Origin of the sequence: Vibrio inusitatus, assembly GCA_024346935.1 — a bacterium.
GTDB lineage: Bacteria > Pseudomonadota > Gammaproteobacteria > Enterobacterales > Vibrionaceae > Vibrio > Vibrio inusitatus.
In genome coordinates, this window is the sequence record AP024879.1 from 288,357 (window position 1) to 519,042 (window position 230,686).

A 230,686-nucleotide genomic window follows, 5' to 3' on the forward strand; every position below is an offset into this window, starting at 1 on the left:
TTGATACTGCATTAAAACGAAATACTAGTAAGCGCAAGTTTATGCTTTTCGATGATGATGCTGAGTTGGAGCAAATGTTAAATGCTCCTTTGGATAAATGGCGTGTCTTTCTACATCCTAGCCAAAGACAACTAGTCGAAAAGCATTGGAGTGGTCCAGTTAGAGTTACTGGGGGGGCAGGTACAGGTAAAACGGTGGTAGCTATTCATCGTGCTAAATGGTTAGCTGAGCAGCTTCCATCAAATTCAAATAAAAAAATCCTATTTACAACATTCACTAAAAATCTCGCAGCTGATATTGAAGTGAATTTGAAGAAAGTATGTAGCATTGATTCTTTGAAGAAGATCGAAGTAGTAAACATAGATAAATGGATACACCAATTTTTGAAACGTCATAAATACAGCTACCAAATTGTTTATGAGGGAGACAGGAAGCGACAGCATTGTTGGAAAAATGCTCTTAATCAGAAAGATGAAGCTTTGGGTTTTTCAGAGCAGTTTTATGAGGAAGAGTGGCGCTCTATTGTGCAAGAGCAACGGATAAACAGTGTGAAAGAATACGCAAGAGCTAGACGAATAGGCCGTGGGACCGCGCTTACAAGACCAGAAAGAATGAAAGTTTGGGGAGTCTTTGAGGAGTTTAGAAATCAGCTTAATCACTTTAATTTGAAGGAGATATCCGACGCAATGTTGGATGTGGCTAACATTATAGAGAATAAAGAAATCTCAATGCCTTATGCGTCCGTCATTGTCGATGAGTCTCAAGACATGGGAAACCAAGTTTTTTCTTTGCTTAGAAAAGTAGTAGCTGCAGGAATGGACGATATGTTTATCGTTGGTGATGGGAATCAACGCATTTACAATCGAAAAGTAGTTTTACGTCATTGTGGAATCAAAGTGGTTGGTCGGAGCCGCAAGCTCAAAATAAACTACCGAACTACTGAGGAAACTCGTCGATTTGCCAGTGCAGTTATGCAGGGAACTGATGCCGACGATTTAGATGATGGTTTAGACAGCAAAGGGGACTACATTTCACTGCTGCATGGTGAGAAGCCGGTTATTCAACATTTTGAAAATTTAGATGAAGAACATGGAGCGTTAATAAAAAACATCGAAGCCTTAGTTGATGAGGGGATTTCTCCCAGAGATATTTGTGTTGTAGCGAGGACTGAAAGCATAAAGTCAAGTTACGTAAACGAGATGGAAGGTAAGGGACTACAAGTTTATCCAGTTAGTCGTAATGGAGCTGAAGATATCTCTAAACCAGGCATCCGTGTAGCGACAATGCACCGTATCAAAGGCTTAGAATTTCAATATGTGATGATTGTTGGTGTTAATGAGGGTCAGGTGCCTTTGGCGTATGCTTCATCGAATGATCCAATGGAGCAAAGAGCGTTAGATTTCAGTGAAAGAGCTCTGTTTCACGTTGCTTCAACTCGTGCGATTAAGCAGCTTTTTGTCTCATCCCATGGGGTTAAAAGCTCCTATCTGCTTTAACTTTGACTATTACAATCGGATTACCTACGTGTTTTTGATTGGGAAGATATTTTCGATCGGTATGCGCTCTTTTATAAGCTTGTAAAAGAGTGCTATCTAATAGGACAGATTGTTGATGATTGCTCGAAAGTAATAGTAAGACATATCGAGTTAACAATTTTTTAGAAACGTCACACAGAGTCAGTAATGCCAATTAGAAAATTCACTAAAGCTATTAAAAAAGCAGGAAAGAAAGCAGAAGAGTCTCTAAGTCCAATGGTAAAAAGTACCACAGAGGCGGTAGAGTCGGCTGCTAAGAAAGTAGAAGATGCCATAGATGACCCAAAAGCGGCTCTTGAATCAATCGAAGAGAATGCCGGAAAGCTGGTGGATGAAGGAAAACAAGCAGCGAGCTCTATAAGCCAAGAAGCAGCGCGTATGGTCATTGAACCTGAGAAAGCTTATAAAACAGCTAAAGAGAGCGCTACAAAGGCAGCCAAAGACTTTGGTAAAGGTGTTGATTCGGCAGCGTCAGATATTGCCGACGGTGCTCGAGGCGCACTGCTAAAAGATGCTGATTATACCTTCTATCAAAGAGCCAATTACTACCAAGCTAGCTACATTGAAAATCTTATTCGAACTCGACCTGTTTTAGATACCATCGTCATTATGGGTGAGTCCTTGACTCAGTTTTTATCCGTCGGTATCCATGATCCGCAAATCATTGAGGCTTATGAGCTTGCTTATCCCAATCTAGCTACAGAAATCTCTTTGCAAGATAGAGTTGCTGACTTATCAGATGAGCAATTAGTAGGCCTGATTAATGGAATCAAAGGCAAGCTATTCGAGACTCAATATGTAGACTTGCTCAACTCTTCTTTGCTTCCAGAGGGTGCAACAGCAAGCCTAGCGGAAAAAGCCAACGAACCAGGTTGGGATATTCAAATTCTTGATGCAAACGGGATGGAGCTCGAGCTCCTTCAAGCAAAAGCGACATCATCAGTCTATTACGTGCAAAGCGCATTAGAGAGATACCCCAACATAGATGTCGTGACCACCGAAGAGACCTTTCAACAGTTGGTTGAGATGGGACAGGCAGAAGGTGTAATTAGTTCTGGCATCTCTAATGCGGATTTACAGGGCACTGTGGAAGAGTCGTTAAGCGGTATCGATGGGTTGGGTATAATCGGTTTACCTGCGATTACCCTAGCTATTGTAGCGTTCACATCCTATAACAACATGGGGCAGTTTGATGTTAAAGATTTCACTCATCGAAGCTGTCAGGCATACATCGCTTACTTGATAAGTATTGGCGCTATGTCAGCGACTGGGATGTGGTTGATAGGGCCTGTTGCTTCAATAGTTTCGATGGGAGTTATGCACAAGTATACGCAGAAATACCGAGACTTCGATAGCTTGAAAGAGCGCTTCGAAAGGAACGAAGGCTACATTCATAGTATTGAAGCTAAGCAGAGTTAGATTTGAAACTAGTACACAGCTAACTGATGTGGGTTCTTCACAATGATCTGAGCTCGTCCATTATATGAGCTTACTTCACCAGTAACACAGACGTTCTGGTTGGAGTAAGTCGTATATAGGGACTCATCTTGAGCAACATGATTGGCATCCGATTTCCAAATAACCACTGAAAATTCTGTCTGTGGGAACATACGATCAAAATTTAAATAGTTGCCTTTAGCAAAGTCTGTAATTTGAACGACTTTGCCACAGACAGTAGCATGAGTATCGACAAAACGAAGTGCGCTATCAGGAGTAATAGCGCCTGCTGGTGGCTCACTCAGCATGGTAGTGTTAGAAGACGGCACCGGTTCATTCATAAATTGATACGCTACAATACCGCCAACCGCAACTACCCCAATAGCCAACGCTATACTGACCCCTTTCCAAAATGATCCTTTTCCATCTTGCGATGAAGCACCATTGCTTGTAGTAGCTTGGGTGAGGCGTACTTCATGAAGTAAATCTTTCAGCTCACTTTGTTGCTTCAAAGTCGATACCTGCATTTCTAGGTGCTGGTTTTGTTGCTCCAGTTCTTCAATTCTCGCTTTAGTCTCAACAACTGCTGCTTCAGCTCGTTGTTCAATCAAGCGAACCTGCGAAGCGGATTTATTTTGTGACAGTGCCAGTACAAGATCGGCGTGAGTAGTCAGTTCATTGTTTTTGTAGCGCGGATGAAAAGCCAGCAAATCTCCGGTAGTTAACACACCAGACTCTCGCAAGGACTGCATCACTTTTGAAAGGTAGTATTCGGTATCGATGTCATTTCTCCAAGCCGTCACCAGCACATTCCGGTGGTTGTTTTCTGCAACGACAAAGGTTCCTGGGAAGTAATTATCTGATTCTGGGTGAATCAATGTTCCTTCATACACCTTACGGCCTTTGTATTTGCTGTCTGTTTTAGCTTTAGACTCAAGTAAAAGGACACACTCCGTATCTTCTTTGAGGCTAAACCCAAAGCGCAACGGAAATGAATCAATATTGCAGTGCTCCTGATGTTTAACCAGAACACTGAGTTGAGCCGGAGACATAAATTAAACCTTACAAGAAATGAACTCGTAAATTTTATTGATTTCTTGGCTTATGTCTACTGTTTCAAATCGTTGCAGTTGCGTAGTACACAAATAAGAACATTCTGGGCAACGAATTTGCATGATTCTTAGACTAACTAATGTTTATCTGTGTTGAGGTTTGTAAGCTTAAGAAACGCCATCTAATACACTGCGCTTTAAACTTGGTGCTCAAATAACGCATTAAGAGGATTAAGATTTGGCTTCACGAGGCATAAATAAAGTCATTTTGTTGGGGAACCTTGGGCAAGACCCAGAGGTAAAAATATTTTCTAATGGCGAGTCGCTCACTTCATTTTCGATAGCAACTACGGAATCATGGAAAGACCGAAATACGGGTGAAATGCGTGAGAAGAGCGAGTGGCACAGAATAGTAGTGTTTGGGAAAAGCGCTGAGTTTGCTGCCAAATATCTGCGCAAGGGCAGCCAAGTATATTTAGAAGGGCAACTGCAAACTCGAAAGTGGCAAGATAATTCGGGACAAGATCGTTATACCACTGAAGTGGTTGTTCGTTGGCCTGTTGGTTCTTTGCAATCAACAGGGAATAACGAGCGCTCTGAACGTACTACTCAAACTCCACCTAACGTAGAGAAAGAGTATTTGCCTCCTTCCTCTAATACAACAACCGCACCAGTAGAACCTACAAACTGGGATGATTTTGAAGACGATATTCCATTTTAAAAAAATAGGGGACACTTATGGTCTCTTAAATCAGTATTCTCATTACATATAGTCATTTAAATTTTGGAGTTGCATATGAAAAATTCAAGTATTTATGCGGTGGTGCTAACGGACAAAGCAGGAATTAACTTTGTTCGCTTTGGTACGACCTTAAATTTTGAAATAAGAAAATCCCAACATTTATCTGGCTTGAAGACAGGTTACTTTGTTCATAAGGGCGAGCGAAAAGACTATCGCTTTTTTCATGATACAAAAATGCTTGCTCGTACTAGTAAGCTAACTAAAAAATCTCTTATGGCTAAAACAGCGATTCGAAATCAACTAATCCATAAAGCACGTAAAGGGAAGTTGAAAATAGATGTCCGTGAATTGTTTGTTGGCTCCGAGGAAGTCGTCGCTTTGGTTGAGAAAGTATTGATTCATGCATTTTTATATACATCTAGGATTCTGAATCACTACAACGATCGAGGTGGTGAGGTTGCAGGAGTTAAATACTCTTATGCTTCATCGAGCAAAGTAGCGCATGAGGTCAAAACTATGGTTAAACAAATATTGCCAGTGTTTGATGCGTCTGAAGGCGTTCAAAGTAGAGCCTATGAGCTAATTAATGCGTGGGGAAAGTCAGAGCTTACAGTTGATATTGTCGAAAAACAGAAAAGATTAGCAGAATCCAATGCCCGCAAAGCTCGTACCGCAAATCTTTTTGGTGCGTTACGTACAGCAGTGGCAAGTGGGAAAGGCGATGGTTCGTTGGCAAAGTTGCAGGCAGAAAACTTTGAACGCTCTCGTAGGACGCCGAGTCAGTTGGTGTCTCATACTGTAACGTCAGGCAATGATGGTATCGCATATCCTAAAGTAATCGAGATTTCAGAGAATATTCAAGCTATTGAACTTCGAATTAAATATCAGCAAGAACTAGCAACAATGAATCATGAAGATTACCTTGATTTAGGAGGTGATCCCAAAGTTATAAGCCTGCAAATGACAAGTGAAGACGACGATTTATTGAAAGATATGCTTAGTAGAAAAAAAGAAAGAGACATTTGTCTGGGAAAGATTAACCAACTAGAGACAGATTTAACCAAGTTAAAAAAAGATAGCACGCAGGCGTAATATAATGATTTTTTAATGCGGACTTTGTTAGGCTATTCATAGCCCGTGATATTGGATGATAAAACTTTGGTCACCTTGGTGTTTAATGTGTTTAGTAAGCTTACAAAAAAAGCTAGCATGAAATTTCAAGTAGTCTTCTTTTATCAACTTATGGAGATTGGAATTTAATGATTTCAAAAAATACGAAAAACATGATGCCAAAGAAGCACTGGGTATAGAAACTACAATCTGACATTCTTAATGCGATTCGAGATCAAGGTGCCGAGCTCAATACATCGGAAGCCTATACATTAGACTTAGTATTTTCCAATGAGGAAATGTTTACGTTATGAAAAACATACTCTTAGCTGTTACAGGGGCAAGTCCTCAGGTGTTAACCGAAACCGTTTATGCACTGCATGCACAGGGTAAACCAATGCCTGAAGAGGTGTTTGTTATCACCACTAAGACCTCTAAGCAAATGCTGGTGGAAGGACTATTCGAACAAGGGCATTGGGAGAAATTACTTCAGGAATATGGGTTAGGTGACATACATTTCCCTCAGGACAACATTTGTTGTATTGCCGATGAGAATGGCGTTTTGGTCGATGATGCTAAGTCAGAAGAAGATCAGACGATTATGGCTGATTTCATTACTCGTAAAGTTGCTCAGCTGACGTCTCAGGATGACGTTGCGATACATGCATCTATAGCGGGGGGGAGAAAAACCATGGCATTTTACATGGGGTATGCCATGTCATTGTATGGGCGAGAGCAAGATGTGCTCAGTCATGTGTTTGTTAATGACGAGTTTGAGTTCGTTAAGGATTTTTATTTTCCAACCCCTGACGAGCAATGGATAACGGGTAAAAATGGACAAGGATCGTTAAATGCTCAGCTTGCCAAGGTAACCCTTGCTGAAATACCTTTTGTTAGGATGCGAAAGCAGTTTGAAAATAAACTGCTAGAGCAGATAGAAGAACAGACGTTTTCTAAAACGGTTGCCATGATGAATAATGCGGCGACACAAAAAGTGGATATTAATATCAACACAAAGAACCGATCCATTTCGGTGTTGGGTATAGATATGAAAATATCCGCCAAGTTACTAGCGTTATATTTGTTTATTCTTAATCAACCGAATCGTTCTATAAAAACGGGCACTAAGTTTGTAAAAGAAGTAGAGCACAGCAAACAATATTTAACCTATTTTCACGAAATGAACGGTGACGCTCGAGTGTATTGTACTTTTGGCTTAGAGGATGTGATTGACTGGAAACAGTCGAACCTTTCAGATTTAAAGCCAATGCAGTCAAAATATGTGCAAGAAGTGCTTAGCCAGTTTCACTCTAAACTAGCAAAAAGCCTACCTGTTGAAGTAGTAGATAAAATAAAAGTTCATTCCGATGGCGTAAAAGGTGGGGCTACTTATAATATTGATGAATCGATCAATGTCATTTATAGCGGGCAACCATTTAATTAAACAATAGTCCTGTCGATCATAAAATAAATAGTGGCTTTAGATTGTTGAAGCTGATACTTTTTGACGAAAATATAAAAATAAAGCATGGGTTTTTCTTGCTTTAAATATCACATCAGCCTGACATTAATCTTACTTAAATTATCAATAAAACAACTAATCTATCAGTGACGGAATAGATTGTTTGTAATAAGGATATTAAATGAAAACTCAGATGAAGTTATTCATTAACTTTTTCAGTATGTTATACATACTTAGCTTTACCACTAATGCATTTTCTGCGTCAGTAACCCATGTATCTGAAGGTAAAATCGATAACAAAACCAGTATTGTTATTAGCTTAGAAGGAGCAGTTCGCCATCCTCTTGATATACCAGTGGTTAAGGACGATAAGCGTCTCGTTGCAAACTGGAATTTATCTGCGGATAGAACCTTTCAATACTTGCCGATTAAACAATACGGAGTTGGTGAATATTCGGTTTCTTTGACTGGCGTGCAACGCGGTGATCTAGATAAGGTCGAACTTATCTCGATTTACGAGTCTTCGCCATCAGTCAGAGTGCTAGGCCAGGGGCCTTTTATTAATGCCAGTGGGGACAGGGCCGTCCCTATCGAGAGCGTTAATGCAACAGGTGCTTTGGTTTCTATCTACAAGGTGGAAGATACGCCGAAACTATTTTCTGAATTCTACTATTCAAAGAGATTAAGTACTTGGTCAGCTCAGCGCTTGAGAAAGAACTTTTCCCACCAAACCGATCTAAGTTTTAAACTTCCCCCAGCTGATGCTAATGAGTCGACGGTATCAAACTTAAAGTTGCCAGATGAACTCTCTAACGGCTGGTATATCGTGGCAATAAAGCCAACTAATTCTTTTGACGACCCAAGTATTTTTCATGTATTGCTCTCGGATATTGGGTTGCAGGCGAAGGTGTTTGATAAGCGAGTGTCTTTGCAAGCTATAGACTTGAAAGCGAATCGTCCTTTGCGAAGTGCTAAAGTTACATTGCTTGGCAAGGATGGAGTTCGCGATAGTGCAACCTTGAGTAACGGGTTTGCTCAATTTGATTATGCCAAACGGTCTAGTGACGATGTGTTTGTGGTGGAAACGGGTGATTCCATTGCTGTGTTACCACTAAAAGAGGTTCCGTTAGATCTGTCTGACTTTGATGTCGGCGGAGAGAAAGACAAGGTCCTTAATGCGTTTGTATTCTCAAACCGAGATCTATTTAAGCCAGCTGAGAATGTACCGGTGAATATTGTAGTGCGAACGGATTCTGGCGAGCTTAGTGAGACTAAGAGTGTCTTTGTAGAAGTGGTTGCTCCTGATGGGAAAGTGGCCATATCACGCACTTTGAATGAATCTTTGACGGGGTTTTTCTCACTAGATTTTGCCATTCCAAGTTCAGCGAAATTGGGTAAGTGGAGTCTTAATGTACGCTCAAACCGCTCGTCTAAGAACAACTTAGGTTCGTTCAATTTTAATGTGTCCGAGTTTGTACCAGAGCGAATGGATTTATCGGTCACGCTTCCAAAATCCGTTACTGCTGGTGAGGCGATTGTAGGTACTGCTGAGGGACGCTACCTATTTGGGCAAGTAGCGGATGGCAACAAGCTGAAAATCAGCTCAACGCTGCGTTCAATTGAGCATTTTTCGGGTAAATATAGCAACTATTTTGTCGGCAAGAAAAAATACATCTCTTATCGTCAAACTCCTGATGCAGTTGAGATTAATCTTGATGCAAAGGGGATCGGAAACTTCACTTTAGATTCAATCTCCTCAAGTGCGCTGGACGGCCCTGCTTTATTGACGACGAACAATCAATTGTTTGAAACGGGCGGTGCGACCACGACTCGAGTCAGTAAGGTACTTGTCTCCAATGGTAAATCGATCGTAGGTGTACAACCAGCTTCAGAACAATTTGGCTACTTTGAAGATGCTCGCTTTAGTTTAATGTTACTTGATGAACTCGGTGAAAAGGCACTTTCAGGCTCTATTAATATCAAGGTAGAACGTAACCGAGGTGGTTACTACTGGATATACAATCAAAGCTCTGGTTGGGATTTACGACGTGATGACAAATGGAGAGTGGTCGAGTCTAAATCAATTGATATCAACAGCAACCAGAACGAATTAACGATCCCGGTTGAATGGGGTCAGTACCGTATTATTGCCACTGCACCAAGCGGTCAAGAAACCGTGTATCGATTTTACGTTGGATGGCGTGATGGTGATGAGCAAATCCCGGTAAAGCCTGACCAACTTGCAATGAAACTAGATAAGGAAAGCTATCTTGCTGGTGACTATATCAATGTGGATATTACATCTCCTATTGATGGCGTTGTATCTCTTGAGTTGATAGGTGATAAAACCTATGTGCAGGAAACGGTTACGATTAATGGCAAGCAAAAAGCACGAATAAAGCTACCAAGTAACCTCGAAAGGCATGACCTTTATATTGTGGCAACGTTAGTCAATGCGAAGCAGTCATACGTCCGTCGTTCGCTTGCAGTCGCACCAGTAAAACTGTATCGCGAGCATCGAAAGCTTAACGTTGATATTGATGCGCCTTCAAAGCTTGAGCCATTCACAACGCAAAACATCAAAGTGAAGGTATCGGGTCAAACCGACCTTGATGAGGCTTACGTTGTGCTTTCGGTAGCGGATAAAGGCATTATTAATATGTCTCGTTACCATGTTCCTAGTATTTTTGATTGGTTTTACGGACACAAACGTTTGGGTGCCGATATCATAGATCTTTACTCAAGGCAGTTTGAAACGCGTCCTTCTTCGTTTATTCGCCACAGATATGGCGGCGATGAAGATGCGAATAGCAATAAACCAATAGATGACTTAGTGGAGAGTAAGACATTCAATACCGTGCTTGCGCCCGTTAAGGTCAACGGTAAAGGTGAAGCGAATATTGCTTTAGAGGTACCGGATTACAATGGTGAAGTGCAAGTGGTTGCGACAGTATTTGATGGCAATAAGTTTGGTCAGAGAGTCGAAGACATCGCAGTGAGTGCACCCATTGTAGCTGAGTTATCGGTACCTAGGTTCTTTGCCACGGACAATCATAGTCAGGTGATGGTTGAAGCATCAAACCAAACCGATAAAACTCAAACAGTTGAGTTAACGTTGACTGCTGCTAATGGAGTGTCACTGCAGGGCCAAACCAGTAAAATTGTAGAGATCGCCCCTCAGCAAAAGGCTCACTTCCCTGTGAAGGTGGATGTTGGCACTGTTGTTGCCATGTCTTCTTTAACTTTGCATGTACAAAGTGATGTCTACAATATTGAGCGAAGCTGGAATGTTCCTGTTCGCTCACCTTCTCCTTACATAACTAAAAAAACTACCAGAACCCTAGCGCCTGGTGACTTTATCAACGTAACACAAGCACAGTGGAACGGTGTATTGCCGGTGGATCATGGCATCAGCTCAATATCCTTTAGCCGAGTTCCTGAGATTGAACCTAATGCGTTTGTGCAAGGCTTGTTCCGCTACCCGTATGGCTGTGTCGAACAAACCACAAGTACCGCGTATCCATGGTTATTGGAAGATGAGTCCCTTGCTCCAATTAAAGAGCGAGTGTTAGGGGATCGCACTGACAAGGACATGTTACAGCGCGCGGTACTGCGCCTAGCCGATTATCAAAATGCAAGCGGTGGTTTTGGTTTGTGGGGCCGATCCTCTCGTGAGGAAGCATGGCTTACAAGCTATGTCGCTAGCTTTTTGTTTGAAGTCAATGAGGCGCATTCAGGCTTAGTGAGCAAGTCGGTAATGGATAAAGCATTTAACCGTCTGCGTGACTATCTCTATGAAAACTATACTAATGATGACAAAGCTTACGCGGGATATGTATTGTCACGTGCCGGATTACTCTCTTACTCTGATGCTAAGTCGTACCTATCTAAACTAAGCTCGGACAACAGACTAACCAATGCTTACTTAGGCGCTGTGTTCTATAGCTTGGGGGATATGCGTACCAGCAGGAAATATGTTGCACAGGTGAAGCGCAGCAGAGAGTTGTACGGTCGTGATTATTATTACGATAGTCGATTGTCATCACACGCTAAGATAGTCTCGATTGTCAGTGACCTGCAGTCACAAGGTCCAATTAATGACCAGTTGGCAGAGCTTCGTATTGAGTCAGCCAAAGCAATATTTAGTGATCTCAATGCCAGACAATACTTCAGCACGCAAGAAAAGTATGCGTTGGCCAAAGCAGGCTTTGAGTTAAAAGCATTAAATGAGCAGCAAGTTCTTGTTTCTTACAATGGCCAAGAAATAAGCATGCCTGAGCCTGTTGCTATGGCTAAGGGTGATAAATTCTACAATTCATCGAGTGATGTTGTTTATGTGACTGAATCCATTGAGGGTTATGCAGATCCTCGTGTACTCGAAAGCTCCGTACCGTTTGAGAAAGTAACCAGAGACTACTTCGATACCAGTGGTAAACCCTTATCGCGTTCTTCTATTAATGTAGGTGATACAGTGATTGCTAAAGTCACCGTTAAATTGAAAGAGAACATTGATAGAGCCATGTTAGTTGATTATTTGCCAGCGGGTATGGTGTTGGAAAATCCCAACTTTACGGCTTCCAAAGAGCTATTGGAGTCACTTGGCTTTGAATCTACTAGTTCTGAAATGGAAGAATTTAGAAATGACCGGTATGTGACTGCTTTGGGTCTTAGAGGAAATCGCACCTATCACTTTTACTATGTGATGCGTGCTGAAACACAGGGGATTTCTGATGTCCCTAACGTGTTTATTGAGGACATGTATGCGCCAGAACGCTATATCTACCAGCCTGGCTTTGTGCGTAGTTTGAGTATCAAGTAATGAAGTTGAGAGTCATTAAAGCACTTACCATCGCCACAGCTTGTACTGTAGCGATGGTGATAGCCTGCTGGTTTGCTCTCAACGGGCTGTTTCCTTTGCCTGAGAAAAGCACCAACAACATAGCTATGAATGTATTATCAGCGGAGGGTGAAACGCTACGGCAATTTGCCGATTCCAATGGGACGTTCCGCATTCCTGTCAAAGTAAATGACGTTTCTCCCATCTATATCAACTCATTATTGGCTTATGAAGACAGCCGCTTTTACTCTCATAATGGGGTGGATATTAAGGCTTTGCTGCGAGCAGCTTACCAACGAGTTCGTTATGGAAAAATCGTCTCAGGTGGTTCTACGGTTACGATGCAGGTGGCTAGAGTGTTGTACCCAATAGAACGCTCTTATGCTGGTAAACTGCTGCAAATCTTTCGAGCTTTGCAGCTAGAGCAGCAGTACAGCAAACAACAAATCTTGAATTTGTATCTAACGCATGTACCTATGGGGGGCAATATTGAAGGCGTTGAGGCAGCAAGTCAGCGATACTTCGGTAAGTCATCTCACAGTCTAAATATATCTGAAGCTGCACTATTAACTGTGATACCTCAAAGGCCAAGTGTCTATCGCCCAGACCGTTATCCTGATAACGCCAAGCTAGCTAGAAATAAGGTACTAAGGCGTCTTATTCAAGAGGGAATGTTGTCAGAGCAAGAATATGAATTGCTGAAAGAGGAACCTGTAGTCGCTGGTCGATTGCCCATTAAACGTAAAGTCCCTTTACTTGCTAGGGAGCTAAAAAGTCACGCAGTGAACCAATCCATCGTGGGTACCTTCATCGTTAAAGAACTACAACAAGATGTCGATTCAATAGTGGCGCAGCGATTTAGATCGCTGTCTGACGATCTGTCAGTTGCTGTGATGCTTGTCGAGAATACCTCGGGAAAAGTACTGGCCTATAAAGGGTCATTGGATATGGATAATACACGCAGCTTTGGTCACGTGGATATGACTAAGGCTGTGCGTTCTCCTGGCTCTACCTTGAAGCCTTTTGTGTATGCAAAAGCGCTAGATGAGGGTTTGATACATTCAGAGAGCCTGCTCTTAGATATCCCGATGGAGTTTGGTGATTATAAACCTCAGAATTTTGACCAGCGCTTTCAAGGCGAGGTATCTGTTAGCGAGGCACTGCAGCGCTCAAAAAATGTCTCAGCGGTTTATCTACTCAGCCAGTTAGGCGTTCCCAGTTTTGTGAATAGTATGCAGGTGATGGGCTCTTCGTTGCGATTAGCGGATATGAATTTAACCGTAGTGTTAGGTGGCGGCGGCTCTACCTTGCGCGAGTTGGTGATGTACTACACAGCGTTAAGTCGAGAGGGTATATCCATTAAACCTCGTCTTAGCATAGATGCTTCGATTGAAGAGTCGAGATTGATAAGTGCTGAAAGTGCATGGATAACAAAAGCCATTTTACAAGACTTGCGCGCTCCTGATCGTCCAAGAGCTAAATATGGGCGAAAGATAGCTTGGAAAACAGGCACAAGCTTTGGTTATAGAGATGCATGGGCGATAGGAACTAGCGAGGATTACACTGTGGGTGTTTGGATGGGAAGGCCCGATGGTTCACCCTATGTAGGTCAAACGGGGGCAACAATGGCTGCGCCTATCTTATTTGACGTATTTGATTTGTTGCCAAAAGACAAACAGAAAAACACGAAACCAGAATCAGTAGAGCGTGCCCAGATATGCTGGCCTAGTGGGCAGGCTGCCGCAATGGTTTCTCCGGACAACTGCCTAGAAAAGCGAACAGCTTGGACTATTGACGGTGTCACGCCAAGAACCTTGCGAAGAGATATGCGTTTGTCCTCATCCAATAAATGGCCACAAGAGCTTCTGTCTTGGAAGCAGAAACATTCTCATTCGGAACGCTTCATCGATATCATCCAACCGCAAGATGGCAGTCACATTTACCCTTATCAGGGGCAAATGCTAACACTTAAAGCATCAAGCCAGGATGTACGTTGGTATCTAGATGGCGTGGTCAGTACGAGTAGCATCGAAGCTCAATCTTTATCAGGGCAACATGAGATAAAAGCTTGTAATCAAAATACCTGTAACGCAATCCAAATTACAGTTCACTAAACGTATGGTTAGTTCGAAATTATGATTAAAAAATTCTTTCTTGTATCAGCAATTATGCTGGTTGGTATCCCTATTTATCTGGCTTGGCTGCCTTTTAAGATGGTGATGAACTCGATTGTTCCTAGTGAGGCTATCACAACCAGTATTAACGATGACATTCGCCAAGGTCTTTTAGAACAGCCAGCTTTTATCCAAAAAGTGGAGTCGCATAAAGGCTCAGCCAAAAGATACTTGTATCGCACACCACTCACCATGTTTACCACTGTCGATACTGGCCTCTACGATGTGTACGCCACCTACATCAATGACAAGGGTGAATGGGTGACAAGAATGGGTGTTTACCCTGATAAGAATGCGGAAGTGTTCTTCCCGAACCAGATCGGCGGTATTGAAGGAAATGTTGTTGGATTTATGATCTCGACGATCAATCAAATGCTGCAGTGGGGCATATCGAAGCCAATGATTTATCATACGACCAACAACCCTGACACCAGTTTTGTAAGCAGTGGGTATGAAGCGGTGCCCAGGTTAGTTGATTGATGGTTATGGTGTAAAGGTCCAGTCGAACCAGGCCGGCCTATTCCACTGCTTTCAAATTCTTGTTACTCGTTAAATTGAGCTGTGATTGAGTTGCGCTAAATATCGCTCTGTTTCCAGCGCTAGCACTTCTTTGAGAGATAGTATTGTTTCTGAACTGTATTCGTTAGAGAACCAGGTTGTAGGCTTATACCATTTGAATTTTTTTAACTCTAATTCAGCAATATCATGAAGAATTCGCAATGCCATCATCTCATATCTCGCCGAAATTTCTTCTATAAATAAAGCTTGCTGTTGGACTTGATTAAGCTCTACTTTGGCTTGTGGCAATATGACTTTAAGCTTTGATATCTCTGCGTTAAGTTCTTCAGTTGCCTCTACTATTTTTTGAGCTTTTTTGTATGCGCCTTTTGAAGCAAAATACAATACGGGTACAGCAACTATTCCTCCCAGCGCAGCCATTCCACCGGTCATACCTGCTCCCCCTGCAGCCAACGAACCGCCTCCAAACCATGCTAGTGTGGCATTAGAGGCAGCAACGCCAGACAGACCAGCAATACTCGCACCAGTAGAAGCGGAGCCGACGGTTGAAACTAGAGCCCAAGCTCCAACTGCAGTTGTGCCCCCCACAACACTACCAAATCCAGCATTTGCTGCCGCATTGAAAGAGGTATTGAAGGTATTAATGCTATTGATCACTTGAGTTGAATTGGTAACTTCTTCTATTTCACATTTTTGATTCAGTACTGCTTGAACTTGTTGTAAAACTGAGTCTATTGACTTCAGGCGGATTCCAACTTGTTTAAACAACACATCTATTTGTTTTTTTAGATTATCAACTTGATCAAATAGTGGCTGATACTCTTCCCATACTTCGTTATATGCTAATTTTGCTTCTTCAACCTTAGTTGAACCACCAAAAGTAACTACTTTCGACGTGAATCTGAGAGTGTTGTTTAATAGAGTCATAACTGAGCCTTAGGATAGATAGTTTTCCTAGTGTATTTAGCTAGTTCATTTAGAGAAAGGAATAGCAGTAATTCCAATAGCACCTAGCAAAATTGGGCGTCACATTCTTTAAGCAATACCCCATTTCACAATCGAATTGATAGGTTCGACCAACACCAACTTCTGTTCAGCATTCATGATGACATGAACTGTCGTTTTCCATTAGTGGCTTTACTTGCTGATGGCGCAATATGGCAAGTGCCTCCTTTTCTAATTCGTTACACTTACTTCTTTTTCTGACTTTCGAATCATCAATCTATAGCGGTTATTAAACAGTAGAAAACCAGTTATTTGACACCGGTAGTGTCTTTGTAATACACTCCTTGTGTCAAATAAAGGTGGCACTATGAAAGAATATACAATTCAGCAGTTGTCCGACTTAACGGAACTGCCAGTCAGGACCATAAGGTTCTACATCCAAAAAGGGCTAGTTGATAGACCGATAGGTGAGCGGAAAGGAGCTCGATACTCCGATGAGCATATTGCTCAGTGCTTAAAAATTAAGAAATGGACAGCAGCAGGCTTGTCCCTCGAAAAAGTAGCACAGGCACTAAGTGAACCACCAGCAGAAATACCCACACCACCGAAGGCTGTGGGCGAGGTGTCGATGAAAACTTGCATACATCTTGCAGAGGGTGTCGAACTTACTATTGATACCGACATTGCAAAGCTGTCAGCTAGTGATATACGAAGCTTGGCCAATACTATTATTGAACAATTGGGAAATAGATAATGAATTCAGTGACATCATCTCCATTGCAAGGAGCATCGATTGCTATCGATGTAAATCTTCCGTGCGCCTCGACTCGCTTAACGCAAGTTTTCATTAATGCCAGTGATAGTGTCATTGAAGCTGTTTATCAATTCCCGGTTCCTCGCAATGCTGTGCTAGGTGATGTGTCAGTGATCATCGCGGGTGTGAGATACGAAGGCCAGGTATCAGCCAAACATAGAGCAGAGCAAACCTACGAAAAAGGTGTATCAGAAGGCAAGCGTAGTGTTTTAATTTCTGATCTTGGTGACGGGTTATATGAAGTCAATTTAGGTAACCTTGATGTAGAGGAAACAGCAGAAATTGAACTGTGCATCCATCAAATGATGACGTTTGATAATGGTCAGGCTAAGTACTTCTTACCAACGGTTATTGCTCCTAAATATGGTAAAAGCAGACTCCGATTAGAGCACCAACCGATAACAAATGCTTTGGTGGAATATGCCTTTGAAGGGCAAATTAATATCCCAGCTGGCACAACACTTACTGCTGGCTCTCACAATTTAGATATACAGGCAGAGCAAGGCTTCTTCTTTGGGCATCTAGACCAAGATATTAGCTTTACCTTCGATGCAAGCGAGCTTAAGAGTCACGCCATTAGTGTTGAGCATGATGGTGGGTACTCTGTCATGGGGTGCGTGGCAACAAACGTGAGTTCTCATACCCACCGTAATGAACGAGCAGTACAACTGCTGCTGGATTGTTCAGGTTCAATGGGCGGTGTTTCAATGAACCAACTTAAAGGGGGGCTTGAAGAGACGCTACTTGACGTATCTATGACGCGAAAGATCAACGTCATTAAGTACGGGTCTAGTCATCAGAGCTTGTTTTTAGAGCCAAGAGAGTTCTCGGGTGCCGACAAAGAGACTGTTTCGAAATGTGTGAGCCAATTGCGCGCTGACATGGGGGGAACCAACATTTATGGAGCACTTGAGACGGCACTGGATCAAGTATCAAAATCAGGCGTTGAAACAGATATCATCTTAGTGACCGATGGTCAGATCTGGGAAGATGAAGATGAAGATGAAGATGATTTTGGGCGTTTGGTAGAACAATCTGAAAAGCTGGGTGTTCGTATATTTTGCATTGGCGTAGGTTACGCTATCTCTGAGAGTATCTTGAACAGGTTGTCAGAGCGTACCAATGGTACTTTAAGTTTGGTTAACCCTCACGAGAATATGGCGAATGCGATATGTGATGTGATGGCAAAAAGTCAGTTCGGCGGAATGGCCGTGGCGATGACTCTTAAGGGAGAACAGTCGGCATTTGTTAAACACCCTAGCTTTATCTACGGTCGTCAAATGGTACCATTTTTTGCAAGAAGCCTAGCGCATCCGCAAGCTGTGAGTATCGATATTGGTGAACAATCCCAAAGTATTGCTGTTACAACAGCTTCAAGTGGGACAAAGCAACCTGTTAAGCAGTTGGTCGCCAATAGTTATATTCATTCATTGTCGGAGTTAGAAGCGACGCAGTACGCCGTTTCGCAAGGCATTGTGAGTAAGTTTACAAGCTATGTAATGGTCAGCACAGAAAGTGTTGATAATGCAGATGGCATGCCAGATTTGAAGCAAGCACCACAAATGGAGAAGCGAAAAAGTTTCGCTCCATCACCGCAGATGAGTATGTCATTTAACCGAATGTCAGCGCTAAACTCTCCAATGCCTTGCAGTGAGGAAACTTGTCTAGATTTTTATGATGACCCAACCTCGGAAGTGTTTCAATGCGGTATCGATTCAGAACGTTTGGTGCTTGACTATATAGAACAATTGACGCAAATCGATCAATATCTAGATAGAAGGCACGCAAAAGCAATGCCTACTAAAGCTGTGTTATTGCTGTCGTTCCTCATTGCTAATGGCTTTGATATTGAAACACCAAACGAGAAAGTAGATGAAGCGCAATATTGTGCGTCCTTCTTACTTGAATTGGCCGATAGCCAGGGCTTTGAATTCTCTACTCGAGTAAAAGTGCTACTCGAATCTTTTAAGCAGCTAGAGAGTATCTAGCTTTACAGACGGTAAGAGCAACAGCTCTTACCGTCAATTTACGTGTTTTATACTGAGATGACTATGATCAAGACATACATTGCGACGGATATTGAAGGCAAGACTGTGACAGTATCCGCTTACACGGAAAGTGATGCTAGGCAGCAAGCAGAGCAACTTTTAGGCTGGGGCCAAGTCGTTTCCATGAGGGAGCTATAGCCTCAAGATATTATCAATACGCGAGTGTTTAATTCGATAGGTTCTATTGTTTGAGCAACTCGCGATACTCATGTTCTTTATCGACAACAGCGAGGACGTAGTGCCGTGTTTCAGCATAAGGGAAGCGGTTGGTTAACGACTCATAAATATCGTTGAATTGTTTATTGTTTACCGTATCAACTAGAGATTTAATCGAGTTGGTCTTAGTGAAGTGTTTTGCGACAGCACCAATACCAGCATTATAGGCTGCAATGGATATGAGCAGCCTAGAGTGTTCCAATTCAATATCTTTCAAGTACTTTTCTGTCAGAATATGAAGATATGCTGAACCAACTTGTATATTTAATGTTGGGTTCATCAGTGACTCATTCGATATTTTTTGCCCATCTAAAAAGAAGTTAGAGACGTCAGCCGCTGCGCTTTTCTCCATGATTTGCATCAGACCATAGGCGGGCGCTTTTGATACTGCATTTGGATTAAAGCGGCTTTCGTTGTAGATGATAGCGAGAATAAGAGAAGGGGGCACTTGCCACTGTTTCGCCGACATTTTTATATCATCTAAATATACGAGAGCCTTGTTATCCCAGTATTGTTTTTGAGGGGTAATGCGTGTTGTGAGGATTCGCTCTCCCTTGCGAGAAACAACTTCCGTGGTAACACTGTTTGAATGTTGTGCTTCGACGATATCGTCGATTTGCTTTTTCACTTGCTTTTGATGTGATTGTTTGGCTATTGATGAATCGTCAATAGTCTCGATGACGAGGGTTTTGTTTTCATAATCCTCTGTGGTTCGAGTTTGCAAGTCAGCTGAAAAATAAGTGGCGTATCTAAGCTTGTCCGTTCTAGTGTCAGCCCAGTGGGCTTTCGATTTAGCGACCTGTTGCTGATAATGTTTTTGATTGGCAGTAGATTGTGTTTGAAATTGCTCTTTAATAGTAGCTTGGGCATCTTGATAAGATGCACTACTTAGTAAAGGCAAAAGCGCTACCAGCGAGGCACTTAATTGAAATCCAACTTTTTTGGTGATTAACCGGCTGATAGCCATACTTTATTTATCCCACAAGTAGCTGTAAGAAAGCCCAATTCGATCATCTGAAGAGTCAAATAATGGCTCCTCCCAAGAGGCTACATCTAACGTATGACGGCCATAGCTTAAACCAATGCCAAATGATGTGACGTCATTGAAAATCTCGTCATCAAATTGTCGTAAACCAGCCCGTAGTGTTAACTGAATTCCGTCTTCAGTATCGGCTCCAAATATCGCCAACTCGCCACCAAAGCGATTCTCAACCACATTTTCAGAGCTGCTTAGTAAAAAATGAGATGAATCTACATAATCGTAGCTGCCCGTTAGCATAGTCCCTACATCACCAAAGAACGTTGTGAGTCCAAGACTACCCGCTAAGGCGGTTTTGCTTGGTCTTACTATAATCTCGCGTCCCCCGTTGAAGGAGCTTGATTTATAGCTAATTTCTGTTTGATAACTAGCACCAAAGTTGAACTGATACCCTAAGGCAGAATGAGAGGTTAAGGAAACCATATCTTGAGTAGACCATTTGTATCCAAAAGTACCACCAAACTCATAGTCATCGGTAATTGCATAGGTTGAACCTGCATCGACTTGAGCCATATCACCGGTTAATCCAAAGTGATGATTGTTGGATTTAAATGCTAGACCTAAGCCAAGAAAATCACGCTGAATGTCTTTGAAGTTGGTGTACCAATAATCTGGGTCTTGAGTATTTTCGCGGGTTTGAATTGTGCTCGATTGGTAATATAAACCTAGAGCGAAACCTGTTTTGGTAAATAGTGTTGCGGCCGCGTAGCTAAACTCTAGATCACCAGCGTCAATGCTATTATTTTCGTCGTTTCGTTTTCGAGTTTCTGCACCTTCGAACGTAAAATCGACAGCGTCTGTACTAACTCCAGCAAGGCCTGCTGGGTTATATATCCATCCAGTTCCATCATTGGATAATGAATGAAAAGCCTCTCCCATCCCTTTTGCTCTAATGCCTTCGGCAGTAGCAATAGATGACGTTGTTGAGAGTGTGAGTAATGTCAATCCTTTAACAAACTTGTTCACTTGTACCTCATAATTTTATGGACATCTGTACAGTACATTTTGTAACATATCGTTATTGTTCTTAACAAGGTTTTAGCTTTTACAAGGAGGCAAATTGCGATCTAAACCAGTATTGCGCTATAAAAAATATGAAGTAGGACTTCACTTAGTCATTGCCGCTCTTTTTCTTACTGGTTGTAGCACGTCAAATCCTCAATGCGAACAAGCTTACAAAGAGTCACTTGAAGCTCCTCCTGGCGTATTCAAAGAAGTGGGTATGGGAGCAACATTTGTCGAAGCGAAATATCAAGCTCTGGAAAGATTGGCTTACCAAAAAGAACTGCACATTTACCATCAGGTCGAAGTGAAAGAAATGATATTGGATGATTCGACCTCATCAAATGAATTTACTAGCGAGACAGAATTAACCTCCAACGCTCTGTTTAGAAACCCCTTACTTCAAAGCTATTCGTGCGATCAAAATAGTAAAATGGTGGTTGCAACTGTAGATAGTCGAACACTGTCTCAAAGGTTGGCGGACGTAGAATATATTCACGACTCGATATCTAAGTGGTTTAAAGGTTCTAGTTGGATGCTAGTAAATCAAAACTATGCGTTTTCGTTGACGAGTAAAGAACGCATATTGCCCCTACGGGATCAGGATTTGTTGGATCTTTTTGATTCCCCAAACCCCAACATTAGTATTAATGGAAAGATGATTTGGTATGGAAAAAGGAGTGATAGGTACCAGATTAATATCGACACAATGAGCCCAATGCATAGTTTGATTAAACTGGGCGAAAATGGTCAGTTTGATGTGTTGTTTACGGATAAAAAAACACAATCTCACAAGTTCAAAGGTAAGGACATTTTAAGGCACTTTGAGCAAGGCTCATCAACGTTATTTATGCTTGTTGAGCATAGGCAGCCCATTGGCCCGTTCTTACCCAATGTAGGAGATGTTCTTACTCTCTCTCAGCAACAGGCAGCATTGTCTCGTTTTTCAAGGCAATGGCAGCTTAATGATTGGGATATAGGGACAGCACGGTATTACATCGCACAATAAAGGAAGATGTTATGAAAAGGATATTAGGATTAGCTTTAATTGCGTCGGCACTGACGGCATGTAGCTCGACAGAGGAAGTAGCAAAAGCAGACTGTGCGTTCCCTGATAAATCAGAAGCACCAAGTTGGTACTGTGAGAAAGCAACCTCTACAGCCCAGCCAAGCTATTTTTATTTAGGCTCTTCATCACTGAAAGCTGAACCATCGACACAAGAGCGTTTAGCAGTGGCTAATGCCACAGTAAAATTGAGCCAAGAGCTTGATTCCAGCATTACTAGCTTGGTTAACGAGCGTGAACAAATCAACACTAGCGCTGGCGTTAGTGTATCTAAAAAGTTTGTTGAGATTTCGAGCACGCTTATGACAGACACTAAGCTAACAGGGGTTCGTCAATATGAATCTGCAGTGGATGAGTCTGGGCAGATTTGGGTACTCGTCGGCATTTCTCAAGCTGACTATCTCGATATAAAACAGCGAGTTATTGCTCAGTCTATTGAAGACCTGCAGCAGCAACCACTGACTGATGCTGAGCAAACTGAAGTGTTCTCACTGAAGTCATTGCTGAACTAATATTGATTTATGAATAGATGTAAGCTTCTGTTTTCTATACTGATGTTGTTCGTCCTTGCGGGGTGTGCAACTCAGTATAGTGACAATGAAAAGGCGTATGCTTTATATCAGAAAGGGGTCGACTCGTTTGAGAGTGGGCAGATATACAGTGCTCAGGATTACTTTAATGAGGCTAAGGCATACGTATCATCGGATACCTATCTTAAAATAGGCACTAAAAGTGAGTACAGCGGGATGACCTGCGTAAAGCGCTGCACGTTTACTCGAAATGTTAGTGGTAATCACGTTGAATACAATCCCAACTACTATCTAAATGAAATTAAAAATGAAATTTATGAGCAAGAAAAACGCAAAGAATTAGCAGGGAAAATGGAAAACGCGCCTAAGTTAAAGGTATTAATGAGGCTTGATGATACTGATGGCGATCGTACTCTTAACGCTGATGAAAAAGGAGTATTAACGGTACTTGTGACCAACACAGGTAAAAGTGATGCCGAGCAATTAACACTAAAAGCAAAATCGAGTTCATCTACTGTCGTATTTTCTGACAGTACTCAAGTGATTCCTGTTCTTCTAGTGGGGCAGAGTAAGAGGCTTACTTATCGAGTCACCAACTCTTTGCTAAGCCAAAGCAGAAAGGCAACAATTGCACTTTATGCGGAAGAGAAAGATGGAATACTTGAAGGTGATATTAAATCAAGCCTATCAATTCGAACGTCCAAATATCGCGCGCCAAAACTGACGCTAAAGCAAAAACCAAGTGCGAAGACCGTGGTTGCCGGAGACAGTACATGGCAAGTATTCCAGCTTTGTAATGGGTCTAGCTATCCAGCACTAAACCTTCGTTTGTCCTTGACCAAACTGGATGTTGAGTCTGCCTATTCCAATATAGAACAGCGAGATATCCATGTTATTCCAGCCAAGGAATGTCGAGAAGTAGTAGCGCATTTCAAGCCTGAAGTTTCATTGAAGCAAGGGTATCGAATGAGAACAGCCTTAGTAGTTAATGACAGCAAAACCGAGGTTGCACACCTACGTTTGGGAACTCGTGTTGATTACAGCGCAATGAGCGATGTCGAATTTATACAAGTGAAATAGTTGTGTTGAAAAAGCTGTTCAAAATAGTATCTATAGTTTTTGCCACTTTACTACTTCCGGCCTTTATTGGTGCTGAAATGTGGCTTTCGGTATTCCTTATTATTCTGTTTGTGTTTTTAGGGAAGTGGCTTAGCGGAAGATGGCTTAGTCTTGCTCGAGTAGCGTGTTTTTACGTTATTTGGATGACAATGCTGACAGAGTATTCCATAAAAGCGGAAGACCTCAATTGTCGCGTAGCAGGTGCATTTAATTATGCAGAACAAGAGAAAGAGTGTGTAGGGCGCACTGATTATGTTTTGAGAACCAATCAAGCGATTTTCAACCCTCTAGAGCGTTATGCACTTCATACATTGAATTATTCAATGGCACTTATTGGATATGCAGTCGGTTACAAGGAGGTGGCAATAGAAACGGCTTTATTGAGTTGGCTACAATCAAAAGTCGATTATACTGCGAGCAATAAGGCCAGGCGTAATCAATGCACACTAACTGATGCAGAGTATGCTCATACTGTTAGTTTCAAAGGCAGTGACGACTTTTTTCTAAGCGCTTCTTATATTCGAAAAGCGATTGATTCTACGGAAGAGAACTCAGTTAAAACAATTCGTGGAATTACTGCACAAGAAGCTCGAGGCGCAAACAATAATGATGTTTATAGTTACTTTCTTGCTAAAGAAAACCTAAGGGTCCCACTTGCGCTGTATGTGAATTTCGATAAAACGACGATTGCGCGTTCGAACGACAGTATTCATGTAGTTTGGGAGGGGCCTATGTTGTATCCATCGAGAGCAGGTTTTAATTTTTCTCCAATAGCCTTCGGTATACCACCTCTGCATAAATTTCTGCCGGTTCCAGATACTATTCCTTTGTACGAATCTTTGTTTTGTGGGATGCAAATGGATGGCGCTATGACGCCCTATATCCAAGTCTGGGAAGCAGATATAACACCTGATGATGAACGACTCTCCAAGGAACATTTGAACTCTTCTGACAGAACCTGGTTTTCGAGTCTAGCCGCAGTTTTTCTTAATTTCATGTCATAAAAAATTCGCGGGATGCGTTAGCTATTATCTCTTAGTTAACAACGCAAAGATTGCAATCGGCAATGATAAAATCACGCCAAAAGTCATGAGCGTGCCTAGCTGCTCTAAGTAGTCAAATAAGTGTTTACTGACTGAAAGCGTATAGGTTATACCTAGGATAATCATAAGATAAACAGCGAGCCCGACATAAAGAGAACCTTCCAGTGCCCCTTTAATATCCGTAGTAGAAGGCAGCATGTATAACGTAATACTAGCGAGAACGAAAAGACAAACAAGATCGAAAAGGGAAGAGTGAATGGCTATTGCATACAGAGTTTCAGGGTAATCCGGCAAAGAAGCACTTTGTAATTGAGCTATCAAGCTGCTGACATAGGTCAACTGCGTTCCTAGGTATAAACAAATGCCCCCTATGATAAGAGGTGCAATTGATACCAATACATGCCCAACTGAAGCCATAATACTGTCAGGACGCGTAAACATAACGTAACCCATCGTTGGGTTGGCTCTTGTTGGCATACGGAACAAGCAAACTTGTGTAACTTTGAAACCAAGTACCTTAGCAACTAAGTAATGACTTAATTCATGAAGAGTAACCCCAACGATTCCAGTTACAAACACAATCAAAGAACGAAAACGGCTTGAGTGTATGCATGAGTTGGCTAGGTATATTGCGAGAATGGCGATTAAGAAATTCATGTATTTGAAACCTGCTCTCTGCATTTAGGACCAAACGTGTTTTGAAGTGCGGTCATGGCTTTGCTTTCATCAAATCGGCACTATGACAAAAGTGATTTAAATATGATATCAAAAACCCTTACCTATTTTATATTTCAAGGTGTCTTGGTAACCCCCAAAGTATGGAATGACATGAATTTTCAAGAATAATTGCTTGTTCTGTTGGCTTTCTTTTTGACAAGAACATGCCTCTATCAGGAAGCTCTGCTACAGGTGGTAATTGGGTATATAAAACATTCATTATTGAAGACTCTATGCGTTCATGAATTCGTGGTTCAGCTCCAAGGTTTGCAACAAATATTCTGAAATTGCATAGCTGGTAGTTGATCTTGGGTGTCAATGCTGATCGAAGTTCTTCAAACTCATCTCTATTATTACGAGCATATTCCCAACCATGCCAATGCTCCTTACGAATTCCAGAAGTAGCAGATGGAACATCAAGAATATTGTACTCGCCGTTTAAGTAGCTTCTGGTATGTTCTTTAAAGCGTGTATGAAAATAACGGCGTGTTAGTCCTGCCGCGTAAATTAAATAGCCTCCAGAATACTCAAATGCCTGGAGATAAACACCTTTCTCCAGAGGAAGTGCTGGTAACCCATTCTCTTTCTCATAATCAGGCCAGCTAAAAGGCCCGCGCCACTCTATTTTTCTGCATGTAATTGGGTCCATATTTTTCCTAACGTTAAAGTTATTGACTTGGGATTGAGTATAGCTGTGTGAGATCCTAGCAACAGTCCTTTGCAACAAAGTGCGTTTCGCTTCTAAATACGTTTAAGACAGTCAGCAAGCTTTGATAGTAATCCGTGACAAAAGTTAAGACCTGATAACAATACCTTGTGTGGTTAACATTAACAGGATCTAGGGAGTATAACGGTGATCCCTCGTTTAAATGTGGTTAGGAAGCAAAGACTTAAACTTATGTATTGAGGTGTTTTTTATTTTTGATTGTCCAATCGATAATTTAAATTGGTAAAGCGAGAATTAAGATGTGCCAAGAAGTACTTTGCTAGGCTAACCTTAAATTTTGCTATTGTTGAAGTTTTGGTAAGAAATGGAGTTCCTTCATGAAAAGTGGGCCAATCATAGTTTCCTCTGAAAATAGTGTTCGAAGGCTCCAGCGAGTCGAGTTGCAGGCGACAGGATTCTACGATGAGAAGTGGTTACAACAGCTGATCTTTAATAATGCCGATCTATTGCCACTTTATAGTATCGATGCTGACTATACCGGTGCCGTACCGGTTTGTATGGAACTAATCACTAAGTCAGGTAGAGTTGATTGCATTTATGTAACGCCTTCGGGTCGATTAGTGATCGCTGAGACTAAACTTTATCGAAACCCTCAATCTCGTCGTGAGGTCATCGGGCAAATATTGGATTATGCAAAAGACTTAGTGAATTGGAGTTATGATGACCTTGATTTCAAGGTTCGTGGTGCTAATGAAGGTCAGTCGCTTTATGAGGCTATTGAGGCTGCAGGTCATGAATTACAAGAGGCCTCGTTCATTGATGCGGTGCAACGCAACCTTTCTAGAGGTCGATTTCTATTGCTGGTGGTCGGTGATGGGATACGAGAAGGGGCCTTTGAAATAAAGGATTTTCTCAATGCGAATGCATCAATGGAGTTTTCATTTGCGATGCTTGAGATGCAGGTATTCCATATGCCAAACAATCAGCTTCTCGTGAATCCTCAAGTGATGCACAAAACCGAAATTACAGAACGTCGAGTTATCTCTGTTGACCGAGTGGGCGGAGGTATTACTGAAAAGTTGGAATCCATTAGTACTCAGAGCGAGTTGAGTGCTGAAAAGAATGCTGGTCAGACCTATGAATACTGGAATGAGTTGTTGGACTATATCGAGCTTGATGATGTAAGCGTCAGATTACCAACACCCTCAACAAAGGGCAGTTTGTGGTTTGAGTTACCGCCAAGAGCTTACCAAAGCTGGGTCACTACATATCGTTCAAAACCAAATGTAGTTGGGGTATTCGTGAGGTTTAGAAAGGACCCTCTTGGCCAATACTTGTTTGAGTACCTCTGTGATAGGCAGAATACGTTGATGCCGTTATTACCAGAGGGAGCTGAATTTGTTCCTGATAGCCTGCAAATCAAATTCTCAGCGATTACTCTCGACTGGATGAGTGAAGAATGCTGGAAAGAGGCCTTTGATTTTTATCAGTCGCACCTAAACCAGATTTATGCCTCGATTAAGCCTTTATTACTTCAAGCACTTGAAAAGCACGAGGGCTAACCGATAAATTTCTATATCGTTGCATCTATTGGTAGATTTTAAACTGCAATTTTAATTGCCTAATTGCCTGATTGGATACGATCAATACGTTAAGTATGCTTCTCGCAATCAACCTTATTGGCGAAATTCGTCATGTTCTATGTCACTGCAGTCTTCGCTAAATAGTAAATCGTTTGAGGCATATAAATGGTTTGAAAGATCTGCTTTTTAGCTGCTCAGACTATTGATAAAGAGCACAGGCACTTGGTACTTCTATATGATTCAAAAGCCTTCACTCCTAAACTGCGAACTTGAAATGGACACTATGCAACACCTTGTTTCTGAGTATGCAGTTACTAGTGAGAGTAATCTAAGCTCCATTTAGCTAATCCGCATTGAACGTTTTAATAGCACGAGCGTATTTAGGAGTATCCTTATTAAGTTGAGCAAGCTACCTGAAAGACTTGGTGATTGGGCGAGCTACAGCTTATTAAGCCAGTAATAGGGTGGTTTCCGTCCCCCAAAAAAAGTGTCGGCAAAAATGTCGGCAGAGCTCCTTCTAATCCATTTCATATCATCACTATTCAATGACTTACGTATTTTTTTCCTTGTTGCATAATCAGTTAACCTATTGATAAATAAGGAATGTGTCATTCGTCTGATTTTCTACGGCATGTCTTCACAAAGCGCGATGGCGAAGCACTCTGGTGGTGTTGCAAAATACCGCGCAGCTGAAGGAAAAACCGTACTATTGCCATACCGTGGCACGGTTCATAACACCATCTCTGACATCCTAGGTGGCGTACGCTCAACCTGTACATACGTAGGCGCAGCAAAGCTTAAAGAGCTAACTAAGCGTACAACGTTCATCCGCGTACAAGAGCAAGAGAACAACGTGTTCGGTAAAGAGTAACTCCGAGATACTTCGGAAATAACGAATAAAAAAAGAGCCGCTTTAGCGGCTCTTTTTTTATTCGAATATTGATAAATATCGACGACTAGAGATTTAGAATTAGATTGTGAGTTATGGCCTCTGATAAATGCTCGGGAATAAAATATGCTTAGCGCGTTATCACTGTTATATCAGCATAACCACGGATATCCCTTAGGACTAAAATGTTGCCAGCATTCATTAAGCTGCTGTTCTCCATAACAAAAACGATTTTTTCAATAACCGAACTTTTGTGCATCACTAGTATTCTGGAGTCAACTATCTATTTTTGAGTAATCTGAGCCACCGCAGTTGCGGCATCTAGCACGGCCTCTGAAAACGGACGAGGGCTCCAGTCAAATAGCTCTAGTGTTTTACTGTTGTCAGCACGAACGTTTACACCCAGTAGACCTACCATACCTTTTGCTTCATTATCAAAAAGAGCCATAAAGCGCAGTAATAGATTTGGAGCGATGCGTGTGCTTGGACCTTTATAGCCATGTTCTTTAAGTATTTTTGGAATCTCTGTAAGGTGAGTTGGCTCTGAGCGAGAAGCTACAATACGTTGGCCTGCAGCATTAGGGTGAATCATTGCTTGTACATGGATGTTTGCCACATCTCGAACATCAATCATCGGCATAGCAACATTGGCGAGCATTGGGATTTTGCCACGTAGCATCTGATCAATCATTGTCATTGATTGCCCAGTAATGTCATCACCTAATGCAGGACCAAATACTCCACCGGGGTTGACAGTAACCAGCTCCAAAGCAGAATCTTGCTTTTCCATGAATTGCCATGCCGCTTGTTCCGCTAGAGTTTTGCTTTTTGCATAGGTGCCAATGTCTATGGAGTTTGTATCAGCCCAGTCATTAGGTCCGAATGTGCCACTTTTCATCGTTGCCATCATCGTCATAGCAGAACTCGTCAGTACCACTCTTTTTACTCCGGCATTTTTGGCTGCTCGCAATGCTCGGAGTGAGCCATCGACAGCTGGTATTATCATTTCATCTTCATGTTTTGGCTCAGCTGCTGCATAGGGAGAGGCAACGTGCATGACATAGTCACAACCCTCAGCGGCGCTATCCCATCCGTTATCAGAAGTAAGGTCTAATTCAATGAATGACAATTCACTGATATCTGCAGATGCTTTCTCTAACGTATTTTTAATGATCTCTGCTTTTTTTAGATTACGAATTGAGCCACGAACGTGAAAACCTTTATCTAAAAGTTGTTTTGCAATGTGAAGACCGATAAAGCCTGAGATGCCAGTAAGTAGGACGATTTGTTTTGCCATAGTCGGTGCCTTTGAAGTTTCTTGTGTAATTAAGTACTGGTTGGTATCTTATTCGTGAGGCATTAAGCTGTCAATAATTAAATACCACTTGGTACTAAAATATGAATGAAGAAAAAAAAGCATCACGTGGTCGTCCTAAAAAGTTCGACCGCGATCATGTATTAGAGATTGCACAACAAAGCTATTGGAAACTCGGTATCAACCAAGTATCGATAAATGAACTGTGTAAATTGGCAAACGTATCAAAACCGAGTATCTATCGTGAGTTTGGCGGAGAGGATGGCTTGATGCGTGCCGTGTTGGAACGCTATGAGAGTCGGGTACTAAGACCAATGCTTGGCTTTTTAAGTACTGATGCTCCGTTTAACGAGGTCCTCTGGAGTTTAGCTCTCTATAGCACAAGTGAAATTCAAGACTCTGACATGCCTAAAGGGTGCCTTTTTACGAATATGAAGGAGTTGCGATTGAATTTAGGGGAAGCCACGGCGGAGCAAATCAATCGAACTTACGAAAATGTAATATTGGTATTTGAACAGTGGATCAATGAGGCAAAAAAGAAGGTTGAGTTCAAAGCGACTCATATGGATAGTCGGTTTGCAGCAACCTACATTTATGCTCAAATCAGTTTTGCTCAATCTCAGATAATGAAAGGAGAAGCTAGTGAAGACGTCCGGGCTATATTGCAGGTTGCTTTGTCCGTATTTTGATGGCGAAGCGGGTTGAGAGTTTTGGTCAGTTGTAACTGCCTATGTTGAACCGTTATTGACTACGATTGGTTTTTAACTACTACATGTAATCCGAAAAGCCTGAGTGCTTTAAAGTGTCTCACTCGTTTTTTCCATTTTTGTTTCAGATGAAGTTCATGTGAAAGATGCGCTGTTATCGCTTTTGTATCAATTTGTTTGATTTGAATATTATCTTTCACGATTACTTTTCTGTTCGATTTAGGTAAAATACTCTAATTATAAAACGTAGAATCTAGAGATATATAATGGAAGGAATAGTAGTCGAGTGGAATGATGATAGAGGCTATGGCTTTATTTTATCTCCAGTTAGTCATCAAAGGTTGTTCTTTCATATATCTTCCGTTAATAGCAATAGGCGTCCGAATGTAAATGATGAAGTTGAGTTCGTTATTGGTGAAGACAGACGTGGCGAAGCGTGTGCGGTAGATGTGAGATTGGAAGAGGTCCTAACACTGAGCTTTAGTTTTTCTTTGATCTTTGGAATTACTTTTCTCACGGTATTAGTCAGCTCTTACTTCATTCTTGGACTAGATATTTTGTTTGTTGCTGCTTATTTCGGGATGAGCTTTTTTACGTTCATGCTATATATGTTAGACAAGAATGCTGCCGAAAATAATGAATGGCGAACTCCAGAATTAACATTGCATATGTTTGCTCTATTTTGTGGCTGGCCCGGTGCATTGATTGCTCAACAAACACTGAGGCACAAGTCAGTAAAACAGCCTTTTAAAGCGATACTATGGTTAACAATCACTTTGAATAGTGTAATTTTTCTATTATTGCTTACCCCAGAAGGCTTGGGTTATTTTGACCATTTTATTTATAAGCTTGGTCTTTTGAGCGATGCGATTATTAGTGAAGTTTAATGATCTAATTCATGTTCCTCCTACCATATCGGTGCTCCATACGTACTGAGTGACAAAGAAGTACGATAGTTGAACATATAAAGAAATAGGTACAAAGCACATAGCAAAATAGTCAGGTGATCGTACCTGATAGCAGTTCGATATAGAGGTATGGAAAACAGCTCCTCATATACGATGCAATGTTGTGTAGCGTTTCTAATTGTGTGAGAAAGATCATCAAAGGCCTTAGAATTAAACTCTATCGACACTTGCTACACGCAACCTAAATTTAATAAGCGTGAATACCTTGAGACTTAAATTTTGATCTAGAACTAAGCCTGAGTATTTTGTCATTCAGGCTTTGGAATGAATCGAGTTTAAATCTTTTGTATCAAATGTAATGTTATCGACTCAGCGAGGTTCCACTAAGTCTATACCCAACGGATGCTAATTCATGCTCATACGACTGTGTAGTTAGGTTACCTGTGACATAGACTACTTCCCACATCCCTTTGATTTCTTCAAAGTCATTCATAGTAACGTGAATGAGTTGATTCTGTGGTGGTGGTGGAATATGGATACAAGCTCCATAAAAAGGTACGAGCAGAAATTCTTTTACCGACATACTTGTTCCTTCAATAGGAATCACAAAACCGGGAATTCTAACTTGGGTGTTGTTCAACTCTTCTCTAACACTGCCGAGAAATGCTTGTTCAAAAGTGACTTGTGTACTCTCATCGTGAGGGCTCATTTGCATTTGTTTTCGAACAGATTCCCGAACTTGCTCTTGCTCATGTTCAGGCACCAGATCTAACCAGTTTAGTTCTAACAAATCTGCATGAGTTGCAAACGATAATATCAATGTAACCAGAGGTAGAAATTTCATTGTTTTCTCAATAGAAAAGAGAGGCCGACAATATCAGCCTCTTTAAAGTAGCTCTTAATGACAGGAAGTTACTCTACGTTTAGGTAGATAGGGCTAGAATAGAACCATAAGCTATTGTAGTTATCAGCACTCGATTGACCGGATGCACGGCGAAAGTCCACATTGGGGTTACCATCGCGATCCATGCGTTCACTGTTTAATTCAATGTTAGTTCCACGAACTCGGAAGTACATGTCTTTTGTCGCGTCTTTTACAGTGTACGTAAGAGTGTAATAACCATCATCATCTAACGTAAATTCATCCATCATGAAGCGATGATGTAAACGCGTGGTGTGGTTGAAAGCCAGTTCATATTCAGGTGTACCTGGCTGACTGCGTTCAACCATTTCACCGCCAATCAGGTCAATATGGTCAACTGTAGGCGCTTCAAGGTTATGTTCTTCTGTATAAGGATTGCCCTCTGATGGCTTAAAGCGAAGCGTCAACTCTACATCATCGCCTTTTGTAACAAATAGGGTGTCACCCATCATTTGTTTATCGACGCTAGACTCACCAAAGTACATTAAGTCTTCAATCAAATTCCCATACATTGCGACGGTTTTTCCAGAACAAACCGCTTGCATAATGTTAGCTATGGAAAACTCTTGATCATCATCAAGCCATACTAACGTTTTATTATATTCACCCGGAGCATATGCATCATGAAAGTCTGAGTTTGAAGTCAAATAGATCTTATGTCCCTCAGCTAATAGAGCGTCCCACTCTCCTCCTAGTTCATTTACCGAGTAATCTACACCGCCATAAACAAAGGCTCGAATGTTGCCGTTATACTTGTCATACTCATATTCAGCACGCAAATCTGTTCTCTGATTGCCAGGCAAGCCTTCATACGCACACATCAAACCAGGAGCTGTATTCAGAATGTCACGGTAATCTGAGACCGTGTAGTTATCGCCTTTGCGGTTTGGATGATTAAACTGTATTAGTCCTTGGCCCTGTGGAATATTTGTTTTCAGCCATTTGATAGCATCTAAACCACCCTCACTAGTATCAAAGCGTTCACCTTCTTCCAACCATTTCAATACTTCTTCTTGGTCATAGTAACTTTCGTCATAATCTTGAGCGTAAAACTCAAACTGACGCATAAAATTGATGCTATTGGGGGAATTCGGAGCATCATCAAACATCCATATATTGGTATGTTCGAAATTATCATTATTCCACTCGGTTCCTGCAATGAGCAGTTTGCCGTCCTTCAGATATTGATCAAAATGTTGCAACTGGTATTTCTGAATAGCATCAAATACTGGGAGAGGTGTTTCGTGTTGTATATTTTGATCGTCTCGGTGAGTCAAACGAAGATGGTCTGAAATAAATGCAAAGTCTAGATCGTAGACTTCGAAGGTGCGGCGTAATCCTTCGTTTACTGGTGTATGCGCATCTTCTGAAATAGCAGTGTGAACATGAAAGTCACCGGCATAAAAACGCCCTTGTTTAAGTTCAGGTTTTAATTCGGGAGGCAAGGGACCTGGTTGTTCTGGGAGTATTGGTAATGCTGGTTTATCAGTGATTTGGTTATCATCACTTGAACTTTTGCAACCCAAAAGAGGTAGGCTGCAAGCTATTGCAAGCTATTGCAAGAATGGTCAGTTTAAAATTCATTATAGTATCTTTAAAAACGGAAAGTGGCACCAGGATTACTGGCTCAAGGAAGTTCTATTTTAGATATTCCAATGACAGTGAAATGACGCTTGCATGAAAGTATAGATTCAAAAGTAAGGAGTTGTTTCAACGTGTAATCATGAGAATTGATAGCGTACTTTCTTGAACACAATCGATATATTAAATTTCTAATCATTGGTAAGTGCAATGATTGACATTGTCACAAAAAGTAACGGTTCCTTATGTGAAATATATTAATGCCAGAAACTAGTTAGCATAACTACTGAAACAAGGTTGATTATCTTGTTACGATTTATTTATATCAAAATTAAGTGAAAAATTAACACCTTAAATTACTCTTCCAGTAGATGATGAAATAATTGGTTACATTGACTTTCATTATGATGAAAACTAACATGTGCACCAAGTCACATATGTAAAAAATGCCGAAATAACCTTGTAATCAATCATGTATGGTTTTGTGACCAAAGTGTAAAGATGGATTTAACGTGGTTGATTTAAATAAGTATATTGAAATAAGGCGAGCCATTCATAGAAACCCTGAGTTAAAATATGAAGAATTTGATACTGCTAAACTTGTATCTGAGCACCTTATTTCCCTTGGTTATGAAGTGACTACAGGTATAGGGAAAACAGGGGTTAAAGCAGTTCTATATTCAAATAAGCCTGGGCCTACTATTGCCTTTAGAGCTGATTTAGATGCATTACCAATTGCAGAGCTGAATGACTTTGATCATAAATCATGTAATGAAGGGAAAATGCATGCTTGTGGCCATGATGGACATACAGCTAGTCTTTTATGTGCAGCTGAATCATTAGCCATCAATAAGGAAAACTACTGTGGCAATATAGTCATTATCATGCAACCAGCAGAAGAAGGTGGGGCTGGCGCAAAAGCAATGATTGACGATGGTGTTCTCGAAAACCCGCGCGTAGATAAGATATTTGGTTTTCACAATAGGCCTGGTTTTAGAGAGGGTCTTGTGTTTGCAAAATCTGGTTCAGCAATGGGAGGAAACACCAGCATTGAAGTGATTATAAGAGGAGTAGGCGGACATGCGGCTATGCCACATCTAGCTAGCGATCCGATTGTTGCAGGTTCAATGTTTGTCATTCAACTTCAGACTATTATTTCTCGCAAACTATCACCTCTCACTTCAGCCGCTATCACCGTAGCTGAGTTTAATGCTGGTACAGCTCAGAACGTTATTAGTTCAGAAGCGAGCTTAGTCTTAAGTGTTAGATCTGATAATCATCAAACAAATGAAATAATGATTCGTGAGATTGAGTTAGCTCTAAAGTGCTCTTGTGAACAACAAGGTTGTACCTATGAATTAAGTATACCACTTGCTATTCCTGCTTTAGTTAATCACAAGAAAGAAACTAAGGAACTATTAGAAGCCTTTCACGTAGCATTTGATGAAAATGACATTTTAGAAATTGATTATATGCCCACAATGGGAGCTGAAGATTTCAGTTTCTATTTGCTGGAAAGACCAGGATGTTATTTTTTCATTGGCAACGGAGAAGATTCAAAATATCTTCATAATCCACACTATGATTTTAACGATTCAATAATTCCGGTGGCAAATACCGCTTATATGGCGCTGGCTGAATATTACTTAAGGAAAGAGTAAAATGGAAAACATAAAGGAAATACCAAAACCAGAAACGATTAAGGATAGTCGGTTTTTATCATGGGTAGAAAGAACAGGAAATAAATTACCTCATCCATTTTTACTTTTTGTTTATCTAGCGGTTGCCGTAATATTAGCTTCTGCGGTGCTTAACTTCCTTGGTGTAAATACATATAACCCAAAAACATCGGATACATTACCAGTTAAATCATTACTTTCTGGTGAAGGTATAGAGTATATATTCACAAGTTTTGTTAAGAATTTCGTCTCATTTCCTCCTTTGGGAACGATTGTAGTTGTGATGCTAGGAATTGGCTTAGCTGAACGAGTTGGTTTACTTTCTACATTGTTAACTCAAACTGTAGCGAGAGCACCGAAGCACCTATTAACATTCCTAGTCTTTGTCGCGGGTATCTGTGGATCTATCGCGAGTGACGCTAACTATCTAATACTTATTCCATTAGTCGCAATGGTATTTCATAGTGTCGGTCGAAATCCTCTCGCTGGCGCTGCAGCCGCTTATGCAGCTGCAGGTGCAGGATTTGACGCTAGTTTATTTGTAACTGTAGGCGATGCGTTATTTGCTGGTATCGCTACAGATGCGGCAAGAATTGTAGATCCTGAAGCATATGTTAGCGCGGTAGATAATTACTACTTTGTAGCACCTTCCGTCATTATTTTAGCCATCGTTGGCACATTGATTATTGATAAAATTGTTGAGCCTCGGTTAAATAGACTTCATCCGATTTCATCTATGATCAAGGAGAGACCAACAACTAAAATAACGATTAGCGTGTCGGAAAAACTCGGGTTGAAACGAGTAGCGCTTTTTACTTTAGGTTATCTATTACTTGTTTTGGCACTCGTTTACCCAGAGAGTTCATCATTAAGAAACGCTGATGGTGGTCTTATACCATCACCATTCTTAAAGTCACTCGTTACCTTCATGTTCTTCTATTTTCTTGGTATTGGGATCATCTACGGAAAGAGTGTTGGTAAGATTAAGACTATTGAAGATATTCCTTCCTTAATGGCTGAATCAGTTAAAACGTTGGCGACAACATTAGTGCTGTTCTTAGCTATTAGCCAATTTATTGCTTATTTTAAATGGACTGGTATCGGGAACCTTATTGCTTTTGAAGGCGCAAGTTTCTTACAAAGTGTAGGGTTTGATGGTTACTTATTGATCATTAGTTTCATTTTAATTACTTGTATATGTAATATTTTCATGACTAGTGGCAGTGCTCAATTTGCTTTGTTTGCTCCAATTTTCATTCCTATGTTAATGCAACTAAACATCGATCCCGCCTTTACGCTAGCTATGTTCCGAATAGGAGACAGTAGCACAAACATAATCTCGCCTATGAGCCCATACTTTTCCGTAGCGTTAGTTTATATGCAAAGTTACAAGCCTGATTTGAGAATCGGTACACTTATGGCAACTATGCTTCCTTTAGCTATAGGTTTCCTTGTTTTTTGGACTGCATTTTTGTTGCTTTGGACTGGGTTAGGTCTAGATGTAGGTCCTGGAGTTTCAATGTACATAAATTAATGGCTTACAAATGAAGTAGCTCAGGTTCTTAAGAACCTGAGCTATTTCATACTGGAATTTATGTGCATCCTAAAGATTTTTCTCGAACATCAGTAATTCAAAAATACATTAATAGCGAGCACTGGTAAGGTCCAAACCTTTACTAGCACCACTCAGCGTGTGTTGTTACCACCAAGGCTACTCACGAGTAGCCTTGGTGATTGATGCTGTTATTTCTTAATTGTGCTTCATGACAGGAATTTCTTCGCCTGTGGCAACATTGATCAGGATTTTTTGTCTACCTATTTCATTGCTTGCCAATTCGACCTCATAAAAAACAACGCCTTCGCTTTCAAGCTCTACTTCCAATACCTTAGCTGAGTATTTTTCTTCAAGTTCTACTACTTTTTGTAAAATATCAAAGCCAGCTTTTTTCACTTGCTCAATAGCCAATAGCTCATCATTGTCTAACTCACTGACTCCAAAGGTCGTTAAGCTTTCTGATTTGTGGTTAAGGAGAGCGCCATCTTGTACGGAGTAGCTTAGATCATGCTCGTAGCCTTGAGTTTGGTCAACGACCTTAAATTCGTAGGCAAAGATGCTGTCTTTATAGTCATCTAACTGTATTTCAGTAATTACGCCAGTAGAAATAGTGCGAACTTCTGGGGCTAAGTTTACAAGGTTAGCTGAGCCTGAACTAATGGCCATCAAGCTTAGAGTTGCTTCTTGCTGATCGTCTGCTTGAACAAATGGAACAACAGAGAGAAGGCTGGCAAATACGCCGATTTTAAGTAGTTTCATGTGTGTTTCCTCAAATAGGTAAAGCTAGAAATAATGAGCAAGAATATGGAGCACTAGACATAGAAGCGTATGGTTATTAGCAGTATGCGCTTGTATCTATGCTGAACTCCATGTCTATGGATATGGAGTGACTATAAAGGACCGAGATAAACTCAAGATGGAGAGAAGATTAAATTTAGTTAATTTTCTTTAAAGGAGTTGATAAACATTTGAGGTGTTGTCGCTACTTTTTAGGTTTTGTAATCAAATCAGTGAACAAACGTGTGGCATACTATTGTTTGAATACTTCCTCGATACACGATTCTAGCCAGCGGATTTTAGGTTGGTTGCGATGTTTACGGCTGATGGAAAGCCCAATATCTCCGTTAGGCATGTTTTGAAGGCTGGGAAATTCAACTAAGGCAAACTCATCAGACAAGGACGATGCCAACAACTGTGAGCATGGGAATAGCACATTACTTTCTTTTACGATAGTGAGTAAACTGTGCAGGTAGGTGGATCTGACCTTGATCTCTGACTGTATGCCACGGGTAGCGAGGGCTTGCGGGGCGAAAGCAACGGTGTCGTTCCAATCTGCTACCATCAAACTCGCCAATGCAAGCGTTTCTCCTTGATACTTTTCAAGTGATTTGTTTGCCAATGGGTGTCCTTTTCTGCATAACAAGATGAACCCGTCTGTCGCAACTTTCTTTTGATATACCTGCTTCGAGAGATTTAAGGGGTAATAGTTGATCCCGATATCGATCTCTCCAGAAGTAAGGTGCTCATATGTTTGACTTCCCCAATCCACAATATTGACCTTCACCTGTGGTGCTCTGGTGAACAGAATATGAGTGAGTTGTGCAGATACGCTATTAGCAATGAATCCGTTGATGGCGACGTTGATAGTGCCTTCAAGCTTCATTGGGTCAAAGGTTTCGCTAGGCTCTAGGGCAAACTCAAGTTGCTGAAAGATCGGCATGAGTGTTTGTTTGAGCTCTAACAACTTTTCGGTAGGCTCCAAACCATGCTGAGAACGAATGAACAGTTCATCGTCAAAATGGACACGCAGTTTTTGCAATGAACGACTGATGGAGGGTTGGCTAGTAAACAACAATTCTGAGGTTTTGCGCGTATTTTGCACGTCGATGAGTACTTTAAGAACTTTCAATAGATTCAAGTCGAGGCGTTTGAAGGGGGTGCTCATAGTGATGATGCTCTTAAAGGTTTATTTGTTTAATCATTCAGATATACAAAAAGTGTATATCTTGTTTTCATATAATCTATTGGAGGATAGCACAGGTTGTCTTGCATACTGACTCTATCGAAACAAACACGAGAGAATCATTATGAAAAAGACACTTTTAGCAGCGCTGATAGCGACAAGTTCATTTGCTATTTCCGCAGCGGATTTTGACCACGCACCGATTGGCGATGTTAACTGGGATAACTATCACCAAGCAGAGTCAGACTGGAACTTTCTAGGGTTACAAGAGAAAGTTGGCGTAAACCAGTGGCTACATGCAGGTGCAGTTTCGAAAGATGTACAAACTGTGATTCGCTCAAACCGTGATGTCGTGTATTCCACTATGATTGTGGATGTGTCTGAAGGCGCAACATTTCATGTACCTGCTGAAAATAATGATTACTTCCAAATTATCCACATCATGGATGAAAACCACCTACTTCATAAAGTGGTTCGCCGTGGTGAAACGTTAACACTGAATGCAGAAGACTTAACCACAGGTACACACGTTCATATCTTAGCGAGAACACGTATTGCTGAATCGTTAGAAGATACAGAACGTCGCCAAGCTTTGCTTTCTATCGAAGCCAATTCGGCAAAACCGTATAAAGGGAAAGGCTTTAACTCTGATGATGTTGTGAGTTACCGTTTAAAACTGATCAATAACGTTATGCAGCATGGCGCGCCAATTGAAGGGTTAAAAGGTTTCGGTGCAGATTTTGATGCTGTTGAAGACCACCACTTTAAATATGTGACTGCTTTTGGTTACGCGGGTCTGCCTGCTGACACTGCTCAATATTTAGAACGTGTTCCTGGTCAAGGCAAAACAACATGTCAGGAGTGGACTATTCCAACACCAAATCTAGATTTCTCAGGTCGTGGTGGTTACTACTCCCTTACCACATATGCTGCAAATGGTTGGATTGATTCAGAACGTTTCTACACGTCGGGCGAAAACATGCGTGACAATGGTGATGGCACAGTATCAGTGACGTTTAACTGTGGTAGTGGGGAAGCGTATGACTTTGAAGTCTCTGAAGGTTGGGCGGGTGTTTTACGCCTTTATGAGCCAGTGAATGTCGAAGAAACGTTGAATTACATGGAAACGCTGCGTGGTATCGAAATCAAAGAAGTGAAATAGAACACTTCGTACCGTGTTTGTAACAGATAGAAATGCTCTGGCTAGGTTACTGGTCAGAGCATTTTTGTTCCTGAAGGGATGCCTGCAAATAATTTTTGGTCAATTAACACTTATAATGCGACTGAGCGTTCAATGATTGTAAATGAAGACTTTAACTGGGGTGCAAACTCATACCACGAAGCTCTTGTTTATAATGACGATGGCTCAGTGACGCTTACGTTTGGATCACAGTCAAATGATGGCAATAAAAACCACATTCAAACTAATGAAGGTGAAGGGTTCTTTATATGGTTCCGTACCTACTCGCCAAGCGCTCATTGGTATGACAACTCATGGGTGCTACCAAACGTAGAAAAGACGAAATGTAACTAATTGATTGGCAAAACATAATAAAAAGCAGTAAATCGTTCGGTCGATTTACTGCTTTTTATTATTTAGTCAAGGTTCTAGAAGCCTTCAAGTGCAGTAAGGAATGTTTCGCTAGACTAGGCAATTAAGGGGGGATAGAGCGCCCATCAACGATAGAGGCGGTAGTAAGGCGTTATATGCCAAAGTGGAATCTTCATTTAAAGCGGTCAGTTAGTTTTTGTGATATCCATTTTCTGCATAACAACTAGCGAATCAATGAACTCGTGTTAAGTGGGTTATCTCGATAAAGTGACTGCAATTCAACGGTATTCATCGAAGGTAATCTAAATGAAAAAACTAACACTAGCACTCTGTATGGCAGCAATGGCCGCCACTGTTATTGCTGAAGAAAGTAAGGTATCAGTTACAGAAGATAACTATGCACACGTTATGTTTGACCTTGGAATAAAAGCAGAGGTTAGCCAAGGTGCAGACAATGATTGGCATCACCATCGCGCTCCAATCGCACTGGATAAACAACCGGCTCCAATGATGAACCGAGATACCCTTTATTCATTTCACGGATTTGATGGCGCAAAAGACGCAACAGTGACAATCCCGGAAATGGATGGTCGTTATGTGTCGGTTCAGGTGATGACTCATGACCACATCACAGCTTATGTGTTCTATGGATCAGGCACGTTTTTGATTAAAGCTGAAGATATTACTCCATACACTATGTTGTATGTGCGTACTCAGGTAGATGCTGCGGATGCTGCGGATATCAAAAAAGCCAACAACTACCAAAACCAATATAAAGTAGAGTATGTAGAACAAGGCTTTGAACCTAAAGCCTATCAGCCAACCCCTTGGGATATGGAAACCTTTAAGCCACTTCATGCACACTACACAGCTGAAGCGAAAGAGGTGGGCGTTGACTTCACAATGGGTACAGTACAAAAACCTGTCTCTCAAGCGATGAATAACCGTGGTGCATCGATTGCGACCGGTCTACTTCCTGATGCGCATGCGATGTATAAAAATGGTAACTACACGGTAGATAAAAACCAATGTTATTCGGTGACTTATGATGTACCAGCACAAACTGATCCTGAACTTGGCTTTTTCTCAATCACTATTTATGACGATACGCAATATCTAGCAACTGACGCAAACTCAATCATTACTAGTCGTGACATCATTCTGAATGACAACAATACATTCACCGTTCATTACGGTAACACAGCGTCTTGTGGCGAGGTAAACAACTTACTTCACGTTCCAACGAATGAGTTCAATATTACGATGCGTGTTTACTTGCCTGAAGTCGACAAAATTGCGGCTTACGAACTACCAAACGTTAAATAGAACCTAGATTGATTGGCGCCAGCTCAGGCTGGCGTACAGTGGAGAGCAAAATGAAAAAGACTTTAATTGCAATTGTAATTGCATCAGTAAGCACAATGACTGTTGCTGACACAACCATCGTTACCCAGAGCAACTTTGCTCATGCTGAAACCGTTCATTACTTTAACCTACAACTTGATGAAGTCGACGTAAACGAATGGAAGATGGAACGTGAACCGGTAAATATGCACAACCAGACGATCATTCGTTCAAACATCGATCTACTGTATCAGACAGCGGTTGTTGATGCTAAAGGTGGCGCAACGATTTCAGTACCACAATCAGATGTTTATCAGATTGCACAAATCATAGATGAAAATCACTACATTGTAGATGCGATTTACCCTGGTGAGTCTAAGACAATTACACCTGATATGTTAACAACAGGTCAGCACTTCTATATTCTAAAACGCACAGCTATTGATGCCGGTATCGAAGAGGCGCGTCGTTTACAAGACGAAACCAAGATCGAAGCCACATCAGCAACGCCTTATAAGGGCAAAGCGTACGATGTTGAAAGCTTAAATACGGTTCGTTCTGAGTTAGAAAAACAAGGGCCAGGTACTATCTATGCGCTAGGTTTTGGGCGACCAGATCAGGTTCAAGAACCTCATTTTTCAGTAGCTTCTGCAACAGGGTGGGGTGGTCTCTCTGGTGATCACGCGCAATATTTGTTGGCAAATGGCACGGGTGATATTTCTCAATGTGGTGCAATCACAATGCAAGTGCCACCATTAGACTTTGACAATGGCGGTTATTTTTCTGTTATTCAGTACGATAGCAAAGGCTGGATTGACGTAGAAAAAGCAGGTTATTCTGCATCAGAAATGACACCAAATTCTGATGGTTCCTATACCTTCCATTTAAGTGACGGTTCATGTGCAGACAAACTAAACCACATCGAAGTGGCTGATAATAGTTACTACTGGGGAGTACGTCTGTACAAACCAACAGATGCTGCAGCACTGACTGAATACATCAAAGCATTGCATGCTAAAGGTATCACAGCTGTAAAATAACAGCTAAGTCACTATATAAACAGTTAAAGAGAGCTATAATATTGATTATGCTCTCTTTTTTATGCTAGATGTATGCGCTACCCCAATCATGACCAGTTAAAGCTGTTTCTTGCCCTATACGAACTTCGCAGTACTACTAAGGTGGCCGATAAGCTGTACCTTGGACAGTCGAGTGTCAGTCGCGGATTACAAAAACTACGTCATTTTTTTGATGATCAGCTGTTTATTCGCCGCTCTCATGGGCTTGAACCGACGCCAAAAGCAGAGTATTTAGCCGCTCGATTACCCAATGCGATGGCGGAATTAGAAGACCTATTTCATCACTCATTAAGTTTCTCGCCACATGAACTAGATATTAATATTACCATCGCAGTAAATGCCTTTTTGTTGCCCGTCATTGGTAAACATTTGATGCAAGTTCTCAGTACCTCAGCGCCAAATGTTCGCTTGCAACTTAGAGCTTGGGGTACATCCACGGTTGGTGATTTGATGGCTGAACGGGTAGATATTGGCGTAAATTACTACCCAATGGATATCTCTAAACAATTTGTACAAAGAAAAGTGGGCAAAGACAGCTTTGTGATGCTTATGAATAAGCAACATGAATGGGCGCATGAAGAGATCACCGCAGAACAAGCGGCCAACTACCCATTAGTGCAACTACTTATTAATAACTTCAACTACAACAGCTATACCGATATGGCCATTAGAGCGGTAGGAAAAGAACCACTCAATCGCCTCAAAAGCACAGACTTAATGCTGTTGACTCAATGTCTTCAAGATGACCAAACCCTTATGCTACCGTGCTCTCATCGCTTTGCTGGCAGTGTCGGTGAGCATTTTAAATATTCTGCCATTAAGAATGAGACCCATAACCCTGCCGGTGACATAGCAGCGGTTCACCTCAACCGTTTTTCTTCAAATCCAGTCCATCTATGGTTGATTGACCATATTTCTCAATCTCTTGTCAGCTAAGGTAAAAACATCTATGAAATATTAAATAACCTAAAGTTCAGGTTACTGAGTTAATTTAGGCTATATTTCGTCTGTTTTAAATTTCACGTGTCATCGCAGAGACATTAATGTATTTCGTATTTTTCTAGGTAGTAAAGTATATTCGAGCTATGTTATTTGAATTACTCGTATTTTTATCTGGTTGGTTATGGATTTAAAGCTCATTCATGTGTTTTTAACGGTACACAAGTATCAATCTTTTACTGGGGCTGCAGAGGCGTTAGGGGTGAGTCAGTCTGCAGTAAGTCAGGCGATTAAAAGGCTAGAAGTGTCTTTGCAAAAGAAACTATTTATTAAGTCAGGTCGCACGATGATCTGTACTCGTACTGCAGATCAATTAGCCATTGAATGCGGTAGGGGAATGGACATCATTCAGAATGCTATTTCAACTACTCATCATTTTATTGTCTACTGCCCAGAAGACCTTATTCAAATCACGAGAGAAATGCCCCACACCACATTTAAATTACCACCGACCTTACAAGAAACGCTACTCAGTGATTTACGATTGCAAAAAGTGGACTTAGCGATTGATTTTATTAGTGATTGTGATAATTCATTTATCAGTGAACGCGTCTGCACAGAACAGTTTAAGGTTATTTGTCGACACGATCATCCTAGGCTCTCCGGCAACACCATCACTAAAGAAGAGTTTTCTTCTGAATCCCACATTGGATATAAACGAAAATTTAAAGGTATGTCGATTTTTCAATCTCAGATCGATAGGAACGAGATGACTGATCTCGAGAGGAATGTCGTCATGGAGGTGTCTTCATCGCACTCTATCTGCATGATTGCGGCTCAAACGGATTATGTAGGAGTGGTGCGAGAGTCAGTGACAAAACGCTGGGCTGATAAGCTGGGGCTGAGCGTAATGGATTTCCCCAAAGGGTCTGAAGTGGAGTTTCCGTTGAATCTTATCTACCACAATAGGTTTAAGAATCACAGCGATCACGCCGAGATGCGCGAGGCCGTCAAAGCCCAATTGATTGAAATATGTTCGTAACGCCGCTTGCTTCGTTATCGAGAGAACATGAGTCGAGCGTCCATCGCCTGGTCAAAGCTAATAGTTCCAGAGACAATATTTGATAATGTAATTTGAGTGAGAACTAGATATGGAAAGTCGCCTCTAGGTTCAGTTTCAAAAGACATCTTGGCAGGGTTAGAGGCTTGGTAATGTGACCACATTCTGACGTCTGCTAGGTAGATGTATGTATCCTCAATGCCTCTGTCTGCTAAATCTTTAGACAGTAGCTTTAACCACCAAGTCGCACGCTGGAAACCTGCTTGGCCTTCGAGTTTTGAGACGGACGTTAACTGTTGATTATTCTCATGTTCTAAAGAACGCAAAATAGTCCAATCCGCACCTTGCGGTATATACATATCATCGGCTGATAATGTCGCGTGAAACACGCAGGCAAAGGTTGGTTGGGATAAAAGCAGTAACAATATAACGAAAGTGCGTCTAAACATAATGGTCTCAATACTCGAGCTAATGAGCGCATGGGAATTTTGCGCTCAGTATTTATACCAATCGTACTAAATACCTTGTCATCCTAGCTTGTTAAATTGCTCTATGACTGCGTTAGAATTTTTGATTGTAGAATAACTACTTATCAATAAATTCTGCCTTGTCCTCGAGGATTTTTCCTGCGCTATTTCTGATTACTTACTTAGTGTGATTGGTATTAATAGATACTTTAAAGAACTTTGTGCGTGAATCGGCAGGTGTCATCACCATCACTCAGTAGTGAACCAATTTCTACGATGTAAGTATCGTTCATCGCTTTGCCTGTTCCCATCTCCATTGCATTGACAACATGACGACAAAAATCGGGGCAACCTGCTCCTTTACTCACTTTATTCAATTCGTCGCAAACAACACATTCGGTTTCTACGCGAACCGGGTTACCTTCATTATCTTGTTCCCAGTGACCGACAACACCAAAAATTGGGTCTTCATAATCGTGGTATGTACCGATAGATGCGGCGCTGTTCACGTCAATATTCATTTTCTTAGCGATATGCTGAGCTCTAACTTGTCCATATTGGTAAAACGCTGGAATCCAGAATTTTTCAAATGACTTCACGCCATCTTTTTTATAGCCGTTGTAGGCTAGTCGGACAATGACCTTGTTACCTTGCTTTATCAAAGGCAGTAAAAATGGGGCTTTTTCGGACAGTTTGACGGTTTGGTGCATCAGGTGTGAGAACAGTTTAGCTCGCATAGCAATCTCTCTTATCGTTCAAATAGAAGAGGGCAGATAGACTGCCCTCGTTTTACAAGCGTTTTGCCAATGAACTTACTTCAAGTGTGTGAAGCTACGAGGGTACATAGTCACTTGTTCAAACTCGTCGAAGTTATTTAATAGCTCAAGTGCTTTACCTGATGCAATATCAGATGCTGCAATAGTGCCATCGTAGTATTGACCAAACTTCTCACCAGAAACCGTGATGACTTCTGCGTCGTCAGCAATCGTTGTAGAGAATTCCGCCACGCGGTTACGGATTTCTAGCTGCATTTCTTTTCCATCTACGATGAAGCCCAATTTGCCTTCAAAGTTGGCTGCTTTGGCAGGGTTTAGTCGTGTACGTAAGTAGTTGACTGCAGTTTCAGGATCACTTGCTACCCAATTTGCAGAAGGTGAAGCCATTAAGCTCACGTCTGAATCGTTAGATTCTAGAGATTTAGCACCCGCTAAGTAGAAGTTTCGAGCGATAAGACCTTCAGACTCTTGACCTAGCTTACGCAATGAATCTGCATGAGCTTGTCTTGCTGCATTATTGTTTGGTGAGTTGTAGTAAAGCATCGATGACAACTCTTTAGCCCAAAGGGTATCGCCTTCATCCATCGCTTTCTGCCAAGCTTCAAATACTTTTTCTACACCACCTGATAGCTTAATCATACGCTGTGCTTTTTCTACTTTTTCCATAGAATGCAAATCGTCTGGGTGACCAGAGAAGTTGCCATGATTTCGTACAGGGAAAGCGGCAAAAAACGTATCAAACTGACCGTACATATTGTTCACGTAAGCATGGTCGTTGAACGAAGTAGGCATCTCAATATGATGATGGATCTGATCTGGTGCAACACCTAGGTTAGTCAAACGGATTGATTGATCGTACACGTAGCTTTGAGAATCAAGAACCGCATTAATAGTTTGCTGGATGTTCTCTTTACCCACTAGGGATTTCGCGCCGCCACCTACTGTTAGAACAACTTCTGGTTCTAATTCTCTAATGTCACGTAGGCCACCCATCCACGTATGAGGTGCGCGGTAAGCATCACCACGAAGTGTATACATATTGTGGAAAGGCCATACTACGTTATCGACAACCAATTCGTACTCTGGAATCCAAAAAGTCAGCGTATCTTTAGTATCTGTATCGTGTACAAATGCTTGGATCTCTATGCCATCAATTGTTACTGATTCACCATGAGCAATAGTTTGAGTTGGCTCTAGATATGCGCTTTCTGCACCAAATTTAATGTTGCTTGGGATGATAGATGCATCTTTACCAGATTTTTCCGAGTGGTTTCCGTAATGAATAGCAGCACGTGCTAACAGGTGCGGAGCCATTTCAGGAATGTCAGTGTTCGATTGGCTGTCGCCTGTACGCGCACTTACGATATCGTGTAGGTCTGGATGAGCATAGATCTCTGCATTGTCACCATCAAGAAGAGTTTTAGCACCCTTAGTGTAGTGGTTGTGATCGTAAAATAGGGCAATGATCGGCTTGTTACTGATGTTTTCACGAATGTACTTACGGTACTCAGCACCTTCGTCTGCATCATCACCAGTACTGAAAATAATTAGACCTCTTTCTAGTTCAATGACTACCGGCGCATAAGGAGCGCCAGTTAGCATGTGAACATTGTTCAACGGGCTCTCATGTTCAAGACCGTATCCCATACGAAGGACAGGTTGAACTTTCATAACAGACGCAACGTTACCTACTTGGCCTGTAGGCAGTTCGGCTACTTGTGCAGATACAGAGAAAGAGCCAACTGAAACAACCGCTATCGATAGCGACAAAAGAGATTTCTTCATTTTTAAGCCTTTTAATTGAATCGTAATTGATTGACTAGAAGATTAATCATTATTGACGCTTATAGCAATTAGGTGGAATTATCATTATTATAATCTGTACTAATGCATTAGTGTGATCTACATTTTACAAAGCAAACCTCTTGCTATTTGACGCCTGTTTCAGTTACTTACTACGAATATTAGCTACGTGTTTCGTTGTCTAGTTCGAACATCACTTGGTTTATTTCATTCATTAACCATTGGGTGATGGGCTTTCTTGTGTTGACGTAGGATGAATAAGAGGCGAGTTTAAAAGAGGGGAGGTCCACCTCACTTGAGAATTCCACCAAGGTTAAATGCTCACTAAGTTCATTTTTTATTAAAGAACAAACGGGCAGGCCACAATCTTCAGTTTCAACCATGGCTAGGCAACTGGTAAGATCATCACTACGAGCTAAAACTTGAATAGAAATGCCTTTTTTGGCCATATACTGTTCGGCAATACTCACGGCATTGGCGTAACTTGGCATGACCAATAGGATAAATGGGGTGTTGGCTATGGTGTTATGGTTCACGCCCTGTTGATCAAAGGTACTTTGTTTTCGTGTGCAAATTTGATAATGGGCATCACAAATAGGTGTCGCTTTAATGTGGGTTGATAGATCCAAGGGAAAAAAATTAATGCCGATATCTACTAGACCATTGAGCAGTTTACTTTCGGTGTCCCAAGACCAACCAATGAATTGAAATCTAGCATTAGGGGCAAGCGCTCGTAATCTGGGATACAGAGAGCGAGACAGTGCCGTTAGCAGCATTGGATTAACCGCAATCTTGAATTCGCGGCTAAAGGTCTCAGGAGCGAATTGCTGACTAGGGCTGAGTAAAGCATCCAGAGAATCAAACACTTCATCCAACTGGCCTAATATATCTAAACAGTAGGGGGTTGGGGTTAGTCCATGCCGTTCTCGAATGAATAAATCATCTTCAAATACTACTCGAAGTTTTTTGAGTGATTTACTGATGGCAGATTGACTAACAAACAATCGTTGGGCTGTCTTTGAGGTGTTCTGATCTTCACCTAAAGCTCTTAATACCTTTAAAAGGTTAAGATCTATTTGAGCCCAATTAATCGCCTGCATAAAAGTCCTTTCAGGAATATCTAATAGTAAGAGATGTCATTTCAGAATAATAGCACAGTTAAGTAATCTGGTTCGCAACCCAACCATTACAGGTATTTAAAATGCGAAAGACCATTATTTCTACTCTAGTTGCGCTAACCTCATCAGCAGCAATTGCTATTCCTTTCGATAGTATCGAACCGATTGATTCATCTAACTGGGATGTAAATCCTGCCAACTTTGGAATGACTGCTGAGCAGTTTCTAGAAGCAGAGTCGCTTCATTTCATGGCAAACATGGTTAAGCGTGAAGGGATTAATGGCATTTTTCACTTCACTACTTTGGCGAAAGCCGAAGATCGTTGGGTTGTGTCTCCAAACAATGACGTGGTCTATTCAATGGCGGTGGTTGATGCAAGTGAAGGTTTTACCTTATCAATGCCAGATACGGGTGACCGTTACATCACAGCGCAAATCGTATCTCAAGAGCACATGTCTACTCAGTTACTAGGTGGTGGTGAGTACACTTTTGACGGTTCAGAGTTTAAAGGATCTCACGTAGCGATTGGTTTCCGTGTTGGTACCGATGGTAGTGCAGAAGATGTAGAACACATCGTTAAAAGCATTCAACCGAAGATGTCTATCAAATCTAATTCAGCGAAGCCAGTACCAAGCTACGACGTTGAAACCTTGCTTGTAGTTCGCGGTGAATTAATGAAAGGTTACAACGTACTACCAGACACATTTGGCCAAATGACGGATGATGTTCGTAATGTTCAAGACTGGCAAAAGTTTACATATTCAACGGCGGGTGCGTGGGGTCTATCTGCTGATGAGTATGCGATGTATGCGCCTTACAACCCAGGAGTTAGCAAAGACGTATGTCATGTTGCAACGTATCCACAACCAGAGGTAGAGCATTTTTGGTCAATCACGCTGTACAACAACGAAAAGTATCTAATGAGCAATGAGTACAACGTTATCAATACGGGTAATGTTAACCTGAATCAAGACGGCACATTCACCGTTCATTTTGGTTCTAAAGAAGCCTGTGCAGGGGTTAAAGATATAAAGAACTTTGCTTTAATTACAGAAGATAATTGGGGCTTTTTAATGCGTGCCTATGGTGCTAATGTTGAACAATTCAAGAGTTATCAAATGCCAAAAGTGGCTGCTGCAAAATAAGCTGCGAGCATTTATTTAGAATACATCTACTCAGATGTAAGATAGACACTGTAAAGAACTAACGCCTACAGGCTAGGCGTTAGTGAGTAAACCCTTTCGAATACTAGCTTTTTTTATGCTGATACATTTTATTGTCAGCAGAGGTGATAGCACTATCAAAATCTTCGATAGTAGTGAATGTTTCACAGCCTAAGCTGATACTAACGTTGCCGATAACCTTATTCATCTTTTGTTCTCCAATGCTTTCGAGTTCTGCCATTATCTTATTCGCTTTAGTTTTGGTGCACTCTACTAAAATGATTAGAAATTCATCCCCGCCCATTCGAATACAAATATCCGTTGATCGTATTTTACTTTTGAGAAACTTTGCTACGTAAGTGATGACGGCATCACCAGCTTCATGGCCGAAGTTATCGTTCACATATTTAAGCTTATTTACATCAACATAGATAAGGCTGCCGCCTTTATTCAACCGAGTTCTGATATCCTCTCGTTTGAGAAGTTTTCTATCAGATAATCCAGTCAAACTATCTTGGTACATAATTCTCTTTGTCTGTTCAAACTCTTGCTTGTCACTTCTCAAAGTAAAGTAGAAATTGACCACAGAGATGCTAGCAATAAAAGATATAATGAATATCCAAAACGATTCAATCAAGTATTCAATAAAGCTATAGTGAAATAAAATAAGCTTTTGTTCAGAAATAATAATTGGATGGACATAAGAAAATATAAAATCCTGATGTTCTTTATTTATCACATCAAGTATTCGGTAGTCATTGTTATTATTATTTATCTTGATGTACTCGCTAAACCATTGCGCATAAATATCAAGATTAAAGTCAAAAGCATGTTGTCCAGTTTTATCAAATATTGGGTAAGACATAGTGATGACATGCTTGTCAGTTAAAAGATCGCGGTAAAAATCACTCACAATTACATTAATCTCGTCATTATTATTTCGTTGACGATTATCAGAGCAGTATGAATAAAACTGACAGCGAACTGCAAAAGGCTCATCTCGCTTACCTAAGCCTTCAATATTTCTCATCGTAATGACGAGGTCTTCTTCATCCAAAAATAGATAGTACATCTTGTCTTGGTTTAATGCGCCCATCTTGCCACGGATAAAAGGCAAAAGGTGGGCTGCAAAATCTGAATCCCTAAGCTGAGTGATGGCAGGGTTAACGTTGAGATCTTCAGGTACTGATAAGCTTACTATACCGTCATGGCTAATATGGTTTGCGATGCCGATAAAGTCATCCCCATGTTCTAGGAATATCCGTTGAACTTCTTTTCCATGGAATTCCATGAACTCTGCTTGGTTAGTAATTTCGTTTAGATTTCTTAAAGTGCCATCAAGGCGATAAGAGATAAGAGGCTTGCTGAATATAATTAGGCAGCTAATGAATATTATTGTAGAGATGAAGGTGGAGATGATGAGTGTTTTTGTTAGGTTCTTTTCTTTTTGCATCCAGTATTATTTCCTAAGTGCAATAATCTTCGCTATTGATGGTCAAAGTAGAATATAAACATAGGAATAAACCATGATTATCATGGTTTATTCCTAGTATTTTAATTTGGAAAGGCACTATTTATTTTGCATTTGATGTAAAAAGGCCTCTTTCGAGGCCTTAAGTTTAGTTAGCTTGGCAAATAACCAAGTTTTTATTTGTTGATCCAGCACCGGCACCGTTGGTTACTGCAAACAGCTTTGCTCTGGAGTCGCTTGGGCCGTTAACAGCAGCAGTCACATTTACATGGAGCACATAACCGTCTTGAGGAGTTCCTGTTCTTGTCTGAGTCCAAGCAAAACCATTTGGCCACTCGTTCAAACCGTCAAGAACATCAAAGTCATTACGTGTGAATGGGATTTTCCATCCATTAGTAGAACCGTTGAATTCAATCGTCTCTAAATACGCACACCATGCAGAGGTAGCGGAACCGTTTTTATCATTTTCACCAGTGTTATAACGTACCTGAATCCCAGGGAAATTAGCACCTGCCGCGTTGCCTTCGCCTATTACTTTGGCTTTCGTTGCCAAGTTTGTATTTGGACTCGAAGTAAACTCGCTATCCGCAGTATCTTCTACCTGAACACAAAACTCTGATGTTGCATCATCTGAAGGTAAACAAACGCTTAGAGGTTGAGCATCTAACGGGAGCTCAGCTGTGAATTCTTCCATTTCCATAGAAACAGTAATGTTAGTTGGATAATCGTTATTTAAAGATTCAATCGTATTACCGTTAAGCTTCCAATCATCATTGAAGTTATCAGTCAGAGTCCAAGTTGCACCAGCTGTCACATCAACTTCTTCACTATCATCGCCGATATAATATGCGTGTAGAGTCACTGGAATCATTGGCAGTAAGACATTATTGTCATCTTTACCAAATTCAGTGCGAATTAGAATTTCTACATCTACTGGTAAACCAACTGTTACATTATGCTCTGCTTCCATTCCATTGAGTCCAGCTGTAATAGTTGCCGTTTGACCTGCGGCATCTGAAGTTACTTTACCTTGCTCAACTTGTACGTTCTCGTTAGATGACGCCCAAGTTGCCTGACCTGTAACACGAATATCGCTAGAAATGTTAGCCTTGGCTACTGGTATAACAGACTCAAGTGATAGTTCACCAACAAAGCTATCAGGACATTCAGTTAAGTCGCCTTTAACACTTTGTGTGTCATTACACTTAAGTTCAAGTGGTCTAAAGTGCTCCTGACCTAAGGTAGTCAGTTCAAGGCTAGCTTGTGCTGATTCCGGAGCTTCAGCAGGCTCAAAAGTTGCATTAACTTTACAGTCATACATATCATTTGATGCTTCATCTGCAGTGATGAAGTAGTTATCACCTTCGGCAATAACTTCACAATTACCTTCGGTGCTCCACTTAACTAGGCCTGAGATATTTGTTTCAGGTACTACAACGCCACTTTGATCAGAAACAGTTAAGTTCGCTCTAAGATGAGTTTGGATGTTGTCATGCACTATTAATACATCTTCGCCTTCTTCAGGCTTTTCTGGATTAAGCCCTGCCCAGATAGCAAGGTTCAGATCCACATCACCATTTAGTTCAATAACTTCAACATTCAACACCTCAGCGCTGTCGTAAAGATTTGTCGTTTGGCTGTCAAAGTGTGCATTGATTTCAATATTACCAGCTTCAAATGCTGTCAATGTACCGTTATCAACTACCGCAACATTTGCGTCACTAGATTCCCAATCAACGAATTGTGTGACATCTAGATCAGTTTGAGCTTGGGAATTTGGAAACGAAAAATTAGCTGTTAATTTAGCTGGGATACCTTTGGCAACAACCTGGTTACCGCCGATATAAAAACTATCGTGTTCCCAGTCTACTGCTTGAACGTCGTTGCGAGCACTTTCACCTTCGTAGATTGCACTGACTCTAACGTTGTTCAACACTGATTCTTTAGCCCAAACAGCACCCGCTAGTGTCGAGTCTAGTTCTAAAGCATCATCAGTTGTCCATTCTGCTTTATCTGTAACGTCAGCTTCACTTGTGTCGCTGTAATGTGCGATTGCTTGGAATTGAGTTGGATAACCTACAGGCAAATAAATTCGATTATGACCTGCCGAGATTCCGTGCGGCGCATTTAGTTCAACTTTCTCTAGCCTAACTATATCTTTATCACCACCGCCGATATCACCGCCGTCACCACCACTGCTATCATTGCCACCGCTAGAAGAGTCTTTACAGCCCGCTAATACAGAAACCGCTAGCAAGCCTAAATAGAATTTTTTATTCATTACAAAACCTTATATGTAGAGCGCTTTTGCGCTGTGTCACTTAACTCTGCTTCTAGCCCGTAACTTAACGGCACTTCACTTCCTTTTCGAAGTTAAGTCTGTGGCTCAAGCAAGTCCGTACATACTACTGGTCTTGTTATTCAATGAATGTTCTCTAGATAACACTTGGGGTGCATTTGTTGTCCTAGATCACGTTTTGTAGCTAGTGTGACTCCTTAATAATGGTCTGTTTCAACTCAATAATCAGTGCTTGAGTGGCTGAAATGAGCACATTGACCTGCTCCGAAAGCACCTCGTTCTCAAGTTTGTGGCTTTCTGATTCAATATGCTGGGCTTTTTCAACTAGCTTATCGCAACCTAGATACAATAAAGCGCCCTTGAGCTTATGTGCATAGTCTTTAACATCAGAGCGTTTTCCTTCTTCAAGCGCACGAAGGATATGACGTTCCTGTTCAGGCCATGCATCGACAAAATCTTGTATTGCCTCCATCACTAACTCGTGGTCGTTATCATTAATTAATAACATATGCTCAATAGAGAAGCCGTCATTGTTGGCCGTTAATGATGGTTGAACTTTGTCGTCATCATTAAGACTACTTAACCAGTTTGAGCCTGTTGCCCACCCCTGTGCGGTAGTGTCTTCATTGATAGAAGCGGCAGTTAATTCCTCGTTTTCCTGTTTTTCACTAAGAGGCTCAAGTCCCAACTTTACAATGGCTTTTACTAATAGTTCTTGAAGAGAAAGCAGTGAATAAGGCTTAAATAGGTAATTATTAAAGCCTGCAGATTCGAACTTTTGCACGGTTCCTTGCATCACATCTGCTGTTAGTATGGCCATATATACGTCATTATCTGGTCGTTGTGAGCGAATTTCTTCACCCATCGCGATTCCATCCATAATCGGCATGTGATAATCCGTTAAGATTAGGTTGTAATTTCCCTCTTGGAACAGCTGTAAGCCCTCTAAACCATTAGATGCGACATCACATTCCAAACCTAAACGCTTTAGCTGGCCCCTCATTACAATCTGGTTGGTGGTGTTGTCTTCGACTAATAGAATCCGTAAGCCAGCGTGTGATAAGTTCGCATTTCTAGATGGTCGACTCGATCTATCGATAGGTTGAGCTTCAATATGATCTTGCTCCTCTAGCACTGTTGGAATAGTGAGGGTGAAAGTGCTTCCTCTACCTTCTTCGCTTGAAACAGTTATGGTTCCCTGCATCGCATTGACGATTTCTCGGCAAATACTAAGGCCCAGCCCAGAACCGCCATATTGACGGCTTATGTCTTCGTTAGCTTGAACAAATGGAGAGAATAACCGCTCTAATTGTGGTTTAGACATCCCTATGCCGCTGTCGCTGACATTGATTTCTAAATGAGATTCAGTTGTGTCTGATCCTTGGTGTACCATCGCTTTTATTGAAACAGTACCTTTGTCTGTAAATTTAGTAGCGTTGGATACAAGATTGTTGAGAACTTGCAGCAAACGGATCTGATCGACTAAACATCGGTATTTAATGACAGTAGGGGATAGGTCTAGCAAAATTTGAACCCCTTTTTCTCTGGCATTAAACTCAAAGTTATTAACTACTTGCTGAAACAGTCGCGGTAAATGTATTGAAGATTTGGATAAGCGAAATTGTCCGGCCTCCATTTTGGAAAAATCTAACACGTCATTGAGCAGGGACATTAAGTTATGAGCTGAGTCATTAAGCACATTAAGTTGCTTGTTTTGATCATTATTTAACATAGTGTGGCCCAAGGATTCCGCCATCCCCAGAACACCATTCATAGGAGTTCTAATCTCGTGGCTCATCTTGGCTAAGAATTCACTTTTTGCCTTAGCAGAATGTTCTGCCGAGAGCTGGGCTTGCTCTGCTGCATTTAATGCAACTTTCAATTTGCTTTGTATCGCATTGAGTTTTTTCACCTGAACTCGGTGGTAAACAAATAGAAAACAAAGAGACAACGCGATGACAACTAGGAAGAAAATAATTCTTTGCAATGCGACTTGGTCTATTTGCTTCACTGGCGGTTTGATAGCCAGTTGCCATTTTGAAGCTAACTCAATTTTCATGTCGTCATCAAACTCTTGGAGAGCTTTATCCAGAATTGCTACTAATTCTGGCTCATACTTTGCCACTGCAATTCTTGTCGGTTGTTCAAAGACCGCATCCCCTAAGAAGACTTGATGAAGGTTATAATAACCCTTACTACCAATAATAAAACTCGCACTAAGTTGGTTTCCTACAAAAGCGTATGCCGATCCAGAAGCCACTGCATCCAATGCATGCTCAGTAGTATCAAAGTAGAAAATAGCGTTGTTGGGCAGGCGCTCGACGATAAATTTATTAATGTAAGCCCCCGCGACTAGCGCAATAACCTTACCTTCTAAATCTCGCAACTCAGAATCGTGTCCTCGAGATACTAGGGCTGGGTAGTTATCTGTTAAAGGTGCAGTAAAATCTAATACTTGTGCTCTCTGTGCGTTTTTATAGATTCCAGGCATGAGTAGCACCTCATCGCGCTCAACCGCACTCAAGGCTTCAGAATATGAGTTGTAAGCCATCGGAGCCAATACTATCCCCGACAATGCGGATACTTCTTGCATCAAATCATTGTAATAGCCATCGATAAACATCTCTGTGCCAACGAAGTAAGGCTTCTCTCCTGAAGAGACATATCCGTATTTTATTGACGGCGTTTTTGCTAAATACAGTTCGTCCTCGTCAGAAAAACGATTGGAATAAGAACCAACCAATAGCCGAATTGACGACAGCCCTGACTCATATTTGGACTTCCAGTTGGCTTGAGTTTGACCACTCCCCCCTGTGCGCACATACCGGTTTAATTTTAGCAATAAGTCGCTGCGACTTGGGTGCACTAATGCATTGAACTGAAGGGGAGGGACAGATTGTGTCGAGTGTTTGAAGTCTTGAAGCATCCCTTCATTCTTTAATGCCTCTTCGAGCTCCCACCAGCGCACAGTATAAATATGACTTAAGTTTTCGGCATACTCAGCAACAAATTTTTGGTCTGAACTATGGATTAGTAAGGGAAACGCTTTGTTTAAGTTTCGAGGAAAGAAAGTGCTTACAATATGCAGAGCGCCTGTGTCGAACACATTGTCAGGGGATGGCACAATACGTTCATAGAGTCGAGCTTGGAAATCAAACAATGCTAGCGAGGAAAGCATTTCTGTTTGTTCTTCTACCTCAGGTCCTGCTGTGCCAATTATCTGAATCTCTCCAGCATTGAGCATTTTCTTTAATTCTTTATATGGCTTTATTACTAGCTTGATTTCTAGGTTGTTTTCATCCGCCCAGTTTTGCCAAATGTCAGTAACAAAATCCTCTAAGAGTTGCATACTGAACCCTGCGTTACCGTTAGACTCAACACTATGAGGATGCGCTTCAATCAAGTCTTCCGGAAAGCCGATCAAAACCGGCGTTGCAGGGAGAGGACCTTCATTAAGATCGGGATATTCACTATAGTTATCATTTGCAGCTAAACAAAAACTTGCCATGAATATTGCAACTAAACCAAGAGCGAGTGGTTTAAAAAATGTCATTGAATACCTTATATCTTTACATAAATCTGATTATAGACGTGCTATGGTGTTAAGTGGCCTAAGATTGGACTTTGGGTTTGTTTTAGTCTTTAATTTCATAGTGTTAATTCAATTATACTTCTAGTTTTAATTTAAAAGAGCTTTTATGGCCACGTCATTTAGTACTATTTTGATAATCGAAGATGATCAGTTTCAAAGACGTATGTTACATCGCTCTTTAGAAACGCTAACTGACGCTAAGATCCTGCTCGCTGAAGACGGTGAGCAAGGTTTAGCGTTAGCCACTGCATCTGAGCCCGAGTTGATCCTTTGCGATTTAAAAATGCCAAATATGGACGGGGTAACGTTTGCTCAAAAGCTGATCGAATTAAAGTTCGACCCTAAGCTCGTATTTGTGAGTAGCACCGGTGTCGATATCTTGGATTCAGTAGTTACCATGGCTAAAAATCAAGGAATTCGTGATTGCGTAAAATTGATTAAACCTATATCTCGAAAAGATATAGCACAGTTGCTAGATGGATTTAATAATCATCAAACGGTTTTAAAATCTACTGACAATCTAGATTATCAATTTAGTCGTCAAGATTTACAGCAAGCTTTGCTTAGCGATGAAATTCAAGCTTTTTACCAACCTCATGTTGACGCTTTAACTGGAAAAATAATCGGTGCTGAAGCCCTGTGTCGTTGGATCCACCCAGTTCATGGCACTCTTTCTCCTGCTGTTTTTTTACCGCAAATCAAAGAGTGGGGACTTAATTATTTACTGTGTTCTTCCATGTTAAAACAAGGCATTAAAACCCTTGCTAACTGGCATGCCACTGGTTTAAATCTAAGTTTATCGGTTAACGTTGCTCCTAGCGATATGATGCAAGCTGATTTTGCAGATCGCGTATTAGGCTTGCTTGACGAACACAATATTGAAGGCCATTGGTTAACACTTGAAATTACTGAGACAGAAGTGGCTTCAAACTTAAATATGTTAATTGCGCATACCGCTCGACTTCGAATTCAAGATGTTCACATTTCTATCGACGATTTTGGTGTAGGTTACTCTTCTTTGGCACATTTGTTGGCAAATCCTTTCAACGAGCTGAAAATAGACCGTTACTTCATTGATCGATTGTTGACTAGCAAACGCCATCATAGTTGTGTGGCTTTTATCATTCAGCTCAGCAAAACGTTGAAATTGCGCGTCGTCGCTGAAGGTGTTGAAACAAAAGAACAAGCCATCGAACTTAAGACGCTTGGTTGTGATGTCTTCCAAGGCTTTTTGTTTTCTAAACCGTTGCAGAAAACTGAGTTTGAAGCGTTAGCTCGCTCAATGGCTCAGTAATTCGCTGTACATAGTTAAATATTGGAGATGAACTATGAACAGTAAAATAGCTTGGCCATGTGAGTTACCAGATTCGTTAACCCAAGCTCTTATTGCATCTTCTATTCCACTGCAGGGCTCCGATTCTCTCCTGCAATTTGCCCATCAAGTTTTATCAGGGTCAACTGAGTCGATTAACAAAGGCATCGCTTATATCTCTCAAGGTGCGTTATCTATTAGCTTTGACAGTAACCATACACAGTGTTCCTGCGCCATAATCATTGGCAAGAATACTTGGATTGATACCGAAATATTGTCCGTTTCTCTACAAATGGGGGCCATCATCGAAGAGATAGAACCCATTGAATGGCTTTGGTTTACTGAGAGCAATATTTTAAGGCTATGCTCACATGAGCCGCTTTGCTACAAATTGCTTCACTTCTATAAATTGGCCTTTCGCAAGTATTGGCTGCGCTCGCAACAAATATCTCAGCATTCAAAGTTTATTCGCGTTGCGTATATTTTATTAGAGCTGTCAGAGACCATCACTGTTAAACAAGGCGCAGTACCTTTGATTGTATTGTCGCAAGATCAACTAGCATTGATGACCGGTTTATCACGCCCGCGTGTCAATGAGGTTCTTAATGAGTTTAGAGATGAAGGTGTTATTACTTTATCTCGTGGGCGAGTCTACATAGACAACAAACAACAATTAATCGAAAAGATGCCGGATGGGATTACTTTTTATCAGCTTTAGCTTTCTGACCGATTATAGAACTAAAAGTTAACAAGCATATAGCGGTATAAACTCAACAATAGACTGATCAATACGCATTTGAAAGTTCGATTACACCTGTCTCTTTTATCTACTTTCCCACGCCAATAGCACATTAATAAATAAAAAAACCGGCATAAAATGCCGGTTTTCTGCTAGGAATTAAAATCGATAAGATACACCAAAGCCAGCGCCTAATTTAAATTTGGCTTTACGATGAAACTGAAGTTCTGGATTAACATGGCCATACAGGTTCCAGTTTGATGCGAAGCTCCAGTCAAGTCCTACAGGTACTCTCATACCAAAGTCATCATCCCACTCAACATAACCACCAACACCGACAAAATAAGACAAAGGGGCGCTACTAGAAAGGTTGCCACGCAAGAAATGATAGTCTAGTGCCATACCATGGTTACCAGCAAAAACGTTGATAGTATCATCAAATTTTAGGTTCATACCTAAACCTTGGTCTACTCCCATTCCCAACTTTACGGAAGCATTTGCAGAAGCTGTTAGGCCAAAAAGGATAGCGGTTGCAAGCGAAAAAGATAACTTTTTATTCATTTCAAAACCTTACTATTTCACACACCTTAGTGTGATTAATAAAATAATGCTTATAGCTTTCAACTTAACAACACTCTACTCATCCTATTTAGAGTTTAAGCTTTTACTATCAGCAGGGGATGTCGTTTATCCATGACGGTATAAGAAGTTCAATCCCTGCACTTCAAGTTAATGTGGGTGTAATATACCCAACCCTATAAATTAAGTGAATTCATTTATTTTTAATGAATGATTAAGCAGAACTTAATGAAATGGCTTGGGTGATTAATGAAGAGCTTCCAAGTTGCTTGGAGGCTCTTCATTGAGTTGGCTTATCTTACTTTTTGGAAATTAGGTACGATAGTTTGTGGCTGTTGCTCTATAAACTCTTTGCTCGGTGAGTAAGCTCGGAAGTAAACAAACCAGTTTTCGCCCGGACGAGTTTCAACCCAGTTAGCCGCATTAACACCCTCTGGTTTGGTTGGAGAGAAGTGAAAAGTGTAATTACCTTCTTCGTCCATTGCTGTACCAGGGACATTAGACCCAACATCAGCACGTTGAATAGTGTTATCTATGATCGCGCGATTTTCTACGTTATAGACAGTGATAGTCCAAAACAAATCCGCAAAGTTAACATCGCCATCAAGAGTTAATTTATAGTGATTGCTGCCATTTAGACCGTTACCTTCATTGTCTCTATAATTGTCGAGGTAGATTTGTCCCCAGCCACCGTTTTCGAATCCGTGCATTGCAATATCATTTGTTACTGCTTCATAGAACCAGGCTGCACGACCATCTAGATCCATACCAAAATCGCGATCTTGATTTGGTGTTGATGCTGTAGCAATTTCCCATGTATTGTTTTTTGGACCGTAAGCAGACTGAGGAAGGCGCTCTGTTTTGTTGAAATCAATGTTCTTAACCATCGCTTCGCCCATAACAGCCGCACTTTTCAAAATATCAGCTTGCCTTGCATCCGGTGAAAACGGCTTTCCTTTCTCTATACCTATTGGGCGCAACATATCGTGCATCATGCGATCTCGCTCTGCGACAGGCTCCGCTTGAATTGCAATGTTGAGTACATCCCAGTACTGCATGTTTCTCGGGTGCTTCGCATCAACACCGATCTCTGGGAAGTTAACAGGCTTCTCACTCAATGGAGTACCATCAAGGCGTGTGATGCTTAATGCCTCTAAATCTTGCATTCGTTGCTGTTCAGTTTTAGCCATTAATCGAACGCCAAAAAATACATAATTGGTATCTGACTCTAAAACGGTTGCATTTTCAGGCAGGTTTTTAGGGTCTTCACTACCTGCAGCTTTGATCACATAAGTACCTGGCTCAGTCATCTGTGAGATACCAATTTGCCACATAGTATGCACTGCGCCACGTAACTCATCGGTTGGTACTTCTATTACAACAGGCTCTTGCTCTACATTAAACCAAGTAATAGCGTAAGGCGTTGAAGTATTGTAAGTCAGTCCACCTAGCTTAGATTTATGAGATTCAACATACGTAATTTGACCATCCTCTGCTCCCATTTTTTCATAAGCGGCTTTCCATGCATAATTTGATACAAGAGGTACCGCCCAAATATAGGCTTGTGAGGCGCGCTGGTAGTCAATTTCATCAAACAGAGCAATAGAGTCCATCTTAGTAGGTAAGCCATGTTCAAAAGTATTGTCGAATGTGAACGCGCCTGATGGAGTTACAATTGTTTTATCTTTTGATTTAGCTCCCATGGTATTACAGCCTGAAATTGCTGAAATAATGATTGCTGTTAGGAAAGCTTTATTACTTGTCTTCATGAATTACCTTGATGTTGTCAGTACGCTGTTTGCTGAAACACACCGGCTTTAATAAGGCCGACTTTTCGATGAGAATTAGAATTGGTAGTTGAATTCAATACGATGATCACCATCGGCGAAATCGACATTCTCGGTCCAGTTTGCAAAGTAGCGAACGTTTGCACGAGGTGTTACTTGGTAACTGATAGCAAACTCATGCAATAGCATTGCGTCATCACCTTGAAAATACGCGTCTTTATAGGTCTCTGAGCCTGAAACTGTACCCATATACATCGGGTTGTAGTTCAACCAAAGCTGATCGGTGATGGACATTTTGCCGTACATACCAGCCACATAAAAAGTACCGTGCATGTTATAGCGATCTCTTAATTGGTCAGCATCAAGATCACCACCAGTAGTACCTGGCAATTCTTCACCTGCAGCAATACCCAAACCAGCTAACGGATAAAAGTTGAACATTCCCATTTTTGGTAAGGCTTGAATGAAGCTATATGATGCAGAACCTTGATTAGCATCAAAATCCCAAGACACATCGATTTGAGAACCACGTCCATTAGTCAAATCAACAGTAAAGTTTCTGTATCGGAGTGAATCGATACTGTCGTCTGCATCACGGTCACTCCAACCTGTTGCTTCACCAGCAAAGCCCTTGATTTCAATGATGTTCATTCCCATAGTGATATCGCTACCGGTATCATAGGTTTGACCGACTTTGATGTTGAAGCCTTTATCGGTATAACCAAATCCAGCTTGCGTATAAACGGCCAAAGGGTCAGACATATCCTGAACTTCAGTATCTGATTCTTCAGCAAAAGAATGAAAGGAGAGTGATGTAGAGAAGAATGCGCATAGAGCTAGAGTGCTAGGGTTGATTTTCATAATAACCTCAATAAAGAATAACGAAGTCCGATCCCTGCACTTCACACTAAGTTTTGAGTACTATATCGAGATGCATTCATGAAGAATATTTATATAAAGTTAACCATTCGTTAAGCTATACTTAACCATATAAATCCGAAACTGATCGAGCTGACTGGATGAATTTAAATAAGATTGATTTCAACTTACTGAAGATATTCGTGACCGTATATCAAGAGAAGAGCCTAAAAAAAGCAGCGGAAAAATTGTTTGTAACTACACCCGCGGTAAGTCAAAACATAAAAAAACTGAAAGAGTTATTAAATGAAGAGTTGTTTGTATTATCTCATCGACAGTTCTTGCCTACACCATATTCGGATGATCTTTATACAAGAGTATTTCCTCTACTAGAGGGCATTTCATTGGCAATAGAACAAACTAAAATGTTCGATCCTAGTGTTTTGCAGCAAAGTTTTAAGTTGGATATTAACCCTCATCTACACGTGTGGTTAGGCACTGAATTGTTTAAGTTATTTCACCAACAGAGTCCCGAATCAACACTGGTTCTGCATGCCATTTCTTCAAATACACGTGAGGAATTATGTAATGGGACTATTGATGCTGCGATACATTTTGAAGCAGAAAATCTACCACCGGAGATTATTGCTGTTCCCTTGACCCAACTGTCTTTTGTTATCGCAATGCGTCGAGATCACCCCTTCAAAAAGTCAGAAGCGCATATTGACGAGCTTCTAGGTTATCCATTTGCCCATATAGATTTAGCTTATCTAGATCAGAATAAGCATTCACGTCTAGAAGATAAGTTGAAAGAATCGGGCAAACACATTCATATGGCCATGAGAACAACATCGGTTACAGGATTGCTGACAACTTTAGTCCACACAGATACCGTTGCGCCCTGTTTTCCTCCCTCTATAGAGCCATTCAAGAAGGAATTAAGGCAAGTTCGTATTCTCGATATGAATGAAATTGGAACCATGCAACTCTATATCTATATACATCAAAAAAACCTTAACTCCCCAAAATATAAATGGCTAATGGGGCTTATATCAGATGCACTAGATACACGGTCTTTTTAGCTATTCTAGTTAGGTTAGCTTTGTGAGTCGTAATTCAGATAAGTATCCCTTTGATTGTGCACGCCATTGCGAGTTCAAAGCAGGTTTAGTGACTTTCCCCTGTAGGTAGTGAGACTCACTCGATGGTCTCAGGGTTGTTAAAAATTTCTCTTTGGTTCAGCACGATAGTTACTATCCATTGGCTCGGCTATGCCACGGTGTCGCCACATATTCGAAAGCTTATTTTTCCGATATAACTTATTTTCTTTGTTGCTGTAATTTATGGCCTCAATTTAAGGGAATTTAATGTCATATTTAGAGTGAAGAACATGAATAATAAAAATGTAGAAAACGTCAAAAAAATAAGCGTTCTAATACTTTTAAATATGATGAGTTATTCTGTTTTTGCAGCGAATTCTAGTAGGTTAGATGTAAAGGAGTCCTCTAGTAATACGAGTTTTGGCGTGACATATAGTAATAGTAAAACTATTGGTTTCTACGGTCAGAAAGTGGTTTCTGGTCATCTATCCGGAGGTGTAGAACTTGGATTTGATGTCAGTGCCGAAGGTGAAGGTTATGATTTTTCGGAAGATTTTGCTATCGACATTGGAGATACCAAAAAAGGTGATAAAACAATTACCGATTTCTATTTTTCTCCCTATTTAACCTATGGTTTGCCTTACCATCTAGGACTGTCTTTAGGGGCTACAATTGCTCTTCAACAAGATATTGCGGAATATTATGATCGTTACCACATCCTTGGCACGAATGGGCATTATTATGTGTCAAACGGAAATGAAGCGGCGTTTGGTGTTAATGTTGGCGCCACTTATAGTTTTAAAAATCTCAATATATCTAGCAAGTATGATTCGCTACTGGGGATGGTAGTAGGGGTAGGGTATACCTTTGAATAGGTGTGCGAAATGACAGTAGCAAGTTTATTTGGTATGGAAATCATGCCTTCTTAGTCGGCAATTTGACCCAAGCCTAGTTTATCATTTTTGAAAAGTTATATATCAAATCTACCTTAATGTTGAGTATATGCAAAAATAGCCATAACCTTAATCATCGCATGTAAGACTCTCAATCGATTAAGTGGAAGTTCATGTCATGAGTAATGAATTTTACAATATGGCGTGAAATGATATTTGAAAGGATTGCTGAGCGTGTATGATCGAGATAGATGCCAGTGTGGACAAAACCATACATCGATTTGATCCGATTCTCTGTGGAGAGACTAATGAAAACACTTATAGACGCCATTAATCAGTATGAGGATTTGGTTAATGTAACACTCGCTCAAGCGGGGTTTCGAGTCATACATTTAGATGTGTTGGATTCGATATTAAAACAACCAGCCAATAATATTGATCTTAATACCATAGAATTACCTATCTATGTTCAAGATAAAGATGCACGAAAGTTTACACAGAAATTTACCATTGAACTCACTAAAAATCAGTCCTGTAAAGAGTCGTTAAAAAAAGAAGTGGCTAAGATTGTTGATGCTCTTGAAAGTAACCTTGAGCCGATAAACTATTAATAGTTTTATAGGGTAGTGGAACAGCAGTTACAGTTGCTCTGTTGATGGGTTCTCATATCTTGGTTTTAAAAGAAGTAAACAGCCTCGCATAATTCCCCGCAAGAGTTAACTACTACTGCAAATCAATTACATTGATTTGCACAATAATGTTCATATTGCTACTGCACCCTTACAGTCCAAGCTATATAAGCACTCTAGAATTTATACCCAATGGTGAATGCTGATTGGATAATATCTCCAAGATGCTCATTTTTTAGTTCAAAAGTATCCACTTTAATATCGAAATAGATCCCTTGTTCAAGTTCCGCTCTAACGCCAAAATCATAGTAGGGGGATGTTTGTGTCACCTCTCCATCGAATTGAAGTATTGAATAATGACCTTTAGAGTATTGGGCACCAATAGAGCTATATGGCCTTATTTGCCACCCTTTGAAAGAAACTGCGTAACCAATTTCTAAACCCGCTTTCCATGTTCTTGTATCTAAAGTGATATTTTGAGTGAATTCATCTCCTGTAGCATCTCTCGATAATCTGAAGCTTAAAATACGGTTAGCATCGTATGCATACTCTAAGTGAAGACCAGTATCGCTATAATAGATTTCGTCTTCCCAAGTCTCCATTGTGCTAGCGACACCGATGCCTATACGGTGACCAGAGAATCTAGCGCCATCTGCGGACACACTCATAGAAAAAAGGGCAGTTAGTAGCAGAAAGAGTCGAAGCAATGTGGTCATTCCTATGCTGAAAATTACCGTCTAGTGAGTTGTCTCTCAACGTATTCACAACACTATAAAAGAAGTTATATGTGTAGGTTGGAATGATGCATATTCCAATTAATGTCCGTTTTAATCGGTCGAATAGATGGGTAAAACCGCATTTAAGGAACGATCCCATCACCTAGCATTTTCTGGAGATACTATTGAATCTAGGATAGCTAAAGAAAACAGAATAAAGTTCAATGTAAAAAGGATCAGACAAGTTAAGGATTACTTATGATTTGATTATTATTATTTCCTTTTAAATCAGCACTTTAACACTTTGGTTTATAATTTATTGATATGAATATGAGGGTGTTTTTCAGAGTGATTACATTTTCTAACTATCAGATTTTGCAAGCCTATCCTATCAAACGGTGAATTCCGAATTTATTGACCATCATCATTTTGAAACTGTCGAAGTTTTCATGCCATTTTGGACAAACTCAACACACTATACCCACGAAGAAGCCAAATTAGACAAACATTCCCCCCTGAAAGCAGAGGTATCGCATTTTGTCATAAAAAACGGCCAACCTTTTTAACTGCACTCGACAACATTAACCGCATTAATTGCCCAGGCTATAAAGTGTTTTACTAGGATACTTGAATAATAGAACAGTAAATTCATCAAATAATTCATTATCAATAATATTATTTGACATGACTATTTTAATCTTACAGTAAGTTGACTGTTGCATTATGTATTAGCAGGAAGTAATCCATAGACTTATCACGGTTGGCACAGAATATTGCGTATAGCCATATCTGTTTATTCATTAATATTCCATTTTATGTAGGTGTAGAGTGAAAAAAATTATTATCGCTATTACAGGGGCTTCAGGTGTCATTTATGGCATTCGATTATTAGAAGCTCTAAAGACAATGCGTGGTTGTGAAACTCATCTTATATTGAGTCCATCAGCAAAAGTGAACATTAAACTAGAAACTGATTATAAAGTAGATGAAATAGTGGCATTGGCAGATGTTGTTCATGATTACAAAAATCAAGCGGCTGCTATTTCTAGTGGCTCATTCAAAACTACGGGTATGATCATTGCGCCTTGTTCGATGAAAACCCTTTCGTCGGTCGTCAATTCATATTCAGAGAATCTGATTACTAGAGCAGCGGATGTTATTTTAAAGGAACAACGCCGACTAATATTAATGCCTAGAGAAACGCCTATGCATCAAGGTCATTGTAAGCTTGTCTATGAAGCATCAAAACTTGGGGCCATCATTTGTCCTCCAGTTCCTGCTTTCTACGCCAGACCAAAAACAATGGATGAAATGATTAACCACACTGTTGTTAGGGTGCTTGATCTTCTTGATATTGAATTGGAAGAGCAATCAATAAATCGTTGGACAGGCATATAATTAATTGTTGCAACGAATCATGATGAATACATTTATTAAAATCAATTAATCTTTGCATTACTCATCTTATCAGAAAGTAAATAAATAATATTTTGCCTTGTGGTGGCAATTATGATCAAAAAAATAATACTTGTAGGTGTTGCATCTTTGCCAACACAAAGTTTTGCTGAGCAAAATATCTCTTTGTTCGATATATCACCTGGATTTTATTCTCAATTATTGAGAAATCCGAATGTACGTCAGGATGGTGATTTATATTATGAAGATTTGCGAAGCAAAGGAATAATGCTTGATTCTGACATTACTCAAATTTATCAGGGAACAGTGAAAGGTGAATCAGAAGATAATAATTACAGTGGATCGGCTGATCTATGGTTAACGCTAGATATCGCCAAGTTAGGATTGTGGGACAAAGGCGCTTTGATGATCCACTCTGAAATCGCTTTTGGTTCAAGTTTTGACAGTGGCGGTGCCGCTTTGCCTCTTAACTTTGATTCGACTATGCCGGGCTCAGAAAAGGGCGAAGCTACTATTTCGGAGTTTCTTTATTTACAAGGTATTCCAGGGAATACGATTTTAGCATTGGGTAAGACATCTTGGACGTTTGGTATGGATACTAATTTATTTGCGAATAATGAGCGTAACCAATTTATATATACAGGTTTAGTCAATACGCCGTTACTCGCACCATTTGTCCCGTATACCTCCATTGGCGGCAGTGCAACGACGTTTTTTGATAATGGTTTGTCAATGACATTTGTTGCTACCTCTAACAGTACCAATGCAAACTCAGTTGGGTTAGATGATTTCACCGCTTCTGAGATGACGTACGGGTATTCAGTCGAATGGGTTGGTGACATTAGCGGAATGCCCTCTAACTATAATGCCTTAGCGGGTATTACCAATAAAGATACAACCGATTTGGATATGAGTAGCTCCATGCTATTTGACGATATCTTAATTGGAGGTATCAACGATACGCCAGACATTGAGTCGAATGTTTCAATACCTGAAAAAACAAATAACTATGCCTTCTCTTTTAGCGGTTCACAGTACATTTATGGGCAGTATGATGATAACCACAACTTCAATGGCGTTGGCATATTCGCAAGAGTAAGTTTTGCTCCGGAAGATAGGAATTTATTTTCTCAATTCTATAGCGTAGGAATTTCCGGTACGGAAGGGCTATTCAACCGCAAAGAAGATAGTTGGGGATTGGGATGGGCTGGTACTTACGTATCTGATGATATTAGACCGAACTCTGATCTATACGGGCATGTATTGGCTAATAGTGAGGAAGTCATTGAAGGTTATTATCAAGTGAGTATTAATCGAAATATTCAATTATCTCTGCATAGCCAATATGTAAAACCTATAATGCAGTCATATGATGAACAATTAGTGTTTTCAACTCGATTACAATTAAATCTATAAATTTAAATATATGGAAAAATGTACATATAGTAGTTGTGCATTTTAAATTATATAGGATGAACGTAATGCAGTATTCGATAGTTTCGATTAGAGATACAAAAATAACACTAGATGTAATTCATGCAGGCAGTGATGTGAGCATGACAATATATGGTGGTGAACGTGAGCATATCGGAGCGGTAACATTAGGTTATTTGAATAATAATTCTGTTGAATTTCAGACCTTTGGCGTTCCGGGGCATAAAGAAAATGTTATTACCGAAGAACTGGTTAGATTAATAGTTCCAGAATATTCTGATACTTGCGTATTAAGTTGTGGGATGCATTGGGATGACATTTCAGAAAAAGAATTACATAAAGTATATCAAGACACAATAAGTTTGATAAATAACTATTTAAATATTTAGCCTATATGGTATTAGCGTAATAATTTTGCGTTTTGTCTTATAGTCAATTTTAGATATTACTGTAAATTAATGAAAATCCAAGATTAAAACAAGGTTAACACATGAAAATCAATAGAGATAACATTCCCAAAAGCTACCGAGAATATGTCGAAGCTTTAATTGAAAGCAAGCAAATGATAGAAATCAATGACGAAGTTGATTGGAATCTGGAAATGGGTGCAATTTGTCGGTACGGGAGTGAGAAAAAATATCCAGCTACCATTTTTAACAATGTAAAAGGTTCACCTAAAGGATTTAGAGCTGCAGAGTTGGGCATGGGTAAAAGCCAAGATAACAACAAAGAATGGAGTCGATTAGCCATTGCTCTAGGGTTACCGGAAACGGCGCAACTAATGGAGATTTATCATGCTTATAGCGAAGCAATTGAATCAGGCGAAGTTCATGAACCTACTGTAGTAGCTAATGACACTGCACCGTGTAAAGAAAACATATGGTTGGGTGACGATATCGACCTATTCAAGCTTCCTTCGCCATTGTGTCACGATGGAGATGGAGGAAGATATATTCAAACAGCAGGAGTAAATATTGTTCAAACTCCAGATGGAAGATGGACAAATTGGTCTCTGAATCGTGCAATGATCGTCAATGAGACCACAATGACAGGCTTGTGGAGCCCTGCTCAACACAATGGAATGATCCACAAAATGTGGAGCGAAGCAGGAAAGAATACACCTTGGGCTCTAGTGTTAGGTGCAAGTCCTACAGCACTTGCTCAGTCTTGCGCTCGAGCACCCGACTGGGTGGATGAATATGATAATGCTAGCCGCCTACTTGATGCATCCATTGAGATGGTGAAATGTGAGACAAATGACTTATTGGTACCCGCTGATTCAGAAATAATAATAGAAGGCTATATCTCTAAAGATGAATTCGAACTCGAAGGTCCATTTGGAGAAGTTGCCGGTTACATGAATGAAGAGCGAATGCTTCAACCTAAACAAGTGGTAACCGCAATCACATTTAGGAACAACCCTATTTTGCCCATGTGTATTCCAGGTGCTGCTATTGATAGCTCAGTGGTACTGGGAAGTTTTTTTAACGCTCTTGATACAGTCCAAATTTTTAAAGAGTCATCACTACCGGTGATAGACGTTTTTAAACCCTTGGAGACTCACTCTCATTGGTTGGTCGTTCGTGTTTATAACGACTGGCATAAAAGAACGGGATATTCTGTAGAACAGCTGATGGATAAGATTGCTCATACATATTGGGATCAGCACCTTGGTACCTGTGGCAAGTTAATTGTTGTTGGTGAAGATATTGATCCAAGTAGTATTGAAGATGTGGTTTGGGCGTTTGCTACGCGCAGCCATCCAATGCTTGGTGCGTTCCATTATCCGGATATAAAAAATATAGGAACTTCCATTGCTATCTATAATACGCAAGAAGAAAAACTGGTTTCTAAACAAGGAGGACTTGTAATATACAGTTGCCTAGAGTTGCAAGAAAAAGTGGCACTAGATTGCAAACATATTATCAAGTTCGATATTCATTATCCTGAACCACTTCGAAACAAAACACGAAAAAGTTGGGAGAAATGGATTAAATAACACCGTGCATGAAACCAATGCTAGCGAATGAACGTAGGATCTAGAGAGTAATGGTCAATCCTTATTGACCATTACTCTTAATTCGCCTTAATGCCTTTTTTGCCTGATTTAAGGTAAAGAAATCAATGACATATTAACGTAATGATATAGTGTTGTTATGTATAAGACGCCTATGCATATCTCTAGTTCGGCGGTCTAATTTATACGGCCAATTCTAGGCAACGCTATACAATTTCTAGTACTGCTTCTCGTAATAACTCACAAAACCATTGATGGGCATGACTGGTTTCATGCCGACTATGGTAAATCAAGAACATGGGCACATGGTACTTAGCTTGTTCTTTTAAAGAATATATTTCTACAAACTCCTCATTAAAGTTAGCCATTTTCTTTAGTCCGTTAGAACCAAACAGCACAGCGCCTGTGGACCGCGTAATTTCTAGCAGTGTTAAAGTCTGGGAGCTCCTTAATTTAGGCTTGTCTTCAGTGTGTAATAGGTCTTGGTATATCTGTGTTATAGGCGAGCGAAAGGAGAGTTGTCTGTCATCTTCGATGGTCATGCCAATCAGTGAATAGCTTAGTATCTCAGCTATGGAAGGGTGCTTTTGCTTGGTTAATGGGTGCCCCTTTTTGACATAGAAAACGGGATACAAGCTGCCTAATTGTTGCGACCGATATTTAGGGTCGTGCGTAGGTTGATAGTGGATAGCAAAATCGAGTTTATTTGCATCAAGCAATTGGAAAGGATTGGCCTTTGTTGGAGTCTCTTCAATGCAAGATAATGGCGCATGTTCAGATAAATGTGCATATAGTTTGGGTATTAATGTTGAGCCTATAAACGTAGGCAATGAGAGTGAGAAAGTGTTATCACACAGTTTTGGATCAAACTCATCATCATCAAATAACTGCTGCAATGAAGGGAGTATCTTGCTCAATTCTTTTTCTAGCTCGAGCGCCTTGTGGGTGGGTATTAACCCCTTGGCTGTTCGTGTGAATAACGGATCATCAAAAGCTTCTCGTAAACGCTTTAAAGATCGGCTTACCGCAGATTGGGTAAGATGGACCTCTTCGGCGACACGTGACACATTCCTTTCTTTAAGTAGTAGATCAAGTATGACGAGTAGGTTGAGATCGACTCTGGATAGTGACTTGGATTTTTTCATAGGATTATCACTTAAAATCATAACTATAATTGATTATTAGTAATTGGACGCAAATAGCAAGCTTGAATATGATTGCTTCATACAGTTAATAAGTAATTAAGGAACGACGAATGAACAATATAATGAAGGCATTAATAACAGCGACAACTGGGCTAACGCTGGTTTCAATGGCAACAGCGGCAACTTATGAGGCTAAAGTCCCTGCGAGCATTATTACTCCTGCACAAGTTGAGTCTGAGTATTTAGGCGAGTTGAACTATACCGATGGGGCACCAAGTGCAGAAACAACCTTAAAGGCAAATCGCTTTGTGGATGTCGCTGATGCAGTACGTGTGTTTCTTTCAGGAATTCCCGTAGCTTCAATTCAAGGCCTATTGGCTGGGCATGAAAGTGTTGGAATGGTGCCTAACCAAACTATCGCCATTTCAGAACAAATGCTTAATGCAAAGAGCTTGTGGCTAACCGCTAACACTACCACGCCTTATGTTACCAGTGAGATAGATGTAAAAAATGGGCCTGTTGTTTTAGAAGTAGGCACGCCAATTTTGGGACTACTTGATAACGCGGCGTTTAAATTTGTTTCTCGTGTTGGTGTGACGCACCCGGAAGATCAGGGTCAAGGTGGCAAATATTTTATCCATCATAGCTCATATAAAGGCGAGATCCCTGAGGGAATGATCGCCGTAGAGACTGACGGCTACCAACATTGGTTGCTCGTCCGCATCATTACTACTCCAGCGAATGTTGAAGCCGATGTTCAGAAGCTTAAGGATACGATGAAGTTGTATCCGTATGGCTCTAAGCCGAAGACAGAATTTATGAATATCTCTGATGTTCAATACAATACTATCCATGCAATGGATGAGTCGTTCTACGAAGAGATCAATACACTGATTCAGTATGAACCAACACAAGTGTTTGATAGCGAATGGCTGTCGCTCGCTAAACGAGTAGGTATCGAGAAGGGTCAAGAGTTCAAGCCGAATGAATACCAGCGACAAGTTTTTAAAGAAGCGGCGAAGATTGCGACTGCTGAAGCTCGTTCTTATTACTATGCGCCAACCAAAGAACAGATGGTGTATGAAGATCGCAATTGGTTTACCCCTCTAGTCTCTGGTCATGAGTTTAAAGATGAGAATGGTGTCGTGGATACAGATATGCGCGCAACCTTCCACTTTATGGCGACGGGTATTACCCCAGATATGGTGGCGTCTACTCCGGGTCAAGGTTCGGACTACTTGCTAGCAACTATTGATAGTGAAGGTCAGATTCTGGATGGCAGCAAACATTACACTGTAACGTTACCTGCGGATGCACCAGCAACTAAGTTTTGGTCATTCATGATTTATGATAACCAAACGCGCTCAATGTTAGAGACAGACCAAGTTAAAGCGGGCATTGATGGGTTAACCAAAGGTGTGAAAAAGAACGCTGATGGTTCGATTACGATTCACTTCGCTCCAGAGGCACCAAAAGGTGCGGAAGGAAACTGGGTACAAACGACTGAGGGTAAAGGATTCAACCTTATCTTCCGTATGTATGGACCAACAGAGGCTTGGTTTGATAAGTCTTGGAAACCAACAGACGTGACCTTGGTTAAATAACTCAACCTAGTAGAGTCAAAACGATTAAAGAGCCCTAACGAAAGTTAGGGCTTTTATGGTTTGTAGGATTGCATACGTCATCATTGATTAACGACATCGACTAGATGCTATTACATTACCTCTTTTCATAAATAGAAGGGGGCAGTGTGGTGAAATTGGCGCAGTGGTTCGTTCTTCTAATTGTGATTATTCCTCTCTTTGCTTATAGCTCCTCACCAAGAAATATTTCAATCTCTGGCTTATCTGAACCCTTGGAAAAAAATTTAGCCTATCATTTGGATGCGTTAGGCAGTGATTCGATTACTAAGATGGGCAATGTAAAACTTACTAGGATCGTCAATGAAGCGCTTAACCCATTTGGTTACTATCATCCGACAGCTCAGTTGACGCGTGTAGATGATAAGGAGATCAATCTGAAAGTGTCTTCAGGCCCTGTCACTAGGATCAAAGAGTCCGATATTGTTGTATCGGGTCAAGCGGCGGACAACTCTGAATTATTGAAAATTGTAGAACAAACAAACCTTAAACAGGGGCAAGCCTTACAGCATCAAGAATACGATAATCTCAAGAGCAAGATTCAGTCTTTTGCCTTAAGCCACGGTTATCTCGATGGTCAATTTACAATGACGCGCCTAGAGGTGATTCCAAGTAAGAACGAAGCCAATATCCGCGTTCATTTCAATAGTGGTAAGCAATACTATTTTGGCGACACCCGTATTTTCAATAGCCAAATTGAAAACGAGCGACTCTTCAATCTTAAAGATTTTGATCAAGGCGACCCGTTTGATGTGATGAAGCTCAGTGAGTATCAAAATTCTTTATCTGAAACTGGGTGGTTTGGCGCTATTGATGTTCATCCCGAATATGTAGCAATAACCGATAACCTAGAAGTGCCTGTAGAAGTCTCTGTGGCACCTCGCTCTAAAAATGTGGTCGAGGTTGGCGGTGGTTATTCATCTGATATGGGGATTAGAGGTTCGTTGAGTTGGGCACAGCCTTGGTATAATGCCAAAGGACATAGCTTCCAGAGTGCCGTCAGTGTTTCAAAGCCCGAGCAGTCTTTGCTTTTAGGCTACAAGATCCCAACTCAGGATATCTTAAATGATTACTACGGTATTAAGTTTGAAACAACACATCTTGATTATTTAGATACCTTGAGCCTTTCTAGCGACCTCACGTTTGAGAAACATTGGAAGCTGGACAGTGATTGGCAGAGCACTGTATATGTGAAGTTTTTATATGAAGACTATCAACAGGCAATGGACGAAGGTTTGTCTCGTCTACTAATGCCGGGTATTTCGTTTTCTTACGCCGATAAGCAACAAGATAACAAGCGTATTAAGCACAAGCACATTTACGCTATTGAGTATTCAGATGATCGTGTGGTATCTGACACTCAGATACTAAGGTTAACCGGTGAAACGGCGTTGTCATGGAGCATTAACGATTCTCAAAGACTTAACTTTAGAGTCAGCATGGGAGCAAATATTTCCGATGAACTCTCGAATATCCCCTCTTCTTTACGTTTCTTTGCTGGTGGTGACGGTAGCCTGAGAGGGTACGACTATGAGTCTATTTCTCCGGTAGATGAAAATGGAGAACTTAAAGGCGCACCTTATATGCTGAGTTCAGGTCTTGAATACCAACATCGTATATTTGACGCTTTTTGGATTGGTGGTTTTGTGGATGTCGGTGATGCCTTTGAGTCTAATTTTGATGCAAAAGTGGGTACGGGGCTTAGTGTCATCTGGGAGACTAGTTTTGTGCCGATAAAGCTTGATGTGGCACGTGGGATAGATGATGACAGAGACGATCAGTGGAAGGTATATCTTTCCCTCGGAACACAGTTTTAGGGTACGTGTTGTTGCTGAGTGCAAACCTATAAGGTCCCCGATAAAACACTTCGGGGACGACGAGCTTATGAAATCCATGCATCGGTACGTGTAGTACCCGAGTGTTCCTATCGGGAATCTGATTTCTGCAAACCTGAGAAGGTTTCCGATAAAACACTTCGGGGACGACAAGTTTACGAAATCAATGCATCAGTACGTGTCATTCCCGAGTGCTTCTATCGGGAATCTGTTTTCCGCAAATCTAAGAAGGTCCCCGATCAAACATTTCGGGGACGGAAAGTTTACGAAATCAATGCATCAGCACATGTCGTTCCCGAGTGCTTCTATCGGGAATCTGTTTTCTACAAACCTGAGAAGGTCCCCGATAAAACACTTCGGGGACGACAAGTTTACGAAATCAATGCATCAGTACATGTCATTCCCGAGTGCTTCTATTGGGAATCTGTTTTCTGCAAACCTAGAAGGTCCCCGATAAAACACTTCGGGGACGAAGAGCTTATGAAATCCATGCATCGGTACGTGTCATTCCCGAGCGCTTCTATCGGGAATCTGTTTTCCGAAAATCTAAGAAGGTCCCCGATAAAACACTTCGGGGACGACAAGTTTACGAAATCAATGCATCAGCACATGTCGTTCCCGAGTGCTCCTATCGGGAATCTGTTTTATGTAAACCTAGAAGGTCCCCGATAAAACACTTCGGGGACGACAAGTTTACGAAATCCATGCATCGGCACATGTTATTCCCGAGCGCTTCTATCGGGAATCTGTTTTCCGCAAATCCAAGAAGGTCCCCGATAAAACACTTCGGGGACGACAAGTATACGAAATCCGCGCATCGGCACATGTCATTCCCGAGCGCTTCTATCGGGAATCTGTTTTCCGCAAATCCAAGAAGGTCCCCGATAAAACACTTCGGGGACGACAAGTTTACGAAATCCGCGCATCGGCACATGTCATTCCCGAGTGCTTCTATTGGGAATCTGTTTTCTGCAAATCTAAGAAAGTCCCTATAAAGACCCTTGGGAATAACGGGTGTAGATAATTTGATAATTTGTACACCGGTTAAACTTAGCAAAAGCATTTAACTCTTTTGTTAAGGCTTCTTCAAAGGAGTCAGTGTCGGTAAGTGCTTTCTCAATAAATAGGTTGAGCACTTGCAATGTAGATGTGGACTTTTCAACTCGGCAATCCGCTCTCCCTACCAATTCGCCACTCCAAATGATGGGTAAACAAAAGTAGCCAAATTGTCGCTTAGCAGCCGGCACATAGCACTCTAATTGATAGTCGAAATCAAACAATTGGCTTATTCGTTTTCTTTGGATAACCGCATTGTCGAAGGGAGAGAGTAGGTGCACTCTATTTCGTGACAGTCGCTTGTTGAGTAGCTCTAGCGAGCCCGATGTCGTGTAGAAGGTTTGTTTTTCTACCGACACTTGTTCAACCTTGTTAGATTCTATCAATTCATTGAGTGACTGCTGTATTAAGGCTTTAGAGCTTTTCAATAAGTACCCCATTTCTGAAGGAGTACCGATACCGTGAGCTTTTAGATAATTAAGAGCCAGAAACTCACCATACTCTTTTGTCGTTGGCATAGTGGTGTCTGCATTATCGGGAAGCACTCGCTCTGTTAGATCGTAGACCTTGTGGAAATTGCGTCGCTCAGTAATCATCAAATCGCCTTGCATATACAAAAGCTCTAGCGTTTGTTTCGTTGGCTTGCTTTCCCAACCAGTGCGTTTTAATACCTCTGATTCAAAATCCTTAGCCATTAAAGGACCTTCGTGTTTGATCTTATTCAAAACACTACTCATCAATGCTTCATCTTTTTTATACCAATGCTTTTGCTGTCCTGATTTAAAGGTGTGCTTGCGGGGTAGGGTATAACGAAAATTTTTCATCGGAAGATAAGACGCTGCATGAGACCAATACTCAAAAATGTCTTTATTTGCGACTAACTGATCGAGATAAGAAGGTTGATATGTGTGGTTTCGACTCCAAAGTACATGGTGATGTGCCCTTTGAACCACTGAGATCGTATCTATTTGTACGTATCCGAGCTGGTGGATTGAGCTAAGAGCGCGCTGCGCAACCACTCCTTTTAGCTCGGGTGAGCAGAGCCCTTGTGACAATAATGCTATTTTTTGAGCTTCGGGTTTAGAGAGCTGAATCATAGTGGCGTCTTGTTATCCTCGCAGTCGCAATTCAGTAGAGTGTAAATCGAGACAACTAAGAGCAACGAGCTAACGAATATCAGTGATCATTCGACCATCTTGCAGTTTTTCCCCAGATTCAGCACTATCAAGCATTTGTCCTAATGGTGAGTGTGGAGTAATAACCACGACATCATGCTCAAGCTTGTAGCCACCGCAAATAGGTAAAAACCAACAAATCATTTTATTGTCGATAGTCACCAATGCACCGATATCTATTTCATCATCTTCTGCAAAATCACGAAACACCATAGAACTAAGCTGGTTAATCATCGTGTCGCAATCTGCTACACGTTGAGATTGTCCGTGAGCGAGATAGGCTGCTTCTAATCCTACAGTATCGTATTGAGTTTCAGCTACGCTTTGCTCGTGCGTGGCGGCATCGTGAGCACTCTCTGCTGCGGCCAATGCAATTTTTCGTTGGCTGTGTAATGTTTGAAGAAGGCTTTGACGTAATTGTTCTTTGTCGATCATGTTATTTAATCAATAGCTAAAACAATATGGTAGCGAATTATGAGGCATAGTGCGATTGTAAGCGTTCGACAGTATTGGTATTTCGTGACTAAAAACGATAAGCCATTTTTAACATTGGACCAAAAAACTGATAGTCGACTTTAAGGCGAGTATGTTCGGCTTTGTAACCGACGCCAAGATCATAGTAGTTAAACGATGCGCTGATGCTAAAGTTTTCTGTGACGTAGTAGCGCGCGGCCATTTCCAGTTCATACATCCAACCTGATATTTTATCGTACTGTAAATAAAAGGCATGAACATGGCTTTTGAGCAGAATATCATCGCGTATTTTATGTTCCATTAAAAAACCAAGATTAGGTAATGGAGCGGTTATTCCGCTATTAAAACCTTCAGCGACAAGCGTGGCCTCTGATGAGATACTCTCATTGGCTTCGATATCGATTTCACCGCGCATGCCTAGTTCGAGCCGAGTGACATGAAATCCAGCTAGAAAATGGATATCCAAATGCTCGGAATTGTAAAAGCGATAACCATAACCAAGGCGCATGATATCAACATTGAGTGTTGTGAGTAGATCGGCTTCCCCACCTATCGTATAGGTATGACCATCCAATGTTAGTTGGAATGGGCGTGCCACATAGTCTTGATATCCATTACGATGTAATCGACGCCAATCAAGGTAGATTTGATGGTTGTTGTTAAAGCGATACTCCAAATTCAAATAGGGTAGAACATCGTCATGGGGAAGGTTCAGTTCTGACTCAAAATTAAGGTCGACATATTCTTTGTGGATAGGGTCATACACTTCGATATCGGTGCTGGTTTGAGAGAAAAAAGCACCAATTTCAATTTCGAAAGTTCCAGCATATACGCGAGGAGTTAACGTGAACGCACACAATAGTGTTAACAGTCGACCTAGATAGATGACGTTTTTCAACCGCTTTACCTCTGTATTCCAAATTGATTTGAGTGGTGACTGTCAGCTTTTTGCTGTTGTTAACGACAAACAATCAGCAACATGCGCTCTGTTTGAGAGCGCACTACTGTTTGTGGTAGAGGATTAAAGCTCTGATTCCGCATTCATCTTTCTGAAAATCCAATGGGTGGCTTTGTGCATCCCGCTGTAATTAGGATTATTGGTTGTCACTGTGTCACCTGAGAACCAAACCGGTTGCTGTTCTTTGTTTAGAGCAACCTGCCAGTACAACTTACTTTTTTTGCTCAATAAGTAGTGTTCGATCTGCTCTGCGAACTCTGGGCTATTTACAAAAACACCAAACTCTATATTGAGGTTGTCTGAGCGTGGGTCAAAATTAGACGAACCAATGTAGGTGAGGGTATTGTCCAATATTACTGTTTTGTTGTGATAATAAGTGTCCGCATGGTAGTAATGGTCTTCATTGATCGCATTGTCTTTATATTCCAAAAGATTGACCCCTTTTTGTAGCAACGTAGTACGGTGCTTCTCGTAGTAGGCCGGAATAAAGCCAGAGTCATTTGACGCTGAAGAGTTAGTGATTAAGGTAACATCGGTATTGTTGCTTCTTAATCTATCAATGGTTCGAAACTCACCATCAGACGGCACTACGTAGGGTGTAGAGATAATCGCAGTTTTTGCATTATCTAAGTGCTCGCTGATAGTACGTTCAGCTCGAGCCCTGAAGTAAGGCTTGTTATCGTGTAATTTATGTAGCGAATCAAATACAGGTGTAACTTCAACATCGATTGCATTTGGCGTTGCCAGATTAGATACACTGCGCTCAATCACTGCCAGTATGTGTGAATTCTTTTTCCTCTCTTTGGCATACGCTTTATCAAATTGACGGAACTGAGAATCACCTTTTACCGCAATCAATTCGTTGATTGGCGTTACGTACTCACTTTCCCAAAGCGATACATAATTATGGTCAAAAGGCTTAATGATTTCGCCAGTAAACAGAGTGTCCATATCAAAGAAATTGGCGTCTTTGCTAAAGCCAAAATATTCGTCTCCAATGTTTCGCCCGCCCAAGATCATTGAGTGGTGGTCAACATTGAAGTATTTTTCATGTAGGCGATTATCCAACTGCTTTTGGTTGCCAGCAAAGTCAAATACGCGACCCATCCAACCTATTTTTCTTGAATTAAAAGGGTTGAAAATCTTGATTTGAATATTTTCATGTTGGCTAAGCTCAGCAAGCCATTTTTCATTGAAAATCAATAAGTCATCGAGAATCAGACGTACTTGCACCCCGCGGTCGGCTGCTTGTTTTAATTCATCGAGCAACATCAAACCAAGCGTGTTTTTATCCCAAGAAAAGTAGGTCATATCGATGGTTGTTTTAGCATTGCGAACCAGATCTACTCGTCGAGAAAAGGCTTCGTCAGCCGTTGGAATCAGATAAGCCTGTGCTTGATATTCATTGCTTTTCCATCTCGCTTCAAAGGTATCTTCAACCTCTGGAAACGGCTGGGCACATCCTGTGACCAAAGCAACCAGCATCATTGTGCACGCTGTTTTTAGTTTGCTAAGTGTCATAATTCACCTGCGCTTAAACGTAAAATTTGGATATAAAAACGGCCAGCGAGCTGGCCGTTGTAGTAGGATGGTTTTTGAATATGTTTAGTTTAGGTACCAGTCCCAAGGCATAAGACCTTGCTCTTCTAGACCGGTTAAGCGACCTTCACGTAGCTTAGGGTCGACACCTGGGTTGGTGACATAGTCCCAGTCATAGGTTGTGCTATCGCTAAAGCCTTGAGATTCGATAACTAATACATTGTCAGCAGCATCGCTGTATTGGTAGTTAGTAAATAACTCTTCGCTAAACCATAGGCGTGACATTTCGTTCATCATTGCCTTCTCATTGCTTGTCGGGTGAATCTCACTACCGTCAAAACGTACGGCTTTGTTGAACACAAATGGCAGTTCTGAGCCGTTACATGCACCGCTGATGCAACCGATCGTTTTGAATAGGTCAATGATTGATAGTTGGTCGAATTCACCCGTTTCTTCATTTAGACCTGTTTTAAAGTTCCACATGTTGAAGCTTGGCTTTTTATCAAAGCGATATAGCGTTGTTTCTACTTCACTGTTTGCAGCCATATAACGAGCAGGGCCGTTGAATAGCGTGTCATTTAGCAAGGTTTTAAATTGCTTCATGTTGTCAAGAGCACCACCTAAGCTAGCTTCTGAGTTAGGGTAGAAATCAGTTAGAGCCAGAATATCTTGGGTTTGTTGGTGGCTAGTGATTTCAACAATGTCGACCAAGCAACCTACGGTACCCGTAATATCATTGGTATCAATACAGCCAGTCATTTCAAGTAGATCACCTTCTAGCTTGGCACCATAAAATAAACCAGTTACTGCACTATAAGCACTGCTTGGCAATACAAGCTCTGCTGAGACGTCATCACTTGCTCGCTCAGATAGTTTTTGCTCAAGAAGAGCGATGTTATTTTCATCTTCTAGCCAGTTAACCATTGCAAGTGCAAGCTTTGCTGGGTCTTCGTTAGTAAACAGTTCAGGTTCATCATTTGTTAATAGTTCTATGATTGTTGGAACCAAGAACGTAGCGGTAAATAGCATGCCAAAACTGTTCGATTCACTGGCATTGTTTCCTAAAACGGTTGGTACAGTTAATCCTGTTACGATTTGCGGCTTAGCATGATCCACACAGACCCACTTTTTAAAAATGGTCCCTTGTTCTTCAAGTTCATTACAACCAAGATATGGAGCAAATGGTAAAAGGTTAGACATTGGCGTACTGTCTGATTCTGGGCCAATAACTGGTACCTGCAATGAGGATAACAGCCAGTTTTTTAGCTGTTCGATACCATTCAAAGCAGTTTCTTGCGATGCCATGATCTCGTCAATTGAAGTGTCTGCCTTAAAGTCATTGTTACGGTCCTTAGCTACGTCATAGCTAGGATACTCAAAACCATATGGGTTACTTTGCATAATGGCTTGTTGGAAGTATTGACCAGAGACTTGCTCATCCTGTTGCAAAAAACTAATAGACATAGCGCCTGAGCCTTGGCCCATAACAGTTACGTTTTGAGCATCGCCACCAAATAGGTTGATGTTATTGTTAACCCACTCTAAGGCGCGTTTCTGATCTCCAAGGCCATAATTTCCATCAGCTAGGTCACTTTCGACCCACTGTGTACCTAACTGACCTAAACGATAGTTCAAGCTTACATAAATGAAAGGCTTACCATCATCGCTACCTTGAGCAACCACGGTATCACCGTGCACAAGTGCTTCAGAGCCTGAGCCATATTCAAAGTCGCCACCATGGATGAACACATACACCGGTAGTTCTGCATCAGCATCTAGGCCAGCTGGACGCCAAATATTTAGGTTTAAGCAATCTTCACTTTGAGCTTGCTCAGTGGCACGAACTTGCATACACACTTCACCAAACTGAGTTGCATCGATTACTTCATCTAGTTCTTTAGTCATGCTGTGTTCAAAGCGAGTTTGTGTCGCGTATTCGATGCCCTTGAAGCTTTCAACACTAACTAGTTTCTCTGTTCCGTCAGTGCCAGTAATAACAACTGACTCTTTTGACGCACCAACAGTAGAATCGCCAATGCTTAGTTCGATTGTCTCTGTGGGTAGCGGCGTAATTGGTGCGTCTTCAATTGGAAGCGGTACAGTAGGGTCAACGTCCGTATAACAAGCCGATAGCGTAGTGCTGATGGCGATAGCGAGAAGAGAACGGTGTAATAAGGTCATAATTTTTTCCACATTCAATATTCAGTTTGGAGTACTTATCTGTAAGTGACGCCGCTAGATAAACAATCGAATTTGGCGCTCTCTTTACTTGCGCTATTCGAACTACAGTTTCTTGGGCGTGATAGTACGTGGCGATTCGTGATTGTTTGAATCGCTTTTGTTGGATTGAATCCTCCATTTATCGCAGCTCGTTATTTCAAGCCGCGATTGAGGACAAAAGAGTTAGAAGCGGTACCCAAGGTTCAAGGTCATTGAGTCGCGTGTTTCACCTTTGTTGTATAGGAAAGACATTTGGTAGTTTTTGCCAAATTGCTTATTGACACCCACTAGCGCAGCCCATTGATTAAGGTCTACACCTACATCGTAATCAAACTCTATGTCGCCTGTTATTACTGTACCTTGCATGCGAGATTTCAAGCCTTGGTATTCAGCGCCAACAAATAGTTGTGTGCGATAATCAACAAGTTGGTAACCTAGCATAGGCTGAACCGTGATAATGCCGTCACCCCAGCGGTCACCGCCTTCTATGCGAGTAGTAGCATAAGTACCGGTAACAGAAGCGAAGAATTCTTTGTAGCCCACTGATAAAGTGGTACCTACACCGACTAAGTCATACTTGAGTTTTAGCGGTACGTTAAGGCGGCCAGTAGTACAGGCAGCTGCCAAGTTTTCACAGAAAAAGTCACCTGCGCCAGGCAATTTGTCGTTCAACAGATCTTGCAACTCTTCACCAATAGCGCCTGTGTAGCCAGCATCGACATTGGCATCAACGTTGATCTTTCCGACGAAACCGAACACGTTCCAGAAAGGGAGAATGTTGACATCGCCACGAAGTGTTAGAGATTGCGCATTTACTTTTGCAAACGTATCTTCAGGATCAAAGAACTCATTAAGTCGTACACCACCGATGATGAAATCATTGGTTGGCAGCGTCATATTTTGATCGCGGTATGCGATAGAAATACCAAAAGGCAGAGGTAAGTCGATACCTTGGCGCGCTACCATGTCACCCATTAGAGGGAAAACTCGATTAACTTCTACGCGCTCTTCGATTAGACGAGGGTCAGAAGCGTCAGAGAAGTGTTCCTCGTCAATAATGTTCACACCGTTGTCATCATATAGAGCGACCGGTACTACGGACTCAGCAATCTGTACAGGTTTTTTCCCTTTCCTACCTTCCATATCAATCCTCTTTTCCATGAGGATAAGCTTGTCAGTACCTAGTTTTGCAAAGCTAATTTCTTGGCGATATGTTTCGATGTGGTAACCATTTAACTTAAAAGGAGCACGGTTACTAATAATCATTTGCTTCGGTTCGTCATCAGAAATCAGCATTTCTACCTTCATGAAACGGAAATAAGCAATATCTTGGGGAAGACCATACTTTGAGTAATCGAATGTGATTGTCACATCACCATTGTCTAATTCGGTTGCTCTTACCGATGAAGGGTCATAGCTTTGAGCCCAGTTTCTTAGTCGATATTGAGTGCGAGTCGCTTGTTCTATTTCAGCAATTGCGTCGAAGTGTTTATCAAGTTTGCTCACATCATGCTTGATACGAAGATCAACATTACCTTTTTGGTCGGTACTCTTGACTAGATATACTGAGGTTTCTCTTGTTTCATCGGCGATTTGAACAGTTCTGCTCACTAGTTCTACCAAATGATCGCCCATATCGAGAGAGCTGATGCCAAGTTTTGGTAGATCATCATCGATACTGTAATGAGCAAAGATTTCTTTGCCTTTAAGTTCAGGGTTGAACGCAATCGAATTGTCGGCCACCGCACTTGAAGAAACTGTCAGCATTGCTGGGGCAATGATGGTTGATATAGAACGCTTTGCTACTTGTTTTAATACGTTAAACATTGTTATCCACTTTTACTTGTCAGAACCTCAAACCTATGAGTATTCAGAAATCTAAACCTTCATCGAACAACCTTTATTCGATGGATTAGCAAGCCCACTCACTAGCAATGAAACTAGGAAAACCGTATGGGGAGTTGCTGTATAAATTCGCTGTGGAGCGGATATTAGAGGCAATTAATGGAATGTATTAATCACTTATGTAGGACGTCACCCTCCAATAAATTGAAAATGACAAACGGTAATAAAGAAGGAAAAAATAGAAGGCGTTTCGTAGTTGTTTGTTATTTTTTAAAAGTGTACTGAGGCATCTCTAGAATGTTGAAATTGGAGATTTAATTGTAGGGTTAAGTCCTACACTGACGATTATTAAGACTTACTATGTTCATTTATTATTCGCGTCAATTAAGCCACTGCAATTAATCTGCTGGTGGCATTTATAACGACAACCTTTAGAGGCTTGCCATGACGCGCAAATTAAATTTCTTCTCTGTTGTTCTACTTTCTGTCTCTGTGACTGCTTGTAGCACTCCACACACTTTGGATAAGCGTGTTACTAAACAAAACTATAAGGATGTTACGCTGGAGACCAATACAAAGGTCGATGAGCCCTTACGATTCTGGGCTTCTGAGAAGCCGGAGTTTCTTTACGACAGTAATACACAAAGCACTCCGGTTACTGTCCAAGGCGATACTTTAAATATCTTAGCGTTGTCAGGTGGTGGAGCGAATGGAGCCTTTGGCGCTGGCGTTCTTATGGGCTTGCATGATAAAGGACAACTTAAAGATTATTCGATCATTACAGGCATCAGTGCAGGTGCTTTAATTGCACCTTTCGTATTTGCTGGTGGCGATGAGTTAACAAGGCTCGACGACGTTATTTTAGGTATTAACGATAAACAAGTATTAGGGAAAAAGAACTTCTTAAATACAATATTCAAGGATGCATTTACCAATGGTAATAACTTTATTGAATTTATTAGTGAGGCTTATCCTGAAGAAATGATTGATAAGATTGCCATGCAGCATAGACAGGGTAAGCGCTTATTTATCGGTTCTACACATTTCGATTCAGGTGAGTTAATGATTTGGAATTTAGGGGCTATTGCCAATAGCGATTTACCTAATAGGATAGAGTTAGTACATAAAGTCTTAGCGAGCAGTGCTTCGATACCCGGTGTATTTCCTCCCCAGTTCTTTGAAGTGAATGATAATGGTGCGGTACTAGAAGAAATGCATGTTGATGGTGGTCTAGCGGCACAAGTATTCTACAACCCATCTAATTTTGATTATCAGTTGGTGTCTGAGGCTCTAGACTTGGAAACAATGCCTCAATTGGATGTCATTCGAAATGGTCAGCTTAAGTTACCTTACAAACAAGTGAATGATAAAGGGGTAGCTCTATTGACCAAGAGCCTGTCAGGTCTAACTATGATGCAGACCCGCGGTGATATCTACAGAATGAAGTATCTAAGTGAGACTGAAGGTGTGCAGATGCAGCTTACCTATATCGATCAAGATTTCTCCTATGCCAAACAGTCCAAAGATATGTTCGACCTGAGCTATATGAAAGCGATATATCAATATGGGTATGACAAAGTAATCACCCGTGAACTTTGGGTCACGGATCTGCCTCAATAGACAAATATATTTCGTCAGTCTTTGTTCATTAGAGCATTCGTCACACCCGAGAGCTATTATAGGGTCTCTGATTGAAAATAGGTCCCCGATAACAACCTCGGGGACGACGGTTATTCATCGTGCGGAGTCTAGGGCATTTGTCATACCCGAGTGCTTCTATCGGGTATCTGACCATTAAATAGGTCCCAGACAACAACCTCGGGGACGACGGTTGTTCATGGTGCAGGCTTTAGGGGGTACGTTATATTCGAGTGTTTTTATCGGGTATCTGATCATTAAATAGGTCCCCGATAACAACCTCGGGGACGACGGTTATTGATCGTTCGGGGTCAAGGGGATACGTCATACCCGAGTTCTTTTATCGGGTGTCTGGTCATTAAATAGGTCCCCGATAACAACCTCGGGGACGACGGTTATTCATTGTGCGGGGTCTAGGGCATTCGTCATACCCGAGTGTTTTTATCGGGTATCTGATCATTAAATAGGTCCCCGATAACAACCTCGGGGACGACGGTTGTTCATGGTGCAGGTTCTAGGGGATACATAATAGCCGAGTGTTTTTATCGGGTATCTGATCATTAAATAGGTCCCCGATAACAACCTCGGGGGCGACTGTAATGCATCGTTCGGGCTCTAGGGTATTCGTCATACCCGAGTGCTTTTATCAGGTATCTGGTCATTAAATAGGTCCCCGATAACAACCTCGGGGGCGACTGTAATGCATCGTTCGGGCTCTAGGGTATTCGTCATACCCGAGTGCTTTTATCAGGTATCTGATCATTAAATAGGTCCCCGATAACAACCTCGGGGACGACGATTATTCATCGTATGGGGTCAAGGAGACACGTCATACCCGAGTGTTTCTATCGGGTATCTGATTGAAATAAGCCCCCGATAAACCTCGGGGACGATGGTTGTAGATTGTACGAGTACTAAAGTATCGTGTTATTTATCAGAATTGGTAGAACCAATTTTGTGAATCGCAAGATCAGCACCGATAAATTCATCTTCTTGGCTTAGGCGAAGACCAGAAATTTTATGGACTAGCCCGTACACGATAATACCGCCAACAACTGCAACGATAACACCGGCTAAAGTACCTACTACCTGAGACATAAAGCTAACGCCACCAAGGCCACCTAGTGCTGGTAAACCAAAGATACCTGCAGCAATAGCACCCCAAACACCACATAAACCGTGTAGAGGCCAAACACCTAGTACGTCGTCGATCTTCGTACTGCGTTGCAGGCGAGTGAATACCCAAACGAATAGGGCACCAGCTACACCACCAACAATGAACGCGCCTACAGGGTGCATCAAATCTGAACCCGCACATACAGCCACTAAGCCTGCTAAAGGACCGTTGTGAATAAAGCCTGGATCATTTTTACCAACAACTAGAGCAACTAACGTACCACCTACCATCGCCGCCAAGCTGTTTACTGCTACCAGACCGTTAATGCCATCCAATGTTTGCGCCGACATCACATTGAAGCCAAACCAACCAACAGTGAGTACCCAAGCACCTAGTGCAAGGAAAGGAATGTTAGAAGGAGCGAAAGCGATACCTGGTTTTCTGCCTTGGCGCGTACCGAGTAAATAGATAGCCACCAACGCTAGCCATCCGCCCATACCATGCACCACAACAGAGCCTGCAAAGTCGTGGAACTCTGCACCAAATTGGTTGTTCAGCCAATCTTGAAAACCGAAGTTGCCGTTCCATATTACGCCTTCGAAAAATGGGTACACAAAAGCCACAATTAATGCAGAAGAAATCAAGAATGGGCGAAACTTAGCACGCTCGGCGATACCTCCAGACACAATCGCAGGAATTGCCGCTGCGAAGGTAAGCAGGAAGAAGAACTTAACCAGTTCATAACCATTGTTTTCTGTCAGTGTTTCAACACTCACAAAGAAGTGTTGACCGTATGCTATTTGATAGCCGATAGCAAAATACGCTACCGCTGCAAGAGCGAAATCGGCCATGATCTTAACTAAAGCATTTACTTGATTCTTATGGCGAACCGTACCAACTTCCAAAAAAGCAAAACCTGCGTGCATGGCCAATACCATGATAGCGCCTAAAAGAATAAATAAAGTGTCTGCGCTTTGTGCTACGGCATCGATTGCTTGACTAATGTTGTCCATAAAATAGTTCCAAAGGTGTTTTAAGTTTCTACATACTTATTTGCAAGAACCATTCCAACTTTGGTGCAATAAGGTGTAGAAAGATCAAACTAAATACGAAAACGATGTAAAGCCCGTATTTATGGAGCTCTCAAAGATTTTGGTTAAAGAAAATAGGGAAGAACTTTTAGGAGAGTTAGCATTTAATCTTATGCTGCCCGTGAAGATTTGCATGATTTTAGTGCGTTACTGGCTCATTGTGCACATATATGGTGCGTCATATTGGTGCAGGGCGAATAGGTAACTTGGTGCAGTTGAGAACTCGAAGTTAGGTCATTAGCATTGACCGTGATTGAAATCACTACTGTGCTAAATGGTTGGGAATACAAAAAGCCCCAGCTAAATAGCCAGGGCTTCGTTTAGAGCTTAATTATTGGGGGAATTAAGCGGCTTGTTTAACTGCACCAGTTTTAGATGCGTTAACAAGTAGGATACCAACACTTAGTACGATTGAACCACATAGTAGGAACAATAGTCGTCCAGTTGGCTCGTTCGGGATAAGAGCCATAATCAGGATACCGAAACCGGCTGTGCTGATTAGCTTACCAAGCATAGAACGTTGTTTAGTATCTAGGTTTTGCTGCTCTTCGCCTTCTGAAATCACAGGAGTGTTCCAGTTAACGAATAGTTGCTCAACTTCAGCTTCACGCTCTGGCGTTAGGCCTTTGTACAGTAGAGTAGACGCGATGAAGAAACCACCGGTGAACACTACGTGTGCTGCCAAGCTTAGACCCACTTTCAGGTCAGCCCACTCACGTGCAGTTAGAGCATGCTCTAGACCAAATACGTTTTGTACGTCGTCTGCTGTTAGTGCAATACCGAAGATGTAAGAAACAATACCACCAACGATTAGCGTAGCCCAACCTGCCCAGTCTGGAGTCTTGCGAATCCACATACCTAGTAGGATAGGGATAAGCATTGGGAAGCCAATCAATGCACCGATGTTAAGTACGATGTCGAATAAGCTTAGGTGCTTCAGTGAGTTGATGAATAGACCGATACCGATGATGATCAGGCCCATTACAATTGTTGTCACTTTACTTACTGCTACTAGCTCTTTCTGAGACGCGTGAGGGCGCACGATAGGGCTGTAGAAGTTCATTACGAAGATACCAGCGTTACGGTTAAGACCAGAGTCCATTGAAGACATAGTCGCCGCGAACATAGCCGACATTAGTAGACCAACCATACCAGCAGGCATTACGTTTTGTACGAATGCTAGGTATGCTGCGTCACCTGCTTTGCTACCCATGCTTGCGTATTGTGCCGCAAAGTCAGGTTGGAAAGCTGCCATGTACCAAGGTGGTAGGAACCAGATTAGTGGACCAACAATCATAAGGATACAAGCTAGGCCTGCAGCTTTACGTGCGTTGTCACTGTCTTTAGCACATAGGTAACGGTATGCGTTGATACTGTTGTTCATTACACCGAACTGCTTAACAAAGATGAACACAACCCAAAGGATGAAGATGCTCACGTAGTTAAGGTTGTTGCCCAGCATAAAGTCGCCTTGGAAGTTGTCTACGATGTTTCCTAGACCACCACCTGCAAAGTATGCAGCGATTGCACAAGTAATTGTAACAGCCATGATTACTAGCATCTGCATGAAGTCAGATGCAACAACTGCCCAAGAACCACCAGTAACAGCCATCAACATGAGAACTAAACCGGTAACTACGATGGTTGCTTCCATAGGGATGTTAAATACAGCGGCTACGAAGATAGCAAGACCGTTTAACCATACACCAGCAGAAATCAAGCTGTCAGGCATACCTGCCCAAGTGAAGAACTGCTCAGAAGTTTTGCCGAAACGCTGACGAATTGCTTCGATAGCGGTTACTACACGAAGTTGACGGAACTTCGGAGCAAAATAGATGTAGTTCAAGAAGTAACCAAATGCATTGGCTAGGAATAGGATAACAACGACGAAACCGTCGCTGAACGCGCGTCCTGCGGCTCCCGTAAACGTCCATGCTGAAAACTGTGTCATGAAGGCGGTTGCACCAACCATCCACCATAACATTTTACCGCCACCCCTGAAGTAGTCACTGGTAGATGTTGTGAACTTTCTAAACATCCAGCCAATGGCCATTAAGAAGAAGAAGTAGGCGAGAACAACAAAAGTATCAATAGTCATTTTTTTCAGCCTTAAAGGTCTTTAGATTAACTGCGAATAATACTAGCCTTAATCACGATTTATTTGTACTACAATATGCACCTAATGTGATCTAGAGCACGTTTTTGTTCCGGGGTGTATATTGGCCATTTTATTCTTTTAAAACAAATAGATAGACTGCTTTTGAGTGTTTGTAATCCCATTATTGGTTACTTATATGCCAAATACGAAAGTACTTTAGTATTACAAAATGTAACACCTAATCCGGCTTGTTAAACTCAATTTTATAAGTACCAAAATTAGTTTAGTAGTTAATAGGTTAGACTAATTTTGTGAGTTTGCTCTAAAGATTGCTTGCTAACGAATTTGGTAGGGGAACGGTGTTCTAGTAAAGCTTGTTATTTATCTAATCGAAGGAAATATGAGCAGTCATCACGTGCTCAGTTAAGTTTTAACTTCTGCTTAACGTATCGATTATAGTTACCTGTCATCTTAAGTTCGATTTATGCTTATAGTGAGCACAGGGCTGAATCTATTTAACTGATGAAGAACCTCTGAATTAGCCAGATACTAGATAGCTACTGCATAGCTTCCGGTATGACGCTGTGCGGCGTTAGGTGATTGTTTCATCTGTGCTAGATGGTTACTTTCTGCGTTAAGTCATTAATATCGACTTAAACTGCAACACTCATCAATACGTCATCCTGAGCTCGACTCAGGATCTTAGAGTGCACGTAGTTGGTTCTAATTCACTAACGATGAAGTTTCGAAGTACCCAAGATACTGGATAGCTATTGCATAGCTTCCAGTATGACGATGTATTTTGGTGTAGGTAAGTCCATCCAGCCCAGTGACTTTTGTGGCCTACTAGTTAGATTTTGTCTGTGATAGTTCATTAGTATCGACTTAAGCTGTAACACTCATCAATACGTCATCCTGAGCTCGACTCAGGATCTTAGAGTGCACGTAGTTGGTTCTATGTCACTAACGACGAAGCTTCGAACCATTCAAGATACTGGATAGCTATTGCATAGCTTCCAGTATGACGATGTATTTTGATGTAGGTAAGTCCATCCAGCCCAGTGACTTTTGTGGCCTACTAGTTAGATTTTGTCTGTGATAGTTCATTAGTATCGACTTAAGCTGTAACACTCATCAATACGTCATCCTGAGCTCGACTCAGGATCTTAGAGTGCACGTAGTTGGTTCTATGTCACTAACGACGAAGCTTCGAACCATTCAAGATACTGGATAGCCATTGCATAGCTTCCAGTATGACGTTGTGTTTGGGTGTAGGTAAGTGCATTCAGCCCTGTGATTTTTGTGGCCTACTAGTTAGATTTTGTCTGCGATAGTTCATTAGTATCGACTTAAACTGCGGCACTCATCAATACGTCATCCTGAGCTTGACTCAGGATCTTAGCGAGCACGTAGTTGGTTCTATGTCGCGAATGATAAAGTACCGAAGTCTCCAAGATACTGGATAGCTATTACATAGCTTCCAGTATGACGGTGTGGAGTTAGATTGATGCTCTGATTGGCGTTACACCACTTTTCTCCAGACATAAAAAAAGCGAGCCTAGGCTCGCTTTTTCAAAATAATTGCAAAGCAATATTAGCTAACGTGAGCTACTGCGTCACGAACTAGTTCACCTAGTTCGTCCCACTTGCCTTCGTCCATTAGTTTAGTTGGAACCATCCAAGTACCGCCACATGCAAGAACTGCAGGGATGTTTAGGTACTCGTCAACGTTCTTAAGACTAACGCCGCCAGTAGGCATGATCTTAATTGGGTAAACTGCAGTTAGTGCTTTAACCATTTGAACGCCACCTGATGGCTCAGCTGGGAAGAATTTAAGAGTACGAAGACCCATTTCCATTGCTTGTTCTACTAGGCTAGGGCTGTTAACGCCAGGTACGATAGCTACGCCTTTGTCTAGGCAGTACTGAACTGTACGTGGGTTGAAACCAGGGCTTACGATGAAGTCAACGCCAGCATCGATAGATGCATCAACTTGCTCGTTAGTAAGAACAGTGCCAGAACCGATTAGCATTTCTGGGAATTCTTTACGCATAACGCGGATAGCTTCAACTGCACACTCAGTACGTAGAGTGATTTCAGCACAAGGCATGCCGTTTTCAACAAGTGCGCGGCCTAGTGGAATTGCATCTTCAACGCGGTTGATAGCAATTACAGGAATCACTTTAAGGCTTGCTAGTTTTTCGTTCAAAGTTGTCATGTTTTTTCTCATCGAAATAATGTGTGAGTCTGCGTGAGCAGGACAATTTATAGAGACAGCTCAGGCATTGCTTCAGCTGGGATGATAGCACCCGCGTACTGAATTACTGTACCTGCAACAGCGTGACCGCTAGCCGCTGATTCAACAGCTGTGCCGCCACATAGACGTTTCGCTAGGAAACCTGCACTGAAAGAGTCGCCAGCTGCAGTCGTATCAACGATGTTGTCGATTTGGTTAGCTGAAACGTAGTTTGCGCTTTCGCCTTCAACTACTAGACACTCTTTACCGCCACGCTTGATAACAAGTTCTTTAACGCCAGCGTTAGTTGTGCGTTCGATGCACTGCTCAACGTTCTCGTCACCGAATAGGTCTTGCTCATCGTCGAAAGTCAGAAGAGCAGTATCCGTGAAGCTTAACATCTTCAGGTACCATTTCTGAGCTTCTTCTTGGCTAGCCCATAGTTTTGGACGGTAGTTATTGTCGAAGAATACTTTACCTTCGAAGTTCTCAAGGAACTTGAATAGCTCGTTACGACCGTTTTCAGTCAAGATAGCTAGTGTGATACCACTTAGGTAAACAGCATCGTAGCCACTTAGCGTGTCAACAAGAGAAGCTGACTCAGCTTGGTCAAACATGAACTTCGCTGCAGCGTCGTTACGCCAGTAGTGGAAGCTACGCTCACCAGTGTCATCAGTTTCGATGTAGTAAAGACCTGGTTGCTTGTCTGAAAGACGTGCAATTAGGCTTGTATCGATGTTCTCAGACTCCCAGCTTTCTAGCATGTGAGCACTGAATGGGTCTTGGCCCAATGCTGTTACATAACTAGTTTTGATACCGTGCTTGTGAGTCAAACGAGACAGATACAGAGCTGTGTTCAGTGTATCACCACCGAATGCTTGCTTTAGAAGTTCACCTTTCTGCTGAAGTTCTACCATGCACTCGCCGATGATCGCAATGTTTAATGATTTCATGTGCTTACCTAAGCTTAAATGTGCTTTAAAGATTACTTAAGGAAATCTTCACGTGCTGGAGAGAACAGGTCTAGAAGTTCACTGCCTTCTTCTAGAGCTACAGCACCGTGTACAAAGTGCTTAGGAGCAATGTAAGCATCGCCAGCAACAAGGATTTTCTTCTCGCCTTCGATTTCTGCTTCAAAGCTACCGCAAATTACGTAACCGATTTGGTCATGAATTTCGTGCGCGTGTGGGTGGCCGATTGCGCCTTTTTCAAAACGTACACGAACGCCCATTAGTTCGTCAGTGTAACCAACGATCTGACGGCTAAGGCCATCGCCTAGATCTTCCCAAGCCTGTTCTTTTGAAATGAAAAATGGATTCATGATGAGGTTCCTTAATGGTTTTGAGTTCTTACAAACTAAAAAATTAACTTTAACTATGCGTATAATAATGGATTATTTTTAATTGTCATACAATAAGTTTATAGTTGTGTGACATAGGTCAACTGTAAATAAGTTTGTTTACCTACAATATGCAGCTAAAAGAGAGATATGGAAGTATAGGTAACAAACCGTTATTTTTTGAAATTGTTTATGTGACAGCATTCATTCTTTTTTGACCGCCACATAGGATTAAAGTTAATATTGTATTACTTTATGTGGGTTTACAATAATTCTCGTTAGTAGAGGAAGAACTACAACATGACGACACAACCTATATTGCTGACTGCCGAAGAGATCAATGAACTTCGCAAGGAAGTTGGCCGTGATACCCTGATGGGCAAAACCATCGCTAAGAACGTTGCACAAGTTGAGCGTTTTATGAGCTTACCACTCGAGGTGCCGGGTCACGGTGATGGCGGGAGCTATGAGCACAACCGTCACAAAGATAACTATACCTACATGAACATTGCTGGTCGTCTTTTCCTCATCACTGAAGAGCAGAAATACGCCGACTTTGTTACTGCATTACTTGAAGAGTATGCGGATAAATATCTAGAGTTAGGGTTTCAGGTTCAGAAAAACACGAACCCAACGGGTCGTATTTTCCATCAGATCTTAAATGAGCATGGTTGGTTGCTATTCACCAGCATCGCGTACTCTTGCGTTGCATCAACCATGACAGAGGCGCAGCGTCAGCGCATTATCGATCGCATCTTTGTCCCTATGATTGAGATGAGTATTGAAAAATACTCGCATCGCTTTGACCACATCCACAACCACGGTGTTTGGGCTGTTGCCGCTGTTGGCGCGTGTGCGGTAGCGATTGGTAAGCCAGAATATCTAGAAATGGCGGTTTACGGTAGAGACCCTGAAGCATCAAGTGGTTTCCTAGATCAAGTGTCGAATCTATTTGCTCCTTCTGGCTACTACTTAGAAGGTCCTTACTATTCCCGCTTTACGATTCGTCCATTGGTTCTGCTGGCTGAGGTTATTCATCGCCACATGCCAGAAGTAGATATATACAACTACAAAAATGGCGTTGTGGGTAACACAGTACAAGCTTTATTGGCATCAGCGTATCCAAACGGGGTTTTCCCAGCGATGAATGATGCTTCTCAAAGCATGAGCATTGCGGATATGGGTGTGCAGGTTGCAGTAAGCATTTATGGTGCGCATTACTCTCTTGATGACAACATTTTGGGTATGGCTAAGATTCAAGATGGTGTTTGGATGCATCCTTGTGGTCTTAAAGTATCTCGTGCTTATGAAGAAGCCTCTGCTGAACGCACTATCGGCATGCCATTTTGGCCAAGTGTAGAATTAAATGAAGGCCCTGATGGCGACAAAGGCGCACAAGGCTTTGTTCGTATGCAGGACAAAAATGGCGACGTGACTCAACTAGTGATGAACTATGGTCAACACGGTATGGGCCACGGCCACTTCGACACACTAGGTATTACTCTATTTAATCGTGGGCATGAAGTGCTTCGCGAATACGGTTTTGCTCGTTGGATTAACGTTGAGCCTAAATTTGGCGGTCGTTACCTTCCAGAAAACCCGTCATACGCCCGTCAAACTATCGCACATAATAGTGTTACCGTTGATGAGACTTGTCAGAACTACTTTGATGTAGATCGTGCCGATTCCGTTCATGGCTTACCGCACTTTTTCCAAGTGAATGACGATAACCTCAAGGGTATGAGTGCGTTCGCTAATGACCATCATGATGGCTTTGGCCAGCAACGTAGCGTATTTCTACTTAATTTAGATGAATTGGAAGCGCCACTTCTTATTGATTTGTATCGCGTAGTGGGAGAGGGTGAGCATCAGTATGATTACTCTCATCAGTACGATGGCCAGATTATTCGTACCAACTTTGAGTATGAAGCATACAAAGAATTGGAAACGCTAGGCACAGATCATGGCTACCAACATCTATGGAAAGTCGCTGCGGGTGAAGCTAAAGAAACGGCATTGGTTAGCTGGTTACAAGATAATAGCTACCACACTTGGCTTGGTACGAGCTCTAACGCTAATGGCGAAGTGATCTTCACGCGCTCAGGTGCTAATGATCCTAGCTTCAACTTACGCAGCGAGCCTTCATTCATTCTGCGTAGTCGTGGCGAATCCACTCTATTTGCTTCTGTTGTTGAAACTCACGGTTACTTCAACGAAGAGTTTGAACAATCAGTGAATGCTCGTGGTCGAGTACAAGATATTCGCGTGCTTGCTCATAACGAGACAGGATCTGCTATCGAAATCACCACACAAGATTCTATCGTGACTATGCTTGTTTCTAATCAAGCGGACGTAACCGAAAGCACAGTTAATCAAATTATAATTAATGATAAGACCTTCAACTGGACAGGACACTATTCAGTGGAAGTTAAAACACAATCTCAGGAGACGATTTAATGAGCTACCAACCATTGCTGCTTAACTTTGAAGAAGCAGCTGAACTCCGTAAAGAACTTGGCAAGGATAGCCTATTAGGTAAAGCACTAACGCGCGATATCAAACAAACTGACGCGTACATGGCTGAAGTAGGTATCGAAGTACCAGGGCACGGTGAAGGTGGTGGTTACGAGCACAACCGTCACAAGCAAAACTATATCCACATGGATCTAGCGGGTCGTTTGTTCCTGATCACTGAAGAAGAAAAGTACCGTGATTACATTGCAGATATGCTGACTGCATACGCGAAGGTTTACCCAACGCTTGAAAGCAATGTAAGTAAAGATACTAACCCTCCAGGTAAGATCTTCCACCAAACACTTAACGAAAACATGTGGATGCTTTACGCTTCTTGTGCATACTCTTGCATTTTCCACACGCTTTCTGACGAGCAAAAAGCACTGATTGAAAATGACCTTTTCAAGCAAATGATCGACCTGTTTGTTGTGACTTACGGTCATGACTTCGACATCGTGCACAACCATGGTCTTTGGGCTGTAGCAGCTGTAGGTATCTGTGGTTACGCAATCAACGATCAAGAATCAGTAGATAAAGCGCTTTACGGCCTAAAAATGGATAAAGTAAGCGGCGGTTTCCTAGCTCAACTTGACCAACTGTTTTCGCCAGATGGCTACTACATGGAAGGTCCTTACTACCACCGTTTCTCTCTACGTCCGATCTACCTGTTCGCAGAATCTATCGAGCGTCGTCAGCCTGAAATCGGTATCTATGAGTTCAATGACTCAGTAATTAAGACAACCTCTTACGCAGTATTCAAAACAGCGTTCCCAGATGGTTCTCTACCAGCATGTAACGATTCATCTAAGACGATCTCTATCAATGATGAAGGCGTTGTGATGGCAACGAGCGTATGTTTCCAACGTTATGAACAAGCAGAAACACTTCTAGCGATGGCTAACCACCAACAAAATGTATGGGTTCACACTTCAGGTCTGACTCTATCTAACGCAGTTGAAGCGGCAGACGAAATCAAGCCATTTAACTGGGGTAGCCTATACATCACTGACGGTCCTCAAGGCGAGAAAGGCGGTCTAGGTATCCTACGTCACCGTGACGCGCAAGATGACGATACTATGGCGCTTATCTGGTTTGGTCAGCACGGCAGTGATCACCAATACCACTCTGCACTTGATCACGGTCACTACGATGGCCTCCACCTAAGTGTATTTAACCGTGGTATCGAAGTACTACACGACTACGGTTACGGTCGTTGGGTAAACGTAGAGCCTAAGTTTGGTGGTCGCTACATCCCAGAAAACAAGTCTTACTGTAAGCAAACTGTTGCTCACAACACTGTGACTGTTGATCAGAAAACTCAAAACAACTTCAACACAGCACTAGCTGAATCTAAGTTTGGCGAGAAGCACTTCTTCAACATTGAAAACGATAAACTACAGGGCATGAGCGGTCGCATTTCTGGCTACTACGAAGGCATCGACATGCAGCGCAGCATCATCCTTGCTGACCTTGAAGAGTTTGAAAAACCTCTAGTGATTGACGTTTACCGTATCCAATCAGAAGAAGAGCATCAGTATGACCTGCCTGTACACTACACAGGTCAGATCATCCGTACTGATTTTGAATACCAAACCCAAAGCACACTTAAGCCTGTAGGCGAGTCAGATGGTTACCAACATCTATGGAACCTAGGTTCTGGCAAAGTTGAAGGTAGTTCTCTTGTAAGCTGGCTGGCAAACAACAGTTACTACTCTCTTGTGACTAGTGCACAAGCAGCGGACAGCGAAGTAATTTTTGCTCGTCTAGGTGCGAACGACCATGACTTCAACCTACGTAGCGAACCTGCAATGATCATGCGCCAATCTGGTAAAGATCATGTGTTTGCTTCTGTTCTTGAAACTCACGGTTACTTCAACGAAGAGTTCGAGCAATCTGTCAATGCTCGTGGTCTAGTTGAGTCTGTAAACGTTGTTGCTGATACAGCTGACGGTACAGTTGTTCGTATTCAAACGACTACTGGCAATACATACCACTTCGGTATCTCAAACCGTGCAGAAGATGCTCAACAATCTGAGCACACTGTAGGTGAGTTTACTTGGACTGGTTCTTTCGCTCAAATCTAATATTGAGTAACCAATCTTAAAGATTGGCAGAACATCAAAACAAACGGATGTAGGGCTTAGCCTTACATCCGTTTTTTTGTATCAACAGAATATTCAGACACACTTTGTTTCATATTACGCTTGAAACGAGGCATACAAAATTGTGAATCCGGTTATGTGCAACAAAAACCATATAACTGCGATGATAAAATATGGACCACCATTTCAATATTAATCGTCTTCTTTATAGCTATTGGAAGTCATCGATCCAGGAGCCCCATGGAACTGTTAGATCTCGTCATCGTACTCGCTTACTTTGTTTTCATTATTTTGGCTGCTCTAGTCTTTAAGCGCTTCGCGAAAACCTCGTCGGGTTACATACGCGGTGGGGGAGCAATGATGTGGTGGATGGCAGGAGCAACAGCGTTTATGACCCAGTTCTCCGCATGGACTTTTACCGGAGCTGCTGCGAAAGCCTATGAAGATGGGCTAACGGTTTTATTCCTATTCTGGGGTAATGCACTGGGCTTTTTTGTGGCCGCTTTATATTTTGCCGAGCGGTATCGAAAACTGCGTGTTGATACTCCTATGGAGGTGATCAAGTTACGCTTTGGTAAGGTTTCAGAGCAGTTTTATACATGGCTTAGTTTCCCACTTGGCATTTTGTCAGCGGCAATTTGGCTAAATGGACTCGCAATCTTTGTCGCTGCCGTGTTTGGTATTGATCTGTATGTCACAATCATGATTGTTGGTGCGTTAGTGACTTTCGTTGCGGTAAGTGGTGGTTCGTGGACGGTTTCGGCTACAAATGTAATTCAATTAATACTACTGGTTTCTATTACCATGACCGTAGGAGGATTTGCACTGTATAGCACTGGCGGTCCGACTCAAATGGTAGAGAATTATCCGGGCGACTTCTTAATGGGTTCGGATATACAATACTGGCAGATCTGTGCGATCTGGGTATTCATTATCATGGGTAAACAGACCATAAATACCAACAATGCCCTAACTTGCTATCGTTTTCTGGTGACCACCAATGAAAAAGAAGCAAAAAAAGCAGCTCTTGTGGCTGGTATTTTGTTCGTAGTGGGACCTGTAATGTGGTTTATCCCCCCTTGGGTAACCGCAGGCTTAGGAGTCAATTTACAATCTATCTACCCTAACTTGGGTGACAGTGCTAACAATGCGGCTTATGTCTATTACATAGACTACTTCATGCCAAAAGGTATCTTAGGTCTAGTGTTAGCGGCAATGATAGCTGCAACTGTTGCTCCTATGACGACGGCTCTTAATCGAAATGCGGGTGTCTTTGTTCGCAATGTCTATCAATCAGTAATTAACCCACATGCATCTGAACGTCAGCAGATGAAAATGGGCAAAATAGCCACGCTCATTTCCGGTTTATTGTCTGTAGGGGCTGCACTGCTGTTTGCTTCAGTTCGCGAATACAGTTTCTTTGATTTGATGATGCTATTCGGCGCTCTATTGCAAATGCCACTGTCTATTCCATCCTTACTCGCACTCGTTGTGATGAGAACGCCGGACTGGTCAGGTTGGGCAACGATAGTGGTCGGTCTATCTGTTTCTGCCTTCATGCATTTTATTTTTGAAGTGAACTGGCTACTGCCATTGTTCAATGCTGAAGTATTTACCCATCGCGAGTATGTGGATCTGTCAGTAGTGTCCGCATTGGTTGCTCAGATTGTAATTACGGGTGGTTTCTTTATTGCCACACGATTCTTTTACAAAGAAAGAGAAGGGCAACGAGCGACAGAATTTAATAGCATGATAGTGAATTTAACAACACCCATCAGCAGCCAAGAGGAAGCCGAAGTCGATAGACGCCAAGGGAAATATCTAGGACGTATGAGTCAAATCCTAGGTATTTTTATTGTAGGTATTGGTGTCTGGTTCGAATCGTGGGCTGACAAAAGTGTCTTTATCATCATCGGGTGTTTGATATTTCTAGCAGGTTGTCACCTATACAAAAGTCGAAAAGCACCTGAGTTAATCACTGATTCAACATGGAAGTAGGATAGGGAACCTTTTGGTTGTATGACGTAGAAACAGATTCCCGATAAGAGCACTCGGGAATGACGCAGACTTTAGAGTCTTTCTCGTCACTTCTCGGTGTCATTCTCAGGGTGACGCTGTCGGGCATCTAGAGGTCAAAAGCCCGTCGTCCCCGAAGTTTTTATCGGGGACCTTTCTTTTGGTTGGAATGTGTAAATAGATTCCCGATAAGAGCACTCGGGAATGACGCATATTTTAGAGTCTTTCTCGCAACTTCTCGGTGTCATTCTCAGGGCGATGCTGTCGAGCATCTGGGAGTCAAATGCTCGTGGTCATCGAGGTTTTTATCGGGCATCTAGAAGTCAAAAGCCCGTCGTCCCCGAGGTTTTTTATCGGGGACCTAGGTTCAACTAAAACCTTAGTCGTACATTAATTTCTTTGCTTTATCTGCATTAAACTCTTTAAGGGATTTCCTAGCTAAATGCCTAAAAGGCAGTGCTTTTACTATCTCTTCAAAAGGCTGAATGGCAAATGCCCAGAAAATTGAGCCATCAAACACCATAATGATCAACGCACACAGTGGGATAGAAATAACCCATTGACCGGTAAAGTTGATCTTAAAGACCGCTGTTGTCTTTCCGAGGGCACGCAATACATGTCCGTGAACTGTGTTATAGCCTCGAACTATCGGTAAGAAAATATACAGAGGTGCAATGGTGGCAAGTGCTATGTAAGTTGCTGGGTCTAGATGTGGATAGATATTGGCGATAAACAGGCTTAAAATGCCAAAGAATACTGCACAGAGAATGGAGATGCATACTGCTATATCAATGCTGGTATCGACATTTTTTGCAAGATCATCCATTTTGTTGGAGCCAATAGCTTGGCTTATGGATATGGCAGAGGAATGCGCCCACGCTGTAATAAATTGAGTACCCGAACGAAGCCAAGGCATAACCAGCGTAATCGCTACGTAGGCATTAATATTGAGTTGTGAATAGAGCAATTGATACACGGTCGCACCAATTGACAGAATGGTTACATTTGCTGCAACTGGAAATATTTCAACGAAGTGGTTTTTGATGCTGTGCCTGATGCCATCTAAGTGTTTCTTAAAGGGAAGATTTACTTCGTTTGAAAAATGCATACACATTAACAGGTAAGCCATTCTTATCGTTATCGCAATAAGAGTACCTGTCGCTGCACCTTTTACACCTATACCTTCAAATCCCGCAAAGCCGTAAATAAGAAAGTAAGAAGTGAACGCATTAATCGGCATCTCTATGAGGTAGCCTTTAAATGGAATTTTGGTTCGACCTAGGCTATTGAAAAGCGCAATGATTACTTGAGTGATCGCATTGAATAGCACCAAGTATTGGGAAACCGAGAGATAATCATTTATCTCTTTATATAACGAGGTGTCATTGGTAAGAGCCTCGATAAGCTGATGATCAAAAAACTGGAGTAAGGTAAGAAATAATGCAGCCACTGAAAAGTTAATGATCATTCCTGACCAGAACCCTTTCGCGAGTGAGGCTTCTACGCCTGATCCGACAGCGCGGCTCAATACCAACTGAGTACCATTAGCCAACGCCATTTGAATGCCGATGATAAAGGCCACGATGGTGCTCGCTATACCCATAGCAGCGAGGGATACTTCCCCGAGAGGAGAGACTAAAAAGGTATCGATCATGAGCATTGATTGCATTAAAAGTGCATTCAAAGCCAATGGCCAAGCGATAGAAATGTTTTTTCTTACATACGATTGAGCTGGCACAGTATTACCTTGGTATAAACGAACAAAAGCGAATCAAGCCGAGACTTGATTCGCTGGTTTTAAATTATACTTAACTTCTACAATGGTGCCATTGACTGCTCATGCAATCAATAATAGAAACGTTAGTCTATAACTATTGGTTCTAAGAGGCTTTGGCTAACGTTTGGTTTTCATCGTTTAGCAAGCTTTGAGAAGCATCTCGTGCTTGTTTAGCGTTTCCAGACATAATGCCATCGTAGATTGCTTTGTGTTCTTCTAGGCAGAAGCGTCCGCCAATAGCTGAGTAGTCGATAAACTGTTTGAATATCGTCGACAAAATATTGCTGAATGGTACGTAAAACTGGTTGCCAGTGGCTAAGAATACGGTCTGATGGAACAGATGATCGTTAATAGTCCAGTTTTCATAGTCAAATTCATTCGCCGCAGTGGTCATGCGTTGGAAGTACTTTGATAACTCTTTACGCTGTTCTGCTGTCGCGTTAGTTGCCGCTAGTGCACATGCTTCTGGTTCTATTGCCTTACGTAAGCCTAAGAACTGAGCTAGGAACGGCTTATTGTCTTCTAAGTCTTGAATCCAATCTAGGAATTGTGGGTCTAAAAAGTGCCACTGACTACGAGGGCAGATTCGAGTTCCAACTTTAGGTTTCGATTCTATTAGACCTTTAGCAGATAGAAGCTTAGTAGACTCTCGAAGCGCGGTACGACTGACGCCAAACGCTTCACAAAGCTCCGTTTCACACGGAATTTTTTGATTTTCTTTCAGTTCACCAGACAGAATCTTTCTCGCAATCTGTCTTGCAACCTGAACATGTATTCGGCGGTCTGAATTTTCCACCAACGCAAAAAGCGACATTTTTCTACCACCTGAGTTATTGATTAAAGCCAGTTGTCACTGGACTTAAAGCCATTGTTTTTATGGCTAAGGCTTTTGGACCTTTTAATTGTATTGTGAGCTTTAGTATTAGTCGCTTGGCGTGAATTGAGGATTGTATCCATCATTTTGTTAAGCCAAACGCCGTAGTTAGAGAGTTTAATCATCATTTTTATTAGAGTTTGTACTCACTAATTTCCGACTAATACTTTGGGGGTAAAGGTCAAATTTAACAATTGTCACAAGACAACCGCCTCTACCTAGCATGAGTTAAAATAATACAATAACATTTTATAACATCAACTAAATACGAGATATAAGTCAAAGTGCAAGTGTAAATTCAGATGTTAATCACGAAAAAAGGCAAGAAGAACAATCACGGCTATTCTTGATGTTAATGGTTTGTATGACGAAAGTGAACAAAAGAGATGTAGGGTAGGTACTCTGTTATTGCTTTGATTCGCCCATTAGACGGGGTATGTCACGTTTATAGTACGGCTGTGTAGCGCATTCAAATCAAAGTGATATATTTAGCATTAGATAATACATTATTAAAAAGAAAGTTAAATTATGTCAGGTTCGTTTAATTCAATCGCAGGCTCAAAACGCAGTTTGCACGTACAGGTTGCTCGTGAGATTGCTCGCGGTATCCTTTCAGGCGAATTGGCCCAGGGCTCAATTCTGCCAGGCGAAATGACGTTGTGTGAGCAGTTCGGTATTAGCCGTACGGCACTTCGTGAGGCCGTAAAACTTCTAACTTCAAAAGGCCTTTTGGAGTCACGTCCAAAGGTGGGCACTAAAGTTGTCAACAGAGCCTATTGGAACTTCCTAGATCCTCAATTGATTGAATGGATGGATGGTCTAGCCGACGTCGATCAATTCTGTTTCCAATTCTTAGGTTTACGTCGTGCCATTGAGCCTGAAGCGTGTGCACTTGCTGCACAATTCGCAACAGCTGAACAGCGCATCGAACTTTCTGAGACCTTCCAGGAAATGGTAGAAGTTGCATCAGAGTCTGAGCTGAATATTGAACGTTGGACAGACGTGGATACTCGCTTCCATAGCTTGATCTTTAACTCAACAGGAAATGACTTTTATCTGCCGTTTGGTAATATTTTAACGACTATGTTTGTAAACTTTATTGTTCATTCGTCAGAAGAAGGCAGTACTTGCATCAACGAACACCGTGAAATTTACAACGCAATTATGGCTGGCAACAGTGACAAAGCACGTCAAGCATCTGCCGAACATTTGCAGGCGACAAATCACCGTCTTCCTGAAGAAAATTAATCAATTTTCCACTAATATTGTAGAAGCACGCTTATGCGTGCTTTTTTTATGTGAAAAATTAATGATTTGTAGAAATAAATCACAGTAACAATAGTTACAATTTCGTTACTAACCCGTATGTTTAGATATATAATAAGACCAGTTGGCCATTTGGCTGTTTCCTATAGTCTACGAGAAACTCTATGCCTCAATCTCTACTACCTAATATCATTCAGTTTATCAGTCAGATTGACCCTTTTGACAAGATTCCTAAGCCAGCATTAAGGGAACTCGCGTCTCAGGTGAAAATCACCTATTTAAGTAAAGGAGAAGATGTTGATCTCTGTGTTGAGGGTGATGAGAAGTACTTGTATATCGTCCGCACCGGTTCCATGGAACAACGTAAATCTGATGGTGTACTTCGTGCGCGTCTTGGGGCAGAAGATCTGTTTGGTTTTACTTTCCTTGACTCAGAAATTGATAGTGACAAAGGCTACAAGGCGGTAGCTATTGAGCATACGCTACTGTATTTAATTCCTCATTCTGCTTTGCAACAGCTGTTCAAATCATCCCCAGAGAGTGCAGAGCACTTTGCCTCTCAAGCGCAAGTACGACTCAAGTCGGCTCTAGACGTAGTATGGTCTGACCGTGAAAAAGGCTTGTTCATTAAAAGGGTGAGTGAGGTTGCTAGTGGACGAGTTGCGGTCATGCAGGCAAACAACACCATCCAAGAAGTGGCTCACGAGATGCGTATTGTTAAACGTACTTCTTGTGCTGTTATTTATGATAACGATGAAATTGTTGGTTTGATTACTGATAGGGATATGACCAAGCGCGTGATTGCGCTAGGTGCATCTATCGACCAACCGATCTCATCGGTAATGACGTACTCGCCATTAACTATCGCACCCGATGATTTAGTCTTGCACGCCGCTTCAGTAATGATGCAATTTAATATTCGCAACCTGCCAATTGTTGAAAACAACAAAGTGATTGGCTTGTTGACCACATCTCACCTTGTGCAGAACCACCGTGTTCAAGCCATCTTCTTAATTGAAAAAATTAAATACGCGACCAGTATCAAGTCGTTGTCGAGCTTTACTCCAGAAAGACAAGCTATCTTCGAAGCTTTGGTAGAGGGTAAGGTTGCCCCAGAAGTTGTCGGGCAAGTAATGACGATGATCATGGATGCTTATACTCGCCGCATTATCCAGATTTCTATTGATAAACTGGGGCCGCCGCCGTGTGAGTTTGCGTGGATTGTTGCGGGCTCTCATGCGAGAAACGAAGTTCATATGCTGTCTGATCAAGACAGTGCAATCGTACTGACAGATGATGCGACTGATAGCGATAAGATTTACTTTAAACACCTTGCTAGCCAAGTGTGTAATGGATTAGCGAGTTGTAGCTATCCACTATGCCCAGGCAACTATATGGCGGCAAACCCTAAGTGGTTACAACCGGTCAGCATGTGGAAGCATTACTACAAAAAATGGGTGGCAAATCCGGAGTACGAGCGTTTACTTAACATCAGTGTATTCTTAGAAATTCGTTCTGTTTATGGCAACAATGACTTTGAAAAAATACTCCGCGACGAAATGCATAAAAATATTCGTAATAGCAGAGAATTTTTGGTTTCGTTGACTAATGATGCGGTGAATACTAGCCCGCCATTAGGTATTTTCAATAGCCTTGTTCTAGAAAAGTCAGGTGAAAACAAAAAGACGCTGAACGTTAAAAAGTACGCCATTAACTTAATTATCGACTTGGCACGAATTTATGGCTTAGCGGTAGAAAGTGATACGTCAGCAACTGATAAGCGTTTTCAAATTGCTTATGAGAAAGGCTTACTTTCTGAAGATTCGTATAAGAACATTCTTGGCGCATACGAGTTTATTTTATCGTTTAGATTCAGCCATCAGCTGACTGCTTTGAAGAATGGCGAAGAGCCAAACAACCATATCGATCCAAACAGCTTTGGTAGTTTTGAGCGTGGGCATCTAAAGGATGCGTTTAGAATCATTGCGGATCTGCAAGAGGCTGCAAAAGTTAGATTTGGGACAAGATAGATTATGTTTAAATTTTTTCATCCTCTGGAAAGTACCAAGCGAAAAAGAAAGTCACTGGTAGACAGTAAGACAACGCCAAAGCTGTTTAAGCGACTGTTAGAGAGTCCAACACCTGAGGTAGATACACTACACAATGATTTGGATTACATTATTCTGGATCTTGAAACCACCGGCTTAGACAGCGAGAACGATCTCATCTTGTCGATAGGGTGGGTGGTGTTATCTAAGAGAAAGATCGATTTGACCAGTGCGTGTCATTTTTACATCAATCAAGAGTCTCAGGTAAAGCCTGAAACCGCCATAATTAACCACATCACACCTCAAATGCTCGATGAAGGGGTGTCGATACACGATGCGATGCGAGCATTTTACGATGCGGCTTTAGGCAAAGTAATTGTGGCTCATGGCTGTGTGATCGAGACAAACTTTATCAATCAGTATCTGCATAGCAACTATCATGTGTGGAATTTACCATTGATTTGGTTAGATACACTGTGTCTTGAGAAAAAAATGGCCAAAGCGCGCAATGATGTTGAGGATGTCGATCTCACGCTATCAGGTACTCGGGTTCGTTATAATCTACCAGAATATAATGGGCACAATGCATTAAGTGATGCATTAGCGACGGCAGAACTGCTGATGGCTCAGGCGAAACGCCTTGAACCGAATCATGATATAAAGTTTGGTTATCTGTATAAACTGGGTAATTAGAGCTTTAAAAAAGCGCTAAATTCTAGAGATAGACCTGATTTTAGGAAAGAAGAAAGCCAGCATTATGCTGGCTTTTTTGTTACTAGATATCTAGCTGAATCAAATTCGGGAGTTTGATATTAGAAGCTGTAAGTTAGACCTACACGGCTACGTAGTTCACGAGTAGCGCTTGTTGAACTTGTGTTCACATCGCCGAATTCTACGTATGGGTACCAGTCACCGAACGCACGGCCGGCTGTTAGGTTTAGCTCGTAGTTCTCTTCAGAGTTGTCGTAGATGTTGTAACCATCAGCGTTGTAGTAGTTAGCTTCGAAGCCAAATTTCCAATCTGCAACAGAGTAGTTTACGTTACCAGTAATACGGTGACGGTTTTCAGTACTTGTACCGTCGCTGTACGTTTTGATATCGTAACGGTAACGAGCACTTAAGCTAAGGCCGTCAACGCTTTCTAAAGCGTACGTAGCACGTAGTTGAGGCTTGTATGTCATACCACTTGAACGGCCTTCGATTGGCATACCTGGTTGAATTGTCCAGTTAGTGCCGTCAATTTTGTAACGGTAGCCTAGGTCTAATTCCCAGCCGTTGTTTTGAAGGTCTTGCATAAAGTCGCCGTCAGCGCCTTTAAATTTAAGTTCACCACTAAAGTAGAAGTTACCGATGCTATCACCCATTTTAACGCGGGTAGAGTGCTGTTCAGTATGGCTCTTGTATTCGTGACGAATGTTAAGATTAGCAGCGCTTACTGAAGTAGCCGCGACAGTAGTAAGTAGAGCAAGAGTAACTTTATTTAAAGCTTTCATGGATAACCCTTATGAGTCATTTGTTGGTGTTAATGTATGACAAATATATTAAGGGTGTTGGAGGTTTTATGCATGTGACGCTCGTCACTTTAAGTGTGAGTTTTAGGTTTTATGGTTTTTTACCTGATGATTTGCAGCCTATAAGTGGCTGATATTGTTGGTTTTGAATATTTTCAATTTAGTTCCATAAAAAAATCTGAGCAAGTTAGAAACGTGCAGCATATCTTGTGCGATTGATATTTATTAATAATACAAATGAAATTACATATGCACGGAAGGTGATCAAACTCACAAGTAATTGTAACTGAAGGTACTGTGACTAAGTAAGTACACCGTAGTTGCAGTAGGGGAACAGAGATTAAGTCTATGTAATTGAGTTGGTTTCTTTCAATAGATATCAAAAATTAGGCGATAAACGCACTATCGCCTAATCAATACACTGGGCTTATGGTTTAAAAGCTGTAGGTAATACCAACTCGTGTTCGAAGTTGGCGGTCGTCTGTTTTAGAGCCATCTTTACCTTTGATGTTCCAAAACTCTACATAAGGACGGAAGTTATCTACTTTATAACCCACTTTAAAACCAAGGTCCCAATCCCAGTTTTCATTGTTAGCTAGACGAACGTCATCGTAGTTGTGGTTGTAGTTAGCCTCATAGCTTAACTGAAGGTTTTTCCAAGCTTCATCTGAGAATTTGTAAGACCCCGTTAGAGTGATCTTACCTTGTTGGATAGTTTTTCCTGCTCTTTCGATGCTACCCCCGTCAGATGAACTTGTGTTGGAAGCACTATCTGTAAATGTTTGAAACTCATGACGATAACGTAGGGCTGTTGTTAAACCAAAGTCCGCTTTGTATCCGACACGTAATTGAGGCTTGTAGGTCGTTTTATTATCACCAAAAGTAATCGGCATACCAGGCTGGACATACCAGTTTTTATCTAGGGTATACGCTACACCCCAATCGAACTCTGAGTCACCACGCTCTACTTGATTAAAGAAATCTGACTTGTCTTCGCTGTTAAACTTTTGTTCAACGCTAAAGTAAAGCTTCGCGGGATCTGCAATCTTAACTGAAGAACCAATCTTTATACGATGTGCAAATTCTTCACTTTCATGCTTGTACTCACCACGGTAGTCCAGAGAACCCGCATTTACAGATGCCGCTGCTACAGTAGTAAGTAGTGCGATTGTAACTTTATTCATTGCTTTCATTGGTTATTTACCTTTGCTTACGTTTGGCAATAAGTCGTAATGTATGACAAGTATCTTAAGTATTTGCAGTGATGTCTGATGTGACCTGGATCTCTATGAAGAGCGTATTTATAATTTTTTTGCGTTTGAATATGCACTGAAACTAGTTGCAACTCAGGTTTTTAAAGGCGTCTAGAAGTTCATTTTATTTTTCTAAAATAGTCGGTACGACGTTCTATTGAGCGGTGATGGCGGTGCTGTTATATATTTTTATAATACAAATGATAGGAGGGTGTGATCTAGTTAAAAGAAAAGCAGGTTCTACTTGTTAAACAAACCTTCTAGCATTAGTGCAGTAGTTCTTGAACTAGTCTAACTTACCCATTGTCAGTAGTGTGATGTTATGAATGGTGTCTCTTATCAATGGGGGGGCAAATAAAAAGAAAAAAGCCACAGCGAATAGCTATGGCTTTGGAAGTAAATGTATTGGTTACCAATTATGCGTTAGTTTAACTTTTATTCTAGAATGTTCTCTTTACCAGATGCTGTATTTACGGCGCTTGGTTGTGCATATATTGCTGTGTTTCTGATGTCAGAAGTGTTTTCTGCTGAAAGCAGTGTTTTGTATCCAATAAACGTATTGCTTTCTATCGTTACATTACAAGTAAGATTGTCTTCACTTGGTTTGATAATAGCGCTGCTTGAGTCTCCGACTTTAATTCCACCTACGTCACTACCTCCGGCATTAATAGTGAATGTGTTATTGGTAATTGCTGAACCAAATCGGCCGTTGTCACTACTACAGTTAATCCGAATGGCATTGTTTTGGAAACTACCACTCAAACCGACAAATTCACTATCATCTAAAGTAAAGTAACCACGTGAGAATAACCAACTAGCTTTTTTGGTACCTAGATCATCTTCAGTAATATCGTTTGCATCAAATTTAAGATTTTCGAGAACTACTGGGTCAGAGTCTTTACCAATTTTTCCGATTACTATTGCACCAGTTTCGTTATCTGAAGTCCCCGCAGACTCTCTACCGAAACAGCCAGCTAGATTAGTATTTGCAAATGTAATACCTTTGATTGCTGCTCCCGCAGCAGTAACATCGATACACGCATCACCAATGACTGTTGCTAGACCAGCTCCGTCAAGTGTAACTGCTTTATTTAATTCAATAACACCAGTATTAAATGTGCCACTAGCTGACAGACCGATAATGTCGCCGTCTTGGGCTGAGGCGATTGCCGCGTTTACTTCTTCTACTGTTGTCGGCTTCCCATCAGTGGCATTTTCCAAAGCTGTAATGACGTCTTCATCTTCAATCTCTGTCGCAGAGTAAGTGGTTGCAACGCCATCTTTAGTACAAGACATATCTAGTTCGCTATTCGCTACAGTATAGGTACATTGATTACCATCAAAGGATACTGAGCCTTCTTCGTCTGCAGAATATGAAGAGCTTTCGAAAGTGTAGCCATTAGCTACATCACCTGTGTAGATGCTAAGAGCACGAGTACCTTCTTCATCGTTAGCAAAAAGATAAGGTTGCGTTCCACTTAAAGATAAAGCAGTTGTGTCACTGACCATATCCCAGTAAACGTTTTCAATAGAGTAAACTTCAGATGGTGGTGGCGTTACCTCTGGTGGTGGGGTTATTTCATTATTTTCATCACCAATATCAAAATCACAGCCGAACAAAAATGCACTGGAAATAGCTACCGCAATAGCAGTTTTTGAAGCTTTCATAATTTTCTCTCTTTTATTTCTCGTTATGACTTAGCTGAGTGAAGCTTTAGTGTTCCGCTAAGCAACCATTATTATTTTGTTTGTTGATTAGAACGAGTATGCAACACCTATACGAGTTCTAAGTTGACGGTCGTCGCTTGTAGAACCGGCCCCCTTAACATTCCAAAATTCCATGTATGGGCGGATGTCGCCAAATTGGTAACCGATGATTGCACCTAGGTCCCAGTTTTCATTAGTGTTGTTGTAAAGGCGAACATCATCGTAGTTGTGCATATAGTTTGCTTCATAGCTTAAACGGAGGTTCTTTAAGGATTCTTGTGAAAAACGGTACGATCCTGTCAACGTCCACTTGCCTTCTTGGAATGTTTTACCTGCAGAAGCAACGCTAGTGCCATCAACTAAAGTACGGTTACCGTTGCTGTCGCTGCTAGAGTATTCTCTAAATTCGTGACGATAACGAAGTGCGGTAGTTAGACCAAAACTCGATTTATAACCAACACGTAGTTGTGGTTTATAAGTTGTGCGCTCATTACCAAAGGTAACTGGCATACCTGGTTGAATGTACCATTGCTTGTTTATATCGTAGCGAATACCCCAATCAAACTCGGAATCACCACGTGTCATTTCATTCCAAAAATCAGTTGCATCGCTACTGTTGAATTTTTGTTCAACGCCAAAGTAAAGTTTTGTGTTATCAGCAATAGTAACTGAATCGCCAATCTTGATACGTTGTGCGTAAGTTTTCTCATCGTGCTTGTATTCTGCACGGTAGTTAAGAGAACCTGCGCTAACTGAGCCTGCAAGTAGAGAGGCTACTACTGCCAATGCGATTTTATTGTTTTTCATGTAATTTTACTTTCCTTAGCGTTGCTTATCTTGACTTAATGTATGACAAATAGATTAAGTGGTGTTGTCAAAACTTGCATGTGACCGGCATCACTTCAAAGGTCAGTTTTATATTTTTTGTTGTAATAGGCTGTTACACGGGTCATTAAGCGTCTGTTTTAACTCGGTTTTAATTTCCGTGCTGAAAGTTTTTAATAGACCGAGTTGGCTCTGGAAGTGTGCAATATGTCATTCTTTATTTATGAATATTGATAATTAAAATGGAAGCATACACTTTTGAACCGTGATCTATTTCACGCATGTGAATTTCCGAGGAGGATGGCTTTTTAGAGGAATAGGTAGGCAACTGAGCAGGCTAGGCTAATTAACAAAAAGAAAAGCGGCCTAAGGCCGCTTAAAGGTGTTTTTTAATAGTGAAAGTTACTCACTATTGATGAGTAATTTTTATCTCACTGAAGCTTACGTCAAAGATTTGACCTGAAAGAGATGTGCTTGGCTCTATTTGCGGGTATATGCCGGCTTTGAAGTAAAAACTATTGGAGCTATGTGCCCAATTTGGATCTAGTGCATAGCCTGTATTTTCAATCTTTTCTCCCCAGGCAAAAGATTTGCTCACTCCTGCAGCCTCTAATACAATCCCTTCTTCGTTCACTTCTATATTGTATCGCCAGTTTGTGTTTGCATCTGCCTTGCCTAGGTCTACGCTGAATGATTTGCAATAGCTACAAGATTGATCATCAGGCAGAAAGGTATTGTTCAAGATTGCCCTGATTGGTTTATTTCCACCTTCCCACTGTAATTTAATAAGGGCTTGTTTGATTTTATAACCATGGACTTGTCCAACGATCACTTTCGGATCGTTACCTGATATGTTCGGGTAATCTTCAATCTGCAACTGTGCTTGGAGTTGATGGTTTGAGTTGTCTTCCACTTTCCAGTTTTGAGTTGACGAAGAGCAGACACTAGAAGCGTTATAGTTATAGAGTTCTCTTAACTCAGAACGTGCATACTTAGTGTTAGTAGTGGTAGCTATCCCAGCGTCACCTAAATCTACAATAAAATGAACATCATTATTATCTGCAACATAAAAATAGGGTAGGGACGTCTCCAATGAAAAAATATCCTTGCCACTGCATTTATTCGGAAGTAACTCCGCAGCACTGTCGCGACTATTTAGACCTGAGCTAACACCCAAGTGCTCTTTATAATATGACTCACTAACAGGAATTGTGATTTTCCATTGTTCAATGCTCCAACCATCTCCTGGTTCAGTACTATCTGGTGGGGTAGATGGATTACTAGGATTTTCAGGGTTTGATGGAGTTGACGGTGAATTACTTCCACCTGAGTCAGAGTTACAGCCAACCAACAATATAGAAAGTAGACTGACAGCAAGTATGTTCTTTTTCATATTTGAATGTGCCAAGTTGTAGTTTGTCCAATTTGTACATTGAAAAATTGGTTTAAACCCTAAAAGCCATAGCATTTATGCTATGGCTTGAGGTCATGTAGTTCTGTTATTGTTTGAAGATTTACTCTTGAACAATCGCGTTGTATCCGCTCTTGTCGTATTCAGTGGTGCTTGGATCAGCACCTAAGTCTGTTCCTAACGCGAAACCTTCGAAGTCGTCCATGTGCAGCGCAGTCTTGCCAGCCGTATCTGAGTAGAGAGCTAGGTTATCAAGATCAATAGTGTGACCATTGGTGATTGTATCCGAATTACCTGTACCAACTTGAACCGCAACGTATCGTGTAGAAACGTTGGCTTGTGTTATTCTGCGCTCATATTCACCGATCAAGTTGCCATTAACGTAGAGATTGTAATTATTACCTGAATTAGTATCCCAATCTACGCTCAGTTTATTCCAATCACTAGCATTAATCGTTGTCCCTGTTTCCGTCCACGTGTCTGATGTTGCTGGTCGGTGATAGACTCTGCCATCTTCCCTAAGGCGAACAGATATGATTTGTCCTACGTCTTTTAATTGATCATCAACGCCGAAGACTGTAAATACTGCACTTTGATCAGAAGGGTTCTTGATGTAAACAGATGCCTTGCCTTGCTCATGAATACGCTCACTTGTTCCTAAAGAGTAGCGAAGTTCACCAGCGTCATTCACCTCGTCATTGTCATCATGAAGGGCAACATATTTGCCTGCTGGCATGTCAACTGCTCCGTCGTTGTTATCTTCGTCTGGATTGTTTTCACCACCAAGACTAATAACCATTACATCTTCAGCACGGTTATAACGAACACCGTTCAAATCATGACCGTTACCATAGCCTGCATCAAAGTCATCTTCGAAAATCAATTCATTTTCTGATTCGTTGCCTTGATAAATCTTAAAGTTGTCAGCTAGCATTTCATGGTTTGATTTTCCGCTATTGTCACCAACTTTTAATGTAATGTTCTCTACTGGGTTAGTGCTTGCAACATCAAAAGGACCGTATTCTTGATCATTGATTGTAAAACTGAAGGAATCAGTGGTCCAAGTGGCTTTAACTTTCAGTTCTTCACCTTCAGTGTATGTGCCACCAGCGTCAGTCAAACCAGATGCCGGATCACGATACTTAACTTTACCACCACCAAGTACTACTTCACCACGAAGTCCAGAGTTACTAGCATCGGCTGTGTGAATCTGAATGTATGCATTTTCAGTTTCTGGACGCCCATCTTCACGAACACCATCTTGGTAAGTCAAATCTACAGTCAAGAAGCCTTCAGGGATATTATCTACTGCAGTGTCTGATTTGCTTTCAGATAGTTTTACACGTAATTGACCTGACCCTTGGACAAAGTTATCTTGAATCTGTACAAAGTAGTTAGCACCAGGAACGATCTCGTCACCACCACCAGTACCACCACCAGTATCTCCACCACCAGTGCCACCACCAGTTGCGCTATTCTCACTACCTACATCAAAGTCACAACCAAACAAAAATGCACTTGAAAGTGCTACTGCGATTGCTGTTTTAGAAACTTTCATATTTTTCTCTCTTTTAATTCATTGCTTTGGCTAGACGGAATAAATGTCATTTTTCGCTGTCTAGCCATTTCTGTATCTATAAATTGATAATTACTTAGAACGAGTAAGAAACGCCTACACGAGTTCTCAACTGACGGTCGTCTGAAGTAGAGCCTGAGCCTTTAACGTTCCAAAATTCCATGTATGGACGGATGTTGCCGAACTGGTAGCCAATGATGCCGCCAATATCCCAGTTTTCGTTGGTGTTGTTGTAAAGGCGAACATCATCGTAGTTGTGCATGTAGTTTGCTTCATAGCTTAGGCGAAGGTTCTTCAAAGATGCTTGTGAAAAACGGTATGAACCTGTCAGCGTCCATTTACCCTCTTGGAAGGTTTTACCTGCTGACGCGACACTAGTGCCATCAACTAAAGTACGGTTGCCGTTGCTATCGCTATCTGAATACTCTCTGAATTCATGGCGGTAACGAAGTGCAGTTGTTAGACCAAAGCTAGATCTGTAACCAACACGTAGTTGTGGTTTATAAGTTGTGCGCTCGTTACCAAAAGTGATTGGCATGCCTGGTTGGAAATACCACTGTTTGTTTAGATCGTAACGAATTCCCCAATCGAACTCAGAATCACCACGTGTCATTTGGTTCCAAAAGTCTGTTGTATCGCTGCTTTGGAATTTTTGTTCAACGCTAAAGTAAAGTTTTGTCTTATCTGCAATATTCACAGATTCGCCGATTTTGATACGTTGAGCGTAGGTTTCTTCGTCGTGTTTGTATTCTGCACGGTAGTTAAGAGAACCTGCGCTAACTGAGCCTGCGAATAGGGATGCGACCACTGCTAATGCGATTTTATTATTTTTCATGGAATTTCACTTTCCTTGGGATGTCTTTGTAATTGACTTAATGTATGACAATTAGTTTATGGAAATGAAACGTTGGAAACTGTGACGAAAGTACAGATTATTATTTAGACATCCAACTTCTAAAAAAAAATGAGAGCGAGATCTCCTAAAAACTCACGCTTCTGACCAAAAAACGGCCTGACTTCATGTTTTTTTATTAGGGTTTATCTTCTGTTTTATATGATTAATTGGGTTGTTATGCCATTGGTGGCACTATACTTGGAGGTATTGACTGCTCAATGAAAGCGGAAAGCATATGAATGTGTTATTAGTGCATCTAGTGGAGTATTTTACCGCTTACTTTAGGTCTTTTTATACCAAACCTAACTGTTTAATTTGGTAGACCATTATGGCGATAGCTTTGATGTGTTTATTGTTTAAACTCGCAATAAATAGCATTTAACCGTAACATTTACTTACAAAAAACTCGGCTATTTGTAATACAAATTAAGGGATATTGATAGGCTATACCCCATTATCGATCTTGATGAGATTTAAGTGTACAGGGGTCTGAGTTCAGTTTGAGAATCAGTGAAGTATAGATATCTAGATAGAGAAAGGTTTTCTAAGTGAGAGCAAGAAGGCTAGATATGGCGTAGATCCCTGTTAGCACGGCCTACACCCTAATACATGAGCTTAGACTTTCAATTCTGGCGGATAGTTTAAGTACTCAAGTGTTATTACGTAGGTAATTAGAGATGCTGAATTAATAATTACTTCCAATGCAAGCCTTGCGGTGTAAGCAAGTGTTACTAGATTATTAGGCTTTAAAAACCGACGTAGGCTGATAAACCGGCTTGTAGTTTTATAAAAGCTGAATGTTTAATATCAATAAAGGCTAAATGTTTCTGTTTTTCAATGTAGGAGGGCAGCCTTCACACTCATTGTCTAAGATGCACAGTTCGTAAAGTTTATTTGTTTCTTAAAGAGACTATTGAACGGGTAGATGGCAATTGTGGGCGTAGGATTTTTGTTTAGGTATAAAACTATTGGCTTCAAACGAAACACGAGTTTTTATTGTCTGTAAATAGCTAAAGTTTCGAGTGGATGTAGATATTTATTTTATCCGACCAAGCTGAAATTTAGGAGCTGATGGTGTTAGTTTACAGCGAGGGGTTGCCATCATTAACGAGCTATAAAGCGTGTAGGGTCATGTTGACCTCGACGTGAAAGTGTTAGTGGTAGTTCAATTATCTTATGTAATAAAAAAGCCATAGCTAATTGCTATGGCTTAGGTTTTAGATTATGCCAATGATTTAGAATAATTCTGAATCTAGGTCGTCAAAATATGTATAAGTACCGGTTGTTTTACCATCACCATTGTAAACTGCGAACAAAGTTGGCGCACCTGTATCATTTTCGGCTACTAGATCGTACTCAACCTCAGAGTCTACATATGAAGTAAACTCTTCACCGTTAATCGTTACAGTAATCGCGGTATCTACCCAAGCAACAGTTACATCAACCCAAGTATCTTGTTCATAATTAGCTAATGCTTTTTGAGAGCCTGATTGGTTCCTAAATTTAACTTCTGAAGAACCAAAAGCAATTTCAGTGAATCTAGCGCTGGAAGAAGCACTTTCAGACGTACCTAAGAACAAATAAGAAGATTTAACATACCCGTCAGCTGGGATGTAAACAGAAGTAGACACTGAACCACTACTAGCGGCACCACCTTTAAAGTATCTTGAAACAACAGGTTTAGTACCTGTGTCTATGTTGTTACCATTATTATCTTCCAGATATAATGAGTTCGAACCAGATTTCGCGACTACATCGCTGATTGATGCAATGTTGTTAGTCGAACCATCTACTTGATTAACAATATAGTCACTATTTGCGGCATCGATTTGAGTACCAATAGTGTATGAATCAAAATTATCAGTGATTTCACCTGGTGCTGGTGGATCAACAGGGTCTGCAGGCTCTTCTGGAGTATTACCAACTACAACTGCTTCAGAACTGTTGTTGTTATATGGTTTGCTATTAAGTATGGTACCTACGCTATAACTATCGAAGTTGTCTTCAAAGATCAAAGCTTCTGAACCACTGTCATTTGAATACACTTTTAGATTATCTGCAAGAACTTCATAATTGTTAGTACTTCCGTTGTCACCAAGACGTATTGCAACGATTTCTACAGGTGCGTTTTCTGGAATTTCATTGGCAGTGTAAGAGTGCTCTACATCATTAACTTTGAAGTTAAAGACGCCATCGTCCCAATTAGCTTCGATGCTTAGATCTTCACCCTCTTCATAAGTACCAACAATTTCAACTAATGCTTTATTGTTGTCACGATATTTAATTTTTCCAGCTTCTAAAGCAATTTCACCATGAAGGTTTGTAGTAGAAGTACCTGAAGCATACAACGAGATATAAGCATTCTTGCTGTTAGCATCTCCAATTGAATCTTCATCTTCTTGATAGACAAGATCTACGGTTACTTTTCCAGAGGTAATAGGTTCAAAATCATTATCCGCTAGTTTTAGCCTTAGCTCACCAGTATCAGTATCTGATGTATCAATAATCTGCACATAGTTATTAAAACCAGCATCAGCATTCGCGGCATCTACGGCTGCTTTAATATCAGCATTACTTGTATCATCAGCACCGATAAGAACGCCTTCCGAAGCAGTATCTACAGTGAACACGCCGTTATCTACAGTATATGTGCCTGAAACTTCACTACCAGTACCTGCTTCATCGTAGTACGTGAAGGTAATTTCACCTGCTTCAGCATCGTCTGTATATGGAGTCAGTTTTATTTCGTAGGTGTTAGGAGTAGCGTCATCGTCATAATACTTTAGGTTTGTACCATCGAAGACATACACATTTGGAAGGCCAATTGCCTGAGTTGAAGCACCTGACGCGTCTTCAAAGTTCCATAGTGGACCAATTACTTCTGAAGTAGGAGTTGTTGGTTCACTACCACCACCACTACTATCCTCTCCAACATCAAAGTCACAACCGAACAAGAATGTTGCTGATATCGCTACTGCGATTGCTGATTTAGAAATTTCCATATAACTACTCTCTTTTCACGTTAGTAATAGAACGAGTGACTCCTTGTTACTCGTTCTTATTGTGTTTATTTAGGTCTTATTAGAATGCGTATTTTAGGCCAAGACGTGTTCTTAGCTGACGGTTGTCTTCTGCTGAAGATCCTTGGTCAACTGTCCAGAATTCCATGTAAGGTTGGAAGTTATCGACTTGGTAACCAACCTTAATACCTAGATCCCATTCCCAATCGTTACCGTCTGCTTTACGTTCGTTTTCGTAACTCTTGTTGTAGTTAGCTTCGTAGCTAAGTTTTAAGTTTTTTAAGCTCTCTTGAGAGAACTTATAAGAACCCGTTAGAGTCCACTTACCTTGTTGAATTGTTTTGTCAGCACGGTCTACTTTGTTGCCGTCAGTATCGGTGAATGTGCCGCCTTCACTGTTGTAGTCTTGGAACTCATGACGGTAACGAAGCGCTGTAGTCAAACCAAAATCTGCTTTATAACCTACGCGAAGTTGAGGTTTGTAAGTGGTTTTTGTTTCAGCAAAGGTAATTGGCATACCTGGTTGTATGTACCAATTATTATTAATTTTGTATTGAACGCCCCAATCAAACTCTGAATCACCGCGAGAGGTGTTGTTCCAGAAATCTACTGAACCGTCGTCATTCGACTCACTTTGCCACTTTTGCTCGACGCTAAAGTAAAGCTTTGCTTCGTCAGATAACTTTGTGCTTGAACCGATCTTTGCACGGTGAGCCCATTTTTCATCATCGTGTTTGTATTCTGTGCGGTAATCAAGGGAACCAGCGTTTACTGCGCCTGCAAAAAGTGTAGCTACCACAGCTAATGCAATTTTATTGTTTTTCATTGGGAGTTTTACCTTTAATACCTGTTTCGGCATTTGAGTTAATGTATGACAAATAGTTTATGGTAACACTTCGTTACAAACTGTGACGTATGTACAATTTGATGCTTAGACTTGTAATGCATAAAAAAAAGTTTGGGCGAGATCTCAAATCTAACCAAGTAATGGCCAAAAAGTGTGCGTTTGATTTGTTTGTTTCACGATTATCAGCTTAAATTTTGCGTTTATTTATGCTTTTAGTGTCTTTTCTTGAGAAAAAATGGAGTTATAAAATTTATTTCAACCATATTTTGTATCCATTTATTTCTAAATGTAATGCTGATTTACAGGTTTGTAGGTGGAAATTGATACGAAAACTGTTGACTGTTGGGATGTCTAATTAAGGTTTTTTGATGGTGTTGCGTTGTATTGGTCAGGCTATAAACAATACAAATGCTGTATATATTCCGATGTTATTCATCAAGTTTAATAATACAAGAGGGCGTCAGGGTGGGTTTTTGAACGGAAATACTCGGTGTTTAACACATTTAATTCGCTGTTGATTGCTATAAGTATTAAAGCTGATCGATTGTACTTCATTGTAATTTAGTCCGTTTTTGAACTTTTTTACGTAAGGGTTCCTAATTATCACCACCCGAATTCAAAACAGTTAGGTAGTTAAGATGACATGAAGTCGTCAAGTTGGCCTAGATGACCTATGAACTCCGCGGTAACGATTTGTAGACTTGATTGATGATGCAACTGCCGATGTTGAGTCCAACAAAAGTGTCATTAGTATCATAAAATCTAATTTCACATACAGAGGGCAGGGAACCTAACAGTCTTGATAATCTTTCAATCAAGCATTCGCGTTGCTAACAGGTAATGTAAGTTTATTAGCAAAAGCTAGAAAGTTACTTTTAAGTATTGGCTAGGTGGCGGCTGCAAGTCTTGGGTTAGAGGAAGGCTTATGGACGTTAAAGCAATGTGGAGACCTAATTCAGAATCAGTCCTCTTATATAGCTCAATAGAATGTTCTGTTCTGGCTGATTGATCATGATGGTAGTGGAGCAAACGAGTTCAAACGCCAATGATCTGTGGAACACTAGGTGTATCTGTTTCGTTAAGACAAACTTGGCAGCACTAAAGATCTACTCTTTGGTCAAGTTCTCTTTTTATTAGTGTAATAAAAGCAATGCAAAACTGCTCTGTGTATAGATGAGGATACTTTTTCCATTGTGATGACTTTTGGAGAATCTACTTTCTAAGTTTCTTTGACTACTAATAGGATAATGGATAGGCAAGTGGTTTGGTGAAGTATTGGGTAGCGTCATACTTTATCTTTTACTTACGTTATTGGTTAAGGACACTACCTTCTTAACCAAAGAAGCAGAATGATGGCTGTAGCAGTAGGGTAACGGTATTGAGTTACTGGATTTATCTCGGTGCCATAAATTATTTTACGTCGATCTTAATTTTATGTCCGACAATAAGGTGCATGTAGCTGATACGTTGTGTGAAGTCGATCGCATTATTGAGACGTTTAATTCCAATGATGTAATATATACAGCGAACTGTAACTATTTGTATCCTATTGTTATATTTGGTTTTTCTGTGGGTTGCATAATTGACATAGAGTGATTTATGCAAAATTTTATTGCTCAAACCATCTATTTAAACTTGCTTTTCTTATTTGTAATACAATATACTTAATGGGTCGCAAGGAACGACGGTCGATAACTTATTTAAGTTTTGATAAGTAATGACGAGTGTTTTCAGCGAGCGTTTAATAGAGGGCACGGCCCCTATAAATTAGATTACAAAAGGCAAGGTTCACTGAACGTTGACTATATAAACGATTACTAGCGAAAGTGGGTTCGAGTAAAGATCCGGCTTTTAATGGTGAAGCTCCATAACTACTAATAATAGCCTAAGCATACCCTTCTAGTGTTTAGGCTCGGTACACCACCGATTTACCCATAGGCTATGCACTTGCCTATGGGTTTTTTTTGCCTCTTTTTTCTCAATTTTCACGCATTTCGATAGTATTTTCATAAAACGTTATGGATTGCCGCTATTAAAAGATCATTTAGCTTGTCACCAAAATGCCGATTTTGTTTAAAATGACCTTAGTCCTATCAATTTTATTATCCGAAAAGTAGTGAGATTTCGATTGATTTCTTGAAGATTCCAATGAAATGGCGGTTCAATTAAGTAGTATTAATTGTTTTAAAATGTTTCATCGATAACATTATTAAGCCGGATTTTAATTGCTGTACTATCGTTAAAGTAAAGGTGGTCCTTTCGGTATATTCATACTAACCCCCGTGCAATAAGACATTTGACTTGTTTTGTTACATTTATGGTGTTTTATGTAGCGATTTATGGCTCTTTTGGGTCTTGATCACTTGTATGATTTAATCTAGGGCTAGTCTTGAGTCATAGGTCACATTTATGAAGTATTGTAATACAAAAGATGAAAGTTACTGTTTAGACTGAACTGGATTTGAAATAATTTTTTACAGTTTAAGGTAATGCAATGGATCTCAATACTATAATTGTTGGCATCTACTTCCTATTCTTGATTGCGATAGGTTGGATGTTCAGAACGTTTACAAGCACTACTAGTGATTACTTCCGTGGCGGCGGTAATATGCTTTGGTGGATGGTTGGTGCAACTGCGTTTATGACTCAGTTCTCAGCTTGGACATTTACTGGTGCGGCAGGTAAGGCTTACAACGATGGTTTTGCAGTAGCAATCATCTTCCTAGCAAACGCATTTGGCTACTTCATGAACTTTGCGTACTTCGCGCCTAAGTTCCGCCAATTACGCGTTGTAACTGTAATTGAAGCAATTCGCATGCGCTTTGGTGCTGCGAACGAGCAAGTATTTACTTGGTCTTCAATGCCTAACAGTGTTGTATCTGCAGGTGTTTGGCTTAACGCACTAGCAATCATTGCATCTGGTATCTTCGGCTTCGACATGACTATGACCATCTGGATTACAGGTTTGGTTGTACTTGCAATGTCTGTAACGGGCGGCTCATGGGCGGTAATCGCATCTGACTTTATGCAGATGGTTATCATCATGGCGGTAACGGTTACTTGTGCTGTAGTTGCTGTTGTTCAAGGTGGCGGTGTTGGTGAAATCATCAATAACTTCCCTGTAGGTGACACTGGTTCTTTCGTAGCGGGTAACAACCTTAACTACCTAAGCATCTTCAGCATCTGGGCATTCTTCATCTTTGTTAAGCAGTTCTCTATTACTAACAACATGCTTAACTCTTACCGTTACCTAGCGGCGAAAGATTCTAAGAACGCTAAGAAAGCGGCACTTCTAGCATGTGTACTTATGCTAGGTGGTGTATTCATCTGGTTCATGCCTTCTTGGTATATTGCTGGTCAAGGCGTTGACCTATCAGCTGCTTACCCAGACGCAGGTTCTAAAGCAGGTGACTTTGCTTACCTATACTTCGTACAAGAGTACATGCCAGCGGGTATGGTTGGTCTACTTGTAGCGGCAATGTTCGCAGCAACCATGTCTTCAATGGACTCTGGCCTAAACCGTAACTCAGGTATTTTTGTTAAGAACTTCTACGAAACAATCGTTCGTAAAGGTAAAGCTTCAGAAAAAGAACTAGTAACAGTATCTAAGATTACATCTACTGTATTCGGTATCTTAATCATTCTTATTGCACAGTTCATTAACTCTCTTAAGGGTCTGAGCTTGTTCGATACAATGATGTACGTTGGTGCTCTAATCGGCTTCCCAATGACTATTCCTGCATTCCTAGGCTTCTTCATTAAGAAGACTCCTGACTGGGCTGGTTGGGGTACGCTAATTGTTGGTGCAATCGTATCTTATATTGTTGGTTTCGTTATCAATGCAGACATGGTATCTCATGCATTTGGTCTTGAAGAGCTAACGAAGCGTGAATGGTCTGATGTTAAGGTTGCTATCGGTCTTATCGGTCACATTACACTAACAGGTGGTTTCTTCATCGCTTCTACTCTGTTCTACAAGCCTCTAACTGCAGAGCGTCAAGCTGACGTAGACAAGTTCTTTGGTAACCTATCTACGCCTCTAGTAGCAGAGTCTGTTGCACAACAGAAACTGGATAATAAACAGCGTGAAATGCTAGGTAAACTAATCGCAGTAGCAGGTCTTGGTGTAATGCTAATGGCATTCCTACCTAACCCAATGTGGGGCCGCGGCGTGTTCATCCTGTGTGGTGCTATCGTTGGTGGTGTTGGTCTACTGCTAGTTAAAGCCGTTGATGATTCGGTAGAAAACTTAGAAGAAAGTGTTGCTAAATAATCGATTGATTTAAACACTTCAAACAACAAATGCGAGCAGAGATGCTCGCATTTTTTTGTTTAATCGTTTTTAACTATAGTGTTACTGAATGCCTGATGTCCTTAGATGAAGTCTAAGTGTCCAGCTTAAGCTAATCTTAAGGCTTTGTAGGCATTTGTGTTTGTAGCAACAACTATTAGCGTCACTGTTCATGAAATGGAAAATATAGTTGCATTAGTCTCTAAATGATATTCAACCTGTAGAGTGGAATAAGTCAATCATTAGGGAAGTCAAAATATGAACGTCGCACTTTTATCAGCAGGAATCTTTGGAACTCTTTCATTAGCAATTACCGCAACCATCGTTAGCTATGAAAATAAAAAGTCCAAAACACTTGATGCATTACGAGCAAAGCAGGCTCAAGAACATAAGCAGAAAGCTTCAACAATCCAAACAGAGAAATTAAGAGCAATGTATAAACGAAAAGGGGCTATTTAAATTTGTAGCGTAAAACGTTTGGAACATTGCTATTTAGCGAACTGTTGTATAGTGGTTCGCTAGCGTACAATTCTTCAGAAAACCTCCTCTAAAGCCTATATCAACCCCAAGCACTTTCAGTACTGTTAGTAAGATTATTCCCTTATAGTTAGAAATCCCACCTTACAATTCGCACCATTAGTCATACTATTAACTCGTCATTGGTCATAATGAATAAGTTTTTAAAAGAAATGAATAATGTATCTAATACAGTTTATTGAATGAATAATGTGACACTTGACTCATAATTGACGGGGTAACTGTTGGTTACTGTGTGTAACAAGGTGTTTCAGTGCTATTTATCGATATAATTCAATCGTTACGGAATGTTAGATCTAGATCACTTGTATGATTTATCGAATAAGAATTCTCGGGGTATTTGTCACAATAAAGACTTATTGTAGTACAAGTTACGTTAGCTTCTAGTTAGAATTTTTGGACTTACACAACAAATCAATCTTACTAAGGTTAAATGATGGATCTCAATACAGTTATTGTTGGCGTCTATTTCCTATTCTTAATTGCAATAGGATGGATGTTCAGAACGTTTACAAGCACAACAAGTGATTACTTCCGAGGCGGCGGTAGCATGCTTTGGTGGATGGTAGGTGCAACTGCCTTCATGACTCAGTTCTCTGCTTGGACATTTACCGGTGCAGCGGGTAAAGCGTACGCGGATGGTTTTGCTGTTGCAGTAATCTTCCTTGCGAACGCATTCGGTTACCTAATGAACTACCTATACTTCGCTCCTAAATTCCGTCAACTACGTGTTGTAACGGTAATCCAGGCGATTCGTATGCGTTTCGGTAGCTTCAACGAGCAAGTATTTACTTGGTCTGGTATGCCAAACAGCGTTATCTCTGCGGGTATCTGGCTAAACGGTCTAGCAATTATTGCATCGGGCATCTTTGGCTTTGACATGACGACGACCATCATTCTTACCGGTCTTGTTGTACTAGTAATGTCTGTTACCGGTGGTTCTTGGGCGGTAATCGCATCTGACTTTATGCAGATGGTTATCATCATGGCGGTTACAGTAACGTGTGCTGTTGTTGCTATCATCCAAGGCGGCGGTGTTGGTGAGATCATTGCTAACTTCCCAACAGACGAAGGCGCATCTTTCGTTTCGGGTAACAACCTTAACTACCTAAGCATCTTCGGTATTTGGGCATTCTTCATCTTTGTGAAGCAGTTCTCTATCACGAACAACATGCTTAACTCTTACCGCTACCTAGCGGCTAAAGACTCAAAGAACGCGAAAAAAGCAGCACTTCTTGCTTGTGTTCTTATGACTATTGGTCCAGCTATCTGGTTCATGCCTTCTTGGTTCATCGCAGGCCAAGGTGTTGACCTAGCGGCTATCTACCCAGAAGCCGGTTCTAAAGCAGCTGACTTTGCTTACCTATACTTCGTTGAAACCTTCATGCCAGCAGGTATGGTGGGTCTACTTATCGCAGCTATGTTTGCCGCGACTATGTCTTCAATGGATTCAGGTCTAAACCGTAACTCAGGTATTTTTGTTAAGAACTTCTACGAACCAATCTGTCGTCCAAACGCGACTGAGAAAGAGCTAGTAGTTGTATCTAAACTTACGTCTACGTTCTTCGGTATCGCAATTATCCTTGTAGCGCTATTCATTAACTCGCTAAAAGGTCTAAGCTTATTCGACACAATGATGTACGTTGGTGCTCTAATCGGTTTCCCAATGACTATTCCAGCATTCTGTGGTTTCTTCATTAAGAAGACTCCGGACTGGGCAGGTTGGGGTACGCTTGTAGTAGGTGCTATCGTTTCTTACTACGTTGGTTTTGTTATCACTGCAGATATGGTTGCTAACTGGTTTAATCTAGAGCCTCTAACAGGTCGTGAGTGGTCAGATCTTAAAGTTGCTATTGGTCTTATTGGACACCTAGTGTTTACAGCAGGCTTCTTCTGCCTAACAACACTGTTCTACAAGCCACTTTCAGCTGAGCGTCAAGCTGATGTTGATAAGTTCTTCGAGAACCTACACACACCACTAGTTGCTGAGTCTGCTGAACAGAAAGTACTAGATAACAAACAGCGTCGTATGCTTGGTTCACTTATCGCAGTAGCGGGTGTTGGTGTAATGCTAATGTTTGCTCTACCAAATCCACTATGGGGACGTTTCATCTTCATCTTGTGTGGTGCGATTGTTATGAGTGTTGGTCTACTACTTGTTAAAGCAGTTGATGACACAGTAGAAGAACTACGTGAACAATCAGCTGAATAATAAAAGCTTATAATTAATTAAAGCGGGCAGAACAGCCCGCTTTTTTTGCTTTGTAATCCCTAAAAGAAGAGACAATAAAATGAAGAAAACTGCCATTGCCTTAGCTGCTACGTTAGCTTTGTCTGGATGTAGCCTTTTTAATAACTCTCAGCCAGAAGAACCTATGACAGTTGCGGACGTAAATCGCAGCATGCTTTTAGAAAGTGACCGTTTAACGGTTATTGAGAAAGCGTCTATGGAAGAGGCTTATAAAGGAGAGGTTGACGCACTTCGCGAAAAGATCCTAAACGCGAAAAACGGTGACGTGATTGAAATCGAACCAGGCAAGTATCGTAACCTTGGTCAACTGACTATCGAAGCGAATAACGTAACGATTAAAGCGAGAAAGGCAGGTACTGCCTGGATCACTGGTTTGGTTCAATTTGAACTGAACGGCGACGGTATTACATTGGACGGTTTAGTATTCACTGAAGGCGGCCCTAATGAGCGCTTTGGTGGTGTGCGTATGATGGGTGATCGAATCACGCTGAAGAATTCAACTTTCTATTACTTTAACGATGATTATCCGTATGAACCCGACGAGCGTCGTTCTGAGTACCCTAAGTACCTTTGGGTTTCCTTATGGGGTAAAGATGGTCAGGTAATTAATAACCGTTTCGAAGGCAAGCAAAAGCGTGGCACTTTGATCGGTGTTCAAAAAAATGAAACGCCTGATAACCACATTATCAAGCACAATATTTTCTTGGATCAAAAACCTAACCAATTTAATGAGTTCGATATCAAAGAAGCGATCCGATATAACGGCAACAGTTGGGAAGCGATTCGTATAGGTGACTCAAAAGCATCACAATGGCCTTCAAATAGCCAATTTGTTGAGAACCTAATGATTGATATGGACGGTGAGCGCGAACTTATCTCTATTAAATCAGGTGGCAACATCATTGGTGGTAACACCATTTTTGAAAGCACGGCATTGATTTCTCTTCGTCACGGTAAAGCAAACGTGGTGGAAGACAACGTCATTTTAGGTAATGGCAAGCGTCTTACTGGCGGCATGCGTATTTATGATGAAGATCATGTAATCCGTAACAACTATATTGCCGGTACTCGTGGTCGTGATGGTCTCATTGAAGGCAATGCGGATCTTCGAGGCGGTATTGTTATCAATACTGGGATCATTGATGTAGCTAATGGTGAGGAGCTAGATCAAGCTGTTAAGGGTAAAGAGTTAAACAAGCAGTGGACTCCGAAAAATATCACAATAGAAAACAACACTTTAGTTGATACAGAGTGGGGCATTGTCTATGGCAACCAGACTCACCGTGTAAGCCTGTTCGACAACAAAGAAGTTGAAAATATTTTTGGTGGTGTAGATGTTCACTTTAGCAAGAACCTTGTAGATAACTCTTCTAACCCTGAGTTCGTTGCAGTTCGTGCTACTGCCGCCTTCCCGTTGAATGGAGCAACTTACACTGATGAAGTCTACGTTGGCCAAGTAACAGAAGCAGAGCAGGTGTCAAATTACTCAGCTGAATTACCAAAAACCACTAACGTGAATGGCTTTGAGTCAGCTGAAAACGTTGGTGTTGATGCTTCTAAATTGAAGGTCATCACAGCTGACGTTGCAGGACCAGACTACGTAATCCAATAAAATATAACGACGTAGATGGCTAGGTAAAACAAAGGCGAGCATTGCTCGCCTTTTTTTGTATTTATTACTTACTGATGGTCATGCTGGCATTTTGGCACTTTCTTGCTGGGTTTTGCATCGATTTAGCTGATCTCTAACGATTTGTTTATAAACCTTAATCAGTTCAAATGACATGAAGCTAGTATCTAAATAAAGCAACGGAGCAGAGATTGAGTTGCCTTTAGTCAGGTCGTGCATTGAATCTGATAGACGTGCAATGGCTTCATTGAGAGTGTACTGGCTATTAAACCCCTGATCTTGAAAACGTTTAGCTTTGTTGAGTAAATTACTGGCTCGTCCGACTAACAGTTTCGGATTTCGTAACCCATTTTGAACAACTGAACTGATGCAGATTCGATATTGTGTTAATGCATCTACAGTGTCCATTAATGTTTGCCATTGCTCGTTGTAGCGCGTCATTGATAACTCTTGTCCCTTGAGGCTTCTTAGCACTGCGCAATCGCAGCAAAAAAATAGCAGGCGTATCGTTTGCCCGTGAACGACGAGTTGCTTTGATAGTGATTGTTCTTCGCTATTTTGACTTAGCGCTTCTAAACGCATACTCAAAATATGTCGCTCAGGCCGACTTCCTAGGTAACTGTAGCTGCTGACTTTGTTGCTTAGGGAAAACAACGTTGATTTGATTTCGCTAAATGCTTCGTGGTCTATCTCTTCGCCTGTCATTTCTTCATAAACAAATGAGCGATGAAGTCGCACAGCGTCTATCGCATCAAACACAAATTTTATGGCTAACTTTCCTTGCGTGATAGGGGATTCAAAAGGTGAAGAGATCGCGTTAGTAAGTCCTGCGCGATTGATCAATAGCATGTTGCTTGATATGTCCATAATCACATCCTTATTTATGAAGACATTTATCACTCTTAACTAAGCAACTATGGTGCCAATTCATAACTTATTGTTTTTATTGCTTATTAATATCTATGCAGTGATTGTTTGTGCATTTTTCTTGTGCAGTAAGCACTGATTCGGTGCAGGAGCTTATTGACTTAAACAATCACAAAACAGCCTTGATGCATTGTCGAATAAAGTGGCACAAGTGATTGAATCTACTAAGGTGTTTACAGGTAATCACAAAGTTGAAGAATCACTATGCACGAAGATTGGGCTGCGTTGGGTATTGCTGCTGTGGGTATTGTGGGACTTGGGTGCCAATGGTTGGCATGGCGTCTGAAATTGCCCGCTATCTTGTTTTTGCTTATAGCCGGCATTATTGCAGGCCCCATTATGGGATGGATACAACCACAAGCTGTCTTTGGAGAGCATTTCTTCGCTCTGGTATCACTGGCGGTTGCGGTGATTCTTTTTGAAGGGAGTTTGACTCTAAAGTTCTCTGAAATTAAGGGCGTCAGCAATACCGTGTGGAGCATTGTCTCTATAGGAGCTTTGGTGTCGTGGGCTGTCACGAGTATTGCTACACACTATTTACTGGGCTTTGAATGGTCTTTGGCGTTGCTGTTTGGAAGCTTGACCGTAGTGACTGGACCGACGGTAATAGTGCCCCTGCTAAGAACCGTTAGACCTACATCGAGGTTATCCAATATTCTTCGCTGGGAGGGAATTTTAATTGACCCCCTAGGGGCGCTGTTTGTCGTCATGGTGTACGAATTTATTATCTCGAGTAGTTCAGCACAAAGCTTTGAAGTCTTCGGGTTTATCTTAGTGATAGGGTTTGGGATTGGGGCTGCAGCCGGTGCGGGTGTTGCTGAAGTGCTCAGGCGAGGTTGGTTGCCTGAGTATTTACAACCCTTTGGCGTGTTAACCATTGTGCTAGCCGTATTTGCGGGTTCAAATTATCTAGAGTCTGAGTCTGGATTATTGACCGTGACAGTGATGGGAATGTGGCTAGCCAACGCAAGAGATGTGAATATTCAAAGCATTCTCCACTTCAAAGAAAATCTAACGATTATGTTTATTACGGGTTTGTTCATTTTACTGGCGGCTCGTATTGATTTAGAAGATTTCCAAGCACTTGGATGGAGTGCTGTCATTTTGTTTGTGGTCATTCAACTTGTCGCTCGCCCTTTGTCTATCTTTGCTTCCACATTGCGAAGCAGTCTAGGCTTTAAAGAAAAGCTTTTTTTGGCTTGGGTAGCACCTCGAGGGATCGTCGCTGCATCTATCTCTGCATTGTTTGCGATTAAGTTATATAACATCGGTATGGAGGAAGCTAAGTTATTAGTTCCTTTAGTCTTTATGGTGATCATCGGAACCGTTGTGTTGCAAAGTTTTACTGCCAAACCTATGGCAAAACTATTAGGGGTAGCAGAGACAGCTCCGCGTGGTTTCTTGATCGTGGGCGCTAATGATGTAGCGCGTGAGGTTGCACTTGCCCTGTCTAAATATGACCTAAGGGTAGTAGTGACAGACTCAAACTGGGATTACATCAGCCAGGCGAAAATGGCTGGATTGGAGTATTACTACGGTAATCCAACGTCGAGCCACGCTGATGAATACCTTGATCTAATTGGTGTTGGGCATGTGGTGGCCATGAGCCCCGACAAGCATTTTAATATCATGGCGTGTATGCAGTATTTATCAGACTTTGGTGTGAATCGAGTTTTCTGTCTAAGGGATATAAAAAACAATAACGGTGACAAACACATTGTGGGTAAAAAGTCCTTTGGACAAACGCTATTCTCTGGAAAGCATAGCTTTAAAAAGTTGGCTAGCCTGATTAATCAAGGGGCGGAAGTTAAGCACACTAAGCTTAGTGATAGCTTTACCTATCAAGACTACCTCAAACAATATAATGAGAGCCTCGTTCAACCTTTGTTTGTTGTGACAACTCAACAACGAATACATATGGTGGGGGATGATAGTGAGTTTGCCCCACAATCTGGTGAAACAGTGGTCTCCTTGATTAAGAAACAATGGATAGGAGAAGATAGACGAGGAGAGAGAGTTTAGTCTAACTGGATTTATTTTTAAGCCTCGTGAATTACGAGGCTTTTTTGTTTTTGGCACTTTGCTTTTATGCCATGAGGAAGGCAACTATCAATATCGAGCTATTTATAAAACAGAGCTAACTGAATATACAACGCCTTAAGCTTTCACTGCGTTGATTAAAAAATGAAGTGTTAATGGTGGATTAGAGGGCACTTATCATTATGGATTTAATTGTCCATAATGATTGGAAGTATTGACTCTTTTTAAAGTGTGATGAACCTCTTATTATGCTCGCCATCGACAACGCTTATGAGGAGTTTCATTATGTCGCACCCAATCATCAAAGATCTAAACAGCCGTTACACAGCAAAGAAATACGATACAAACAAACGCATTTCAGCTGAAGATATGGAAGTGATCAAAGAGGCACTCCGTTTGTCTGCTTCTTCTATCAACTCACAACCGTGGAAGTTTATTGTGATTGAGAGCGATGAGGCTAAGCAGCGTTTTCATGATACTTTTGCCAACATGCACCAATTTAACCAACCACATGCTAAAGAAGCGTCACACGTTATCTTGTTTGCACATAATCCAAATTACACCAAAGATGACTACCGCAAAGTTGTTGATGTAGAAGTAAGCTCTGGTCATTTACCCGCTGACATGTACGACAACATGTTAAACGGAGCGTACGGTTTTGCTGAGCTAAACACCGACGAAAGTGGTTTTAACGGCAACTGGACTAAGGCTCAAACTTACATTGCTGTTGGTAACGCTCTACATGTATTAGCTCGTATGGGCATTGCATCGACTCCAATGGAAGGCGTTGATCCTAAACTTATCGGTCAAGCATTTTCAGAGCAACTAAACGGCTATCAGTGTGATTTCGCACTCGCTATTGGCTACCACCTAGAAGGTGAAGACTACAACTACGGCAAGCCAAAGGCGCGCCTAGCAACAGAAGACGTTATCGCTGTTGTTTAATAGTAAGTAATTGAATCAATGAGAAAGGCTAGGTGATAACTTAGCCTTTTTTCGTTGTGTTGGTATGTATGTTTAGGCTTACCATGTAGCAAGCTGCAAGCTACAAGCTACAAGCTACAAGCTACAAGCTGATAGCCGAAAGCGGTCATTCCCGAGGTGTTTTATCGGGCATCTAAAAGCATGGTCATTACTGCATTTTAATCGATATAAACTTTCATATTTGGATTAGTCGAAAACTCAAAGAGCATCTCTATGTCTTGCTTCATTGTTCGTCCTTTGGAAAGCTCGGGTATTTCATCAATAGAAAAAAATCCTATCTCAGAGATTTCAATATTAATTGTCGGCTCCCCTGACTCTAACTCACATAAGAAAAACATCTTATAAATATGAAAAGGGTATGGAGGAGTGTAGGGATGGACAGCCCTGTCTTTTATAGCAACGAGTTGGGGGTTAGAAACCACATACCCAGATTCCTCGAAAACTTCTCGAATAACGCCTTGTTTTGGGGTTTCACATACATCGCCCCAACCTCCGGGTAAAGTCCAACAATCATCTGCACGTTCGCGAACCAATAGAATTTTGCCATCTTGGATAACGCCAGCTCTTAGGTCAATCTTTGGTGTTGGGTATCCGCGTTCATCGATAAATAGATTCGATACCTTTTCTACTGGTTGGTCGCTGAGTTGGGCAAACATTTTATGCGATATTTCAGCCACCTGGTCAAAGCGTTCTAGGTCAAATTTATCGACGGAATAAGTCTTTCCCGCTTGGCTTATTGCTTGTAATTGTTTAGCCCATTCTAGCCATTGACTCATGTTGATTCCTTTACCGCAGCAATTAAACAATCATAGAAGGCGGACGCGGCAGGAGATAGCCCTCTAAGATGATTTCTAAGCACGATAGAAAACTGACTTCTAAAGTGCCATTCTTCTGGCTTTAATGCGCTAAATTTATCCCGGTAATCATAGTTTTCGATAAGGTGTGTTGGAAGAAAACTAATGTGCGTCCCTGCTAAAGTGAGCATCAGTCCGGATTCAACGTGCCAACCATCAATGAGCTTTAGGTTTTGATATTGATGAACATTTAGCAGAGCATACATAGTATCAGCCGCGTAGCCACCGACATTGATTCTTTGAGACTCTAGTGAATAGTTGTTTTTTCGAATGACTTCGGCGAGATCTTTGCGTGCATATAAACAACTCTCTTCAGTGAAGATAGGCTCAACATGGGCATAAGAATGGGTGTGATGGTCATCTAAAACGACGATCATCATATCTAATTGATTTTTTGCTAATTTTTCGTTGAGAACAGTAAAATCTGCGATTTCTAAGGTGAGCTCAACATCGTCACTAAGTTTGTAATAAGCCTCGATGGCTTTTGAGAGGGGATTAGAAGACAGAGAGACGGTATTATCCAGACAACCTACACGAACTTGGCCGATTAATTTAGATTGCACACCTTTGAGTTTAGCGGCGTAGTCTGAAAGCAAACTATTGATCTCATTTGCATAATTATATACTTTGCATCCCTCGTCTGTTAACACAAAACCACTTCTTCCTCGGTTGCAAAGTACAACACCTAAGCTTTTCTCAAGAGTGATGAGTTCTTTACTCAGTACGGGTTGGCTAAGACCTGTGGTCAAAGTGGCATTGCTGATCCCACCCTGCTCAACGATCTCTGAAAAAAGCTCTAGTCGACGCAGGTCGCGCTTGTCTAATTTTTCCATGTTAATCGACATAAAAGTATTACATGATCATTTTAGAATGTTTAGATTCAATAATATGTATTTATTTACATGTAACAAGATGCTAACTTTTTTTATGTGATCAATATGGATAAATATGTAGGAGAGACGGATGTCTGAAAAATCCAAGTCAAAAATTGACGATTTCGAATTAGAGCCGGTGCCAGAAAAAGCCAAGCGTTCTTGGTGGGTAATCAGCCTAATTTGGTTGGCGATTGGTATTGATATTTCAGGCTTGTTCTTAGGGGCTATCTTGAGTGAAGGCATGGCAATTAATGATGCCTTGCTAGCCACCTTTATAGGTTCATCTATTCTTGCTGTTTTGGCCATGCTTTGTGCAAACATTGGCTTTCAATCAGGGGTTTCTACTCCGCTAGTAAGTAGCGCTGTGTTTGGTCGCAACGGTGGCAAACTATTAGGGCTAATTACTGGTGTTTCTCTCGTTGGATGGTTTGCTTTCCAAGCGGACTTCTTTGCACTGATTTTAGTTGAGGCTTTGGCCAAATATAATTTACAAGTACCGCACTTTGCCGCTCTTGTTGGAGGCGGTACGCTGATGATGATCACCGCGATTTATGGTGTTCGTGCTCTTGGTAAGCTTTCTACCTATTCAGTGCCATTGATGGTTGGCTTGATTACCCTTGGTCTTATTATGGCGTCGGGTGCACAACCTGCCGGTGAGAGAGAGCTTATTGCTCCAATGTCGATGGGCGAAGCGATTTCCTTTGTTATGTCTATCTGGATTTTAGCTGCGATTGCATCCCCTGATATTGCTCGTTATGCGAAAACCCGTAAAGATGCCATTCTTGGTGCAGGCTTTGGTTTCCTACTAGGTAATAGTGCGACTATCGTTGTTGCTCTTCTACTGACGCAAATGACAGGAACAGACAACCTTGTTGAAGTATTCTTTACGATTGGACTCGGTATGGTTGCCATTACCATTCTGGTATTTGCTCAATGGACAACAAACAGCAGTAACTTGGTATCCGGTGCTCTTGGTATGTCTGTTGCACTTCCTCGTGTACCACGCCCAGTGTGGGTTATTTTGATGACCATTATTGGTCTTGCCATTGCTCAGTTTGGCATGGTTGACAAATTCACTGCATTTTTGACTCTGCTAGGAGTCACAATCGCTCCATCTGCTGGCGTGTATCTGGCTCAGTACTACTTCATTAATAAGCAAGATTTTACCTTTGAAGCGATACAGAATGTACCTTCATGGAAGATCAATGGCTTGGTTGCTTGGGCATTTGGTAGCGCAATCAGTGCTTGTACAGCCGGTGAGTTCTTTAACTTGTTCTCAATCACTTCAATCTCGCCTATTGATGGCATCTTGGCATCATTTGTTGCCTATATGGTGCTAACAAAAGTGAGCTCTATGGGAAAGAATAAGGAGACTGTCCGTGATTATTAATGAGCAAATGATTGATGATATTGCTCTCGGTGCGACAGTACTTGGCACTGGTGGCGGTGGTGATCCTTACAGTGGTGCACTAATGGCCAAGGTAGCGATTAGAAACGCTAAAAATCCTGTAGAGATTATTTCTTTAGAAGAAGTGCAAGATGAATGGATGACAGTACCGTCATCGATGATCGGAGCGCCAACGGTATCGATTGAGAAGATCAACTCTGAGTCTCAGATGCTGGTGGCATTTGAGGCGATGGAGCAAGCATTGGGTGAAGAGATACAGGCTACTTTTCCTATTGAAGTTGGCGGTTTTAACTCATTAATTCCTATTTTGGTCGCTGCCCAAAAAGGCATTCCCGTGGTGGATTGTGACGCAATGGGGCGTGCATTTCCTGAGTCTCAAATGGTGACCTTCTATTTAGATGGTTTGCCATCTGCACCCAACACGCTTGCTGATGAAAAAGGTAATGTTGTGACTCTACATCCGTTAGATGGTGTTTGGTCAGAGCGCTTTGCTCGTCCAATTACCGAAGAGATGGGAGGCAGTGCTGCAATGTGTGATTACCCAATGAAAGGGCACAACCTAAAACGTAGTGCGTTAGGCGGTACCTTAACCCAAGCTATGCAGATTGGTCAGGCAATTCGCGCGGCAAATAAGAATGGTGAAAACGCCGTCGATGCAGTCCTTGATATTGTTGGTGGTACACGTCTTATCAGCGGAAAGATTGTTGATATTGAACGCACCACAGCTGGCGGTTTTGTCACTGGCGGTGTGATCATTGAAAAGCTAACTAAAGCGGGTACACAGTCGCAACCAAAAGATGTGTATGTGCACTTCCAGAACGAGTTGCTATTGGCGCACAAAGGCAGAAAAGCCGAAGAGATTAGCCAAGAATCATTGTTAGCAACTACACCCGATCTAATTTCTATCCTTGATCATGAAACGGGCCAACCGATAACAACCGAGCAGCTTAGATACGGTCAACGTGTTGATCTTATTGCTTATCCTTGTGATCCTAAATGGCGCACGGCGAAGGGTATAGAGGTAGCCGGTCCTAATTACTTTGGTTATGACGTGCAATATAAAACCATTGAGCAGTTAATTCAGGGAGAGCGAGCATAATGCAACAGTTTCGTTTGGGTATAGATGTTGGCGGTACTAACACAGACGGTGTATTGCTCGACTCCAATTTAGAATGTGTCGCTAAGGTAAAAGTGCCGACCTCACACGATATTTTTACGGGTATTGATGGTGCGATCACTGCACTATTAGAGCAAAGTGGCACTACTGGTGCGCAAATCAAACATGCCATGTTAGGTACAACGCAATGTACTAATGCCATTGTAGAGAAAAAAGGATTAGATCGCGTAGGTATGATTCGTTTGGCCCTACCAAGTGGCAGCAGTGTGCCACCTTTATGTGGCTGGAGTGATTCTTGGCAAGCATTGCTAGGCGAGCACTTCTATCAAGCCCACGGCGGTTATGAATACGATGGTCAGTTAATTACCGATATTCAAGAGCAAGAGATTCGCGATCTGTGTGCAAAAATGCAAGGAAAGGTTGATTCAATTGCAATCTGTGGGGTGTTTTCACCGGTAAACGGAGAGCAAGAAAATCAAGTTGAAGAATGGGTTAGGCAAGAGCTTCCTGAAGTCAACATTTCGGTTTCTCACCAAGTAGGCAGCCTAGGTATTTTAGAGCGTGAAAACGCCACTATTCTCAATGCCGCTCTTCAAGGAACAGCCAAGCGTTTTGTGCAAGGCTTCTGCAATGCATTGGAATCGCATCGCATTTTGGTTCATCCATATTTTGGTCAAAATGATGGCACTTTGATGTCGCAAGAGTTTGCACTTAAGTATCCAATTTTAACTGTGGCGTGCGGACCAACAAACTCTATTAGAGGTGCAAGTCACTTATCTAAGCGCGATGATGCCATTGTTGTAGATGTGGGCGGTACGACCGCTGACATTGGTGCCTTGGTACATGGTTATCCACGTGAATCTAGTATTGCAGTTGAGCTTGGCGAGGTAAGAACTAACTTTCGAATGCCGGATATTCTAGCGCTAGCCATAGGTGGTGGCACTATCGTTCGTACAACCGCGCAAGGGTATAGCTTGGGGCCGGACAGTGTAGGACATGAACTTTTGCAAAAGGGTAAAAGCTTTGGTGGCGAGACACTAACCTTGACTGATGTGGCACTGACTTTAGAAAAAATGCAATGGCATGCAGATCATAAATTACAAGTGACAGAACTGTCTAAGCCATCGGCTGAAATCATCTATCAGCAAATGATTGAGGTGATAGAAGAGGGCATAGATAAGATGAAGACCTCTGCAGCCCAAGTACCGGTTATTCTGGTGGGAGGGGGTAGTGCTCTTCTTCCTGATGAGTTTACTGGCGTAAGTGAGGTGGTGCGTCCACAAAACTTTGAGGTTGCTAACGCCATTGGTGTTGCCCTTGGTGAGATTTCTGGTCAGCTAGATAAGATAGTTCCCATCGCTGCCAATGAGCGCCAACAGGTACTTGATGCCCTAGAGCAAGAAGCGAAACAGACCGCAATTGATGCAGGAGCTTGCCCTGAAAGCGTTGCAGTTATTGAAAGAAGTGAAATCCCACTGAGTTACCTTCAAGGCAACATGGTACACGTGAAGATCAAAGCTGCGGGTAAGATTGCTTAATCTTACGGCTTGAAAGCTAAGAGTATTAAAAAGCCCCTAAGTCTATGACTTAGGGGCTTTGTCTATTACCTAGCCAATGTTGTTATTAGTCGTGAGTTACTTTTAGGTCATAGATTGTTGCAGCAGTCATATCGTCAGCTTCACCAGTACGGTTTTGGACGTAGACGCCAGCTTTAAAGTAGTTCCAGCTGTCTTCTAGACTTACGCCGTAGATATCTAGATCTACAGATACTTTACGTGGAGATTGACCTTCTTGGTAAAGTTCAAATGTCAGGATGCTACCTTGAACGTCAATGGCGTAAGAGAATTTTTCGCCAAGTGCAATACCGTCATCAAAGCTCTTTGGAGTGTTTTTTTCTCCTTGGCGCCAGAAGTTTGGTTTGGTAGAACCTAAAACTGGGAAGTTGATATCACCATCGCGAAGTCCAGAACGACGATCTGGTTCTACGTTGAACCAAATTGAACCTGTCTTGTGATTAGGCATTTTGCGATAAAATACTTTAATTGGCTCATCATTAGGCGCATGAATTTGCCCGATGATTACTCGGCCTTGCTGCCAATCAACACCGGTGGTAGTAACTTCATCAACAGACATTGTCACTTCCATACGTGCGTTAACGCCGCCTACTTTTGCATGATCGCTTTCTGGTGCAGAACCAAATACCCAATTGTTTTTGTTTGTGCCACGAGTCTTAATCGAAGTATCACCACAGCGAAGCATTTGGCGAAGCTCAGTACGTATGTATTTTGTGTTTTCAGAAGTCTTAATACCCGATACTGGAGAACGGAAAACTACACCATCACCGGCTTTGTTCACATAAAAGTACTCTGAATGTTGAGCACCTCGTGCGATTTCATTTTCTTCAAATTCTGTAGGGCGATCGCCGCCTGTTAATGAAACAGGCAGTGTGACTTTCCAGCATTGTAGATCAAGAACTTCATTTGGCGTTGGTGCAGCTAGCGCTGATGTAAAGGCAAGTGAAGAAAGAGCGGCAATGGCCACTTTAGTAAAGGAATGCATTGAAGCGTCTCCAGTTTATATTGTATTAAAGTATGGCAAGCATGCTAGTCGAGGATTTTATATTTGTCTGTGACATCGGACGTGTGAAATGGCCGTACATTGTAACTAAATGTGTCATTTCGCCAGATGTTGCAGGTAACTCTATGATTTTAATGATGTTATATATTTTGAGTTTTCTTTATGTTTGCTGTGTTTTGTTTGATCTGAATGATTCTGTAGGTTTAGTTTCGATTAATTAGCGAAAAAAATCTAAATACACCTGTTTTGTCGGTGTGCTTTGTAAACGATGAATACTGTTCATATCATGAGTTCAGACTTGAATATTCTGTATTTAGCTGTTCGTGAATACCACTATTAGGTGATTAGTTGCTTATATTAGGGGTTCTAAATATTGACGTGACCTCACTTGGTTATCGCTGACCATAAAGGGCGTTATAGTAGGGAAGTGTTGAGCAGAAACACTAACTTATGTACCTAGTAGGGTTCTAGCGTTGTGATGTAATTGGACAATGCAGCATTTAATAAATTACTCGCTTCACAAAAATGATTATTATCCATTTATTGGGGCATAGGATGTTTCTTGGCCACTTGATTCTTTTCGATATTGCATTACAATAACCATATTGTAATACAAATAGGCTTCCCGTTAAGACTGTAGAAGTCTAGGCAGGGCTAGCTAACTATCAACTCACATAGAGAGTATCAATATGTCTACTAAAGTTGCATTTATCTCAGGCGCTACTGGCGGTATCGGTTTTCAAGTAGCTAAGCGTCTAGGTCAAGACGGTTACACAGTGATCCTTAACGGTATCGAAGATGCTAAAGGCGCTGAGCGTCTAGCAGAGCTTAAAGAAGCGGGTATCGAAGCTGAGTATTACGGTTTTGACGTTACTGACGAAAACGCAGTAACTGCTACTATCAACACTATTGGTGAGAAATACGGCAAAATCGACGTTGTTGTAAACAACGCTGGTGGCTTAGGTGGTCGTAGCCCAATTGAAGGCATGGAAACTGATTTCTTCCGTAAAGTAATGGCTCTTAATCTAGACAGCGCATTCTTCGTATCTCGTGCTGCTATTCCATTCCTTAAGAAATCTGACAATGCGTCAATCATCAACTTCACTTCGAACGCAGCTTGGAATGCAGGTGGCCCGGGTGCAGGTATCTACGGTACTTCTAAAGCAGCAGTTCACACTCTAACTCGTGCTCTTGCTAAAGAATTGGCTCCAGCTAACATCCGTGTTAACGCGGTATCTCCAGGTACTATCGATACTCCGTTCCACGCTCAAATCAAAGAAACTAAGCCAGAAGTATTCGCTTCTTGGGCTAACAGCATCATGCTTGGCCGTCTTGGTCAACCAGAAGAAGTTGCTTCTGCAATCTCTTTCCTAGTAAGCAAAGATGCTTCGTTCATCACTGCTGAAACTCTACAAATCGGTGGTGGTCAAGCCCTAGGTATCTAGTACCTAAGTAAAACTTTTTAAGTTTTACTGTTTGAACTGATTTATAAACGGCAGATCTCGAAAGAGGTCTGCCGTTTTTTGATGCTTATCCCTAACATATACAGAGTTATCTTTTTGTGTAGACGAGAGGGTTGATCTCTAGATTCAATCAAACCCCATTAAAAAGGCTTTTGAGCCCGAAAAGACACTCTCTAGTGCTACAAACAATACTACTACCTTCATCGCACTGCTAATTATCTTTATTCTTGCTTCACCCAGGAAACTAGCTATCAAATCAGCTCGTATTAGTACCATGGCGGTTACTGATAGAACCAGTGTGAGTGTTAATGCTGTTATAAGGTCACTGGTTCCTGATAAATGTGCGTTCCCCATGAGAATAACGAGAGTAATAATTGCTTGCGGCGATACAATAGAAGGGATAGCCAAAGGGTATATTGCCTGCTGAGCAACTGTATCTAATGATAAATCTGCGTTATGTTTTGTATCTGTTGTTTTATATTCAGATAATGACTGAAGTCTCGTGCTTATTACATATAATAAGGTAAAGCCTGCGATTATTTCAAACAAGGCTTGAGGAACTTGTACAGTTTGAAAGATAACTTGGATTACTAGCAAGAAAAAGAGTAATACCCAGTAGGACAACATTACCGAATTAAGCACCAATTGACGCCTTTGAAAGGTGTTTAGAGTATCGCTTTGTTTCAAGAAAACAGGGATGTTGCCAATGGGATTAATAACAGCAATTATTGCTAGAAAATTAATAAAGAAATATGTGCTCATATAGATCTTCTCACTTTACAACTGGTAAGTGAAAGTCTCTACTTTTTCGCTCTCGGAGCTTAACTACACAGAGAATAATAAGTTTTACAAGTATAAATATCATGGTTATTTGGTATGTCGATTGAAATGGCTGACTATCTTATAAACTACAGCGATATTCGCATCATTAAAGGATTACGGATAGATAAGGATGATATAACCAAGATATAAAATCATAATATACAATGGCTTAACGAGTTGCCTGTGTGAAATTTACTCTATAAAGCTTTTAAGGTGATATTCATTTTTATGTAAGGATTAGGCTGTTGTGATGATTCAAAACTAAGATTGTTACACTATGAGGACTTCTTGAAGTTAGAGGTCTTTATGTCACATTACATTGAAGCAATTTTTGAAGGTTTAAAAGAGCATGATCTGATTCTTGCTCTATTGTTCCTGTCTATTTATTGGGTTCTAAAGCGGTTTTCTAAAACGGCAATTACTCGTCTAGCTTATACAAAGTCAGTCTCTGAAACACGTAGCGCGTTTATTTTACGTTGTGTAAATATGTCTAGTGGAGTGATTCTATTTGCTACTTTCTTAATTGTAAGCGGAATAGGTTATGGAAATTTTGCCATCTTCATTTCTTCAGTTTTTACTGTTATCGGTGTAGGCTTTATTGCTCAATGGTCAATATTGAGTAATGTCACGGCGAGTTTTCTTATATTTTTTGTGTTTCCATATCGGATCGGTGATTATATTGTGGTGGCTGATGGTGATGGAATAGAAGGTACTCTGCTAGAAATAAAGATTTTCCATACCCTTATAAGACATCCAAATGACAATATTATTACCTACCCAAACACCTTGCTATTACAAAAGTGTGTCACTAAGGTTCAAACTAAAAATACAGGTGCAGGTTATGGCATATCATCTGAAAGTTGTTCTAGGGTAAAGCGTGCAAGGCGTTCGGTGAAACGCATAGATGTAGCGCCGGGCAATGAACCCGACGGGAAAGAAATTATTTTCTATTAGTAACTCTTTTTTGTAGGATTTTTAAGCTCGTTAATTAGGCTGTCCAGATTGCTATCGAAAAACAGAGGGCTTGCTAATTCAAGCGCGGTAGGAGAAGAGGTGTTTTGTGTGCCTTGCAAGTAAAGTTCCTTTGCAGCATCGATATGACCTTGAGCTTCTTCTGCTTTTGCCATTAATAAGTAGGTTAATGGTGTGTATTGATTGTACGGTATAGACAGCAATACTTTAGATGCTATTTCAGCATCACCGTTGGCAAGTGCAAGTATTGCATTTGCTTCGCATACTTTTGCACTGCGCTTTTCATCCAAGCTCTTTTCCAATGATGAAGAAAATTCTTGATTCAGACTTTGTATAATTTGACCTTGTTTACTTTCATCTTTGGTAAAGGCATTTAGAACCTCCCCAATGTAGTTGACCGCAATGGTGTAAGCATTATTAGGGGCTAATGTTTTTGCGTGTCTAAAGTGCTCTAGCGCACCTTCAAAGTCTGAACCGGTATAGGTCATGCCAGTACCAGCCATTAGTGATTTGGTTGCTTCATTATTCTCCGGAAATACCCCAATATCTCTCTGTATTTCTTCTTCTGATACCCCTATATACATAGCTCTAAGCAGATCATCTATTATCGATGTGAAAGTCTCATTGAATCTGGAGAAGTTTGTGGAGTAGCGTCTGTTAAGATGCAATTGGTCAGATACCCTATTGCGGTATTGAACTAACAGTCGTAGTTTTTTTCCATCACGGCTTGGGGTTGTCAAAATATTAAACTCAAGAGCTGCAAGCTGTTTGTGGCGCTCTGATTTCACTATTCTGACATTGCTATAAAAACCAATATGCTCCACTAGCTTAATTACCATACCGTATAGTTCAGGTCTTGCTTTTACGTCTTCACTCACATTTAGCACAGCATAACGAAACTCATAATGACTAAGATGCTTGTTGTCATCTTTGGTAATTGAGGGCTGGTCAGTTTGATACTGAAATAACAGCAGGCCGGTCAATATGATGACAAGTATGGAGAGAATAGTTAAAGCAATGCGAGGCTGTTTAGGGGACGACCTTTCTTGTTCAATCTTATCTATTGGTTGCTCTTGTTTTAGTACGCTTTCATTCGGCGGTGGGATTGTAGTGTTGTCTGGCTTTTGGATATCTAGTTTCTCAAAACTGACTTCTCCGTCAAATCGATAACCACGCTTTGTCACTGTGACAATATAGCTACTTCCTTTGAGGCTATGTTGTTTCAGTAATTTACGCAATTCAAACATAGCTTGAGTAACAGCTTGATCGGTTAATACTGTCCCGCCCCAAACATGATCTATCAGCTCATCACGGGTATGAGTTAATCCAGGGTTCTGACACAAGAACTCAAGCAATTTGGTTAAGCGATTATCAATAGTAACGATAGAGTCTGAAAACTGAATTTGACCTTCATTAGGTACAAATCGCCATTCATCCACGATAAAGCTGATATTTTTGTCTGGCATCGACTGATAGAGACCTTAATTGTACTTACCTATGTTTAAACATAGTTCTAATAGAATGATTTTTCTTACTTTTAATCGAAATCTTGGCTGCGTTGATAAGTGAGTTGTGAGCAAAGTATCACCTCACTGATTTGAATGTGCCTAAAGCACCATCGAGAGTCTAGATCATTAATAAAGATACGCTGATTTCTAAACAATCATCGTATCTTTTTCTCATTAAGTTCCTGATTTTATGTATTTTATACTTTTGTTATGAGAATTTTTATTACCTGCTTAGGTTTCGCTTATGCCAACGGATTCACTCTCAATCATGATAGGTACACAAAACGGGCTATGAGCAAGTAATCTTGTGAAAATGAAATCAAGATGCTTGTTTGCCTGTCGCAGGAGGCGAATGACAATTAGGTCATCTTTAACTCAAGGATATAGAGGCCTATTAACTTATATATTGAGAATTTTAGACAATGAAACTGAACAAACTTATCCTTCCAATCGCTGCTGTATTTTTTATAACTAAGGTATCAGCGAATCCTTATATCGGTGCGAGCTACCTTTATTCAGAATACCAAGTACAAAACGAAGATACAGAATATAGCGACGAGAACAGCGGATATAGTTTATTTCTGGGATATCAAGTTCATGACATGTTTGCAATCGAAGCGGGTTACGCTGACTATGTTGATACACACAAGGACTATGAACATGTTTATTCTGGTGCTTGGCTAACGAGTGCAAAGCTAATGCTACCTATTACGATTTTTGATCTTTATGGTCGAGTAGGTATAGGGCACTTTCAAACAAACTTAGGTGATACCAATGATGTTTACTACGGTGCAGGTGCAGGTGTATCTTTAGGCCCAGTAAGAGTTGCTTTGGAATATAACATTTATGAAGCGAAGTTGGTTGAGAACAGTTATTCATTGAGTGCAGAGTTTCATTTTTAACATCTCTAACTACTCAGCAACCGGTATTTAGGACACTTCTTAAGCAGCACTTTAAACACTAACGAGGAATTAACGCGAGTTAACCTCCGAAATCAACAATCTGTTTTTTAAAACAAAGCGGCATGTATCTTAGATATCTGCCGCTTTCGCTTTTGTTAAGGGGGTACTATCTAGTAGGTAAGTCTATAGATCTGAAAGACGTTCTTTTATCTCTAAAATCTGTTGCTTGTTCTGTAAGAAAATATCGACCAATATTGGATCGAAATGTTCCCCTTTTTCTTCAATGAGAAGAGCAAAGGCATCCTCGGTATCCCAGGCTTTTTTATAGGGACGAGGGGAGGTTAGAGCATCAAACACATCGGCTATCGCCGATATTCTGCCGACAAGAGGAATTTCCTCTCCAGAAATACCCGCAGGGTACCCTTTGCCATTGAATTTTTCATGGTGAGTTAAAGCGACAGTGTGAGCCAATTGTAATACGGATGAGTTATCAGGCCCGAAAAGAATGTCAGCACCAATGTTGACGTGGGTTTTCATTACATCCCACTCTTCTGCCGTTAACTTATCGTCTTTGAGTAATATTCCGTCGGGAATACCTATTTTACCAATGTCATGCATTGGGGCTGCATCTCGGAGAAGATCTGCATCTGCTTCATTCATTCCTGCAGCAATAGCGAGTAAGTGGCAGTATTGTGCCATACGCTGTACGTGTAACCCTGTTTCATTGTCTTTGTATTCTGCAGCGCGCCCGAGACGCTGAATGACTTCGAGTTTGGTTTTGTTTATCTCTTCGGTTTGGTGTTTAACCTTTACATAAAGCTCACGGTTCTGGTTAGCTAGAGCGAGGTGAGTTTTGACTCGCTGTATTGCAACTAAGGGCGTAATAGGCTTGGTAATGTAATCCACGGCACCAAGCTGAAAGCCCTTTATTTCATCTTCTGCAGTAATTTTAGCTGTAACAAAAATGATGGGAATATGTTCGGTGTTTGGCTGGCTTTTCAAGATTTGACAGACTTCATAACCATCCATCTCTGGCATCATAATATCCAATAGAATGATATCTGGAGCAGGGCTCATTTGCGCAATTTTGATTGCAAGTTTGCCACTGTTTGCCACTTTAATTCGATACTTGTTTTGAAAGGTGCCGGCAAGTACATCAATGTTTGCTGGAGTATCATCAACAATTAAGATCGTTTGTTTGTTGTCTGCCATAGAGGTCTATTTCCTTATCAATTCTTTTAGTAACTGCGCCGCTCTTTCGTAATCAAAATCGGACATGGCTAGCTTCACCGCTTCTAATTGCTGGCGAGTTGTAGTGTCTAGTATTGCTGAAAGTAATGATTCTAGTATCCCTTGTGCCTCAAATTCATAAGCTTCTATAGCTTCGAGCAGATCAACCAATTGAGTATCTATATTGATGACTTTTGTTGGTGTTGAATCATCATTGCTTTCCTGAACGCTTTCAAGATACAGCCTAGCTTGTTGAGTCGTTGCTTTTAGTCGCGTTTTTAGCAAAGCTGATTGTTGAATGAGGTAATCTACATCGGGTGTTTCGGATTGCAGATGTTCCTCAATGGTCGCAGCTGAGTGCGCGAGCTTAGACATACCAAGACTCGCGGCTAATCCTTTTATGGTGTGTGCCGTCATTTCAACAGCCGAAACATCACATGCTTGCAGGTTCTGATCCATTAGAGTCAATTGGTCAGGAGTAGAGTCAATAAATTGGCTTAGGAGTTTTGTATATAACTGCCGGTTTCCATTGACGGTACCCAGTCCAGCGTTTGCATCAAACAGATTAGGTGCATTTGAATGTATGATTGGTAACTCAGATGGTGTGTGGTCAATAGCTCCTGTTTCTAAGTATTGACTCAATACGGACTTTAATTTGTCCATATTTATTGGCTTTCCTATATGGTCATCAAAGCCTGCTTCTTTGGCTCGTTTGATGTCTTCATCCATGACGTTAGCAGTCATGGCAACGATAGGTGATGGGTAACCAGATTCCTTGAGTATTTTTGTTGCTTGATATCCATCCATAATAGGCATTTGAATGTCCATAAGTACCAATGGGTATTCATACTTTTGGGCCAGTTCAATGGCCTGTTGACCATTACTAGCAATATCTATGTCAACTTCAAAGGGCTCAAGGATTCCGACCGCTAATTCTTGGTTAATTTCATTGTCTTCAACCAAGAGTATTCGAGCATTTTTGAATATGGTCTTAGAGTTCTTATTTTCTGTATTTGGCTTAACGGTTGAAGAGATTTCAAATACGGCGTCATAGATTTCGTCTGGTAACGATGGGTTAGACAAACAGCGCCATCCTGCATTGAGAAATTCATCTACACGTGTATCTTGATCGGTTGAAACTACTACATTGAGGTTAAATTTATTGGCAAACCGTTTGAGGTCGGAAACGTTCTCAGAACATGCTTTGTCGACGGTTAATAGTGTGTTGTCTTCAGTAGCAACAATATTATTTTCTATTTCATCGATGGAATTAAAGAAGGTTACTTTGGTATTAAACTGATGAAATGCGGTTTGAATGAGTTGGTTGGATGTGTTGTTTTCATTTTGAATCCAAACATGGTAACTCGAACTCTGTTTGATGGACTCTTGCCATTGTCGTTTATGAGACAAATCAATGCCCAAAATAACATCAAAGTAGAAAGTGCTGCCAACGTCTAGTTCACTCTCTAGTTCAAGTGAACCTCCCATTTTTTCTACTAGCTGTTTTGAAATCGACAGCCCAAGCCCCGTCCCACCAAAGTTTCGTGTTGTAGATGCATCGGCTTGATGAAAAGATTGGAATAGTCTCGTTTTTTGTTCCGTACTTATTCCGATCCCAGAGTCGACAACACTAAATCTAAGTTGTTGTTCATTTTCATAGTTTGTGAGTAATTGAACCTTTACAACCACCGAACCTGATTGGGTAAACTTAATGGCATTACCCGTGAGGTTGAGCAATATTTGGAACAGGCGTGTATCGTCTGAAATTAAGTGTCGTTCGACGTTAAAGTCTATGTCGAAATAAAGGCGAATAGACTTTTCTACTGCTTTAATTGTACAAATATCAGCAAGCCTTCTCATTAGCTCCTTGAGAGAGAATGGCTGATTGTCGAGTTCAAGCTTACCTGCTTCTATCTTGGATAAGTCCAAAATGTCGTTGATTAGATTCAATAGGGTAGATGATGACTGTTCAACTTTACTTAGATACCTAGCAACCGCGGAGTCTTGATTTCGCGTGAGTGCTAGATGAGTCATGCCTATGATCGCATTCATAGGCGTTCTGATCTCATGGCTCATATTGGCGAGAAATTGACTTTTGGACTGATTAGCTTGTTTTTCTTGTTCTCGCGACTGCTCAAGCATAGTAGTCAGTTCAATCATATCACTGACATCATAGGCCCAAAAAAGTACCGATTCTTTGCCGTTAAAATGAGTTTTGTAGTAACTGACTCGACCTGTAAAGTTTGTTCCGTTCTGCTTGCGAAGCAGCATTTCTTTATCAACTACCGCGCCATTTTCGATAAGTTCTTCATAGACTTTGTTTCGATCATCTGGTGAGCAGTATATTTTGGAAACCTCATATTTATGGATCTGTTCTTTAGATATCTTAAATAGCTCTAGTGCCCTAGGGTTTGTATAAACAGGTTGGCTATCTTGAATGATGGCTACAGCGATAGGAGAGGACTCAAGTATTTGTAGTAGTTCTTGCCGCTTATTATTCAGTTCAAATGTACGAGCCCCTATTTGTTCTTCTAGTTCGGCGTTGGACTTAGTCATGATTTCATAAGATCGTGTTCCTACTTTTAGTAGGAAAAAGGAAACCGAGATAATTAAGCCAACAGAGATGAGTAAAAAGGCAATCAGAACAAAACGGGTGGTATGAAAAACGCTATAGACTTCCTTTAGCGTTATTTCAGCAACAATGGCAAAACCGTATTCTGGAAGCCAGCGAATCGAGGTTAACACCACTTGATCTTGTTGAGTGATGTGTTCATCAAAATTGATATCATTAATCTCAGGATTAGCTCGTAACTCTATAATGGACTCAAGTAATATCGGTGATACTTTATTGAACAAAATGTCATTTGAATCTTTGATAGAAGACGAAGAGCGACTATTCGTAATGATAAAGCCCTTACTATCGACACCAAACACTTTACCTGTTTGGCCTACCTTGGCTGCTCGAAAGTTTCGCGTAAACCCTTTGGTAGGGTCTATCGTGAGTGAGAATAGAGAGAATATGTTGCCATTTTCATCTTTGACAGGATAGAGCAAGAACATAGAAGGGAGGTTAGCGTTGTCGGTAACAAGCTGAGGCTTTTTATCGCTTCTCACTGGTGGGACTAAAACAATCTCACCATTCCAGGCTCTTTTCAAATAGCTGGAAGAGTGAACCTCTAAAGCATTTTTTTGCCCAACATAGTTGTCGTTGGTCGAGGCTAGATTAAGGTTGTTTTGCCCAATAAGAGTGAACCCCGTCGTCGGCGTGAGGCTGATTCGACTTCTCACGTGCTGCCTAATGCGGCTCTGGATTGGTGAGTTGAGGATAATCTCCGCTTTTTCATCAGCAGGAAAATCAAGTGTAGAGATATCATCGAGTAATTGAGCAAGGATTATGAAATTTTCGTCAGTGAGAAGTTTTATATTGGTTGCTTTTTCTCCTAACCATTCTTGAAGAATGATTTCGATACCATTTTGAGCGAGATCTAATCTCCCGTTGTATGAGTTTAAAGTATTGGTTTTTTCGTTTTGTAAGACAACAGCAATACCGACAATCATGCTAAAGCATAAGCCAAGAACTAATGTGGTGAACAGTCGTTTACTTCTGTCCTCTCCAAAAAAGCTGTCATGTTTATTGTGAAAAATACGATAAAAAATAGAGAGTACTAACAGCACCATTACGATAATCAACAGCCCCAACCCAATCTGTGACAATGGGTTAATAGAGGTCTCTGAAATCAGGTCTACATTCACTTCGTTTGCATATGATGGTGAGCTAAGAAATGTCATGATGAGTAGCGATACAAAAACAGTCATGAATCGGTTGAGAGATTGACCGAGTTTATTTGCCATTAGTTTTTGAATCCTCTCTTTGTGTTTTGAGTTGCTCTATCAGCTTCCAGAAATCAACTGATTACTTTTAAGATATTGACTTGAATACAAAAAGTTACCAATATGTTATAGCACCTTTAAACTATATCGAATAGAGAAAATGCAAAGACTTCGTTGGTTACATCAATTTATTGGACTGTCATGTCTGTCCATTGCTTCTTTAAGTGTAGCGGGAGAGGACATCCAAGTTATTAAAATGACACCAAAACAGTCGCAAGAAGATGTGTCCCATGATTATTTAGTGAAACTCGTTTCTCGGTCTACTGAAATAGCCGAAGAACATTTTGGACCGAGTAGAATAGAGTTCATGCCTATTATGTTAAGCCAAGGCAGAGTCTTGCAACTTTTAGGGATTGGTGGTGTGTTGGATCTCGTTTCTTCAGCGCCAACGTCAGAACGAGAAGCATCATTTCTTTCAGTAAAAGTACCAATATTTATGGGTTTATTGGGTTATCGCATGATGATAATTTCACCAGAAAAAAGGATGGAATTTGAAGAGATTACTTCCGAAGATCAGTTGAAAAACTTGGTTGCTTGCCAAGGAACTGCATGGCCAGATGCTGATATATTAGAAGACAGTGGTTATAAAGTTTTTCGCGTTGATAAATTTGAGCAGATGTTTGAAGAACTGCATGATGGCGGATGTGATTACTTCCCAAGAGGTATCACTGAAGGTTATGGGGAGTTGGAGTATTACAACGAAAAAAACCCAGAAAAGCCATTGGCTAAATTTGATTCAGTACTGATTCATTATCAAGTACCTCTGATGTTTTATACTAGCCACAATAACTTTGAGCTTGCGGCAAAGATTCAATATGGAATGGAAAGAATGGTAGAAAACGGTGAACTGGAGGCTTTATTAAAAACCCACCCAGTAACCCAATCTGCTTTCCCGTTATCTAAATGGAAGAACTCTAAAATTTATAGTGTTCCCAATAATAGGCTTCCTAAATCCGTTCCAACCTTCAAAAAGGAGCTGTGGTTAGAGTTGAATACTCAGCCTTAACGTTATTCATTTATCAAATAAAATCCTTCAATTAGAAAGTGAGTATGAATCCATTATCTGAGTATTTCTTGTTCGCATAAGTAACGCTTTGTAAGGATGTTTATTCGAGTTTTTCCTATCTTCTCTCACTAGCATCACTATTGCATCTGGCTGACAGATGCATGACATAGGTTACATGTCCTAGCGATATCTTCTGCTCGAAATAAAACGCAGGATATGTAATGAAAATAATAAAGTTAGTTTTTCCCTTATTGTTTGGCTTCGCTTTTGTGGGCTGTAACTCTAATAGTGATGAAAGCAATTCTCCAAATCCAACGCAAACAACGCTCAACCTAGCAGTGATCAATCAATTAGACCCTGCTATCAGTGGGACGGCCCCCACTTCGCTGTTGAATGACAATTCCTTATGTAATCATGGCAAATGCTTAACGGATGTTGATGAAGCGGTAATAGCATTTAATTATGTATACCTGAAACGAATAGGTGGCAGTAGCGATGATGCAACATGCGACCAAACAGGTGAGTGTGAAGCCTATCATGTCACTTTTGAGCATGAGACTAATGAGTTGCGCATGATTGATGTTATGAACGCTAACGGTAGTGATGCGGCGCCTTTATTTCAAGACCTGAAGTTATCACCAGGTGACTATCAAATGTGCCTTTATATCAACGGTCAGCATCAAGGTGGTGCTCAGGTTGATATCGACTATGATTCACACGTTCGTGATATTGACGGCAGCTACCTCTATCTTTCTACACCAAGCCAAGGCTCCTGTGCTGGTGCAAAGCCACCACAAAACTCTCGTCCAACTGGACGCTTAGTAAGTAAGACATTTACTGTGCAAAAGGGTTATAACAATCTAGCGGTTTGGTTCAACCTTGAAGATACGCTTCGCTACAACAAGAATCACGATTGGAGATTCTTAAGCAATAAAAACTTTGAAATTGTGCATATAGATGATATTCCATCACGATTGGGTCATATCAGTGGCACTATTGATCTTGAATCGGTACAAAGTGTTTGCCATGCAAATAACTATGATGGGTTGGATTCAGTGTACTTGTATCGTGGAGTAACGGATAAACAACAAATGTTGGGTTTCTACACGCTAAGAGAAGGTATAGAAGGGGAGCGTCGCCCAAAACAATCTACGCCATTAGCCGTACCTTTGCTTGTCACTTCGTCCGGTCCTAAAGCGCAATTTGTGTTTGATGAACTCTATGCGGATGAATATGCGATTGGATATACATGTACCGCACAATATGATCTCGAAGAAACAAATGGGTCAGGGTTTGAGATTTTCCAATCCCTTAACAAGGTTATTGTTGAAGCGGGTAGAACAACAAGAGTTGAATTCTAATGGTTGATTAAATAAAAAGCCCCACTTTGAAGTGGGGCTTTGAAGTTTTAGCTTATAAGAGGGTTAATTAACCTTCGTATTGACTATGTGATGCTTTTAGCTTGTAGAACGTAGCTTGAGAGTAGTCGTCTAGGTCGCCAGAGATGTTTTGGTTGTAAACACCTGCTTTGAAGTACATGTACTTGCCACCAACGTCATAACCACTTTCGCTCATGTCTACTACTTGAACTACGTCGTCTTTACCTTCACGGCTAACGGTTACAGTCATAGTGTTAGCAACTACTTCGATGCGGTAGCTGAACTTCTCGCCTAGTGCAATACCGTCTTCACCAACTTCTGCAGTCATGCCGCCAACTAGAGGATAGAAATCTTCTTTAGTTGCGTCTTGGCTTTCGTGTGCAAAGTAAACTGCACCCGTTGCTTGGTTTGGTAGTTTACGGTAGTACAAACGGATTGGTTCATCATTTTGGTCGTGGATTTGACCGATGATAAAGCGACCTACTTCGTTTGCATTACCTGTAGTAGTAGCGTGGTCGATTTTAAGTGTTGCTTCTAGAACACCATCAATACCGCCAGCTGCTTTTAGGTCAGCTTCAGGAGCACTTGAGAATACCCAGTTGTTTTTGTTAACGCCTTTGGTGCTGTATGACATATCACCACGACGTAACATTTCGCGTAGCTCTGTACGTGCATACTTAGTGTTTTTAGAAGTACGAACACCTTTCACGTAAGACTTGAATACTAGACCGCCATCGTCAGCTGTGTAGAAAACTTCAGGGTGTTGGTAACCGTTTGCAAGGTTCCATTCAGAAACGTCATCTGGACGACCATTTTTGTCGTGATCGAATGGTTGAGAAAGGTACCAGTATGACATGTCGAAGTTTTCGCTTGGAGCATTACCTGCTAGAGGTGTTGCTGGCAAAGCTGGTGTTGGTGGAAGCTCAGTACGTAGACATTTTACTGTAGTGTCACAAGGGTAAACAGCTGGCTCACCAAAGTTACCTGAACGAAGGTCTTTACGTGCTTCTTTGTGTGCTTTTTCTGCTGCTTTCATTTCAGCGATTAGCACTGCTTCAGCTGCAACTACGTCAGAAGTAATGATGTGGCTAGCAGGACAAGCGTTAACATTACAGTTAACCGCCGCTAGTTCAGTCACACTGTTCCAACCACTTTTAGTGTTACCGTGACCAACATATTTCACGTAACGAGCTTTAACTGCAGGCTCAAACTGGAAACGCTCTAGGCCAATTGCTTTACCTGAGCTCATTTGGTTTTCAAGAACTGTTGTCCAGTTCTCACCGTCAACACTCACTTGAATATCGAATTTAGATTGACGCTCATTACCTTTGCTGAATGCTGCTTGAACAGCGTCAAATTCTTGCACTGAACCGTAGTCCAACATTGCCCACTCACCGTCACCAGCTGAAGACCAACGTGTAGTAAGATCTTGGTCAAAAAGGCGATCAGGGCCGTTACCGTCGTGGCTACTAGCAGTTAAAGCAACAGGAGTAAGTAGAGCTTCGCCTGTTTCTTTGTTGTTTGGAAATTCAGGAGCTGAAGGAGTAGAAGTACAGCCAACTGCTAATAGGACAGAAGTCGCTAACAAGCTTTTTAGATATATATGTTTCATGTAACCATTCACCTAATGTTGTAAAACCAACAATGTAATTTGTAGTATAAAAAGAATTTGTAACTAAATTTTGATGAAGAAGGCTTCGCTTTCCGTGCTTCTACATCTTCTGATGCCTTATGGAACTTGATTGCTCAGTGCATTTACAAATTGAGAATACATATTTTAATAATACAAATGTAAATAAATATTTGTAAATGCGATCAAGGTCTAATTCGGATTCCCTAATAGTGATCTATGTTCAAAGAACTGAAGCTAACGTCGAATATTTGACCAGGGTATTCAGGTTTAAACTGAGGATAAATTCCCGCTTTGAAGTAAAATGCAATATCGGAAGAGGTCCAATCTGAAGACAAAACAACAGTGTCACCATCTTTATCTTTGTAACTCTCACCCCAAGGGATTGAGTGAGCTACGCGATTGCTGCCATCAGTATCATAAGTTGCTAGATAGATGCCATCTTCATCGGCACGAATGGTATAACTCCATTCTTCACCAGCGGCATAGGTACCAAGTTCTACACTGAATGGTTCGCAGTGGTTACAGTCTTGATTGTTAATTTCATAGTCATCATTGAGAATAACTCGAACGGGTTTGTTATCGCCTTCCCAAAGCAATTTAACTAGTGCTTGATTGATCTTCCAACCATGGATTTGACCTAAAACAACTTTAGGTTGGCTGATGTTAGGATGATCTTCGATTTTAAGGGTGGCGTTTAACGTGTGGGTAGTGTCATTAGTTCTTGAATCATCTAGATACCAACTAGTGTCTTCATCACTAGTACTACAATCAGGATTACCCGAGCTAATAAATAATTCACGAAGTTCAGAGCGAATATAGCTAGAGTTGGCAGTAGAAGAGCCGTACCCCATATCAGCTCTAAAATGCATTCGTCCATTTTCTACATTAAAGTAAGCGATACTATTGTCATAGTCGTAGACGGACTCGTCATTTGATAATTCGTCTTTGTCATTGTCGTTACAGCGTTCAGGAGTGATCTCTGCAGCACTGTCACCACCAGAACCATACCAGTCATTTTTGCTCGCAGGAATTGTAAGTTTCCAGCTATCGATATTCCAATCATATGCAGTGTCAGAGTCAGTAGTTAGGACTTTGAGAGCGCGGAAGTGAGCTTCAGATTCACCATTTTCAAATTGATTGTATACACCAACTTTGAAGTAACTCAGTAAGTGCTCCCAATAGGAGATGTCAAGATCGACTTTGACGATGTCATTAACTTCAATAGCTAGGTTATTTTCTTGGACGATAAGTTCAAACTTAGTAAAGGAATCAGTGTCTGCCTCACCAAGATCGATTCGGTCATAGGCATTCTGACACTCAGCTGAATCTGGATCGGAACCGTCTCCTTTACAATCGACAGCGTTGTTCTTTAGAACAGCCCAGTAGTGTCCATATTTTCCATCACGCTCTAGCTCATATACCACTCTTAGTAAAGGGTGGGGGATGTAGCCGGTGCCATCACTTGAGGTGCCTTTGTTGTGAATTTGCAAAAAAGTCACTTCGTCACGACTTGAAGAACTATTGCTCATTGCATTTTCGATATTAGGTAGCTTTACTTCCGCCAACAATGTGCGTTTTTCGTCCTCAACATTGATATCAAAATTGTCTTTCTCACGCACTTCATTGCGCATGGAGTAGTTCGACATCTTAAAGACTAGGTATTGTGTGTTTTCCTGAGCATAGAAATAGTCGTCCAGATACCCGTAAAAATTGCCATCGCGTACAACGGTTTCTTTGTTGGATGCGCTACCATCGGGATCGGATTGCTGTAAATCTGAATTGGACAGAATATCTTGATATTTAGTAATACTATATGGCGCGATTGGATCACCCGGCTCAACGGGTACACTAGTATCAGGATCAGTTGGGGTTTTAGATTCATCAGAGCCATCACTGCCCCCACAACCCATTAATGTAGTGGTTAGCATCAATGCTAAAATTGATTTATTCATATCCATGAGAACGTCTGTAACAAAAAGTAATAATTAAGAGTGTTATTTGTACTATTTTATGTCAATTGCGTGGTGTGGAAATTGTGAGCATATGCACATAGGTGATATGGAACTGTGAACAAGATTTTATTTTTGACAGAAAAAAGGCCCATCTTTCGACAGGCCTAAATGATGATATTTTTGGTTTATCGTTGTGGCTTGGACTCGCGCTTAACGAGTTCCATTTCGAACTCATCAGGATATAGAACGATGCCTTCACCTTCTTGGTCAGGGAATACAACCAGCGATAGTTCGTCTTCTTCAAGCCCGTGAGTCCAGCGCGATTTCCATTTAGCAATAGAAATAGGCTCAGCAGTAAAACCTTCCCATTCGCCTGTCGCCCAAAGCAATGCATGTTCTTCTGAAGGCCAAACTGGGACGCATTCTTCGTCTTCAGTGTTTAGCATGACACTTCCGTGCTCATCAATTAATAGCCAGATTTTCTTATCGTTTACTGCAGCCTTAAAGAAAAAGTTAAAGCGCTCTGATGGATCCTTTGGGACATTTGGAGTAGTAGCAGAAGTCATTGCATGCCTTTGATATATAAATGTGTCCCACACAGTATAACCCCGTGCAATTGCTAGTGCGAGAAGCAAGTCGCTTTTTCAGCATCAAACAAGTTAGCGAACTAAAGTGATAGCAGTTTCCCGTTGGAGCCATCGCATAGTCAGCTTTTCAAATACCAATAATACTTTGAGAGGTCGCACTAAAAATGTGCGACCTTTTTACTTTCCTGCCTATTTTTCTGCCAGAATTATTCCAGTATCTACTAACTGGAGAAAACCATGAACTCTATACCCCTTTTGGGAGCGGGCACCTACAGACTCAAATACGGTGCAGGCTATGATTCGGTGAAAATTTCATTAGAAGCCGGATTTCGTCATATCGATACGGCTCAGATTTATGGAAATGAACAAGAAGTGGGACAGGCGATTGCCGACTCATCTATTCCGCGTGAAGAGATCTTTCTGACCACTAAAGTCTGGATAGATAACTTTTCTAAGGAAAAGTTTGCACTAAGCGTTCATGAGAGTTTAGAAAAGCTAAAGACAGATTACATAGATTTATTGTTAATTCACTGGCCGCTTAAAGATGATGAAGTGCCAATGGAGGTGTACCTTCTTGAACTAAAAGCGGTAAAAGATGCAGGTTTGGTTCGCCATATTGGCGTGTCTAACTTTACTAATGCTCAGCTTGAGAAAGCCATTAATATCATCGGTGACGGAGAGGTTTACACCAATCAAGTAGAAGTGCACCCATATTTGCAAAATCATAAGGTGGTTGATTTTTGTGAAGCCAATGGGGTGATAGTGACAGGGTATATGCCTTTTGCGTATGGTGATGTGCTGAAAGATGAAACGATTCAAGCTATTGCTAAAGAGCATGATGCGAGCCCTGCTCAAATTGTGCTTGCTTGGATGCGTCAGAACGATTTCGTAACGATTCCCTCATCAACAAAGAAAGCCAATATCGAGAGCAATTTACAGTCAGAAAAAGTGACGCTAACCGCGTCCGATATGGAGAAGATCGCCAAGCTAGATAGAGGTCATCGCCTTGCAAGCCCAAGTTTCGCTCCAGACTGGGATTGATTGCCAAGGATATCTCGTCGATTGAAAACCCTTAAATACCGAAATTACTCCACTGTGAGGCTAAACTAAGAAATAGTGGCTAAACTGTAAATTAGTCACTATTTTTCATAGGCTTGCTGATATCAAGAAATTGATTCTTTCCCTAATTAGCACCATTCCTATCACAATCTGGGTATGGTGCTATTTCATGTCTGAAGCTTGGTGGGCAGAAAACCTCACCGCGATTCCCGTTTTAATGTTTGTTGTTTATATCGCTTTGTCTTTGCTTTCGGGTTTCTTGAAGGACAGATTTCTGTTTGCGATAAATATTAGCATTGGACTGCTATTTTTTTCTTTCACACCGAATAGTACAGCGAAAGTAGAAGAAACGTGCGGTGACAGTGTCACTGTGGTTCAATATAATTTGGCTTTTGAGAATACTAATCTTAAACAATTCATCGATTATCTAGAGAGCACTGAGCCTGACTTAGTGGTGATGCAAGAAGTCTCTCCTGAACACGGTCAAGCCTTTTCGTATCTATCAACGCTTTATCCTCATCGTTATGGTGGGCAACCTAAAGTGGGTTATCCATCAAATCAATTAATATTAAGTCGTCATTTGTTATATGGAATGTCAGTATTTCGCACCCCTGACGGGCAGAATATCATTCGCGGAATATGGCAACCGAGAATAGGTACTGATATAGGGTTGATTGCCGCTCATCCCCCTTCACCTCGAAGTAAAGCATTGTGGTATAGACGAGACGCTTTGATTAGAACAGCCGAATATCTAGTGACTAGTTCTGCTGTGGATACCAATATTGTGATCGGAGATTTTAATCTTTCCGCTTCAAGTCCTTCCTATAAAGATATATTTATTGGCTATGAGTCATTACCAGTAGCAAGCTGGAAAGGGACACGAGCAGATATACAGGTACCGGCTTTAGCTATGACTGCAATAGATCACTTTTGGTTAAATACTGATGTCGATTCTGGTGTGTCTCTTTGTGCTCGAGAAGCTCTACTAGAAATACAAGGGTCAGATCATGTACCGGTTAAAACACGTCTGAATTTATAAGTAATCAATAAATCCTCTTTGGGAGGACTCTTAGTTATCGTGCTAGATATAGAACATTACGTAGAGTAAAGATTGATACTGTGAATAATTCACAGTGTACTTATGTGCTCAATGATTGAGTTGTTCGTCGGGTGCATAGCCAGATTAATAATGTGTGATCTGTGTCATATTTATCGGTGTGCATCATTCCTTGCTACGATGTTAGTATTTTAATAAATCATATAATACGACATAGAGTTGAGCCTAAAATGATTAATACCAAGATCCTTCGTGATTCTAACAGCAAGAAGTTCGTGTTTAGCACCATTACAACTTTCGTTGCTGCTTTGGCTATGAGCACAAGTGTGCAAGCTGAAACTAAAGCACCGTCTGATAAATTTGACCTTCTCGGTTGGACGATTAGTGTACCTGTCGACTCAAATGGCGATGGAAAATCGGATCAAATTAAAGAGAATGAGTTGGCTGGTGGATATTCAGATGCGGATTTCTTCTACCTAGCTGAAGACGGTGGCATGGTTTTTAAAGCCCCAATTGCAGGTGCTAAAACCTCTAAGAACACGACCTACACTCGCTCAGAACTGCGCGAAATGATGCGTCGTGGCGACACTTCTCATAGAACTAAAGGCGTAAATGGCAATAACTGGGTATTCTCAAGCGCTTCTGAAGCCGATCAAAAAGAGGCTGGTGGGGTAGACGGTACGCTTGAAGCTACGCTTAAGGTTGATCATGTTACTACAACAGGTAAAAACTGGCAGGTAGGACGTGTTATTGTGGGTCAGATTCACGCTAACAAAGACGAACCAATTCGTCTTTACTACAGAAAATTGCCACAGCATGAAACTGGGTCAATTTACTTTGCGCATGAACCTCGTGATGGTTTTGGTGATGAAACTTGGCATGACATGATTGGCAATTCACTACCCAATCACGGCAATCAAGATGCTAATCCAGCAGAGCCTAAGGATGGTATCAAGTTAGGCGAAGTATTTAGCTATCGCATCAACGTGACAGGCAATGAGCTATCAGCGACGATTATGCGTGAAGGTAAAGATGATATTGTTAAATCAGTAGATATGTCTAAGAGCGGCTTCGAAGAAAGCGGGCAGTATATGTACTTCAAGGCTGGCGTATATAATCAGAATAAAACAGGTGAGCCAGATGACTATGTGCAAGCGACTTTCTACGATTTGAAAGTAACTCATTAATCAAATTATTGACTAAACGAAAGCCACTTCATATTGAAGTGGCTTTTTTGTTTGTCATTGTATGATTGCATCTATACTAATCACAGTAGGCTAGATTGCTCAGTTCTTGGCTCCAATTGGTATTGCTTACGCTTGTGGGGTGGTGCTCCAATCTCCGCCTAACGCTTTATACACGGCAATTGTACTATTAGCAGATTGTAGTTTGGCAGCGACTTGACGATCTTGAATAACACGTTGCTGACGCTGTGCATCTAGAACCGATAAGTGGTCAATCAAGCCTGCCTTATACAAGGATTTTGCTTTTGATACTGCTTTATCTGTCGCTTGTACAGCTTCATTAAGCTGAGTTTGATTTTGTTGGCTTCGACCATAAGCGAATAGAGCCGAATCGACTTCAGCAAAGGCTGAATCAACGGTATGTTGATAGCTTAACGCTGCTGATTTGAAGCGCGCTTCATTCAACTCAACCATAGCCTCGCCTCTACCTCCATCAAATACATTCCAGCTAACGCCGACAGCCGTAGCCCAACCAAAAGAATCGCTGCTAAATAGGTCGTCAAAACTACTAGCAGACACGCCAGGCGATCCAGTTAAAAAGAACTTTGGATAACGGTTAGCTACACTTGCCGCTAACTCTTCATTCACTGCTGCCATTTCTCTTTCAGCCATTCGAATATCAGGTCTACGCTTAACCAAATCTGAAGGTAAGCCTACAGGAATTAAAGCAGAGAATTCTGGCAACTCATTATCGTCAGCTAATCGAACATCAATCTGAGTGAGTGGTTCACCCAGCAAAATAGCAAGGCGATATTTGTGCACCTGCTCAGCGATTTCTAATTGTGGAATAATGGACTCAGTAGCCGCAAGCATGGCCTTTGCTTGTGCATAATCCATCTCTGACCCATAACCGGATCTTACTACTTTTTCGACCAAAGCTAACGTTTTACGTTGATCTTCAATGTTTTCCATTGCGAGCAATTTACGCTCTCTTGCACCTCGATATTGCACGTAGTTGTGTACTAGATCTGCAGTTATCAAGGTTGTGAGCCCACTTTGAAAGATCTCTGCCTGTTCAGCACGGATTGAGGCCGCGTTGGTTTGACGATCAATCCTTCCAAATAGATCCAGTTCCCAGTTGATTGAACCACCGACAAATCCGCCATCGTGCTGGTTGTCGAGCAGTGTCACTGATCCTGCTCCAGGTACATCTATTGGATTTAAAGCGGGACCTAGCATAGAGTCATTTTTGCTGAGTTGGTAGTTATAGTAACCACCGCCAATACTCACCGTTGGTACTTTAAACGACTCGATAGCGTTCTTATAGGAATCCGCCATTTTAATGCGCTCAGCTGCCAACTGCAGAGGGATATTTTGCTGCTGAACACTAATGACCATTTCGTTTAAGGTAGGATCATTGAATTGCTTCCACCAATATTCTGAATCGATACTCGCTTCACTGCCAGCATACAGGTAGGTTTGAGCGAGTGTGGTCTCGGGCTTTTGATAGTCTGGCCCCACAGCACAGCCTGTAATCAATAGAGCTAACGTAATGGGAGCCAGTTTTTTTACTAAATTCATGAGAGTTCCCTTATGCCAATTCTGTGCTAATGGTCTGTTTAGGTTCTTTTTGTCTGTATGCAAGCTTGTACATCGCTGGCATTACCATTAAAGAAAGAACGGTCGCTGCGGCTAATCCGCCGATGATGGTGGCTGCCATTTGATCAAACAATAAATCACTTAACAGCGGAATCATCCCTAGAGCAGTGGTTAAAGCTCCCATAGATATAGCCATTGTTCGGTTCATAGTGGCTTCTTTTATCGCATCTGAAAGCTCAAGGCCATTGCGTCTTTCAAGTTCAATTTGGTCCATCAATACGATGCCATTTTTAATGATCATGCCGGTTAAGGTCACTGCGCCAATCAAAGCCATAAAACCAAATGGCTTATCGAATAGCAGCAGTGAAAACGTCGCACCTGTTGCTGCCAAGGGTAGGGTGGTATAAATAATGACGGTCTGTTTAAAGCCATTAAACAGTGCAATCATGATGATGGTCATAACCAGCAGAGCTTTTGGCAATTGCTTGATGATGTCAGTGACTGCTTTATTCTCATCATAATATTCACCGCCCCATTCCATGCTGTATCCAGGTGGAAGATAGATACTTTCGATCTGATCTTTTAACGCATTTCGAACGTTGGCAGGGGTGGTGTAGCGTTCGACAGCGACTTGAGCAGTTATGGTTTTGACGCGATCACGCCTCCAAATCATGCTTTCTTCTGTTGTTAACTCGAATCCATCGACAACTTGGCCTAGAGGAACAGAATGAAGTCCCAATAGTGATTTAACAGGTAAAGTCTCTAGAGATGTCATATCTTGATTTGACCCACGCAGTTGGATCGGAATCAACTCATCGTTCAGATTCATGCGACCCAACGGCATACCGTTAGTACCTCGCTTCATTGCAAAGGCGATATCCGCACGATTAATACCCGCTCGCAATGCTTTGTCTTGGTTGATAATGGGTAGTAACATTTTGCTTTGCTGACGCCAGTCATCACGAGCGTATTTTGCATCGGGGTGGCTTTCAAATATTGCTTTGGCTTTATTTGCAAGCTGGTGTAGTACCTCTTCGTCTGGCCCTGAAAAGCGAGCTTCTACGGCATATTTGTCTGCAGTAGCCAATTTAAGTGCCCTAAACCTTGGCTCAGCATTGGGAAAAGCTTGTGCAAGCCATTTATCTCCGCGTGCTACAAGACCATCTATCGCAAAGTAATCGGTTGTGTTAATCAATATTTGCCCATAAGCGGGATCAAGTGGCTCTGGCTCTACAGTTACCGAGAACCTTGGTGCACTTGCTCCTACTGATGTAGAAATGCTTTTTACTTCTGGTTGGGCGAGTAGCCATTGTTCAATCTGTTTCATATCGTCAGAGGTTTGCTCTATTTTGGCACCATTTGGAAGCCAGTAATCTAGAAACACAATGGGTCTATCAGATTGTGGGATGAAGTTGATTGCAATGTAGGGTACGCATAGAGTTGTGACTATAATCAGCGGTATTAGTGTAGCGAGAGTTTTGACTGGATGGTCAACAATAGCGTTGATCATCTTGGATAGGAGTGGGCTCTTTTGATCTGCACCTTTGTTATTCGGTTTTAAGAACAACCAACACAATAGCGCAGTTAATGTCATAGCAATAATCCACGATAACATTAGCGAAGAAGCGATTATGCTAAATACTGAACCAGCAAACTCAGCGGCATCTGTTTTTGAAAAAAGCACTGGGCTCGAACCCATAATCGCTATTACTGTTGCACCTAGCAGTGGCACTGCAGTTTCTTTCACTGAATCAATAGCAGCCTTGGTTTTTTCTATGCCTTTGTTCATTTTAGACTGCATCATGTCGGTAATGACGATGGCGTTATCAACTAACATGCCCAAGGCAAGAATGAAGGTACCTAGAGAAACTCGATGCAGATTTATTTCCATGACATTCATGAAAACTAAGGTAAGAAGAATAGTGATTAACAGGCTCGTACCAACGATAGTTGCACTCTTGAAACCCATGAATATCAGTAATACAACAAACACGATTGCAACGCTTTCAAGTAGGTTTACTACAAAGTCATCAATAGCAATTTGCACTTGCTCAGGCTGATAAGCAATCGTCGATACGTCGACCCCTAGTGGCAGTTCTGCTTCAAAATCATCAATGATTTGATTGATAGTATCGCCTAGAGATACAACGTTGATACCATTTACTGGGCTAACAGCAAGCGTAACAGACGGTTCACCGTTGAATCGGTTTTCAGTGAGCGCTGGTGTTTGATAACCCATGTTAACATCGGCAATGTCACCCAATCGGATCATGCCGCTTCCAAGTTCACTGATACCGCCTTTGATAATTAGATTTTTAATATCAGATAAAGACTTAAATTCACTGGTTTGCGCAACTCTTATACGTTCCTGGTCAGCTGCAAATTGGCCTGCCTCGAAAGTCATATTCTGAGTGTTCAGTTGGCTCCAAACTTGAGCAACTGATAAGCCGTATTGTGCTAAACGTTCGTTAGGCATATCGATATAAACCGCGCGAGGTTGGACACCATGAAGCTCAATTTTTTTAATGCCCGAGACGGTTTTGATTCTGCGTTGTAACTCCTCTGCATACTGACGCAGTTCTTCAGGGGCCGCATCGGTACTATGAATGGAAAACAGCATCCCATACACTTCCGAGAACTCATCTTGAACGATTGAGATCTGAGCGCTGGTTGGTAATTGCAATTTCACATCTGATACTTTACGGCGTAGCAGATCCCATTGCTGGGGAAGTTCTTGTGAATTGAGGCTTTCTTTAAGGTCGACAAACACCATAGAAATACCAGGGCGAGATAGGGAGCGTAAGCGATTCAGCTCCGCCATTTCTTGCAGTTTAGTTTCTACGGTATCAGTGACCTGTTGTTCCACTTCTTCAGCGCTTGCGCCAGGGTAAAGCGTTACTACTACAGCCGTTTTAACCGTAAATGTGGGGTCTTCCAATTTTCCAAGATCAAAGTATGAATACAGTCCAGCGATGATACTCAGCACTGTGAAGAAGAGTACAAAGGTACGTTGTCTGATGGCAAATTCAGCTAGATTAATCATGCTTGTTCCTATAGCTCCCGTACAGTGATGTTGTCTGCTTTATCACCTTCCTTAAGGTAGTGTGTACCACTGATGACAATGTGGTCTCCCGTGGAGAAATCACCGTTAATACAGGCGGTATTCGCATCAATGGAATCAAGATTAATAGAGCGGGGAGCAATGATGCCATCTTCAACGACATTTACGTGCATTTCGTGTTTGTTACCCAAAAGGGCGGAATAAGGAACACAGTAAGAAGAATCAGTGAGCGATAAATCAGCCAAAACGGTTACTGATTTTCCTGGGAAAACATCATGAGATGGGTTGTCCAAGGTCATAGTGACAGTATAGGTCTGCTTGATTAGATGGGGCTTGGTGGCAATTTCACTCACTGTTGCCTGTAATGGTTGTTTAGCTTGATACCAAGTGACATTTACTTGTTGTTCTGCTTTGAACTCGTGAAGTAAATTTTCAGGAACATCAATATCAACCTCGAGCTCATCGTTATTTTGCAGTGACACCACCGATATACCGGGAAGAACCTGCTCATGTTGTTCATAATTGACGTTTCCAATGACACCACTAAATGGAGCCTTTAATTCTGTGTAACTCAATGTATCTTCAGCTCGCTGGATGTTTTTTTGCACTACCTTTACCGCAGATAAACTGCGCTCATAACCGCTGATGGCGCGGTCAAGATTTACACTCGCTATTGCGTCGTCTTTAATGGCTTGTTTTACTCGTGCAAGTTCTGCCTTAGCAAGCTTGTGTGCTGATTTAGCCTCAAGCATTCGAGCCTCTAGTTCCTCTAAAGCAACTTGGTAATCATGTGGGTCTAGACGAGCAATGGTTTCGCCTTTTTTTACCACATCGCCTTTTCTGACCAGAAGTTCGTCAATGGTTCCAGGAACGCGAAAAGCAACCCCCGCTTTTTCTTGAGAGTGGACGACACCGGTGAATTGTTTTGTTGATTTAAATGACGGATCTTTCAGCTCTACAACCTGAATACTGCGCTGAGGTTCAGATGCGAGTTTAGGTGTGGATTCTACCTGTTGACATGCGCTAAGCAACAAGGCTATTGCGCTTGCGATTATTGTTTTTGAATACTGCATATTCGGGCTCCTATATTTTAGTAGCCCGATTGTAAGTGTTTAATCGAAAGAGATAATCAGTCTCATTTAAGAATCACTGTCATGATTTTTGTGACAATAGTGAATCCTGCGGAATTCTTTGTAATAAATATTCTATCAATAAACGACTGGCATAGTTTAAAGTCTGTGGTTTCGGATGCAGTAAGTAGGATTGATTAGGTACGGCGGGGTGATCAGGCAATACTTTAATTAGTTTACCTTGTTGTAACTCCTCTTTAGCCACAAGTTCAGGTAAAAATCCAATCCCTCTTCCCATAATCAGCGCTCTACGAAGAAAGCCTATGCTATTACAAACTAGCCAAGGGGAGACTGAAATTTGCCCAGATTCAAAATGCCACAAGTTATCTACATTGCCACTAGGCCAGCGATAACACATTACTTTGTGTTTATGCAGGTCCGTTAATACTTCTATGCGCTCATTATTACTAATGTAATCTGGTGAAGCGAGTAAGCTGTGATTGAGTGGCATTAGAGGCTTAGCGATTAGGTCTGAATTTTCTAACTCACCGCCATGGAAAGAGATGTCTAAACCGTATTGATAGATTTCTTGAAAGCCATTACTCACGGTACGAAGATCAAGCTCCACGTTTGGGTACATATCATGAAAATCAAATAGAGAGCACTGAACGAACTCGTAAGTTTCAGCGAGTAAGCCCAATTTGACTTTCCCTGACACTTCACGGCTAGAGTAAGTAACTGCTTGATTGGCATCGTCCAAAAGCTCTACGACCTTCTGTACTTTGCTAAAGTAACTGTCACCGTTATGAGTTAACGAGAGTGAACGAGTAGTGCGATGGAATAGTTGTGTATTGAGTTCTTTCTCTAGATCGTTAATGCGTCTGCTGACATTTGCACGAGGTAGGTCGAGGGCGTTTGCTGCAGCGGTAAAACTACCCAACTCAACAACGTGAAGGAACAGTTTCAGGTCTTCAGTTTTCATGAAAAATCTATTGTCTGCGTGAGTACAAATAAGTGTGGTTTAGGATATCTTAGTTGGACGACGTTCGATATAGCCAATAGCTTTAGTATTTATTCATAAGTCAGTTTAATAATCGATCTAAACCTTAGTGTCGTTATCTCTGTTAAGGGCTTAGTTACAATAAGCTGAGTAGCAAAAGGAGAATATAGACATGATAAAACTCGAATTTGGACTAGGGCCGATTGAAGTAGGGCACATTGCGATAGCAATTGCGATGTTGTTGCTTGGTATATTCTTTGGTGCTTTGTAGTACCTAAAGTTGAATTAAGTTGTTTTATATTGTTGATGAGTTGGCACTGTTTATGCGTAAGCAGTGCTTAAGTGTGTGTGTAAGAAAAGGAATAACGCATATTCCTACATTACGCTGTAAATAGCTTAAAGTTCACGCGAATTCATAACAAGAAGTGAAAATAAAATGTCTGCTACCTCTTTACCTTCTTCTAACGAAGGTACGGGAAGAAAAATAGCAAGGAGCATAATTTCCATCCTCTCATATTTGCTTAAAGCTGTGATTGTTTTTGGCGTTATCGCTGGAGCATCTGTTGCTTTATCCAAACTAGGATCAATCCACGGAAAGGATTTACCCGCTGAATATTTTGTTGATGGATACCCTACGATCCTCAAACTACTCGATTCTGAAGTTTTCATGGGTTTTGTTTTTTTCGTCACCTTAGCAATCATTGTATATATGGTGTATCTATTCTGGCAATTGCATGAAGTCGCGGTCCACAAAGCATCAAAAATGTCGAGTGCTCACACTCAAATCGTTTTTGCTCTTTCATTATGTGGCCTATTCATCAATAAAACCTGGTGGGTACTAGCGATTATTATTGCATTTTCACGTTGGGATGTGATTGGAGATTCCATCTCTAAGATCATCAGCAATGGTCTTTCAGGCCGAAAACAAACTAAAGCATCTGAGGAATAATCCATGAAAGAGATTATGTTACCTTACATCCTGATTTGCTGGATCTTGGTGAAACTAGGCGTTGTAAAATGGAATCTACGAAGCGGCACCGTTATGGTAGGTACAGGCATGTTCATTGCCACAATGCTATTTATTGCTCACCGTTTTTGGTCTCCTGCGGATTTAACCGACAGTACAACAGTAAAAGCGCCGCATGCAGTACTGAGTCCATTATTTGGCCAAGAAGTTGACCAAGTGTTTGTGACTCATAATCAGATCGTAAAAGAAGGCGAATTGATTTATACACTTCGTTCTGAAGATACAGAGTCACAACTGGAAAGCCTAGACGCTCAAAAGAAAGCGAGTGAAGCCGAAATTCTATCGTTAAGACTGCAACAGAATAATGACAAGAAAACGCTAGTTAGACTTGAGAAGCTAAAAGATTTCTCTCATGATTCTGAACGTGATGATATCCGTACTGATATTGAAACTGCCGAAGCTAAAATTGCTGCAGCACACGCTCAAATTATGAATATTGAAGCGCAATTGGCATCTGCAAAGTGGCAGCATGAACGCCGCGAAGTTCGAGCGCCGTTTGATGGACAGTTATCAATTACTAACATTACTGATGGAACTCGTACTGGTAACATGCATTTGTACTCAACCAGCAAGAAATTTGTTGAGATGCGCATTCCAGATCAAACCTATCGCGGAATCAAAAAAGGGCAGTTTGCTGAGTTTTATGTAGATGCTTACCCGGGAGAGATCTTCCGTGGGCGTGTACACAGTGTTACTGCTGGTACAGGTGAAGCGCAGGTTCAAGTGCGCCAAGGTAGTCAACATGTGAGACAACACGTTGGTAATAACATGAATTCTCATGGACGTACTATCGTGATTGAATTCATTGAGCCAGAAGGATACAACATCCCTATCGGTTCAACAGGCTCTGGTTGGGTGTCAGCAGACAAACCACACCCGATGCTTGGTTTTATGGATATTATTGGTGGTGCTACAGTTCGACTTAAGGCTTATAAAGCTTATTTGTCCGCGCTGTAAGGCATTTCGGTAAAGAAAAGGGCAGTATCACATCCGTGATACTGCCCTTTTCTTGTATTGAATACCTGCTATAGAGCCGGGTTTGACTTAAGTTCTTCGTGGATGCACTTCTCGACAAGATTTGCTATCCATAAACTTTTAGGAGACTTCCTCTTAGAAGCTTTAAGTACAATAGCTGTATCAATATCTAAGTCTGGAATATCAGCATCTGCTCTATATGAAATATATCGCATGGTATGCGCACGATCCATCAACTGAGACAGCAGCATAAAATTATCCACAAAAATAGTCGCTTCAGCATCAGGTAGGGCACGTTGAAAACGATTTTCATATTCGTTGACACCTGAAGCAATATATTTAACAAACTCACCCTCTATGTTCCCTATTATGACCCCGGAACCGGCATACATTTTCTTCTGAAACAGCGTTTGAGGCTTATCGCTTAAGATATGAAATCCAAGATCTACCTCTTCATCGAGAATCATATTCTCCGACAGTTTAGTCCAATTTCTCATTTCAATGATAGCGTCTGTTTCTTCGCGTATTTTATTGATAATTTGGTTACCAAACCGCATTAATAAAGGTTCTAAGATATGAATAGTAACGCGGTCTACATTCGATGGTGAGAACTCTTCAGGTTCTAATGATTGTGTAATTTGTTCGATGGCATTTTGGATTTTTGGTTGTATGACCAATGCATAAGAGGTTGGCGATAACCCCTCGGCGCTTCGCGTAAACAAAGGATCATCGAGTTCTTCTCTTAATTGAGCGAGAACTTTAGAAATATACGATTGTGATCGTCCAAGCTTTTTTGCCGTTCGTTGGGTTGAGTGTGTTTGCATTAAATTCAAAAACACATTCAATGAATTGAGGTCTGTAATTCTCATTCTATCGCCATTACTACTTTACTTGATTTATAGAGTAGCAAAAAACGAATAGAATCAATAAGCTTATAGCGGATAAGTTCCCTTTTATTTTCCTGTGATATTCGATATTCCTCCAAACTATAAGCCCATCCGTATAATTTGCTCAGATAAGGATTTTGCTATCTATTTGCTCAATCCTAAGGCCTACTCAATTATAGATTTGGGAAATTATGTCAACCAATAGACTTTCATCCATCACTTCTACTGTAACTGCTAAGCAATCCTCTAACTTATCACTTTCTCGCTTAGCCGTGATGACCTCTTTAGCTTTCGCGACCACAATGCCCACTATGGCAAACGCAAGTGGCTTATTTCTTCAAGAAGCAGTGACTGCAAATGCTGGTGTTGCCGGAGCCGGTGATGGTGTGTATACCGATTCCGCTGCTGCTATGTGGACAAACCCTGCCACTATGTCATTTATGGGAGAGTCTTTAACGACCATCAATGTCATGGCGTTTGACCTAAAGATGAAATTCCACGATGCGGATACGCCAGCCCAAGATGGTGAAGCGCAATCTTACCTGCCCTCTATTTCTATTTTTCATGCTCACCAAGTATCGGAGAAAGTGCACCTCGGTTTAGCATTAGGTGCTGCTGGTGGCTCGAGTCTATCTTATGGTGATGACTGGGCAGGAGCGGGTGCTCTAGATTCAATAACGCTGAATGTTATTGTTCTTAATCCATCGCTGTCATACAAGATTAATGAACAATGGTCTGTTGCCGGTGGTGTGCAGTTTAGTTGGGCTGCATTTGAGCAATCTACAGCATTGATATCAACTAAACAGGATACTGACTGGGCATATGGATATAACCTAGGTGTAATGTATCGTCCTACCGATAGCCTAGATTTAGGTTTAAGTTATCGTTCGAAATCAGAACATAGCTTCGATGCAGAACTGCATAAATTACCTCTTTCAGTTTCAACGGATATTGAAGTGCCAGAAATAGTTGACCTGAGTACGCGCTATGGCTTTAACAAAGAGCTAAATCTTTTAGCTAGTATTCAATTTCATCGCTGGAGTGCTTGGGATCAGACGGTTCTGGATTTGGGAGGACCTATTAATGGTGTATCAATTAAAAGAGATTGGGATGACGTTTGGAAGTTTGCAATCGGTGCCGACTACAAATTGAACTCAGATTGGCGTTTGAAGGCTGGCTTCTCTTATGAAACATCACCACAAGATGATCCTGAAAAACAATGGGTTGATCTACCGGTAGGTGAGCAATATCGTTACTCGGTTGGTGCATCTACAAATTGGGATAATGTCGGAATTGACTTCTTCTATGAATACGCAGATCTTGGTGAAGTAGAGTCAGCAAAACGCTTTGCAAACAATAATCTCGTTGGCGTTAACGGCACCTTCGACGGACGCATTCATTTCGTTGGTGTGAACTTCACTATCTAATTAAAACCAAAGAGAACTAAATAGATAAGATAGCCGACTAAATAGTCGGCTATTTTTATAGCTGATCTTCTATAGGTAGAATGCCCGCCATCCAAGAACCTATTCGTCTCCACAAACTCGCATCTGGTTCACTAGTGAAGGTTTCGCCATTCTCTAGATCTCGCCAAACGAGGTCTCCATCTTCAATTTCCAGTTTATATGCTGACTCTATTAGTTGTGCTTGGATTTCTGATTTTGACTCTGTTACAAAGGGTTCCTGATCGAGAATCACTGCCATTTCAGTGTTGATATGGGCAGACCTTGGATCCCAGTTCATTGAACCTACGAACAAAATATGATCATCTATCAGCATTATCTTAGCATGTAGACTAGAGTGACCGCTGCCTGTCATCGACCATTTGCTTCTTATCTTTGCTGAAGCTCTCATCTCCCAGAGTTCGACGCCACCCTTAATAAGGTCTTCTCGATATTTGGAATACCACCCATGGACAGCGTACACGTCGTTGGAGGCAAGGGAGTTGGTAATAATCGTAATTTTTTTCCCTGACTTTACTTCGTCTACAAGTAATTTAGTGCCAACCTCTGTGGGTACAAAGTAGGGGGAAACAATGATAAGTTCCGACTCAACACCCTCTAAGACTAACTTTAGATCGTCAATTAGTTGGCTTCCTCCGCCAATGATTTTATTGGGTTTATCGTAAAGCAGTCGGCCAGTTCCCCAATATAACTTTAGTTTGTGGTCTTGCATCTTCGAGTAAAATTTCAACTGGGTCATATTGTATGTGCCAGAGGTGAACTGTTTCTCAAGGGCTTGGTCGACAGCAAATTGTTCTATTTCTTCTCTTTTTAATTCCCTTGCACTAGAGGTGATCCAGTCAATGGGAACGGCAAAATCGCTGTTCCAATACTCATCGAACTGATCACTTGTTTGCTCTACGGTATTGCCATAAAGCAGTAGGTCAAAATCTCCAAACTCTACAGGAGAATAATAAGAAAAATACTCATTACCTATGTTTCTCCCACCCACAATGCTAACTACGTTATCGGCGGTGAGAGACTTATTGTGCATACGGCTATTAAGGCGTTCGAAATCGGCCAGAAACCCTAGGTTTCTCGCTGAACGATAGTTGTTAGGGTTAAATAGACGCACATCGATATTAGGGTGGGAGTTTAGATAAGCGAGATCGTCATCACTTCTCTTTTGCATATCGTCCAGCAAAACACGAACACGAACACCACGCTCGGCTGCTTCAAACAGTCGCCAAGTCATCAAGTGACCAGTCTCATCATCACGATAAATGTAGTATTGAAGATCTAAGGTGTGTTTTGCAGATTCTATTAACACAATACGTGCAAGTAGCGCATCGTGCCCAGTATCTAAGGGGTAAAATCCTGTGTAAACCGAGGTGTCATACTCAGACTGGTCAAAGTATTCAGCTAACCGACTATCAGACTGGTAGCCCAGATGATGTGTGACTGACTTGGGAGGAGGCGTCTGCTGAGTCGCACACCCCGAAAGGATGCCAACAAACAGAATCAGTATCAGTTTCCAATGAGCAAGTGTTGGCAATTCGAGCTTCCTTTGAGTTGATAAGTCTAATGTTTGAAAATGACGTCTTCGTTTGGCACTCGATGCCTCTCACCGTAAATGCCTTCGTCTGTTCGCTTACCTACACTAACAATCATAGTGATCTCATCATTTTTACCCAAGCCAAGTAGCTTTTTAGCGCGAACTGAATCAAAGCCTTCCATTGGACAGGTGTCATAACCTTGGTCACGAATAGCCGTCATAAATGTCATTGCAGCTAAAGAGGTGCTCTTGTGCAGGCAGACTCGCAAATCCTGCTTGGTGACTTCTCTGAACATAGGTTTCTTAATGCCCATAAAGGTCATCATGATCTTTCGCAGAAAACCTTTGATACCCAAGCTGTCATTACTATAAACAAACGGGATCAGTTTTTCGTAGTACTTAGTCGCACGTTTAGCAATGTCATCCATTGGCCTGCCCGCAAAATTCTCACGAACTTGAGCTGCATTCATTTTAGCTCGTTGCTGCCATTTATCGGGGGTAGTAACAAATACCACCATTTCATTCGCCGTTTTGGCGGCATTTTGTCCCATACAGTATTTCGCAAGCTCGCTACGCTTATCTTCACTAATGACTCGATGAAATTCCCACAATTGCATGTTACTGCTATTCGGACTTAACACCGTCAATTCGAGTGCCTGCTGAACCTTTTCATGGTCAAAATCAGCAATTTGGTCGTATTTTCTAACGGAGCGTCGAGAGTTAATGAGATCAGAAAATGGTGTGGATTGAGACATAAGAGTTTGGTTGTAAAGAATGATGAGGTGTTTCTATCAGGTTATGAAACACAGGGCAACAGTATTTGTGTGAAGGTATTACTTTGGCGCATCTTTGACATGAGTTTAACTGATTTCAAATATATAAGTCATGTGAATAGAATCTCGTTAAATAATGTAATTACAAATAAAGTTATAGAGTGGCGCAAATTGGTAATCATGGATGTAACTGTTTAGTGTACTCTCCGGCATTAATTCGATTTACATCACTAACCTCGTTTACTTCGACCAACTTTAGTGGAGCCGTGTCATGTCAGACAAACTAAGAACCTTATTTTTTATTGGTGAAGCCAAAGATCGTCCTCAATTTGATGGTTGGGTCACCTCTTTAGTTAATGAGTCTGAAATAGAAGAGTATCTCTACGGTGCTACAGTGTTGATTGACCTACCTAATACGGCACAAGATAAAATGTTAGAGAAGCTTCACATAAGCCAAGTGGGGTGGAGCAGCCAAATATTTGTCAATAGGCCGAGTAAGTTGAGTGACTATTTGAGTGATGGTGAGTTTGAGCCTGAAAGCTATCGGTGTCATCACCAAAAGCTCTCTCTCCTTTCTCAATCGCCAAACGATAAGTTATTAGCTTATCTATGGTTATTAAAAGAAAGATCTCTGCGAGTTAATAAGGATACGAGTAATAAAAGTTTATATCGCTATCCATTACTCAATATCTATCACAATAGTGAGCGCACGCCGTTTAAGTACATACACAAACTAGAAAACACATTGCTGTTAGAAGGCACTCAGTTCATAGATCGAGTAAGACATTGTAAATCGTGTGAATCTGGCTATCTCAATTATATTGATACATGTCCGAGCTGTAATACTGGTGATATTAGGTCGTTTGATGCATTGCATTGCTTTACATGTGGTCACGTTGATGATTCTGAAGAATTTACAAAGTTATCTTCAATGTCTTGCCCAAACTGCCAAACCAAATTGAAGCATATTGGGGTTGATTATGATCGCCCTTTGGAAATGCTTACTTGTAATCAATGTGCAAATGAGTTTTCTGAGGCTCATGTGGTTGCTAGTTGCTTGAGTTGTGAAACGAAATCGTCGACAGAAAGCCTTCAAGTGAGAAATTATAGAGACTTCAAACTGGGTGAGAATGCACAAAAATATTTGCTAGATGACAACTCTGGTTTTATTGCGAACCTAAACTTGACCACTGCAGTTGAACCTCAGGTATTCGAGGCATTATTAGACTGGAAGAATAAGTTATCCAATCGTCATGATCATAGTGATCTTTTACTAGGTATTAAATTGCTTAACGTAGGGGAGTTTACAGAAAGTGAAGGAGAAATCGCCTTCATTGAATTTATGGCTAAATTTTCTGAACAACTCGAAACTATTTTTAGAACCACCGACGTAAGTTGTCAGTATGAGCAAGATTTAGTAATGATTTTATTACCTCATTTTGATGTTAACTTTCTGTCAACGCTTGAAACTAGGTTGGCTGATTTCGCAGAACTAATTGAATCACCAATTCTAAATTTATCAGTTAAACATTGGCATTTACCGGTAACAGATTTAACAAAGGTTAATCATTGGCTAAAAAATAAGTCGAGTGAATTTTAATGCTTGAGACAGTAATATATTTGATCGGACAGATAGCAAACAGCCTTAGAGGTAATCTAGACTATATATTCGTACTATTTCCAATGATAGTAATTAGTGAGATGCCGCTGATACTAACAATGATATTTGGAATCTTTACTTGGTACAGTAAAAATCAAGTTAGAGATGCATCACATACGCCATCAATAAGTTTTATTATAACTTGCTATGGAGAGGGTGAGGCAATTTCAATTACTATTAATACCCTTGTTGAACAGGTTTATGCAGGGCATATTGAAATACTTGCTGTTGTGGATGGTGCTACCCAAAATCAGCATACGTATCAAGCTGCAATGTCTTCAGTTGAAAAGTATAGAGGGCATGAAAACCGTACTGTTAAAATCATTCCTAAGTGGCAGCGAGGTGGACGTGTATCGACGCTAAATACAGGACTATATAAAGCCCGGCATGACATAGTGATTAACGTTGATGGAGATACTTCCTTTGACAACGATATGGCGTCTAACATGGCGAGCCAGTTCGCGAATCCGAACATAATTGCCTCTGGTGGAGCGCTTAGAGTAAGGAACTTTGATACCAATGTACTAACGCGCATGCAGTCACTGGAATATATGATGTCTATGCAAGGAGGGAAAACTGGCACTAGTCAGTTCGGTCTCTTGAATAATATATCGGGTGCTTTTGGTGCCTTTAGAAAGTCAGTGCTGAAACGAGTGGGAGGATGGGACACTCACACGGCTGAGGATCTTGACTTAACCATGCGCCTTAAGCAATACAAAGTGAGATATCCAAATTTAAAATTGGGTTTTACGCCTCATGCGGTAGGACATACAGATGCGCCTGATACGGTGCGTGATTTTGTATTGCAAAGATTACGATGGGATGGGGATCTTTTATTTCTTTATATGAGGAAACATATTAAAGGGTTAACACCCTCGTTATTATCATGGCCAGTATTTATATATACTCTAGTCTATGGAGTGTTACAAAATGTTCTATTACCAATCCTTATATCAGGGTATAGCATTTACTTATTAATGGCTTATCCAATAGAATATTCATTGAGTATGTTCGCTATTATATATGTTGTGTATTTATTTGTCGTTTTGATTAAATTCTTTATTTATTGGGTTCTAATATCAGAACGAAAAATTTCGGATATCAAACAAGCTATTTGGTTGTTTTTATACCCACTATATGCATTGTTCTCTAGATTTATAACGGCATTTTCAATGTTTAATGAAGTAGTACGTCGTTCACATGAAGAATCGAGTATGGCCCCTTGGTGGGTATTAAAACGAGGAAAGAAATTTTGAAGGTTAAGTTCAAGTTAGATAAACAAAAATCACCGACTACTCAACAAGGCATGAAAGTGACGTATGGCGAAGCAAAACGTGCTGGATACCGCTTACGCTGGTTGTTTTTACTGGGGTCGATACTTGCACCTTCTATTATAGCTATCTATTTCTTACTAAAGCCTCAACTATTAACTATTGCTCCAGGAGTAGTCACTTATCACCCCGTTGCATTGACAGTAAGTCAAAATAGCACTGTCGATGAAATCGAGGTTGGAATAGGCGATGAAGTAACTAAAAATTCAGTCTTATTGTCTTTATCTAATGATGCCCTGAATTCTGAAATTGCTTACCTTGAAAATGAGATAAGCAAGTTAGAACATCTTTTAAGTGAGCAAGGAGATACGAGAATTATTTTGAACGAAAAGGCGGTTCAAGATGCAAATCGAAACTTCTTACAAGTAACAAAAATAAAGAAGAAATACGATAAATATAATACGCAAGGACAGGTAAGCACTAGTGATTATGTGGCCGTACTTACCAGTTACTCTTTAGCAGAGAAACAACTCAGCGAAGCAAAACTGGAACTAAGTGAAGCACGACTTAGTAAAAAAAATGAGTTGGTATCAGGTGAGATTGCTAAGGCAATCAGAAATCTTGAGATTCAGTTGGTAGTTAAAAAAGAAGAACAAAACGAACTGGTATTAAGGGCTCCTTTTGATGCAAGGGTCATTGATATTGAAGATATTGAGGGACGCAGCTTTCTAGAAGATGATCATCTAGTTACTGTTGCTGATAGCTCCCAGCCTCCTGAAATCCAGGCTTATTTAGACGCAGAGTACGTAGATAAAGCTAAACTAAATGGTGAAGCTGTTGTTGTATTGCCAAACGGAGATGAGTATGAAGTACTTGTTTCTAAGCCAACGGAATTAGCAGCAAAGTTACCAGCGCACTTAGCTAAACCGTATGAGGGGCAACAAGCGTTAATGCAGGTGTCGCTTTCATTTGTAAATTTGCCATCAGATCAGAGCGAGTTGATTGAAGGCATGCCAGTCGAGGTGCATTTCTAATTATGCTAAACATGGACGCCAGAAAAAAATTAGCCATTCCTACAGCTCCCCAAGATTGGCAGGCCAGCCCGGCTAAAGGCGTATGGCGTAAGCCCCTCGAGCGTGAAGGGGCCGAAACAGGGCTTGTGACCTCAATAGTCAAATATGAAGCAGGCTCTCGTTTCTCAGAGCATAGTCATCCGTATGGAGAAGAGATCTTCGTCTTGGAAGGGACCTTTTCAGATGAGAATGGCGATTATCCAGCGGGCAGCTACATTCGCAATCCTCCCGAGAGCAAACATTCGCCATTTAGTGAGAGAGGATGCGTTTTGTTTGTAAAGCTCAATCAATTCGATAAATCAGATAAAGCCACAGTACGGATTGAAACCCAAACTCAGCCATGGTTGGCGGGTATTGGTAATCTTGAGGTGATGCCTTTACATTCTTTTGAGGTTGAAAACGTGGCTTTGGTAAAGTGGCCAAAAGGAGAGCGCTTTCAACTTCACTCCCATTTTGGCGGAGAAGAGATACTTGTGCTGTCAGGTAAGTTCCAAGATGAGTACGGCCAGTATCCCAAATACACCTGGATCCGTAGCCCTCATTTGAGTCAGCATTTTCCTTTTGTTGAAGAAGATACCATTATCTATGTCAAGACAGGGCATTTGCTGTCTAGATTCTGAGTTTTGTCTATTTCTAGTTTCCTACCCATACTGACTCTGTTAGTATCGCCCCATCGTATTAGTCGGGGAGCCAATAGGCTGAGATCGCAATAGCGAACCCGTGGAACCTGATTCAGTTAGTGCTGACGTAGGGAACTAGTCGCCATTCTAGCTATAGATCATATTGTCCGTAGCACAGCAGGCCTGGTTTCGTTTCGTCTGACGAAAAGGAAATGCCTGTGTCTCAATCAAAAAACACTCCAATTGTTCTCACTATTGCTGGCTCTGACAGTGGTGGTGGTGCTGGTATTCAAGCCGATATTAAAGCTATCTCTGCGACCGGTAGTTATGCCTGTTCAGTAATCACGGCATTGACTGCACAAAACACCCAAGGCGTTACGGGTATTTTGCCAATTTCAGCGGAGTTTATCGAACAGCAACTCGATGCTGTATTTACAGATCTTGATGTTGTAGCGGTTAAAGTAGGTATGCTTGCAGAAGCCGATCTTATCCAAGCTGTCGTTAAAAAACTTAAGCAATATAAACCAAAATATCTCGTTGTTGATCCCGTTATGGTAGCAACAAGTGGCGACCTTCTTCTCCAGCAATCTGCTATCGAAACGCTAAAGCTAGAACTCCTTCCACTTGCTGATGTTATCACGCCAAATTTGCCTGAAGCGGCCACGCTGCTTGGGCAAGTGTTGCCAACGACTGAAGTAGAAATGAATGCGATGATTGAAGATCTTCGAGGTTTAGATTGTAAAGCTGTGCTTCTAAAAGGCGGTCACTTAGAGAGTGAGTCCACGAGTACTGATCTTCTTATCACACCTAACCATGTTGAAACTTTTACCGTTGAACGCGTTAATACGCAAAATACTCACGGCACGGGTTGCACCTTATCCTCAGCGATCGCTTCTTTCTTAGCGCAAACAGGCTCACTGAATGAATCTGTAGCGATGGGTAAGAGCTACATTTCTAATGCTATTGCTCATGCTGATGAGTTGAATGTAGGCAGTGGTCACGGTCCAGTGCATCATTTTTACGCGCTAAATAAATAGTACAATTTATGTCAGAACGTTTACCTAAGGGTATTGTGATTGAAAACGGAAGCTTGCAGTTCTCTGATGCAAGCTCACCACTGTTTAGTGGCTTAAACCTTAGTTTTCCAAAAGGAAGCTTTAGCAGTGTTTTGGGAAAAAGTGGCTGCGGCAAAACCAGTTTACTTCGCTTGCTAGCAGGGCTTTTATCTGAAGATGTACTTTGGAATGGCTCAATAGAAAGCGGCTTCGAGCATAACTTATCAGACTCCATTGCCTATATGGCGCAACAAGACTTGTTGATGCCTTGGCTAAATGTGTTAGATAACGTGTGCTTTAGTGATCGTTTTAGTCAGCAGAAACTCAATAAACTACAGCAGGCAGAGCGAAAGCAGCAGGCCAGTGAGTTGCTGTCTAAATTGGGATTGTCAGGACAAGAAAGTGTCTACCCGAGACAACTCTCTGGCGGAATGAAGCAACGTGTCGCTCTTGCAAGAACCTTGATGCAAGATAAACCTGTAGTGTTAATGGATGAGCCTTTCTCCGCGCTAGATGCAGTCACTCGTTATCGCCTGCAAGATCTTGCTTGCAAGATGCTTGCGGGAAAAACGGTTGTATTAATTACCCACGACCCGCAAGAAGCGTTGCGCCTTAGTGACCATATCTATTTAATGCAATCACAACCGGTAGAGATTGAAACAGTACCTGTGCCAAATGGTGAGACACCGCGCCGAATTAATGCTGAAATGGCTGAACTACAACAAAGCATAATTGAGCAGTTGGGAGGTCGTGATGACTAAACAAGTGGTGGTTCAGCAAGGTCTAACTAGCCGAATAAAAGCCAATACCTCACACGTAGTGCGTTTGATTATTTCGTGTTTGGTGGTGCTTGGTTTATGGCAAGCAACGGTTTCATTCTTTGATTTACCCAGCTTTATCCTACCTGAACCTATGGCGGTTTTTGATCGTTTAGGCAGTCGCAGTGATGTGCTTCTTCAACATACGATTGTTACCTCACAAGAAATTGTGTTGGGCCTTCTTTTAGGGCTTAGCATGGGGCTGATGTTCGCACTGCAAATGTTGCTGTTTGAGCCATTGCGCCGTTGGTTACTTCCTATTTTGATTGCCTCGCAAGCCATTCCAGTTTTTGCCATTGCACCGATACTAATGCTTTGGTTTGGTTATGGTATAGCGTCAAAAGTTGTCATGGCGGCTTTGATTATTTTCTTTCCCGTGACCACCTGTTGTTATGACGGGCTTCGCAATACACCAAAGGGCTATCTAGACCTGAGCAAGACAATGGGGGCGACTCGCTGGCAACAGCTCACACAAGTTCGATTGCCTGCGGCGATGCCAGCATTGGCTTCTGGCATTCGAGTTGCAGTGGTTGTCGCACCTATTGGTGCGGTAGTGGGCGAGTGGGTAGGTTCTAGTGCAGGTCTTGGTTACTTGATGCTGCAAGCCAATGCGCGAATGATGATTGACGAAATGTTTGCGGCACTGTTTATTCTTGCACTTATCTCGGTCACGCTTTATTTCATTACAGATAGACTGCTCAACAAATTTATCCCTTGGCAATTTGATTAATTGCCATTTTTAATGTCGTTAAGGAAGAGACATGACCTCGTTCAAAAAAAAATTTAGCGCAATAGTTGCTGGTATTGCGCTGTTAGCTAGCTCAACCGCATCTGCAAAGGAAAAAGAGCTGACCTTAATGCTGGATTGGTTTGTAAACCCCAATCATGGTCCTATTGTCATTGCACAAGAGAAGGGCATGTTTGCTGAACAAGGGTTGAAGGTAACGATTCAAGAGCCTGCAGATCCAAGTGTTCCATCAAAACTGGTAGCAGCCAATCAAGTCGACTTAGCAATTTCTTATCAGCCTTCATTTCTAATTGATGTTGCAGCCGGTTTACCTTTGGTATGGAGTGGCACACTACTAGCAACGCCTTTGAATACGCTCACCGTACTGGATAATGGCAAAATTAACTCTTTGTCCGATCTTAAAGGAAAAACCGTTGGCGTATCGGTATCGGGTACAGATGAGGCGATTATTGGCAAGATGCTTGGGAATGAAAATGTCGATTATTCCGATATAAAAATTGTGAATGTCGGCTGGGCGTTGTCTTCATCTTTGGCATCAGGTCGAGTGGATGCTATCTGGGGGGGGATGCGCAATTTCGAATCTCACCAGTTAGACCTAGAAGGCTACAAATCGAAGAGCTTTTTTCCAGAAGAGCATGGTATCCCGCCTTACGATGAACTGATGTTTGTCGCCAATGCGAAAAATTACGATAAAGATGCTATTCAGCGGTTTAATAAGGCATTGGAATTGGCCACTCAATACATAGTCAATCATCCAGAAGCGGCGTGGAAAGAATTTATTGCCTATAACCCAGATACGCTCAACAACGAGCTTAACCATAGAGCTTGGATTGATACTTTGACGCGCTTTGCTTTGCGACCATCAGCAGTCAATAAGCAGCGTTATGATGACTACAGCCAGTTTATGTACGATCTAAAGATCATTAAAACGATCCCTGATAGTAATCAATACCTAATTAACTTTTAAGCCAGTGCCACAAGGAAACCCCATGAAACGATTTACTTCGAAGCTGTTTACATTGCTTGCCAGTTCAACTCTTTTGCTCAGCCCCCTATTGCAAGCCAAACAAACAGAACTGACCCTAATGCTTGATTGGTTTGTTAATCCAAACCATGGACCTATTGTTATTGCTCAAGAACGCGGTTTGTTTGAGGCTCAAGGCTTGAAGGTAAATATCCAAGAGCCAGCTGATCCCAGTGTTCCTGCGAAACTAGTGGCGGCTAATAAGATTGATCTCGCGGTATCGTACCAACCAACATTGACCATTGATGTGGCCGCAGGACTGCCGTTAATTCGCAGTGGTACTCTCATCTCTACACCGCTTAACACTCTAATGGTGATAGATAATGGCAAGATCAACTCTGTTGCTGACCTGAAAGGCAAAAAGGTGGGTATTGCGATTGCGGGTAATGAAGAAGCAACAATCGGCACTATGCTGCGCTCTGCTGGCCTTAAATTCTCTGATGTAGAAATCATTAATGTAGGTTGGGCACTTTCGTCATCGGTGGCCTCGGGAAAGGTTGATGCAATCTGGGGCGGATTACGCAACTTTGAAACCAATCAGCTAGCACTAGAGGGCTTCAAAGCTAAAGCATTCTTCCCAGAAGAGCATGGTGTACCTGCTTATGACGAGTTGGTGTTTGTAGCTAATGCAAACAGCTATGATGCTGAGGCATTAAAGCGTTTCAACTCAGCGATCGAATTAGCAACTCAATATATCGTGAATCACCCAGAGCAAGCATGGAAAGAGTTCGTAGCATATAATCCAGACACTTTGGATAACGAACTAAACCGCCGTGCGTGGGAAGATACGTTAACTCGTTTTGCTTTGCGACCAGCGGCAGTAGATCGTCAACGTTACGATAATTACGCACAATTTATGTTTGAAAATAAAATCATTAATAGCGTTCCAAACAGCGCTAAATACTTGCCAACGTTTTAAGGTAACAACATGAATACCCAGCAATTAATTGAAGCTTGTCAGCAAGAGTGGAATGGCTATATAGAGCATGACTTTGTTCATCAGCTTGCGAATGGCACCTTGCAACATGAGGTATTTCTTCACTATCTCAAGCAAGATTTCTTGTTTTTGAAGCAATACACTCGCGCGTATGCGCTTGCTATTTATAAAGCGAAGAATCTTTCGCAAATGCGCAATGCACTGCCAAGTTTGCATAACCTGCTTGATTCTGAGATTGGCCATCACATTGAGTTTTGTGAGAAGTGGGGCATTAGCGAACAAGAGATGGAAGCAGAAACCGAAGATTTTGGTACAGTGGCTTATACACGCTATGTACTGGATACCGGAAATGCGGGTGATCTTATTGATCTTTACGCCGCTTTGGCACCGTGTGCAATCGGCTACGGTGTGATTGGTGATAATCTCGCTAAACGCGCAACAACAAAACTGGAAGGCAATCCATATCGCAGTTGGCTTGAAATGTATTCGGGGGAAGAGTTTCAGCAAGGCGTGGTGAAGTGTATTGAAAATCTTGATCAGTTGATTGCTGATATTCCTTTAGAGAGTACTCGAGGCAAAGAACTAATCGAAGTATTTAGAACCGCAACCCGTATGGAAATCGCTTTCTGGGAACAAGGCTTTAATGCCGTTAAATAGGATTTGAAATAATGGATAAACAACAAATCGCTCAAAGTCTGCAAACACTTCGTGATAGCAAACCATTGGTGGTAAACGTCACTAATTATGTAGTGATGAACAACACGGCAAACGCTTTGTTAGCTATTGGCGCTTCTCCTATCATGGCGCATTCAGCTCAAGAAATGTCAGAGATGATGAGCTTTGCTGGTAGTTTAGTGATTAACATTGGCACGTTGGACAGTGTTTGGATCCCACGTATGTTGTTTGCTGTAGAGCAGGCAAACATCAATGGCAAAACCGTTATCCTTGATCCCGTTGGCTGTGGTGCCAGTACACTTCGTACAGAAGTTTCTCGCCAGATTGCGGAGCAAGCGGATAAGCTTATTATTCGCGGCAATGCCTCTGAAATTATCGCCTTGGCAGGTGAGCAAGCTCAATCGAAGGGCGTAGATGCGCTCGATAGCAGTGATTCAGCTGTGAATGCCGCTAAATATTGCGTAGAGCAATACGGCGCTAGTGTGGTTATTTCCGGTTCGAGTGATTATGTGGTAACGAGAGAAGCAACTTATAAGTTGGATAATGGCGATGAGATGATGCCTTATGTTACTGGAATGGGATGTTCGCACACTGCACTTACTGGCGCTTTTGCCGCTGTTGGTGAAGTAACAGGTTTGGCTGCTACTGCTATCTTGGGCGTAGCAGGTGAAATTGCTGCTGAAAAATCAGCAGGTCCTGGCTCTCTTCAAATGAACTTATTAGATACCTTGTATCAGCTAGATGTTGAAACGGTATTATCGCGCTTAAAGTTACAGCAAGTATAAGGACAAATTCATGAACCCTTATGAACTCTACTTTGTTACTGATGATCAGCAAGACATAGAAACGCTTTGTACAGTGGTTAAAAAAGCTATCGCTGGTGGTGTGACTATGGTGCAAATTCGAGAAAAGCATGGCGATGTACGTGCGTTTATTGAAAGAGCAAAAGCCGTAAAATCAGTCATGCAGGAGAGTGGTGTGCCACTTATCATTAACGACCGTGTTGATGTTGCGCTCGCTGTAGATGCATGTGGGGTTCATTTAGGGCAGTCTGATATGTCGGTAGAAGATGCAAGACGACTGCTTGGCGACGACAAGCTGTTAGGTTTGTCAGTCGAGAGTGAAGAGCAGTTACTTGAAGCACAATCTTTTGCAGTCGATTATTTGGGGGTTAGCGCTATTTTTGCGACTCCGACTAAGACTAACACCGTGAAACATTGGGGAATAGAGAGTTTAACAAAGGCTGTTAAGCTGTCGAATAAACCTTTGGTGGCAATTGGTGGTATTAACGACTCTAATATTAAAAGTGTGGTTGGTACCGGAGTTGATGGTATCGCTTTGGTTTCTGCCATCTCTGCGGCAAGCGATCCAACTCAGGCAAGCAAAGATCTTCTTAGTAAGATGCGCAGCTAGTTATTACTTATTTAATATCAAATCCCGTTGATCTTTTATTGAAGGTCAGCGGTTTTTTTGTTTTTTGCCCACCCTAAAACTTTGACGGGTTTCGTCCGCCAAGTGAGAGTTAGTTGTTTATCAATAGCCGATTAATATGTGCCTGTTGATTGATTAAACCACTTGGAGAAAAGACATGACCCTCAATAAACGCACTGGCCTTCTACTGTTGGCTTCACTTTTTGTTTCATCAACTGTTTTTGCCGCTAACACTCAAGATCAGCAAGTTATCGACCTGTCAAAAGATGAAATGCCTGGCTCAATTGGTTTGTCTGCTACGCCAGATTCCCTACCTAACTTTAGCTTTCACAAAACCAAAGCGAATAAAGATGAGAAACTAGAAGGTGAGCCGGCTAAAAAAGATAACATTGATGCTTCCGATCACGATCCTGCAGGTTCAATTGGCTTCTCAGCAGACGTTGATTCATTGCCTAAATTTCACCTCAAGCAAAAGAACCGTGACGCACATAAAAACAACCTATAAACAGAGTTAACGTGAATAATGATATGGAACATCAGCCATCACCGTTGTGTGATCTCAACTGATTCAGCCTTAGTGCGACGTTCACACTGAGGCTGTCTTGGACAAACTGACCCGCGAGAGCAGATAAGTCTTGCTCTGTTTTCCATTCCTCTCTCTATCCAGTTAATATTTAAGATTCTTCCAACGGTTAACAGAAGTTCTTTGATATCCCTTGGAATAGGGCCTGTACCGCCGTTCTCTATACAAGACTGTTTCAATCTTTCTGCAACGTCTATCGCATCAAATCCTTGAGCTTGGATTGCTGGATTAAGGTCCACACCACTGCACAATACGTGTGAGTTACCTGCGAAATCTTGGACCTTGACCGATTCACAACAGTAGATATGAGGCACATCGTTTTGCATCAAGATAGAGATTTGCGCGACACTGACGTTGAAATCTTTATCCTTGGTAGTCATACGAAATACTGCCCAGTGCTGGCAAGGGTCTTCTACCATTTTCATATTGCCCCATGGTAGTGGGATACCATTGCCTCTATATACGGCCTTTAATGTACCTGGATGATACGCGTCAAAATAATGCCAGTGAGGATAAGGTGATACTGCTGTCATGCGTCGCATAGCAATGGATTCAGATACGCCGGCTAGCTTACACACGCTAATGTCGTAACCATTTCTATCTAGCAGTTGTCTGAAAGGAACTTTAGGGCAGAGCAGGGCTCCAGCAAAGAATGAACATTCAAAGTCTCTCCATGCGTGCAGTATTTTTGTGGAGTCTAATTCTACAGAACCCCCTTGCTGTTTCTCATCCCTAACACCGTAGCTTGGCTTGCTGTCAGACATGAGCTTACTCTTTTCACCATCACCTTGGTGCAGCACCATATGACCGATATTTACCGCAATGTCATATTTAAGCCTGATAGGATCATTTTTTAGGATGTTGTTGATATGCAATATGTTAGGTGCTTCAAAGTAGGAACGAGCGACACGTTGTTTCTTATCTCCGCTTGCTTCGATAACCGTTTCTGGAAGCTCTTTGAACCACTTTATTTTTAGCCCAATATCTGCACAAATCTCAAAAAGGTCATCCACGGCCAATGGCATTCGTTTTTGGCCTATTTCTTCTGCAGCACGTTCAAGGTCGGGGAAATGGTTTTGATTATGCTCTTGATGGGCACGAATAAGTAAGTGGGCAAATTGCCTTCCTGTAGTACCGGTTTGCGCCAGCATCTCAGGTATAGCGATCTGTAATATTTCCTTTGAAAACAAAAAGCTAGGCTCTAGTGCCATGCCCATGACTCCACCTCTTGTACCTTTTTCAGGAACAATCTCACTTTGCTCTTTAGCGTCATCTAGAAACCAGTTTACTGGTTTTTGAAAAACATCGGCTATCACCTCAAGCATATCTTCACTGGGTACTCTTTTACCACGCTCAATCATGGATAGATATGAGACCGATGGTGCAGATTCCGGATTGAGTTTTATGCAGCGAGACGAGAGATCATCAAGTGTTAAGTGATTTCTCTTACGCAGGTTTCGGATCTTGGTACCAAGAAAGTGCGACTGTCTGAACAAACTGGTTTTTGTTTTCATATTTGTAAAATTTACACTGTGTAATTTTAATTGTGAAATTCTAGTGAATATTTAGTTAAAGTAAAAATGTAGACAGAAGAAATTAGACACCAGTAACAAAAAGCCTTCTTCTCTTTGCAACAGCAGCTAGGTGACAAAGCACTTCAATGACTATCACGAGGAATGATGCCATGAATCTACCAATGACTAAGGAATGCCAGATACAACAGAGCTTTTGCCAGTTTATTAACACTGAAGTGCTGCCACTTGTCGGTTTAAATGTCGATGAGTTTTGGACCAACTTTACGCAACTGGTTACTGAGTTAACTCCCATAAATCAAGCGCTACTAGAGACTCGCTCTCAAATGCAGCAGCAAATTGATCAGTTCCACGAAACACATCGTTCATTTAATGCCGAGCAGTACAGAACGTTTTTAAAAGAGATTGGTTATTTACAAACAGAAGGGGAAGACTTTTCAATAGAGACAGAAAATGTCGACCAAGAGATTGCTACGATTGCTGGACCTCAGCTTGTAGTTCCTATCAAGAATGCTCGTTTCGCACTTAATGCTGCGAATGCGCGCTGGGGAAGCTTGTATGACGCTCTATACGGAACGGATGTAATTCCGCAAACCGAACCTGGAATGAAAGCAGGCAAGAAATACAATCCAGCGCGTGGCAAGCACGTAATTGCTTATGCTAAGGATTTTCTTGACCGAGTATTCCCACTAGATCAAGGCTCACATCATGATGTAGAGAGCTACACCATCTATTTTAACGGCCTAATGGCTCACTTCCCTGATGGAACGCATACCGGTTTAAAGCAGCCAAAGCAGTTTGTAGGTGCTAGCGATCCAGAGCGTGAACCTACATCAATATTACTGAAAAATAATGGCTTGCACGTTGAAATTATAATAAATCGTCAAGGGATCATTGGTAAAAATGACCTATCTCATATTGACGATATCATTGTTGAATCAGCGGTATCGACCATTATGGATCTCGAGGATTCTATCGCAGCGGTAGACGGTGAAGACAAGATCGATGCATATCGTAATTGGCTAGGTTTAATGACAGGTTCGCTACACGCTTCTTTTGAAAAAAATGGAGCAACGCAGATCCGCCGCCTTGAAGGTGACAAAAGCTACACCGGGCGAAACGGCGAGGACTACAACCTGCATGGGCGTTCACTACTGCTTGTACGTAATGTTGGCCACCTAATGACGAGCGACCTGATAACACTGTCAGAGGGTGAGCAAGCACCGGAAGGCATCATCGATGCTGTAGTAACGGCACTTATCGCGGCGGTAGAGATTAAAAATCCCGAATTGTGTCGAATGAAAAACAGTCGCACAGGCAGTATTTATATTGTGAAACCTAAAATGCACGGCCCTGAAGAAGTCGCTTTTTCATGTGAATTGTTTAGCCGAGTAGAGCGTATGCTCGACCTAGAACCTAACACCATCAAGATTGGCATTATGGATGAGGAGCGTCGCACTTCATTAAACCTTAAAGAGTGTATTCGCGCGGCCAAATCAAGAGTGTTCTTTATTAATACGGGCTTCTTGGACCGCACCGGCGACGAGATTCATACCAGTATGCAAGCGGGTCCTTTCTTGCCTAAGCAAGAGCTTAAAAGCCAAATATGGATAGATGCTTACGAGAAGAACAACGTTTCAACGGGCCTAAATACCGGTATGTCGGGCAAAGCTCAGATTGGCAAAGGGATGTGGGCGATGCCTGATGAAATGGCACAGATGATGGAGCAAAAGACAGGCCATCTAGAAGCGGGCGCAACTACGGCCTGGGTTCCTTCTCCAACCGCAGCGACCTTGCACGCCCTTCATTATCTAGAAATAGATGTTAAGCAGCAACAACAGCGATTGTCGGCAAATAGTGAAGACTACAAAAAGGGCATGTTAACCATTCCTTTGATGGCGCAAGAGAACGAACTGACTCAAACAGAGATCGTTCGTGAACTAGAGAACAATATTCAAGGGATCTTAGGCTATGTAGTGCGCTGGATTGAGATGGGAGTAGGGTGCTCGAAGGTGCCAGATATCAATAATACTGCTTTGATGGAAGATCGTGCAACCCTACGTATCTCTAGCCAACATATTGCGAACTGGCTTAAACACGGCATCTGCACAAAGCAGCAAGTAAATAGTGTGCTTGAGCAAATGGCAGAAACCGTAGATCAGCAAAACGAAGGAACATCGGGTTATTACCCAATGACGCCAAATACCCAAACCAGCCATGCATTCCAATGTGCAAAGGCGCTTATATTCCAAGGAACTGAGCAGCCAAATGGCTATACAGAACCACTACTTCATGAGTATCGACTACAGGCAAAATGATAATCCCATTTACTAGTTACTAAAGCACTGCTTACTAAATCACTGAGAGAGGGACATTATGGATAACTACAAATCAGTAATCGAAACAGCAAAGGGCACTATTGATCAAAACGGTCAAACGTGGGCTGCAATTAATCCGGAATACGTAGCACGTATGAAACTACAGAACCGATTTAATTGTGGGTTAGATATCGCTCGCTACACAGCACAAATCATGCGTGAAGATATGCAGTCGTATGATGAAAGCAGTGAAAACTACACTCAATCTTTGGGTTGCTGGCATGGGTTTATTGGTCAACAAAAAATGATTTCTGTTAAGAAGCATTTTGAAACGACGAGAGGTAGATACCTATACCTTTCGGGTTGGATGGTAGCGGCAATGCGTTCAGAGTTGGGCCCACTACCGGATCAATCTATGCACGAGAAAACCTCGGTACCTATGCTAATCGAAGAGCTCTACACTTTCTTGAAGCAAGCGGATGCCCGTGAGCTTAACCACCTTTACAAGAGCCTAGATCAAGCACGCAGTTCAGGTGACGCTGTCACAGCACAATCTGTTCAGAATCAGATTGATAATTTTGAAACCCATGTTGTTCCTATCATTGCTGATATTGATGCCGGCTTTGGGAACGAAGAGGCCACCTACCTTCTTGCGAAGAAAATGATTGAAGCGGGTGCATGCTGTATTCAAATTGAAAACCAGGTATCTGATGCAAAACAGTGTGGTCACCAAGACGGTAAAGTAACCGTACCTCATGAAGACTTCCTAGCAAAAATTAATGCGGTTCGTTATGCGTTCCTCGAACTTGGAGTTGATGATGGTGTAATCGTTGCTCGTACGGACTCACTGGGAGCAGGTTTAACACAGAAAATACCCGTAAGTCAGTCAGAAGGGGATTTGGCGGATATGTACAATTCGTTCATTGATGGCGAAGAAATTACTAAGCTAGAAGATCTTGGTAGTGGTGAGATGGCTATTAAGCAAGGTGATAAGTATATAAAACCAACACGACTACCTAATGGATTGGTTCGCTTTAAGCCTAATACAGGAGAGGATCGTGTGGTTCTAGATTGTATCACTTCACTGCAAAATGGCGCTGACCTTCTTTGGATTGAAACCGAGAAGCCTCATGTTCAACAAATTGCTGGCATGGTCAATCGTATCCGTGAAGTCGTGCCAAATGCGAAGCTTGTTTACAACAACAGCCCGTCATTTAATTGGACTCTGAACTTCCGTCAGCAAGTATTTGATATGTGGAAAGAGCAAGGTCAAGATGTATCGGCTTATGAGCGTGAGAAGTTAATGAACAGCGTTTATGACGAGTCTGAATTGGCACGAGAAGCAGATATTAAGATCCAGAACTTCCAGCAAGATGCGGCTCGTGATGCGGGAATTTTTCACCACTTGATTACACTGCCAACGTACCATACCGCTGCGCTGTCTACAGATAATCTCGCTAAAGATTACTTCGGTGAATTAGGTATGCTGGCGTATGTTAAGGGGGTTCAGCGCAAAGAGATTCGTCAGGGACTTGCGTCTGTTAAACATCAAGATATGTCTGGTTCCAATATTGGTGATGATCATAAAGAGTATTTCTCCGGAGACCAAGCACTTAAGGCTTCGGGCGACAATAATACTATGAATCAATTTGCTTAAGGGTACTAGAAGCCTAGGTAAATTCGAGGTAGTGACTGGGTCAGAGCTCTATGCTCTGGCCTTTTTTACAGTAAAAAGATAGGTGTCTAATAATGAGAGCTTCCTCTCATAGATATGCAAACTAAATGCAAATCTGTGATCACAAAGATTAGTGACTTTGACTCTAATGCCCTACAATCCCCGTAATAATCACTTACAGTTAGCAAAAAGATAGGAACACCTTAATATGGGGCAACTTAATTTAGTTTCGGATGACATCATTAAGAAAAGCGATGACCTTACTCTGAAACTGGAACAACTCAAGTCAGGTTACTCGCAAGAACCTTCCCCAAGTATCGAACTTAGAAAGCAACGCCTTTTATTACTCAAGCAATCAATTGTTGATCACGAGAAACAGCTGATAGCAGCACTTTCGAAAGATTTTGGTTTTCGGTCTGATTTTGATTCGGTGCTAACTGACATTATTCCTACCATTAATCATATTAAATATACGGTTAAAAATCTAAGCAAGTGGGCGCGCCCTTCAAAGCGTCATGCTGGATTAATGCTAATGCCATCAAAATTAAGAGTTGAGTATCAACCTGTTGGTGTGGTGGGGATTATTTCTCCATGGAATTTCCCAATTATTCTTAGTTTATCGCCTGTTGCGACAGCCATTGCTGCGGGTAATAAGGCGATGCTTAAACTCAGTGAATTCACACCAAATACCAATGAAGTGATTGAAAATATCCTATCGGTTATCGATGAAGAGGTGTTCGTAGTACAAGGTGGAGCAGAAATAGCGAGATCTTTTAGCTCATTGCGTTTTGATCATTTGTTATTTACTGGTTCAACCCAGGTTGGGCGATTAGTCGCACAAGCAGCTGCGAAAAATCTGACCCCGGTTACTCTAGAGCTAGGCGGTAAATCGCCGGTAATTATTGCGCCAGATGCACAATTAGAAAAGATTGTTGATGTGGTTCTGTTTGGTAAATGTGTCAATGCTGGACAGATCTGTGTGGCCCCTGACTATGTGTTAATTGAGCAAGAGCGTGCAGACGAATTCGCGGAACTATTTATTAAGCGTTTCAATGACTATTTCGGTAAAGATTTAACTCAGTTTAGCCATATCATTAATGGCACCCAGTATCGACGTTTACAGTCTTATCTTGAGCAGGCTCGGGATCAAGAGTCGGTTCGCGTTGTACCAGTTGCCGAGAATGACAATTCCGAGAATGGTTACCAGATACTGCCTCACCTTGTGTTTAACCCAAGTGATGACTTAGACATAATGAAAGAGGAAATCTTTGGCCCGATCCTGCCGATTATTACTTATGAAAAAGTAGAACAAGCGGTTGAGTACGTTAATGATAGAGAACGACCATTAGCGCTCTACATTATGAGCGATGACAGTCAGTGCATTGATTATGTACTCAACAACACGCACTCTGGCGGAGTGTGTATTAACGACACTATCTTCCACGTAGCTGCCGAAGATGCACCGTTCGGTGGAATAGGGCATTCAGGCATTGGTCATTACCACGGTGAAGAAGGGTTTAGAACCTTTAGCCACGCGCGTACAGTGCTACATACACCTAGCTGGTTGCCGAGAACTCGTTTGCTGATGAAGTATCGTAAATCTACGTTATCAGTGATGAAAAAGGTGTTTGGAAAATAAAAAGGCCCTCAATAACTAGTATCTAACTATAGAGGGCAGTTTATATTATTTACCGAGATCCTTATTAAAGTTCGGGCATAGATAGAACAAGCTCAACGTCGTCGAACTGAGCGTCCGTATCTGTACCAGCTTGATGCTCCGACTCCATCACGATGCGCACGTGGTGGGTTCCGGTTGGTGCTAAAGCTGCATCCATGTACTTGGTGAGTTTCTTCGATGAATTTGCTTTGATGTTATCGGTTTTACTGATGATATTTTCATTCTCATCAAGGAACTCTACATACATCCAGATAGGGTCATCGTTAGCCCCCCCCCAGTTCATCATGTAAGAAGAATAGGTTACATAGAGAGGCTCAACACCTGTGTAACCATCTAGACTATTGATGGCACTGATTGTTTGAGAGGCGACACCACCGAAGCCAACACCATACCCGTTACAACTATCATCACCAAGGTTTCCAAGTTGGAAAACACGATTTCCGTTTGAGTCTGGGATACCACAAGCGCCACGCTCTAAGGAACGAAGTGCGTTCCATGTCGGATCTTCTGCTTTAGGATAGTGATCCCAACCCTCTTCGTTACCTGCTTCCGCATCGCCGTTGATGACTAGGTTATCGGTTGCTACTCCTACATACACTAGGTCTTCTACTGGAGACCATTCAGACCAGTTTAGGTTGTTGTCACGATATCGAACACGAGCGTAGATTGTGCTACCCGGAACAGCACTAGATACTGTTTCGTAAGAGGTGATATCAACACCTTCTTGAGTATCAACAGGGTAGGTATGTTTGCGGTCTTCAGCACACTCTTCGTCTTTGTCAGCGTAAGGATTACACTCAGTCACTACACGATTTCCATCTTCGTCTAAGAAGTCTTCTTCGTTGTACCACCAGTTGTATGCTCGTGTGGTGTTACCCCAAATATCGTTCACATCTTCATTGAAATCAGCTGTGCTAGAAAGTTGCCAGTGTGTTTCATAATGTTCAGTTTCTGGTTGTCCATCGAATGATGATGCATTCATGGACAGAACGCCAGGGTCAGTGAAACTAATGCTTTCGATGACAGGTTGGCTTGGACCATAGTGAACTCGATATACCTGCGTTTCATATTCTGGGAAATCAGGTTCAAATCCGCGATAGAAGCTACCACCAGTGCGGCGTGTCATGGTGATTTGTTTGTCACCTTCAGCAGTCATAGTGAAGATGTTATAGCCATTTTCATCGTTAGATAGAGCGACTGTATCGTAGTCGTACTGAGCAAACTCTGCGAAGTGGTCTAAACGACCGACAGATGTAGCAACATTCAGGGCTACGTGCGGAGTGTTTTTGTCATTCCCACGAGTATATGAGTGGGTATGGCCAAACATATGCCCTGATAGCTTACCCGAATTTGCAGAGTATTCTTGTAGCAAATCTACAAACTCACACGCTTTCCATGATTCCCCGCTTAGCCACATAGAAGACTTACATGGTGCGTGGGTGATACCTAGTACATAATCGATATTGCCATCGTGTACCGTGTGTTCAAGCTCTTGCTTAGTCCAGTCATACTGATATTCCTGACCACCATCTGTCTTAACGAAACTGTCGAAAAAGAACATACGGAGGTTCAAGAAATCAAGTGAATAGGTGTAGCGAGCTTTATCCCAACCCATCTGAGCAGGCCAATCAAGATAGATATCGTAACCTTCGATATTTCCGCCATCGTGCTCGTGGTTACCAGGAGTTGGTAGAACAGGGACGTAGGCAGCAAGCTCGTGAGAAGAATTAAAGAAGTCGCGATAAGCTTTACGTACGTTAGTGGCGTAAACTAAGTCACCCGCTACCATGATGCCTGAGATTAGGTCATTACAGGTAGAAACATCACCTAGACACTCGTTACGGATAATACCGTTTTCGTAGATGTCACTAAGACCGGTCAGGCCTTCTCCCCAACGATCACGATCACTGGCATGAGTGTCAGACATGGCTACAAAGGTGTACTCTCTGTTGTTTGCGATATCTGAAGAAGTTGGCCAGGTACGGAAGTTATAGATCTTCGAGTCACCGTCCGTAGTGCGCACAAAGTAGTCATATTTGGTGTCACTTTTAAGACCTTCAACACGAGCAAGTTGAACTAAACCAAGGTCATCGTAATCTCTGCTGCTACTGACCATGGGTTTATACGGACCCTCATTACCCTGCTCACGGTAATAAACGACGGAGTCTGTAGTAGTAAGAGACTCTGGCTCAAACATTACAGTCATTCCGTCCGTTGCTGGATGCTGAAGGTATGGGGTCGCAAGAAAATTCGCGATAGGCCCTTCTCGATCATAAACACCCTCTATAGGATGCACAGGGTTACCTGGGTCGGTTGGTTTATTGTCGCTACTAGAAGAATTACAACCAGCAAGCAGTGGCAACGCGATCATTGCGCTATATAAAAGCGACTTTCTCATGTGATTTCCTATATTTTGTATTAAACGAATAAATGAATGCTTCGCGCTTCAAACCATAGAAAGAAGCGATCTAGTACCCAATACATTGCAAGGCCACCAGTGAGATAAATAGAAAATACTCTGGCCTTGTAAATTTCTTTTTGGTCAAAATTGAATCTGTTCGTGATGAAATTGATGAACAACCAAGATATAACAATTAATAATTGACCTAGCTCTACTCCTAAATTAAAAAATAGAATGCTAGATAGTTCGACTAAATTAACTGTGTTTACTTCAGAGAGTACTGAAGAAAAACCAACGCCATGCAACAATCCACAGAAAAACGAAACGGTTACAGGGTAGTGTGCCGTTAGTCCTTCTTTTTTGTTTATTATTTCATAAGATAAAAGCAGAACACTCATTGCAACTATTATTTCAATAGGTTCTATTGCAGGGCTTATTACACCAATGCTAACAATGAACAATGTAATAGAGTGGGCGATAGTGAATCCTGTGATAGCTTGAATAAGCTTTTTCCTCGATTTAACTATCATTAATAGGCAAATAATAAACAATACATGATCAAATCCGCCTAATATATGTTCAAATCCTACGATTAAATAACGTAAGTTCAGATTTGAGTTATCTACTTTTACCGGTACTGTCCATGACTGCTTAGTTGTTATATCGACTAATTCATTATTCCCTTGTTGATCGTAGTAATTAACCAAGGTGGATATCTGAGGAACATAATAGTCAAACCGAATATCAAGCGTTTTGCCTAGCAAAGATTCCTGACAGTTCAGAGTTGAGATAAGAGGGTTGAACTGAGTATTGATACAGTCTTCGGGTAACAGAAAATAAGGGCTGTTTTCTTCTTTGTACTCATCAGGTAACTTCAACTCAACTCGGTACTGATTGTTTTCCATAGTAATGACCGAGATGAAGATCGGCTCAAGGCCGTGCGCGATTGTTTGGGTCGAGAAACAACCTGCAAATCCTAATAATAGAAACGAGATAAAACGCTTTATATTTGCCATGCTAAACCTCGGTTCTAACGCTTAACTGGTCAATAAGATCGTCGATAATCTGTTGATATCGCGCATCAATACGTGACTGGTAGAGGTCGGCAATAACCTGGTCTTTGATGCTTTCAAAGTCTGGATTAAAGGCTGGCTGGGTTTGTTTCTTTATCCAATGTAAGCCCACGTTAGTTTTGTAGGGGCCAAACCAAGTATCATCTTCTAGGTTAATGATTTTGATGGTCTGATCATGACCAAAAATAGCTTCTAATGTAGCTGTGTCAGTATCTCTAAGGATTTTGTCGAAGTCCGCCAAATCTGACATTTGCACAAGTTGACGTAAAGAGTATTTGTTTTCTCGTAGTGAGCTGATAAGACTTGGGTCATCGTCACCTCGATTTACAATCACAAGGTCATAGGTCTCTGGTTTGTTATAGTTATGTGCTTTTTGATGAAAATAAGTCTTAGCTTCGTTAAAGCTGGGGATTGGCTGTTCAGCGTTTACCATCATTTCGACAATATTTTTGGCTTTAGCCGTAATAACTGATTTCAACTCTTCATCATTTCTATCAAGTGAACGATTAAGAGCGAAGTTATATAAAGCCTCATTAGTCAGATAATCATTTATTAGAGACTTCTTTTTATCTTTATCAAGAGAGTTTATATAGCCATTTATCATATCTACATTGTCTAGACCGTACTGAACATTGACAAATTTCCTAAGATTCTCTTTATTTACTGAAACGTTATTGCTTTGTCGGTCATAAAAAAGAGTGTTATCAATTAATAATATCAATATTGATATCATGAAAAATATAATAAGTGGATGTTTTGTAAAACTAATAAATGATTTAGTTGTCGAACGAAGCATGACTTTATTTCTCTGACACTTAGTAATTGAGATAAAGGCTAAGGCATGTTTATGACTGAAAAATTAATCTGTGTATAGAATTTCTAAACGTGAATGCTTTGAATTGTCACGCATTACAAAATGTTTGCATATGTAAATTAATGTTTAATCTAGGTCTAGTCCAGATTGAAATGAAAATATAACATTCCTCCTATATCTTAGCCGTGACTTTAATTTGGGGCATGATAATGAAACTTGTCATATTATTTTCATCTTTTCTCTCAACTTCAGCTTTTGCACATAGTGCTGAATCTACTGCAGGATTTTTAGAGGGTGTTGTTCATCCTATGAGCGGTGCATCGCACCTCTTGGCCATGATTGCGGTAGGCATAATCAGTAGTCGTTACGGTGGCGCGACCATTTGGCAAATACCGGCACTTTTTATTGCATCCTTAATAGCGGGTTTATATCTGGGTGAGAGCGGTGTCAATATTGTTCACTATCAAGTAAGCATCGCGTGTTCTTTGGTCCTACTCGGAAGCCTACTCATCAAGCCTTCTACGCCAAATTTACTATTTATGGGGGGAACTGCAGTTTTATTCGGAGTCTTTCATGGATATGCACATGGCATTGAGATTGGTGGTTTGATAAACCCAGAAGGGTTTAGAAAAGGGTTTTTTATGGGCTCTGTCATTATCCATATTGCTGGTGTGGTACTCGGGATGGTGCCACAGCAATACATACATTTTCACAAGATATTAAGGATTAGTGGTTTGGGATACATCGGGTTTGGTGTTTTTGGTTTATCAATGGCGTGGGCATAATGAAAAAAAATCTAATACTTGTTATCACTTTTGGTTTATTCGCTTGGCTATTCTTGGGTTATCAAGCCGTAGATAAAGATAACACCTTGGTTATTGGTGGCCCGTTTGAATTTACTAGCCAAGATCTTTCAAAAGATGGATACATATACACAAGAATGCAGGTTGCCGAATCCTTGTTTGAGGTTCAGAGTAACGGAAATATTGAGTCAAAGTTAGCTAGCTCATATGAGGTAAGTGAAGATGGACTTAAATGGCAATTCCATGTTCGTAATGGGGTTAGATTTCATGATGGTGATCTACTGACTGCAGAGAGCGTTGTGCTTTCTCTATCTCATGCCTTACAAAAGCCTGGGGTTCTAAATCAAATCCCTCTAAAGAAGCTCTATGTTGAAGGCGACGTTACTGTCATTGAATTGGCAGAACCATATCGACCATTACTTGCAATACTTTCTCATTTCTCAACCGCTATTTTGGCGCCTGATTCATTCGATAGTGAAGGACAGGTTGTAGATATACAAGGTACAGGTCCTTACAGAGCATCAGTTATTGCGCCTCCTCATAAGTTAAATGTAACAAGGTTTGATGACTATTGGGGGGATAAGCCTTCCATAGAAGAGGTGCATTATTTAACGGGTCACAGAGCCGAAAGCCGCGCTTTACAAGCCCAAAGTGGACAGGCAGATCTTATCTATACTCTAGACCCTGCCAGTATCGATTTGCTCAATAGCTCGGAAAACTTAACTGTTCACAGTCTATCAATACCTAGAACCGTGCTTCTAAAGCTCAATAATGAACACCGCTTTTTAAACAGTGAACATACACGTCAAGCACTAAGCCTTGCACTGGATAGACATGGTATTTCTGAACATATTGTTCGTGTAGAGAACTCGGAAGCCAATCAATTGTTTCCGCCTTCATTATCGGATTGGCACCTTGTTAATGCCGAAGGAGCAACGCGAAATCTACCAAAAGCTCAAGAACTGCTGAAATCGCAAGGATGGGAGCTTAACCAGGAGAATTTGTTGCAAAGGAATGATGAAGTATTCGAGTTGACCTTAGTGACCTACGCGGATCGACCTGAACTTACGGTGATCGCGACCGCTATACAAGCTCAATTGAAAGAGCTAGGTGTTGCTATAGACGTCAGCGTCGACAACTCGAGTGCAATCCCAGCAAAACATCAAGACGGTACCTTGGAGCTTGCGTTAATCGCACGTAATTTTGGAACCATCTCAGATCCTTTAGCCATTCTACTGGATGACACAAAGCATCATATTGGAAGTGACTGGGGCCCGATGAATTGGTCTTCTCAAGAGTTGAACAGAATACTGAATGACATGGTGCTTAGCCAAGATGATTCTTACAGGGAGTTAGCTCAGCAAGCATCCGTCATTTTAGCGAAAGAGATGCCTTTAATTCCGGTTGTTTATTATACGCAGCAGGTATCGGTAAATAATCGAGTTCAAAACTTCCAGTTTGACCCATTCGAGAACAATTATCGCGTATCGGAGATGTACTTTGCTCAGTAGAATTCTTTATAGACGTCTGGCGCAGGCAGGCTTTGTGGCTTGGGCCGTGGGTACGCTGACATTTATTATGATGCGTCTGTTACCTGGCGATTTCGCCTATCGTATTGCCGCAGCAAGATATGGCTACGATTATGTCAATCAGGCGGCTGCAGATGCCGTTCGTGCAGAGCTAGGCCTAGATAGAACTGCCTTTGTGCAATATTTTGAATGGCTAGTGAACCTAGTTCAATTCAATCTTGGTGATTCGTTAGTGAGTGGAAACCCTGTTACCCAAGAACTCTATCATCAATTAGGTCACTCGGTGCAACTAGCGATATTTGCCACATTTCTTTCGCTCGTTATTGCTGTACCTGTTGGAGTGTACGCAGGCAAAAAAGCAGGGTACATGGGAGACAGGATCTCTCTGTTCTTTTCTATTTTATTAAGGTCACAGCCAGTTTTTGTTATTGGCCTTGTTTTGGTGTTGGTATTCGCGTTGAAATTAGGAATGTTGCCCGTAGCAGGCTTCGGCAGTAGCGAGTATTTGATCTTACCGGCACTGGCTCTAGCACTTTCTATGGCCGCTATGTCTAGTCGTATCATCCGAAACTCGACTCAAGACGTGTTGAACTCGTCTTACTACCAATTTGCAAGATTTAAAGGTCTTAATGCTAAGCAAGCATTCGAATATCATGCCCAACCTAATATTGCGCTTCCTGTTATTGCATTTATAGGAATACAGTCGGTCGCGCTTATAGAGGGCATCGTTATGATTGAATCTCTTTTCTCATGGCCTGGTATTGGTCACGCACTGGCCCATGCCATCTTTGGTAGAGATATTCCGATGATACAGGGAGCTGCTTTAGTCATGGGATTAATGTTTGTTTGGGTAAATACCTTGGTAGATTGTTTGGCCTACCTGCTTGATCCAAGACAGAGAGAGGAGGCTTACGCATGAGGTATTTAAATAACATGCAGAAGCTAGGTGTAGCACTAGTGACCATATTGATTTCTTTAGTGGTAATCGAGGCTCTGTTTTGGGGTAATGACCCTGCTATACAAAATCTTCAACATGTATTTTCTGGACCGAGCATTGCTAATCCCTTGGGCACAGATCAATTTGGTAGGTGTAATCTCGCTAGGCTGTCTAGCGCCTTGCAGACTTCGCTATTTATGGTGTTGATCGCAGTAATTACCTCATCAGTTTTAGGTGTTGCTTTAGGGGTGTTGGCGGGTTGGAAACAAGGTTGGATAGACAGACTTTTATCCTCTCTGGTTAATGTGGTTTTAGCTCTTCCTGGCCTGATTCTGATTTTGTTGTTCGGAGCGCTAGTACCTGGATCATATTTCATCCTTTACGTGGCTATTTCCCTAGTTTTGTGGGTTGAGTACTTTCGTGTGATACGTGCTAAGACTATGGCTCTGATACAACTTCCAGAAATACAGGCTGCAGAACTATTTGGGTTCGGACCGTGGCTCATTTTTAAACGCCATTTATGGCCTTCTTTTAGAAAAGATGTATTCACTCTAGCTTGCTTTGGTGCGGGAACATCGGTACTAGCGTTAGCATCGGTCGGTTTTGTATATGTTGGTTTGAGGCCACCACACGCAGAGCTTGGTCTCATGATGGTTGAGCTTTTTCCTTACTACAGTGATGCCCCATGGGTTTTATTGCAACCACTGATTGCTGTGGTGCTAATGGTATTGGGCTTTCATCTGATAGCAGGAGAAAAAAGTGAATAAAGTAATCGAAGTACAAAAACTTTCAATTTCGTCATCGCAGGGCTGCATAGTAGAGGAGCTGAGTTTAAGTTTAGAGTGGGGAAAGCCAGTCACCATCCTTGGAGAAACCGGTTCAGGAAAAAGTTTGCTAGCGCAAGCAATCATGGGTGCATTGCCTAGGGGGCTTGAAGCGAAGGGCGAAATTCGCCTTTTGGGTAAGACAGTAGAGTGTAAAGCCGACATTGAAGAATTGTGGGGAAGAGAGGTTGCCATGCTACCTCAAGAGCCTTGGCTTTCATTAGACCCTATCATGCCAGCCAGTAAACAGATTTCCTTGGTGAAGCGTCTAGTCAGTTTATTAAACAAGCCAAAGTCAGAATCCATAGCTATCGATTCATTGGCTAGATTTGGTCTAGAGGGCTCTGAAGGTAAGGTTCCGAGTCAACTCTCAGGCGGGATGGCACAAAGATTGGCTTATTTATGTGCTACGTCCGCTGGTGGCAGAGTACTTATTGCCGATGAGCCAACTAAAGGGTTGGATAGCAGTCGAAAACAGCAGCTTATTCAACTGCTCAAAGAGCACAGTAACAAGGGAGCACTGCTCACCATTACTCACGATGTAGAGGTCGCAAAAGCCTTAGGCGGTGAGATTCTAGTGATGAAACAAGGGAAGGTCCTTGAAACAGGATGTTGCGAATCGGTATTGAACGCCCCTAAATCTGAATATGCCCGCTCGCTTATATCTGCTCGTAATCTTGATCATCAGCGTGGAGACCTATTACCAAATCACAAGGTGCTGCTTGAATTAAAAGGAGTAGAAAAGTCTCGAGGTGGCAAAACGTTATTTTCTAATGTTGATTTGAGTCTAAGAGAAGGAGAGGTGCTTGGTTTAGTTGGTGACAGTGGCGCAGGTAAATCTTCCTTAGCTGACGTAGTACTTGGGCTTGTGCAGAGTGACAAAGGTAGTGTTGTTCATCATCAAGTTTTAACACGTCCTAAAATGCTAAAGCTCTATCAAGACCCGCCAGCGTCATTTTGTCAAAGCATAACGTTGGCTAAAAATCTAGAAGATCTTTGTAAACTGCATCAATTAGACCGTAAAGATATTCCGCGATTGATGAGTGAACTTAGCTTGAATTCTGAACTCCTGAACAGAAAGCCAGACTCTATTTCTGGCGGAGAGCTTCAGAGGTTCGCGATTTTGCGAGTATTATTGATGAAACCCAAGGTTTTGGTCGCTGATGAGCCTACCTCAAGGCTCGATCCAATTGTTGCGGGGTCTACTATCCAGTTACTACTAGAGCAAACCTCTCGAATTAATTGTGCAGTGGTGTTTATTAGCCATGACTTGGAATTGGTCAAACAGGTGAGTCATAAGGTTGTTAAAATCTCAGACTATGTAGCAAATCATAGCAGCGAGCTCAGCTCACCTCTAGTGACAGTTTGATCAAGGAAGGGAGTTACATTTATGTATCGCAGCGACAAGCTAGCAAAGCGCACATTACCACCGCTTAACTCCTTGCGTGCATTTGAGGCAGCCGCTCGTCACCTAAGCGTATCCAAAGCCGCAAATGAGCTTAATGTAAGCCGAGGAGCAGTAAGTCAACAAATCAAACTGTTGGAGCGCCACTTAAACCAGTCTTTGTTTCTTAGGCAAGGCTCACAAATTGAATTGACAGAGCCGGCGCTACATTTTCTTACTTTGCTCACTGCGACTTTCGACAATCTACAAATGGGGACTCAAGGTTTATTTGGACAGAACGTACAGCAGGCGTTAACGGTGCGCATTTCGCAGTCTTTTTGCTGTGCATGGCTTTTAACTCGCTTAGCCGACTTTCAGAGACAAAATCCAAACTTGAATATCAAGTTTTATTCTACGGTCAATCTTTATCCTTCTGCTGAACAATCCTGTGATATAGAAATCATAAATGGATATGGTAACTGGCATAACAAAGAAGCAGAAAGGCTAACAAACAACGAAGAATGGGTGGTAGTCGCCAGTCCATGCTTTATTAAGCGTTTTGATTTTACACAGGCGGTAGAGACCATTTCAGGTTATCCGAAGATTTCAACCATGGGGTATAGTGAGGGATGGCGAGATTGGTTTAATGTTCATTCTCAAGGAATGCCCTATACCGAGCCTGTATTAGAGTTTGATAGCACACAGTTATCCATGGAGGCAGCTAGCCAAGGATTGGGTATGTTGTTAGCGAAGAAGATATTGGTTGAAGATTCAATCAAAGCTGGTGATTTGGTCATCGCACACGAAAACACTTTTAGCAGCCAAAGTCATCATTACATCATCGTGAATAAGAACAGAGAAAACCAGTATCAGGTGAATCAATTTAAGCAGTGGCTGTTAGAAAGTGTGGAATAGATTGATGTATATACGTTAGCCACCATCTAAATACAATTCTGATGAAATATTAGATCAGCCTGATTTCAGATAATTCATACTGATAGAACGTTACACAGTGGCTACTGTTATATTGAAGTGAGAGAGAATAGTAGTGAAAATGTAAGAATTTATTTGTGATCTTAATGGCAATATCTCCGAATTTAGCAACAAAGTTATAATGGTTTCAATGAATGTATTAATATGTATTATTCATTTTCGATATGAATAATGTGTCAAATTGAATTTGCAAGTAGATAATTACTGATAGATATGTGTAAGATGAAAAGGTAAAAACATTATTAACATTACTGTAAATTAGGATTATTTAATGAAGTGTTACATTTATCTATCTTGTGTGCTTTTTTCTTCTGTGGTTAGTGCCGATACAATATCAATAATAAATAAATCTGAATCATTGATATATGGTGCGTTCCAATCAAAAATAATGACAGGGGTCGCGGCAGATTCTGTAAATGGTTATATAAAAGATGGGAAAGATCATGTTTACTTTGAAAGTGATGGGTTCTTTAGTCATGATTCAATTGATATAAAAGTTGGTGATGTAATCCCCAAAGTATCTATATTTAATCAGACTCTCAATCGATATGAGATTTGTGCTGAAAATTTAGTATTTGAAGGTGCATTAACATTTTCCTACGATGGGGAAGAGTGTCAAAGAGTTCATAATCAATTCGCACATTCGACGAGTGCGCCATTTGATATAACGACCTATGGTGGCTCTAGGGGTGGAGCTAGCTTGAGAGAAAGAATAATTTTACCAACCGTTGCAGAGTATAAAGGCATTAGAACTATGTATAACTTAACCCAAGAGCATAGTGGTTATGGTGGTGAATATGCTAGATATACGGGAACATTTTTATTCAGATCTCCATGGGAAACAGAAACATTACAACATCGGGGATATATTAAGCAGGGAGAAGTAAATAAAGTAGATTGGTATGCACCTTTGGGTGCAACAAAATACTTCTTTTATGACAATGAAAGCTTCGATTTAAAAGGCATTCCTGGCGGTGATGAAATAACAATTCAACACTTTAATAAGAATGGGAATTATATGGCTTACCATCCGGAAACCGGAGAGTTAAATTACAATACCTTGACTTACAGTGATCTAAGAATAGAATTGTTTGAACCTAAAGTAACTCTTATCGAGGGTGTAATCGGAACGACTGGCGAATGGAAAAGACCCGATTTTGATTATTTTACAAATGAAGACAATGGCCGAATTAAGGAAAATATACCATATACATCAATTCCGTTTACTGTAGATGAAAATGGATATTATGGTTTCAAAGTGATAAATAGAGGTCCATTAGGTGACTGGAAGATTGCGCAAAGTGTATTATACATATTTGATGGTGTGCCAAAAGAAAATGGACATTACAAAAACATGCTTGCAGAGAACTCTTTAGGTCACATTCCAGGAGTGTTCTTAGAGAAAGGGAAAGAGTATTATATTGTAAATAGCGATGCTTATGAGGCAACCTCTGATTCTTTTTATATTCATGTTGGCGGGCCACAATTGATTAATCATTAAAATTACATAGCTATACGAAGTTATTAATTCAAGTGATTGAACATTTGCCCAAAAGATCGATCAAAAAACAAAAACTTAAATGATTGCGCAATGAAAAATGTGCGTATTCGAAAAAGGGTAGTGGTTCTACGATCCACTACCCTTCGATTCAAGTTTATCTCCTAAACTTGTTCGTTGAAGTCAACCGTAATGGTATTGTTTGGAACCACTTCGACCGGATTAGGATCAGAAATATCGTCTCCTTGGTAAATGCTAAATCCGTCAATAGACCCTTCTGTATCTTCACCTGCAGTACATGTGTATCCAAGTGAGTAGGTACCTTCACCTAAAAATCCAATCTCATATTCGTAGGTCACACCGTCTTCAGCTAGATTGACGTTAGCTGAGGTTGTAGGTGCTACTTGGGGATCTGTCGGTGCTGCAGCGAAACCCACCATGTTAGACCGGTCTACTTCACCAGAATAGACATAGACAGCATTTACCGCGGTAACCTCACCATCAGTTATTGCATTATCACAGGCTGCTACCACGTCTGAGCTTACCGTGCCTTTTATGTGTCCGGCTTCAAGGTTATTGATTAACTGAATTGATGTTCTTTGTATCGTGTAATGGGTATTTTGACCTACAGGCTCTTTTAGACCACGTCTTAAATCAAATTCGGCAACAAAATCGTTATTACCAGCATTAATGGAAAACGTTTTGTTGAAGTAAAGAACACCTGCGTTAGGTTCTTCACCAACACCTTGAGGGCACTTACCATCTCCCTGTACCTGTAAAGGAAAAGCATTACCTGTGTCTACATCATCACCAACGATGACATGAGATGAGTCGTAGTTTTGCTCTTCGGTACCATCAAGAACAAACAGGCATAGCTTGTAATCGCCCGCTGGCACTTCTTGATCTGTTACTAGCGGTGCAACATCACTTCCTTGGAAGTTGAGTAAATCAACACTAATGCTGTCTTCTTCATCTTGATTAAATTCGAACTCAATAGGTTCACCAGAGCCTACAGGCAGAAGTACCGCTCGCTTATAGAAGAGTGTTACCGATGCAACATCATCAATAGGTGCATCGGATACGCCAAGGCTAAATTGACCTGTGGTTGAGGAACTACCATCACCATCTCCACCACAACCATAAAGCCCAATAGAAAGGGCTGTCGCCACTGCAGTGTATTTTAAAATTTTCATCATCACGTCCTTCTATACCTAACGTTTTTAATTGTAGATGTTGTTGCGCAGTTTAGATGTTGCATATTGAACTGTGTCATAAGAATGAAAGCGATTTGAAAAACATCAACAACACGCGAATTAGTTAGCTAAACTATTCGAGGTGTTTGTTTTTAAAGGGAAGTATTTAATGAAGTTGTATGAATCGGCGGCAACGCCTAGCTGTAGACGTGTATCAATTTTTCTTAATTTAATCGGTGCACAAGTAGATCGAGTATCGGTTGATTTAAAAGGTGGAGAAAACATTACCCCTGAGTTTCAAGCTAAGAGTGCCAGTGGCACCGTGCCATTATTAGAATTGGATGATGGCACTAATATTAGTGAGTCTGTGGCTATTTGTCGTTACTTTGATCATCAAGTACCTAACAGCGCTAACTTATTCGGAGCACCTGGCCTGGAAAGTGCTCAAGTAGAAATGTGGCATCGCATTGTAGAGTTTCAAGGGTTAATCGCTGGGTTTCAGGCATTTAGAAATATCACAGGGTTCTATTCTGATAGAGAGAACTGTGTGAGCGAATGGGGTGAGGAATCTAAAACAAGAGCTATCGCTTTCTTGGATAAATTAGATGCGAGATTAAGTCATTCTGGTTTTTTAGCGGGTGATAACTTATCGGTGGCTGACATAACGGGCTTCCTATTTATTAATTTAATGAAAGGGGCGTTTAAGGTTGACATAGATGAGGGTTATTCACACATACATGTGTGGCATACAAAACTTGGCGCTATGCCTGAGTTCCAATAGCAGTTAGAATGGCGACCAGAGAACGAGCTTCGCTCGAGAATAGAAGTTGGAAATACTGTGGATCATTTAGAAGAAGAAATCGAAATTGAAGCGATTGGTGTTGAAGTTACGACACAACCGGTTGAACTTTATAAAGTGCTTAAGATTGCTGACGCGGTAAGCGGTGGTGGTGAGGCAAAGCAAGCGATTAGCCAAGGCTATGTTGCAGTAAATGGCGAGATCGATACTCGCAAGCGACGCAAGCTAGTAGACGGTGACTTGGTTCAATTTAACGAAGAATTCTATCTTGTGATTTACGTTGACCCAGACGAACTTGCTGCGCGAGATAGTGTGGTTGTTGATGATGCTAGTGGCTATGATGCAGTTGAACAAGGTTTTGACGACGAGGTAGCCTACGTTAATGAAGAGCCTGAACTGGAAGAAGCACCAACTGTAGTTGAAGATGATAAACCAAAGAACCCCAAGACAGGGCGTAAGTCTATCGACTTCTTTTAAGCGTTTATTATGTGAAAAGGGCAACCCAGAGGGTTGCCCTTTTTGTTATCGTTCTGGTTATACCGATCGTAGTAAATAACTGTTCACCCTAGCTTGTTAAAACACTCGATAACGGCGTTAGAATTTTTGATTGTAGAATAACTACTTATCAGAAAGTTCAGCCTTGTTATCCAGCGTTTTGCCTGCGCTATTTCCAACCACTTACTTACTGTGATTGGTATTAAACGGTTGCTTGTACCTAGCTTACGCTACCGCATTGTCTAAAATCTTGTTCATTTCATCGAGGTTAATCGACTGGTTTTCACCAAGAACCGTCATTCCGTGAGATTTAAGTTGCTCTAAAATTGCGGAGATAGTCGCTGCCTTGTCGTTGCCGTGTTCGGTGAGTGTTGTGGGAACATTTAGGCTTTGATAGAAGCCTTCAATTGCATCAATGGTACGCTCTGCAAGGTCTGTGCCTTCTTGTAGCCCAAATACGTTTTTACCCATTTGTTCCAACTTAGCGCGTTTGAACTCAATTTGATTTCTCAATAGGGAAGGTTGAACGATGGCAAGAGAGCGCGCGTGATCAACGTTGTAAAGAGCTGTTAACTCATGCCCTATCATGTGTGTTGCCCAATCCTGAGGAACCCCAGCACCAATCAAACCATTTAAAGCTTGGTTTGCTGACCACATCAGATTTGCACGCCAAGAGTCACTATCTCGATTGGAGAAATCATCCCCCAAAGATTTCAAGTTCTTTAGCAGTGCCTCTGCAAATCCATCCTGTACCATACCGCCAGCAGGTTTAGTAATGTATTGTTCACATACATGAACCCAAGCGTCGACAAGCCCGTTTAGCAACTGCCTTTCTGGTAAGGTCTTCATAGCGTCAGGGTCAAGTACAGCAAACTTAGGCTGTACTAATGGTGATAAAAACCCGGATTTATGCTGCGTTGCTTTCTTGGTAACAACGGCACCTTTGTTAGACTCCGAGCCCGTTGCTGGAAGAGTGAGAATTGCTCCAAGCGGTATGGCGTCTGTTACTTTATAGTCACCCGTCATAATGTCCCAGCCGTCACCATCATAGAGTGACGCAGCAGCAATATATTTAGTGCCATCGATTACTGAACCGCCCCCTACAGCGAGTAGGTAGGTGATACCTTCTGCTTTGACGATTTCAACAGCCTTATTAAGGGTTTCTACGGTCGGATTCGGCTCAACGCCAGAAAACTCCTGCCATTGATAGTTTTCAAGGGCTTTCGCAACTTGATCATAAACCCCATTTTTTTTGATTGAACCGCCGCCGTATATAACCAAAACTTTGCTGTCTGTTGGTATTACAGTATTGATTGCTGCGATTTGACCTTGGCCAAAGAAGATATTTGTTGGGTTGGAATAACTAAATTGCATGGAACATATCCTTTGTCGTTATAGGCATCTGGACAAACCTTGATGCATAAATGTAAAGCATTGTTTATGGTGTTCTGCGCTCTCGTCTGAACTCTTTAGGTGTACAGCCATAAATACTTTTAAAGGCACTACTAAAGTGCGTAGCACTGTTAAATCCGCATAAAGAAGCAATATCGGTGACACTTGTACGTCCCGCACGCAAAATAGTAGCGCCTTTGTAGATTCTTTTTTTCTTAAGCATTTCAGTAAAAGATAAACCATCTTCAGCCAGCCGACGCTTTACCGTGGTCACGGATACCTGTAAGTGTTTTGCAAGCATAGGTAGGTTCTGTTCTTTATCCAGTCTCGCGTCCATATACAATGAAACTTTCTCGCTAAAACTGATTTGTGTTGCGTGTTGAATCGCACTTAAAAGAGTTGGGTACTTATCTGTGGTATGTGAAAGTAATGCATCTAGCAAATAACATTGAACCTCTTTTTTGCATTCAGATAGTTCACTACTGGCGACTAACGTATCAAGAAGTTGACGCTCGAACGGATGGGTATCGAACAAACAAATTGATGGTTGGGTTTGTTCTTCACAAGAAGCAGGAGAGAAATTCAACAATACTTCATAGTCGACGAGTAGCAGTGTGGCTTCAAAAACACTGGCACAATCAATTGAAGTGGTCAGATGCTCTTGAGAAAGAAAGATGAATTGATTTGGCGTAATCTCGGGTTGTTGTTCGCTCTGCATCAATCTCAAGCAACCGCTATTCACTACAACAAAACCTGCGGGTTTGGTTGGATAGTCTTTTAAGATCAGTTGGGTGTGATTTGAAAAATGTAAGCAAGCAAAAGGTAACACGTACAAATTCCTAATTGCGAGGATAGATTGATTCTATCTTAGATTTGCTCTGGATGGTAAAGAGTTTACTTAAGTGTATGAAATTTAGGAATGTAGTGAGGATCGAAGATACCCATAGAGTAGTGATGACTACTCTATGGGAGGGGACGCAGGTTAAGCGTCTTGCTTAGGTAGGTCAGCAAAAACTTCTGTTGGTTTCGCTACCATATTACGCTTATCAATATTCACATCAGAAAGAACGACTTCTACGATGTCGCTAAGTTTGTAGATAACTTCTTTGTCGATAGAAATCGTTCCTTGATCGGCACTTGATTCGATACGTTCTTTATTGTCCATAATTAGAGAATTAGGAACAAAAGCAGCCGCGCCGTTTTCAATCAAGCGTACGCGCATACCACTTCGACCAATATCAAAGATTTCACCTTTGAATTTAGTCTGAGCTTCTACGTCTTGTTTCAGCGTGCGGGCATATAACCAATCGCTTACTTTACGCTCTGCCATTCTGTGGTGTTTGCGGTGAATTGCCAGTTCATCGCCTACTTCATCATCAGGGATTTGCACAGGTTCTTTGTTCAGAATTACCGCTTTAAGAAGGCGATGATTGACCATGTCACTGTATTTACGAATAGGAGACGTCCACGTTGCGTAAATATCTAACCCCATAGCAAAGTGTGGTGCAGGCTTGTTACCCATTTCTCCGTAGCTTTGATGCTTACGAATTCGGTTGTCTAGATACTGAGTTTCTTGGTTATTTAGCCAGCGGCGTAGGGCAGTAAACCCGTCAAGCGTGATAACATTATCAGCGTTGAAGCCTTCTGCACCGTGCTCTGTGATTAAGTCGATAACGTTAGAAACTTTATCTTCTTTAAGGCCAGCATGAGTATTAAATATACCCATATTAAGTTTGTCGCTTAGCACTCGACCGGCACAAATATTAGCGGTGATCATTGCTTCTTCAACTAACTTGTTGGCGGAGCGGCGCATATCTGAGTGAATCGCAATCACATCGTTATCTTCACTCAGCTCAAAACGATAATCTGGACGATCAGGGAAGATAACAGCATTGTTTTCTCTCCACTCACTGCGGGCCTTCGCCATTTCTGCAAGATCGTTCACAATCGCTGCAATTTCTTTGCTTGGTGTCCACTTTTCACAACTGCCGGTTTCAAGGAAGTCAGAAACATTGTTGTAAGCGAGTCGAGCGTGAGATTTGATGTTGGCAGCAAAGAAACGAATATCATCTTGGATAGTACCATCGCTATTAACTGTCACGGTGCAACATAGAGCAGGGCGCTCTTCGTCTTGGATAAGAGAGCACAGGTTATCAGCAAGATCGCGAGGCAACATCGGGATATTACGGCCGGGCAAGTAAATGGTAAAACCACGCTCGCGAGCCACTTTATCCATTTGATCATCTGGAGTGATGTAAGCGGTAGGATCGGCTATTGCGATCGTCAACTCGAAGTTACCTTTGGCTGTTTTACGAGCATACAGAGCATCATCCATATCCTTCGTTGACTCACCATCGATGGTGACAAAAGGAATATGTGTGAGATCTTCTCGGACTAAGTCTGCATCATCGTGAAGCTTCCAGTCATCAATACCGGTAGGCTCAGAATTTGGTAAATCATTTTCTGCTAGGGTTACCCACCAAGGAGCAATCTTGTCGTTCGCATCCGTAATTTTTTCAGTAATTTCAACCATGAAATCATTATCACCCTTAAGAGGGTGTTGAATGACTTTAGCGACAACCCAATCACCTTCAGCAAACATGTCATGCTTTAGGCCTTTAGCTGTTTTGGCTTTTAGAGATAGATTACGTAGTTGCGGTTGGTCAGGTACAACGTTGAGACGGCCCTTAAACAGCTTAATACGACCAATGAAACGAGTGACGGCTTGTTCAACCAACTGATCTGGTTCTGCGAATTCTTTGTCATTCTCAGTGCGAATAAGAGCAACGACTCTGTCACCGTGCATACACTTTTTCATGTGCGGCGGCGGGATGAAATAGCTTGTCTTGCTATCGACTTCTAAAAAGCCAAACTTTTTGTCGGTCGCCTTGATTGTCCCTTCTTTGGTAGGGATAGTTTCTTTGATCTGCTGTTTTAGTTGAGCAAGCAACGGATTGTCTGCAAACATCTATCTTTATCTTAATGAAATAACCGGCACACTATAATGATTTCGGTGCTTTTTAGCCAGTCCTGGTGAATAACTGAGCGCAATTTAACCAGTTGCGCACTACACTGTACTGCGTATTGAAAAATAAGGTCCGCATGTACAGCACCAAGAGATCAATTTACGAGCCAGAAATGACAGTTTGACGACAAATTGATTTAAATTTGTGACGGAACTCAATTTTTTCTAGCTTTCTATGTGGTTTTAGTGCAGAATGCGCCTCCTTCGACTTTGTCCCTAGCGGCTTGATGCGTTTTATATACTTATCCCTTCTGAAAGGATTTAGTGTGTATTGCTGGATCGGTGTATGAATTTAGAGAGCACCTGGGACCGTTTTTATGAACACATTATAGTGGGATCCCGATGCAAGAATCTGAAATTAAATTCAGCGATTTAGAACTTAACGAACAAATCCTATCTGCTCTTGATGGCATGGGCTTTGTTTCTCCTACACCTATTCAAGCAGCTTCTATTCCTTTGCTTCTTGAAGGTAAGGACGCGCTAGGTAAAGCGCAAACAGGTACTGGTAAAACTGCTGCCTTCTCTCTTCCTCTTCTTCATAAACTGGAACTAGACCAGCGTAAGCCGCAAGCGATTATCCTTGCACCAACGCGTGAGCTAGCAATCCAGGTAGCAGCAGAAATTAAAAACCTTGGTAAGAACATCCGTGGTCTTAAGGTTCTTGAAATCTACGGCGGTGCTTCAATCGTTGACCAAATGCGTGCTCTTAAGAACGGCACTCATATCGTTGTTGGTACTCCAGGTCGTGTACAAGACTTGATCAACCGTGACCGTCTGCACCTTGACGAAGTAAATACGTTCGTTCTTGATGAAGCGGACGAAATGCTAAACATGGGCTTCGTAGAAGACGTTACCGCTATCCTTGAGCACGCTCCTGCGTCTGCTCAGCGCGTATTGTTCTCTGCAACTATGCCTCCAATGCTTAAGAAAATTGTTGAGCGCTTCTTGCGTGATCCTGCATTTGTTGATGTTGCTGGTAAGAACCACACTGTTGACAAAGTAGAGCAACAATTCTGGGTAGTTAAAGGTATCGAGAAAGACGAAGCAATGACTCGTATTCTTGAAACTGAAGAAACTGATGCTTCTATCGTATTCGTGCGTACTCGTCAAGACACTGAGCGTCTAGCTAGCTACCTAGCAGACCGTGGCTTTAAAGTAGCTGCACTTCACGGTGACATTCCACAGTCACAACGTGAGCGTACTGTAGACAACATTAAACGTGGCGTTATCGATATCCTAGTAGCAACTGATGTTGTTGCTCGTGGTCTTGATGTACCTCGTATTACTCACGTATTTAACTACGACATTCCATTTGATGTTGAATCTTACATCCACCGTATTGGCCGTACTGGTCGTGCTGGACGTAAAGGTAAAGCGATCCTACTTGTTCGCACTAACCAAATGCGCATGCTTCGTACCATTGAGCGCGTAACTAAGTCAGCAATGGAAGAAATTCAACTTCCTCTGCGTGATCAAGTTGCAGAAGCTCGTCTGAAAAAATTAGGTCTTGAGCTTCAAGCAGATACAGAGCACTCTTCTCTAGAGAAATTCTCTGAACTTGTAGAAAAACTACAGACTAACCTAGAAATTGATGCTGCAACTCTAGCTGCGATTCTACTTCGTCGCCAACAAGGCAAGCGTCCGTTGTTCTACGTTGGTGAAGACCCAATGACTTCTGCTATCGCACGTGATAAGAAGCGTCGTGCAGAACGTCGTGAAGGCGGTCGTGATGGTCGTGATGGTGGTCGCGAAGGTGGTCGTAGCTACGGCGGCGAAACTAAAGACTGGGATACTTACCAACTACAAGTTGGTCGTGACCAAGGTGTTCAGGTTAAAGACATCGTTGGTGCTCTAGCAAACGAACTGGGCCTAACTAAAGGTTCTATCGGTGCGATCAAATTGGCTCAAGGCCATACATTTGTTCAGCTACCAAAAGCGATGAACTCTGAAACTGCCGGTAAACTGAGCAAGCTACGTATTCGCCAAAAAGAAACTGCAGCTGTAGTTTGTGATTTTGATGACTTCCGCGAGTCTCGTGGTGGACGTCGTGATGGCGGTGGTCGTCGTGATGGCGGACGTGGTCAACGTGAAGGTGGCGGTTACCGTGGCAACCGTGAAGGTGGTGGCTATCGTGGCAACCGTGAAGGCGGTGGCAATCGTGAAGGCGGCCGTGATGGCGAGCGTCGTTTCGATCGTAACCGTGGTAGTGACAACCGTGGTGCCCATCGTGGTGAACGTGGTAACTCTCGCCGTACTACTGCAGAGTAATCTAACGTAATTTAGATTTAGAAACCGGGGCATTATGCCCCGGTTTTTTTTCGTCTGAATAAAAAGCAAAGAGAAATAGCCGGGATATGTATTATTATTTATGGCTTTTTTAAGAGTCAAAAGTGAAGACTTAGCTTGCATAACTAGAGCTGAATTACCTTATAAAGCCCCGCACAGGCTTAAAAATAGTTGAATTTATCTAGTCGATAATAAATTTCAGGCGTTAAATAAATTTGCAGGTTGATCAAGATCAAAGTATCTTATTTTGTCATACTATTTAACTAAAAAAAATTTGAATAATTTTCAAATTATTTGATAATCATAAACACAGATTGAATGCCCCCTCGTCTAATTAGGATTTAACTCATGTCAAACAAGAACGTACTCGTTATCAATTCAGGCAGCTCTTCTCTAAAGTTTGCTGTTATCGACTCTGAATCTGGTGAAGCGCTAGTCAGTGGACTAGGTGAGTGTTTTGGTCTTCCGGAAGCGACCGTCGAATGGAAATTTAACGGTGAGAAGTCTAAAGAAGCGATCACTGCTCCTGACAATCATCATCAAGAAGCGATTAATCGCATTGTGAAATTGATGGATGAGCTTTCTCTAAAAGAAACCATTGTTGCTGTAGGTCACCGTATTGTTCATGGTGGTGAGAAATTCACTAGTACTGTTCGAATTGACGATGCTGTGCTGGCAGAAATTGAGAATCTGTCGGATCTAGCTCCTCTACACAACCCTGCTGGTGCGAAAGGTATTCGTGCAGCAATGGCTGCTTACCCATCTCTACCTCAGTTTGCTGTATTTGATACTGCATTCCACCAAACAATGCCACAGAAGGCGTTTACGGGTGCTATTTCTCATGAGCTTTACAAAGAGTACGGTATCCGTCGCTACGGTTTCCACGGCACTAGCCATTACTATGTAAGCCGTGAAGCTGCGAAAATGCTGAACAAGCCAGTTGAAGAATCTAACTTCATTACTGTGCATCTTGGTAACGGTGCGTCAGTTTGTGCAATCTCTAATGGTGAGAGTGTTGATACTTCAATGGGCTTCACGCCACTTGCTGGCCTAATGATGGGTACTCGTTCAGGTGACCTTGACCCTGGCATCATTGAGTTCTTGATGAAGAAAGGCTGGACTCCAGAGCAAGTATTCGAAACTCTTAACAAAAAATCAGGTTTCTTGGGTGTATCCGGCGTAACTTCTGACGCTCGCGGTATTCTAGAGGCAATGGACGAAGGTCACGAAGGTGCTAAGCTAGCATTTGAAGTATTTACTTACCGTGTTGCTAAGTACATTGGTTCTTACATGATTCCTCTAAGCTCTTTGGATGCAGTCATCTTTACTGGCGGTATCGGTGAAAATGCTCTAGATATCCGTAGTGAAATCTTGACTAACCTAGCCCTACTTGGCTTTGTTGAAGACCGAGCGGGTAACGAAGCAGCACGCTTTGGTGCTGCAGGTCAAATTGCAGAATCTAAGCTTTTAGGTGCGAAAGTGCTAGTGGTACCTACGAACGAAGAATTCGTAATTGCTAAGCAATCTGTAGAGCTTCTATAAGTTAAAGCGAACAAACTTTGAAAGGCGACCTTAGGGTCGCCTTTTTTCATTCTAATCAGTGTCGCTAAACGCTTTGGTTACCTGTACACTGCATTTTTGAAAATTGTGAGAGAAGTCATGTCTAAATTTTTCTATCGTGGTACCCCTGATATCATGAGTAACTACGGAAAAAGTGGTTACAACCCAGAACCTACGCTTAAGTTAGGTAGTGAAGGGGCACCGTTGTCTCTTACAGTTGTTAGTGAAGAACGCAAACTTGAGGTGAAAGCCTTGGTGGATCAGAACAAACTGTTTGCTAATATCGAAGTGGACTCAACTGTTGATGAGAACATCGCTGAGTTAGAGACGATACTTAATAAGCCGAAGACTCAACGCTTCGAAAAAACGCCAGAACGTAACGACCCTTGTAGTTGTGGTAGTGGTAAGAAGTATAAAAAGTGCTGTGGCCGCTAATCACCAATACTATAATCGCTTCTCTTAAGCCGTCCAATGGACGGTTTTTTTATGCTCGTAGGATTAAATAAAGAACGTGTCACTCTTTGTATTCCAATCACTCTAAGATATCGAAGAGAAAACACTCGAAAACAAAGCCGAATCTTTCGATAGCTAGTTATTTTTTTAATCCAAAATTCTAACGCCGTTATCCAGTGTTTTCACTGGCTAGCCACATCGGTGATTGATTACGATTGTCATTACCAAACCTATTTTTTGAATAGGTTCGGTTGTTCTGAAAATGATACTTTCTCAGTGATCAGGTCAACTAGTGTTTGTATGCTTGAAGGTCCAATTCTGACATTTCCGTCATCAATTCATCGACTAAAGTCATGGAAGTGTCTTCCGCAATACCAAAATTGAGCAGTATTTTTCGACCTCTAATTAGAGTGCTTTCTATGTAGGTAGAGGCTGTAAACTGAACACCTAGTTTTTTTAACTCCAGTTCGTCTTTTTTCGACTGAGTACGCGCATAAATATCTAGGTTGGGATATTGAGCAAGTACTCCACAGACTCTTTTAAGTCTAGTTGGTTCATGAATCGAAACAAACACGGCCTTGGCATCATCTAAATGGGCTTTCTTGCGGACGCTGGATCTCAGGGCATCGCCAAAATAGGTGTTTAGCCCGAGTTGTTTGCTGGTTTTTACTTGGTCGTAGTTGTAATCCAGAGCGATATATGGGATCTGCGCTCGCTGAGCCATTGTAGCCATGAGCTGGCCGACTTCATCCATACCGATAATCACTAAAGCACCACGTTCTTCGTTAGGTAAAACATCAAACGACTCAGTTCTGCGGAGAAACTTAGCAACAATTTTGTCGCCGAGATTAATGCTAAATGAAGACAGAATCATGCTCAGACTGACAATCGCAATCATTATTCCCGATTGGGAATCGGTAAATACCCCCATTGATGTCGCTAGTGCGAGTATTACAAATGCAAATTCGCCTATGTGGTTGAGCCAAAACCCGGTTTTAACTCCCACAGACAGCGACTGACCATCGATGAGAGAAAGCACAGTTGAAAGCAACGTTTTAACAATAAGAACTAAAGTGAGAATAAACAGTATTGTGCTCAGATGATCTATGAGTACAGTGGGGTTAATTTGCATTCCAACGGAAGTAAAGAATAAGGCCATAAGTCCCCCTTTAAAAGGGAGTACTGTTTCTTCTAAGCTATGTCTAAAATCAGAAGACGACAGCAACATTCCTAGTAGAAATGCACCAAGAGTAGAAGGCAGGCCAGCATATTCAATAACACAAACGGTCACAAAAATTGCGCTGAACAAGCATAGGGAAAATGCATCTTTATTGTGTTTTCTTACGCTCCATCTCAGAGCTAAAGGAAGCAAGATTTTTCCAATGCCAAGAATCAGTCCAATAACGAATATTACGGTAAAGGTATCTTCTAGAAAGGTAGCACTTGACTCATTCTGATGGCTAACTAACAGCGGTATTAACGCCATTAGTGGCACTACGCTCAAGTCTTGCCCCATTAAATTGGAAAAGATGTTTTTTCCATGTTCAGAGTTAAATTCACTCTTTTGATTGAGTAAAGTTATGACGACTGCGGATGATGATTGTCCAAAAATGGCACCGACAACTAAACCCATTTGCCAAGAAAAACCTAATAAAGTCATTAATCCTGAAAAGAGTAGAGACATGGCTATGACGAGGCCCACACCTTGTATCATCAGACTTTTCTTCATTTTCCATAGGTCTACAGGCTTCATTTCTAACCCTATAGTAAATAGAAATAGAACGACGCCGAGGTCAGCAATCTGTTGAAGAAGTTCAGTGTTGGTCGCAGCGACTAATCCAGGTGTAAAAGGTCCAAGTGCTACGCCGGCCAAAATAAATCCTACAATCGTGCCCAACCCTAGAATTGAAGAACCAACCACAAATAGACCTGCAATAGAAAACACATAGGCTATGAAATAGAAAAAACTAATAGAGTCCATGATATAGCCAATTAGTGAGTTGTTGAGTGTTGGATCTTTATCACAGGGAGTTCGTAGGTTGGTTCCACGAATTCATATTGACCTGCAACAGTTTGCAACTCGTTCGAGTTGTGTTCTTCAGTGATTTTCAAAATGCCAAAGGCGGCATTACAGGTGTGGGAGAAGGCGCTGATCGGATTAATACCACTAACTATCGAAGCTGCAAATACTGCAGAGATAAGATCTCCCAATCCAATGAGAGGGGTGTCAAAGTTAAATTTCGGCCATTCTACTTTAAAGCTATTGCGGCGTGTCACCATCAATGTGGCTTGAGTGTCACTAGATAGGAGATCTAGATCTTTAACGATAACGTATCGTGCGCCCAGTTCAAGGATCTGTTCACAGGCTGCGATAACGTCCCGTTGATTATGGGGTTCGCGACCTCTGATGACTGACAGTTCATGCTTATTTATTACAACAACATCCGCGATAGGAACTAGTTCGTTAATCACGGCGTTTTTTACATTATCGGAAATGACTTGCGTATTGTTTGATAAATACATCGCTGCATGGCAAACATATAAGGCAGAGTGATTACGCTTTTTAAGCATAGCTACAGAAAGGTAGAGGTCCTCTACTTGCTTAATATTGTCTAAGTAGCCGGATATTAATGCGCCGCAGTGTGCAAGTTCATGGACACTGTCCACACCTTGAATAAGTGAACCAATCTCACTTTCTACGCTTTTATAACTTGTCCAGTCATTATCGTTACGAGGGACCTTAGCAATTTGTAAGGTATCTAATTGTAGAACCTCAATTCCCATGCGTTGCATAGGAAAGACAGCTGAACTATTGCCTACGTGACCGTAAACAACTTGGGGCTGAATAGAAATAATATTTGTCATTTTAAACTAACTCTTAACGGTGCTTTATTGCATTTATTGCATTTATTGCATTTATTGAGAGTCTAACGCGACATAAAACTGACAGTGAATACATTTTGTAGGATGAGAACCTGCATAGGTCTAGAGAGGCTTATAGGAGCGCTGTGTCTTAAAATGTGCACAGTCGAGTGAAAAGCCACCATTAATGGTGGCTTAGATATAGGGTATGGACGCTTTGTATTTTATTTAAAATCAGGGTTGATGCTACCACCGGCTAAATATTGTAATTCGCGACCGCCGAACAGATCATATTCAACATCATGTGAAGCTCCGTAGTTGCGCACGGTATAGTTAAAGTCTTCGCCCTTGGTTTCGAGATTATTTGGTGCATCGTCACCGCAACCGAAACTAATGGTTACACTGCCATCGGCATTCTTATCCCATTCATACGAATTGATTGAGAATCTGTCAGTATCAAGCATATAGCCGGCAGCATCGTACAAGGTGATAGAAGTGAAGTACTTATTGTCAGGTTCTTGAAATGTCGTTGATTGACATACTGAGCCGTCAAATTGCTTAGTGTTGCGATAGATATTAGAGACACCTACCTCTATTGGCATTCCGCCCCAACCCTGAGCGTTTGAACGCATTTGACGTCCATTATTGGCATCAGCGGCATCAGAACTCTCAACGTAGAAAAAGTCTTCGCCTGCTTCAAGAAACTCTTTCTTTAATTTTTTAGTCATAGCATCGCGCTCAGCAACGTTGTAGTTAGGTGCAATATAACCCTCTGGTGCGTACTTATCTGTACCGGAGTAGTCAACATGGAAGCGAGATTGCGCTGCTAAAGCGTTAGTCACGTCGGTTTTATCTTCGACACCAGCTCTAAAAATGATGAATGCAAAATCAGTATCGATCTTCACTGAATACTCACCAGGGCCCACTTTATACATCGGAGAGGCTGACGTCTCATCTAAGATATGGACAGAGGTGTAAACATCTTCTGCGCCGGACTTGTTGTCAAATTCATCAATAGTGACATGAATAAAGCCATCTTTGTCTGCATGAGCGATTGCAGCAGAGTACAGTGAGTCTTGATTCATTCGAACAACCGGAGCTTTATCACCTGCTGGCACAAGTGCTGGAAGATGCACTATACCCTTGTCAGCACCATGCTTATCCCAGTTACCCATATATTTTGCGGCAGCAGCTTGGTTGTAGTTTTGTTCAGTGACAGAAATAGTCTCTGCTGCGATAGCGTGCATAGGAACAGTCATGCTGGCTAGAACCAAAGATGAAACGGCAGAAAGTTTAAATAAGTTCGTCATAGTCATACCTAATATTGGTTGGATTTAATGATGTATTTGTTGAAATAAATATTAGCACTTGCATGAAATTCGTCTATCGACTTATATTTATAATCAATTATGATCAAATCGAATAATGTGAATTGACTATGAATAGGTCGTTATCGAGAGTCGATCTCAATTTGCTGGTAATACTAGACGTCCTTCTTAAAGAGAGGAATGTCACTAGAGCAGCCGAGGTTTTGTTTGTTTCCCAGTCAGCAGTAAGCCGTTCGCTGGCGCGCTTAAGAGACACCTTTGATGATCCACTGTTTACCCGAGTAGCGTCTGGACTTGTACCTACAGAAAAAGCGTTGGAAATAGAAAAACAGCTGTTGAGTTTGTTACCACAAGTGAGTGAAGTTTTTAGTCAACAAGCGTTTGATCCGAAAAAAGCGGATAGTGCGTTTGCTATATCTCTTCCGGCTCTTTTATCCAGTCCTTTAACGCCGTTACTTATGAAAGAACTAAAAGAGATAGCGCCTGCTGTACGTGTGTCGGAATATGCAGCTAAAGCCAATCCTTATTCATCTTTAGATCAGGGCCAGATTGATTTCGCGCTGTACTTTGCAGACTCTGCAAATCCACGTTATGTATCAAAACAAATAGGCACTCTTAAACCGCAACTTTTCGTTAGACCAGGCCACCCATTGTTAGTTAATAATGATGTCGATATTGAGGATACGTTTGCCTATTCCATGGTAGGGATGGCAATCGAGGAAGACCAATATCACTCGTTCAGTGCGCCAATTACTAAAATATATAAAGATCTGATGGTGGATAGACGCCCAATATTGAGAAGTTCACAAACCCAAGTATTGATTGATGTTGTGTCGGACTCAGACGCAATCTTATTCGGAACAAATTGTTTGCAGGGACTTAGAAACTATGGAGAAGACTTTGTACAATTGAAATCGGCGCAGATTGAAAGTAATGATACATACTCAGTACCTGTCTTTCTTATGTATCATGAACGCAGTAACAATAGTGCTGCTCATCAATGGATGGGCGAGTTGCTTTCTAAAAAGATATCCGAATTATTAGTGTAGATACGATTTTTGTTGATGGCATAGTAACACCGGTTTTCATTGTCTCAGTATCATCGACATAAACTAACCCTTAAAATTGCTAGTGAATTAAATTGAATAATTATCCAATTATCGATAGTGTGTTTTTTTACTGCTTTAATAGGGACATTAAATCTTGGAACTCGCAACCTTATGGGTTTTTATCCCCACTTTTCTTTTTGTATCGATAACTCCAGGTATGTGCATGACGTTAGCCCTAGGCTTAGGAATGAGCATTGGTTATAAACGTACTTTATGGATGATGCTAGGAGAAGTATTTGGCGTTGCCGTGGTTGCCATTAGTGCAGTACTTGGTATAGCGGCAGTTATGATAAAGATGCCAATGCTGTTTATTGGGTTTAAAACGATAGGGGCCTTGTATCTTGGTTACCTAGGCGTCCAAATGTGGCGCTCAAAAGGTAAGATGGCAATCACGGACGACAATCTGGAGTCTTCTAACGCCTCGAATTACGGATTGGTGGCACAAGGATTTATAACGGCGATTGCAAACCCGAAAGGTTGGGCGTTCATGATCTCGTTATTACCCCCGTTTATCAGCGCAAACCATGCTGTAGCACCACAACTACTTATCTTAGTCAGTATCATAATGCTATCTGAATTTATCTGTATGAGTATCTATGCTTCGGGCGGGAAGGGGCTTAGAGTTATGCTTTCTAATAGCAGCAATGTAAAGCTGATGAATCGCATAGCAGGGACACTTATGATTGGAGTGGGCGTGTGGCTGTTTTTAAGTTGAGGGCTAGATCTCAATAGCGTAACTGCGTCATAAGGGAATTTGTGCTAATTTATTCAGTAAATCAACAAAGAATGTGGAAATAAAGATGTCTTCTTCATCAGATTATACTGGCAGCAGTGCCGCTTATGCCCGCAAAGAGTCGGGTTATCGTGATAAAGCCCTTAAGCTGTATCCTTGGGTGTGTGGCAATTGTGCACGAGAGTTTGTTTTTTCAAATCTTCGTGAACTGACTGTACATCACAAAGACCATGACCATACCAATAACCCTGAAGATGGAAGTAACTGGGAGTTACTTTGCTTGTATTGTCATGATCATGAGCACTCTAAGTACACAGATCACGAGCGTTATGGTGTTGATCCTGTTGCGAGAGCGGATGAACATCAATCAGCCACGCACAACCCGTTTGCTGATCTTGCTAAGCTAATGAAAAAATAAAATATTTGCTGCCATTATCTAAGGCCTGCGTTTGAAGCGCAGGCCTTATTTGTTTAGGCGATATAATGTCGAAGGTGTTGCTTAACGTTGTCATTGGCAAAGCTTTGTTCAACACTATTGAGGTAGATGGCTTTGTAATCGGCATCAGTAAGCTCAAATAACTCACAAACCTTTTGTACTTCTTTAGTCATAGTGGTGTTAGATACCGTTCGATTGTCGGTATTGATTGTCACTGCTAGACCTTGCTCGTAAAAGCGCTTAGCAGGATGTGACTCGATGTTTTCAACCGCTTTGGTTTGAACATTACTGCTAGGGCAGGTTTCAAGCCCAATGTGATTGTTTTTAACCGCATCATAGCCGCCTGCATGATTAATGATATGAATGCCATGCCCGACACGTTCAGCTTTAAGAAGCTCAACAGCATCTTGAACATTCTGGCCATCGCCTTGCTCACCAGCATGTATGGTGACATGAAAACCTTTGCTTCTCGCATACTCTGTTTCTTCAACAAAATCATGGCAGAAACCGGATAACTCCGCCCCAGCAAGATCAAAGGCGACCACGCCATTTTCCAGTAACTTAGCACCTTCATCTATCACTTGATTGATGTCATCTTTTGGCATTGTGCGCAAGATACAAAGTATGTAGTTTCCGCGAATATCATAAGCTTGTTCAGCGCGCTGCATACCTTTAACCACGGACGAGATGACCTGTTCAATAGTCAGTCCTTGGTTGATGTGGAGTAGCGGGGCGAAACGCACTTCAAGATACTTAACGTTTTCTTTAGCTGCATCTTCAAATACTTCATAGGAGATTCTTTCTAGAGCCTCTTGGGTTTGCATTACCTGAAGGGGAAGGTCAAAGCGAGTAAGGTATTGCTGAAGATCGACACAGGTTTCTGGAGCAATCATAAGATCGCGAATCACATCGACATTTTGGCTCGGAATATTAACCTGCTGAATGTTTGCAAGATCAATAATGGTTTCTGGTCGAACACTACCATCGAGGTGGCAATGAAGGTCTATTTTTGGGAGAGAGTAAAAATCCATAAGTCGTTACCTTTATCAAAAGAGAGGAACAAATAAAGACAATGACTTCATAATCAAAGGATAGGCCTTTGGTAGAAACTCCCACACCATATCAGAGGGATTATATGAAGCAATTTGTGGCGTGATTCTAACAACTGCTGGTGGCGGTTACAATTAGCAACGAATAGTCCGGATAGAAATTAATAAAATATTCAATTGGAAAATAGCAAATTGACACGACGAAATTAGCAAACATAAAACTCATAAATACTTTTTGATTTCATCAAAAAAACTGCAATTAAATTCTAATTTTGGAGCTTTATAGTTAAAAGTTATTACAAGGCACTGAGATATATATTCATTATGAATCAATAACTTATTTGTAGTCTTGTATGACAAATACCCAAAAGGAGGTATATCTTTACCTGATTGATCTTGGTCAACTTTCAAAAGTGGTTCCCTCATACAATCGCGCAAGTTTTTATAATTTTAAAGGAACCGCTATGAGCAAGATGAAGCTAGTTATCATCGGAAACGGCATGGTGGGACACCGTTATATCGAAGATCTTGTTGAGAAAACAGATGTTTCCAACATGGATATTACAGTGTTCTGCGAAGAGCCACGCATCGCCTACGATCGTGTTCACCTATCCTCTTATTTCTCTCACCATACGGCTGATGAACTTTCTCTTGTTAAAGAAGGTTTTTATGAAAAGCATGGCATCAACATTCTGTTGGGCGAGCGTGCTATTAATGTAAACCGTGAAAACCGTATCGTATATTCAAGCACTGGTCGTGAAATTGAATATGACAAGCTTGTAATGGCGACAGGTTCTTTCCCATTTGTTCCACCAATCAAAGGTAACGAAAGCAAAGATTGTTTTGTTTACCGTACAATTGAGGATCTAAAGTCGATTGAAGCAACAGCCAAAAATAGCACAGTTGGCGTTGTGATCGGTGGTGGTCTTCTTGGCCTCGAGGCTGCAGGTGCACTGCGCGCACTAGGTGTTGAAACGCACGTTGTTGAATTTGCACCAAAGCTAATGGCAGAACAGCTTGATCAAGCGGGTGGTAATCAGCTTCGTCAAAAAATAGAACGTATGGGCGTTAAAGTGCATACGAGTAAGAATACACTCGAAATCGCTCCAGAAGGCAAGGAACTGCGTAATGTTATGCGTTTTGCTGATGGCACTGAGCTTGAGACTGACTTCATTGTATTTTCGGCAGGCATCCGTCCTCAAGACAAGCTTGCGCGTCAAATGAGCCTTGATATCGCACCTCGTGGTGGTATCGCAATCAACAACCATTGCCAAACTTCAGACGAAAGTATCTACGCTATCGGCGAGTGTGCTTCATGGAACGAAACCTTCTTCGGTCTAGTCGCTCCTGGCTACAAGATGGCCACAGTCGCTGTTGATCACGTTGTAGGTAACGACAGCCAGTTCGAAGGCGCAGACATGAGCGCTAAATTGAAACTACTGGGCGTTAAAGTGGGTTCAATTGGTGATGCGAACGGTCGTACTCCTGGTTGTAAGAGCTACGTTTATCAAAATGAAGAGCAAGAAGTTTATAAACGTATCATCGTTTCTGAAGACAACAAGAAACTGCTTGGTGCGGTAATGGTCGGTGATACTTCTGATTATGGCGATCTTCTTCAGCTAATGCTGAACGATATGGACTTGCCAGATCACCCAGATGCATTGATTCTTCCTGCACACGCTGGCGCGGAAAAACCAACACTAGGTGCAGATGCTCTGCCTGAAAGCGCGGTTATTTGTTCTTGCTTTGACGTAACGAAGGGCAAGATTGCTCAAGCTGTCGCAGATGGTCACCACACCATAGGTGATGTAAAAGCGGTAACTGGCGCAGGTACTGGTTGTGGCGGCTGTATCCCACTAGTGACATCAGTGCTTAATGCTGAGTTGGCCAAAGCGGGTGTGGAAGTGAAAAGTGATATATGTGAGCACTTTGCGTACTCTCGCCAAGAGCTATTTCACCTAATCCGCATTGAAGAGATCAAAACCTTTGACGAGCTTGTAGAGAAATACGGCAAGGGCTACGGCTGTGAAGTATGTAAACCACTGGTTGGTTCAATTTTAGCGTCTTGCTGGGGCGAGCATATCCTTAAACCAGAATTGGTTAAACTGCATGACACCAATGACAACTTCCTTGGGAATATCCAAAAAGATGGTACCTACTCTGTAATCCCTCGTATGCCGGGCGGTGAAGTAACACCGCAAGCATTAGGTGTTCTTGCGAGTGTTGCAGAAGAATATAACCTGTATACCAAAGTGACAGGCGCTCAACGTATCGGCTTGTTTGGAGCGCAAAAAGATGATCTTCCTGCAATTTGGGGCAAGCTAATCAGTGCTGGTTATGAAACTGGACAGGCTTATGGTAAAGCGCTTCGCATGGCTAAGACATGTGTTGGTTCAACTTGGTGTCGTTATGGTGTTCAAGATTCAGTTGGTCTAGGTGTTTTACTTGAGAATCGTTATAAGGGCATTCGCACCCCACACAAAATGAAGTTTGGCGTTTCAGGTTGTACTCGTGAGTGCGCGGAAGCACAAGGTAAAGACTTGGGTATCATTGCAACCGACGCAGGTTGGAACATGTATGTATGTGGTAACGGTGGTATGAAACCTCGTCACGCAGATTTACTTGCAACAGACCTAGATCAAGAAACCCTGCTCAAATACATCGACCGCTTTATGATGTTCTACATTCGCACGGCAGCGCCGCTACAGCGTACGTCTGTATGGATGGATAATATAGAAGGCGGTGTGGACTACTTACGCGAAGTTATCGTTGAAGACAAACTCAGCATCAACGCTCAACTTGAGGCTGATGTCGAGAAGTTAGTTAAAGAGTTCCGTTGTGAGTGGACTGACACTATCAATGATGAAAAGCAACTGACTCGTTTCTCTCACTTTATTAACTCAGACCTTCGTGATGACAACGTTGTGTTTGTAGAAGACGGCCGTCAGCAACATCGCCCTGCAACCTTCACGGAGAAACACCCTGAAGCGAAAGGCGATATCTTTCATGCTGCCATTACTGAGTAAGAGGACGTAATCATGAGTTTTGAAAAAATTTGTAAAATCGACGACATCGTACCGGGTACAGGCGTATGTGCGCTGGTTGCAGGTCAGCAGGTTGCACTCTTTAGGCCTTCGGCTGACGAGAAGGTATTCGCTATCTCAAACACAGACCCATTTGCTCAATCTAACGTGTTGTCACGTGGTTTGATTGTTGAGCACAAAGATGAGTTATGGGTGGCTAGTCCATTGAAGAAACAACGTTTCAATCTAAGCACGGGTGTTTGTATGGAAGACGAGCGTTTTAACGTTAAATCTTTCAAAGCACGCGTAGTGAAAGGTGCAGTAGAAGTTTCTGCTTAAGAGATTCAATAGCGAAAAGGTTCCTTGCTTACTTTGTTAAAGAGCAAGGGCAGGGAGCCTTTGACTATTCAATTTTAATTTTAACTTTAACTTTAACTTTTATATGGATAACAAAATGAATGATCTAAAACCTGCCGAATTTGTGCAAACGATGATAGACGTTGGTGAAGCCAAAGTGAAAACAAGCACGCGAGATCTTCTTCTCCGTGGCACCATGGCTGGCATCATCTTGTCAATAGCTGTTGTTGTCGCTATTACTGCTATTGTTCAAACTGGCGTAGGCATTGTAGGGGCACTAGTGTTCCCTGTGGGCTTTTGCATATTGAGTCTAATGGGGTATGACCTAGTAACAGGTGTATTTGGTCTAGCTCCGCTAGCAAAATTTGAAAACCGTAAAGGCATCACTTGGGGCCGCGTTATGCGTTGTTGGGGCCTTGTTGGTCTTGGCAACCTAATTGGTTCTTTAATTGTTGCTTTCCTAATTGCAGTTTCGCTGACTGGCAATTTCTCTCTCGATCCAAACGCAGTAGCACAGAAGTTCATTGCTGTATCTACAGCTCGTACCGTAGGTTTTGAAAACATGGGTATGGACGGATGGATTACGTGCTTCGTGCGCGGTATTTTCTGTAACCTTATGGTTTGCTTGGGCGTAATTGGTAACATGACAGCACGTACAGTCGCGGGCAAGATTGCTGCTATGTGGTTACCTATTTTCATCTTCTTTGCATTGGTATTCGAGCATACAGTAGTAAACATGTTTCTATTCCCACTAGGTATGATGCTAGGCGCAGATTTTGGTATCGCGACTTGGTTGAACTTCAACCTTATCCCTACCATTCTTGGCAACATCGTCGGTGGTTTACTGTTTACTTGTATCCCGCTTTACTTAACTCACGCTAAAACTGCTCCGGCAATCGATGCTCAAGAGAAAGTAGAAGCTGAGCTAGCAACGCAGCGCTAATTCATAACATTGCCTCACTTTAATGTGGGGCAATTGTTTATAACAAGTGGTCAAGAACCTTGTTGTTGGTCACTTCTTATAAATAATTTTGTCGCTTTAGGACGAAAGTTTAAGGCGCTTTGCATTAGAGAGTTTTTCTATGACATCTAAATCAGTTTCTTCAAATCAAGGTGGGTTTGTTTCTTTGGTCGGAGCTGGCCCAGGAGATCCAGATCTTTTGACGGTCAAGGCACTGCGTCTGATACAAAAGGCAGAAGTGATTGTGTATGACCGTTTGGTGTCACCTGAAATCATGGCGTTAGTTAACCCTGATGCAGAGCTTATTTATGTTGGTAAGCGTTTGAACCATCACTGTGTACCGCAAGATCAGATCAATCAAGTATTGGTGGATAAAGCTCAACAGCATAAGCACGTTGTTCGTCTTAAAGGTGGTGACTCGTTTATTTTTGGTCGTGGTGGAGAAGAACTAGAGAAACTAGCTTTAGAACAGATTCCATTTGAAGTAGTACCTGGCATTACCGCCGCAGCAGGTTGTACCGCTTATGCTGGTATTCCTTTGACCCATAGAGATCATGCTCAAAGTGTCCACTTTATTACGGGTCATCTGAAGAAAGAAGGCATGGATATAGATTGGGCTAGCTTGTCAAAGGGTAATACAACCTTAGTGTTCTATATGGGTCTAAAAGAAAGTGGTAATATTCAAGATAAACTCATTACTGCAGGTTTATCGGAAGAGACTTCTATTGCAATCATTGAGCGAGGTACTACACCTCAACAGCGCGTGTTAACTGGGACGCTTTCTCAGTTGTCTACTATAGCCCAAGAAGCTGAAAGTCCCTCTCTGATTGTCGTTGGCAGTGTTACGAGCCTACATTCGCAACTTAATTGGTTTGAATAACAATATTTAAAATCACTGTGTAAGATTGAAACTCCTATGAAATGGAGTTTATAAGAGTTGCACGTTTTAGAATAGTTGTTGTGAGCGGAGTAGTAAATTCGCTTCCAAATGGTGCAAATGATCCAAAGTCGATCTATTGTTATAGCTGAAAGCTGTAATGAGAGTTTCAGGATGAAATCTCAAGTAGAGCAGTCACGCTTAGCAAGGAAAGCTAAATATGAAGAAACGAACTCTGGGAGCGATATCGCTTTCAGGTAGCCTGGTATATTTCCTGTTTGGGTTAATACTGGTTACAACACTGTCTACCTATCAAGGGTACTCAGCACCACAGACACACTCGTCATTCTTTGCCACCAGTTGGCAGTGGTTAGCTAGCATTTTATTTTGCTGGGGCTTATTGCTGATCTTCTTTACTAGTGCTCGTAGAACTGTCAGAGCGGTTTGGTCTTTAGTGATCATTATTACAGCGCTAGGCGTAGGGCGTTTTATTGGTTCGCATTCCGTCCTCCAAAAGCAATACCAATCGCCTAGTGCTACTATTCCCTTAGTATCTGAGCAGACTCGGCAAAGCCAAGAGCCCATCACCTTACCGCAACCTACAGATTTAAACCAAAGTTACCAGCAGGCGGTTATGGAATCAGGTTGGTATTCGATTCTAGATATTTCTCGTTTGCAAAACGATACCGACTTAGTAGAAAGCTACGCTATTATTCAAGATACAAAATCGGCTATTTTGAATCATCTCTTGCAAACGCAACAACAAGTTCACGAACTTGAGCAGCAACTTTACGACAATGAAGCTAGTGCAGTAATGGAAGATAGTTATATCGATGCACAGATCCTTCATTCTCAGCAACAAAATGAGATGTGGAAAGCCGAGTTGTCTGCGCTACAAGAAGTGAGAAGCATCATAGAAATGCTCGATGCAAATCGAGATGGCTGGACAATTCAAGACGGTGCGATTGTTTTCTATTCGAATGCGGACAAACAACGTTTTGAAGACATAGTTACTAGAATACAGGTCATTGCGGATCATCAGAGAATGCTGACGGAATCTGTAAACTAAGAAGTTAAAACTAAAGCATGCTTTAAATCGCCTCGTCAATTTGACGGGGCGTTTTAGTATTGAATGAGTTCGAGTAAAGGAGTCATTGCTAGTAAACGAATAACAATCCACTACGCACATAAAGTAAGCTCAATCGTGTATCTGCTCGCTATTGCTGGTGCTTTACGTATTGTGATTGGCATTGCTTTGACTAATGGTATTAGACATTACCACTTAGTCATTCTGGGTAGCTAACTGTCGATTCGATTGCTGACTGTAAGCGATAAGTAAAAGAGGATTAGAATTATAGGATAGACAGGAGTGCTACCCATTGAAGTAGCACTCAGTCTCAAGGTTAATAAGTGATCTTGCTGTTGTCCCTAGTAATTATCCGTTGCATTGGCTCTGTGCCATCATAAAACCAAATCTCTGCAAGCAAGCTTGTATATTCTTG

178 protein-coding genes, 1 pseudogene and 2 riboswitches (2 of these 181 only partly in view) are annotated in these 230,686 nt (G+C 41.5%); of the genes and pseudogenes, 103 read left to right on the top strand and 76 right to left on the bottom strand.

Annotated features, from left to right (window positions below; translation table 11 throughout):
• Together OCU48_RS14460 and OCU48_RS14465 are read left to right on the top strand one after the other, a co-directional pair.
• On the top strand, window positions 1–1,496 hold the 3' portion of the coding sequence (locus tag OCU48_RS14460) for a UvrD-helicase domain-containing protein (protein WP_141345803.1). It extends 652 nt beyond the left edge of the window; 1,496 of the gene's 2,148 nt are visible here — the last part of the coding sequence; its start codon lies off the left edge, out of view; it ends in the stop codon at window positions 1,494–1,496.
• 186 nt (window positions 1,497–1,682) lie between these two features.
• A complete protein-coding gene (locus tag OCU48_RS14465; protein WP_141345805.1) occupies window positions 1,683–2,954 on the top strand; it encodes a hypothetical protein in 1,272 nt (423 codons plus the stop codon).
• 8 nt (window positions 2,955–2,962) lie between these two features.
• On the opposite strand, the gene OCU48_RS14470 is transcribed toward OCU48_RS14465, so the two are convergent.
• Window positions 2,963–4,024, bottom strand: a complete 1,062-nt coding sequence (locus OCU48_RS14470) for a sulfatase (RefSeq protein WP_141345807.1) — start codon at window positions 4,022–4,024, stop codon at window positions 2,963–2,965.
• 238 nt (window positions 4,025–4,262) lie between these two features.
• Between OCU48_RS14470 and ssb the strand changes: the two genes are divergently transcribed.
• The 6 genes from ssb (at window position 4,263) to OCU48_RS14500 (ending at window position 14,829) form a co-directional block, all read left to right on the top strand.
• Window positions 4,263–4,745, top strand: coding sequence for a single-stranded DNA-binding protein (ssb, locus tag OCU48_RS14475; protein WP_141345809.1), 483 nt, complete (start codon window positions 4,263–4,265; stop codon window positions 4,743–4,745).
• A 75-nt stretch (window positions 4,746–4,820) separates the two neighbouring features.
• On the top strand, window positions 4,821–5,858 hold the full coding sequence (locus OCU48_RS14480) for a hypothetical protein (RefSeq protein ID WP_141345811.1): 1,038 nt from the start codon (window positions 4,821–4,823) through the stop codon (window positions 5,856–5,858).
• A gap of 328 nt (window positions 5,859–6,186) precedes the next feature.
• A complete protein-coding gene (gene csm6 / locus OCU48_RS14485) occupies window positions 6,187–7,320 on the top strand; it encodes a CRISPR-associated ring nuclease Csm6 (protein WP_141345813.1) in 1,134 nt (377 codons plus the stop codon).
• 199 nt (window positions 7,321–7,519) lie between these two features.
• Window positions 7,520–12,157: an alpha-2-macroglobulin family protein gene (locus OCU48_RS14490; protein ID WP_141345814.1), complete on the top strand. Its 4,638-nt coding sequence runs from the start codon at window positions 7,520–7,522 to the stop codon at window positions 12,155–12,157.
• On the top strand, window positions 12,157–14,289 hold the full coding sequence (gene pbpC, locus OCU48_RS14495; protein ID WP_141345816.1) for a penicillin-binding protein 1C: 2,133 nt from the start codon (window positions 12,157–12,159) through the stop codon (window positions 14,287–14,289). The genes OCU48_RS14490 and pbpC overlap by 1 nt, the downstream gene beginning before the upstream one ends.
• A gap of 21 nt (window positions 14,290–14,310) precedes the next feature.
• A complete protein-coding gene (locus OCU48_RS14500) occupies window positions 14,311–14,829 on the top strand; it encodes a hypothetical protein (protein ID WP_141345818.1) in 519 nt (172 codons plus the stop codon).
• A 69-nt stretch (window positions 14,830–14,898) separates the two neighbouring features.
• Here OCU48_RS14500 and OCU48_RS14505 read toward each other — a convergent pair whose 3' ends face one another.
• A complete protein-coding gene (locus tag OCU48_RS14505) occupies window positions 14,899–15,795 on the bottom strand; it encodes a hypothetical protein (RefSeq protein ID WP_141345820.1) in 897 nt (298 codons plus the stop codon).
• A gap of 385 nt (window positions 15,796–16,180) precedes the next feature.
• Here OCU48_RS14505 and OCU48_RS14510 point away from each other — a divergent pair, with 385 nt between their 5' ends.
• From OCU48_RS14510 to OCU48_RS14520, 3 genes are all read left to right on the top strand, one after another.
• On the top strand, window positions 16,181–16,567 hold the full coding sequence (locus tag OCU48_RS14510; RefSeq protein WP_141345822.1) for a helix-turn-helix domain-containing protein: 387 nt from the start codon (window positions 16,181–16,183) through the stop codon (window positions 16,565–16,567).
• A complete protein-coding gene (locus tag OCU48_RS14515; RefSeq protein WP_141345823.1) occupies window positions 16,567–18,615 on the top strand; it encodes a VIT and vWA domain-containing protein in 2,049 nt (682 codons plus the stop codon). Before OCU48_RS14510 ends, OCU48_RS14515 begins: the two co-directional genes overlap by 1 nt.
• A 63-nt stretch (window positions 18,616–18,678) precedes the next feature.
• Complete coding sequence (locus OCU48_RS14520; RefSeq protein ID WP_280176876.1) at window positions 18,679–18,813, top strand: hypothetical protein; 135 nt, start codon at window positions 18,679–18,681, stop codon at window positions 18,811–18,813.
• A 43-nt stretch (window positions 18,814–18,856) separates the two neighbouring features.
• Here OCU48_RS14520 and OCU48_RS14525 read toward each other — a convergent pair whose 3' ends face one another.
• Together OCU48_RS14525 and OCU48_RS14530 are read right to left on the bottom strand one after the other, a co-directional pair.
• The gene (locus OCU48_RS14525) at window positions 18,857–19,858 is read right to left on the bottom strand and encodes a transglycosylase SLT domain-containing protein (RefSeq protein WP_141345825.1); all 1,002 of its coding nucleotides are present in this window, start codon (window positions 19,856–19,858) and stop codon (window positions 18,857–18,859) included.
• Between the two features lie 3 nt (window positions 19,859–19,861).
• Window positions 19,862–20,896, bottom strand: a complete 1,035-nt coding sequence (locus OCU48_RS14530) for a PorV/PorQ family protein (protein WP_141345827.1) — start codon at window positions 20,894–20,896, stop codon at window positions 19,862–19,864.
• 94 nt (window positions 20,897–20,990) lie between these two features.
• Between OCU48_RS14530 and OCU48_RS14535 the strand changes: the two genes are divergently transcribed.
• From OCU48_RS14535 to OCU48_RS14550, 4 genes are all read left to right on the top strand, one after another.
• Complete coding sequence (locus OCU48_RS14535) at window positions 20,991–21,941, top strand: hypothetical protein (RefSeq protein WP_141345828.1); 951 nt, start codon at window positions 20,991–20,993, stop codon at window positions 21,939–21,941.
• A gap of 11 nt (window positions 21,942–21,952) precedes the next feature.
• Window positions 21,953–22,510, top strand: a complete 558-nt coding sequence (locus tag OCU48_RS14540) for a hypothetical protein (protein ID WP_141345830.1) — start codon at window positions 21,953–21,955, stop codon at window positions 22,508–22,510.
• A 9-nt stretch (window positions 22,511–22,519) separates the two neighbouring features.
• On the top strand, window positions 22,520–23,608 hold the full coding sequence (locus OCU48_RS14545; protein WP_141345832.1) for an outer membrane protein assembly factor BamD: 1,089 nt from the start codon (window positions 22,520–22,522) through the stop codon (window positions 23,606–23,608).
• A gap of 77 nt (window positions 23,609–23,685) precedes the next feature.
• On the top strand, window positions 23,686–24,651 hold the full coding sequence (locus OCU48_RS14550; RefSeq protein ID WP_337983910.1) for a hypothetical protein: 966 nt from the start codon (window positions 23,686–23,688) through the stop codon (window positions 24,649–24,651).
• Window positions 24,652–24,675: 24 nt separating this feature from the next.
• On the opposite strand, the gene OCU48_RS14555 is transcribed toward OCU48_RS14550, so the two are convergent.
• Window positions 24,676–25,347, bottom strand: a complete 672-nt coding sequence (locus OCU48_RS14555) for a metalloprotease family protein (RefSeq protein ID WP_167496191.1) — start codon at window positions 25,345–25,347, stop codon at window positions 24,676–24,678.
• 127 nt (window positions 25,348–25,474) lie between these two features.
• Window positions 25,475–26,056 carry a hypothetical protein gene (locus OCU48_RS14560; protein ID WP_141345837.1) on the bottom strand — a complete coding sequence of 194 codons (582 nt, stop codon included), beginning with the start codon at window positions 26,054–26,056 and terminating at the stop codon, window positions 25,475–25,477.
• A gap of 395 nt (window positions 26,057–26,451) precedes the next feature.
• On the opposite strand from OCU48_RS14560, the gene OCU48_RS14565 reads away from it, so the two are divergent.
• A complete protein-coding gene (locus OCU48_RS14565; protein ID WP_141345839.1) occupies window positions 26,452–27,636 on the top strand; it encodes a hypothetical protein in 1,185 nt (394 codons plus the stop codon).
• A 643-nt stretch (window positions 27,637–28,279) separates the two neighbouring features.
• Window positions 28,280–28,528, top strand: a pseudogene (locus OCU48_RS14570) (IMP dehydrogenase); the annotation flags it as partial.
• Between the two features lie 301 nt (window positions 28,529–28,829).
• Here the strand turns inward: OCU48_RS14570 and OCU48_RS14575 are convergent.
• The gene (locus OCU48_RS14575) at window positions 28,830–29,843 is read right to left on the bottom strand and encodes an NAD-dependent epimerase/dehydratase family protein (protein ID WP_141345841.1); all 1,014 of its coding nucleotides are present in this window, start codon (window positions 29,841–29,843) and stop codon (window positions 28,830–28,832) included.
• A gap of 101 nt (window positions 29,844–29,944) precedes the next feature.
• Between OCU48_RS14575 and OCU48_RS14580 the strand changes: the two genes are divergently transcribed.
• On the top strand, window positions 29,945–30,550 hold the full coding sequence (locus tag OCU48_RS14580; protein WP_141345842.1) for a TetR/AcrR family transcriptional regulator: 606 nt from the start codon (window positions 29,945–29,947) through the stop codon (window positions 30,548–30,550).
• 284 nt (window positions 30,551–30,834) lie between these two features.
• The gene (locus tag OCU48_RS14585; protein ID WP_141345844.1) at window positions 30,835–31,455 is read left to right on the top strand and encodes a cold shock and DUF1294 domain-containing protein; all 621 of its coding nucleotides are present in this window, start codon (window positions 30,835–30,837) and stop codon (window positions 31,453–31,455) included.
• A gap of 382 nt (window positions 31,456–31,837) precedes the next feature.
• On the opposite strand, the gene OCU48_RS14590 is transcribed toward OCU48_RS14585, so the two are convergent.
• Together OCU48_RS14590 and OCU48_RS14595 are read right to left on the bottom strand one after the other, a co-directional pair.
• Window positions 31,838–32,320 carry a DUF3299 domain-containing protein gene (locus OCU48_RS14590; protein WP_141345846.1) on the bottom strand — a complete coding sequence of 161 codons (483 nt, stop codon included), beginning with the start codon at window positions 32,318–32,320 and terminating at the stop codon, window positions 31,838–31,840.
• Between the two features lie 68 nt (window positions 32,321–32,388).
• The gene (locus tag OCU48_RS14595) at window positions 32,389–33,924 is read right to left on the bottom strand and encodes a CehA/McbA family metallohydrolase domain-containing protein (RefSeq protein WP_141345848.1); all 1,536 of its coding nucleotides are present in this window, start codon (window positions 33,922–33,924) and stop codon (window positions 32,389–32,391) included.
• Window positions 33,925–34,491: 567 nt separating this feature from the next.
• Between OCU48_RS14595 and OCU48_RS14600 the strand changes: the two genes are divergently transcribed.
• Entirely contained in the window at window positions 34,492–35,640 is a 1,149-nt protein-coding gene (locus tag OCU48_RS14600; protein WP_141345850.1) for a M20 metallopeptidase family protein, read from the top strand.
• A 1-nt stretch (window position 35,641) separates the two neighbouring features.
• On the top strand, window positions 35,642–37,192 hold the full coding sequence (locus tag OCU48_RS14605) for an AbgT family transporter (RefSeq protein ID WP_141345852.1): 1,551 nt from the start codon (window positions 35,642–35,644) through the stop codon (window positions 37,190–37,192).
• A gap of 216 nt (window positions 37,193–37,408) precedes the next feature.
• On the opposite strand, the gene OCU48_RS14610 is transcribed toward OCU48_RS14605, so the two are convergent.
• Together OCU48_RS14610 and OCU48_RS14615 are read right to left on the bottom strand one after the other, a co-directional pair.
• Window positions 37,409–37,972 carry a hypothetical protein gene (locus OCU48_RS14610; RefSeq protein WP_141345853.1) on the bottom strand — a complete coding sequence of 188 codons (564 nt, stop codon included), beginning with the start codon at window positions 37,970–37,972 and terminating at the stop codon, window positions 37,409–37,411.
• 271 nt (window positions 37,973–38,243) lie between these two features.
• Window positions 38,244–39,158 carry a LysR family transcriptional regulator gene (locus OCU48_RS14615; protein ID WP_141345855.1) on the bottom strand — a complete coding sequence of 305 codons (915 nt, stop codon included), beginning with the start codon at window positions 39,156–39,158 and terminating at the stop codon, window positions 38,244–38,246.
• A gap of 886 nt (window positions 39,159–40,044) precedes the next feature.
• On the opposite strand from OCU48_RS14615, the gene OCU48_RS14620 reads away from it, so the two are divergent.
• From OCU48_RS14620 to OCU48_RS14645, 6 genes are all read left to right on the top strand, one after another.
• The gene (locus tag OCU48_RS14620) at window positions 40,045–40,338 is read left to right on the top strand and encodes a hypothetical protein (RefSeq protein ID WP_141345940.1); all 294 of its coding nucleotides are present in this window, start codon (window positions 40,045–40,047) and stop codon (window positions 40,336–40,338) included.
• 78 nt (window positions 40,339–40,416) lie between these two features.
• The gene (locus tag OCU48_RS14625; RefSeq protein ID WP_141345857.1) at window positions 40,417–40,710 is read left to right on the top strand and encodes a DUF1214 domain-containing protein; all 294 of its coding nucleotides are present in this window, start codon (window positions 40,417–40,419) and stop codon (window positions 40,708–40,710) included.
• A 324-nt stretch (window positions 40,711–41,034) separates the two neighbouring features.
• Window positions 41,035–42,054, top strand: coding sequence for a DUF1214 domain-containing protein (locus tag OCU48_RS14630; protein WP_141345859.1), 1,020 nt, complete (start codon window positions 41,035–41,037; stop codon window positions 42,052–42,054).
• 50 nt (window positions 42,055–42,104) lie between these two features.
• Entirely contained in the window at window positions 42,105–43,112 is a 1,008-nt protein-coding gene (locus tag OCU48_RS14635) for a lytic murein transglycosylase (RefSeq protein ID WP_141345861.1), read from the top strand.
• Window positions 43,113–43,184: 72 nt separating this feature from the next.
• On the top strand, window positions 43,185–44,087 hold the full coding sequence (locus OCU48_RS14640; protein ID WP_141345863.1) for a LysR family transcriptional regulator: 903 nt from the start codon (window positions 43,185–43,187) through the stop codon (window positions 44,085–44,087).
• A 187-nt stretch (window positions 44,088–44,274) separates the two neighbouring features.
• Window positions 44,275–45,132, top strand: a complete 858-nt coding sequence (locus tag OCU48_RS14645) for a LysR family transcriptional regulator (protein WP_141345865.1) — start codon at window positions 44,275–44,277, stop codon at window positions 45,130–45,132.
• A 14-nt stretch (window positions 45,133–45,146) separates the two neighbouring features.
• On the opposite strand, the gene OCU48_RS14650 is transcribed toward OCU48_RS14645, so the two are convergent.
• From OCU48_RS14650 to OCU48_RS14665, 4 genes are all read right to left on the bottom strand, one after another.
• A complete protein-coding gene (locus OCU48_RS14650) occupies window positions 45,147–45,599 on the bottom strand; it encodes a hypothetical protein (protein WP_141345868.1) in 453 nt (150 codons plus the stop codon).
• Between the two features lie 227 nt (window positions 45,600–45,826).
• Window positions 45,827–46,354 carry a hypothetical protein gene (locus tag OCU48_RS14655; RefSeq protein WP_141345870.1) on the bottom strand — a complete coding sequence of 176 codons (528 nt, stop codon included), beginning with the start codon at window positions 46,352–46,354 and terminating at the stop codon, window positions 45,827–45,829.
• 75 nt (window positions 46,355–46,429) lie between these two features.
• Window positions 46,430–48,178, bottom strand: a complete 1,749-nt coding sequence (locus tag OCU48_RS14660) for an alkyl sulfatase dimerization domain-containing protein (RefSeq protein WP_141345872.1) — start codon at window positions 48,176–48,178, stop codon at window positions 46,430–46,432.
• A 179-nt stretch (window positions 48,179–48,357) separates the two neighbouring features.
• Window positions 48,358–49,296, bottom strand: coding sequence for a LysR family transcriptional regulator (locus OCU48_RS14665; RefSeq protein ID WP_141345874.1), 939 nt, complete (start codon window positions 49,294–49,296; stop codon window positions 48,358–48,360).
• Window positions 49,297–49,397: 101 nt separating this feature from the next.
• On the opposite strand from OCU48_RS14665, the gene OCU48_RS14670 reads away from it, so the two are divergent.
• The gene (locus OCU48_RS14670; RefSeq protein ID WP_141345876.1) at window positions 49,398–50,459 is read left to right on the top strand and encodes a DUF1254 domain-containing protein; all 1,062 of its coding nucleotides are present in this window, start codon (window positions 49,398–49,400) and stop codon (window positions 50,457–50,459) included.
• A 103-nt stretch (window positions 50,460–50,562) separates the two neighbouring features.
• Here OCU48_RS14670 and OCU48_RS14675 read toward each other — a convergent pair whose 3' ends face one another.
• The 3 genes from OCU48_RS14675 to OCU48_RS14685 form a co-directional block, all read right to left on the bottom strand.
• Window positions 50,563–51,930 carry a sensor domain-containing diguanylate cyclase gene (locus OCU48_RS14675; protein WP_141345878.1) on the bottom strand — a complete coding sequence of 456 codons (1,368 nt, stop codon included), beginning with the start codon at window positions 51,928–51,930 and terminating at the stop codon, window positions 50,563–50,565.
• A gap of 166 nt (window positions 51,931–52,096) precedes the next feature.
• Complete coding sequence (locus OCU48_RS14680; protein WP_141345880.1) at window positions 52,097–54,229, bottom strand: hypothetical protein; 2,133 nt, start codon at window positions 54,227–54,229, stop codon at window positions 52,097–52,099.
• 202 nt (window positions 54,230–54,431) lie between these two features.
• On the bottom strand, window positions 54,432–57,800 hold the full coding sequence (locus tag OCU48_RS14685) for an ATP-binding protein (RefSeq protein WP_141345882.1): 3,369 nt from the start codon (window positions 57,798–57,800) through the stop codon (window positions 54,432–54,434).
• A 145-nt stretch (window positions 57,801–57,945) separates the two neighbouring features.
• Between OCU48_RS14685 and OCU48_RS14690 the strand changes: the two genes are divergently transcribed.
• A complete protein-coding gene (locus OCU48_RS14690; protein WP_141345884.1) occupies window positions 57,946–59,133 on the top strand; it encodes an EAL domain-containing response regulator in 1,188 nt (395 codons plus the stop codon).
• Between the two features lie 34 nt (window positions 59,134–59,167).
• Window positions 59,168–59,869: a Crp/Fnr family transcriptional regulator gene (locus OCU48_RS14695; RefSeq protein WP_141345886.1), complete on the top strand. Its 702-nt coding sequence runs from the start codon at window positions 59,168–59,170 to the stop codon at window positions 59,867–59,869.
• 180 nt (window positions 59,870–60,049) lie between these two features.
• On the opposite strand, the gene OCU48_RS14700 is transcribed toward OCU48_RS14695, so the two are convergent.
• The 3 genes from OCU48_RS14700 to OCU48_RS14710 form a co-directional block, all read right to left on the bottom strand.
• Window positions 60,050–60,451, bottom strand: a complete 402-nt coding sequence (locus OCU48_RS14700) for a hypothetical protein (RefSeq protein WP_141345888.1) — start codon at window positions 60,449–60,451, stop codon at window positions 60,050–60,052.
• Between the two features lie 311 nt (window positions 60,452–60,762).
• A complete protein-coding gene (locus tag OCU48_RS14705) occupies window positions 60,763–62,172 on the bottom strand; it encodes a DUF1214 domain-containing protein (protein WP_371859109.1) in 1,410 nt (469 codons plus the stop codon).
• 141 nt (window positions 62,173–62,313) lie between these two features.
• Window positions 62,314–63,117, bottom strand: a complete 804-nt coding sequence (locus OCU48_RS14710; RefSeq protein WP_141345896.1) for a hypothetical protein — start codon at window positions 63,115–63,117, stop codon at window positions 62,314–62,316.
• Window positions 63,118–63,275: 158 nt separating this feature from the next.
• Between OCU48_RS14710 and OCU48_RS14715 the strand changes: the two genes are divergently transcribed.
• The 3 genes from OCU48_RS14715 (at window position 63,276) to OCU48_RS14725 (ending at window position 65,718) form a co-directional block, all read left to right on the top strand.
• Window positions 63,276–64,196, top strand: a complete 921-nt coding sequence (locus OCU48_RS14715) for a LysR family transcriptional regulator (RefSeq protein ID WP_141345898.1) — start codon at window positions 63,276–63,278, stop codon at window positions 64,194–64,196.
• Window positions 64,197–64,504: 308 nt separating this feature from the next.
• Entirely contained in the window at window positions 64,505–65,089 is a 585-nt protein-coding gene (locus tag OCU48_RS14720; protein ID WP_141345900.1) for a hypothetical protein, read from the top strand.
• Between the two features lie 326 nt (window positions 65,090–65,415).
• Entirely contained in the window at window positions 65,416–65,718 is a 303-nt protein-coding gene (locus OCU48_RS14725) for a hypothetical protein (protein WP_141345902.1), read from the top strand.
• Window positions 65,719–65,912: 194 nt separating this feature from the next.
• Here OCU48_RS14725 and OCU48_RS14730 read toward each other — a convergent pair whose 3' ends face one another.
• On the bottom strand, window positions 65,913–66,443 hold the full coding sequence (locus tag OCU48_RS14730; RefSeq protein ID WP_167496193.1) for an outer membrane beta-barrel protein: 531 nt from the start codon (window positions 66,441–66,443) through the stop codon (window positions 65,913–65,915).
• Window positions 66,444–67,280: 837 nt separating this feature from the next.
• On the opposite strand from OCU48_RS14730, the gene OCU48_RS14735 reads away from it, so the two are divergent.
• The 4 genes from OCU48_RS14735 (at window position 67,281) to OCU48_RS14750 (ending at window position 71,301) form a co-directional block, all read left to right on the top strand.
• Window positions 67,281–67,850, top strand: coding sequence for a UbiX family flavin prenyltransferase (locus OCU48_RS14735; protein WP_141345906.1), 570 nt, complete (start codon window positions 67,281–67,283; stop codon window positions 67,848–67,850).
• A 111-nt stretch (window positions 67,851–67,961) separates the two neighbouring features.
• On the top strand, window positions 67,962–69,284 hold the full coding sequence (locus OCU48_RS14740; protein WP_141345908.1) for a carbohydrate porin: 1,323 nt from the start codon (window positions 67,962–67,964) through the stop codon (window positions 69,282–69,284).
• Window positions 69,285–69,349: 65 nt separating this feature from the next.
• Entirely contained in the window at window positions 69,350–69,691 is a 342-nt protein-coding gene (lpdD, locus tag OCU48_RS14745) for a prenylated flavin chaperone LpdD (protein ID WP_141345910.1), read from the top strand.
• Between the two features lie 101 nt (window positions 69,692–69,792).
• Complete coding sequence (locus tag OCU48_RS14750; RefSeq protein WP_141345912.1) at window positions 69,793–71,301, top strand: UbiD family decarboxylase; 1,509 nt, start codon at window positions 69,793–69,795, stop codon at window positions 71,299–71,301.
• Between the two features lie 224 nt (window positions 71,302–71,525).
• Here the strand turns inward: OCU48_RS14750 and OCU48_RS14755 are convergent, their stop codons facing one another.
• On the bottom strand, window positions 71,526–72,464 hold the full coding sequence (locus OCU48_RS14755) for a LysR family transcriptional regulator (protein ID WP_141345914.1): 939 nt from the start codon (window positions 72,462–72,464) through the stop codon (window positions 71,526–71,528).
• 110 nt (window positions 72,465–72,574) lie between these two features.
• On the opposite strand from OCU48_RS14755, the gene OCU48_RS14760 reads away from it, so the two are divergent.
• Together OCU48_RS14760 and OCU48_RS14765 are read left to right on the top strand one after the other, a co-directional pair.
• A complete protein-coding gene (locus tag OCU48_RS14760) occupies window positions 72,575–74,068 on the top strand; it encodes a DUF1254 domain-containing protein (RefSeq protein WP_244312310.1) in 1,494 nt (497 codons plus the stop codon).
• Between the two features lie 149 nt (window positions 74,069–74,217).
• The gene (locus OCU48_RS14765; RefSeq protein ID WP_244312311.1) at window positions 74,218–75,921 is read left to right on the top strand and encodes an autotransporter assembly complex protein TamA; all 1,704 of its coding nucleotides are present in this window, start codon (window positions 74,218–74,220) and stop codon (window positions 75,919–75,921) included.
• 1,007 nt (window positions 75,922–76,928) lie between these two features.
• Here OCU48_RS14765 and OCU48_RS14770 read toward each other — a convergent pair.
• From OCU48_RS14770 to OCU48_RS14795, 6 genes are all read right to left on the bottom strand, one after another.
• Window positions 76,929–78,092, bottom strand: a complete 1,164-nt coding sequence (locus OCU48_RS14770; RefSeq protein ID WP_141345918.1) for a winged helix-turn-helix domain-containing protein — start codon at window positions 78,090–78,092, stop codon at window positions 76,929–76,931.
• Window positions 78,093–78,161: 69 nt separating this feature from the next.
• On the bottom strand, window positions 78,162–78,605 hold the full coding sequence (locus tag OCU48_RS14775; RefSeq protein WP_141345920.1) for a hypothetical protein: 444 nt from the start codon (window positions 78,603–78,605) through the stop codon (window positions 78,162–78,164).
• A gap of 88 nt (window positions 78,606–78,693) precedes the next feature.
• Window positions 78,694–79,542 (bottom strand): hypothetical protein, encoded by an 849-nt coding sequence (locus OCU48_RS14780; RefSeq protein ID WP_141345922.1) that lies wholly within the window; start codon window positions 79,540–79,542, stop codon window positions 78,694–78,696.
• 123 nt (window positions 79,543–79,665) lie between these two features.
• Entirely contained in the window at window positions 79,666–81,123 is a 1,458-nt protein-coding gene (locus tag OCU48_RS14785) for a phospholipase D family protein (protein ID WP_141345924.1), read from the bottom strand.
• Window positions 81,124–81,207: 84 nt separating this feature from the next.
• Window positions 81,208–83,322 (bottom strand): carboxylesterase family protein, encoded by a 2,115-nt coding sequence (locus OCU48_RS14790; RefSeq protein WP_141345926.1) that lies wholly within the window; start codon window positions 83,320–83,322, stop codon window positions 81,208–81,210.
• A 222-nt stretch (window positions 83,323–83,544) separates the two neighbouring features.
• Window positions 83,545–85,194 carry a hypothetical protein gene (locus OCU48_RS14795; RefSeq protein WP_371859110.1) on the bottom strand — a complete coding sequence of 550 codons (1,650 nt, stop codon included), beginning with the start codon at window positions 85,192–85,194 and terminating at the stop codon, window positions 83,545–83,547.
• A gap of 456 nt (window positions 85,195–85,650) precedes the next feature.
• Between OCU48_RS14795 and OCU48_RS14800 the strand changes: the two genes are divergently transcribed.
• Window positions 85,651–86,826, top strand: coding sequence for a patatin-like phospholipase family protein (locus OCU48_RS14800; RefSeq protein WP_141345930.1), 1,176 nt, complete (start codon window positions 85,651–85,653; stop codon window positions 86,824–86,826).
• Between the two features lie 945 nt (window positions 86,827–87,771).
• On the opposite strand, the gene OCU48_RS14805 is transcribed toward OCU48_RS14800, so the two are convergent.
• The 5 genes from OCU48_RS14805 to OCU48_RS14825 all read right to left on the bottom strand — a co-directional run bounded on the left by OCU48_RS14805 (window position 87,772) and on the right by OCU48_RS14825 (window position 94,707).
• Window positions 87,772–88,974, bottom strand: coding sequence for an ammonium transporter (locus OCU48_RS14805; RefSeq protein ID WP_141345932.1), 1,203 nt, complete (start codon window positions 88,972–88,974; stop codon window positions 87,772–87,774).
• A gap of 421 nt (window positions 88,975–89,395) precedes the next feature.
• Window positions 89,396–91,150 (bottom strand): sodium:solute symporter family transporter, encoded by a 1,755-nt coding sequence (locus tag OCU48_RS14810; protein ID WP_141345934.1) that lies wholly within the window; start codon window positions 91,148–91,150, stop codon window positions 89,396–89,398.
• Between the two features lie 1,594 nt (window positions 91,151–92,744).
• Window positions 92,745–93,368 (bottom strand): bifunctional 4-hydroxy-2-oxoglutarate aldolase/2-dehydro-3-deoxy-phosphogluconate aldolase, encoded by a 624-nt coding sequence (locus OCU48_RS14815; protein ID WP_141344582.1) that lies wholly within the window; start codon window positions 93,366–93,368, stop codon window positions 92,745–92,747.
• Window positions 93,369–93,415: 47 nt separating this feature from the next.
• The gene (gene kdgK / locus OCU48_RS14820) at window positions 93,416–94,339 is read right to left on the bottom strand and encodes a 2-dehydro-3-deoxygluconokinase (RefSeq protein WP_141344583.1); all 924 of its coding nucleotides are present in this window, start codon (window positions 94,337–94,339) and stop codon (window positions 93,416–93,418) included.
• A 32-nt stretch (window positions 94,340–94,371) separates the two neighbouring features.
• Window positions 94,372–94,707, bottom strand: a complete 336-nt coding sequence (locus tag OCU48_RS14825) for a cupin domain-containing protein (protein ID WP_141344584.1) — start codon at window positions 94,705–94,707, stop codon at window positions 94,372–94,374.
• A gap of 318 nt (window positions 94,708–95,025) precedes the next feature.
• Between OCU48_RS14825 and OCU48_RS14830 the strand changes: the two genes are divergently transcribed.
• The 3 genes from OCU48_RS14830 (at window position 95,026) to OCU48_RS14840 (ending at window position 101,339) form a co-directional block, all read left to right on the top strand.
• On the top strand, window positions 95,026–97,182 hold the full coding sequence (locus tag OCU48_RS14830) for a heparinase II/III domain-containing protein (protein WP_141344585.1): 2,157 nt from the start codon (window positions 95,026–95,028) through the stop codon (window positions 97,180–97,182).
• Window positions 97,182–99,323 (top strand): heparinase II/III domain-containing protein, encoded by a 2,142-nt coding sequence (locus tag OCU48_RS14835; protein WP_141344586.1) that lies wholly within the window; start codon window positions 97,182–97,184, stop codon window positions 99,321–99,323. The genes OCU48_RS14830 and OCU48_RS14835 overlap by 1 nt, the downstream gene beginning before the upstream one ends.
• 258 nt (window positions 99,324–99,581) lie before the next feature.
• The gene (locus OCU48_RS14840) at window positions 99,582–101,339 is read left to right on the top strand and encodes a sodium:solute symporter family transporter (protein ID WP_141344587.1); all 1,758 of its coding nucleotides are present in this window, start codon (window positions 99,582–99,584) and stop codon (window positions 101,337–101,339) included.
• 397 nt (window positions 101,340–101,736) lie between these two features.
• Here the strand turns inward: OCU48_RS14840 and OCU48_RS14845 are convergent, their stop codons facing one another.
• Both OCU48_RS14845 and OCU48_RS14850 read right to left on the bottom strand, forming a co-directional pair.
• On the bottom strand, window positions 101,737–103,026 hold the full coding sequence (locus tag OCU48_RS14845) for an MATE family efflux transporter (protein ID WP_244312249.1): 1,290 nt from the start codon (window positions 103,024–103,026) through the stop codon (window positions 101,737–101,739).
• A gap of 211 nt (window positions 103,027–103,237) precedes the next feature.
• Entirely contained in the window at window positions 103,238–103,948 is a 711-nt protein-coding gene (locus OCU48_RS14850; RefSeq protein WP_141344589.1) for a FadR/GntR family transcriptional regulator, read from the bottom strand.
• Window positions 103,949–104,536: 588 nt separating this feature from the next.
• On the opposite strand from OCU48_RS14850, the gene OCU48_RS14855 reads away from it, so the two are divergent.
• The 3 genes from OCU48_RS14855 to OCU48_RS14865 all read left to right on the top strand — a co-directional run bounded on the left by OCU48_RS14855 (window position 104,537) and on the right by OCU48_RS14865 (window position 108,015).
• Window positions 104,537–105,256, top strand: coding sequence for a FadR/GntR family transcriptional regulator (locus OCU48_RS14855; RefSeq protein WP_141344590.1), 720 nt, complete (start codon window positions 104,537–104,539; stop codon window positions 105,254–105,256).
• Between the two features lie 182 nt (window positions 105,257–105,438).
• Entirely contained in the window at window positions 105,439–107,304 is a 1,866-nt protein-coding gene (locus OCU48_RS14860; RefSeq protein WP_141344591.1) for a DUF294 nucleotidyltransferase-like domain-containing protein, read from the top strand.
• A gap of 3 nt (window positions 107,305–107,307) precedes the next feature.
• Complete coding sequence (locus OCU48_RS14865; RefSeq protein ID WP_141344592.1) at window positions 107,308–108,015, top strand: 3'-5' exonuclease; 708 nt, start codon at window positions 107,308–107,310, stop codon at window positions 108,013–108,015.
• A 119-nt stretch (window positions 108,016–108,134) separates the two neighbouring features.
• Here OCU48_RS14865 and OCU48_RS14870 read toward each other — a convergent pair whose 3' ends face one another.
• From OCU48_RS14870 to OCU48_RS14910, 9 genes are all read right to left on the bottom strand, one after another.
• Window positions 108,135–108,815: an oligogalacturonate-specific porin KdgM family protein gene (locus OCU48_RS14870; protein ID WP_141344593.1), complete on the bottom strand. Its 681-nt coding sequence runs from the start codon at window positions 108,813–108,815 to the stop codon at window positions 108,135–108,137.
• Between the two features lie 452 nt (window positions 108,816–109,267).
• The gene (locus OCU48_RS14875; RefSeq protein WP_141344594.1) at window positions 109,268–110,026 is read right to left on the bottom strand and encodes an oligogalacturonate-specific porin KdgM family protein; all 759 of its coding nucleotides are present in this window, start codon (window positions 110,024–110,026) and stop codon (window positions 109,268–109,270) included.
• Window positions 110,027–110,521: 495 nt separating this feature from the next.
• Complete coding sequence (locus tag OCU48_RS14880; protein ID WP_141344595.1) at window positions 110,522–111,754, bottom strand: right-handed parallel beta-helix repeat-containing protein; 1,233 nt, start codon at window positions 111,752–111,754, stop codon at window positions 110,522–110,524.
• A gap of 87 nt (window positions 111,755–111,841) precedes the next feature.
• Window positions 111,842–112,600 (bottom strand): oligogalacturonate-specific porin KdgM family protein, encoded by a 759-nt coding sequence (locus OCU48_RS14885; protein WP_141344596.1) that lies wholly within the window; start codon window positions 112,598–112,600, stop codon window positions 111,842–111,844.
• 427 nt (window positions 112,601–113,027) lie between these two features.
• Window positions 113,028–114,011, bottom strand: coding sequence for a polysaccharide lyase family 7 protein (locus OCU48_RS14890; protein WP_141344597.1), 984 nt, complete (start codon window positions 114,009–114,011; stop codon window positions 113,028–113,030).
• A 121-nt stretch (window positions 114,012–114,132) separates the two neighbouring features.
• Entirely contained in the window at window positions 114,133–115,587 is a 1,455-nt protein-coding gene (locus OCU48_RS14895) for a hypothetical protein (RefSeq protein WP_141344598.1), read from the bottom strand.
• 94 nt (window positions 115,588–115,681) lie between these two features.
• Window positions 115,682–116,440 carry an oligogalacturonate-specific porin KdgM family protein gene (locus OCU48_RS14900; RefSeq protein ID WP_141344599.1) on the bottom strand — a complete coding sequence of 253 codons (759 nt, stop codon included), beginning with the start codon at window positions 116,438–116,440 and terminating at the stop codon, window positions 115,682–115,684.
• A 1,295-nt stretch (window positions 116,441–117,735) separates the two neighbouring features.
• Window positions 117,736–119,502 (bottom strand): hypothetical protein, encoded by a 1,767-nt coding sequence (locus OCU48_RS14905; RefSeq protein ID WP_141344600.1) that lies wholly within the window; start codon window positions 119,500–119,502, stop codon window positions 117,736–117,738.
• 79 nt (window positions 119,503–119,581) lie between these two features.
• Window positions 119,582–120,346, bottom strand: coding sequence for an oligogalacturonate-specific porin KdgM family protein (locus OCU48_RS14910; protein ID WP_141344601.1), 765 nt, complete (start codon window positions 120,344–120,346; stop codon window positions 119,582–119,584).
• 2,515 nt (window positions 120,347–122,861) lie between these two features.
• Here OCU48_RS14910 and OCU48_RS14915 point away from each other — a divergent pair.
• The 4 genes from OCU48_RS14915 to OCU48_RS14930 all read left to right on the top strand — a co-directional run bounded on the left by OCU48_RS14915 (window position 122,862) and on the right by OCU48_RS14930 (window position 129,058).
• Window positions 122,862–124,640 (top strand): sodium:solute symporter family transporter, encoded by a 1,779-nt coding sequence (locus OCU48_RS14915; protein WP_141344602.1) that lies wholly within the window; start codon window positions 122,862–122,864, stop codon window positions 124,638–124,640.
• Between the two features lie 276 nt (window positions 124,641–124,916).
• Entirely contained in the window at window positions 124,917–125,117 is a 201-nt protein-coding gene (locus OCU48_RS14920) for a hypothetical protein (RefSeq protein ID WP_141344603.1), read from the top strand.
• Between the two features lie 514 nt (window positions 125,118–125,631).
• On the top strand, window positions 125,632–127,407 hold the full coding sequence (locus OCU48_RS14925; RefSeq protein ID WP_141344604.1) for a sodium:solute symporter family protein: 1,776 nt from the start codon (window positions 125,632–125,634) through the stop codon (window positions 127,405–127,407).
• Between the two features lie 79 nt (window positions 127,408–127,486).
• On the top strand, window positions 127,487–129,058 hold the full coding sequence (locus tag OCU48_RS14930; protein ID WP_141344605.1) for a polysaccharide lyase 6 family protein: 1,572 nt from the start codon (window positions 127,487–127,489) through the stop codon (window positions 129,056–129,058).
• A gap of 78 nt (window positions 129,059–129,136) precedes the next feature.
• Here the strand turns inward: OCU48_RS14930 and OCU48_RS14935 are convergent, their stop codons facing one another.
• Window positions 129,137–129,943, bottom strand: a complete 807-nt coding sequence (locus OCU48_RS14935; protein WP_141344606.1) for a hypothetical protein — start codon at window positions 129,941–129,943, stop codon at window positions 129,137–129,139.
• A gap of 264 nt (window positions 129,944–130,207) precedes the next feature.
• Between OCU48_RS14935 and OCU48_RS14940 the strand changes: the two genes are divergently transcribed.
• Together OCU48_RS14940 and OCU48_RS14945 are read left to right on the top strand one after the other, a co-directional pair.
• Window positions 130,208–132,025, top strand: a complete 1,818-nt coding sequence (locus tag OCU48_RS14940) for a cation:proton antiporter (RefSeq protein WP_141344607.1) — start codon at window positions 130,208–130,210, stop codon at window positions 132,023–132,025.
• A 303-nt stretch (window positions 132,026–132,328) separates the two neighbouring features.
• The gene (locus tag OCU48_RS14945; protein WP_141344608.1) at window positions 132,329–132,988 is read left to right on the top strand and encodes an NAD(P)H-dependent oxidoreductase; all 660 of its coding nucleotides are present in this window, start codon (window positions 132,329–132,331) and stop codon (window positions 132,986–132,988) included.
• Window positions 132,989–133,185: 197 nt separating this feature from the next.
• On the opposite strand, the gene OCU48_RS14950 is transcribed toward OCU48_RS14945, so the two are convergent.
• Together OCU48_RS14950 and OCU48_RS14955 are read right to left on the bottom strand one after the other, a co-directional pair.
• Window positions 133,186–133,803, bottom strand: coding sequence for an NUDIX hydrolase (locus OCU48_RS14950; protein WP_141344609.1), 618 nt, complete (start codon window positions 133,801–133,803; stop codon window positions 133,186–133,188).
• Window positions 133,800–134,726: a LysR family transcriptional regulator gene (locus tag OCU48_RS14955; RefSeq protein ID WP_141344610.1), complete on the bottom strand. Its 927-nt coding sequence runs from the start codon at window positions 134,724–134,726 to the stop codon at window positions 133,800–133,802. The genes OCU48_RS14950 and OCU48_RS14955 overlap by 4 nt, the downstream gene beginning before the upstream one ends.
• A 118-nt stretch (window positions 134,727–134,844) precedes the next feature.
• Here OCU48_RS14955 and OCU48_RS14960 point away from each other — a divergent pair, with 118 nt between their 5' ends.
• The 3 genes from OCU48_RS14960 to OCU48_RS14970 are packed head-to-tail and all read left to right on the top strand — an operon-like array spanning window position 134,845 to window position 138,819.
• Window positions 134,845–136,146: a cytosine permease gene (locus OCU48_RS14960; RefSeq protein WP_141344611.1), complete on the top strand. Its 1,302-nt coding sequence runs from the start codon at window positions 134,845–134,847 to the stop codon at window positions 136,144–136,146.
• Window positions 136,136–137,263, top strand: a complete 1,128-nt coding sequence (locus OCU48_RS14965; protein ID WP_141344612.1) for a DUF917 domain-containing protein — start codon at window positions 136,136–136,138, stop codon at window positions 137,261–137,263. The genes OCU48_RS14960 and OCU48_RS14965 overlap by 11 nt, the downstream gene beginning before the upstream one ends.
• Window positions 137,263–138,819: a hydantoinase/oxoprolinase N-terminal domain-containing protein gene (locus OCU48_RS14970; protein WP_141344613.1), complete on the top strand. Its 1,557-nt coding sequence runs from the start codon at window positions 137,263–137,265 to the stop codon at window positions 138,817–138,819. The genes OCU48_RS14965 and OCU48_RS14970 overlap by 1 nt, the downstream gene beginning before the upstream one ends.
• An 85-nt stretch (window positions 138,820–138,904) precedes the next feature.
• On the opposite strand, the gene OCU48_RS14975 is transcribed toward OCU48_RS14970, so the two are convergent.
• The gene (locus tag OCU48_RS14975; protein WP_141344614.1) at window positions 138,905–139,840 is read right to left on the bottom strand and encodes a polysaccharide lyase family 7 protein; all 936 of its coding nucleotides are present in this window, start codon (window positions 139,838–139,840) and stop codon (window positions 138,905–138,907) included.
• A gap of 707 nt (window positions 139,841–140,547) precedes the next feature.
• On the opposite strand from OCU48_RS14975, the gene OCU48_RS14980 reads away from it, so the two are divergent.
• Window positions 140,548–141,303, top strand: coding sequence for an SDR family NAD(P)-dependent oxidoreductase (locus tag OCU48_RS14980; RefSeq protein ID WP_141344615.1), 756 nt, complete (start codon window positions 140,548–140,550; stop codon window positions 141,301–141,303).
• A gap of 144 nt (window positions 141,304–141,447) precedes the next feature.
• Here the strand turns inward: OCU48_RS14980 and OCU48_RS14985 are convergent, their stop codons facing one another.
• A complete protein-coding gene (locus OCU48_RS14985) occupies window positions 141,448–142,083 on the bottom strand; it encodes a MarC family protein (protein WP_141344616.1) in 636 nt (211 codons plus the stop codon).
• A 366-nt stretch (window positions 142,084–142,449) separates the two neighbouring features.
• Between OCU48_RS14985 and OCU48_RS14990 the strand changes: the two genes are divergently transcribed.
• Window positions 142,450–143,097 carry a mechanosensitive ion channel family protein gene (locus OCU48_RS14990; protein ID WP_141344617.1) on the top strand — a complete coding sequence of 216 codons (648 nt, stop codon included), beginning with the start codon at window positions 142,450–142,452 and terminating at the stop codon, window positions 143,095–143,097.
• Here the strand turns inward: OCU48_RS14990 and OCU48_RS14995 are convergent.
• Window positions 143,094–144,581: a winged helix-turn-helix domain-containing protein gene (locus OCU48_RS14995; RefSeq protein ID WP_141344618.1), complete on the bottom strand. Its 1,488-nt coding sequence runs from the start codon at window positions 144,579–144,581 to the stop codon at window positions 143,094–143,096. The two genes, OCU48_RS14990 and OCU48_RS14995, sit on opposite strands and share 4 nt — an antisense overlap.
• A gap of 464 nt (window positions 144,582–145,045) precedes the next feature.
• On the opposite strand from OCU48_RS14995, the gene OCU48_RS15000 reads away from it, so the two are divergent.
• Entirely contained in the window at window positions 145,046–145,525 is a 480-nt protein-coding gene (locus tag OCU48_RS15000) for a porin (protein WP_141344619.1), read from the top strand.
• Between the two features lie 183 nt (window positions 145,526–145,708).
• Here OCU48_RS15000 and OCU48_RS15005 read toward each other — a convergent pair whose 3' ends face one another.
• Together OCU48_RS15005 and OCU48_RS15010 are read right to left on the bottom strand one after the other, a co-directional pair.
• Window positions 145,709–146,737: a response regulator gene (locus OCU48_RS15005; RefSeq protein WP_141344620.1), complete on the bottom strand. Its 1,029-nt coding sequence runs from the start codon at window positions 146,735–146,737 to the stop codon at window positions 145,709–145,711.
• A 6-nt stretch (window positions 146,738–146,743) separates the two neighbouring features.
• The gene (locus OCU48_RS15010) at window positions 146,744–150,607 is read right to left on the bottom strand and encodes an ATP-binding protein (protein ID WP_141344621.1); all 3,864 of its coding nucleotides are present in this window, start codon (window positions 150,605–150,607) and stop codon (window positions 146,744–146,746) included.
• A 139-nt stretch (window positions 150,608–150,746) separates the two neighbouring features.
• On the opposite strand from OCU48_RS15010, the gene OCU48_RS15015 reads away from it, so the two are divergent.
• Both OCU48_RS15015 and OCU48_RS15020 read left to right on the top strand, forming a co-directional pair.
• Window positions 150,747–151,652 (top strand): type 2 periplasmic-binding domain-containing protein, encoded by a 906-nt coding sequence (locus OCU48_RS15015; protein WP_141344622.1) that lies wholly within the window; start codon window positions 150,747–150,749, stop codon window positions 151,650–151,652.
• A gap of 221 nt (window positions 151,653–151,873) precedes the next feature.
• Window positions 151,874–153,013, top strand: a complete 1,140-nt coding sequence (locus OCU48_RS15020; RefSeq protein ID WP_141344623.1) for a DUF4382 domain-containing protein — start codon at window positions 151,874–151,876, stop codon at window positions 153,011–153,013.
• 67 nt (window positions 153,014–153,080) lie between these two features.
• On the opposite strand, the gene OCU48_RS15025 is transcribed toward OCU48_RS15020, so the two are convergent.
• From OCU48_RS15025 to OCU48_RS15035, 3 genes are all read right to left on the bottom strand, one after another.
• Entirely contained in the window at window positions 153,081–154,643 is a 1,563-nt protein-coding gene (locus OCU48_RS15025) for a polysaccharide lyase family 7 protein (protein WP_141344624.1), read from the bottom strand.
• A 224-nt stretch (window positions 154,644–154,867) separates the two neighbouring features.
• Window positions 154,868–156,616, bottom strand: a complete 1,749-nt coding sequence (locus OCU48_RS15030; protein ID WP_208727105.1) for a polysaccharide lyase family 7 protein — start codon at window positions 156,614–156,616, stop codon at window positions 154,868–154,870.
• Between the two features lie 185 nt (window positions 156,617–156,801).
• Window positions 156,802–157,182 carry a DUF2750 domain-containing protein gene (locus tag OCU48_RS15035; protein WP_141344626.1) on the bottom strand — a complete coding sequence of 127 codons (381 nt, stop codon included), beginning with the start codon at window positions 157,180–157,182 and terminating at the stop codon, window positions 156,802–156,804.
• A 258-nt stretch (window positions 157,183–157,440) separates the two neighbouring features.
• On the opposite strand from OCU48_RS15035, the gene dkgB reads away from it, so the two are divergent.
• The 3 genes from dkgB (at window position 157,441) to OCU48_RS15050 (ending at window position 160,506) form a co-directional block, all read left to right on the top strand.
• Window positions 157,441–158,244 (top strand): 2,5-didehydrogluconate reductase DkgB, encoded by an 804-nt coding sequence (dkgB, locus tag OCU48_RS15040; protein WP_141344627.1) that lies wholly within the window; start codon window positions 157,441–157,443, stop codon window positions 158,242–158,244.
• Window positions 158,245–158,431: 187 nt separating this feature from the next.
• Window positions 158,432–159,301 (top strand): endonuclease/exonuclease/phosphatase family protein, encoded by an 870-nt coding sequence (locus OCU48_RS15045; protein WP_141344628.1) that lies wholly within the window; start codon window positions 158,432–158,434, stop codon window positions 159,299–159,301.
• A 248-nt stretch (window positions 159,302–159,549) separates the two neighbouring features.
• The gene (locus OCU48_RS15050; RefSeq protein WP_141344629.1) at window positions 159,550–160,506 is read left to right on the top strand and encodes a polysaccharide lyase family 7 protein; all 957 of its coding nucleotides are present in this window, start codon (window positions 159,550–159,552) and stop codon (window positions 160,504–160,506) included.
• Window positions 160,507–160,632: 126 nt separating this feature from the next.
• On the opposite strand, the gene OCU48_RS15055 is transcribed toward OCU48_RS15050, so the two are convergent.
• From OCU48_RS15055 to OCU48_RS15070, 4 genes are all read right to left on the bottom strand, one after another.
• On the bottom strand, window positions 160,633–162,084 hold the full coding sequence (locus OCU48_RS15055) for an efflux transporter outer membrane subunit (RefSeq protein ID WP_141344630.1): 1,452 nt from the start codon (window positions 162,082–162,084) through the stop codon (window positions 160,633–160,635).
• A gap of 10 nt (window positions 162,085–162,094) precedes the next feature.
• Window positions 162,095–165,145 (bottom strand): efflux RND transporter permease subunit, encoded by a 3,051-nt coding sequence (locus OCU48_RS15060; protein ID WP_141344631.1) that lies wholly within the window; start codon window positions 165,143–165,145, stop codon window positions 162,095–162,097.
• Window positions 165,146–165,153: 8 nt separating this feature from the next.
• Window positions 165,154–166,236, bottom strand: a complete 1,083-nt coding sequence (locus tag OCU48_RS15065) for an efflux RND transporter periplasmic adaptor subunit (protein WP_141344632.1) — start codon at window positions 166,234–166,236, stop codon at window positions 165,154–165,156.
• 79 nt (window positions 166,237–166,315) lie between these two features.
• Window positions 166,316–167,215: a LysR family transcriptional regulator gene (locus tag OCU48_RS15070; RefSeq protein WP_141344633.1), complete on the bottom strand. Its 900-nt coding sequence runs from the start codon at window positions 167,213–167,215 to the stop codon at window positions 166,316–166,318.
• A gap of 454 nt (window positions 167,216–167,669) precedes the next feature.
• Between OCU48_RS15070 and OCU48_RS15075 the strand changes: the two genes are divergently transcribed.
• Window positions 167,670–168,182 carry a magnesium transporter gene (locus OCU48_RS15075; RefSeq protein WP_167496161.1) on the top strand — a complete coding sequence of 171 codons (513 nt, stop codon included), beginning with the start codon at window positions 167,670–167,672 and terminating at the stop codon, window positions 168,180–168,182.
• A gap of 3 nt (window positions 168,183–168,185) precedes the next feature.
• Complete coding sequence (locus OCU48_RS15080; RefSeq protein ID WP_141344634.1) at window positions 168,186–169,217, top strand: HlyD family secretion protein; 1,032 nt, start codon at window positions 168,186–168,188, stop codon at window positions 169,215–169,217.
• A 68-nt stretch (window positions 169,218–169,285) separates the two neighbouring features.
• Here the strand turns inward: OCU48_RS15080 and OCU48_RS15085 are convergent, their stop codons facing one another.
• On the bottom strand, window positions 169,286–170,104 hold the full coding sequence (locus tag OCU48_RS15085) for a LysR family transcriptional regulator (RefSeq protein ID WP_141344635.1): 819 nt from the start codon (window positions 170,102–170,104) through the stop codon (window positions 169,286–169,288).
• Between the two features lie 209 nt (window positions 170,105–170,313).
• Between OCU48_RS15085 and OCU48_RS15090 the strand changes: the two genes are divergently transcribed.
• Window positions 170,314–171,549: an OmpP1/FadL family transporter gene (locus OCU48_RS15090; RefSeq protein ID WP_141344636.1), complete on the top strand. Its 1,236-nt coding sequence runs from the start codon at window positions 170,314–170,316 to the stop codon at window positions 171,547–171,549.
• Window positions 171,550–171,604: 55 nt separating this feature from the next.
• Here the strand turns inward: OCU48_RS15090 and OCU48_RS15095 are convergent, their stop codons facing one another.
• Both OCU48_RS15095 and OCU48_RS15100 read right to left on the bottom strand, forming a co-directional pair.
• Window positions 171,605–173,119, bottom strand: coding sequence for a phospholipase D family protein (locus OCU48_RS15095; RefSeq protein WP_141344637.1), 1,515 nt, complete (start codon window positions 173,117–173,119; stop codon window positions 171,605–171,607).
• A gap of 26 nt (window positions 173,120–173,145) precedes the next feature.
• The gene (locus OCU48_RS15100) at window positions 173,146–173,874 is read right to left on the bottom strand and encodes a nitroreductase family protein (RefSeq protein ID WP_141344638.1); all 729 of its coding nucleotides are present in this window, start codon (window positions 173,872–173,874) and stop codon (window positions 173,146–173,148) included.
• Between the two features lie 289 nt (window positions 173,875–174,163).
• Here OCU48_RS15100 and OCU48_RS15105 point away from each other — a divergent pair, with 289 nt between their 5' ends.
• The 13 genes from OCU48_RS15105 to OCU48_RS15165 all read left to right on the top strand — a co-directional run bounded on the left by OCU48_RS15105 (window position 174,164) and on the right by OCU48_RS15165 (window position 185,709).
• Complete coding sequence (locus tag OCU48_RS15105) at window positions 174,164–175,492, top strand: zinc ribbon domain-containing protein (protein WP_141344639.1); 1,329 nt, start codon at window positions 174,164–174,166, stop codon at window positions 175,490–175,492.
• Entirely contained in the window at window positions 175,492–176,808 is a 1,317-nt protein-coding gene (locus OCU48_RS15110) for a glycosyltransferase family 2 protein (RefSeq protein ID WP_141344640.1), read from the top strand. The genes OCU48_RS15105 and OCU48_RS15110 overlap by 1 nt, the downstream gene beginning before the upstream one ends.
• Window positions 176,805–177,857 (top strand): HlyD family secretion protein, encoded by a 1,053-nt coding sequence (locus OCU48_RS15115; protein ID WP_141344641.1) that lies wholly within the window; start codon window positions 176,805–176,807, stop codon window positions 177,855–177,857. The genes OCU48_RS15110 and OCU48_RS15115 overlap by 4 nt, the downstream gene beginning before the upstream one ends.
• Window positions 177,858–177,859: 2 nt before the next feature.
• A complete protein-coding gene (locus OCU48_RS15120; protein WP_141344642.1) occupies window positions 177,860–178,516 on the top strand; it encodes a cupin domain-containing protein in 657 nt (218 codons plus the stop codon).
• A 53-nt stretch (window positions 178,517–178,569) separates the two neighbouring features.
• Window positions 178,570–178,667: riboswitch (TPP riboswitch) on the top strand.
• 61 nt (window positions 178,668–178,728) lie between these two features.
• On the top strand, window positions 178,729–179,553 hold the full coding sequence (gene thiD / locus OCU48_RS15125) for a bifunctional hydroxymethylpyrimidine kinase/phosphomethylpyrimidine kinase (protein WP_167496162.1): 825 nt from the start codon (window positions 178,729–178,731) through the stop codon (window positions 179,551–179,553).
• 8 nt (window positions 179,554–179,561) lie between these two features.
• The gene (locus tag OCU48_RS15130; RefSeq protein ID WP_141344644.1) at window positions 179,562–180,332 is read left to right on the top strand and encodes an ABC transporter ATP-binding protein; all 771 of its coding nucleotides are present in this window, start codon (window positions 179,562–179,564) and stop codon (window positions 180,330–180,332) included.
• Window positions 180,325–181,119 (top strand): ABC transporter permease, encoded by a 795-nt coding sequence (locus OCU48_RS15135; protein WP_141344645.1) that lies wholly within the window; start codon window positions 180,325–180,327, stop codon window positions 181,117–181,119. The genes OCU48_RS15130 and OCU48_RS15135 overlap by 8 nt, the downstream gene beginning before the upstream one ends.
• 31 nt (window positions 181,120–181,150) lie before the next feature.
• Window positions 181,151–182,104: an ABC transporter substrate-binding protein gene (locus OCU48_RS15140; RefSeq protein ID WP_141344646.1), complete on the top strand. Its 954-nt coding sequence runs from the start codon at window positions 181,151–181,153 to the stop codon at window positions 182,102–182,104.
• A gap of 22 nt (window positions 182,105–182,126) precedes the next feature.
• On the top strand, window positions 182,127–183,080 hold the full coding sequence (locus OCU48_RS15145) for an ABC transporter substrate-binding protein (RefSeq protein WP_141344647.1): 954 nt from the start codon (window positions 182,127–182,129) through the stop codon (window positions 183,078–183,080).
• Window positions 183,081–183,089: 9 nt separating this feature from the next.
• On the top strand, window positions 183,090–183,755 hold the full coding sequence (tenA, locus tag OCU48_RS15150; protein WP_141344648.1) for a thiaminase II: 666 nt from the start codon (window positions 183,090–183,092) through the stop codon (window positions 183,753–183,755).
• Window positions 183,756–183,766: 11 nt separating this feature from the next.
• Window positions 183,767–184,558: a hydroxyethylthiazole kinase gene (gene thiM, locus OCU48_RS15155; RefSeq protein WP_141344649.1), complete on the top strand. Its 792-nt coding sequence runs from the start codon at window positions 183,767–183,769 to the stop codon at window positions 184,556–184,558.
• Window positions 184,559–184,568: 10 nt separating this feature from the next.
• Window positions 184,569–185,186: a thiamine phosphate synthase gene (gene thiE, locus OCU48_RS15160; RefSeq protein ID WP_141344650.1), complete on the top strand. Its 618-nt coding sequence runs from the start codon at window positions 184,569–184,571 to the stop codon at window positions 185,184–185,186.
• A gap of 175 nt (window positions 185,187–185,361) precedes the next feature.
• Complete coding sequence (locus OCU48_RS15165; RefSeq protein ID WP_141344651.1) at window positions 185,362–185,709, top strand: hypothetical protein; 348 nt, start codon at window positions 185,362–185,364, stop codon at window positions 185,707–185,709.
• Between the two features lie 38 nt (window positions 185,710–185,747).
• On the opposite strand, the gene OCU48_RS15170 is transcribed toward OCU48_RS15165, so the two are convergent.
• Window positions 185,748–187,301 carry a DUF3612 domain-containing protein gene (locus OCU48_RS15170; RefSeq protein WP_141344652.1) on the bottom strand — a complete coding sequence of 518 codons (1,554 nt, stop codon included), beginning with the start codon at window positions 187,299–187,301 and terminating at the stop codon, window positions 185,748–185,750.
• 170 nt (window positions 187,302–187,471) lie between these two features.
• On the opposite strand from OCU48_RS15170, the gene OCU48_RS15175 reads away from it, so the two are divergent.
• From OCU48_RS15175 to OCU48_RS15185, 3 genes are all read left to right on the top strand, one after another.
• Window positions 187,472–189,637 (top strand): malate synthase G, encoded by a 2,166-nt coding sequence (locus OCU48_RS15175; protein WP_141344653.1) that lies wholly within the window; start codon window positions 187,472–187,474, stop codon window positions 189,635–189,637.
• A gap of 58 nt (window positions 189,638–189,695) precedes the next feature.
• Complete coding sequence (locus OCU48_RS15180) at window positions 189,696–191,294, top strand: isocitrate lyase (protein ID WP_141344654.1); 1,599 nt, start codon at window positions 189,696–189,698, stop codon at window positions 191,292–191,294.
• Between the two features lie 226 nt (window positions 191,295–191,520).
• Window positions 191,521–192,951 (top strand): coniferyl aldehyde dehydrogenase, encoded by a 1,431-nt coding sequence (locus tag OCU48_RS15185; RefSeq protein ID WP_141344655.1) that lies wholly within the window; start codon window positions 191,521–191,523, stop codon window positions 192,949–192,951.
• A gap of 64 nt (window positions 192,952–193,015) precedes the next feature.
• Here the strand turns inward: OCU48_RS15185 and OCU48_RS15190 are convergent, their stop codons facing one another.
• Genes OCU48_RS15190 through OCU48_RS15200 form a run of 3 tightly spaced genes read right to left on the bottom strand, consistent with a single transcriptional unit; the run spans window position 193,016 to window position 197,185 of the window.
• The gene (locus OCU48_RS15190) at window positions 193,016–195,388 is read right to left on the bottom strand and encodes a purple acid phosphatase family protein (RefSeq protein ID WP_141344656.1); all 2,373 of its coding nucleotides are present in this window, start codon (window positions 195,386–195,388) and stop codon (window positions 193,016–193,018) included.
• A gap of 20 nt (window positions 195,389–195,408) precedes the next feature.
• On the bottom strand, window positions 195,409–196,407 hold the full coding sequence (locus OCU48_RS15195) for a HupE/UreJ family protein (RefSeq protein ID WP_141344657.1): 999 nt from the start codon (window positions 196,405–196,407) through the stop codon (window positions 195,409–195,411).
• Window position 196,408: 1 nt separating this feature from the next.
• Entirely contained in the window at window positions 196,409–197,185 is a 777-nt protein-coding gene (locus tag OCU48_RS15200) for a hypothetical protein (protein ID WP_337983911.1), read from the bottom strand.
• A gap of 302 nt (window positions 197,186–197,487) precedes the next feature.
• Here OCU48_RS15200 and OCU48_RS15205 point away from each other — a divergent pair, with 302 nt between their 5' ends.
• The 7 genes from OCU48_RS15205 to OCU48_RS15235 all read left to right on the top strand — a co-directional run bounded on the left by OCU48_RS15205 (window position 197,488) and on the right by OCU48_RS15235 (window position 205,249).
• Entirely contained in the window at window positions 197,488–198,063 is a 576-nt protein-coding gene (locus OCU48_RS15205; protein ID WP_167496163.1) for a HupE/UreJ family protein, read from the top strand.
• Window positions 198,063–199,592 carry an ABC transporter substrate-binding protein gene (locus OCU48_RS15210; RefSeq protein ID WP_141344660.1) on the top strand — a complete coding sequence of 510 codons (1,530 nt, stop codon included), beginning with the start codon at window positions 198,063–198,065 and terminating at the stop codon, window positions 199,590–199,592. Before OCU48_RS15205 ends, OCU48_RS15210 begins: the two co-directional genes overlap by 1 nt.
• On the top strand, window positions 199,582–200,529 hold the full coding sequence (locus OCU48_RS15215; protein ID WP_244312245.1) for an ABC transporter permease: 948 nt from the start codon (window positions 199,582–199,584) through the stop codon (window positions 200,527–200,529). The genes OCU48_RS15210 and OCU48_RS15215 overlap by 11 nt, the downstream gene beginning before the upstream one ends.
• Window positions 200,526–201,314, top strand: coding sequence for an ABC transporter permease (locus tag OCU48_RS15220; RefSeq protein WP_141344661.1), 789 nt, complete (start codon window positions 200,526–200,528; stop codon window positions 201,312–201,314). Before OCU48_RS15215 ends, OCU48_RS15220 begins: the two co-directional genes overlap by 4 nt.
• The gene (locus OCU48_RS15225) at window positions 201,307–202,740 is read left to right on the top strand and encodes an ABC transporter ATP-binding protein (protein ID WP_141344662.1); all 1,434 of its coding nucleotides are present in this window, start codon (window positions 201,307–201,309) and stop codon (window positions 202,738–202,740) included. The genes OCU48_RS15220 and OCU48_RS15225 overlap by 8 nt, the downstream gene beginning before the upstream one ends.
• A gap of 21 nt (window positions 202,741–202,761) precedes the next feature.
• Window positions 202,762–203,670: a LysR substrate-binding domain-containing protein gene (locus OCU48_RS15230; RefSeq protein WP_141344663.1), complete on the top strand. Its 909-nt coding sequence runs from the start codon at window positions 202,762–202,764 to the stop codon at window positions 203,668–203,670.
• Window positions 203,671–204,019: 349 nt separating this feature from the next.
• A complete protein-coding gene (locus OCU48_RS15235; protein ID WP_141344664.1) occupies window positions 204,020–205,249 on the top strand; it encodes a hypothetical protein in 1,230 nt (409 codons plus the stop codon).
• Window positions 205,250–205,410: 161 nt separating this feature from the next.
• Here OCU48_RS15235 and OCU48_RS15240 read toward each other — a convergent pair whose 3' ends face one another.
• Window positions 205,411–206,439 (bottom strand): DUF4382 domain-containing protein, encoded by a 1,029-nt coding sequence (locus tag OCU48_RS15240; RefSeq protein WP_141344665.1) that lies wholly within the window; start codon window positions 206,437–206,439, stop codon window positions 205,411–205,413.
• A gap of 169 nt (window positions 206,440–206,608) precedes the next feature.
• Between OCU48_RS15240 and OCU48_RS15245 the strand changes: the two genes are divergently transcribed.
• Together OCU48_RS15245 and OCU48_RS15250 are read left to right on the top strand one after the other, a co-directional pair.
• Window positions 206,609–207,220, top strand: a complete 612-nt coding sequence (locus OCU48_RS15245) for a glutathione S-transferase (protein ID WP_141344666.1) — start codon at window positions 206,609–206,611, stop codon at window positions 207,218–207,220.
• A 57-nt stretch (window positions 207,221–207,277) separates the two neighbouring features.
• Complete coding sequence (locus tag OCU48_RS15250) at window positions 207,278–207,715, top strand: RNA-binding S4 domain-containing protein (RefSeq protein WP_141344667.1); 438 nt, start codon at window positions 207,278–207,280, stop codon at window positions 207,713–207,715.
• A gap of 243 nt (window positions 207,716–207,958) precedes the next feature.
• Here OCU48_RS15250 and OCU48_RS15255 read toward each other — a convergent pair whose 3' ends face one another.
• The 3 genes from OCU48_RS15255 to rnb all read right to left on the bottom strand — a co-directional run bounded on the left by OCU48_RS15255 (window position 207,959) and on the right by rnb (window position 212,093).
• Window positions 207,959–209,107: an iron-containing alcohol dehydrogenase gene (locus OCU48_RS15255; protein WP_141344668.1), complete on the bottom strand. Its 1,149-nt coding sequence runs from the start codon at window positions 209,105–209,107 to the stop codon at window positions 207,959–207,961.
• A 64-nt stretch (window positions 209,108–209,171) separates the two neighbouring features.
• The gene (locus OCU48_RS15260; RefSeq protein WP_141344669.1) at window positions 209,172–209,954 is read right to left on the bottom strand and encodes an AraC family transcriptional regulator; all 783 of its coding nucleotides are present in this window, start codon (window positions 209,952–209,954) and stop codon (window positions 209,172–209,174) included.
• Window positions 209,955–210,107: 153 nt separating this feature from the next.
• Window positions 210,108–212,093: an exoribonuclease II gene (gene rnb / locus OCU48_RS15265; protein WP_141344670.1), complete on the bottom strand. Its 1,986-nt coding sequence runs from the start codon at window positions 212,091–212,093 to the stop codon at window positions 210,108–210,110.
• 399 nt (window positions 212,094–212,492) lie between these two features.
• On the opposite strand from rnb, the gene OCU48_RS15270 reads away from it, so the two are divergent.
• The 3 genes from OCU48_RS15270 to OCU48_RS15280 all read left to right on the top strand — a co-directional run bounded on the left by OCU48_RS15270 (window position 212,493) and on the right by OCU48_RS15280 (window position 216,431).
• Window positions 212,493–214,418, top strand: a complete 1,926-nt coding sequence (locus OCU48_RS15270; RefSeq protein WP_141344671.1) for a DEAD/DEAH box helicase — start codon at window positions 212,493–212,495, stop codon at window positions 214,416–214,418.
• A gap of 366 nt (window positions 214,419–214,784) precedes the next feature.
• Window positions 214,785–215,978: an acetate/propionate family kinase gene (locus OCU48_RS15275; protein ID WP_141344672.1), complete on the top strand. Its 1,194-nt coding sequence runs from the start codon at window positions 214,785–214,787 to the stop codon at window positions 215,976–215,978.
• Window positions 215,979–216,095: 117 nt separating this feature from the next.
• Entirely contained in the window at window positions 216,096–216,431 is a 336-nt protein-coding gene (locus OCU48_RS15280) for a PBPRA1643 family SWIM/SEC-C metal-binding motif protein (protein ID WP_141344673.1), read from the top strand.
• A 307-nt stretch (window positions 216,432–216,738) separates the two neighbouring features.
• Here the strand turns inward: OCU48_RS15280 and OCU48_RS15285 are convergent, their stop codons facing one another.
• The 3 genes from OCU48_RS15285 to OCU48_RS15295 all read right to left on the bottom strand — a co-directional run bounded on the left by OCU48_RS15285 (window position 216,739) and on the right by OCU48_RS15295 (window position 220,621).
• Window positions 216,739–218,430, bottom strand: coding sequence for a cation:proton antiporter domain-containing protein (locus OCU48_RS15285; RefSeq protein ID WP_141344674.1), 1,692 nt, complete (start codon window positions 218,428–218,430; stop codon window positions 216,739–216,741).
• Window positions 218,431–218,441: 11 nt separating this feature from the next.
• Window positions 218,442–219,314: a pyridoxal kinase gene (gene pdxY, locus OCU48_RS15290; RefSeq protein ID WP_141344675.1), complete on the bottom strand. Its 873-nt coding sequence runs from the start codon at window positions 219,312–219,314 to the stop codon at window positions 218,442–218,444.
• 221 nt (window positions 219,315–219,535) lie between these two features.
• Window positions 219,536–220,621, bottom strand: a complete 1,086-nt coding sequence (locus OCU48_RS15295) for a DUF1214 domain-containing protein (RefSeq protein ID WP_141344676.1) — start codon at window positions 220,619–220,621, stop codon at window positions 219,536–219,538.
• A 128-nt stretch (window positions 220,622–220,749) separates the two neighbouring features.
• Here OCU48_RS15295 and OCU48_RS15300 point away from each other — a divergent pair, with 128 nt between their 5' ends.
• The 3 genes from OCU48_RS15300 to OCU48_RS15310 all read left to right on the top strand — a co-directional run bounded on the left by OCU48_RS15300 (window position 220,750) and on the right by OCU48_RS15310 (window position 222,899).
• Window positions 220,750–221,688, top strand: coding sequence for a LysR family transcriptional regulator (locus OCU48_RS15300; protein WP_141344677.1), 939 nt, complete (start codon window positions 220,750–220,752; stop codon window positions 221,686–221,688).
• A gap of 154 nt (window positions 221,689–221,842) precedes the next feature.
• A complete protein-coding gene (locus OCU48_RS15305; protein ID WP_141344678.1) occupies window positions 221,843–222,463 on the top strand; it encodes a LysE family translocator in 621 nt (206 codons plus the stop codon).
• An 85-nt stretch (window positions 222,464–222,548) separates the two neighbouring features.
• The gene (locus tag OCU48_RS15310; RefSeq protein WP_141344679.1) at window positions 222,549–222,899 is read left to right on the top strand and encodes a YajD family HNH nuclease; all 351 of its coding nucleotides are present in this window, start codon (window positions 222,549–222,551) and stop codon (window positions 222,897–222,899) included.
• A 53-nt stretch (window positions 222,900–222,952) separates the two neighbouring features.
• On the opposite strand, the gene add is transcribed toward OCU48_RS15310, so the two are convergent.
• Entirely contained in the window at window positions 222,953–223,948 is a 996-nt protein-coding gene (add, locus tag OCU48_RS15315) for an adenosine deaminase (RefSeq protein WP_141344680.1), read from the bottom strand.
• 30 nt (window positions 223,949–223,978) lie between these two features.
• Window positions 223,979–224,076, bottom strand: a riboswitch (purine riboswitch).
• A gap of 354 nt (window positions 224,077–224,430) precedes the next feature.
• Here add and nirB point away from each other — a divergent pair.
• The 6 genes from nirB (at window position 224,431) to OCU48_RS15345 (ending at window position 230,487) form a co-directional block, all read left to right on the top strand.
• Window positions 224,431–226,992: a nitrite reductase large subunit NirB gene (gene nirB / locus OCU48_RS15320; RefSeq protein WP_141344681.1), complete on the top strand. Its 2,562-nt coding sequence runs from the start codon at window positions 224,431–224,433 to the stop codon at window positions 226,990–226,992.
• Window positions 226,993–227,004: 12 nt separating this feature from the next.
• Window positions 227,005–227,328 carry a nitrite reductase small subunit NirD gene (nirD, locus tag OCU48_RS15325; RefSeq protein ID WP_141344682.1) on the top strand — a complete coding sequence of 108 codons (324 nt, stop codon included), beginning with the start codon at window positions 227,005–227,007 and terminating at the stop codon, window positions 227,326–227,328.
• 115 nt (window positions 227,329–227,443) lie between these two features.
• Window positions 227,444–228,289 (top strand): formate/nitrite transporter family protein, encoded by an 846-nt coding sequence (locus OCU48_RS15330; RefSeq protein ID WP_141344683.1) that lies wholly within the window; start codon window positions 227,444–227,446, stop codon window positions 228,287–228,289.
• A gap of 139 nt (window positions 228,290–228,428) precedes the next feature.
• Window positions 228,429–229,187, top strand: coding sequence for a uroporphyrinogen-III C-methyltransferase (gene cobA, locus OCU48_RS15335; protein WP_141344684.1), 759 nt, complete (start codon window positions 228,429–228,431; stop codon window positions 229,185–229,187).
• A 217-nt stretch (window positions 229,188–229,404) separates the two neighbouring features.
• Window positions 229,405–230,253, top strand: coding sequence for a hypothetical protein (locus OCU48_RS15340; protein WP_141344685.1), 849 nt, complete (start codon window positions 229,405–229,407; stop codon window positions 230,251–230,253).
• Window positions 230,254–230,316: 63 nt separating this feature from the next.
• Entirely contained in the window at window positions 230,317–230,487 is a 171-nt protein-coding gene (locus OCU48_RS15345; protein ID WP_167496164.1) for a hypothetical protein, read from the top strand.
• 100 nt (window positions 230,488–230,587) lie between these two features.
• Here OCU48_RS15345 and OCU48_RS15350 read toward each other — a convergent pair whose 3' ends face one another.
• On the bottom strand, window positions 230,588–230,686 hold the final stretch of the coding sequence (locus tag OCU48_RS15350) for a hypothetical protein (RefSeq protein ID WP_141344686.1). Its footprint extends 390 nt past the window's final position; only the last 99 of its 489 coding nucleotides appear in the window; its start codon lies off the right edge, out of view; its stop codon occupies window positions 230,588–230,590.

Bases quoted from the DNA above. Each gene is read 5' to 3' on its own strand.
- OCU48_RS14465 (WP_141345805.1), top strand. From the start codon at position 1,683: ATGCCAATTAGAAAATTCACTAAAGCTATTAAAAAAGCAGGAAAGAAA.
- OCU48_RS14470 (WP_141345807.1), bottom strand. From the start codon at position 4,024: ATGTCTCCGGCTCAACTCAGTGTTCTGGTTAAACATCAGGAGCACTGC.
- OCU48_RS14480 (WP_141345811.1), top strand. From the start codon at position 4,821: ATGAAAAATTCAAGTATTTATGCGGTGGTGCTAACGGACAAAGCAGGA.
- csm6 (WP_141345813.1), top strand. From the start codon at position 6,187: ATGAAAAACATACTCTTAGCTGTTACAGGGGCAAGTCCTCAGGTGTTA.
- OCU48_RS14490 (WP_141345814.1), top strand. From the start codon at position 7,520: ATGAAAACTCAGATGAAGTTATTCATTAACTTTTTCAGTATGTTATAC.
- pbpC (WP_141345816.1), top strand. From the start codon at position 12,157: ATGAAGTTGAGAGTCATTAAAGCACTTACCATCGCCACAGCTTGTACT.
- OCU48_RS14500 (WP_141345818.1), top strand. From the start codon at position 14,311: ATGATTAAAAAATTCTTTCTTGTATCAGCAATTATGCTGGTTGGTATC.
- OCU48_RS14505 (WP_141345820.1), bottom strand. From the start codon at position 15,795: ATGACTCTATTAAACAACACTCTCAGATTCACGTCGAAAGTAGTTACT.
- OCU48_RS14510 (WP_141345822.1), top strand. From the start codon at position 16,181: ATGAAAGAATATACAATTCAGCAGTTGTCCGACTTAACGGAACTGCCA.
- OCU48_RS14515 (WP_141345823.1), top strand. From the start codon at position 16,567: ATGAATTCAGTGACATCATCTCCATTGCAAGGAGCATCGATTGCTATC.
- OCU48_RS14520 (WP_280176876.1), top strand. From the start codon at position 18,679: ATGATCAAGACATACATTGCGACGGATATTGAAGGCAAGACTGTGACA.
- OCU48_RS14525 (WP_141345825.1), bottom strand. From the start codon at position 19,858: ATGGCTATCAGCCGGTTAATCACCAAAAAAGTTGGATTTCAATTAAGT.
- OCU48_RS14540 (WP_141345830.1), top strand. From the start codon at position 21,953: ATGAAAAGGATATTAGGATTAGCTTTAATTGCGTCGGCACTGACGGCA.
- OCU48_RS14545 (WP_141345832.1), top strand. From the start codon at position 22,520: ATGAATAGATGTAAGCTTCTGTTTTCTATACTGATGTTGTTCGTCCTT.
- OCU48_RS14550 (WP_337983910.1), top strand. From the start codon at position 23,686: ATGTGGCTTTCGGTATTCCTTATTATTCTGTTTGTGTTTTTAGGGAAG.
- OCU48_RS14555 (WP_167496191.1), bottom strand. From the start codon at position 25,347: ATGAATTTCTTAATCGCCATTCTCGCAATATACCTAGCCAACTCATGC.
- OCU48_RS14560 (WP_141345837.1), bottom strand. From the start codon at position 26,056: ATGGACCCAATTACATGCAGAAAAATAGAGTGGCGCGGGCCTTTTAGC.
- OCU48_RS14565 (WP_141345839.1), top strand. From the start codon at position 26,452: ATGAAAAGTGGGCCAATCATAGTTTCCTCTGAAAATAGTGTTCGAAGG.
- OCU48_RS14575 (WP_141345841.1), bottom strand. From the start codon at position 29,843: ATGGCAAAACAAATCGTCCTACTTACTGGCATCTCAGGCTTTATCGGT.
- OCU48_RS14580 (WP_141345842.1), top strand. From the start codon at position 29,945: ATGAATGAAGAAAAAAAAGCATCACGTGGTCGTCCTAAAAAGTTCGAC.
- OCU48_RS14585 (WP_141345844.1), top strand. From the start codon at position 30,835: ATGGAAGGAATAGTAGTCGAGTGGAATGATGATAGAGGCTATGGCTTT.
- OCU48_RS14590 (WP_141345846.1), bottom strand. From the start codon at position 32,320: ATGAAATTTCTACCTCTGGTTACATTGATATTATCGTTTGCAACTCAT.
- OCU48_RS14605 (WP_141345852.1), top strand. From the start codon at position 35,642: ATGGAAAACATAAAGGAAATACCAAAACCAGAAACGATTAAGGATAGT.
- OCU48_RS14610 (WP_141345853.1), bottom strand. From the start codon at position 37,972: ATGAAACTACTTAAAATCGGCGTATTTGCCAGCCTTCTCTCTGTTGTT.
- OCU48_RS14615 (WP_141345855.1), bottom strand. From the start codon at position 39,158: ATGAGCACCCCCTTCAAACGCCTCGACTTGAATCTATTGAAAGTTCTT.
- OCU48_RS14625 (WP_141345857.1), top strand. From the start codon at position 40,417: ATGCCTGCAAATAATTTTTGGTCAATTAACACTTATAATGCGACTGAG.
- OCU48_RS14630 (WP_141345859.1), top strand. From the start codon at position 41,035: ATGAAAAAACTAACACTAGCACTCTGTATGGCAGCAATGGCCGCCACT.
- OCU48_RS14635 (WP_141345861.1), top strand. From the start codon at position 42,105: ATGAAAAAGACTTTAATTGCAATTGTAATTGCATCAGTAAGCACAATG.
- OCU48_RS14640 (WP_141345863.1), top strand. From the start codon at position 43,185: ATGCGCTACCCCAATCATGACCAGTTAAAGCTGTTTCTTGCCCTATAC.
- OCU48_RS14645 (WP_141345865.1), top strand. From the start codon at position 44,275: ATGGATTTAAAGCTCATTCATGTGTTTTTAACGGTACACAAGTATCAA.
- OCU48_RS14650 (WP_141345868.1), bottom strand. From the start codon at position 45,599: ATGTTTAGACGCACTTTCGTTATATTGTTACTGCTTTTATCCCAACCA.
- OCU48_RS14655 (WP_141345870.1), bottom strand. From the start codon at position 46,354: ATGCGAGCTAAACTGTTCTCACACCTGATGCACCAAACCGTCAAACTG.
- OCU48_RS14660 (WP_141345872.1), bottom strand. From the start codon at position 48,178: ATGAAGAAATCTCTTTTGTCGCTATCGATAGCGGTTGTTTCAGTTGGC.
- OCU48_RS14665 (WP_141345874.1), bottom strand. From the start codon at position 49,296: ATGCAGGCGATTAATTGGGCTCAAATAGATCTTAACCTTTTAAAGGTA.
- OCU48_RS14670 (WP_141345876.1), top strand. From the start codon at position 49,398: ATGCGAAAGACCATTATTTCTACTCTAGTTGCGCTAACCTCATCAGCA.
- OCU48_RS14675 (WP_141345878.1), bottom strand. From the start codon at position 51,930: ATGCAAAAAGAAAAGAACCTAACAAAAACACTCATCATCTCCACCTTC.
- OCU48_RS14680 (WP_141345880.1), bottom strand. From the start codon at position 54,229: ATGAATAAAAAATTCTATTTAGGCTTGCTAGCGGTTTCTGTATTAGCG.
- OCU48_RS14685 (WP_141345882.1), bottom strand. From the start codon at position 57,800: ATGACATTTTTTAAACCACTCGCTCTTGGTTTAGTTGCAATATTCATG.
- OCU48_RS14690 (WP_141345884.1), top strand. From the start codon at position 57,946: ATGGCCACGTCATTTAGTACTATTTTGATAATCGAAGATGATCAGTTT.
- OCU48_RS14695 (WP_141345886.1), top strand. From the start codon at position 59,168: ATGAACAGTAAAATAGCTTGGCCATGTGAGTTACCAGATTCGTTAACC.
- OCU48_RS14700 (WP_141345888.1), bottom strand. From the start codon at position 60,451: ATGAATAAAAAGTTATCTTTTTCGCTTGCAACCGCTATCCTTTTTGGC.
- OCU48_RS14705 (WP_371859109.1), bottom strand. From the start codon at position 62,172: ATGGGAGCTAAATCAAAAGATAAAACAATTGTAACTCCATCAGGCGCG.
- OCU48_RS14710 (WP_141345896.1), bottom strand. From the start codon at position 63,117: ATGAAAATCAACCCTAGCACTCTAGCTCTATGCGCATTCTTCTCTACA.
- OCU48_RS14715 (WP_141345898.1), top strand. From the start codon at position 63,276: ATGAATTTAAATAAGATTGATTTCAACTTACTGAAGATATTCGTGACC.
- OCU48_RS14720 (WP_141345900.1), top strand. From the start codon at position 64,505: ATGAATAATAAAAATGTAGAAAACGTCAAAAAAATAAGCGTTCTAATA.
- OCU48_RS14725 (WP_141345902.1), top strand. From the start codon at position 65,416: ATGAAAACACTTATAGACGCCATTAATCAGTATGAGGATTTGGTTAAT.
- OCU48_RS14740 (WP_141345908.1), top strand. From the start codon at position 67,962: ATGATCAAAAAAATAATACTTGTAGGTGTTGCATCTTTGCCAACACAA.
- lpdD (WP_141345910.1), top strand. From the start codon at position 69,350: ATGCAGTATTCGATAGTTTCGATTAGAGATACAAAAATAACACTAGAT.
- OCU48_RS14750 (WP_141345912.1), top strand. From the start codon at position 69,793: ATGAAAATCAATAGAGATAACATTCCCAAAAGCTACCGAGAATATGTC.
- OCU48_RS14755 (WP_141345914.1), bottom strand. From the start codon at position 72,464: ATGAAAAAATCCAAGTCACTATCCAGAGTCGATCTCAACCTACTCGTC.
- OCU48_RS14760 (WP_244312310.1), top strand. From the start codon at position 72,575: ATGAACAATATAATGAAGGCATTAATAACAGCGACAACTGGGCTAACG.
- OCU48_RS14770 (WP_141345918.1), bottom strand. From the start codon at position 78,092: ATGATTCAGCTCTCTAAACCCGAAGCTCAAAAAATAGCATTATTGTCA.
- OCU48_RS14775 (WP_141345920.1), bottom strand. From the start codon at position 78,605: ATGATCGACAAAGAACAATTACGTCAAAGCCTTCTTCAAACATTACAC.
- OCU48_RS14785 (WP_141345924.1), bottom strand. From the start codon at position 81,123: ATGACACTTAGCAAACTAAAAACAGCGTGCACAATGATGCTGGTTGCT.
- OCU48_RS14790 (WP_141345926.1), bottom strand. From the start codon at position 83,322: ATGACCTTATTACACCGTTCTCTTCTCGCTATCGCCATCAGCACTACG.
- OCU48_RS14800 (WP_141345930.1), top strand. From the start codon at position 85,651: ATGACGCGCAAATTAAATTTCTTCTCTGTTGTTCTACTTTCTGTCTCT.
- OCU48_RS14805 (WP_141345932.1), bottom strand. From the start codon at position 88,974: ATGGACAACATTAGTCAAGCAATCGATGCCGTAGCACAAAGCGCAGAC.
- OCU48_RS14810 (WP_141345934.1), bottom strand. From the start codon at position 91,150: ATGACTATTGATACTTTTGTTGTTCTCGCCTACTTCTTCTTCTTAATG.
- OCU48_RS14815 (WP_141344582.1), bottom strand. From the start codon at position 93,368: ATGACAACTTTGAACGAAAAACTAGCAAGCCTTAAAGTGATTCCTGTA.
- kdgK (WP_141344583.1), bottom strand. From the start codon at position 94,339: ATGAAATCATTAAACATTGCGATCATCGGCGAGTGCATGGTAGAACTT.
- OCU48_RS14825 (WP_141344584.1), bottom strand. From the start codon at position 94,707: ATGAATCCATTTTTCATTTCAAAAGAACAGGCTTGGGAAGATCTAGGC.
- OCU48_RS14830 (WP_141344585.1), top strand. From the start codon at position 95,026: ATGACGACACAACCTATATTGCTGACTGCCGAAGAGATCAATGAACTT.
- OCU48_RS14835 (WP_141344586.1), top strand. From the start codon at position 97,182: ATGAGCTACCAACCATTGCTGCTTAACTTTGAAGAAGCAGCTGAACTC.
- OCU48_RS14840 (WP_141344587.1), top strand. From the start codon at position 99,582: ATGGAACTGTTAGATCTCGTCATCGTACTCGCTTACTTTGTTTTCATT.
- OCU48_RS14845 (WP_244312249.1), bottom strand. From the start codon at position 103,026: ATGCAATCAATGCTCATGATCGATACCTTTTTAGTCTCTCCTCTCGGG.
- OCU48_RS14850 (WP_141344589.1), bottom strand. From the start codon at position 103,948: ATGTCGCTTTTTGCGTTGGTGGAAAATTCAGACCGCCGAATACATGTT.
- OCU48_RS14855 (WP_141344590.1), top strand. From the start codon at position 104,537: ATGTCAGGTTCGTTTAATTCAATCGCAGGCTCAAAACGCAGTTTGCAC.
- OCU48_RS14860 (WP_141344591.1), top strand. From the start codon at position 105,439: ATGCCTCAATCTCTACTACCTAATATCATTCAGTTTATCAGTCAGATT.
- OCU48_RS14865 (WP_141344592.1), top strand. From the start codon at position 107,308: ATGTTTAAATTTTTTCATCCTCTGGAAAGTACCAAGCGAAAAAGAAAG.
- OCU48_RS14870 (WP_141344593.1), bottom strand. From the start codon at position 108,815: ATGAAAGCTTTAAATAAAGTTACTCTTGCTCTACTTACTACTGTCGCG.
- OCU48_RS14875 (WP_141344594.1), bottom strand. From the start codon at position 110,026: ATGAAAGCAATGAATAAAGTTACAATCGCACTACTTACTACTGTAGCA.
- OCU48_RS14880 (WP_141344595.1), bottom strand. From the start codon at position 111,754: ATGAAAGCTTCAAAAACTGCTATTGCGGTAGCTATTTCCAGTGCATTT.
- OCU48_RS14885 (WP_141344596.1), bottom strand. From the start codon at position 112,600: ATGAAAAACAATAAAATCGCATTGGCAGTAGTAGCCTCTCTACTTGCA.
- OCU48_RS14890 (WP_141344597.1), bottom strand. From the start codon at position 114,011: ATGAAAAAGAACATACTTGCTGTCAGTCTACTTTCTATATTGTTGGTT.
- OCU48_RS14895 (WP_141344598.1), bottom strand. From the start codon at position 115,587: ATGAAAGTTTCTAAAACAGCAATCGCAGTAGCACTTTCAAGTGCATTT.
- OCU48_RS14900 (WP_141344599.1), bottom strand. From the start codon at position 116,440: ATGAAAAATAATAAAATCGCATTAGCAGTGGTCGCATCCCTATTCGCA.
- OCU48_RS14905 (WP_141344600.1), bottom strand. From the start codon at position 119,502: ATGGAAATTTCTAAATCAGCAATCGCAGTAGCGATATCAGCAACATTC.
- OCU48_RS14910 (WP_141344601.1), bottom strand. From the start codon at position 120,346: ATGAAAAACAATAAAATTGCATTAGCTGTGGTAGCTACACTTTTTGCA.
- OCU48_RS14915 (WP_141344602.1), top strand. From the start codon at position 122,862: ATGGATCTCAATACTATAATTGTTGGCATCTACTTCCTATTCTTGATT.
- OCU48_RS14920 (WP_141344603.1), top strand. From the start codon at position 124,917: ATGAACGTCGCACTTTTATCAGCAGGAATCTTTGGAACTCTTTCATTA.
- OCU48_RS14925 (WP_141344604.1), top strand. From the start codon at position 125,632: ATGGATCTCAATACAGTTATTGTTGGCGTCTATTTCCTATTCTTAATT.
- OCU48_RS14930 (WP_141344605.1), top strand. From the start codon at position 127,487: ATGAAGAAAACTGCCATTGCCTTAGCTGCTACGTTAGCTTTGTCTGGA.
- OCU48_RS14935 (WP_141344606.1), bottom strand. From the start codon at position 129,943: ATGGACATATCAAGCAACATGCTATTGATCAATCGCGCAGGACTTACT.
- OCU48_RS14940 (WP_141344607.1), top strand. From the start codon at position 130,208: ATGCACGAAGATTGGGCTGCGTTGGGTATTGCTGCTGTGGGTATTGTG.
- OCU48_RS14945 (WP_141344608.1), top strand. From the start codon at position 132,329: ATGTCGCACCCAATCATCAAAGATCTAAACAGCCGTTACACAGCAAAG.
- OCU48_RS14950 (WP_141344609.1), bottom strand. From the start codon at position 133,803: ATGAGTCAATGGCTAGAATGGGCTAAACAATTACAAGCAATAAGCCAA.
- OCU48_RS14955 (WP_141344610.1), bottom strand. From the start codon at position 134,726: ATGTCGATTAACATGGAAAAATTAGACAAGCGCGACCTGCGTCGACTA.
- OCU48_RS14960 (WP_141344611.1), top strand. From the start codon at position 134,845: ATGTCTGAAAAATCCAAGTCAAAAATTGACGATTTCGAATTAGAGCCG.
- OCU48_RS14970 (WP_141344613.1), top strand. From the start codon at position 137,263: ATGCAACAGTTTCGTTTGGGTATAGATGTTGGCGGTACTAACACAGAC.
- OCU48_RS14975 (WP_141344614.1), bottom strand. From the start codon at position 139,840: ATGCATTCCTTTACTAAAGTGGCCATTGCCGCTCTTTCTTCACTTGCC.
- OCU48_RS14980 (WP_141344615.1), top strand. From the start codon at position 140,548: ATGTCTACTAAAGTTGCATTTATCTCAGGCGCTACTGGCGGTATCGGT.
- OCU48_RS14985 (WP_141344616.1), bottom strand. From the start codon at position 142,083: ATGAGCACATATTTCTTTATTAATTTTCTAGCAATAATTGCTGTTATT.
- OCU48_RS14990 (WP_141344617.1), top strand. From the start codon at position 142,450: ATGTCACATTACATTGAAGCAATTTTTGAAGGTTTAAAAGAGCATGAT.
- OCU48_RS14995 (WP_141344618.1), bottom strand. From the start codon at position 144,581: ATGCCAGACAAAAATATCAGCTTTATCGTGGATGAATGGCGATTTGTA.
- OCU48_RS15000 (WP_141344619.1), top strand. From the start codon at position 145,046: ATGAAACTGAACAAACTTATCCTTCCAATCGCTGCTGTATTTTTTATA.
- OCU48_RS15005 (WP_141344620.1), bottom strand. From the start codon at position 146,737: ATGGCAGACAACAAACAAACGATCTTAATTGTTGATGATACTCCAGCA.
- OCU48_RS15010 (WP_141344621.1), bottom strand. From the start codon at position 150,607: ATGGCAAATAAACTCGGTCAATCTCTCAACCGATTCATGACTGTTTTT.
- OCU48_RS15015 (WP_141344622.1), top strand. From the start codon at position 150,747: ATGCAAAGACTTCGTTGGTTACATCAATTTATTGGACTGTCATGTCTG.
- OCU48_RS15020 (WP_141344623.1), top strand. From the start codon at position 151,874: ATGAAAATAATAAAGTTAGTTTTTCCCTTATTGTTTGGCTTCGCTTTT.
- OCU48_RS15025 (WP_141344624.1), bottom strand. From the start codon at position 154,643: ATGAAACATATATATCTAAAAAGCTTGTTAGCGACTTCTGTCCTATTA.
- OCU48_RS15030 (WP_208727105.1), bottom strand. From the start codon at position 156,616: ATGAATAAATCAATTTTAGCATTGATGCTAACCACTACATTAATGGGT.
- OCU48_RS15035 (WP_141344626.1), bottom strand. From the start codon at position 157,182: ATGACTTCTGCTACTACTCCAAATGTCCCAAAGGATCCATCAGAGCGC.
- dkgB (WP_141344627.1), top strand. From the start codon at position 157,441: ATGAACTCTATACCCCTTTTGGGAGCGGGCACCTACAGACTCAAATAC.
- OCU48_RS15045 (WP_141344628.1), top strand. From the start codon at position 158,432: ATGTCTGAAGCTTGGTGGGCAGAAAACCTCACCGCGATTCCCGTTTTA.
- OCU48_RS15050 (WP_141344629.1), top strand. From the start codon at position 159,550: ATGATTAATACCAAGATCCTTCGTGATTCTAACAGCAAGAAGTTCGTG.
- OCU48_RS15055 (WP_141344630.1), bottom strand. From the start codon at position 162,084: ATGAATTTAGTAAAAAAACTGGCTCCCATTACGTTAGCTCTATTGATT.
- OCU48_RS15060 (WP_141344631.1), bottom strand. From the start codon at position 165,145: ATGATTAATCTAGCTGAATTTGCCATCAGACAACGTACCTTTGTACTC.
- OCU48_RS15065 (WP_141344632.1), bottom strand. From the start codon at position 166,236: ATGCAGTATTCAAAAACAATAATCGCAAGCGCAATAGCCTTGTTGCTT.
- OCU48_RS15070 (WP_141344633.1), bottom strand. From the start codon at position 167,215: ATGAAAACTGAAGACCTGAAACTGTTCCTTCACGTTGTTGAGTTGGGT.
- OCU48_RS15075 (WP_167496161.1), top strand. From the start codon at position 167,670: ATGTCTGCTACCTCTTTACCTTCTTCTAACGAAGGTACGGGAAGAAAA.
- OCU48_RS15080 (WP_141344634.1), top strand. From the start codon at position 168,186: ATGAAAGAGATTATGTTACCTTACATCCTGATTTGCTGGATCTTGGTG.
- OCU48_RS15085 (WP_141344635.1), bottom strand. From the start codon at position 170,104: ATGAGAATTACAGACCTCAATTCATTGAATGTGTTTTTGAATTTAATG.
- OCU48_RS15090 (WP_141344636.1), top strand. From the start codon at position 170,314: ATGTCAACCAATAGACTTTCATCCATCACTTCTACTGTAACTGCTAAG.
- OCU48_RS15100 (WP_141344638.1), bottom strand. From the start codon at position 173,874: ATGTCTCAATCCACACCATTTTCTGATCTCATTAACTCTCGACGCTCC.
- OCU48_RS15105 (WP_141344639.1), top strand. From the start codon at position 174,164: ATGTCAGACAAACTAAGAACCTTATTTTTTATTGGTGAAGCCAAAGAT.
- OCU48_RS15110 (WP_141344640.1), top strand. From the start codon at position 175,492: ATGCTTGAGACAGTAATATATTTGATCGGACAGATAGCAAACAGCCTT.
- OCU48_RS15120 (WP_141344642.1), top strand. From the start codon at position 177,860: ATGCTAAACATGGACGCCAGAAAAAAATTAGCCATTCCTACAGCTCCC.
- thiD (WP_167496162.1), top strand. From the start codon at position 178,729: ATGCCTGTGTCTCAATCAAAAAACACTCCAATTGTTCTCACTATTGCT.
- OCU48_RS15130 (WP_141344644.1), top strand. From the start codon at position 179,562: ATGTCAGAACGTTTACCTAAGGGTATTGTGATTGAAAACGGAAGCTTG.
- OCU48_RS15135 (WP_141344645.1), top strand. From the start codon at position 180,325: ATGACTAAACAAGTGGTGGTTCAGCAAGGTCTAACTAGCCGAATAAAA.
- OCU48_RS15140 (WP_141344646.1), top strand. From the start codon at position 181,151: ATGACCTCGTTCAAAAAAAAATTTAGCGCAATAGTTGCTGGTATTGCG.
- OCU48_RS15145 (WP_141344647.1), top strand. From the start codon at position 182,127: ATGAAACGATTTACTTCGAAGCTGTTTACATTGCTTGCCAGTTCAACT.
- tenA (WP_141344648.1), top strand. From the start codon at position 183,090: ATGAATACCCAGCAATTAATTGAAGCTTGTCAGCAAGAGTGGAATGGC.
- thiM (WP_141344649.1), top strand. From the start codon at position 183,767: ATGGATAAACAACAAATCGCTCAAAGTCTGCAAACACTTCGTGATAGC.
- thiE (WP_141344650.1), top strand. From the start codon at position 184,569: ATGAACCCTTATGAACTCTACTTTGTTACTGATGATCAGCAAGACATA.
- OCU48_RS15165 (WP_141344651.1), top strand. From the start codon at position 185,362: ATGACCCTCAATAAACGCACTGGCCTTCTACTGTTGGCTTCACTTTTT.
- OCU48_RS15170 (WP_141344652.1), bottom strand. From the start codon at position 187,301: ATGAAAACAAAAACCAGTTTGTTCAGACAGTCGCACTTTCTTGGTACC.
- OCU48_RS15175 (WP_141344653.1), top strand. From the start codon at position 187,472: ATGAATCTACCAATGACTAAGGAATGCCAGATACAACAGAGCTTTTGC.
- OCU48_RS15180 (WP_141344654.1), top strand. From the start codon at position 189,696: ATGGATAACTACAAATCAGTAATCGAAACAGCAAAGGGCACTATTGAT.
- OCU48_RS15185 (WP_141344655.1), top strand. From the start codon at position 191,521: ATGGGGCAACTTAATTTAGTTTCGGATGACATCATTAAGAAAAGCGAT.
- OCU48_RS15190 (WP_141344656.1), bottom strand. From the start codon at position 195,388: ATGAGAAAGTCGCTTTTATATAGCGCAATGATCGCGTTGCCACTGCTT.
- OCU48_RS15195 (WP_141344657.1), bottom strand. From the start codon at position 196,407: ATGGCAAATATAAAGCGTTTTATCTCGTTTCTATTATTAGGATTTGCA.
- OCU48_RS15205 (WP_167496163.1), top strand. From the start codon at position 197,488: ATGAAACTTGTCATATTATTTTCATCTTTTCTCTCAACTTCAGCTTTT.
- OCU48_RS15210 (WP_141344660.1), top strand. From the start codon at position 198,063: ATGAAAAAAAATCTAATACTTGTTATCACTTTTGGTTTATTCGCTTGG.
- OCU48_RS15220 (WP_141344661.1), top strand. From the start codon at position 200,526: ATGAGGTATTTAAATAACATGCAGAAGCTAGGTGTAGCACTAGTGACC.
- OCU48_RS15230 (WP_141344663.1), top strand. From the start codon at position 202,762: ATGTATCGCAGCGACAAGCTAGCAAAGCGCACATTACCACCGCTTAAC.
- OCU48_RS15235 (WP_141344664.1), top strand. From the start codon at position 204,020: ATGAAGTGTTACATTTATCTATCTTGTGTGCTTTTTTCTTCTGTGGTT.
- OCU48_RS15240 (WP_141344665.1), bottom strand. From the start codon at position 206,439: ATGAAAATTTTAAAATACACTGCAGTGGCGACAGCCCTTTCTATTGGG.
- OCU48_RS15245 (WP_141344666.1), top strand. From the start codon at position 206,609: ATGAAGTTGTATGAATCGGCGGCAACGCCTAGCTGTAGACGTGTATCA.
- OCU48_RS15255 (WP_141344668.1), bottom strand. From the start codon at position 209,107: ATGCAATTTAGTTATTCCAACCCAACAAATATCTTCTTTGGCCAAGGT.
- rnb (WP_141344670.1), bottom strand. From the start codon at position 212,093: ATGTTTGCAGACAATCCGTTGCTTGCTCAACTAAAACAGCAGATCAAA.
- OCU48_RS15270 (WP_141344671.1), top strand. From the start codon at position 212,493: ATGCAAGAATCTGAAATTAAATTCAGCGATTTAGAACTTAACGAACAA.
- OCU48_RS15275 (WP_141344672.1), top strand. From the start codon at position 214,785: ATGTCAAACAAGAACGTACTCGTTATCAATTCAGGCAGCTCTTCTCTA.
- OCU48_RS15280 (WP_141344673.1), top strand. From the start codon at position 216,096: ATGTCTAAATTTTTCTATCGTGGTACCCCTGATATCATGAGTAACTAC.
- OCU48_RS15285 (WP_141344674.1), bottom strand. From the start codon at position 218,430: ATGGACTCTATTAGTTTTTTCTATTTCATAGCCTATGTGTTTTCTATT.
- pdxY (WP_141344675.1), bottom strand. From the start codon at position 219,314: ATGACAAATATTATTTCTATTCAGCCCCAAGTTGTTTACGGTCACGTA.
- OCU48_RS15295 (WP_141344676.1), bottom strand. From the start codon at position 220,621: ATGACGAACTTATTTAAACTTTCTGCCGTTTCATCTTTGGTTCTAGCC.
- OCU48_RS15300 (WP_141344677.1), top strand. From the start codon at position 220,750: ATGAATAGGTCGTTATCGAGAGTCGATCTCAATTTGCTGGTAATACTA.
- OCU48_RS15310 (WP_141344679.1), top strand. From the start codon at position 222,549: ATGTCTTCTTCATCAGATTATACTGGCAGCAGTGCCGCTTATGCCCGC.
- add (WP_141344680.1), bottom strand. From the start codon at position 223,948: ATGGATTTTTACTCTCTCCCAAAAATAGACCTTCATTGCCACCTCGAT.
- nirB (WP_141344681.1), top strand. From the start codon at position 224,431: ATGAGCAAGATGAAGCTAGTTATCATCGGAAACGGCATGGTGGGACAC.
- nirD (WP_141344682.1), top strand. From the start codon at position 227,005: ATGAGTTTTGAAAAAATTTGTAAAATCGACGACATCGTACCGGGTACA.
- OCU48_RS15330 (WP_141344683.1), top strand. From the start codon at position 227,444: ATGAATGATCTAAAACCTGCCGAATTTGTGCAAACGATGATAGACGTT.
- cobA (WP_141344684.1), top strand. From the start codon at position 228,429: ATGACATCTAAATCAGTTTCTTCAAATCAAGGTGGGTTTGTTTCTTTG.
- OCU48_RS15340 (WP_141344685.1), top strand. From the start codon at position 229,405: ATGAAGAAACGAACTCTGGGAGCGATATCGCTTTCAGGTAGCCTGGTA.
- OCU48_RS15345 (WP_167496164.1), top strand. From the start codon at position 230,317: ATGAGTTCGAGTAAAGGAGTCATTGCTAGTAAACGAATAACAATCCAC.